This window comes from Kocuria sp. LUK (assembly GCF_021012935.1).
GTDB lineage: Bacteria > Actinomycetota > Actinomycetes > Actinomycetales > Micrococcaceae > Kocuria > Kocuria flava.
Genome location: NZ_JAJMZI010000003.1, coordinates 229,549 through 460,234 on the forward strand (window position 1 = coordinate 229,549; position 230,686 = coordinate 460,234).

191 protein-coding genes, 2 tRNA genes, 9 pseudogenes, 3 riboswitches and 2 other annotated features (2 of these 207 running past the window's edge) are annotated in these 230,686 nt (G+C 72.7%); of the genes and pseudogenes, 118 read left to right on the plus strand and 84 right to left on the minus strand.

Going from position 1 to position 230,686, the window contains the following annotated elements; genetic code table 11:
* Window positions 1–118, minus strand: partial view of a hypothetical protein gene (locus LQU92_RS06650; RefSeq protein ID WP_230779152.1) — the 5' end (the start) only. The gene continues 449 nt to the left of window position 1, outside the view; the window shows 118 of its 567 coding nt (coding positions 1–118); it begins with the start codon at window positions 116–118; its stop codon lies beyond the left edge, outside the window.
* A 578-nt stretch (window positions 119–696) separates the two neighbouring features.
* A riboswitch (guanidine-III (ykkC-III) riboswitch) is annotated at window positions 697–766 on the plus strand.
* Window positions 767–777: 11 nt separating this feature from the next.
* On the opposite strand from LQU92_RS06650, the gene LQU92_RS06655 reads away from it, so the two are divergent.
* A complete protein-coding gene (locus tag LQU92_RS06655; RefSeq protein WP_101852762.1) occupies window positions 778–1,092 on the plus strand; it encodes a multidrug efflux SMR transporter in 315 nt (104 codons plus the stop codon).
* Between the two features lie 6 nt (window positions 1,093–1,098).
* Here LQU92_RS06655 and LQU92_RS06660 read toward each other — a convergent pair whose 3' ends face one another.
* From LQU92_RS06660 to LQU92_RS06670, 3 genes are all read right to left on the minus strand, one after another.
* Window positions 1,099–1,743: a maleylpyruvate isomerase family mycothiol-dependent enzyme gene (locus LQU92_RS06660; protein WP_230779154.1), complete on the minus strand. Its 645-nt coding sequence runs from the start codon at window positions 1,741–1,743 to the stop codon at window positions 1,099–1,101.
* A 43-nt stretch (window positions 1,744–1,786) separates the two neighbouring features.
* Entirely contained in the window at window positions 1,787–2,377 is a 591-nt protein-coding gene (locus tag LQU92_RS06665; RefSeq protein WP_230779156.1) for a GNAT family N-acetyltransferase, read from the minus strand.
* A gap of 81 nt (window positions 2,378–2,458) precedes the next feature.
* The gene (locus LQU92_RS06670) at window positions 2,459–3,319 is read right to left on the minus strand and encodes a phosphotransferase family protein (protein ID WP_230779159.1); all 861 of its coding nucleotides are present in this window, start codon (window positions 3,317–3,319) and stop codon (window positions 2,459–2,461) included.
* A 321-nt stretch (window positions 3,320–3,640) separates the two neighbouring features.
* Here LQU92_RS06670 and LQU92_RS06675 point away from each other — a divergent pair, with 321 nt between their 5' ends.
* From LQU92_RS06675 to LQU92_RS06685, 3 genes are all read left to right on the plus strand, one after another.
* Window positions 3,641–4,612 carry an NAD(P)/FAD-dependent oxidoreductase gene (locus LQU92_RS06675; RefSeq protein WP_230779162.1) on the plus strand — a complete coding sequence of 324 codons (972 nt, stop codon included), beginning with the start codon at window positions 3,641–3,643 and terminating at the stop codon, window positions 4,610–4,612.
* Window positions 4,613–4,712: 100 nt separating this feature from the next.
* The gene (locus tag LQU92_RS06680) at window positions 4,713–5,762 is read left to right on the plus strand and encodes an FAD-dependent monooxygenase (RefSeq protein WP_230779165.1); all 1,050 of its coding nucleotides are present in this window, start codon (window positions 4,713–4,715) and stop codon (window positions 5,760–5,762) included.
* 592 nt (window positions 5,763–6,354) lie between these two features.
* Window positions 6,355–7,746 (plus strand): phenylacetate--CoA ligase family protein, encoded by a 1,392-nt coding sequence (locus LQU92_RS06685; RefSeq protein WP_230779168.1) that lies wholly within the window; start codon window positions 6,355–6,357, stop codon window positions 7,744–7,746.
* A gap of 167 nt (window positions 7,747–7,913) precedes the next feature.
* Here the strand turns inward: LQU92_RS06685 and LQU92_RS06690 are convergent, their stop codons facing one another.
* Together LQU92_RS06690 and LQU92_RS06695 are read right to left on the minus strand one after the other, a co-directional pair.
* Window positions 7,914–8,498 (minus strand): cupin domain-containing protein, encoded by a 585-nt coding sequence (locus LQU92_RS06690; RefSeq protein WP_230779171.1) that lies wholly within the window; start codon window positions 8,496–8,498, stop codon window positions 7,914–7,916.
* Between the two features lie 97 nt (window positions 8,499–8,595).
* Window positions 8,596–8,946 carry a serine/threonine protein phosphatase gene (locus tag LQU92_RS06695; RefSeq protein ID WP_230779174.1) on the minus strand — a complete coding sequence of 117 codons (351 nt, stop codon included), beginning with the start codon at window positions 8,944–8,946 and terminating at the stop codon, window positions 8,596–8,598.
* Window positions 8,947–9,085: 139 nt separating this feature from the next.
* Between LQU92_RS06695 and LQU92_RS06700 the strand changes: the two genes are divergently transcribed.
* Window positions 9,086–10,330, plus strand: a complete 1,245-nt coding sequence (locus tag LQU92_RS06700) for a VCBS repeat-containing protein (protein WP_230779177.1) — start codon at window positions 9,086–9,088, stop codon at window positions 10,328–10,330.
* Between the two features lie 86 nt (window positions 10,331–10,416).
* Here LQU92_RS06700 and LQU92_RS06705 read toward each other — a convergent pair whose 3' ends face one another.
* The 3 genes from LQU92_RS06705 to LQU92_RS06715 form a co-directional block, all read right to left on the minus strand.
* Window positions 10,417–11,124: a PepSY domain-containing protein gene (locus LQU92_RS06705; protein ID WP_230779180.1), complete on the minus strand. Its 708-nt coding sequence runs from the start codon at window positions 11,122–11,124 to the stop codon at window positions 10,417–10,419.
* A 104-nt stretch (window positions 11,125–11,228) separates the two neighbouring features.
* Window positions 11,229–12,359 carry a cell wall metabolism sensor histidine kinase WalK gene (locus tag LQU92_RS06710; protein WP_230779183.1) on the minus strand — a complete coding sequence of 377 codons (1,131 nt, stop codon included), beginning with the start codon at window positions 12,357–12,359 and terminating at the stop codon, window positions 11,229–11,231.
* Window positions 12,356–13,072, minus strand: coding sequence for a response regulator (locus LQU92_RS06715; RefSeq protein ID WP_374229665.1), 717 nt, complete (start codon window positions 13,070–13,072; stop codon window positions 12,356–12,358). The genes LQU92_RS06710 and LQU92_RS06715 overlap by 4 nt, the downstream gene beginning before the upstream one ends.
* Before the next feature lie 511 nt (window positions 13,073–13,583).
* Between LQU92_RS06715 and LQU92_RS06720 the strand changes: the two genes are divergently transcribed.
* From LQU92_RS06720 to LQU92_RS06740, 5 genes are all read left to right on the plus strand, one after another.
* On the plus strand, window positions 13,584–14,384 hold the full coding sequence (locus LQU92_RS06720; RefSeq protein ID WP_230779189.1) for a WecB/TagA/CpsF family glycosyltransferase: 801 nt from the start codon (window positions 13,584–13,586) through the stop codon (window positions 14,382–14,384).
* Between the two features lie 78 nt (window positions 14,385–14,462).
* Window positions 14,463–14,795: a helix-turn-helix transcriptional regulator gene (locus LQU92_RS06725; RefSeq protein WP_230779192.1), complete on the plus strand. Its 333-nt coding sequence runs from the start codon at window positions 14,463–14,465 to the stop codon at window positions 14,793–14,795.
* A complete protein-coding gene (locus LQU92_RS06730; RefSeq protein WP_230779195.1) occupies window positions 14,792–15,496 on the plus strand; it encodes a cation diffusion facilitator family transporter in 705 nt (234 codons plus the stop codon). Before LQU92_RS06725 ends, LQU92_RS06730 begins: the two co-directional genes overlap by 4 nt.
* Before the next feature lie 166 nt (window positions 15,497–15,662).
* Window positions 15,663–16,592 (plus strand): ornithine cyclodeaminase family protein, encoded by a 930-nt coding sequence (locus LQU92_RS06735; RefSeq protein WP_230779198.1) that lies wholly within the window; start codon window positions 15,663–15,665, stop codon window positions 16,590–16,592.
* A gap of 42 nt (window positions 16,593–16,634) precedes the next feature.
* Window positions 16,635–17,648, plus strand: a complete 1,014-nt coding sequence (locus LQU92_RS06740; RefSeq protein ID WP_230779201.1) for a bile acid:sodium symporter — start codon at window positions 16,635–16,637, stop codon at window positions 17,646–17,648.
* Window positions 17,649–17,737: 89 nt separating this feature from the next.
* Here the strand turns inward: LQU92_RS06740 and LQU92_RS06745 are convergent, their stop codons facing one another.
* The gene (locus LQU92_RS06745; RefSeq protein ID WP_308071594.1) at window positions 17,738–18,733 is read right to left on the minus strand and encodes a 1-phosphofructokinase family hexose kinase; all 996 of its coding nucleotides are present in this window, start codon (window positions 18,731–18,733) and stop codon (window positions 17,738–17,740) included.
* Between the two features lie 37 nt (window positions 18,734–18,770).
* A complete protein-coding gene (locus LQU92_RS06750; protein WP_230779207.1) occupies window positions 18,771–19,229 on the minus strand; it encodes a universal stress protein in 459 nt (152 codons plus the stop codon).
* Window positions 19,230–19,420: 191 nt separating this feature from the next.
* On the opposite strand from LQU92_RS06750, the gene LQU92_RS06755 reads away from it, so the two are divergent.
* Window positions 19,421–20,026: a heme-binding protein gene (locus LQU92_RS06755; protein WP_230779210.1), complete on the plus strand. Its 606-nt coding sequence runs from the start codon at window positions 19,421–19,423 to the stop codon at window positions 20,024–20,026.
* A gap of 66 nt (window positions 20,027–20,092) precedes the next feature.
* Here LQU92_RS06755 and LQU92_RS06760 read toward each other — a convergent pair whose 3' ends face one another.
* The gene (locus tag LQU92_RS06760; RefSeq protein ID WP_230779213.1) at window positions 20,093–20,548 is read right to left on the minus strand and encodes a universal stress protein; all 456 of its coding nucleotides are present in this window, start codon (window positions 20,546–20,548) and stop codon (window positions 20,093–20,095) included.
* 652 nt (window positions 20,549–21,200) lie between these two features.
* Here LQU92_RS06760 and LQU92_RS06765 point away from each other — a divergent pair.
* Complete coding sequence (locus tag LQU92_RS06765) at window positions 21,201–21,689, plus strand: FBP domain-containing protein (protein WP_230779215.1); 489 nt, start codon at window positions 21,201–21,203, stop codon at window positions 21,687–21,689.
* A 56-nt stretch (window positions 21,690–21,745) separates the two neighbouring features.
* Here LQU92_RS06765 and LQU92_RS06770 read toward each other — a convergent pair whose 3' ends face one another.
* Window positions 21,746–22,192 carry a hypothetical protein gene (locus LQU92_RS06770; RefSeq protein WP_230779218.1) on the minus strand — a complete coding sequence of 149 codons (447 nt, stop codon included), beginning with the start codon at window positions 22,190–22,192 and terminating at the stop codon, window positions 21,746–21,748.
* Between the two features lie 435 nt (window positions 22,193–22,627).
* Here LQU92_RS06770 and LQU92_RS06775 point away from each other — a divergent pair, with 435 nt between their 5' ends.
* Window positions 22,628–23,041, plus strand: coding sequence for a hypothetical protein (locus LQU92_RS06775; protein WP_230779221.1), 414 nt, complete (start codon window positions 22,628–22,630; stop codon window positions 23,039–23,041).
* Here the strand turns inward: LQU92_RS06775 and LQU92_RS15255 are convergent.
* From LQU92_RS15255 to LQU92_RS06790, 3 genes are all read right to left on the minus strand, one after another.
* Entirely contained in the window at window positions 23,033–24,574 is a 1,542-nt protein-coding gene (locus LQU92_RS15255; protein WP_230779224.1) for an alpha/beta fold hydrolase, read from the minus strand. The genes LQU92_RS06775 and LQU92_RS15255 overlap by 9 nt on opposite strands.
* 33 nt (window positions 24,575–24,607) lie before the next feature.
* The gene (locus tag LQU92_RS06785; protein ID WP_230779227.1) at window positions 24,608–25,015 is read right to left on the minus strand and encodes a hypothetical protein; all 408 of its coding nucleotides are present in this window, start codon (window positions 25,013–25,015) and stop codon (window positions 24,608–24,610) included.
* Window positions 25,016–25,081: 66 nt separating this feature from the next.
* Window positions 25,082–25,714: a nucleotidyltransferase domain-containing protein gene (locus tag LQU92_RS06790; protein ID WP_230779230.1), complete on the minus strand. Its 633-nt coding sequence runs from the start codon at window positions 25,712–25,714 to the stop codon at window positions 25,082–25,084.
* A gap of 195 nt (window positions 25,715–25,909) precedes the next feature.
* Here LQU92_RS06790 and LQU92_RS06795 point away from each other — a divergent pair, with 195 nt between their 5' ends.
* Window positions 25,910–27,136 carry a VCBS repeat-containing protein gene (locus tag LQU92_RS06795; RefSeq protein WP_230779232.1) on the plus strand — a complete coding sequence of 409 codons (1,227 nt, stop codon included), beginning with the start codon at window positions 25,910–25,912 and terminating at the stop codon, window positions 27,134–27,136.
* A gap of 133 nt (window positions 27,137–27,269) precedes the next feature.
* On the opposite strand, the gene LQU92_RS06800 is transcribed toward LQU92_RS06795, so the two are convergent.
* Together LQU92_RS06800 and LQU92_RS15375 are read right to left on the minus strand one after the other, a co-directional pair.
* Window positions 27,270–28,913: a polysaccharide biosynthesis tyrosine autokinase gene (locus LQU92_RS06800; protein ID WP_230779235.1), complete on the minus strand. Its 1,644-nt coding sequence runs from the start codon at window positions 28,911–28,913 to the stop codon at window positions 27,270–27,272.
* A 389-nt stretch (window positions 28,914–29,302) separates the two neighbouring features.
* Complete coding sequence (locus LQU92_RS15375) at window positions 29,303–29,887, minus strand: polysaccharide pyruvyl transferase family protein (RefSeq protein ID WP_374229666.1); 585 nt, start codon at window positions 29,885–29,887, stop codon at window positions 29,303–29,305.
* Window positions 29,888–30,375: 488 nt separating this feature from the next.
* Between LQU92_RS15375 and LQU92_RS06805 the strand changes: the two genes are divergently transcribed.
* A complete protein-coding gene (locus LQU92_RS06805) occupies window positions 30,376–31,386 on the plus strand; it encodes a glycosyltransferase (RefSeq protein WP_230779238.1) in 1,011 nt (336 codons plus the stop codon).
* Between the two features lie 165 nt (window positions 31,387–31,551).
* Here the strand turns inward: LQU92_RS06805 and LQU92_RS06810 are convergent.
* Window positions 31,552–31,895, minus strand: a pseudogene (locus LQU92_RS06810) (integrase core domain-containing protein); the annotation flags it as partial.
* Between the two features lie 274 nt (window positions 31,896–32,169).
* Here LQU92_RS06810 and LQU92_RS15260 point away from each other — a divergent pair.
* Together LQU92_RS15260 and LQU92_RS15265 are read left to right on the plus strand one after the other, a co-directional pair.
* Window positions 32,170–32,730 (plus strand): annotated as a pseudogene (locus LQU92_RS15260) (helix-turn-helix domain-containing protein); the annotation flags it as partial.
* 67 nt (window positions 32,731–32,797) lie between these two features.
* On the plus strand, window positions 32,798–33,334 hold the full coding sequence (locus tag LQU92_RS15265; protein WP_308071595.1) for a transposase: 537 nt from the start codon (window positions 32,798–32,800) through the stop codon (window positions 33,332–33,334).
* 203 nt (window positions 33,335–33,537) lie between these two features.
* On the opposite strand, the gene LQU92_RS06820 is transcribed toward LQU92_RS15265, so the two are convergent.
* The 8 genes from LQU92_RS06820 to LQU92_RS06855 form a co-directional block, all read right to left on the minus strand.
* On the minus strand, window positions 33,538–34,926 hold the full coding sequence (locus tag LQU92_RS06820) for a hypothetical protein (RefSeq protein ID WP_230779241.1): 1,389 nt from the start codon (window positions 34,924–34,926) through the stop codon (window positions 33,538–33,540).
* A 228-nt stretch (window positions 34,927–35,154) separates the two neighbouring features.
* Window positions 35,155–36,249, minus strand: coding sequence for a glycosyltransferase family 4 protein (locus tag LQU92_RS06825; protein WP_230779244.1), 1,095 nt, complete (start codon window positions 36,247–36,249; stop codon window positions 35,155–35,157).
* A gap of 52 nt (window positions 36,250–36,301) precedes the next feature.
* Window positions 36,302–37,366 (minus strand): glycosyltransferase, encoded by a 1,065-nt coding sequence (locus tag LQU92_RS06830; RefSeq protein ID WP_230779628.1) that lies wholly within the window; start codon window positions 37,364–37,366, stop codon window positions 36,302–36,304.
* A gap of 2 nt (window positions 37,367–37,368) precedes the next feature.
* Window positions 37,369–38,550, minus strand: coding sequence for a hypothetical protein (locus LQU92_RS06835; protein ID WP_230779247.1), 1,182 nt, complete (start codon window positions 38,548–38,550; stop codon window positions 37,369–37,371).
* A gap of 55 nt (window positions 38,551–38,605) precedes the next feature.
* Window positions 38,606–39,649, minus strand: coding sequence for a glycosyltransferase family 4 protein (locus LQU92_RS15380; RefSeq protein ID WP_374229667.1), 1,044 nt, complete (start codon window positions 39,647–39,649; stop codon window positions 38,606–38,608).
* A gap of 91 nt (window positions 39,650–39,740) precedes the next feature.
* Entirely contained in the window at window positions 39,741–40,871 is a 1,131-nt protein-coding gene (locus LQU92_RS06845) for a glycosyltransferase (RefSeq protein WP_230779253.1), read from the minus strand.
* Window positions 40,872–41,026: 155 nt separating this feature from the next.
* Window positions 41,027–42,580 carry a sugar transferase gene (locus LQU92_RS06850; protein ID WP_230779256.1) on the minus strand — a complete coding sequence of 518 codons (1,554 nt, stop codon included), beginning with the start codon at window positions 42,578–42,580 and terminating at the stop codon, window positions 41,027–41,029.
* 289 nt (window positions 42,581–42,869) lie between these two features.
* A complete protein-coding gene (locus LQU92_RS06855; protein WP_230779259.1) occupies window positions 42,870–44,345 on the minus strand; it encodes a sugar transferase in 1,476 nt (491 codons plus the stop codon).
* Window positions 44,346–44,678: 333 nt separating this feature from the next.
* Here LQU92_RS06855 and LQU92_RS06860 point away from each other — a divergent pair, with 333 nt between their 5' ends.
* From LQU92_RS06860 to LQU92_RS06895, 8 genes are all read left to right on the plus strand, one after another.
* On the plus strand, window positions 44,679–45,470 hold the full coding sequence (locus LQU92_RS06860) for a WecB/TagA/CpsF family glycosyltransferase (protein WP_230779262.1): 792 nt from the start codon (window positions 44,679–44,681) through the stop codon (window positions 45,468–45,470).
* 256 nt (window positions 45,471–45,726) lie between these two features.
* A complete protein-coding gene (locus LQU92_RS06865) occupies window positions 45,727–46,353 on the plus strand; it encodes a 50S ribosomal protein L25/general stress protein Ctc (RefSeq protein ID WP_230779266.1) in 627 nt (208 codons plus the stop codon).
* A gap of 124 nt (window positions 46,354–46,477) precedes the next feature.
* Window positions 46,478–47,059, plus strand: a complete 582-nt coding sequence (gene pth, locus LQU92_RS06870; RefSeq protein ID WP_230779270.1) for an aminoacyl-tRNA hydrolase — start codon at window positions 46,478–46,480, stop codon at window positions 47,057–47,059.
* Window positions 47,060–47,418: 359 nt separating this feature from the next.
* Window positions 47,419–48,495, plus strand: coding sequence for a helix-turn-helix domain-containing protein (locus tag LQU92_RS15270; protein WP_230779274.1), 1,077 nt, complete (start codon window positions 47,419–47,421; stop codon window positions 48,493–48,495).
* Window positions 48,496–48,780: 285 nt separating this feature from the next.
* Window positions 48,781–49,032: a hypothetical protein gene (locus LQU92_RS06880; protein ID WP_230779276.1), complete on the plus strand. Its 252-nt coding sequence runs from the start codon at window positions 48,781–48,783 to the stop codon at window positions 49,030–49,032.
* Complete coding sequence (locus LQU92_RS06885) at window positions 49,029–49,325, plus strand: hypothetical protein (RefSeq protein ID WP_230779279.1); 297 nt, start codon at window positions 49,029–49,031, stop codon at window positions 49,323–49,325. The genes LQU92_RS06880 and LQU92_RS06885 overlap by 4 nt, the downstream gene beginning before the upstream one ends.
* A gap of 134 nt (window positions 49,326–49,459) precedes the next feature.
* Complete coding sequence (locus tag LQU92_RS06890; RefSeq protein ID WP_230779281.1) at window positions 49,460–50,185, plus strand: GAF and ANTAR domain-containing protein; 726 nt, start codon at window positions 49,460–49,462, stop codon at window positions 50,183–50,185.
* A 14-nt stretch (window positions 50,186–50,199) separates the two neighbouring features.
* A complete protein-coding gene (locus LQU92_RS06895; RefSeq protein WP_230779283.1) occupies window positions 50,200–50,592 on the plus strand; it encodes a hypothetical protein in 393 nt (130 codons plus the stop codon).
* A 67-nt stretch (window positions 50,593–50,659) separates the two neighbouring features.
* Here LQU92_RS06895 and LQU92_RS06900 read toward each other — a convergent pair whose 3' ends face one another.
* The 6 genes from LQU92_RS06900 to LQU92_RS06925 all read right to left on the minus strand — a co-directional run bounded on the left by LQU92_RS06900 (window position 50,660) and on the right by LQU92_RS06925 (window position 57,073).
* Window positions 50,660–52,315: an MFS transporter gene (locus tag LQU92_RS06900; protein ID WP_230779286.1), complete on the minus strand. Its 1,656-nt coding sequence runs from the start codon at window positions 52,313–52,315 to the stop codon at window positions 50,660–50,662.
* 172 nt (window positions 52,316–52,487) lie between these two features.
* Window positions 52,488–52,826 carry a hypothetical protein gene (locus tag LQU92_RS06905; protein ID WP_230779288.1) on the minus strand — a complete coding sequence of 113 codons (339 nt, stop codon included), beginning with the start codon at window positions 52,824–52,826 and terminating at the stop codon, window positions 52,488–52,490.
* Between the two features lie 220 nt (window positions 52,827–53,046).
* Entirely contained in the window at window positions 53,047–53,505 is a 459-nt protein-coding gene (locus LQU92_RS06910) for a DUF4383 domain-containing protein (protein WP_230779290.1), read from the minus strand.
* Window positions 53,506–53,714: 209 nt separating this feature from the next.
* On the minus strand, window positions 53,715–55,019 hold the full coding sequence (nhaA, locus tag LQU92_RS06915) for a Na+/H+ antiporter NhaA (RefSeq protein WP_308071596.1): 1,305 nt from the start codon (window positions 55,017–55,019) through the stop codon (window positions 53,715–53,717).
* Window positions 55,020–55,142: 123 nt separating this feature from the next.
* Window positions 55,143–56,567, minus strand: a complete 1,425-nt coding sequence (locus LQU92_RS06920) for a carboxylesterase family protein (protein ID WP_230779292.1) — start codon at window positions 56,565–56,567, stop codon at window positions 55,143–55,145.
* A gap of 5 nt (window positions 56,568–56,572) precedes the next feature.
* Complete coding sequence (locus tag LQU92_RS06925; RefSeq protein WP_230779295.1) at window positions 56,573–57,073, minus strand: DUF2505 domain-containing protein; 501 nt, start codon at window positions 57,071–57,073, stop codon at window positions 56,573–56,575.
* A 146-nt stretch (window positions 57,074–57,219) separates the two neighbouring features.
* Here LQU92_RS06925 and mfd point away from each other — a divergent pair, with 146 nt between their 5' ends.
* Complete coding sequence (gene mfd, locus LQU92_RS06930; protein WP_230779298.1) at window positions 57,220–60,933, plus strand: transcription-repair coupling factor; 3,714 nt, start codon at window positions 57,220–57,222, stop codon at window positions 60,931–60,933.
* A 211-nt stretch (window positions 60,934–61,144) separates the two neighbouring features.
* On the opposite strand, the gene LQU92_RS06935 is transcribed toward mfd, so the two are convergent.
* From LQU92_RS06935 to LQU92_RS06945, 3 genes and pseudogenes are all read right to left on the minus strand, one after another.
* On the minus strand, window positions 61,145–61,582 hold the full coding sequence (locus tag LQU92_RS06935) for a hypothetical protein (protein ID WP_230779301.1): 438 nt from the start codon (window positions 61,580–61,582) through the stop codon (window positions 61,145–61,147).
* Window positions 61,583–61,856: 274 nt separating this feature from the next.
* Window positions 61,857–62,297, minus strand: a complete 441-nt coding sequence (locus LQU92_RS06940; RefSeq protein ID WP_230779304.1) for a hypothetical protein — start codon at window positions 62,295–62,297, stop codon at window positions 61,857–61,859.
* A 258-nt stretch (window positions 62,298–62,555) separates the two neighbouring features.
* A pseudogene (locus LQU92_RS06945) lies at window positions 62,556–63,723 on the minus strand (IS3 family transposase).
* Between the two features lie 112 nt (window positions 63,724–63,835).
* On the opposite strand from LQU92_RS06945, the pseudogene LQU92_RS06950 reads away from it, so the two are divergent.
* The 10 genes and pseudogenes from LQU92_RS06950 to LQU92_RS06990 all read left to right on the plus strand — a co-directional run.
* Window positions 63,836–64,018: pseudogene (locus tag LQU92_RS06950) on the plus strand (integrase core domain-containing protein); the annotation flags it as partial.
* A gap of 57 nt (window positions 64,019–64,075) precedes the next feature.
* The gene (locus LQU92_RS06955) at window positions 64,076–64,966 is read left to right on the plus strand and encodes a family 16 glycosylhydrolase (protein WP_230779307.1); all 891 of its coding nucleotides are present in this window, start codon (window positions 64,076–64,078) and stop codon (window positions 64,964–64,966) included.
* 196 nt (window positions 64,967–65,162) lie between these two features.
* Window positions 65,163–65,431, plus strand: a pseudogene (locus LQU92_RS06960) (transposase); the annotation flags it as partial.
* Window positions 65,432–65,838: 407 nt separating this feature from the next.
* Window positions 65,839–66,178, plus strand: a pseudogene (locus tag LQU92_RS06965) (IS3 family transposase); the annotation flags it as partial.
* A gap of 52 nt (window positions 66,179–66,230) precedes the next feature.
* The gene (locus LQU92_RS06970; protein WP_374229656.1) at window positions 66,231–66,551 is read left to right on the plus strand and encodes a transposase; all 321 of its coding nucleotides are present in this window, start codon (window positions 66,231–66,233) and stop codon (window positions 66,549–66,551) included.
* Window positions 66,509–66,637, plus strand: a sequence feature (AL1L pseudoknot). (Overlaps the previous gene by 43 nt.)
* Window positions 66,551–66,736, plus strand: a complete 186-nt coding sequence (locus LQU92_RS15385; RefSeq protein WP_374229657.1) for a hypothetical protein — start codon at window positions 66,551–66,553, stop codon at window positions 66,734–66,736. It overlaps the preceding feature by 87 nt. Before LQU92_RS06970 ends, LQU92_RS15385 begins: the two co-directional genes overlap by 1 nt.
* A gap of 83 nt (window positions 66,737–66,819) precedes the next feature.
* A pseudogene (locus LQU92_RS06975) lies at window positions 66,820–68,096 on the plus strand (ISL3 family transposase).
* A gap of 38 nt (window positions 68,097–68,134) precedes the next feature.
* Window positions 68,135–68,605, plus strand: a complete 471-nt coding sequence (locus tag LQU92_RS06980; RefSeq protein WP_230779310.1) for an IS3 family transposase — start codon at window positions 68,135–68,137, stop codon at window positions 68,603–68,605.
* A gap of 268 nt (window positions 68,606–68,873) precedes the next feature.
* Window positions 68,874–69,956 carry an IS110 family transposase gene (locus LQU92_RS06985; protein ID WP_230779314.1) on the plus strand — a complete coding sequence of 361 codons (1,083 nt, stop codon included), beginning with the start codon at window positions 68,874–68,876 and terminating at the stop codon, window positions 69,954–69,956.
* A gap of 16 nt (window positions 69,957–69,972) precedes the next feature.
* Window positions 69,973–70,302, plus strand: a pseudogene (locus LQU92_RS06990) (integrase core domain-containing protein); the annotation flags it as partial.
* Between the two features lie 800 nt (window positions 70,303–71,102).
* Here LQU92_RS06990 and LQU92_RS06995 read toward each other — a convergent pair.
* The 10 genes from LQU92_RS06995 to LQU92_RS15125 all read right to left on the minus strand — a co-directional run bounded on the left by LQU92_RS06995 (window position 71,103) and on the right by LQU92_RS15125 (window position 83,763).
* Window positions 71,103–72,806 carry a hypothetical protein gene (locus LQU92_RS06995; RefSeq protein ID WP_230779316.1) on the minus strand — a complete coding sequence of 568 codons (1,704 nt, stop codon included), beginning with the start codon at window positions 72,804–72,806 and terminating at the stop codon, window positions 71,103–71,105.
* Between the two features lie 86 nt (window positions 72,807–72,892).
* The gene (locus tag LQU92_RS07000; protein ID WP_230779319.1) at window positions 72,893–73,621 is read right to left on the minus strand and encodes a phosphotransferase; all 729 of its coding nucleotides are present in this window, start codon (window positions 73,619–73,621) and stop codon (window positions 72,893–72,895) included.
* A 446-nt stretch (window positions 73,622–74,067) separates the two neighbouring features.
* Entirely contained in the window at window positions 74,068–75,423 is a 1,356-nt protein-coding gene (locus LQU92_RS07005) for a glycosyltransferase family 2 protein (RefSeq protein WP_230779322.1), read from the minus strand.
* The gene (locus LQU92_RS07010) at window positions 75,420–76,397 is read right to left on the minus strand and encodes a polysaccharide deacetylase family protein (protein ID WP_230779632.1); all 978 of its coding nucleotides are present in this window, start codon (window positions 76,395–76,397) and stop codon (window positions 75,420–75,422) included. Before LQU92_RS07010 ends, LQU92_RS07005 begins: the two co-directional genes overlap by 4 nt.
* A 477-nt stretch (window positions 76,398–76,874) precedes the next feature.
* Window positions 76,875–77,747 carry a hypothetical protein gene (locus LQU92_RS07015; protein ID WP_230779325.1) on the minus strand — a complete coding sequence of 291 codons (873 nt, stop codon included), beginning with the start codon at window positions 77,745–77,747 and terminating at the stop codon, window positions 76,875–76,877.
* 3 nt (window positions 77,748–77,750) lie between these two features.
* On the minus strand, window positions 77,751–79,019 hold the full coding sequence (locus LQU92_RS07020; RefSeq protein WP_230779328.1) for a lipopolysaccharide biosynthesis protein: 1,269 nt from the start codon (window positions 79,017–79,019) through the stop codon (window positions 77,751–77,753).
* Window positions 79,012–80,001 (minus strand): glycosyltransferase family 2 protein, encoded by a 990-nt coding sequence (locus LQU92_RS07025; protein WP_255667211.1) that lies wholly within the window; start codon window positions 79,999–80,001, stop codon window positions 79,012–79,014. The genes LQU92_RS07020 and LQU92_RS07025 overlap by 8 nt, the downstream gene beginning before the upstream one ends.
* Window positions 80,001–80,891 carry a glycosyltransferase family 2 protein gene (locus LQU92_RS07030; protein ID WP_230779334.1) on the minus strand — a complete coding sequence of 297 codons (891 nt, stop codon included), beginning with the start codon at window positions 80,889–80,891 and terminating at the stop codon, window positions 80,001–80,003. The genes LQU92_RS07025 and LQU92_RS07030 overlap by 1 nt, the downstream gene beginning before the upstream one ends.
* 1,550 nt (window positions 80,892–82,441) lie before the next feature.
* A complete protein-coding gene (gene istB / locus LQU92_RS07035; protein WP_230779338.1) occupies window positions 82,442–83,224 on the minus strand; it encodes an IS21-like element helper ATPase IstB in 783 nt (260 codons plus the stop codon).
* A complete protein-coding gene (locus LQU92_RS15125; RefSeq protein WP_230779341.1) occupies window positions 83,221–83,763 on the minus strand; it encodes a hypothetical protein in 543 nt (180 codons plus the stop codon). Before LQU92_RS15125 ends, istB begins: the two co-directional genes overlap by 4 nt.
* 57 nt (window positions 83,764–83,820) lie before the next feature.
* On the opposite strand from LQU92_RS15125, the gene LQU92_RS07045 reads away from it, so the two are divergent.
* A protein-coding gene (locus LQU92_RS07045) for an IS3 family transposase (protein WP_230779343.1) occupies window positions 83,821–85,070 on the plus strand; the annotation gives its coding sequence in 2 pieces (ribosomal slippage) (window positions 83,821–84,100 and window positions 84,100–85,070; 1,251 coding nt in all).
* Window positions 84,099–84,227: a sequence feature (AL1L pseudoknot), on the plus strand. It overlaps the preceding gene by 129 nt.
* Before the next feature lie 16 nt (window positions 85,071–85,086).
* Here LQU92_RS07045 and LQU92_RS07050 read toward each other — a convergent pair.
* Both LQU92_RS07050 and deoC read right to left on the minus strand, forming a co-directional pair.
* Window positions 85,087–85,664 (minus strand): annotated as a pseudogene (locus LQU92_RS07050) (IS5 family transposase); the annotation flags it as partial.
* Between the two features lie 1,095 nt (window positions 85,665–86,759).
* Window positions 86,760–87,416 carry a deoxyribose-phosphate aldolase gene (gene deoC, locus LQU92_RS07055; protein WP_230779347.1) on the minus strand — a complete coding sequence of 219 codons (657 nt, stop codon included), beginning with the start codon at window positions 87,414–87,416 and terminating at the stop codon, window positions 86,760–86,762.
* 149 nt (window positions 87,417–87,565) lie between these two features.
* Here deoC and LQU92_RS07060 point away from each other — a divergent pair, with 149 nt between their 5' ends.
* On the plus strand, window positions 87,566–88,618 hold the full coding sequence (locus tag LQU92_RS07060) for a chitinase (protein WP_230779349.1): 1,053 nt from the start codon (window positions 87,566–87,568) through the stop codon (window positions 88,616–88,618).
* Between the two features lie 6 nt (window positions 88,619–88,624).
* Here the strand turns inward: LQU92_RS07060 and LQU92_RS07065 are convergent, their stop codons facing one another.
* From LQU92_RS07065 to cobA, 3 genes are all read right to left on the minus strand, one after another.
* Window positions 88,625–91,012: a bifunctional polysaccharide deacetylase/glycosyltransferase family 2 protein gene (locus LQU92_RS07065; protein ID WP_230779351.1), complete on the minus strand. Its 2,388-nt coding sequence runs from the start codon at window positions 91,010–91,012 to the stop codon at window positions 88,625–88,627.
* A 450-nt stretch (window positions 91,013–91,462) separates the two neighbouring features.
* Window positions 91,463–92,284, minus strand: a complete 822-nt coding sequence (locus LQU92_RS07070; RefSeq protein WP_230779353.1) for a uroporphyrinogen-III synthase — start codon at window positions 92,282–92,284, stop codon at window positions 91,463–91,465.
* Window positions 92,277–93,296, minus strand: coding sequence for a uroporphyrinogen-III C-methyltransferase (gene cobA / locus LQU92_RS07075; protein WP_230779355.1), 1,020 nt, complete (start codon window positions 93,294–93,296; stop codon window positions 92,277–92,279). Before cobA ends, LQU92_RS07070 begins: the two co-directional genes overlap by 8 nt.
* Window positions 93,297–93,484: 188 nt before the next feature.
* Between cobA and LQU92_RS07080 the strand changes: the two genes are divergently transcribed.
* The gene (locus tag LQU92_RS07080; RefSeq protein WP_230779357.1) at window positions 93,485–94,213 is read left to right on the plus strand and encodes a sirohydrochlorin chelatase; all 729 of its coding nucleotides are present in this window, start codon (window positions 93,485–93,487) and stop codon (window positions 94,211–94,213) included.
* Between the two features lie 989 nt (window positions 94,214–95,202).
* On the opposite strand, the gene LQU92_RS07085 is transcribed toward LQU92_RS07080, so the two are convergent.
* Window positions 95,203–96,684, minus strand: coding sequence for an amino acid permease (locus LQU92_RS07085; RefSeq protein ID WP_308071597.1), 1,482 nt, complete (start codon window positions 96,682–96,684; stop codon window positions 95,203–95,205).
* A 158-nt stretch (window positions 96,685–96,842) separates the two neighbouring features.
* On the opposite strand from LQU92_RS07085, the gene LQU92_RS07090 reads away from it, so the two are divergent.
* The 6 genes from LQU92_RS07090 (at window position 96,843) to LQU92_RS07115 (ending at window position 109,644) form a co-directional block, all read left to right on the plus strand.
* Complete coding sequence (locus LQU92_RS07090) at window positions 96,843–97,799, plus strand: hypothetical protein (protein ID WP_230779359.1); 957 nt, start codon at window positions 96,843–96,845, stop codon at window positions 97,797–97,799.
* 495 nt (window positions 97,800–98,294) lie between these two features.
* Window positions 98,295–102,362 (plus strand): Pls/PosA family non-ribosomal peptide synthetase, encoded by a 4,068-nt coding sequence (locus LQU92_RS07095; protein ID WP_230779361.1) that lies wholly within the window; start codon window positions 98,295–98,297, stop codon window positions 102,360–102,362.
* Entirely contained in the window at window positions 102,352–103,671 is a 1,320-nt protein-coding gene (locus tag LQU92_RS07100) for a heparan-alpha-glucosaminide N-acetyltransferase domain-containing protein (RefSeq protein WP_230779364.1), read from the plus strand. The genes LQU92_RS07095 and LQU92_RS07100 overlap by 11 nt, the downstream gene beginning before the upstream one ends.
* Window positions 103,672–104,214: 543 nt before the next feature.
* Window positions 104,215–105,564: an MFS transporter gene (locus LQU92_RS07105; RefSeq protein ID WP_230779637.1), complete on the plus strand. Its 1,350-nt coding sequence runs from the start codon at window positions 104,215–104,217 to the stop codon at window positions 105,562–105,564.
* A gap of 53 nt (window positions 105,565–105,617) precedes the next feature.
* Window positions 105,618–107,843 (plus strand): molybdopterin oxidoreductase family protein, encoded by a 2,226-nt coding sequence (locus LQU92_RS07110; protein ID WP_308071598.1) that lies wholly within the window; start codon window positions 105,618–105,620, stop codon window positions 107,841–107,843.
* A 169-nt stretch (window positions 107,844–108,012) separates the two neighbouring features.
* Window positions 108,013–109,644 carry an FAD-dependent oxidoreductase gene (locus LQU92_RS07115; RefSeq protein WP_230779367.1) on the plus strand — a complete coding sequence of 544 codons (1,632 nt, stop codon included), beginning with the start codon at window positions 108,013–108,015 and terminating at the stop codon, window positions 109,642–109,644.
* A 663-nt stretch (window positions 109,645–110,307) separates the two neighbouring features.
* Here the strand turns inward: LQU92_RS07115 and LQU92_RS07120 are convergent.
* Both LQU92_RS07120 and nirB read right to left on the minus strand, forming a co-directional pair.
* Window positions 110,308–111,423 (minus strand): uroporphyrinogen-III synthase, encoded by a 1,116-nt coding sequence (locus LQU92_RS07120; protein WP_230779370.1) that lies wholly within the window; start codon window positions 111,421–111,423, stop codon window positions 110,308–110,310.
* Between the two features lie 56 nt (window positions 111,424–111,479).
* Window positions 111,480–114,086: a nitrite reductase large subunit NirB gene (gene nirB, locus LQU92_RS07125; protein ID WP_230779373.1), complete on the minus strand. Its 2,607-nt coding sequence runs from the start codon at window positions 114,084–114,086 to the stop codon at window positions 111,480–111,482.
* Window positions 114,087–114,304: 218 nt separating this feature from the next.
* Here nirB and nirD point away from each other — a divergent pair, with 218 nt between their 5' ends.
* Window positions 114,305–114,943, plus strand: coding sequence for a nitrite reductase small subunit NirD (nirD, locus tag LQU92_RS15275; RefSeq protein ID WP_308071599.1), 639 nt, complete (start codon window positions 114,305–114,307; stop codon window positions 114,941–114,943).
* A 9-nt stretch (window positions 114,944–114,952) separates the two neighbouring features.
* Window positions 114,953–115,960 (plus strand): hypothetical protein, encoded by a 1,008-nt coding sequence (locus LQU92_RS07135; protein WP_230779376.1) that lies wholly within the window; start codon window positions 114,953–114,955, stop codon window positions 115,958–115,960.
* A 180-nt stretch (window positions 115,961–116,140) separates the two neighbouring features.
* Here the strand turns inward: LQU92_RS07135 and LQU92_RS07140 are convergent, their stop codons facing one another.
* Window positions 116,141–117,688 (minus strand): sodium:alanine symporter family protein, encoded by a 1,548-nt coding sequence (locus tag LQU92_RS07140; protein WP_230779379.1) that lies wholly within the window; start codon window positions 117,686–117,688, stop codon window positions 116,141–116,143.
* 219 nt (window positions 117,689–117,907) lie between these two features.
* On the opposite strand from LQU92_RS07140, the gene LQU92_RS07145 reads away from it, so the two are divergent.
* Together LQU92_RS07145 and LQU92_RS07150 are read left to right on the plus strand one after the other, a co-directional pair.
* Window positions 117,908–118,384, plus strand: a complete 477-nt coding sequence (locus LQU92_RS07145; RefSeq protein ID WP_230779382.1) for a universal stress protein — start codon at window positions 117,908–117,910, stop codon at window positions 118,382–118,384.
* Window positions 118,385–118,565: 181 nt separating this feature from the next.
* Window positions 118,566–119,849 (plus strand): heparan-alpha-glucosaminide N-acetyltransferase domain-containing protein, encoded by a 1,284-nt coding sequence (locus LQU92_RS07150; protein ID WP_230779385.1) that lies wholly within the window; start codon window positions 118,566–118,568, stop codon window positions 119,847–119,849.
* A gap of 133 nt (window positions 119,850–119,982) precedes the next feature.
* Here LQU92_RS07150 and LQU92_RS07155 read toward each other — a convergent pair whose 3' ends face one another.
* Both LQU92_RS07155 and LQU92_RS07160 read right to left on the minus strand, forming a co-directional pair.
* Window positions 119,983–121,842 carry a phospho-sugar mutase gene (locus LQU92_RS07155; protein WP_230779388.1) on the minus strand — a complete coding sequence of 620 codons (1,860 nt, stop codon included), beginning with the start codon at window positions 121,840–121,842 and terminating at the stop codon, window positions 119,983–119,985.
* A 47-nt stretch (window positions 121,843–121,889) separates the two neighbouring features.
* The gene (locus tag LQU92_RS07160) at window positions 121,890–122,738 is read right to left on the minus strand and encodes a purine-nucleoside phosphorylase (protein ID WP_230779391.1); all 849 of its coding nucleotides are present in this window, start codon (window positions 122,736–122,738) and stop codon (window positions 121,890–121,892) included.
* Between the two features lie 83 nt (window positions 122,739–122,821).
* Here LQU92_RS07160 and LQU92_RS07165 point away from each other — a divergent pair, with 83 nt between their 5' ends.
* On the plus strand, window positions 122,822–124,243 hold the full coding sequence (locus LQU92_RS07165; protein WP_101852681.1) for an NAD(P)H-quinone dehydrogenase: 1,422 nt from the start codon (window positions 122,822–122,824) through the stop codon (window positions 124,241–124,243).
* A 79-nt stretch (window positions 124,244–124,322) separates the two neighbouring features.
* On the opposite strand, the gene LQU92_RS07170 is transcribed toward LQU92_RS07165, so the two are convergent.
* The 12 genes from LQU92_RS07170 to LQU92_RS07225 form a co-directional block, all read right to left on the minus strand.
* Window positions 124,323–125,729 (minus strand): MFS transporter, encoded by a 1,407-nt coding sequence (locus LQU92_RS07170; protein ID WP_230779393.1) that lies wholly within the window; start codon window positions 125,727–125,729, stop codon window positions 124,323–124,325.
* Window positions 125,730–125,909: 180 nt separating this feature from the next.
* Window positions 125,910–126,596 carry a 4'-phosphopantetheinyl transferase superfamily protein gene (locus LQU92_RS15280; protein ID WP_230779396.1) on the minus strand — a complete coding sequence of 229 codons (687 nt, stop codon included), beginning with the start codon at window positions 126,594–126,596 and terminating at the stop codon, window positions 125,910–125,912.
* On the minus strand, window positions 126,593–127,432 hold the full coding sequence (locus LQU92_RS07180; protein ID WP_230779398.1) for a thioesterase II family protein: 840 nt from the start codon (window positions 127,430–127,432) through the stop codon (window positions 126,593–126,595). The genes LQU92_RS15280 and LQU92_RS07180 overlap by 4 nt, the downstream gene beginning before the upstream one ends.
* Before the next feature lie 8 nt (window positions 127,433–127,440).
* On the minus strand, window positions 127,441–129,240 hold the full coding sequence (locus tag LQU92_RS07185; RefSeq protein WP_101852678.1) for a biotin carboxylase N-terminal domain-containing protein: 1,800 nt from the start codon (window positions 129,238–129,240) through the stop codon (window positions 127,441–127,443).
* 130 nt (window positions 129,241–129,370) lie between these two features.
* Window positions 129,371–130,006, minus strand: coding sequence for a nucleoside triphosphate pyrophosphatase (locus LQU92_RS07190; protein WP_230779401.1), 636 nt, complete (start codon window positions 130,004–130,006; stop codon window positions 129,371–129,373).
* Window positions 130,007–130,139: 133 nt separating this feature from the next.
* Entirely contained in the window at window positions 130,140–131,684 is a 1,545-nt protein-coding gene (locus LQU92_RS07195; protein WP_230779403.1) for an aldehyde dehydrogenase family protein, read from the minus strand.
* A gap of 159 nt (window positions 131,685–131,843) precedes the next feature.
* A complete protein-coding gene (locus tag LQU92_RS07200) occupies window positions 131,844–133,295 on the minus strand; it encodes a helix-turn-helix domain-containing protein (protein WP_230779405.1) in 1,452 nt (483 codons plus the stop codon).
* Between the two features lie 174 nt (window positions 133,296–133,469).
* Complete coding sequence (locus LQU92_RS07205) at window positions 133,470–134,876, minus strand: dicarboxylate/amino acid:cation symporter (protein WP_230779407.1); 1,407 nt, start codon at window positions 134,874–134,876, stop codon at window positions 133,470–133,472.
* Window positions 134,877–134,945: 69 nt separating this feature from the next.
* The gene (locus LQU92_RS07210; RefSeq protein WP_230779409.1) at window positions 134,946–136,676 is read right to left on the minus strand and encodes a DUF885 domain-containing protein; all 1,731 of its coding nucleotides are present in this window, start codon (window positions 136,674–136,676) and stop codon (window positions 134,946–134,948) included.
* 66 nt (window positions 136,677–136,742) lie between these two features.
* Window positions 136,743–136,967 carry an acyl-CoA carboxylase subunit epsilon gene (locus LQU92_RS07215; protein ID WP_058858415.1) on the minus strand — a complete coding sequence of 75 codons (225 nt, stop codon included), beginning with the start codon at window positions 136,965–136,967 and terminating at the stop codon, window positions 136,743–136,745.
* On the minus strand, window positions 136,964–138,547 hold the full coding sequence (locus tag LQU92_RS07220; RefSeq protein ID WP_058858416.1) for an acyl-CoA carboxylase subunit beta: 1,584 nt from the start codon (window positions 138,545–138,547) through the stop codon (window positions 136,964–136,966). Before LQU92_RS07220 ends, LQU92_RS07215 begins: the two co-directional genes overlap by 4 nt.
* A gap of 210 nt (window positions 138,548–138,757) precedes the next feature.
* A complete protein-coding gene (locus LQU92_RS07225) occupies window positions 138,758–139,054 on the minus strand; it encodes a YciI family protein (RefSeq protein ID WP_230779411.1) in 297 nt (98 codons plus the stop codon).
* Window positions 139,055–139,182: 128 nt separating this feature from the next.
* Here LQU92_RS07225 and LQU92_RS07230 point away from each other — a divergent pair, with 128 nt between their 5' ends.
* The 5 genes from LQU92_RS07230 to LQU92_RS07250 all read left to right on the plus strand — a co-directional run bounded on the left by LQU92_RS07230 (window position 139,183) and on the right by LQU92_RS07250 (window position 143,933).
* Window positions 139,183–140,079, plus strand: a complete 897-nt coding sequence (locus LQU92_RS07230; RefSeq protein ID WP_230779413.1) for a biotin--[acetyl-CoA-carboxylase] ligase — start codon at window positions 139,183–139,185, stop codon at window positions 140,077–140,079.
* Window positions 140,076–140,726 (plus strand): hypothetical protein, encoded by a 651-nt coding sequence (locus LQU92_RS07235; RefSeq protein ID WP_230779415.1) that lies wholly within the window; start codon window positions 140,076–140,078, stop codon window positions 140,724–140,726. The genes LQU92_RS07230 and LQU92_RS07235 overlap by 4 nt, the downstream gene beginning before the upstream one ends.
* Window positions 140,727–140,729: 3 nt before the next feature.
* A complete protein-coding gene (locus LQU92_RS07240; protein WP_101852667.1) occupies window positions 140,730–141,887 on the plus strand; it encodes an adenylate/guanylate cyclase domain-containing protein in 1,158 nt (385 codons plus the stop codon).
* Window positions 141,884–142,786, plus strand: coding sequence for a PP2C family serine/threonine-protein phosphatase (locus LQU92_RS07245; protein ID WP_230779418.1), 903 nt, complete (start codon window positions 141,884–141,886; stop codon window positions 142,784–142,786). The genes LQU92_RS07240 and LQU92_RS07245 overlap by 4 nt, the downstream gene beginning before the upstream one ends.
* Window positions 142,787–142,961: 175 nt before the next feature.
* Complete coding sequence (locus LQU92_RS07250) at window positions 142,962–143,933, plus strand: hypothetical protein (RefSeq protein ID WP_230779421.1); 972 nt, start codon at window positions 142,962–142,964, stop codon at window positions 143,931–143,933.
* Window positions 143,934–144,018: 85 nt separating this feature from the next.
* Here the strand turns inward: LQU92_RS07250 and LQU92_RS07255 are convergent, their stop codons facing one another.
* Window positions 144,019–146,424 carry an acyl-CoA dehydrogenase gene (locus LQU92_RS07255; RefSeq protein WP_230779424.1) on the minus strand — a complete coding sequence of 802 codons (2,406 nt, stop codon included), beginning with the start codon at window positions 146,422–146,424 and terminating at the stop codon, window positions 144,019–144,021.
* A 112-nt stretch (window positions 146,425–146,536) separates the two neighbouring features.
* The gene (locus LQU92_RS07260) at window positions 146,537–147,340 is read right to left on the minus strand and encodes a TetR/AcrR family transcriptional regulator (protein WP_230779427.1); all 804 of its coding nucleotides are present in this window, start codon (window positions 147,338–147,340) and stop codon (window positions 146,537–146,539) included.
* A gap of 209 nt (window positions 147,341–147,549) precedes the next feature.
* On the opposite strand from LQU92_RS07260, the gene LQU92_RS07265 reads away from it, so the two are divergent.
* From LQU92_RS07265 to LQU92_RS07300, 7 genes are all read left to right on the plus strand, one after another.
* Entirely contained in the window at window positions 147,550–148,845 is a 1,296-nt protein-coding gene (locus LQU92_RS07265; protein ID WP_230779646.1) for an acetyl-CoA C-acetyltransferase, read from the plus strand.
* Window positions 148,846–148,874: 29 nt separating this feature from the next.
* Window positions 148,875–150,257 (plus strand): 3-oxoacyl-ACP reductase, encoded by a 1,383-nt coding sequence (locus tag LQU92_RS07270; RefSeq protein WP_230779430.1) that lies wholly within the window; start codon window positions 148,875–148,877, stop codon window positions 150,255–150,257.
* On the plus strand, window positions 150,254–151,216 hold the full coding sequence (locus LQU92_RS07275; protein ID WP_230779434.1) for a MaoC/PaaZ C-terminal domain-containing protein: 963 nt from the start codon (window positions 150,254–150,256) through the stop codon (window positions 151,214–151,216). The genes LQU92_RS07270 and LQU92_RS07275 overlap by 4 nt, the downstream gene beginning before the upstream one ends.
* Window positions 151,213–151,980: a DUF2071 domain-containing protein gene (locus LQU92_RS07280; RefSeq protein ID WP_308071601.1), complete on the plus strand. Its 768-nt coding sequence runs from the start codon at window positions 151,213–151,215 to the stop codon at window positions 151,978–151,980. The genes LQU92_RS07275 and LQU92_RS07280 overlap by 4 nt, the downstream gene beginning before the upstream one ends.
* 127 nt (window positions 151,981–152,107) lie before the next feature.
* On the plus strand, window positions 152,108–154,423 hold the full coding sequence (ligA, locus tag LQU92_RS07290) for an NAD-dependent DNA ligase LigA (RefSeq protein ID WP_230779437.1): 2,316 nt from the start codon (window positions 152,108–152,110) through the stop codon (window positions 154,421–154,423).
* Between the two features lie 2 nt (window positions 154,424–154,425).
* On the plus strand, window positions 154,426–155,265 hold the full coding sequence (locus LQU92_RS07295) for an inositol monophosphatase family protein (protein WP_058858429.1): 840 nt from the start codon (window positions 154,426–154,428) through the stop codon (window positions 155,263–155,265).
* A 492-nt stretch (window positions 155,266–155,757) separates the two neighbouring features.
* Entirely contained in the window at window positions 155,758–156,462 is a 705-nt protein-coding gene (locus LQU92_RS07300; protein ID WP_101852658.1) for a transglycosylase family protein, read from the plus strand.
* Window positions 156,463–156,600: 138 nt separating this feature from the next.
* On the opposite strand, the gene LQU92_RS07305 is transcribed toward LQU92_RS07300, so the two are convergent.
* Window positions 156,601–157,161, minus strand: coding sequence for a hypothetical protein (locus LQU92_RS07305; protein WP_230779439.1), 561 nt, complete (start codon window positions 157,159–157,161; stop codon window positions 156,601–156,603).
* A 168-nt stretch (window positions 157,162–157,329) separates the two neighbouring features.
* Here LQU92_RS07305 and gatC point away from each other — a divergent pair, with 168 nt between their 5' ends.
* From gatC to LQU92_RS07325, 4 genes are all read left to right on the plus strand, one after another.
* Window positions 157,330–157,626, plus strand: coding sequence for an Asp-tRNA(Asn)/Glu-tRNA(Gln) amidotransferase subunit GatC (gene gatC, locus LQU92_RS07310; protein ID WP_058858431.1), 297 nt, complete (start codon window positions 157,330–157,332; stop codon window positions 157,624–157,626).
* 4 nt (window positions 157,627–157,630) lie between these two features.
* Complete coding sequence (gene gatA, locus LQU92_RS07315; protein ID WP_230779442.1) at window positions 157,631–159,265, plus strand: Asp-tRNA(Asn)/Glu-tRNA(Gln) amidotransferase subunit GatA; 1,635 nt, start codon at window positions 157,631–157,633, stop codon at window positions 159,263–159,265.
* A complete protein-coding gene (gene gatB / locus LQU92_RS07320) occupies window positions 159,265–160,779 on the plus strand; it encodes an Asp-tRNA(Asn)/Glu-tRNA(Gln) amidotransferase subunit GatB (protein WP_230779445.1) in 1,515 nt (504 codons plus the stop codon). Before gatA ends, gatB begins: the two co-directional genes overlap by 1 nt.
* Window positions 160,780–160,863: 84 nt before the next feature.
* The gene (locus LQU92_RS07325) at window positions 160,864–161,976 is read left to right on the plus strand and encodes an FAD-binding oxidoreductase (RefSeq protein ID WP_230779448.1); all 1,113 of its coding nucleotides are present in this window, start codon (window positions 160,864–160,866) and stop codon (window positions 161,974–161,976) included.
* A 115-nt stretch (window positions 161,977–162,091) separates the two neighbouring features.
* Here the strand turns inward: LQU92_RS07325 and LQU92_RS07330 are convergent, their stop codons facing one another.
* Window positions 162,092–164,263, minus strand: coding sequence for a S9 family peptidase (locus tag LQU92_RS07330; protein WP_230779451.1), 2,172 nt, complete (start codon window positions 164,261–164,263; stop codon window positions 162,092–162,094).
* Window positions 164,264–164,459: 196 nt separating this feature from the next.
* On the opposite strand from LQU92_RS07330, the gene LQU92_RS07335 reads away from it, so the two are divergent.
* On the plus strand, window positions 164,460–165,257 hold the full coding sequence (locus LQU92_RS07335; protein ID WP_230779454.1) for a CPBP family intramembrane glutamic endopeptidase: 798 nt from the start codon (window positions 164,460–164,462) through the stop codon (window positions 165,255–165,257).
* Between the two features lie 123 nt (window positions 165,258–165,380).
* Here the strand turns inward: LQU92_RS07335 and LQU92_RS07340 are convergent, their stop codons facing one another.
* Complete coding sequence (locus LQU92_RS07340; protein ID WP_112255806.1) at window positions 165,381–166,019, minus strand: VOC family protein; 639 nt, start codon at window positions 166,017–166,019, stop codon at window positions 165,381–165,383.
* 221 nt (window positions 166,020–166,240) lie between these two features.
* A riboswitch (SAM riboswitch) is annotated at window positions 166,241–166,355 on the plus strand.
* Window positions 166,356–166,432: 77 nt separating this feature from the next.
* Between LQU92_RS07340 and LQU92_RS07345 the strand changes: the two genes are divergently transcribed.
* The 3 genes from LQU92_RS07345 to LQU92_RS07355 are packed head-to-tail and all read left to right on the plus strand — an operon-like array spanning window position 166,433 to window position 169,708.
* Window positions 166,433–167,809 carry a bifunctional o-acetylhomoserine/o-acetylserine sulfhydrylase gene (locus LQU92_RS07345; protein WP_230779457.1) on the plus strand — a complete coding sequence of 459 codons (1,377 nt, stop codon included), beginning with the start codon at window positions 166,433–166,435 and terminating at the stop codon, window positions 167,807–167,809.
* Window positions 167,806–168,990: a homoserine O-acetyltransferase gene (locus LQU92_RS07350; protein WP_230779460.1), complete on the plus strand. Its 1,185-nt coding sequence runs from the start codon at window positions 167,806–167,808 to the stop codon at window positions 168,988–168,990. Before LQU92_RS07345 ends, LQU92_RS07350 begins: the two co-directional genes overlap by 4 nt.
* A 31-nt stretch (window positions 168,991–169,021) precedes the next feature.
* Window positions 169,022–169,708 (plus strand): alpha/beta hydrolase, encoded by a 687-nt coding sequence (locus LQU92_RS07355; RefSeq protein WP_230779463.1) that lies wholly within the window; start codon window positions 169,022–169,024, stop codon window positions 169,706–169,708.
* Between the two features lie 53 nt (window positions 169,709–169,761).
* Here the strand turns inward: LQU92_RS07355 and LQU92_RS07360 are convergent, their stop codons facing one another.
* The gene (locus tag LQU92_RS07360; protein WP_058858441.1) at window positions 169,762–170,004 is read right to left on the minus strand and encodes an RNA-binding S4 domain-containing protein; all 243 of its coding nucleotides are present in this window, start codon (window positions 170,002–170,004) and stop codon (window positions 169,762–169,764) included.
* A 326-nt stretch (window positions 170,005–170,330) separates the two neighbouring features.
* Here LQU92_RS07360 and LQU92_RS07365 point away from each other — a divergent pair, with 326 nt between their 5' ends.
* Window positions 170,331–171,713, plus strand: coding sequence for a glycine--tRNA ligase (locus tag LQU92_RS07365; protein WP_058858442.1), 1,383 nt, complete (start codon window positions 170,331–170,333; stop codon window positions 171,711–171,713).
* Window positions 171,713–172,687 carry a GNAT family N-acetyltransferase gene (locus tag LQU92_RS07370; RefSeq protein ID WP_230779466.1) on the plus strand — a complete coding sequence of 325 codons (975 nt, stop codon included), beginning with the start codon at window positions 171,713–171,715 and terminating at the stop codon, window positions 172,685–172,687. The genes LQU92_RS07365 and LQU92_RS07370 overlap by 1 nt, the downstream gene beginning before the upstream one ends.
* A 42-nt stretch (window positions 172,688–172,729) precedes the next feature.
* On the opposite strand, the gene LQU92_RS07375 is transcribed toward LQU92_RS07370, so the two are convergent.
* Window positions 172,730–173,749, minus strand: a complete 1,020-nt coding sequence (locus LQU92_RS07375; protein ID WP_230779469.1) for a DMT family transporter — start codon at window positions 173,747–173,749, stop codon at window positions 172,730–172,732.
* A 262-nt stretch (window positions 173,750–174,011) separates the two neighbouring features.
* On the opposite strand from LQU92_RS07375, the gene dusB reads away from it, so the two are divergent.
* The 5 genes from dusB to LQU92_RS07400 all read left to right on the plus strand — a co-directional run bounded on the left by dusB (window position 174,012) and on the right by LQU92_RS07400 (window position 180,179).
* Complete coding sequence (gene dusB, locus LQU92_RS07380; protein ID WP_230779472.1) at window positions 174,012–175,211, plus strand: tRNA dihydrouridine synthase DusB; 1,200 nt, start codon at window positions 174,012–174,014, stop codon at window positions 175,209–175,211.
* Window positions 175,212–175,238: 27 nt separating this feature from the next.
* On the plus strand, window positions 175,239–176,570 hold the full coding sequence (locus LQU92_RS07385; RefSeq protein ID WP_058858446.1) for a deoxyguanosinetriphosphate triphosphohydrolase: 1,332 nt from the start codon (window positions 175,239–175,241) through the stop codon (window positions 176,568–176,570).
* 124 nt (window positions 176,571–176,694) lie between these two features.
* Complete coding sequence (locus tag LQU92_RS07390; protein WP_230779475.1) at window positions 176,695–178,020, plus strand: aromatic acid/H+ symport family MFS transporter; 1,326 nt, start codon at window positions 176,695–176,697, stop codon at window positions 178,018–178,020.
* 121 nt (window positions 178,021–178,141) lie between these two features.
* Complete coding sequence (gene dnaG / locus LQU92_RS07395; protein WP_230779477.1) at window positions 178,142–180,013, plus strand: DNA primase; 1,872 nt, start codon at window positions 178,142–178,144, stop codon at window positions 180,011–180,013.
* Between the two features lie 93 nt (window positions 180,014–180,106).
* Window positions 180,107–180,179, plus strand: a tRNA-Asn gene (locus LQU92_RS07400).
* A 466-nt stretch (window positions 180,180–180,645) separates the two neighbouring features.
* On the opposite strand, the gene LQU92_RS07405 is transcribed toward LQU92_RS07400, so the two are convergent.
* From LQU92_RS07405 to LQU92_RS07425, 5 genes are all read right to left on the minus strand, one after another.
* Window positions 180,646–181,002: a hypothetical protein gene (locus tag LQU92_RS07405; RefSeq protein ID WP_101852642.1), complete on the minus strand. Its 357-nt coding sequence runs from the start codon at window positions 181,000–181,002 to the stop codon at window positions 180,646–180,648.
* A 220-nt stretch (window positions 181,003–181,222) separates the two neighbouring features.
* Entirely contained in the window at window positions 181,223–181,432 is a 210-nt protein-coding gene (locus LQU92_RS07410; RefSeq protein WP_101852641.1) for a hypothetical protein, read from the minus strand.
* 67 nt (window positions 181,433–181,499) lie between these two features.
* A complete protein-coding gene (locus tag LQU92_RS07415; RefSeq protein WP_230779479.1) occupies window positions 181,500–181,955 on the minus strand; it encodes a hypothetical protein in 456 nt (151 codons plus the stop codon).
* A 166-nt stretch (window positions 181,956–182,121) separates the two neighbouring features.
* Window positions 182,122–183,141, minus strand: a complete 1,020-nt coding sequence (locus LQU92_RS07420; protein ID WP_308071603.1) for a glycosyl hydrolase — start codon at window positions 183,139–183,141, stop codon at window positions 182,122–182,124.
* A gap of 113 nt (window positions 183,142–183,254) precedes the next feature.
* Window positions 183,255–185,207, minus strand: coding sequence for a glycosyltransferase family 2 protein (locus tag LQU92_RS07425; protein WP_230779482.1), 1,953 nt, complete (start codon window positions 185,205–185,207; stop codon window positions 183,255–183,257).
* Between the two features lie 222 nt (window positions 185,208–185,429).
* Between LQU92_RS07425 and opgC the strand changes: the two genes are divergently transcribed.
* The 6 genes from opgC to LQU92_RS07455 all read left to right on the plus strand — a co-directional run bounded on the left by opgC (window position 185,430) and on the right by LQU92_RS07455 (window position 192,016).
* Window positions 185,430–187,895, plus strand: a complete 2,466-nt coding sequence (gene opgC, locus LQU92_RS07430) for an OpgC domain-containing protein (protein ID WP_230779485.1) — start codon at window positions 185,430–185,432, stop codon at window positions 187,893–187,895.
* A 135-nt stretch (window positions 187,896–188,030) separates the two neighbouring features.
* Window positions 188,031–188,441: a hypothetical protein gene (locus LQU92_RS07435; protein WP_230779488.1), complete on the plus strand. Its 411-nt coding sequence runs from the start codon at window positions 188,031–188,033 to the stop codon at window positions 188,439–188,441.
* A gap of 187 nt (window positions 188,442–188,628) precedes the next feature.
* Complete coding sequence (locus LQU92_RS07440; RefSeq protein ID WP_101852637.1) at window positions 188,629–189,486, plus strand: phage holin family protein; 858 nt, start codon at window positions 188,629–188,631, stop codon at window positions 189,484–189,486.
* A 160-nt stretch (window positions 189,487–189,646) separates the two neighbouring features.
* Complete coding sequence (locus LQU92_RS07445; protein ID WP_230779490.1) at window positions 189,647–190,618, plus strand: DMT family transporter; 972 nt, start codon at window positions 189,647–189,649, stop codon at window positions 190,616–190,618.
* A complete protein-coding gene (locus tag LQU92_RS07450) occupies window positions 190,615–191,907 on the plus strand; it encodes a glycosyltransferase (RefSeq protein WP_230779492.1) in 1,293 nt (430 codons plus the stop codon). The genes LQU92_RS07445 and LQU92_RS07450 overlap by 4 nt, the downstream gene beginning before the upstream one ends.
* Window positions 191,908–191,942: 35 nt before the next feature.
* Window positions 191,943–192,016 (plus strand) — tRNA-Ile (locus tag LQU92_RS07455).
* Here LQU92_RS07455 and LQU92_RS07460 read toward each other — a convergent pair.
* Complete coding sequence (locus LQU92_RS07460; protein WP_230779494.1) at window positions 191,998–192,636, minus strand: M23 family metallopeptidase; 639 nt, start codon at window positions 192,634–192,636, stop codon at window positions 191,998–192,000. The two genes, LQU92_RS07455 and LQU92_RS07460, sit on opposite strands and share 19 nt — an antisense overlap.
* Before the next feature lie 433 nt (window positions 192,637–193,069).
* On the opposite strand from LQU92_RS07460, the gene rpsB reads away from it, so the two are divergent.
* The 18 genes from rpsB (at window position 193,070) to LQU92_RS07550 (ending at window position 211,753) form a co-directional block, all read left to right on the plus strand.
* Window positions 193,070–193,924, plus strand: coding sequence for a 30S ribosomal protein S2 (rpsB, locus tag LQU92_RS07465; RefSeq protein ID WP_230779496.1), 855 nt, complete (start codon window positions 193,070–193,072; stop codon window positions 193,922–193,924).
* A gap of 105 nt (window positions 193,925–194,029) precedes the next feature.
* The gene (gene tsf / locus LQU92_RS07470; protein ID WP_058858456.1) at window positions 194,030–194,860 is read left to right on the plus strand and encodes a translation elongation factor Ts; all 831 of its coding nucleotides are present in this window, start codon (window positions 194,030–194,032) and stop codon (window positions 194,858–194,860) included.
* A 288-nt stretch (window positions 194,861–195,148) separates the two neighbouring features.
* Entirely contained in the window at window positions 195,149–195,877 is a 729-nt protein-coding gene (gene pyrH / locus LQU92_RS07475; RefSeq protein WP_058859817.1) for a UMP kinase, read from the plus strand.
* 134 nt (window positions 195,878–196,011) lie between these two features.
* Complete coding sequence (gene frr / locus LQU92_RS07480) at window positions 196,012–196,569, plus strand: ribosome recycling factor (RefSeq protein WP_058858457.1); 558 nt, start codon at window positions 196,012–196,014, stop codon at window positions 196,567–196,569.
* Window positions 196,569–197,495, plus strand: coding sequence for a phosphatidate cytidylyltransferase (locus tag LQU92_RS07485; RefSeq protein ID WP_230779498.1), 927 nt, complete (start codon window positions 196,569–196,571; stop codon window positions 197,493–197,495). Before frr ends, LQU92_RS07485 begins: the two co-directional genes overlap by 1 nt.
* Window positions 197,496–197,512: 17 nt before the next feature.
* Entirely contained in the window at window positions 197,513–198,304 is a 792-nt protein-coding gene (locus tag LQU92_RS15285; RefSeq protein ID WP_230779500.1) for a DivIVA domain-containing protein, read from the plus strand.
* A gap of 165 nt (window positions 198,305–198,469) precedes the next feature.
* Complete coding sequence (locus LQU92_RS07495) at window positions 198,470–198,850, plus strand: DUF485 domain-containing protein (RefSeq protein WP_101852630.1); 381 nt, start codon at window positions 198,470–198,472, stop codon at window positions 198,848–198,850.
* Window positions 198,851–198,853: 3 nt separating this feature from the next.
* Window positions 198,854–200,488, plus strand: coding sequence for a cation acetate symporter (locus LQU92_RS07500; protein WP_058858461.1), 1,635 nt, complete (start codon window positions 198,854–198,856; stop codon window positions 200,486–200,488).
* A 186-nt stretch (window positions 200,489–200,674) separates the two neighbouring features.
* A complete protein-coding gene (locus tag LQU92_RS07505) occupies window positions 200,675–200,938 on the plus strand; it encodes a GlsB/YeaQ/YmgE family stress response membrane protein (RefSeq protein WP_058858462.1) in 264 nt (87 codons plus the stop codon).
* Window positions 200,939–201,073: 135 nt separating this feature from the next.
* Entirely contained in the window at window positions 201,074–202,345 is a 1,272-nt protein-coding gene (gene dxr, locus LQU92_RS07510; protein WP_230779502.1) for a 1-deoxy-D-xylulose-5-phosphate reductoisomerase, read from the plus strand.
* A gap of 56 nt (window positions 202,346–202,401) precedes the next feature.
* Window positions 202,402–202,518, plus strand: a riboswitch (SAM riboswitch).
* A gap of 99 nt (window positions 202,519–202,617) precedes the next feature.
* Entirely contained in the window at window positions 202,618–203,511 is an 894-nt protein-coding gene (locus tag LQU92_RS07515; protein WP_058858463.1) for a MetQ/NlpA family ABC transporter substrate-binding protein, read from the plus strand.
* Entirely contained in the window at window positions 203,508–204,587 is a 1,080-nt protein-coding gene (locus LQU92_RS07520) for a methionine ABC transporter ATP-binding protein (RefSeq protein WP_230779504.1), read from the plus strand. Before LQU92_RS07515 ends, LQU92_RS07520 begins: the two co-directional genes overlap by 4 nt.
* A 59-nt stretch (window positions 204,588–204,646) precedes the next feature.
* Window positions 204,647–205,246 carry a methionine ABC transporter permease gene (locus tag LQU92_RS07525; RefSeq protein WP_101853192.1) on the plus strand — a complete coding sequence of 200 codons (600 nt, stop codon included), beginning with the start codon at window positions 204,647–204,649 and terminating at the stop codon, window positions 205,244–205,246.
* A 195-nt stretch (window positions 205,247–205,441) separates the two neighbouring features.
* Window positions 205,442–206,776, plus strand: coding sequence for an RIP metalloprotease (locus LQU92_RS07530; RefSeq protein WP_230779507.1), 1,335 nt, complete (start codon window positions 205,442–205,444; stop codon window positions 206,774–206,776).
* 154 nt (window positions 206,777–206,930) lie between these two features.
* Window positions 206,931–208,100, plus strand: a complete 1,170-nt coding sequence (gene ispG / locus LQU92_RS07535) for a flavodoxin-dependent (E)-4-hydroxy-3-methylbut-2-enyl-diphosphate synthase (RefSeq protein WP_230779510.1) — start codon at window positions 206,931–206,933, stop codon at window positions 208,098–208,100.
* A gap of 41 nt (window positions 208,101–208,141) precedes the next feature.
* Window positions 208,142–208,996 (plus strand): DUF4081 domain-containing GNAT family N-acetyltransferase, encoded by an 855-nt coding sequence (locus tag LQU92_RS07540; protein WP_230779513.1) that lies wholly within the window; start codon window positions 208,142–208,144, stop codon window positions 208,994–208,996.
* Window positions 208,997–209,135: 139 nt separating this feature from the next.
* Complete coding sequence (locus LQU92_RS07545; protein ID WP_230779516.1) at window positions 209,136–210,935, plus strand: proline--tRNA ligase; 1,800 nt, start codon at window positions 209,136–209,138, stop codon at window positions 210,933–210,935.
* 26 nt (window positions 210,936–210,961) lie between these two features.
* Window positions 210,962–211,753, plus strand: coding sequence for a TSUP family transporter (locus LQU92_RS07550; RefSeq protein WP_255667294.1), 792 nt, complete (start codon window positions 210,962–210,964; stop codon window positions 211,751–211,753).
* 25 nt (window positions 211,754–211,778) lie between these two features.
* On the opposite strand, the gene LQU92_RS07555 is transcribed toward LQU92_RS07550, so the two are convergent.
* Window positions 211,779–212,732 carry a hypothetical protein gene (locus tag LQU92_RS07555; protein WP_230779524.1) on the minus strand — a complete coding sequence of 318 codons (954 nt, stop codon included), beginning with the start codon at window positions 212,730–212,732 and terminating at the stop codon, window positions 211,779–211,781.
* Between the two features lie 163 nt (window positions 212,733–212,895).
* On the opposite strand from LQU92_RS07555, the gene rimP reads away from it, so the two are divergent.
* The 10 genes from rimP to LQU92_RS07605 all read left to right on the plus strand — a co-directional run bounded on the left by rimP (window position 212,896) and on the right by LQU92_RS07605 (window position 222,438).
* The gene (gene rimP, locus LQU92_RS07560; RefSeq protein WP_230779526.1) at window positions 212,896–213,414 is read left to right on the plus strand and encodes a ribosome maturation factor RimP; all 519 of its coding nucleotides are present in this window, start codon (window positions 212,896–212,898) and stop codon (window positions 213,412–213,414) included.
* Between the two features lie 186 nt (window positions 213,415–213,600).
* Window positions 213,601–214,581, plus strand: a complete 981-nt coding sequence (gene nusA, locus LQU92_RS07565; protein ID WP_058858470.1) for a transcription termination factor NusA — start codon at window positions 213,601–213,603, stop codon at window positions 214,579–214,581.
* Window positions 214,582–214,864: 283 nt separating this feature from the next.
* On the plus strand, window positions 214,865–215,206 hold the full coding sequence (locus LQU92_RS07570; RefSeq protein ID WP_230779529.1) for a YlxR family protein: 342 nt from the start codon (window positions 214,865–214,867) through the stop codon (window positions 215,204–215,206).
* A 145-nt stretch (window positions 215,207–215,351) separates the two neighbouring features.
* Window positions 215,352–218,210 carry a translation initiation factor IF-2 gene (gene infB / locus LQU92_RS07575; RefSeq protein WP_230779531.1) on the plus strand — a complete coding sequence of 953 codons (2,859 nt, stop codon included), beginning with the start codon at window positions 215,352–215,354 and terminating at the stop codon, window positions 218,208–218,210.
* 109 nt (window positions 218,211–218,319) lie between these two features.
* Window positions 218,320–218,769 carry a 30S ribosome-binding factor RbfA gene (gene rbfA, locus LQU92_RS07580; RefSeq protein ID WP_058858472.1) on the plus strand — a complete coding sequence of 150 codons (450 nt, stop codon included), beginning with the start codon at window positions 218,320–218,322 and terminating at the stop codon, window positions 218,767–218,769.
* Window positions 218,770–218,783: 14 nt separating this feature from the next.
* The gene (truB, locus tag LQU92_RS07585) at window positions 218,784–219,812 is read left to right on the plus strand and encodes a tRNA pseudouridine(55) synthase TruB (protein ID WP_230779534.1); all 1,029 of its coding nucleotides are present in this window, start codon (window positions 218,784–218,786) and stop codon (window positions 219,810–219,812) included.
* Complete coding sequence (locus tag LQU92_RS07590; RefSeq protein ID WP_058858473.1) at window positions 219,812–220,183, plus strand: hypothetical protein; 372 nt, start codon at window positions 219,812–219,814, stop codon at window positions 220,181–220,183. Before truB ends, LQU92_RS07590 begins: the two co-directional genes overlap by 1 nt.
* Window positions 220,184–220,229: 46 nt before the next feature.
* A complete protein-coding gene (locus LQU92_RS07595; RefSeq protein WP_180814697.1) occupies window positions 220,230–220,721 on the plus strand; it encodes a hypothetical protein in 492 nt (163 codons plus the stop codon).
* 31 nt (window positions 220,722–220,752) lie between these two features.
* Window positions 220,753–221,382: a GNAT family N-acetyltransferase gene (locus LQU92_RS07600; protein ID WP_230779536.1), complete on the plus strand. Its 630-nt coding sequence runs from the start codon at window positions 220,753–220,755 to the stop codon at window positions 221,380–221,382.
* 63 nt (window positions 221,383–221,445) lie between these two features.
* Entirely contained in the window at window positions 221,446–222,438 is a 993-nt protein-coding gene (locus tag LQU92_RS07605) for a bifunctional riboflavin kinase/FAD synthetase (RefSeq protein WP_230779538.1), read from the plus strand.
* A 40-nt stretch (window positions 222,439–222,478) separates the two neighbouring features.
* Here the strand turns inward: LQU92_RS07605 and LQU92_RS07610 are convergent, their stop codons facing one another.
* Window positions 222,479–223,291, minus strand: a complete 813-nt coding sequence (locus LQU92_RS07610) for an aldo/keto reductase (RefSeq protein ID WP_230779652.1) — start codon at window positions 223,289–223,291, stop codon at window positions 222,479–222,481.
* A 293-nt stretch (window positions 223,292–223,584) separates the two neighbouring features.
* Here LQU92_RS07610 and rpsO point away from each other — a divergent pair, with 293 nt between their 5' ends.
* The 7 genes from rpsO to LQU92_RS07645 all read left to right on the plus strand — a co-directional run.
* Window positions 223,585–223,854 (plus strand): 30S ribosomal protein S15, encoded by a 270-nt coding sequence (gene rpsO / locus LQU92_RS07615; RefSeq protein ID WP_058858476.1) that lies wholly within the window; start codon window positions 223,585–223,587, stop codon window positions 223,852–223,854.
* Between the two features lie 257 nt (window positions 223,855–224,111).
* Entirely contained in the window at window positions 224,112–226,376 is a 2,265-nt protein-coding gene (locus LQU92_RS07620) for a polyribonucleotide nucleotidyltransferase (protein WP_230779541.1), read from the plus strand.
* Between the two features lie 91 nt (window positions 226,377–226,467).
* On the plus strand, window positions 226,468–227,850 hold the full coding sequence (locus tag LQU92_RS07625) for a pitrilysin family protein (RefSeq protein WP_230779544.1): 1,383 nt from the start codon (window positions 226,468–226,470) through the stop codon (window positions 227,848–227,850).
* 21 nt (window positions 227,851–227,871) lie between these two features.
* Window positions 227,872–228,687: a 4-hydroxy-tetrahydrodipicolinate reductase gene (gene dapB / locus LQU92_RS07630; RefSeq protein WP_083529351.1), complete on the plus strand. Its 816-nt coding sequence runs from the start codon at window positions 227,872–227,874 to the stop codon at window positions 228,685–228,687.
* Between the two features lie 4 nt (window positions 228,688–228,691).
* Entirely contained in the window at window positions 228,692–229,321 is a 630-nt protein-coding gene (locus LQU92_RS07635; RefSeq protein WP_230779547.1) for a hypothetical protein, read from the plus strand.
* 87 nt (window positions 229,322–229,408) lie between these two features.
* Entirely contained in the window at window positions 229,409–230,365 is a 957-nt protein-coding gene (dapA, locus tag LQU92_RS07640; protein ID WP_255667216.1) for a 4-hydroxy-tetrahydrodipicolinate synthase, read from the plus strand.
* Window positions 230,366–230,379: 14 nt separating this feature from the next.
* Window positions 230,380–230,686, plus strand: the beginning of a protein-coding gene (locus tag LQU92_RS07645) for a ribonuclease J (protein ID WP_101852612.1). 1,385 nt of this gene lie beyond the right edge of the window; the window shows 307 of its 1,692 coding nt (coding positions 1–307); its start codon is at window positions 230,380–230,382; its stop codon lies beyond the right edge, outside the window.

Sequence of the window (230,686 nt, forward strand, 5' to 3'; positions counted from 1 at the left end):
GCCAGCCCGCGGCCGCCCACCACGGCAGGTCCGCCCGGAGGAGGAGCCACGGCGGGACGAGGAGCAGCACCGCCCCCGCGGCCACGGCCCCCGTGGACCACCATGGTCCGGTGCTCATGGCGACCCCCGTTCCCGGCCGCCGAGCCCACGCCGGCCGTCCTCACCTTCCTACGGGGCAGGGGTTTGCCATCGCAAGACGCGGATGCGGGGACAGCAGCACCTCTCGGCCGTTCCGGTCACCGCCCGACGAAGGGCCACCTACGCCCTGGGCCTGCTGTTCGGCACCACGGTCGCCTGAGCGGTGCGCACCCCGACGACGACGGAGCCGCCGGCGCTGCCGGACTGATGACTGTTCAATGATCAGTCGAGACGCGGCACACGAGTACTCTCTGGTAGCTTCATGGCGGCACCGGCTCACGTCGCTGCCGCGGACACCGGGGCCAGCATCCCTCGCCGCGCCCCGTGCACCGCAGAACTCACACCTCCGCCGGTGTGAGGGAAACGCCCTCGTCCCGCCGGACGGGGGCGTTTCTTCCTGCCCGCGGACCGCGGACCGCGGACCGCGGACCGATGTCGGTGGACCACCGGCCGCGGAGCACCTGCTCCGGGCAGCTAAGGACTGCCCCGAGTACGGCGTGCGGCCGGGGCGGTGACGGAGCCGACGTTGCCGCCCCGCGCCCGGTGTGAGAACTTCGGGGAGAGCCCGCGCCACGCAGGGCTCCCGGACGAGGGGTGCCGTACCCGGTGTGCGACAAGACGGCCCGTGGAGGTCCCGTCATGTCCTGGTTCGTCCTCGTGCTCTCCGGCGTGCTCGAAGCGGTGTGGGCCACCGCGCTGGGCCGGTCGGAGGGGTTCACCAAGCCGGTCCCGTCCGTCGTCTTCTTCGCCGCCCTCGCCGCCAGCATGGCCGGGCTGGCCTGGGCGATGCGCGAGCTGCCGGTCGGCACCGCCTACGCCGTGTGGGTGGGCATCGGTGCCGTGCTCACCGTGGTCGTCGCGATGACCACCGGCGAGGAGGCGGTCTCGGCGCTGAAGATCCTGTTCCTGACGATGATCGTCGGCGGGGTGGTCGGGCTCAAGCTCGTCCACTGACGCCCGTCAGCCGGCGGGGCAGCGGGCAGCCAGCACAGCGGCGCCCTCACCGGTCAGGTCCGCGCAGTACGCGCGCCGGCCGGCCATCGCCATGACCAGCGCCGTCGTCGTGCCGCGCACGAGCGGGCCGTCCCCGGTGGCGAACGGGCCGTCGGTCGCCTCGAGCCGCAGGCCCGCCACCGTGCTGCGGCTGGGCACGGCGAAGTCCCGGCGGGCGAAGAACCGCGCCACCTCGGTGGCCGCGCCGACCCCCGGCGTCCGCTCCAGCCCGAGCGGGCGGCGGATGTCCTGGGCGTGGACGACGACCTCCCCGAGCCAGGCCGCGGTGTGCCCCGACGGGCCCGTGCTCTCGAGCAGCACGGCACGGAACCGCTCGAGAGTCTCCGCGGGGGAGGCGCCCCGGTGCTCCTCGAGCCGGCGCTGGTTGTGCCGGTCGAAGTCCAGACGGGCCCCGAGCACGCTGCGCATCCAGCGGAGACGCCCGATGCTCGCGACCGCCGTGAGGTGGGCGAGCACGTCTTCCACGGACCAGCGCCCGCACAGGCTCGGCACCGCCCACCGGGCCTCGTCGAGGCCGAAAAGGTCCTCGGCCAGGCGGGCCCGCTCGGTGTGGACGGCGGCCCACAGCCGGTCCCGGCTCATCGCGTTCATGGCACCACTGAAGCACACGCCCCGGACGCCGCAGCGGGAGCGCTCACCCGAGGGCCCGGCGCATCAGCACCCGCGGGAAGCCGTTGAGCACCGAGGAGGTGTCGGCGGCCTTGGCGAACCCGGCCCGCTCGAACATCGCCCGGGTGCCGACGAAGGCCATGGTCGTGTCCACCCGGCTCCCGCGGTTGTCCACGGGGTAGCCCTCGACGGCCGGGGCGCCGTGGCCCCGGGCGTGCTCGACGGCCCCCTCGAGCAGGGCCTGGGCGATGCCGCGGCGCCGGTGGCCGGCGCGCACCCGGAAGCACCAGATGCTCCACACGGGCAGGTCGTCGACGTGGGGGATCGTCCGGCCGTGGGTGAAGGCGTGCAGCTCCGCCCGCGGGCCCACGCCGCACCAGCCGACGACGAGGTCGCCGTCGTAGGCGAGCACCCCGGGCGGGACCGGCCGGGCGCACAGCTGCCGGACCCGCTCGGCCCGCTCCCGCGGGGCGAGCGCGCGGTTCTCCTTCGACGGGAGGCGGTAGCTGAGGCACCAGCAGACCGCCGAGTCGGGGTTGCGCGGACCGAGGATCGCGGCGACGTCGTCGAAGCGCTCGGCCGTGGCGGGACGGACGGGAAACGCAGTGGTGGTCATGGCCGCTCCTGAGGAACCCTGCCGGTGGGATCCAGGGTAGAGCCGGTGCCGGGGAAGGGCGAGACCGTGGGGCGGGCGGGCTCAGCGGCCGCGGCGGACCCGGTCGAAGGTCTCACGGGCGACCGCCCAGGAGGTCTTGCCGACGTCGAAGTGGTCGGTGAGCATGTACACCCCCACCCAGCACTGGTAGGTCCACGACCGCTCGAGGAACCCGGGGTCCTTCGGCCCGGTGTAGCGGGCGTAGACGGCCCGGACGAACTCCTCCCCGTACTCGTGCAGCTCCGCGAAGTCCACGGCCGGGTCGCCCAGGCCCATGTCGCTGAAGTCCAGCACGGCCAGCGCCGCGGCGTCGTCGTCCCACAGCAGGTGCCGGGAGTAGACGTCGTTGTGCACGGGCACCGCGGGCAGCTCCTCCGCCAGCAGGGCGTCGACGGCGGCCAGCATCGCCTCCGCGTCGGCGAGCTCCTGCCGGCTCAGCACGGCGGGCAGGTGCGCCGCGGCCGCGGCCCGGACCTCCCGCTGGTCCTCCGGCAGGGAGACCGGCGCCAGGCGCTCGAGCGGGGTCCCCGCCACGGGGGCGGTGTGCAGGCTCGAGAGGAACGCGGCGAGCTGGTCCACGACCGCCGCGCGCGCCGGGGCGTCCAGGGCGGCGAGGACCTCCGGCTGCAGCGTGCGCCCGGGCAGCAGCGGGTAGCCGGCGAACGAGCCGTCGGGGGCCACCCGGTCGTAGCGGGGCACGCGCACCGGCAGGCGCGGGGCCAGGTGGTCCAGGACCGCGACCTCCCGGGCGAGACCCTGCAGGTACGGCTCCTCCTGGGGGAAGCGGAAGACCAGGGCGTCGTCCAGGACCACGACGACGTGGTCCCAGCCCTCGGTGATCCTGCGCGCCCGGTCCCACCGCAGGTCCGGGAAGGCCGCGGCGATCCGCTCCAGCTCGTCCATCGCGTGCTCCCTCGGCCGTGACCGGGCGGGGTCCCGGTGCTCCGGCGCCGACGGTACCGGGCCCCACAGCGGGGCGCCGCCACCCGTTCTTGCGCATTCGGCAAGACTCAGTGCGGCAAAGGCATACGCTGGCTACCGTGGAAGGCGTGACGACGTCCGCGGCCCGAGACCCGCTGCCGGACCCGGAGGGCCCCGGGGCGCTGCGCCGCCCCCGGGACCTGGCCTGCGGCGGCGGGCGCACCGTCCGGATCGCCCGCCGCCCCTGATCCCGCCGCCCCGACACCCGTCCCACCACCCGCCCCACCTCACGAGGAGGTTCCCGTGACCCGTCAGATCAATCCCGAGACCTGCGACGTCGTCGTCGTGGGAGGGGGCGCGGCCGGCCTCAGCGCCGCCGTCGCCCTGGCCCGCTCCCTGCGCTCGGTCGTCGTCGTCGACGCCGGCGAGCCGCGCAACGCCCCCGCCGCCGGCGCCCACAACGTCCTCGGCCGCGAGGGCATCGCCCCGCTCGAGCTGCTGGCCGCCGGCCGGGCCGAGGCCGAGGGGTACGGGGCGCGCGTGCGCACCGACCGCGCCGTGGCCGTGCGGCGCACCGACGACGACGGCTTCGCGGTCGAGCTCGCCGGCGGCGCCGTCCTGCGGGCCCGGCGCCTGCTGCTGGCCACCGGCCTCGTCGACGAGCTGCCCGAGCTGCCCGGCCTGCGCCCCTACTGGGGGACCGGCGTGCTCCACTGCCCGTACTGCCACGGGTGGGAGGTCCGCGGCCGGCGGATCGTCGTGCTCGGCAGCAGCCCCAACAGCGTCCACCAGGCCCTGCTCTTCCGGCAGCTCAGCGAGGACGTCGCGCTCGTGCGCCACACCATGCCCGACCCGGGCCCGGAGGCCGCGGAGCAGCTGGCCGCCGCGGGCATCGCCGTGGTCGGGGCCACCGCCGCCGGGGTCCGCGGCGCCGACGGGGTGCTGCAGGCCCTCGTCCTGGCCGACGGCACCGAGCTGGCCGCCGACGCCGTCGTCGTCGCCCCGCGCTTCGCGGCCCGCACGGAGCTCTATGAGCAGCTCGGCGGGACGCCCGCCGACCACCCCTTCGGGGCGTACGTGGCCGGGGACCCCACCGGCCGCACCGAGGTCCCGGGCGTGTGGGTCGCCGGCAACACCGCGGACCTCTCCGCGATGGTCTCGGTCGCCGCCGGCGCCGGCGTGCTCGCCGGGGCGGCGATCAACGCCGACCTCGTGCGCGAGGACGTCGAGGCCGCCGTCCGCGCCCGCAGGGCGGCCCCGGCGCGCACGGACTGAGGTCCCGCAGCACGACGACGGCCGGCCCCCGGGGGCTGTGCTCCCGGGGTCCGCGCGCGATCATGGTCGTGGAGGACGCCACGAGCACCGAGGAGCCGCCGTGACCGGAGAAGCCGTCGTCGTCGGGGCCGGCATCGCCGGCCTCGCCGCCGCCCGGGGACTGCTCGCCGCGGGCTGGCGGGTTCAGGTGCGCGAGCGCTCGGGCGGCCTGCCGGTCACGGGCACGTCCCTGGGCATGTGGCCGGCGGCGATGCGGGCCCTCGACGACCTCGGTCTCGGCGAGGAGGTCCGTGCCGCCTCCGTCGAGGCCCGCGGCGGCCGGATCCTGCGCCCGGACGGCCGGACCCTGGCCCGGCTCGGCCCCGAGCGCAGTGTGCGCATGGTGCCCCGCCCCGTCCTGCTGGAGGCCCTGGCCCGGGACCTGCCCCCGGGCACGATCGCCTGGCACCGACCGGCCGGGGACCCGGACCTGCTGCCGGACGCCGACGTGGTCGTGGCCGCCGACGGCGTGCACAGCCCCGTCCGCACCGCCCTGTTCGGCGTCGCCGAGCGGCCGCTGGGCACGCTGGCGATCCGCGGGCGGGCGCTGCTCCCGGCCGAGGGCGTCACCGAGACCTGGGGGCCCGGCCGGATCTTCGGCATCACCCCGTACGACGCCACCAGCACCTACTGGTACGCGTGCTTCCGCGCCGAGCTGCTGCCGCAACCGCCGCCCGCCGGCGCGACGGCGGAGGTGCTGCGGGAGCTCTACCGCGGCTGGCACCCCGCCGTGCAGCACGTGCTGGCCGCCCTCGACAAGACCTCGCTGGACCGGCGGGAGCTGCTCGACGTCCCCCCGCTGCGCTCCTACGTCACCGCCCGCACCGCCCTGGTCGGCGACGCCGCCCACGCCATGGCGCCCAACCTGGGACGGGGCGCGGCCGAGGCCCTCGTCGACGCGACCACGCTGGTCGACGCCCTGACCGAGGGTGCCGGGCCGCTCGTCGACGAGGCCGGGGTCGCGGCCGCGCTGCGCCGCTACGACGCCGTGCGCCGGCCCCCGACGACCCGCCTCGTGCGCGCGGCCCGCCTGCTCAACCGGATGAGCACGGGTCACCGCCTCGTGCGCCCCCGGGACCTGGCCCTGGCGGCCGTGGGCCGGCTGGTGTGACGCCCGGCCGGCACATCGGGCCCGTCCAGCGCGGACCCAGGCCCGCAGGGCACGGTGGGAGCACGGCCGGACGGTCGGCCCGATCGGCCCGATGTGACAACTAAGGGTGCTGATCAGTAGAGTGAGGAACGGCCGACCGGCGCCGGACCGGCCCCTCTCCCGGGCGGACATGACCGGGGGAGTGCGGAAGCGGTCCGTGCGCGTCCGGCCACGAGGTCCGCGCCGGCTCCGGGGGGTGTTCGGTGCGGCGGCTCGGCTCCGCCGGGCGGGAATGTTTCGGACCCGTCCGCCGCGGGCCGTGCTCCGGCACGGTGCGGTGTGCCGCTGCTCTCGGGAGAGGGGGCGGCACGCCGTGGCGACCGGCTCGACCGTTGCAGGACCAGATGCACCGACGGGGGCGCTCTCGACCAGGAGCGCCCCTTCGTCGTGCCCGGGGAAGGAAGCCCGCCCGTCCGGGATCCGGGACGTCGCACGGCTTCGCACGGGTCCGTCCGGGCTGCGCCGGTCCTAGCATGGGAACCAGTCGCGGGGGGCGGCCGGGGGTCCGAGGCACCCGCGGCCCGAGGGCCCGCCGTGCGAGGAGGTGGCCGTCGTGGCCCTGAACCGGGGGAGCAGTCCGCTGTGGGTGTGGTGGGACGCCCGCCGGGTCCACCGGCAGGGGGCGGAGGCACTGCACGCGCGGCAGCGCGAGCGCCTGGCCGCGCTCGTGGCCCTCGCCCGCACGAGCTCCCCGTACTACCGGCGGCTCTACCGGGGACTGCCGGAGCGGGTCGAGGACGTCACCGCCCTGCCCGTCACGGACAAGCGGGCGCTCATGGCCGCCTTCGACGAGGTCGTCACGGACCCGGCCGTCACCCGCGCGGCGGTCGAGGAGTTCGTGGCGGACCCGGCCCGGATCGGCGCGCGTTTCGCGGGGAAGTACCTCGTGGCGACCACGGCCGGCACCACGGGCACCCGGGGCCTGTTCGTCCTCGACGACCACTACTGGGCCGTGGCCCAGGGGATGATGGCGCGGCTGAGCGCGGACTGGCTGCCGGGACGCGAGATCCTGCGGCTGCTCGGGCCCGGGGGCCGCTTCGCCATGGTCGTCGCCACCGGCGGGCACTTCCTGTCCGTGGGCGCGAGCGCCCGGGAGCAGCGGGAGAAGCCGCGGCGCCACCGCCGGTTGCGGATCCTGTCGGTCCACCGGCCCGTGCCGGAGTTGGTTGCCGAGCTCAACGCCTTCCGGCCCTCGCTGCTGGGCGCCTATGCGAGCGTGCTGCGGCTGCTGGGCTCCGAGCAGGAGGCCGGGCGGCTGCGGGTGGCCCCGGTGCTCGTGCTCAGCACCGCCGAGGGCCTGCCCCCGGAGGAGCGGCTGCGCCTCGAGCGGGTCTTCGGGGCGCCGGTGCGGGAGGTCTACGGGTGCACCGAGTCCGGCTACGCCGCCTCGAGCTGCGCCGAGGGGTGGCTGCACCTGGTCGAGGACTGGGTGATCCTCGAGCCGGTCGACGCCGCCCACCGTCCCGTGCCGCCGGGCACCGTCTCGGACACCGTCCTGATGACCAACCTCGCCAACCGGGTCCAGCCCATCATCCGCTACGACGTCGGCGACCGGGTGCTCGTGCGCCCCGACCCGTGCCCGTGCGGCAGTCCCGCCCCCGCCCTGCGCGTGGAGGGCCGGGCCTCGGACGTGCTGAGCTTCCCCGACGACGACGGGCGCGGCCGGATCGCGGTGCCCCCGCTGGCCCTGGGCACCGTCGTCGACCGCACCTCCGGCGTGGAGCTGTTCCAGGTCGTGCAGACCGCCCCCACCGCCCTGACGGTCCGGCTGCTTCCCGCGGTCGGCGCCGACCCGGAGCAGGTGCGGGCCGCGGTGCGGCAGGGGATCACGGACCTGCTCGCCGGGCTGGGCCTGGCCCACGTCGCCGTGGACCTGGCCGCCGATCCCCCGCAGCAGGGCCGGGGCGGGAAGGTCCGCACGGTCGTCCCGCTGCCGGAGAGCTGAGCGGCCTCCGACACGGAGCCGTCATGCGTCACGGTCCCGCCACGATCGGGGCGCCTGGAGGTCCCCATGGGGATCCTCAGCCGCCGCGACGCGCAGGGGCTGATCGTCGAGGAGCACCGCTGCTTCGACCTCTACCGGATGGCGGCCCAGCTCGGGCTGGTCTGAGCTCAGGGTGCGCGCCAGTAGCGCTCCTCGAGCTGCCGGGCGACCCCGGTGCGGCGGGCCCGCCGGGCGAGCAGCCGCAGCACCGGCATCAGCGCCCGCCCCGGACCGGGGAGGTTGATGTCGGACTCCACGAGGATCAGGGCGGCGTGGGAGAACTTCTTCGGCCGCCCGTCCGCGTGGGTCAGCCCGTCGGAGGCCATCCGCTGCAGGGCCACGAGCCACTTCTCGAAGCCGGCGTGGGCGGGACGGACCTCGAGCACGAAGCGCAGGGTGCGCTCGCCGGCGGAGTGCCAGCCGTGCACGGCGCCCGGCGGGACGATCGTCTCCTCACCATCGGTCAGGACGACCTCCTGCCCGGCGACGCGGCCCTCGAGGGTGCCCTCGAACAGGTGCACGGTCTCGGTGTACTCGGTGTGGAAGTGCGGGAACACCGTGATCCCCGGTGCGTACTCGGCGTACATCAGGCTGTACTCGCCGTCGGTCTCGGCACCCGTGCGCACCCACGTGAGCGCGGTGCCCTGCGCGGTGTCGCGGAAGGTCTCCCGGCCCTCGCGCAGTGCGGTGATCTGCTCCACGGTCCAGTTCATGGTCCTCGCCCCCACCGGCCAGGATACGACCGCCCGGCCCCGGCGGACCCGGCCGTGGCCGGACCGCAATCTGTGACCCGTCGGTGACGGGCGGGGCTCAGGCCCGGCGCAGCGCGGGGGCGGGGTTCGGCAGCACGAAGGGCGTGCCGATGTCGGCCGGGTAGCCGTAGTCGGCGCTGGCCACGGTGATCCGCTCCGGGGTGATCTCGCGGATGCGGACCTTCACCGGCTCGGGGTGGCCCTCGACGTCGAGCAGCCAGTCCTCGGCGAGGTAGCTCAGCCCGAGCTCCTCGAGCAGCGACTCGGCGTCGGTGAGCTCCTGCGGGCCGGCGAGCTCGTTCCACATCAGGTCGATGGGCACGAAGCGGTCGTCCTCGCTCAGGCGCAGGTAGCCCACGTGCTCGTTGTCGGATCGGCGGACGTGGGGGAACGTCGTGTCGTCGGCCATGCCCGCAGGCTACGACAGTTCTCCATCGCGAACACTCGGACCACGCCGTGGGACACGCCGATCCGCACCCGGCATCACACGACCGGACCGGGCAGACTCAGTGCTGACCAGGGGGAACATGAGATCAAGGGGGCCGGCCATGGCACGAGCACGAGCACGGGCACGGACGCTGAGGGTGGGGGCGGCGGCCGCCGCGCTCGCGGTGACGGGCGCGGCCGGGGCGGGGCCGGCCGGCGCGACCCCGGCCCACGCCGCAGGGCAGCCGTCCTTCGGCTGGGCGCAGGGGTGGCGGGTCGGCGAGCACCCGCGGGAGCTGGCCGACGTGAACGGGGACGGGCGGGCCGACGTCGTCGGCTTCGGGGACCCCGGGACGTTCACCGCCCTGGGTCGGGCGGACGGGACGTTCGCCGCCCCCGAGCCGGCGGTGCCGCACTTCGGCTCGGCCCAGGGCTGGGCGGGAGCCGAGCGCACGACCGGCGACGTCGACGGCGACGGCCGGGACGACCTCGTCGGCTTCGGTGCCCGGGGCGTGCAGGTGGCCTACGCGCAGGCCGACGGCACGTTCACCGCCCCCGAGCGGACGGTCGACGACTTCGGGTCGGCCCAGGGCTGGACGCCCGCCCGGCACGTGCGCGAGGTCGCCGACGTCGACGGGGACGGCGTCGAGGACGTCGTGGGCTTCGGGACCGGCGGCACCTGGGTGGCCCTGGGCCGGACCGACCGCTCCTTCGCCCCGGCCCGGCGGGTGCTCCAGGACCTCGGCTGGGCCCAGGGGTGGCGCCCCGGGCGGCACCCGCGGCTGGTGGCCGACGTCGACGGCGACGGCGCGGCCGACCTGGTCGGCTTCGGCGCCGCCGGCACGTGGATGGCCTGGGGCCGCGCCGACGGGACGTTCACCGACCCGGCGCTGGAGGTCCGCGACTTCGGCACGGACCAGGGCTGGCGCACGGACGAGCACGTGCGCACCGTGGGCGACGTCAGCGGGGACGGGCGCGCCGACGTCGTCGGCCTCGGCCACCGCGGCGTGCAGGTGGCCCGCTCGACCGGCGACCTGCCGCTTCCGGCGACCTTCCACCCCAGCGGGCTCGAGACCCACGACCTGGCGACCGTCCAGGGCTGGCGCACCGACCGCCACCCGCGCGTCCTCGCGGACGTCACCGGGGACGGGGCCGACGACGTCGTGGGCTTCGGCGACGCCGCCACCCTGGTGATCCCCGGCAACACCGTCCCGCTGCGCGCCGCCGAAGAGCTCACCCCCGAGTTCGGCCGCAACGACGGCTGGACCCCGGACCGCCACCTGCGCCTGCTCGGGGACGTCGACGGAGACGGGGCCGACGACGTCGTGGGCTTCGGCCGTGCCGGGCTGAGCGTGCGGCTGTCCTGACACGGCCGGGCCCGGCTCCTCGTCAGGAGCCGGGCCCGCCCGCAGGACCGTTTCGCGTGGCGGGCCGGCAGCTCCGCCCCGCGGGACTAGCGGTCGACCTTGAGCACGGACCCGTTCTCGGCGTTGATGTGGACGTCCACCGAGGTGCCGTCGGACTCGTCGACGTCGACCTCCCACACGACCACGCCGTCCTCGGTGTCCAGCTCGGCGGAGTCCAGGGTGCCGTCCACCTCGCCCAGGGCGGTGCGCACGGCGTCCTCGAGCGGCACCCGGACCGCCGCGAGGTTGTCCCGGTCGGCCGGGTCGAGCTCGTCGTCGGTCTCCTGCGGGGTGACCTGCTCGCCGTCGGCGGAGACCTCGACCTCCTGCTCCCGGTCCTCCACGGCCAGCGTCACCTCCCAGCCCTCCCCGCCGTCCTTGCGGTCGATCTCGAAGGCCTGCCCGCCGGTCACGGCCTCCTCCGCGGCCACGACCGCTCCGGTCACGGCACCGGCCTCGGCGCCGCCCGAGGGAGTCGCGGAGGGAGAACCGCTCGCACTCCCGGAGGCGGTCGGGGAGGCCGTCCCGCCGGCGCTCTCGGAGGCGCTCGGGCTCCCGGAGGAGGTCGGGCTCCCGGAGGCCGACTGCTCCGCGGTGGGCGTGGCGCTGCCGGTCGCCTCGGTGGCGGCCGACCCGCCGGTGGTCTCCTCGCCCCCGCCGCCTCCGCCCCCGCCGAGGTCGCCGCACCCGGTCAGCAGCAGGGCGGAGAGGGTCAGGGCCCCCATGGACAGAACTTTTTTGTCAGTGTGCTTCATAAAACGGGATTGTTCCCCGCGACCGTCGTCGGCGCAAGAGGTCCGGGCGGAGCGGCGGGGCAGGGACGACACACGGTGCCGGCCGCGTACCGGTGGCCGCCGGGTCAGGCGGTGGTTCCGGGGAGCGGCCACCGGATCCGGAAGACGGCCCCGGCGCCCGGTCCGGGGCTGTCGGCCTCCAGGGTCCCGCCCTGGGCCTCGACCAGGGCCTTGCTGATCGCCAGGCCGAGGCCCGACCCGCTGCGGGAGGCCTCGCGGCCCGGGGGGCCGCGGTAGAAGCGCTCGAAGACGTGGGGGAGGTGCTCGGCGTCGATGCCCTCGCCGGTGTCGGCGACCGTGACCACGACCTCGCCCCGGCCGTGCTCGGTCGTCACGGTGACGTTCCCGCCCGCCGGGGTGTGGCGCAGGGCGTTCTCGAGCAGGTTGCCGAGCACCTGCCCGGTGCGCTCCGGATCCAGCGGCACCGTGGTCCCGGGGGTTCCGCGGGCGTGCAGCGTGACGTGCCGCGCGGAGGCCGCCGGCGCCGCCGCGGCCACGGCCTGGGCGGCGAGCTCGGCGGGGTCCACGGGAACCGGGCGCAGGTGCAGGGTCGCCTCCTCGGCCTGGGTGAGGGAGCGGATGTCCCGGGCCAGCCGCTCCAGCCGGGCGATCTGGGCGTCCAAAATCCGCGCGGTGCGCTCGTCCCACTCCAGGACCCCGTCCTGGACGCCCTCCAGGTGTCCCTTGAGGGTGGCCAGCGGGGTGCGCATCTCGTGGGCCAGGTCGGCCAGCATCCGGCGCCGGGTGGACTCCACGGTGTCGAGCCGGGCCGCCATGTCGTTGAAGGAGCGGGTGAGGGAGTCGAACTCGGGCCCCAGCCCCGGCGACTCGACCCGCACCGCGTAGTTGCCGCCGGCGACCTCACCGGCCGCGCGGGTGAAGGCCCCCAGGGACCGGCCGAACGCCCGGTGGAGGAGGAAGCCGAGCAGACCGGCGACGTAGAGGGCCGGGACGGCGCCGATGGCCAGGGCCGTCAGGCTGACCGAGCGCAGCTCGTCCTCGAGGTGCACCAGCCCGGCGGCGGCGTCGTGGTGACCCGCCCGGACGAGCTCGTAGTAGAACATCGACGGCCCGATCACGGCCGCGGCCACGACGACGATCGCCAGGCCCGCCAGCAGCACGACCGTCTGGGCCACCACGAGACGGACGGTCAGCGGGGACGCGGCCCGGTCCCGCGGTGCCACCGGATCCCTCACGGACGGAGCTCCATCCGGTACCCGACCCCGCGCACGGTGTGCAGGTACTGCGGTGCGGCCACGTCCTCGTGCAGCTTCTTGCGGATCCGTCCCACGTGCACGTCCACCAGGTGCTCGTCGCCGGCCCAGTGGGCGTCCCACACGAGCTCCACCAGCCGGCGGCGGCTCAGCGCCGTCCCCGGCCGGGCGGCCAGCGCCGCCAGCAGGTCGAACTCGGTGCGCGTCAGGGGCACCTCCTCGCCCCCGAGGCGCACCCGGCGAGCGTTCTCGTCCACCTCGAGGCGCCCGAGCACGTGCACCCCGCCGGGGCCCTCGTCCGGAGGGGAGGCGTCGCCGGCCCGGGCGCGCCGCAGCATGGCCTGCACCCGCGCCACCAGCTCCCGGGGGCTGAAGGGCTTGGTCACGTAGTCGTCGGCGCCCACGGACAGCCCCACGACCGTGTCCACCTCGTCGTCGCGGGCGGTGAGCATGAGGATGTGGCAGTCGGAGAAGCCCCGCACCTGCCGGCACACCTCGATCCCGTCCAGCCCGGGCAGCCCCAGGTCGAGCACGAGCACGTCGGGGGCGTGCTCCCGGACGGCCGCGACCGCCTCCAGGCCGTCGTGCAGGACGTCCACGTCGAGACCGGCCCGGTGCAGGTAGCTCTCGAGCAGGGCGGCCAGATCGGGTTCGTCCTCGACGACCAGGACCCGGCCCACGGGGGAAGCGGACATCATGCCCCTTTCGTACCAGGCACGGGCCCCTCCGCCCGGGAGAACCGGCCGCAACGACCCCGCGGACGGCGGATGCCCCGGCTCCGGGGACACGGAGCCGGGGCATCCAGCGTCCGCGACGCGTGAGCACGGGTGCGCGGACCGGGTGAGAACTGGGGGTCCTCACCGGGAAAGATACGGGCCGCTCCCGGCCTCCGACAGTGGCGGGAGCCCGGATCGGGGAAGCTTGAGCACTTCTTGAGGATCCCGACACCACCTCGCCATCGAGGCCCGGAAGGCCGGTGCCCCTTCGGGGACAGGCGGGCGCCGAACCGGGGACATCCTTGTCAATGCATGGATTGCTAGGGTGAATGCGCCGGTGGTCGGAGCGTCCGGGCAGACGCCTCCGATCGAGGCGCCCGCCGATCCGCTCCGGGTGCCGGCCGGGAACTGGGGGCCCCCGGCGATGGGCAAACGTGCCGATCGCCGCAGAACGAGGCAGTCGAGGCTGCCGAACCGTTTGGGGGAACACATGCTGAAGCACCGGACCCGGGCACTGCGCCCGGGCACGATCGAGATCCCGGTCAGCGGCGCCCAGGTGACGCCGATGGACACCGAGCAGCTCTACCGCTGGATCGGAGCCGCCTGGGAGGCGCGGCGCAAGGCCCTGCTGCTGGGTCACAACCTGCACAGTCTCTACCTGTGGGAGGTCGACCCGGCCTTCCGGGCCCTGTACGGCCGGGCCGAGGTCGTGCTCGCGGACGGCTTCCCGGTCCTGAAGCTCGCCAAGTGGCGCTCCGGGCGGGACCTGTCCGCGAAGCGGCACCGCCTCGGCACGCTGGACTGGCTGCCGGGCCTGCTGCACCGCACCCCGGTGCGCCGCGTCGCCGTCGTCGGCGCGAGCCCGGAGAGCAACGCCGGCACGGTCGCGCGCCTGCGGGCCGACGACCCCGCACGCTCGGTCGAGGGCTGGCCGGGGGCCGGGTGGGACGCCGAGCTCGAGGACCGGGTGGTGGCGGAGCTGCGGGCGTACCGCCCCGACTTCGTGATCGTGGGGCTCGGGATGCCCCTGCAGGAGGAGTTCCTCGCCCGGCGCTGGGCGCAGCTGCCACCGGCCGTCTACGCGGCCGCGGGCGGGGCGATCGACCAGTACTCCGGGACGCAGGCGATGCCGCCGCGCTGGCTCGGGCCGCTGGGGCTGGAGTGGGCCTACCGGCTGGCCACGCAGCCGCGGCGGCTGGCCCACCGCTACCTCGTGGAGCCCTGGCTGCTCGCGCGGCTGCTGACGGTCAAGGCCCTGCGGGGCCGCCCTGCCACGGCCCTGCCCGACTGAGCGGGCGGCGGGCGGGTGCCGGATCCGGCACCCGCCCGCCGGCGGGAACGGTACATCGACTGCTGTACTGTAAAGAGCGTGACCACCGTGACCCCGCCCCACACCGCCGCCCTCGCGCGGCTGGGCCACGCCCTCTCCGACGGCGTGCGCACCCGGATCCTGCTCGCCCTGCGGGCCGGCCCGGCCACGCCCTCGCAGCTGGTCGAGGCGCTGGGGGTGTCCAAGCAGGTGGTCTCCAACCAGCTGGCCTGCCTGCGCGGGTGCGGTCTGGTCACCGCGACCAAGGAGGGCCGCCACTCCTGGTACCGGCTGGCCGACCCCCGGCTGGGGGCGACCCTGGGCGACCTGCTCGAGCTGGTCGTCACCGTGGACCCCGACTGCTGCACCCCGGACGGATGCACCTGCGCATGAGCACGACCTCCCGGGACCCGCGACCTCTCACCGCCGCCCGGCGGGACGTCCTCCACCGTCGGGTGCGCTGGATCGTGGCCGGCACCATCACCTACAACGTCCTCGAAGCGGTCGTCGCGCTGAGCGCGGGCGCGATCGCCTCCTCCTCGGCGCTGATCGGCTTCGGCCTGGACTCGATCGTGGAGGTCCTCTCCGCCGCGGCCGTGGCGTGGCAGTTCGCCGCCCCCGACCCGCACCGGCGGGAGAGGGCGGCGCTGCGGGTGATCGCCTTCTCCTTCTTCGGCCTGGCGGCCTTCGTCACGGTCGACGCCCTGCGCGCCCTGCTCGGTGCCGCGGAGGCCGACCACTCCCCGGTGGGCATCGCCCTGGCCGCGGTGAGCCTCGTCGTCATGCCGCTGCTGTCCTGGTTCGAGCGCCGCACCGGCCGGGAGCTGGGCTCGGCCAGTGCGGTGGCCGACTCCAAGCAGACCCTGATCTGCAGCTATCTCTCGGCCGTGCTGCTGGTGGGCCTGGTGCTCAACGCCACGCTGGGCTGGTCGTGGGCCGATCCGGTGGCCGCCCTCGTCATCGCCGCCTTCGCCGTGCGGGAGGGCCTCGAGGCCTGGCGCGGGGACGCATGCTGCACCCCCGTGGCCGTGCTCCTCGACGAGGACGACGACGGGTGCCGCTGCGGCCCCGGCTGCTCCTGCTGCGGCGACTGAGCGCCGCGGCAGGAGGCGCCGCGACTCCTTCTTGACACGGTGACGGGCCGCACAGGACATTGGCGGCTCAGGGCCACCAGAGCTCGGGCCGCGCTCCCCGCCTCGTGCAGGCCGGGGAGGCCCTCGCGGACAGGGCCGGCTCGACGCAGACCACGGAGGCCGCCCCATGACCGACGTCCAGCCCACCTGGTACACCGCCGCGCAGGTCACCGAGCGGGTCCCGGCCGACCGCGCCCGGCGGCTGCTGGAGAAGGCACTGCTCGAGGGCTTCGACCCCGCGGCGGACCCCGGCCGGATCAGCACGCCGGCCGGCACCGGGCACCTGCTCCTGATGCCCTCGACCATCTCGGCGTGGACCGGGGTCAAGGTCGCCTCCGTGGCCCCGGGCAATCCGGACCGGGGCCTGCCCCGCATCCAGGCGGTCTACGTCCTGATGGACACCGAGACCCTGACCGTCCGTGCCCTGCTGGAGGGCTCGGCCCTCACCGTCCTGCGCACCCCGGCCGTCTCGGCCGTGGCCGCCGACGCCCTCGCCCCGCCCGGCCCCGCCCACCTGGTGGTCTTCGGCACGGGCCCGCAGGCGGTCGGCCACGTCCGGGCGCTCGCCGCGATCCGCGAGCTCGCCCGCGTCATGGTCGTCGGGCGCCGCCCCGAGAGGGTCCGGGCCGTCCTCGCGGAGCTCGCCGACCTGGACACCGAGCTCGCGGCGGGCACGGCCGAGGACGTGGCCGGGGCCGACATCGTGGTGTGCGCGACCTCGGCGGCCGAGCCGCTCTTCGACGGGTCCCTGGTCCGGGACGGCGCGTGCGTCGTGGCGATGGGCTCGCACGAGGCCGACCGGCGCGAGCTGGACGCCGGGCTCGTGGGCCGGTCTTTGGTAGTGGTCGAGGACGTGGCGACCGCGCTGCGGGAGGCCGGCGACGTCGTCCTGGCCGTCGCGGAGGGAACCCTCGAGGAGAGCGCCCCGGTGCCGCTGCGGCAGGTGGTCACCGGGGCGGTGGCCCGCCGGGAGGACGCCCCCAACGTGTTCAAGGGCGTGGGGATGTCCTGGCAGGACTTGGCCGTTGCCGTGGGGGTCGTGGACCCGCAGGCCTGAGGCCCCGCACCGGGCCCGCGCGGCGGGCCGTAGGGTGGACGGGTGAGCAGCACAGCGGTCGCGTGGCTGGAGCGGCACCAGGTCGGGCTGTACCTGGCTGCCATCGTCGCCGGGCTCGCCGCCGGGTGGTGGATCCCCGGGGCCGGCGCCCTCGAGGCGGCGATCACCCCGGTGCTGGGGCTGCTGCTGTTCGCCACGTTCCTGGCCGTGCCGTTCACGGCGATCGGCCGGGCCTTCGCCGACCTGCGCTTCCTGGCCACGGTGCTCGTGCTGAACTTCGTGCTCGTGCCCGTCGTCGTCCTCGTCCTGTCCCGGTTCGTGGCGGGGGAGGAGGCGCTGCTGCTGGGGGTGCTGCTCGTGCTGCTGACCCCGTGCGTGGATTACGTCATCGTCTTCTGCGGGCTGGCCGGGGGTACGGCCGACCGGCTGCTGGCCGCGGCACCGCTGCTGATGCTCGCCCAGATGCTCCTGCTGCCCGCGTACCTGTGGGCCTTCGCCGGGGCGGAGACGGTCGGGCTCGTGGAGCTCGCCCCGTTCGCCGAGGCGTTCGTGGTGCTCATCCTGCTGCCGCTGGCCGCGGCCGCCGCCGTGCAGTGGGCCGCCCCGCGCGCGGCCGCGGCCCGGGTGGTCGAGTCGTCCACGGCCGCGGCGATGGTGCCGCTGATGGTCGCGACCCTGTTCACCGTGATCGCCTCGCAGGTGCGCGGGGTGGGGGAGCAGCTCGGCACCCTGGTGGCCGTGGTGCCCCTGTACGTCGCGTTCCTGGTGCTCATGGTCCCCATCGGGCTGCTCACCGCCCGCGCCGCCCGCCTGGACGTGCGCTCCTCGCGGGCGCTGGTGTTCACCGGCGCCACCCGCAACTCCCTCGTCGTCCTGCCCCTGGCGCTGGCCCTCCCGGAGGCCCTGGCCCTGACCCCGCTGGTGGTCGTCACCCAGACGCTGGTGGAGCTGGTCGGGATGATCGTCCTCGTCCGGCTCGTCCCGCGGCTGCTTCCTGAGCGGGTGCGGGACACCACGCGGGGGCGTCCGATCTCGGACGGGTTCCGGCGGCGGTAGGCGGACGCCCTCGCCGGTGCACGCGGCCGGCGCGAGCAGACCGGTGAGCGTGCCGGCCGTCGCCCGTGCCTGCCGGAGCCGCGCCGGGGCTATCGCCCGGCCGTCTCCAGGAGTTCGTGCTCGAGGCGCTCGACGTCGGCCCGGTGGCACAGCTCGGTCGCCGGGGTCATCGCGGTCGCGCTGCCGGCGGCCACGGCGGCGCGCAGGGCCGCCGCGGGGGAACGACCCTGGGAGAGCCGCAGGACGAAGGCCCCGAGGAAGCTGTCGCCGGCGCCCACGGTGCTGACCACCCGCACCGGCGGCACCGCCAGGCGCTCGACGCCCGACCGGGACGCGAGCACGGCGCCCGCCTCCCCGAGGGTCAGGGCGACGTGCTCGGCGGAGCCGTCGGCGACCAGGGCGGCGGCCGCCTCGACCTGGCGGGCCTCCGAGTCGAGGGTCGCGCCGACGTGGGCCTCGAGCTCGCGCCGGCTGGGCTTGACGAGGAAGACCCCCTCGGCGAGCGCCGCCGCCAGCGCGGGACCGGAGGCGTCCACGACGCACCGCGCCCCGTGCTCCCGGGCCGTGCGGGCGATCCGGGCGTAGAAGTCCTCCGGGACCCCCGGCGGGAGGCTGCCGCTGGCGACGACGAAGCCGCCCGCGGGAACCGTTTCGGTCACCGCCTCCAGGCACGACTGCCACTCCTCCGTGGCGAGCTCGGGGCCCTGCAGCACGAAGCGGAACTGCCGGCCGGTCGAGGTCTCGTCGACCGTGACGTTCTCGCGGGTCTCCCCGCGGATCGGCACGACCACGGTGGGCACGCGCTCGGCCTCGAGCAGCCGGCGGTAGGCCTCCCCGGCGGCACCGCCCGCGGTGTGCAGGGCCAGGGCGCTCCCGCCCAGGCGGCGCACCACCCGGGCGACGTTCACGCCCCCGCCCCCGGGGTCGAGCCGGCTCGGGCCGCAGCGCAGCTTGTGGCCGCTGACCACCTGCTCGGTCGAGGTGCTCAGGTCCAGGGCCGGGTTCACCGTGACGGTCAGGATGGGGCCGACCCTCCCGGCCCGGGTGGCCGACCCGCTTCCCGGGTCCGTCGTCGGGCGGCTCACCGGGCCGGCCCGGGGCCGGGGGCGCGCCGGCGGGCGGTCACGACCGGACCACCAGCACCGGGCAGTGGGCGTGGGAGACCACCGCGGAGCTGACCGAGCCCAGCAGCCGTCCCATGACCCCGCCGTGCCCGCGGGATCCGACGACCAGCATCCGGGCGCCCTCGCTGGCCTCGATGAGGGCCTCGGCGGCACGGCCGTGGTGCAGCCGGGTGCGCAGGGTCATCGGGCGGTCCTCGCCGAAGACGTCCTCGAGGGCGCCCTCGAGCATCCGCTCGGCGGTGGCGCGGAAGGCCTCGGGGGTCAGCTGCTCCGGGATCCGGCCCTCGTAGACCGCGTACTCGCTGAGGTCGCGCCAGCACGTGACCGCCTCCAGCGGCAGGTTCAGCGCCTCGGCCAGGGCCGCGGCCTCCCGCAGCGCCCGCTTCGAGTGCTCGGAGCCGTCCACCCCCACGACGACGCGGTCGCCGCCGGCGGTGCTGTCGGTGTGCTCGGTCATGGTCGGTCCTTCCACCCGTGCGGCGGTCCCGTGCCGGGACCCGGTCCCGCCGGCGGTTCCCCCTCGCCGGTGGGCCCGGTTCCACGGTAGGCACCCGCCGCCGGTGCCGTAAGGGGCCGTGCCCGCCGGACGGTTCATGACGTGCGGCGCCGCCTCTTCCGGGCAGCGGCGGCACGGCGTACGGTGCCGTCATGGTCGAGCAGCAGCCGTACTCGACGGTGCGCCGGTACCCCGCCTTCGAGCTGCGGCACTACCCGGAGCACGTGCTCGCGGAGGTCGAGGTCGGAGGGTCCTTCGAGCGGGCGGGCAACAGCGCCTTCGACGCCCTGTTCCGCTACATCAGCGACAACAACCGGGAGCGCCGGGAGATCGCGATGACCGCCCCGGTCGTCCAGGAGCAGGGTGGGTCGCGGAAGATCGCCATGACCGCCCCCGTGTGGCAGCGCTCCGTCTCCGGCGGGGAGGTGGAGACGGCCGACGCCCACGTCGTCGCCTTCGTCCTGCCCGCCTCCCTCACGGCCGCGACCGCACCGGTGCCCGCCGACCCGGCCGTGCGGATCCGGGTTGAGCCGGCGGCCCACGCCGCCGTGCTGCGCTACCGCGGCCGGTGGACCCGTCGCTCCTACGAGCGGCACCGCCGGCGCCTCGAACAGGAAGCGCGGGCGGCCGGCCTCGTGCCGGCCGGAGCGGCCCGCTTCGCGCGATTCAACCCGCCCTTCACCCCGCCGTTCCTGCGCCGCAACGAGGTGGTCCTGCCCGTCGCCGACCCCGGCCCGGAGACGCCGGCGCGGCCCTGAGCGCGGCCGCCGCGGCCGGTCGGCGGCCGCCGGTCGGGAGGCCGCACAGGACCATGGGACCTCCGGTCAGCGGTGGACCACCAGCACCGGGCAGGAGGCGTGGGAGACCACGGCGGAGCTGACCGACCCGAGGAGCATCCCCACGACGCCCCCGTGGCCGCGGGAGCCGACGACGAGCATCCGCGCCCCCTCACTCGCCTTGATGAGGGCCTCAGCGGGACGCCCGTGCCACAGCCGGACCCGCAGGCCCTGTGGGCGGTCCTCCCCGAAGACGTCCTCCAGCACGTCCTGGACCATCTTCTGGCTGCCGGTGCGCACGTCCTCCGGGTCCAGGGAGGGGATGTAGCCGTAGGCGCCCGCGGCGAGCGTCACGTCCTGCCAGCACGTGACGACCTCCAGCGGCAGGTCCAGGGCCTCGGCCAGGCGCGCGGCCTCCCGCAGCGCGTGCTTGGCGTGCTCGGAGCCGTCCACGCCCACGACGATGCGCTCGCCGTCGGAAACGCTTTCGGAGTGCTCGCTCATGGTCCGTCCTTCCGCCTGTGGGTCGGCCCCGCGCCGGGACCGGGTCCCGCCGGCGGCCTCGTCCGGGCCGGCGGTCCCGGTCCCACCGTAGGCCTGCGGTGCGGGAGCCGTCAGGGGACGACGGCGAACGCGCCGGTCATGACGCCCGGGGCCGTCCGTGCCGCCCCGGCTGCGGACGGAGGGGGCGTAGGATGCTCCGCATGGGCGAACAGGTGCGAGCGGCGCGAACGGCGATGCTCCCTGTCCCCGTCAGTGGCGCTGCGAGGATCCAGGAGGACGCCGGCGGTTTCCCCGCCGGCCGCAGATAGCCGTCGCCGACCGGATCCCCGGCCGGCACCGCCCCGGAACCGCACCGCGCTGAGCGCCGCGACGCCGTCGTCCTGCACCAGGAGAACCCGTCACCGGGCTGCGCGCTGAACGATCCGGTGCGGGCCGAGATCCTGCTGATCCGTGCCCGAGGCGCCTGCCCGTCCCCGGAATTCGTTCCGGGCGACCGCCGAGCGCCTCCTCGCCACCGACCCTTCGCGCGGCTGCTGCCGCCGAACCCTCCTGTGCTCCCGCTCCGGGCTTCCCAGCCGTGCCGGCGACGGTCCGGCCGACGCCGCGCCGCCCGCGGGCGGGGAGCCGCCCAGAACATCCGAAGGACTTCTCCATGCTTCCGCTGACCGACCAGCAGATCCGTTCCAGCTTCCTCAACTGCTCCCGCAAGGACGCCGCCCGCCTGCCACTGCCGCCCGGCCTCGACACGCTCGACTGGGACCGGCTGGACTACCTGGGCTGGCGCGACCCGCAGTCCCCGCGGCGCGGCTACGCCGTGGTCCCCACCGAGGACGGACCGAAGGGCATCGTCGTGCAGACCGCCGCACGCGCGGGCACGGGCAAGCAGGCGCTGTGCGCCTGGTGCCAGGACGTGCGCCTGCCCCACCCCGTGGTCCTCTGGGTGGCCAGGCGCGCCGGCGCCGCCGGGCGCGCGGGCTCCACGGTGGGCACGCTGATCTGCGAGGACTTCCAGTGCTCGGCCAACGTCCGCAAGCGCCCGCCCATGCCGTACAAGGGCTTCGACATGGACGCCCACGTCGAGGGCCTCATCGAAGGCCTGCGTGAGCGCTCCCGCGGCTTCCTGGCCTCGGTGGACCGCTGAACGACCGCGGGGCCCGGACACGGAGTCTCGTGTCCAGGCCCCGCAGGCGCAGCGGTTCAGGAGTCGCAGGTGCTCCTGTAGTGGTTGGCCCGCACCTCCGAGTTCGAGGAGTGGGAGACCGAGTGGTACCGGCACTCCCCGTCCGGGGTGGTGACGGTGCCCTTCTCGACGATGTGGAAGACCTGTCCCCACGGGATGTCCCAGGCGGTGATCTCCTTCTTGCTGAACCTCTGCTCCCGGACCAGCTCGCCGTCCACGGTCGTGGTGTGGACGCCCTCGTACTTGTCCTTGTTCAGCCCGCGTCCCGCCGGGTTGGCGTGGCCGCTGCGGGTGCCGGTGGCGGCGTGGCAGTACTGCGTGGCCCCGATGCTGTTGCAGCTGACGGTGTCGTAGGACTCCGAGGAGGCGTACGGCAGGGCCGCGGAGGCCGAGCTCATGCTTGCGAACAGGAGCGCCCCCGCGCCGAGTGCGCCGAGAGCTGCGTGCGTGAACTTCGTGGTCATCGATCCCCCTGGATGGTCGGCACAGGTCTGTCCTGCGCCCGGGCGGGACCCCCGACGGCGCCGGAGCCGTCGGATCGGCCGGCCGTCGACCGGCGTTGCGCCCCGACCGATCCTCCGGAGGGCGTTCACGAAAGTCAAAGACGGCGGCATGTGCCGTCCCACAAGCGTCGATACGGCCTCCAGCAGCGATGAGGGCGCCTGCGCTGTCCCCCGGCCGGGCGACGACGCCGGGCCCGGCCTCGGCACTGACCGGCGTGGGTGCGCCCGCGAGGCACCGTGTCAGGGAACCTGGTGCGCGGCGCCGGCCTCCTCGTCATGATGGCCGCCGTCGTGGAGCCGGCCTGCCCGCCCGTGCTGGAATGGGCGGCCCCGGCGGTCGACGGTGCGGGGGAGCGGTGTCGTCACGGAACGACATCCCGGCGTGGAGGAGCGGCCATGGACGGCATGTCAGATCGAACGACCCGGTGCCGAGCCTGGGGCTGGGCCACCCGGGCGGTTGGGGTCTACTTCGCCGGCTCGGCCGTGCTCAACGCCGTGTACACCGTGCGCCGGGCCACTGACCTCGTGGCCTGGTTCCGCGACGGCGCGTGGCTGCCGCCCTACCGGAGAATGCTGGACGCGCTCGTGCCGGTGGCCCGGCCGCTCGTGCTGGCCACGGTGGCGTTCGAGGCCGTCGTCGGCTGGCACCTGCTGCGCGGGCGCCGGGTGAACGGGGCCCTGCGCTGGGCGCAGGCGTGGGTACTGGGTCTGTGCCCGGCGCTGCCGTGGCCCTACTGGGTGCCCAATGCCCTCTCCGCGCCGCTCTTCGAGCTCGTCCGCCGGGGGGTGCTCCGCTCCGGCTCAGCCTGAGCCGCCCGTGCGCGGCAGGACGGTGCTCACCAGGAACTCGTGGAAGCGGCCGGGCTCGTCGAAGTGCGGGGTGTGGCCGGAGCGGTCGAAAGCCACCCACTCCTTGACCGGCGCCTCGAGCTGGTCGAACCACTCGCGGGCGAGGTCGGCCCGCCCGGGGGACTCGTGGGCGCCCTCCACCACGAACACCGGGACCTCCAACGCGGGGACGTCGCGGCGGAAGTCCGCGGCCTGCAGCTGCGGGTAGAGCACCGCGAACGTGTCGAGGATCCCGCCCATGCCGCGGACCTGCTCGGTGAGCGTGTACTCCGGCACGAACAGGGACGCCGGATACTCGCTCGCGAGGTCGTAGTCCTCCCCGTGCGGGAAATCCCGGTACTCCGGGTTGGCCGAGAGCGCGTCGGGGTAGGCGAGCACGTCCTCGTAGGGCGGGGGGCCGTTGGCGCGCAGCCGCGCGGCGAGATTCTCGGTCCCGGTCCGCTCCGCCCAGGCCAGGGACTCGGCGTACATCCGCCGGTCGGTCTCCTGCTGGTCCACCATCTGCCCGGCGCCGACGTACGCGTGGTACTTCTCCGGTGCCCGCTGCACCGCCAGCACCCCGAGGGTCGAGCCCCAGGAGCTGCCCACCAGGTAGATCCGCTCCTGCCCGAAGCGCTCGCGCAGGTGGTCGGTGACGGCCAGGGTGTCCGTCACCATCTGCTCGACCGTCAGCGTGGCGGTGGGCTCCAGCACCGAGAGGGACTTGCCGGTGCCGCGCTGGTCCCACACCGCCACCGTGAAGTCCTCCTCGAGGGATTCCCCGGCCATTCGCATCCGGCCGATGCCCGTGCCGCCGGGCCCGCCCTCGAGGTAGAGCAGCACCGGGTTGTCGGCGTCGGCCCCGCGCAGCATCAGCGCCTGCTCGTGCCCGCCGACTTCCACCGTGGTCAGCTCGGCCACGCTGCCCGGCAGCGGCTCGCCGTCGGGCCCGGCGATCGGGGCCGTGGTGGCCGGGCGCAGCAGCCCGGCGGCGAGGACCAGGACCAGCGCGGCCGCGACCACGGCACCGGCGAACCGCAGCCACCCGCCGGCCGAGAGCCTGTGCCCAGGGGCGTCCCGGACGGTCCGCCGTGCGACGATCCGGCCCCACACCACGCCCACGGCCAGCGGCACGTACATCACCACCGTGTCGAAGCCCTGGCCCGCCAGCAGGGCGATGACCCCGTAGACGCTTCCCAGGTGGATCCCGTCCACGGTCGGCCCGCTCGCCGGCACCCGGGCCAGCTCGAACGTCGCCGCGAAGACCGCCGGGGCGAGCAGCACCCACCACCGCGAGGCCGTCCGCAGCCCCACCAGCAGACCCAGGGCCGCGCACACCAGCAGCACCGTCACCGACTGCGCCGTCGTCACCGGCCCCCGGGGCAGCACCACCCCGGTGACCAGCCCGGCGGCGGCCACGACGACCAGGACGACGACGGCGCCCCGCCGTCGCCCCCGCCACCACCGGCCCGCCCCGGCTCGGGAACGGGTGGGGACGTCGTGGACCGTGCTCACGGCCGGCTCCGGTGCGCCCGCAGGAGCGACGCGTCAGCCGGGCGCATCGAGGTGGTCCGCGACCCACGCGTGGACGGCCGGCACGAGCGCGGCCGCGAGCACCGCGGCGCTGCCGAGCAGGTGCAGCCAGAGGTTGATCTGCACGCCCATGTCGCCCAGCCCCACCTCGAGGCGGCGCTGGGCGAGCGCGAACGGGACGACGGCGAGGATCCCCACCACCCCCGACACCACCGCGGCCGTGTCCCACCAGGCGTGCTGCTTGTACACCGCCCACGCGGTGACCGAGAACCCGGCGATCGCCAGGTACGCCAGGACGTTGGTGGCGGTCCACAGCCGGCCGGCCGGGGGAGGGGTGCGCCCGGCCATCACGGACGTCATCCACCAGAAGGTCGTGCCGAACAGAAACAGGCCGATGGCCGTCAGGCCACGAAAGCTCCACATCGCGACTCCTCGGACTCCGGAACTCCATGGTGAGCGCAGGACAACCGTGGCAGAAGACGGTGACGGTCAGGATTCGTTGTATGTCGCCTCAGCAGCCGCCGCGGTGCGGAGGCGGTGGGAGAGCCACTGCTCGTTCCCGAAGACGTGCACGCCGTCGCGGAGGACCGAGTCGAAGATCGGCGCCGGCTCGACCTCGGACGCCTCGTAGACCATCGGGCGGACGTCGTTGCCCGTCAGCCGGTAGGCCTCCACGGCGAGGTCACCGACCGCCTCGAAGACTTCGTCCGAAGCCCCGTCCGGGACGACGACGAGCAGATCGATGTCGGAGTCCGGGCGCATGTCACCGCGCGCCGCCGACCCGAACAGCACGACCTGCAGAGGTGGGGTGCTCCAGCGGGAGATGCGGTCGGCCAGGAACCGGACGAACTGCTCCTTGGCCGCCGAGGCCGAGAGGACGAGGCCGGCCATCAGGTGATCCGTGTTGAGTGCATATTCGACGCGGTTGCCACGACGGGAGGACTCGACGACGCCTCCCTCCTCGAGCCGTTCCAGGCAACGCCGGACCCCTGAGACCGAGGCCTCGACACCGTGCTCGCGCACGAGCGCGCCGGGAGTGCAGCGGGACCCCTCAGCCAGCGCCAGCAGGATGTCGGCCTCGAGCGTGGGGCAGATGGCGCGCAGCGGGTTCTGCAGCTGCATGGTCCACCTCCTCAACGCGCACTATTGTACGCGTTCCACGGGTGGATCGGTGTGGGAGGCCCCACATCACGTGCGCATTGTTCCGTGTGTCCTCGTGGCCCGAACGGTCTTATTCGGTCGCACACCCACAAGGCCCCGAACCACGGAGCACAATGCCGTGTGACCAGGGGGTTCACCGCAACACGGGGGTCTGTCATGACGTGTTCACCGCAGTCGAAGCTCATCACGGGGGCGGTTGCGGCCGCGCTCGCGGTGGCTGGCCTGGGGGCGGCGGCACCCGCGCACGCGGCCGCGCAGCCGTACTTCACCTACGCGCAGGGGTGGCGGGTCGACCAGCACGAGCGGGAGCTGGCCGATATCGACGGGGACGGACGGGCGGACGTCGTCGGCTTCGGGGACCCCGGGACGTTCGTCGCCCACGGCCGGGCCGACGGCACGCTCGCCCCGCCGGTGCTCGCGATCCACAACTACGGCACCGGCCAGGGGTGGTCGGAGAGCGAGCGGACCACCGGGGACGTCAACGGGGGCGGCCGCGACGACCTCATCGGCTTCGGCTCCAAGGGTGTGCAGGTCTCCTACGCCCGGGCCGACGGCTCCTTCACCCCGGCCGCGCAGGCGATCGACGACTTCGGCTGGGTCCAGGGCTGGACGCCCGAGCGCACGCCCCGGCACGTGGCCGACGTCAACGGCGACGGCATCGAGGACGTCGTCGGCTTCGGCTACGGGGGCGTGCGGGTGGCCTACGGCCGGACGAACAACTCGTTCACCCCGGCGGTCCTCGCGCTCCGCGACTTCGGCACCGCCCAGGGGTGGCGGACCGACCAGCACCCGCGGGAGGTTGTCGACGTCAACGACGACGGCGTCGCCGACGTGGTCGGGTTCGGCGCCGGCGGCGTGTGGATGTCCTACGGGCGGGCCGACGGCACGTTCACCGCACCCGCACTGGAGGTCCGCGACTTCGGGGTCGCCCAGGGGTGGCGGGTCGACCGGCACCCGCGCACGGTGGGGGACGTCAGCGGGGACGGGCGGGCCGACGTCGTCGGCTTCGGCGACCGGGGCGTGGTCGTGGCGCGCTCCATCCCCACGCTGCCGCGCAACATCAACTTCTACCCCTCGCGCCTGGAGGCCGCCGACTTCGGGGTGGCCCAGGGGTGGCGGGTCGACCGGCACCCGCGGCACCTGGCGGACGTCACCGGGGACGGGATCCAGGACGTGGTCGGCTTCGCGAACGCCGGCACGTGGGCGGCCTTCGGCGGGGAGGAGAACCTCCAGAGCCCGGGGCAGTACAACGGCGAGTTCGGCTGGGACGCCGGCTGGACCCCGGAGCGCTACCCCCGCCTGCTCGGCGATGTGAACGGTGACGGCCACGAGGACATCGTGGGCTTCGGCCACTCCCTGACGAGCGTGCGACTGTCCCCGTGACGCCGGGGCTCCGGGGGTGCCGATCCCGGGCGCCGACCGCAGCGTCCGCTCGGTCTCCGGAGGCGGAGCACGAACAGCGCCAGGGGCGCCCTCCCGAGTGGAGGGCGCCCCTGGCGGAGCGGTGCGGAAACGGTCAGGCCCGGTGCGTGCCCTTGCCCGGGCGCTGCCACGCGGCGAGGTCGAAGCGCTCGGCCTCGTCGGCCGGCAGGTCGGAGACCGCCGGGTCGGCGGGGGACTCGGTATCCAGAACGGCGGTGGAGCCGGTGTCCGGCGCGGCGGCAGCAGGAGCAGCGGTGCCGGCGGCCGGGATCTCCTTCGCCGGCCGGAGGGGCGCCTCGGGGGCGTCCTCCCCGGAGTCGTCGGAGGCGTAGTAGGACTTCCCGTAGTAGCCGTAGAAGCCGGCGTCGGCCCCGGTCGTCGGCACGTGGTTGAGCACCACGCCCAGCACGCGGCCGCGCACCTGCTCGATGTTGCCCAGCGCCTTGCCGAGCTCGTCCACCGTGGTGCCCTGGGCCGTGGCGACCACGAGGGCGCCGTCGGCGGAGGCGGTGAGCAGGGCGGCGTCGGTGACGGGCAGCAGCGGGGGAGCGTCGACGAGCACGAAGGCGTCCTCGGCGAGCCCGGCCAGCATGGTGCGCATCGCCTGGGAGGCGAGCAGCTCGGTGGGGTTGGGCGGGGTGCGCCCGGCGCCGAGCACCTGCAGGTTCGGGAACTTGTCGTAGACCTGCAGGACGTCGTCGACCTCGGCCTCGCCGACGAGCACGTCGGTGATGCCCACGCCGGGGACCAGCCCGAACAGCTCGGTCATCACGGGGCGGCGGAGGTCGCCGTCCACGACCACGACGTCCCGGCCGGTCGAGGCGATCGCCACCGCGAGGTTCGCGGTGATCGAGGACTTGCCCTCACCGGGCATCGACGAGGTGACGACGACGACGCGCGGCGGCGCGTCCACCGACACGAAGCTGAGGTTGGTGCGCAGCTCGCGCAGCGCCTCGGAGAACGCGTGGTGGCCGCGGCCGCCGGACGTGCCGGTCTCGATGATCTCGCGGTGGTCGGCGAGCCGGTCGTCCTCGGGGATGATGCCCAGCACCGGGGTGCCGAAGGTCTCGCGGACCTCCTCGACGGAGCGGATGCGGCGGTCCATCTTCCAGCGGGCGAACGCGTAGAGCAACCCGAGGCCGAGCCCGCCCACGAGCCCGAGGGCCAGGTTGAGCTTCGTGTTGGGGGAGGAGGGGGCCAGCGGCAGCGAGGCGTTGCTCAGCGGCTGGACGGCCACGCGGTTGATCGCGTCCTCGTCGTCGCCCCCGGTCTCCAGCTCCTGGACCTGCTCGGCCAGGGCCACGACCCACGCGTTGGCGAGGTCCGCCGACTCGGTCGGGTCCAGTGCCTCGGTGGTCACCCGGATCTCGGTGGTGTCCAAAGGAACGTTGGCGGTGACACGTTGCAGTACCTGCTCGGGCGTGGCGTCGAGACCGAGCTCGTCGACGACAGCTTCGGCCACGGGCCGGGACGTCGCCAGCGACTCGTAGGAGACGGCCTTGGACTGGGCGAGGTTCTCGCCCGCCAGCGCGCTGGCCAGGTCCTGCTCGCCCACGGTCACGACGAGCCCGGAGGCGGTCGCCGAGTAGACCTTCGGCTGCAGCAGCGTCCAGCCCAGGGCCAGCAGGGTGGACAGCAGCGTGATGAGCGTGATGCCGCGCCAGTGGTTCCGCACCAGCCGGAGCAGGTCCCTCGCGTCGAGCGCGGGGGCCTGCCGCTCCGCGTCAGTGTGCTCCATCATTCTCCTAAAAAATTAGCCGGTCATCTCTTCGGATCCGCAGTCCATCTGAGGGCGGGGGACTAGCGACTGAGCACGGTGTCACCGACTCTGGTCACGCCAGCCCCCCAAGCTTATATGAACTTCGATCAACTGCTCCAGAGACATGCGTCCAGTCCCCGGGGCGTGGCAAGTGACGAGTCCGCAAAACCTACGGAATAACTCTAATTATCATCTGGACACATTGTAGAAAGGCGGCGGGTGTCTAAAAAGCTAATTTTGAAATGGAGTCTCGAAGTGTCTCGACCCTGTTCGGAAAAGACTAAGTGCAAGAATTCGTAAGAGAATGTGCAGTATTAGAACTTACAAATACTCACGACTCTCCCAAAAGATACGCGCCGATTCAAGACTTATCGGCCTCCGCCCCACAAATCCCAGGGAAAAGCGCTAACAATTGATTCCAATGGTAGGCTACAGGGTGGGTCTACAGGAGACATGCTAAAGGCTTCCCGCAAGGAGCTGGCAAAGTCTGGCATTTTCCGACCGGTGCCTTCGTAGTAATCCCTGTATTTGAATGGAGGCTCTGATAGAGATGAGACCGGAATGGTTGGGATGCCCAGTGCGTCCGCTAACACCAAGGCGTGCAGGGAACTGGCTATGATTAATTCACTTGCTGCTATGGACCGGATGCAGTGCCAAACATCGGAGGTTGGGTTGAGTACATTGGCGGATCGGGCACCCCCAAACCACGTCTTGTAGTCATTGAGGTTAGGAATTAACAAATATTGTGAATTCTTTACGCTAGCCCAGGACGCAACTTCTGGAAAAAGGCGGGGTATTAGAAGCCCGGGATCGCCAAAAATCGAAGGCGTCGACACCCCGTGTTGACGAAGAAAATTAGCAGTCAGAGGACCGCGAACGCTTCGTATGTCTAAGCGGTCTATACGATTTTTAGGCGGTAGAAACTTTCCATTGACTCCGGTTCCCCAAATTATGTCACCGCGCTATGCGAAATGAAGAACTGATCCAACGCTGAGCAGCCGTTGTTTCCCAGGAGAAGGCTTTCGAGCAGGAAGGCTGTTCGAATACTGGTATATGATTTCTCTTACAATAATAGGACCGAGAAGGTCTCCAAAGTTATTAACTCTTCCTCTCTTAGGGATTCTGCTCCACAAAGGCCCAGAACCAACTGATAACCGAGGGTTCCATGAAAAAACGGTAACTCCATGTACGATGTCCATAGGTTGTTTCCTATCCCAAATTTGCAGAAGTGTGCGAGTGGAATTGGTAAGTAACGTGGTAACGTTGACAAACTAGTATGCAAGTACACTAAGGCGAATTTCCTAATTGCTTAGCGTTAAAGATGAGGGTGGAAATTACACCTACATGGGATTATATCGGTGCTCCGAGCGAGAGCTATGATTTTGGCACGCTGACGGCGTGGCGCGAGCTGCTGCGACCTGTCACCAGATACTATGGCTGAATGGAAAAGAATGCTGATTTGCTGCATATAGTCGAACCTGGGGGCCGAGGAGGTGTTTATCAACACGTTCTCGGCGCGATCCAGAATGGAACTTATGACAAATATTCAGAAGTAGTTATTCATACAGCCAAAGATGCCGAGTTGACGCCCGCATTTGAAAATGTAGCGTATTGCCATTGTATGAGATATCAACGCATGGGACCGCGCGGGCTTAGAGCGGTAGCGTCCCTTTTCTGGGTGCTGGCATTCATGCTGCCTCATCTATTTGTGTCCATGTTGCGACGTCCGGGGGAGTGGGAGGTGCAGGGACTTTTCGGAAAGGGTATTTATACTATTTTTGTGATTATTCCAAAATTAGGTGGGCACAAGACAACTTTTGTCCCGCATAATAGTTTTTCGCGGAATAATAGCAAAATGGAAATTGAGTTAATGAGATGGGCATTGCGCCTTGCCTCTAGGGTCGTTGTGTTCGTCGATGCAGAAATAAATAAGTTCGACAATGTGCGCATATTGGAGCGGCGTCGCCTTTGGCAGTATCTCCTAAAAGTTGATCCAGCCACTATTGAGGAATGGAAGGAGCGCGTCGGCGCTTCAGGCAGGCCCGTAGTCGCATTCATAGGTCAACTAAGAGAGGATAAGAATCCCGAACTTCTCCTGGAAGCCGCCAGTTCTATCTCGAATCCTTTAACTTTAGTTTTTGCTGGCCAAGATAAAGGGGCAGTGCAGTCTATACGGAATTTTGCACTTGCTAGTCATCACGAGCGCATAGTAATCGATTCCTACTTAGATTCTGTCGACTTTCAAGCACTTATAATGGTGAGCACTGTCGTCGTTTGTCCTTATGAAGTGGCCAGTCAGAGTGGAGTTCTTGCGTTGGCGACACAGCTCGGTACGCCCGTTATTGCATCCAATGTCGGAGGCCTCTCTGAGCAGGCCGATGTTGTATTCGAAGTAGGCGGAAAAGACGCGGCCGCAGCTCTCGCCTCTGCCTTAAATAGCTTTCTATCCTAAGAATCCATTTATTACTTATTGTAATGGCCAAACGTAAATTTCGTTCATGCTTTTCCGATAAATCGCTAGCAGTCAGTTGAGGGATTGCCATCCGCAAATGGTGTAAAAGTATGGGAGATGCATCCACCTTCTCTCATGTAATACTGGTAGGGTGGCGGCTGGGTGTTAGTTGTAAGAGGGCATGACGTTATTATCTTGGGCCGGGGTGCGTGAGGCCGGGCCTGATCGCCGCAGGCAAAGTGGGGCCGGTGGTAGTCGAAGTGGTACACCCAGATGCCGGTGATTTCCCGGCGGGCCTGCTCGCTGGCGTAGAGCCGGGCATAGAGCACCTCACGGGCCAGCATCCGGTTGTACCGTTCGACCTTCCCGTTGTGCCAGGGCGTGTAGGGACGGATGTGCTGGTGCCGGCCAGCGATGGCCTCCACGGGGCGGGTAAAGTCGCGGGCCTTATAGTTGGCGCCGTTGTCGGTGACCACACGGTGCAGCCGGGTGATGCCGTGGGTAGTAAAAGGGCCCTTCACAGATGAGCATGGGCAGCCGGGGCGCGCGGGCTTCTCGAGGGGTGTGTTGTGAGGGCTGGGTAGAGGTCGAGGCCTCCAGGATGGGTAGCGACCAAGCAACCTGATCCATGAAGGCCTCGACGTGTCTCATGCTATCTGCGCGCCCGCGTGCGCGCTCTTCGACCTGTCCGACGTCCACGTCCTGGCCGTCGAGCGTGGTCCGCGCTCGTTCACTCTGGTGGTGGAGACCGTGGCGACGCTGGTGGGCTGCCCCTCCTGCGCGGTGCTCGCCACCGGGCACGGCCGGCGGCAGGTCCTGCTCCACGACCTGCCCTGCGCTGGGGTGCCGGTGCGGGTTCGCTGGCGCAAGCGGATCTACCGCTGCCTCGAGGACGCCTGCGGGCTCACGACGTTCAGCGAGGTCCACGAGCTGGCCGCGCCGCGGGGCAAGCTCACCACCCGCGCGATCGCCTGGGCCGTGGCCCAGCTGCGCTCCCACGACATCGCGGTCTCGGCCCTGGCGGAGATGCTCGGGGTCGCCTGGAACACCGTCTGGGACGCCGTCGCCCCGGCCATCGAGGACCAGTTGGCCGCAGAGGACCGGCTGGCCGGGGTCAACGCCTTGGGCGTGGACGAGCACGTCTGGCGCCACGTGGGCCCGCCCGGCACCGGGCTGGTCACCGGGATCGTGGACCACTCCCGCGGTGAGGACGGACGGCCCCGAGCCAGGCTGCTGGACCTGGTCAAGGGCCGCACCGGGGCCGCCTACGGCGACTGGCTCACCGCGCAGGGGCCGGGGTTCACGAGCGGGATCCGCACCGCGACCCTGGACCCGTTCCACGGCTACGCCAACGCGATCCGCGACGAGCTCCCGGAGGCCATCACGGTGCTCGACGCCTTCCACGCCGGTCTTGCTCGGTGGCCAGGTCGTCGACGAGGTCCGCCGCCGCGTGCAGCAGGACGCCCTCGGCCACCGCGGGCGGGCCGGAGACCCGTTGTACGGGATCCGCCGCACCCTGCAGATCGGGGTGGAGCACCTCACCGAGCGGCAGATCTGCCGGCTCAACGCGAAGCTCGAGGCCGGGGACCCGCACCACGAGGTCACCATCGCCTGGCACTGCTACCAGAAGCTCCGCGCCGTCTACCACGCCCGCCCCGAGCAGGGACGCCGGCTGGTCGCCGAGATCCTGGATGCCTTCCCGTCCTGCCCCATCCCGGAGATCGCCCGCCTCGGCCGCACACTGCGCCGCTGGAGGGCCGCGATCCTGGCCTACTTCGACACGAACGGTGCCTCGAACGGACCCACGGAGGCGATCAATGGCGTGATCGAGACGATGCGCCGAGTCGCCCGCGGCTTCCGTAACTTCGACAACTACCGCTTACGCGCCCTCCTCGCCGCCGGCGGACACCGGCCCTGGCGACAAGCCCCTACCCACACTCCAATGTGAAGGGCCGGTTAATGCCCAGTTCCCGGGCGACGTCGCGCACCCCACGGTTGCACATGCAATACCAGCGCGCCACCATGATCGTGGAATTCCGGAAGGTATTTGATCACTTACCCCATCAGGAACTCCATCACTGGATTTCCTAAATCTGAAGAATTTCGGACGATGGGCGCCACTCCACTTATGCCGAACACCAATCGACCTATTCAGTGCTTCAAATCATGCAAATAACTAGGACGCGACGCGCGCAAATAAGTGCTCGGCGCTTTCGCTACAAGGTAAATTACATATATTTGAATAGATAGGAAAATGTCGAAAGCATCACCAGCTAACGGAAAACGAGCGACAAAATAGAGCACTGAGCAGCACAGAATTGCATCGAAAGCAAAGTAAGATATTAATAACTTGGCGATAAACATGGCGAAAACAAACAACACAATACCACCCAAGACTGATCCAGAAACCAGTGAAAAGTAGCCAGGTCCCGATACAAAAATTCCACCAGCGGTCAAACCCAAGAAGTCTTGGCCTATTGTGGATCCGAGAAGTACGGGTTTATTCTCCCAGATCTGGCGCGGTACAAAGTTGAGAACAGATAAGAGCGGGTCGAAATACTGAGGGGAAAAACCTTTATCTAACAGTGACTGCGCAAGGACCATGCCGTCAATGCTATCGAATCCAACTCTTTGTATGGCATTGAGTGGATCCCGAGTAACGGCCAGGAGCACATCAGTGGGAGCGGCTGGCGCACCGCGGGCGAGCAAGCCACGCCACGTTGATTGGTAAGAAAAGACCAAGAATATAAGAGGTGCCAATAGCGCTCCGGATTTCAGAATACCGTAACGCTTATCCGCGACTATTCGTATAAGAATCGCAATAAGAATCAACGCGATCGGGCTTCGATTGGCTGACAAGAATAACAAAGCAGTATAGACCGCTGCTAGCGCTGGGAAAAAGCGTCCTGCCTCCCTTTTCCATGCAGTCACAACATATGCGACGTAAACTGCGCTGGCCCAATAAAAAAGCGCTTGCAGACCATTGCCCGAGCCCTGACCACGAGTGAGAAACGTTTCCTGTTGTTCTGAAAATGAGATTGTACTTACGCCGACAAACCCCATTATTGCCAGTATGACAGCTGAGGAGGCGCTCCATGTAGAAATCGACCTGGCATTATGATGCGACTCTAGAAATCTGGGTGGATGACGAAACGGAAAAGTAAGTCTAGTAGCCAAAAGCGCAAAGATAATTGATATACACCATAAACTGTAGGCGCCTGCATACTCATCAATACCGAGATAACCAGTGTACCTGAGCCGCATCAATTTAGTATTATGTATATCCGCAATCGCCGCCAAAAGCACTAGCGACATAGTAACCAGTAAAAAACACAAAATTAGATCTGCTATTTCAACAAGCCCTGCGCGCGGATTCAGTTCAGATATTTTGTATAAGGTGACGCCAATATATAATGTGGCTAGTAAAATCACGGAAATGCCCGCTCCAATATAATTGTCAATAGAAGAAAACAGGCTGAGGACAATGACTAGCGCAAATAGCACAGTTGTCTGAACTGACGACTTTAAATTGTTTTGCATCGAAAAAGTACTCAAAACAGGTATGGCTCCTGACCTACAAAAAATGATGTTTACGCCTTCGGATGCAAATACTTTTGGTGGATACATCGTATATATACAATCGAACAGGCGTGGCGCACTAGGCAAAATATTTTTGCAGGGATATTTAGCACGCGACCGCCATAAGCCCTATTGGGAAAATCTCTGACCATTAGGACTTAATTTCGAGCACATATTGCTCGAGGTGGGCTAGCGGGATATTTGATCTAATAATTCCTCATATTCCCCGAGTGCAGCGGTCAGCGAGTACCGATCCGGAAGCTGACTGCTTCGGCCCGGCAGTGGTGGTATGGACAACCAAGCCCCAGCAACGCTAGCGGAGGTTGGCTGAGCATAAACTACCTTATCTGCTAAATCTGGCGGCAAATTGGCATTTTTGCAGGTCAGGACCGGCAGGCCCGAGGCAAGGGCTTCTAATATGTTCATGGGCAACCCTTCCCTACGTCGGGTCGGAAAAACCAGCAAATCAGCTGCGGAATAATAGCGCGGCAAATTCTCACGATTGATCTGACCAACAAAATGAACTCGGTCGGTTAAACCGTAGTCGCTGGCCATGCGTTTCAACTCATTAGCTTGAGGGCCAGTACCGCATATTATAAAATGCCACTGACTTATAGGTAAAGTCGACATCGCTTGAATGGCAAGATCGATGCCCTTTTGTCGGTGTAAACGTCCAGCAAAAAGCGCGATTTTGCATGAAGGGGATAGATTAAGTATTTCGCGTACCTGGTCGCGAGCATTTCGATCAAAAGACCATTTGTTAGTATCAACATAATTTGGAATTATTGATAACTTAGAAGGAGGAACACTTAAAGGGGCGCGTGACAACTGCTCTCGCACGCCGTCGCTAATGGCAATGGTGTGATCGAATCTGCCGTAAGCGAATCTTTCCCTCGCAATTCGTGTCACGTTGATGGGAATTTTCACCGCTTCCTTAGGCGAGAGGGAGGCCAATGAGGATTTGACTTCATGCCAAGCCGTGCCATGGCATTGGGCAATAATGGGAGAGTGATTCCAAAAACGATGTAATCGGAACGACCCAGCTGCACTGCTAATACTAAGTATTACGTCAGGTGCCCACGCTGCCCACTCGCTTTTCGCGTTAGGAGCGCCCATCCACCATCGTATGGAGTATTTGCCTGGCCGAGCCCCGCGAACTTGCCAAGTATGACTGAAATATTCACGCATGCGCGATTGATCGAAACCGGGCGTCGTTAATAGTGCAAGTTCGTACTTACGCGCACTTGCCAAATTGAGTGCTAAATCCTGTAAAACAGCCTCCATGCCACCTGCCCCAGCATGGTCAGATGTGGAACGACTGACGAGAAGAATTCGTCTAACTGGCAACATCGTCCATCACCTCCTCAAGCTTGGTAAGATGGTTTTCGAGGGAGAATTTCGTTGCCCATTGTCGGCAAGAGTTTGCCGGCACCTTAAGCGCATCGAAAATAGCCGGTCCGAAGGAGTCCAAATCTTGACTCGATGTTAACTGCCCGTTGACTCCGGGCTTAATGGTCTCCAGGTAACCGCCACTCGGTATGCCGACGACGGGAGTGCCTTCGAGGTTGGCCTCCAGTACGGTCAGACCAAAATCCTCTCGACCCGTCGCCAGAAGGACGTCGGCGTGCTGGTACAACCATTTGAGCTCTCCGTCGGAGACTCGGCCTAGGCCGATTACCGCCTCTTCGGGGGTGTCCAGTTCCTCTGTTCCTCCGCCAATGACTACGAGAGCACGGCCAGCCTTCCGAGCGATCTCGGCCGCCTCGCGAATCCGCTTATATCCCCTATTCCTCGCCACGATGAGCAAAAACTGATCCGGGAGCGGCCTTGCAGGTGCCGTGGCTTGGGCCGCTATCGGTGAGACTGGCGGAGATACAACCTCGCTGTCTACGCCGTAGGCACTCCAAATGCGTTCCTGTGTCACTACCGAATTGCTGATGAGACGATCCATTCGACCCATGGCAGGAGCATCCTTCTGCTTAAGATAGTTACTAGTAAGGTATAAACCTGCCCTGGGCACGCTGGACAGCCCCATCTTGTAGTCTTCCGCTGCATAAAGCCACCGTGCCGGCGAATGAACGTAGGCCACGGTGGGAGTATTGTAACGGAACTGATGAGCCCAGCCACTAGTCGAAACAAGTGCTACGTCTGCATTATCTACGACAACGCTTCGAGCAAGGAGAGGTAGCGTGGGCAGAAATTTATGTAAATGCTTTGACCAAAACGCTCCATATAACTTTGCTTTGACTTTAGACGGATCAATGGTCGAGAACGTGTTGCGCTGGTCATAGGCGAGGGTGGATATAGTGCTCGAGCCGAAGTGGCTAGCCCATGCTGCCGCGACTCTTTCCGCTCCTCCCATCTGCACGAAATAATCGTGAGCCAATGCAATGTGTCGCATGTTCACCTTCGGGTTAAGATTCTTGACGATAAAAACAGTGTGGACGCGGCGATGATGGTACATAAGATCCGTGCCGTAACCACGAGCAACGCTGCACTATGCGCCGTGAGATTGTCGGATAATGCAATGAGGCCCGTCGCAACAATGGCAGTTCCACATACAGGTGCGATAGCACTCCTTGCGGCACGCCCAGTCCCCGCAAAGACAGAGCCAACGGAGGCTGTCAGTGAGGAGAAAAGCGTGCCTATTACGAGAATTCTTATGAGATTGCTGGCCGGCGCAAATTCATCCCCAAACAGAATCGTAGTTACAAATGGCGCCGCAACCCAGAGTATCGCAGCCGAAAGACCGACGAGTCCGTTGCCGAGCACTGCTGTGTTGAGAACAACCCTGCGAGGTGATCCTTTGCTGGTCTCAGAAAGCAAATTCCTAGACGTGACCGTCGAGAGTATCAAGGGGATTTCGGCCACGGTCACAGCAACGGCATACATGCCCAGATCTCTAGCGTCCAGGAACAATGGCAGCGCGGCTTGATCGAGTCTGCTATTGAGCACGTTGGCAATTTGACCCGATCCCGCAAAGAGGACGTAAACATAGAATGCCTTGGCCTCAATTGGCCGTGCCTTTGGCATGGACCTCTGGACGGAGCCGCGTAGGCTATTCAGCTTGGGAAAAAGAACTAGTGCTGCAATCAAGCCGGGCAAAAGATAGCCAATTACATATGGTTCAACTTGGGTGATGCCAATAAACACAAGGAAAGAAATCGAAAACAAGCGGAGTACTGCAAAAAGTGCTCGTTCAGTGTCCAGCCGACCGAGAGCGCCCCAACCTTGTAGCACTGACCTCTGAAGTGCAATTAATAATCCTAGGAAACTTGTGCACCATATGAGAAAAATGAACCCTCTGCTCATGCCCGTGATGTCGGAAATACGAGAGGAATAGAGGAACATAATGATGGCGGTCACGCCCACAGTCAGAATGACTACGGTGCCAACGTATTTCCGAATTGCTGAAAATCCCTGGCCGCGACCAACGAAGAATGTGACTGCGGTCGGCACACCCGCGAGCAGGATGGCGTCTATTACCGTCAATGGCTGCAAGACCGAGGCGAGTTCACCTCGTCCCTCTGGGCCTAAGGCTCTAGCCAGGAGCGGCCCCGTGATGAGCCCTACGAGGGGGAGCATTGCATAAGCTAGGGTCCCCCTGAAGAGTTTCTTGAGCTCCGCAGCTCCAGCCGCCCTACGCATCTACGTTCAGCAAATCGCTATAAACGTGTTCCCAGGAACGACCTCTCGTCCAGTCGCGTTGCATCATCGAGTCCATACGCGCCGCGCGGGGATTTTTCAGATAGTCGATAATCGCAGTTGCCAATTCTGCCGGGTTATTTGGGGCCACAAGACGGAGCCGTGTATTTTCGGCGAGTTCGGGGATGCCCCCCACTTTGGTTGCCACGACGCACGCCTGGCTGGCGAAGCCCTCGATCACGGACAGACCGCAAGGCTCTTCCCATACGGAGGGTACGACGTGTAGAGCGGCATTGTTCAATGCCCGTGGGATTCTGTCGGGAGGCACGGGTCCCATGAACTCAACGTTTAAATTGGGGTGAGTGAAGTCGAACCTCAGACTCTCTTCGTAAGAGGACAAGGTTGCGGGCATAAAAGTTCGACCGCCAATAATTCGTGCGGATACGTGGCGCTCCTCGGCGACCTGTTTAAGGGCAGCGAGTAAGATATGTACACCTTTTTCGGGAATCAGGCGCCCTGCGTAACTTACGTCGAACCCTTTTTCGGGTTGCTCGTCCTTCGCAGGCTCAAAAAGCTGAGCGTTAACGCCGTGGAGGACTGCCCTCGTTTTGTGCTTCGTCATAGCGGGCGTCATCTTGCCCCGGGTTGCTAAATCCTGCCTGATGAATTCGCTGACACAAATGACGCGATCACAATGATTTACAACGTTCCTAATCGTTGCGGATGGAATCCCTTGAAGTATTCTGTTGTGCACGTATAAGTATAAACGGGCGTCTGGGTAAGAGCGGCGAATACTTCGGAGCATCCAGGGTTGATTATGGCAAAAAATATGTGTGGGACTTTCCCGTTCCCGTGAAACGTGAGCACCAGTCAGCGCTCTGCCGATTGCATACTTGGCCGCTGAGTCGATAAGGCGTGCAGCGCGATGCCGGGAATGAGGTGACGCGGGTATCAAGAGTTCGCGGACGTGCGGCAGATCGTTTCTGCTGTTCTTTACGCCGACGATCCACGCTTCGTTTCCGCGTCGATGCGCTGCCATTTGCAGACTCTTGGCCACGGTTAGGATCGCGGAGCCATTGCGTCTCGATAGCTCGTCCGATTCCGGAACAATGTGCCACTCTTCTCGCAAACTATTTCTCCCGTGTCAGTAGGTCTAAAGCCTGTGCGGTTCTTGATTCCCACGAGTGCTTTGCTGCGCGGCGCCGCCTTTCGACTATGGTTTCTTTGTCAACGTCTGCGACTCGCGTCGTCGTTTCGGCAAACTGCGATCCAGATGCGACGTGTATGTCCTGGTCGGCGACGTGAACGAGGCTGGGGAGTGGAGTGCTTACAACGGACAGGCCCGAGGCCAAGTACTCGTAGACCTTCATTGGGAAAACGCCTGTTGTATATTCATTGACGTGGTAGGGGATCAGTCCCACAGTGCATGCATTGAGAGCTGATGCGAGTTCGGGGGGGCGCAAGTTCCCGAGATACCTAACGTTGGGGTACTGCAGGAGGTCGGTAAGGTCTCTCGAGGTGTTCGTGCCATCGATCGCGTGTGGTCCGGCCAGGAGGAGCTCCATGCCAGAGCGTGCGATGTCGAAGAGCAGCTTGAAGTCGACTTTTCCGGGCGTCAGATTACCAGCAAATATCGCTCGAGAGCGTCGTTGGTTGCCGTTCGCATTGGCATAGAGCCGCGTGTCCGCTACGTTTTGCCACAGACGTATGGATTTGTTTGTCATGGCAGACAGGTGGTCCTTAACCCCTGTGCTCGAAGCAATTACTTCGTCTGCGTGTTTGACGAGATTTCGCTCGCTCTCCAAGAGAAACTGAGCTGGCAGATTGGGGAGGGTGTGCAGTAAGTCGACCGAATGATAAACGGTCTTATCAAAGTGCTTTTCGATCCCATAAGTTACGGGAGAGAACGACCAGAGGAGTGTAGTCCCTTTCGACTGCGCGACAAGTTTATGTACTTGAGTGTTAAAAAGCCTGCCGTTGATAGCTCTGGCTGCAGCGAGGCCGTGTAGAGGCAGTACGTGGGGTTTGATGATCCGAAGCCTCGATGTCGAGCGTTCGAGGGTCGCCGGAGCGGCATACCTGGTGGCGCGGGTAGCGATACGTGCAAGATCAGCTTTTGAAATGACTGGACGTCGAAGCCCCAAGGATTCGATGTACGTCACGTCCACATGATCCGCCAAGCGACTTGCAAGATGCTGCTTGTTCGTCCACACGTCGGCGTTGAAATCGGCCGTCGACAGGACGAATACGTTGTCGATCATTGATTCTTCCTTTAGGCGCATCACGTGTGTGCGCGGTTTTGGCATGTGCGAACTTGCGAGACTTCTGAGCGGTCTATGTTGGCATAAATGTGGAGTGCATGGTCTCCTGCGAGCGCGGCATGTTCCTGGTCAGGGAGTGCGCACGTTGTGCAGTTTCAGTACGCGCCCTCTTTTGCTATCACGGCCTTCACCGTGCGTCCGAGAATCAACATGTCTTCGATGGGCGACCAGTTCTCCACGTAGTAGAGGTCCAGACGGACCGACTGCTCCCAGTCCAGGTTGCTGCGGCCCGAGACCTGCCAGAGGCCGGTGATGCCCGGCTTCACGCGCATGCGGCGGTGGACGTAGTCCTCGTACTGCTCGACCTCCTGGGGGAGGGGCGGGCGGGGGCCGACCAGGGACATGTCGCCCTTGAGGACGTTGAGGAACTGGGGCAGCTCGTCGAGGGAGTATCGGCGCATCCATTTTCCGGGGCCGGTGACACGGGGGTCGTCCTTCATCTTGAACAGCAGGCCGGCGCCCTCGTTGCGCTCCCTGAGCTCCTTGAGGACCTGCTCGGCGTCCGTGCGCATGGAACGGAACTTCAGCATCCTGAACCGGCGCCCGTCCTGGCCCACGCGCTCCTGGGCGAAGAGGGCAGGGCCCTTGTCGTGGGCCCTCACGATGCCTGCCAGCGCCAGCAGCACGGGGGAGAGGACCAGCAGGGCCACCGAGGAGAGGAGGATGTCCATCGCCCGCTTGGTCAGTGCCCGGCCGCGGCTGAGCTTCGGGGTGGCCACGTGGATCAGGGGCAGACCGGCGACCTGCTGCATGTGGATGCGGGGGCCGGCGATGTCCGTCAGGCCGGTCTCCATGACCAGGCGGATGCGGGCGTCGGCCAGCTGCCAGGACAGGTGGCGGATCTCCTTGGTGGACAGCGGCACGTTCTGGGAGACGATCACCGTCTCGATGCCGTGGCGGCGGCAGGTCGCCACGATGCCGTCCACGGACGGGGATTCGCCGGCGGGCAGGGCGTTGGGGGGCAGCTCGACGCGGCGCAGCTCGGGCGGGAGCTGCCGCTTGGTCGTGGGGGCGTAGACGGCGGCGGTGTCGAAGCCGGCCATGGGGTGGCGGCGCAGGGACTGGTGCAGCTCGGTCACCCCGGCCAGGCGGCCGACGAGCAGCGTGCGGGAGAGCGACTCCCCGATCGCGCGCTCCTTGGCCAGGGCGTCGCGCAGCACGAACCGCCCGCCGATGAGCAGGCCCAGGCCCAGGGGGAGGGCGATGAGCACGTAGCTGCGCGCCGTCGGGATGGCGAAGGCGAAGGACACGATGGCCAGGGCGCCGAAGAGCACGAGCGTCGCGGAGACGACCTGGCGGGTCTCCTCGAGGCCGTAGCCGATCAGCCGGACGTCCCGGGCCCCGCGCAGCTCGAGGAAGCCCCACCACACCAGGGCCAGGGCAGTGCCGACGATCCAGTACGGCACGGACAGCGGCCCGAGGTCCAGGCCGGCGTTCTCGAGCTGGAAGCGGATGAGGTGGGTGCCCATCAGGGCGAGGGCGACGGCGAGGGCGTCGACCGCCCGCATCCCGGTGACGTAGCGCCTCCGCCAGCCGGTGGTCGTGGGGGAGGTGCCCGGTGCCTCGGCGCGCGTGGACCCGGTCGAGTCCGCGGGCCGGGCTGTACCTGGTAGGTACGCGGCGGTGGCGTTCTCCTGCACCTTGAGCATCGGTCGGTTCCCTCCCCGAACAGGCACGAGCCCGCCCAGGGGGTTGCCTGTCTCCCGGGGGAGGAGACGGTGGGGGGTTCGTGCGGCAACACGTCTGCAGTCAGTTTAGGGGCGCAAATAGATGAAAGTTCTTCTGTGTCACCGATTGTTCACATTCGGGAAGCGGTGGGCCCGGCTTCCCGCGCAACGGCGTCGTCGCACGTCATCCTGCCGGTCCGCGCACCGGGGAGGGGCCCGGCGCGCGGTGGACGAATGTCCAGAATTCGTCCCCCGGCTGGGGGACGGGCCCCTAGTGGGCGCCCTCCTTGGCGACGACGGCGCGCACGGTGCGGGCGAGGATGACCAGGTCCTGGACCGGGGACCAGTTCTCCACGTAGTAGAGGTCCAGGCGCACGGCCTGGTCCCAGTCGAGGTCGTCGCGCCCGGAGACCTGCCACAGCCCGGTGATCCCCGGCTTCACGCGCAGCCGGCGGTGGACGTGGGCCTCGTACTGGGCGACCTCGCTCGGCAGGGGCGGGCGCGGGCCCACCAGGGACATCTCGCCCTTCAGGACGTTGAGGAACTGGGGCAGCTCGTCCAGGGAGTACTTGCGCATCCACTTCCCGGGGCCGGTGACGCGGGGGTCGTCCGCCATGAAGAACAGCACCCCGCCCTTGGCGTCGTTGCGCGCCATGAGGGCGGCCTTGCGCTCCTCGGCGTCGGGGTACATGGAGCGGAACTTCAGCATTCGGAAGGCTCGCCCGTCGAGGCCGGTGCGCTCCTGGGCGAAGAGCACGGGCCCGCCGTCGTGGCGCTTCACGATCAGCGCCAGCACCGCCATGACGGGGGCGAGCAGGAGCAGGGCGGTGGCCGCGCCGGCGACGTCGACCGCCCGCTTGAGCAGCAGCCGCGAGCGCGAGAGCCGCGGGGTGGAGACGTGGATCAGGGGCAGCCCGGCCAGGTGCTGGGTGTGGATGCGCGGGCCAGCGACGTCGGTGAGCCCGGTGTCCAGGACCAGGCGCACGTGCTCGTCGGCGAGGTACCAGGAGAGGTGGCGCACCTCCTCCGAGGACAGCGGGGCGGAGGCGGCCAGCACGAGGGTCTCGATCCGGTGCTCCCGGCACGCGGCGACGATGTCCTCCACGCCCGGCCGGCCCCCGGCCGGCAGGAGGTTGGGCGGGACGTCCACGCCCGCCAGGGAGGCGGGGAGGACGAACGACGACGACGGGGCGTAGACCGCCACCGGCGCGAAGCCCGACTCCGGGTGCTCCTGGAGCGAGCGCACCATCTCGACCACCCCGGGGACCCGGCCCACCACGAGGGTGCGGGTCATGGCGGTGCCGGCGCGGCGGGCCCGGATCAGGCGGTGGCGCACGAGGCTGCGCCCGGCCAGCAGCAGCACCAGGCCGGTGGGCAGGGCGGCGACGATGTAGCCGCGGGCCATGGGGATGCCCAGGGCGTAGGAGGCGATGGCGAGCCCGCCGAAGAGCACGAGGGTGGTCGAGACCACCTGGCGGTACTCCTCGGTGCCGTAGCCGATCAGCCGGACGTCGCGGGCCCCGCGCAGCTCGAGGAACGCCCACCACGCGGCCGCCAGGGCGATGCCGACGGCCCAGTACGGGACCGGGACGGGCCCGACCTCGAGGCGGTCCGATCTCGAGCCGAAGCGCACGAGCTGGGTGAGCGCGAGCGCGCCGGCCACGGCGAGCGCGTCGGCGCGGCGCATCGCCGCGATGTAGCGCTCCCGCCAGGCGGCCGGGCGCACGGACAGGTTCTTCTTCAGCATGATGGACACTCCCCCCGAAGTGCTGGACGGGGGAACCGGAACACTCCCTGACGCCCCCCGGCGTGGTTCCGGCTCCCCCGTGGACTACGACTTTACTGACGCACATTCATGCAAACAGGAGCAGAACAGGGGACATCGGATCCCCGATGTGGGGGCATTTTCATGGAGTCCTGATTGCTAGCGTGAATGCGCACGCATCGAGCGCGGCGCACGGGCTGCGGCCGCGCACCGGCGTGCACACGCGGGATCCGGGGGGATCCCGCCGCCGGCCGGGGGACACCGGCCGGCCCGTTGCAGGCGGCAGCCGCCGCCGTCCGTTCTGGGGGGAACCACATGCTCAAGCACCAGAGGCAGCTCAGCCGCACCGGCGAGATCGAGATCCCGGTCAGCGGGGTGCGCGTCACGCCGATGGACGCCGGCGAGCTGCTGCGCTGGATCGACGCCACGTGGGGGCAGCGGCGCAAGGCCGCGATCCTCGCCCACAACCTGCACAGTCTCTACACGTGGGAGGTCAACCCGGTCTTCCGCGCCTTCTACGAGCAGGCCGAGGTGGTGCTCACCGACGGCTTCCCGGTCCTGAAGCTCGCGAAGTGGCGCTCCGGGCGCGACCTGTCCGCCAAGCGCCACCGCCTCGGCACGCTGGACTGGCTGCCCGGCCTGATGAGCGAGACGCCGGTGCGGCGCGTCGCCGTCGTCGGCGCCACCCCGGAGGGCAACGCCCGCACGGTCGGACTGCTCCAGGCCCAGGCCCCGGACCGGGAGGTCCGCGGCTGGGCGGGGGAGGGGTGGAACCCGGGGCTCGAGGAGCGCGTCGTGGCCGAGCTGCAGGAGTTCGCTCCCGACTTCGTCATCGTGGGCCTGGGCATGCCGCTGCAGGAGGAGATGCTCAGCCGCCGCTGGGCCGAGCTGCCCACGGCGATCTACGCGGCCGTGGGCGGCGGGATCGACGAGTACGCCGGGATCCAGAAGCCCCCGCCCCGCTGGCTCGGTCCGCTGGGCCTGGAGTGGGCCTACCGGCTGCTCACCCAGCCGCGCCGGCTGGGCCACCGCTACGTCGTCGAGCCCTGGCTGCTCGCCGGCCACCTCGCGCGCAAGGCCGTGGCCGGGGAGCGCGCGCGGGGCTGAGCGCCCCTGGTTTCCCCGCGCTCCCGGGGCGGGCCCGTGCTACTCTGGTGCGGTTGCCAAGGCGAGGGGACCCCTGTGGTCCCGTGATCGACGAGGCTGGTTCGAGGATCCCGACCCCGGGAGCGCGGCACGCATCCGTTCGTGCACGGCACGGCTTCCGCCGTCCGGGGAGGGTCTGCGGCCGGTGTCCTCGCCCGGCCGATCCGAGTGAGCTGCTCCCGGCAGTTCCCGTCCAGACCCGCACCGAGGAGTTCCCATGGTCGAGACCATCAAGATCCCCGCCGAGACCCGCACCGACTTCGGCAAGGGCTACGCCCGCCGCATCCGCGCCAACGACCAGATCCCCGCGGTCGTCTACGGCCACGGCGCCGAGCCCAAGCACGTGATCATCCCCGGCCACATCACCATGCTCGCGGTCCGCAACCGCAACGCCGTGCTCGAGCTGCAGCTCGACGGCGGCAAGGAGCTCGTGATGGTCAAGGACATCCAGCGCCACGCCACCCGCCCGGAGATCCTCCACGTCGACCTGCTCGCCGTGCGCCGCGGCGAGAAGGTCGAGGCCGAGATCCCCGTCCACGTCATCGGCGAGGTCGCCCCGGGCGCCGTGCACAACGTCGAGGAGAACACCCTCACCGTCGAGGCCGAGGCGCTGAACATGCCCGAGTCCCTCACCATCAACCTGGACGGCCACGCCGCCGGCGACCACGTCTACGCCGCCGACGTCCGCCTGCCCGAGGGCGTGACCATGGTCTCCGACGCCGAGCTGCTCGTGGTCAACGTCTCCGAGCCGCAGGCCGCCGAGCTGCCCGAGGAGGGCGAGGAGTCCGCCGAGGCCGGCGCCGCCGCCCCGCAGGGCGACGTCGTCGCGGAGAACGAGGCCTGAGCCTCTCCCTCGCACTAGTGTGATCCGCGGAGCGCGGGGCGGCCCCGGCCGTCCCGCGCTCCGTGCTCTGTCGTCCCGTTTCCCTTCCGCGCTCCGCGCGCGTCCCGTGCCCGAGGAGGCATCGATGTCCGACGCATGGCTGGTCGTGGGGCTGGGCAACCCCGGCCCCGAGTACGCCCGCACCCGGCACAACGTCGGGCAGATGGTCCTCGACGAGCTCGCCGCCCGCACCGGCGGCCGCTTCAAGACCCACAAGGCCCGCGCCCAGGTCCTCGAGACCCGGTTGCGCCCCGGCGGCCCCCGCCTGGTGCTCGCCAAGCCGCTGACCTACATGAACACCTCCGGCGGGCCCGTGGCCGGGCTGGCGAAGTTCTACGACATCGACCCGGCGCGCGTCGTCGCCGTCCACGACGAGATCGACATTCCCTTCGCCGCCGTCAAGCTCAAGCTCGGCGGGGGCGAGGGCGGGCACAACGGGCTGCGCGACATGTCCAAGGCGCTGTCCACCAAGGACTACCACCGGGTGCGCGTCGGCGTCGGCCGTCCTCCCGGCCGGATGGACACTGCCGCCTACGTGCTCAAGCCCTTCTCCTCGACCGAGGCCAAGGAGCTGCCCTTCCTGCTCGACGACGCCGCCGACGCCGTGGAGCACCTCATCGACCACGGCCTGCTCGAGGCCCAGCAGAAGTTCCACGCGAAGGCCTGAAGCCGCTCGGCCTGCGGGTCCTGGGGCGGTGCTGCGTCCGGGACGGGGCCGGTGCGAGCTCCCCCTGCTGTGCCGCGTTCCGCCCCGTCGTGCCGGACCGGCACGACGCTCGTGCCGCCGCGCGCCGGTCCGTCCGCCGCGATCCCACCTCGGGGTGGGCCGTGTACCCGGTCGATGACGCGGGGCGACGGCGTGATGACGCGTCACCGTGCGCTTTCCGGACAGCCGACCGACCGGTCGGACCGGTTGGACGCATCATGCTCTCAGTCGGGCGATGACCGGCGCCGGGACCAGCCGCGCGCCGGAGGATCGCGCAGTCCGCGGCTTCGCCGTTCGTCGTCCGCCCGGGAGGAGGACGGGTGGCGCGGGAGCAGCCGAGGAGGCCGTCGCGCCCCGGCGCGTCCCGGCCCGGCCCCGTCTTCAGCCTCCCGGCCGGCGCCGAGCTGGGGGCCGACGCGATCGCGGCGCCGGGCGAGGAGCTGCGCGCCTCCGGGGACGGGCGCTGGCGCTACGAGGTGCACGACGCCGCGGCCGGCGCCGAGATCCTCGCCCGGATCTACGCGGTGCGCCGGCTGCGGATCATCGAGGACGACCCCTTCGAGCTGCTGCTCGGCGTGCGCGCCGTCGAGGGCCTGAGCCTGGAGCGGTTCCGGCTGCCCGGCGTCGTCGCCGACGCCGTGACCGACGGCGACGGCGTGCTGCGCATCGCCCAGGTGCTCGGCGGACGGCTGACGTTCTCCGAGGACCACCGGGTGGTCTCCGGCCCCGGCCCGTGGCTGCTGCCGCTGGGGCCCTACACCCCGCGGTGGGAGGACCTCGACCTGCTGACCACCACCCTCGACCTCGGCGCCGTGCAGCGCCACGCGGCCGGGCTGCTCGGGGTCGACGAGCTCAAGCTGCGCTTCACCTCCGCGAGCCCGGTCTCCCCGGCGATGGGCGAGCACCTGGCGCGGGCGGTCCTGGCGGCCGGGCGGGACGAACTGGCCAACGACGAGGCGATGGCCCAGCCCCTCGTGCGCGCCGAGCTCTTCCGCCACCTCGCCACCGCCGTGCTGCACGCCTTCCCCGGCACGTTCCTCGACCGCCCGCACGGGGCGACCGAGCACCGGGCCGTCCCGGCGGCAGTGCGCCGGGCCGTGGCGTACATGGAGGAGCACCTCGCCGAGCCGATCGGGCTGGCCGAGATCGCCGCGGCCGCCCGATTGAGCCCGCGCGGGCTGCAGGCCGCCTTCCGCCGGGCGCTCGACACCACGCCCCTGGCCCACCTCCGGCTGCTGCGCCTCGAGGCCGCCCACGTGGAGCTGCTCTCCGCCGACCCGTCCACGAGCACGGTCGCCGGCATCGCCGCCCGCTGGGGCTTCGCCCACCCCGGCCGCTTCGCCGCGACCTACCGGGAGCACTACGGGCACGGGCCGGCCGAGTCGCTCTACTTCTGAGCCCGCCCGCCGCGGCGGGCGCAGCCGGCGGATCGTGGTCCCGCAGACCTCGGGCGCGAGCGCCCGGTCCGTGACACATGAGGTCATCCAGTCGTCCGGGGGCCGCAGAGCACGTCCTCCCGGCGCACCGTCAGTTCCCTGAGCGTCGACGGGCACCGGGGGCCCGGCCCATCCTGGGGGTGCGCGCGGACGGACGAGCAGTGCCGTGCGCACCGGATCATCGATCGCCTGCGCTGCGTGAGATTCGGGCCCGACGACGTTCACGGTGGGGGACCGATGAGCACGATGCAGATCGCGAGACAGCACGCCCGGGTGCTGCGCACGTACTGTGACCGGCACGACATCGACGTGCACCGCCTCTGGTGGGCCGGCTTCCAGCTCGGCGGCGCCGTGGGGGAGACCGAGATCGACGCCTACCTGCACGGGTGCCTGCACCTGCCGCCGGCAGAGCGCGGACTCCTCGTGCGGGCGGCACAGGCGGCGGCGGGCGCGTCCTCGCCCCCGCACCCTCCGGGACGCCCCGGGGCCCCGTCATGACGACCTGGGAGGTCCGCGCATCGATCCGCACCGAGGCCCGCCCGCACCCCGCTGTCCTCACCGCGCTGCGCCGGAGCCTGCGCACGCACCCGGGGGCCGACGTGGTGCCCGTGACCGGCGGGGTCGGTGTGCGGCTGCTGGCTCCTGCACCGACACCCGCGGCCGCCTACGCGCAGGCGGTGGCGGTGCTCGCCACCGACGTGCTGCCCGTGCTCGACCCGGCCGCGCTCCAGGACCTGCAGGTCCAGCCGGTCTCCGGCGGACCGGCCGCGGAGCACCCCCGAGCGGCATGAGCGCCGCCCCGGTCCCACGCCTTGCGGGGACACATGGTGGACGTCCTTTGGCAGGCCGTACCGGTTGGGGTCAGACTGCCTGCAGAGTACGGGATGCACGGAGCCGTGCCGTTCCGCACGGAAGGCGAGCAGCCGTGGCACACGACAAAGATCCCGGCACCCTCGGAGCGGCCGTCACGGTGGCAGGGCTCCAGGGGCTGCTGTTGGAGCCCGTGGCGGCGACCGAGGCCGTGCGGCAGCTCGCCGAGGTGGCCAGAGACCTCGTGCCGACGGCCACCGGCGCCGGTGTCACCCTGGTCGACGATCACGGCGTGCCGGCCTCCACCGCGGCCACCGACCCGTTGGTCGAGCAGCTGGACGCCCTCCAGTACGAGCTCGGTGAGGGCCCGTGCCTCACCGCCTGGGACACGGTGACCACCCAGTCCGTTCCCGACACCACCACCGACCTGCGCTGGGCCGAGTGGGCGGTCGCCGCCGCGGCCGCCGGGGTCGGCTCGGTGCTCAGCGTTCCCCTCCTCCACCACGGCAAGGAGATCGGCGCGGTGAAGATCTACGCCGCAGAGCCCCAGGCCTTCACCGAGCACGAGGAGCACCTGCTGCAGCTGCTCGCCACCGCAGCGGCGGCGCTGTTGGGGTCCGCAGCCACCACGGAGAGTCTCCGCCGCACCACCGCGGCGCTGCAGGCCACCCTGGCCGAGCGACAGGCCCTCCAGCGCGCCATCGGGGTGCTCATGGAACGCCACGACCTCGAGCCCGAGGCCGCCCACGCCCTCCTGGTGCGGGCCGCCGGGGAGCAGCGGACGACCGTGCACGACCTCGCGGTGCGGGTGGTGCACCGTTCGGACGACCCTCGGGTCTGACGGGAGGCCCCGTCATGGACGACGACGCTCTCGGGGCCGACCAGGCCCGGCGGCTGCACCGGGGCCTGCGCACGGCCGGCCTCGGTGCCCAGGCCCTGTGGCTGCACTACGCCCGCCTCGGCGGCACCGTGCACCTGCTCGAGGTCGAGGCGTACCTCCACTACTCCCTGGCCCTGCCGGCTCGGCAGCGGGACCTGCTCGACCGGGCGCTCGCCGAGCTGGCCGCGGATCTGCAGGTCCCGACCCTGCCGTTCGCCGACGACCATCCGGCTGGGCCCTCCGGGGAGCCGGACAGCGGCAGGACCGGCGGTCCGCTGCGGTCGGAGCCGGAGGGCGGCAGCCGGCGGGACCAGGGCCGGGGGCGGCGGGACCGGGGCGAGAACGCCCTGGAGTCCGGTCCTGCGTGAGACCTGGCCTCTCGCTCCGGGCCCGCTCGGCCTGCGCTGGATCGACCCGCGTCCGCTCGTCCTGCGCCTACTCGCTCGGACCGGGCTCCGGTCCCTGCGTGGTGGTCGCCTGCCGTTCCCGGTCGATCCACTGCCGCTCAGCTGCTGCGCCCGCGGGGTCCTCGGGGCGCCGTGCGCCGTCCCGATCGGGTGCCGGCTCGCCCCGCCCGGTCGGCGTGCTCTCCTCCGCATTCGTCTCCGCGGCCGCGTCCTGCGCGGCAGCCCGTGCGTACTCGGCGGAGACCCTGCGGTAGACGGGCGTGAGGAAGGCCAGCAGGGCGGCGGCGACCATGACGAGGCCGGCGACGAGGAAGATCAGGGCGATGCCGCGGGAGGTGCCCTGGCCCAGCAGCGGTGCCAGCTGTGCGGAGCCCTCCGCGGAGCGGGCGTAGGGGATGATCCACACCTCGGCGACCGGGGCGATGAGGAACGCGGTCACCGGTGCCGCCGCGGACTCGAAGGCCATCGCGAAGCCGAAGACCCGGCCCTGCCGCTCGAGCGGGACGACCCGCTGGATGACGGTCTGCTCGGCGGCCTCCACGAACGGGACGAGCACGAGGTAGAGCCAGATGCCGGCCACGTACAGCCAGGCCCACTCCCGCACGGTGAACACCGCACCGAGCACGCCCATGACGACCACGGCCAGGAGCATGGTGCGCAGCGGGTTCCTCCCGAGGCCGAACTTGCCGATCAGCGCCCCGCCGGCGATGAACCCGGTGGCGCCGAGGGCGAAGACCCCGCCCCAGATCTCCACCGGGAACATCTCGAGGCCGTAGGGGTCCATCAGGGCCATGTAGACCCCGCCGATGAAGTTGTTGAACGTGGAGAACAGGATCAGCGCGAACAATCCCGACACGGCGAGCACGGCGGCGAAGGACCCGCGCAGGTCGAAGCCGCCGGAGGCGTCCGTCGCGGCCGCGCGCACCTCCTCGGGCATGCGCAGGAGGAGCAGGTGGGCGAAGGCCACGGCCGTGAGCGCCACGGCCACGGCGATCGTCCACCCCATGCCCAGCAGTCCCACCGACAGGCCGGAGAGCACCGAGGTGACGATGAACATCAGCCCCTGCACCATGCCGACCAGGCCGTTCGCGTTGGCCCGGCGGTCCGGGTCGATGAGGATCGTGACCGTGGTGGACAGGGCGATGTTGCGCATGTTCTCCACGACCGCCCCGATCAGCACGACCAGGGCGAAGACCCAGATCCACGGCTGCGTCAGGTCGGTCATCCAGGCGGCCGGGGTGAGGGCGAACAGGGCTCCGGCCAGGGCGAACACGACCAGGGTGAAACCGGCGGCGAAGCGCATCACCGACAGCTTCCGGTAGCGGTCCACGAAGGTGCCGAAGCTGATGCTCGAGAGCGCGATCAGCAGCATGTAGGCCCCGCCGACCACCCCCGTGGCGATGACGTTGCGGGTCTGCAGATACACCCAGAACGTCAGGGCGAACCACAGGTAGCTGGTGGTGACGTTGGCCAGTGCGGTGTTGACCAGGATCCCGGTGAAGGTCCGGAACCGCTGCTGCGGGGTGCGCACGGAGGTGTCCACCGCGCCCGGGTCGACCAGGGCGGGAGGGCCGGCGTCGGAGGCCGGAGGGGGAGTGGTGGGTGCGGTGACGGCCGCATCCGCGGGGAGCCCGGCGCCGCCGTCCGGAGCCGGTGCGGTCCGGGACGGTTGCTGCTCGTCCATGCCCACCAGTCTAGGAGTGACCGGGGACACGGTAAGCCGGAGGTCCCGGCGCCCCGCCCCGGCTCAGGGGCTCCGCCGCTTTGAGTCCGTGCGTGGCTCGGCCTCGGACGGCGGGTCCGTGTCCCCGGCCTCCGCACCGTGCCGGGCCACCGCCGGGCGAGCCTCGGCCGGGTCAGGCGGCCCGTCCGGCGAGGTCCCCGCCGTGGCCCGGCCACGCGGGTCCGGGGCGGTGGCCCGGGAGGCCGTTGGGCACGCGCATCCGCACGGGGCTGACGTGCGGGGAGGACCCGTCCGCGATCGCCCACCGCAGCAGGTCCACGGCCGCCGCCTCCACGTGGACGGCGTCGGTGAGGTCGACGGTCACCGTCGTCGGCGGGAGCTCCGTCCGGACCCGGCCGACGAGAGCGTGCAGCGCGTGCTGGTTGGTCTCGGTGAGGCAGCCGGTGACGACGAGCCGGACGTAGGCTCCGTCGAGGTCGATCTGGACGAGCACGGACAGCTTGTGGTTCATCGCAGCACCCTTCATCGCGTGCCAGGAGGTCACGGCCACGGCTCGACCGGGAACACCACGCTACGCCCGCATCCGTGCTCCGACGAGCAGCGACGGGAACGGTGCGCATTCCGGACCCCGGTACCCGGGAACATCGTGTTGCCAACGGACGGAGCGGTTCCCCGCCGTCGGCGGGGAACCGCTCCGCAGGACGCCCGTGCCGTGCGCGCGGGCGGGGTGATCAGAGCCGGGTCGTGCCGGCGGCCCGGTCGCGGCCGCGCAGGAAGGACAGGGCCACCATGGTCAGTCCCAGCAGCAGGTGCAGCCAGTCGTCGGCGGAGTTCACGGGCACGAAGTTCGCCGTGGACTCCTTGTCGATCAGCAGCCCGTAGAGCCACAGGAGCAGGTAGACGGCCCCGCCCCAGCGCAGGAAGGCCCGCGCTCCTCCGGCCGAGCGGGCCAGGGCGAGGCCCGCGATGCCGTAGAGCAGGTGCACGAGGTTGTGCAGGATCGAGACCTGGAAGACGCCGAGCAGCATCGCCTCGGAGGTGTGGCCTGCGAACTGCAGGGAGTCGTAGCCGGCGGTGATGCCGGGGACGAAGCCCAGGACGCCTACGAGCAGGAACACGACCCCGTAGAGCAGGGCCGCGTTCTGGACGGGCAAGCGGTGGGTGGTGCGGTCGGTGGCCGGAGTGGTCATGGTCCTTCCCCTCCTCGGAGCGGCCGGGCCGTCAGTGCGGATCGCCACGTGGACCGACCCGGCACTGTCCACGCTAGCCACCCTCGCCGGCAGGGAGAAGTGCTCCGGTCAGATGACGCCCCGGGCAGGCCGGTCACCGCGAACCACCCGGGTCCGGACGGCCGCCCCGGAGCACTGCTCCGGGGCGGCCGTCCGCGTGCCGTGCCGTGTCAGCTCGCGGCGTCCAGCTTGTCCACCGCCACGCCCTGGGCGCGCAGCTTCTTGTAGTGGGCGTTGCGCACCGACAGCAGTGTCCCGCCGATGACCGCGGCGATCGCCGAGCCGGTGAGGATGCCGACCTTGGCGTGCTCGTTGTGCGGGCTGCCGATGCCGAAGCTCAGCTCGGCCACGAGCAGGGAGACCGTGAAGCCGACGCCGGCGACCAGGCTCAGCGCACCGAGGTCGAACCACGAGTAGTCGTCGTCCTTGGCGGCCGGGGTGAAGCGGTCCATCAGCCAGGACGCCGAGAAGATGCCGATGGTCTTGCCGAGGACCAGGCCCAGCACGATGCCGATGGCCACCGGGTCGGTCAGGGACTCGGTGACGCCCTCGAGCCCGCCCACGGCCACGCCGGCGGCGAAGAACGCGAACACCGGGATCGCCAGGCCGTTGGACAGCGGCCGGAAGCGGTGCTCCAGGGCCGGGGCGAGGCCGAGCCGGGGGTCCTCCTGGCGGATCACCCGCGGGGTGACCTTCTTGACCGGGACCACGAAGCCGAGCAGCACGCCGGCGATGGTCGCGTGGATGCCGGCCTCGAGGACGAACAGCCAGGTGATGACGCCGATCGGCAGGAGGATCACCCAGGCGGCCCAGTGGTGCTGCATGAAGAACTCGGGGAACTTCTGGGCCAGGAACGCGTAGATCCCCAGCGGGACCAGGGCGAGGGCGAGGTAGAGCAGCTTGAGGTCGTCGGTGTAGACGAAGGCGATGATGACGATCGCGATGAGGTCGTCGACCACGGCCAGGGTGAGCAGGAAGGTCCGCATCGCCACGGGCAGGGCGGAGCCCACGACGGCGAGCACGGAGACGGCGAAGGCGATGTCCGTGGCGGTGGGGATGGCCCAGCCGGTCATGGTGGACGGGTCGCCGTCATTGATCGTGTTGACCGCCACGTAGATCAGGGCGGGGACGACCACCCCGCCGAACGCGGCGACCACGGGCAGCAGGGCCTTGCGGATGTTGCGCAGCTCTCCGTCGACGAACTCGGTCTTCAGCTCCAGGCCGACGAGGAAGAAGAAGATCGCGAGCAGACCCTCGGAGGCCCACTCGCCCACCGTGTGGTCCAGACCGGGGAAGTCGATGCCGATGTGGGTGTCGCGCAGCGCGAAGTAGGTGTCCGCCCACGGCGAGTTGGCGAACACCAGCGCCGCGAGCATCGCGGTCAGCAGCAGCACGCCGCCCACCAGGTCCTTGCGCAGGAAGCTGCCCAGGCCGCGCCCGTGCTCCTCGGTCTCGTCGGTCGGAGCTGCTGCCACCGTGGTCTCCTCTTCGTCGTGGATCGGGAACCCGCACCGTCGTCGGGGAACCCGCACAGTCTAGGCCCCGTGACGCGCGTCATCCCACGCGGGGAACCTGTGCTCCGGAGGACGTGAGCGGGGTCACGGCACCGGGGACGGGGTCCTCCCGAGGTCGGAGCGGCGGCGCGGCGACCGCTGGAGGACGGGTGTCCGGCGCCGGGTGCGGCGCGGCCGGACGCGCCGCCAGCGCAGCACACCGGGGATCCCGCCCCGCTCGGGCAGGCCGTCGCCGCGGGCGAAGTCGGCCCACACCGCCCGCAGGGCGCGCCCGGCCTCCTCCACCCGGGACCACTCGGTGCCGCGCAGCAGCTCGGCCCCGGCCCAGGTGCGCTCGTCGCCGAGCAGCAGGGGCAGGTCCACCGTGTGGGTGCTGCCCCACGCGTTGTCGGGGCCCCAGGTGAGCACGTAGCGCCAGGCCCGTCCGCCGGCGCGGGCGTGCCGGGCGGCGAACGCGGTGCCCGCCGCGGCGTAGACGCTGCGGGTGACCACGGCATTGAGGGCCCGGTCCAGGAGCGGGCCGAGGACGGGCACGCGCACGGCGCGCCCGGCGAGCGGCTGGACGGGGTAGAAGAACCGGGCCTCGTGGGTGGTGTGCCCGATGAGGACGTCGACGCCGGGGGCCGCGGCGTCCCACGCCGCCGTCACCTCCTCCTCGGCGGGCAGCGGGCAGTGGCCGTACTGGGTGCCGAAGGGCATGAACCGGCGCAGCCCGAGCCCGGTCGCCGCGGCGACGACCCCGGCCTCCTCGGCCAGCACCTCCTCGGTGCCCGAGGTCCGGTCCACCCGGCCGGCGGCGGCGTTCATCGCCGCGGTCATCGGGGCCCGGCCGGTGCGGATGCCCAGCGGGGCGCTCTGCAGGATCACCCGTTCCACGAGCTCCTGCCCGCCGGCGGCCAGCAGGTGCGCCACGGCGTCCCCGCCGGCGGACTGGCCGAAGGCCGTGACGCAGCCCGGATTCCCGCCGAAGGCCGCGATGTTGCGCCGCACCCAGCGCAGCGCGGCGAGCAGGTCCAGCAGCGCCAGGTTCGCGGGGCGCTCCCCGCCGTCGCCCAGACACCCGAAGAGCCCGAGCCGGTAGGTCACGGCGACGACCACGACGTCCTGCTCGGCCACCAGCCGGGCCGGGTCCAGGCCGGGCGAGTCCCCGGCCCCGGCGGCGTAGGAGCCGCCGTGCACCCACACCAGCACCGGGAAGCCGTGCTCGGGCGGGGTCGTGCGGGGGAGGGTGACCGACAGCCGCTGGCAGTCCTCGTCCGTGGGCAGCCCGCCGAGCACGGGACCGAGCATCCGGTCGAGGAACGGCGAGGGCTGCTGCGGGCACGCCGGGGACGGCGCGGTCGCGTCGAGGACCTCGGCGTGGTCCGGGGCCGGCACGGGCGCCTCGAAGCGGCCCGCCCGGGCGTACGGGATGCCGGTGGCCCGCAGGACGGCGCCGTCGGCAAACCCGCGGACCGGTCCGCACGGCGGGTCGAAGCGGGGCCTGGCCGCGGTGGGGGACGCGTCCACCGGGCTCAGGCCCGGTCGGCCAGCCAGGCCTGCGCCTCCTGCGACTGCAGGGAGATCGCCTTGGAGACGAACGGCTCGGCGGCGGCGGCGATCTGCTTGCCCACGAACGGGATGTTGGCCTGCACCACGCACTCCACGTGCACCTCGGTGTGCTCGCCCTGCGGGCTCAGCCGCTGGGTCGCCGTGCCCGAGACGGGCAGGGACGCGACCTGGATCTCGGTGGACACCACGCGCACGCCCTCGGCGTCCGGGTCGGCGTAGCGGTCCACCTGGGTGACCCGCACCGAGCTGCCCACGAACTTGCGCGCCATCTCCGGCAGCTTCGCCGCGTCCATCGCGCGCACCGTGGTCACGGTGAACCGGGCCTCGACGTCGCCGTCGACGTCCACCGACTCGAGGGTCGCCCCCGCGCGGTGGGTGACGTGGCGGATGAACCCCTCGTCGCGGAAGGTCACCACGACCTGCTCGACGGACGCGGGAACGGTGGTGGAGGCGGTGACGGCCATGGGAACTCCTGGGATCGGGCGATCGGGTCCTCCCATGGTAGGGCCGGGCGCCCGTCCGCCCCCGGGAGTAAGCTGGGGGCCGCGCCCGCCGGGAACCACGGCCCGCGCCCCACCGCTCCCGTCCCGCACCAGGAGACCGCGCACCCATGACCCTGTCCGGACTGCTCGACGCCCTCTCGGCGGAGCGCTCCTTCGCGAACATCCGCACCCAGGCCGCCCTCCCGCCCGGCGAGCGCAGCCCCGAGACGGTCATCAGCGCCCCGGACGGGATGCGTGCCGTGCTCACGGCGCAGATCCGCCGCGCGCTCGACGACGCCCCCGCTCCCGCCGAGGGCCAGTCCCCGCCGGTGGTGCTGGCCGTGACCGCCACGGGCCGGGAGTCCGAGGACCTCGCCGCCGCGCTCGCCGCCTACGTCCCGGCCCAGGAGATCGCCGAGTTCCCGGCCTGGGAGACGCTGCCGCACGAGCGGCTCTCCCCGCGCTCGGACACCGTGGGCCGGCGCCTCGAGGTGCTGCGCCGCCTGGCCCACCCCGACGCCGGCGGCCCGCTGCGGGTGCTCACCGCCCCGGTGCGCTCCGTGCTGCAGCCGGTGGTCGAGGGCCTGGGGGAGATGGCGCCCGTGCGATTCGTGCGCGGGGAGGAGCTCGACTTCGACGACGCCGTGGCCGCGCTCGCCCAGGCCGCCTACGCCCGGGTGGACATGGTGACCCGCCGCGGGGAGTTCGCCGTGCGCGGCGGCATCATCGACGTCTTCTCCCCGGTGGCCGACCACCCCGTGCGCATCGAGTTCTTCGGCGACGAGGTCGAGGAGCTGCGCTGGTTCGCCGTGGCCGACCAGCGGACCCTCACCACGGGGGACCACCCCGACTCCCTCACCGCCCCGCCGTGCCGCGAGGTGCTCATCACCTCCTCGGTGATGTCGCGCGCAGCACGGTTGCGGGACAGGCTGCCCGGGGCCGAGTCGATGCTCGAGCGGATCGCCGGCGGGATCTACGTGGAGGGCATGGAGTCGCTGGCCCCGCTGCTCGTCGACGGCATGGTCCCGGTGCTGCAGCTGCTGCCGCCGGGCTCGATCGTCGTCGTCGTGGAGCCCGAGAAGGTGCGGGCGCGCGCCCACGACCTCGTGGCCACCAACGAGGAGTTCCTCCTCGCCGCGTGGGACTCCGCCTCGGACGGGACGTCCGCGCCCCTCGACCTCACCTCCGCGCAGGCCGCGGGCGACGACGAGGGCCGCACCCTGGCCGCCGGCTCCTTCCAGACCCTGGGCGAGGCCCGGGCCACCGCGCTCGGGCACGGCACGGCGTGGTGGTCGCTCACCGCGCTGAACCTGGCCCTGGCCTCGGCCGCCGACGTCGACGCCGACACCTCCGACGAGGCCGTGGCCCTGCTCGACTCCGAGGCCGACTCCCTGACCGTCGCCGCCCGCGAGCCCCACGGCTTCGCCGGGGACGTCGAGGCGATGCTCGAGTTCCTGGGCAAGCGCGTGGCCGACGGGTGGCGGGTCGTCGCCGTGACCGAGGGCCCGGGTCCGCTCGCGCGCATCGCCGAGCTGCTGCACGAGGCCGGGGTGCCGGCCGCCCGCAAGGACTCCCTCGACGAGGCCCCGCAGCCCGGGATCGTGGAGCTGACTACGGCGGTGGCAGGCAAGGGCTTCGCCCTCGACGCCCTGGACCTGGCCTTCCTCACCGAGGCCGACCTGCTCGGGAAGGCCAGCCCCTACACGACCAAGGACATGCGCAGGCTGCCCGTGCGGCGCAAGCGCAACGCGGTGGACCCGCTCGCGCTGTCCCAGGGCGACTTCGTGGTCCACGAGCAGCACGGCATCGGGCAGTTCGTGGAGCTCATCCAGCGGCCCATCGCCGGGGCGGTCACCAAGCCGGGCCAGCCCAAGCCGGTGCGAGAGTACCTCGTGCTCGAGTACGCCCCGTCCAAGCGCAACGGCCCCCGCGACCGCCTGTTCGTGCCCACCGACCAGCTCGACCAGGTCACCACCTACGTGGGCGGGGAGACCCCGGCACTGTCCAAGATGGGCGGGGCCGACTGGAACAAGACCAAGCGCGCCGCGAAGAAGGCCGTCAAGGACATCGCCAACGAGCTCATCCGGCTCTACTCCGCCCGGATGGCCTCCCGCGGCCACGCCTTCGACCCCGACACCCCGTGGCAGCGGGAGCTGGAGGAGGCCTTCCCCTACATCGAGACCCCCGACCAGCTGACCACCATCAACGAGGTCAAGGCCGACATGGAGCGGGAGATCCCCATGGACCGGCTGATCTCCGGGGACGTGGGATACGGCAAGACCGAGGTCGCCGTGCGCGCGGCGTTCAAGGCCGTCCAGGACGGCAAGCAGGTCGCGGTGCTCGTGCCCACGACCCTGCTCGCCCAGCAGCACACCGAGACCTTCACCGAGCGCTTCTCCGGCTTCCCCGTGCGCCTGGCCACCCTCTCCCGCTTCCAGACCGCCAAGGAGACCAAGGCGACGCTGGCCGGGCTCAGGGACGGGTCGATCGACGTGGTCATCGGCACCCACCGGCTGCTGTCGAAGGAGGTCGTCTTCAAGGACCTCGGGCTCGTGGTCATCGACGAGGAGCAGCGCTTCGGCGTCGAGCACAAGGAGAAGCTCAAGGCGATGCGCACCAACGTGGACGTCCTGGCGATGTCCGCGACCCCCATCCCGCGCACCCTGGAGATGTCGCTGACCGGCATCCGCGAAACCTCGACCCTGGCCACCCCGCCCGAGGAGCGCCACCCGGTGCTCACCTACGTGGGCGCCTACACCGACAAGCAGGTCTCGGCCGCCGTGCGCCGCGAGCTCATGCGCGAGGGCCAGGTCTTCTACATCCACAACCGGGTCTCCTCGATCGAGCGCAAGGCCAAGGAGATCGCCGAGCTCGTGCCCGAGGCCCGCATCGCCGTGGCCCACGGGCAGATGTCCGAGTCCCGGCTCGAGCAGATCATCGTGGACTTCTGGGAGAAGAAGTTCGACGTCCTCATCTGCACCACCATCGTGGAGACCGGTCTGGACATCGCCAACGCCAACACCCTCATCGTCGACGGCGCCGACCGCTACGGGCTCTCCCAGCTGCACCAGCTGCGCGGGCGCGTGGGCCGCGGCCGCGAGCGGGCCTACGCCTACTTCCTCTACCCGGCCGAGAAGCCGCTGTCCGAGACCGCCCTCGAGCGGCTCAAGGCCGTGGCCGCCCACAACGAGCTCGGCGCCGGCATGCAGCTGGCCATGAAGGACCTCGAGATCCGCGGCGCCGGCAACCTGCTCGGCGGCGAGCAGTCCGGGCACATCGCCGGGGTCGGCTTCGACATGTACCTGCGCCTGGTCGGGGAGGCCGTGGCCGAGTACCGCGGCGAGGAGGACGAGCGGCCCGCCGAGATGAAGATCGAGCTGCCCGTCAACGCCTACCTGCCCCACGACTACGTGCCGGGGGAGCGGCTGCGCCTGGAGGCCTACCGCAACCTCGCCAACGCCGCCACGGACGAGGCGATCCAGGAGGTCGCCGACGAGCTCGCCGACCGCTACGGCGAGCTGCCCGAGCCCGTGCAGAACCTGCTCGAGGTCGCCCGCTTCCGCGTGGTCGCCCGCGCCGCCGGGCTCACCGACGTCGGGGCGATGGGGAGCATGATCCGCTTCGCCCCCGCCGACCTGCCCGAGTCGCGGCGGATGCGCCTGACCCGCCTCTACCCGGGCGCGCAGGTCAAGACCGTGCCCGGCACCGAGACCGCCCAGGTGCTCATCCCCAAGCCCAAGACCGCCCGGATCGGCGGCAAGGACCTCGTGGACCGGGAGATCCTGGAGTGGGCCCGCGGCGTGGTCGAGGCGGTCTTCGCGAAGGAGCCGGCGGCGGCCTGAGCCGCCGCCGGGCCGGCGCGGCCGGGCCTGTGCACCAGCAGGCCGAGCCGTGGCCGGACCGGGCGTCCGGAGCGGTGCACGACCATTCCGGGCGGCTGCGGCTCCGGTCCGGGTCGTCGTCCGTCCCGGATGCCGTCCGTTCCGATCCTGCACACGACGAAGGGCTCCTCCCGCAGCGGGAGGAGCCCTTCGTCGTTCGCGTCGCTGCGGACTACTGCACGGCCTTGCCGTACTTGTCGTCGCCGTGAGCGCGCGCGGTGAGCGCGTCGCGGGTGCGGGCGTCCTGCGGGCCCTGCGGGAACTCGGCGGCGATCGGCTGGTAGCCCGGAACCTCCGTGGAGGGAGGGACGTCCATGGCGAGGGTGCGCCCGCCCTCGGCGCGCTTGGCGGTGGAGCTGCTCATGAGCGAGACGGGGATGAGCAGGGCCAGGGCGTAGAGCAGCAGGCCGATGATCCACACGGTGGGGCTGGTGGGGTAGGAGGCGAAGGCCCAGAAGCTGCCGATCATCACGGCCATGGCCAGCACGAGGAAGATGAGGTTGTTGACCGTCCGGCCCTGGCCCGAGTACGAGCGGACGGTGGCGCCGGAGCGCCGACCGGTCGCGGCGTCCGTGGACGTGCTGGTGGACGAGGGAGCGCGGTCGGACATGAGAGGTCACCCTTCTGGCGGTACTGGCGGTGGGCAGCGGCCGGTGCGGCTGCCGTGGCGGTTCGGACCCAGTCTAGTCGCACCCACCGACCCGGGGTTCCCGGGCGTCCGTCGCCTCGAGCCTCTCGCCGCGCTCACGGTCTCCGCTCCGTGCCGAGATCTCCGGGCCGGTCGGCGCCGTGCGCGCGGTCCGTCCCGCGCCGTTGCCCCGACGACGGACGGCTCCCCGCCCGGCAACAGGGGAGGGGAGTCGTCCGTCGTCGGGCGGGTGCGCCTACTGGGTGGTGCGGCCCAGGGCGTCGTCGCCGTGCTCGGCGCGGACCTCGGCGTCGCGGCGTGCCGGGTCGCGCGGGGCCTGGCCCAGCTGGGCGGCCTTGGGCTCGTCGCCGGGGACCTCGGTGGTCGGCGGGACGTCCATGGCGAGGGTGCGCCCGCCCTCGGCGCGCTTGGCGGTGGAGCTGCTCATGAGCGAGACGGGGATGAGCAGGGCCAGGGCGTAGAGCAGCAGGCCGATGATCCACACGGTGGGGCTGTTGGGGTAGGAGGCGAAGGCCCAGAAGCTGCCGATCATCACGGCCATGGCCAGGACGAGGAAGATGAGGTTGTTGACCGTCCGGCCCTGGCCCGAGTACGAGCGGACGGTGGCGCCGCCGCGGCGGCCGCTAGGCGTCGCCTCCGCCGCGGTGCTGGTGGACGACTGGGCTTGGTTGGCCATGGATCCAATCCTTCTGACGATGGGAGCGGCCGGCCGGGGCGGCCGCAGGACGTTCCGGGCCAGTCTAATCGCTCGAGTGTGGCCGGTGAGGGTGCACCACAGAGGACGGGACACGACGCACAATGTGTCAGACGTGCGAGGCGCGGCTCAGGACGGCTGTCGCTGATGGGTGAGTAAGCGAAGGAAAAGCTGACGGGACTGCCGCACCGATAGGTGACAGGTTGACCTGACCCACGGTTTGGTTTCCAGTCGCGGTGGCTAGCTTCCAGCGGTGGTGAGTGCCTGTGGCGTTCGAGCGAGGTCGTATTCGTGCGGAGTGGCGTACCCGAGGGCAGAGTGTCGGCGGCGTCGGTTGTAGAACACCTCGATGTACTCGAAGATCGCGTTCGCCAGTTCGATCCGGGTCTTCCACTTCTTGCGGTTGGGGAGTTCGATCTGCATCGTCGACCAGAAGGATTCCATCATGGCATTGTCGAGGCCGTCGCCGACCGTGCCGAAGGAGGGCAGCAGTCCGGCCGAGCGGATCTTCTGGGTGAACACCCACGAGGTGAACTGGACTCCGTGGTCGGCGTGGACGATGCCGCCGGCGCCGGGTTTCCGGGCCCGGATGGCCATGTCCAGGGCGTTGATGACCAGGGTGGAGTCCTGCTTGGAGTCGATGGCTCAGCCGATGATCTTGCGGCTGCAGGCGTCCAGCACCGCCGCGTAGTAGACCTTGACCTCGCGGGTGGGGTGTTCGGTGATGTCCGTGACCCATAGTTCGTTCAGCGCCAGGCGGTGGAACTTCCGGTTGACGAGGTCGTCAGCGGTCGCCACGCCGCGCAGGCGCTTGATCCGTGCCGGTCCGGGCAGTCCGCCGATGCTGGCCCGTGTCATCAGCGCGGAGATGAGCCGGCTGGAGCAGGGGATGCCCATGCCGATGGTGAGTTCTGCGTGGATGCGGCGGTAGCCGTAGGTGCCCCGAGAGGCCACGTGGATCTCCCGGATCAGCCCGGTAAGCCAGCGTCGGCGCAGTTCCGTGGCGCTGGTCGGGCGTCTTCGGTACCGGTAGTAGCCCTGGCGGGAGACGCCCAGGAGGCGGCAGCAGGTGTGGACCGGGGCCCCGGCGTCGACGGGACGGTCGATCACCGGGTGCGCCCTTTTGGGGGGGGTCTCCCTCCTCCTCGTCGAGCCAGGTGGCGGCGCGGCGGATGATCGCGAGCTCCTGCTCGAGCTGGCGGATGCGGCCACGGGCCGCCCGCAGCTCAGCCGATTCCTGGGTACTGCGTCCGGGCCGGCGGCCCTGATCGATGTCGTCCTGGCGCAGCCAGGAATGCAGCGTGACGGGGTGAATACCGAGATCAGCCGCGGTCTGCTTGACCTGACGGCCCTCACGCACGAGAGCGATCGCTCGTGCACGGAACTCCGGTGGGTAAGGGCGGGGCATAGCGGTGAGCCTTCCATGAAGGCCTTCGACTAGCGACCGCCACTGGAAACCAAACCGTAGGTCAGGTCAACCTGTCACCTATCGGTGCGGCAGTCCCGAGTGCATCCGCCCGGGCCCGTTCGTGAAGGCACCGCTGAAGACCGTCAGCGATGTCGAGTACGCCACGATGGCCTGGGTGGACTGGTACAACACCCGTCGGCTGCACTCCAGCCTCGGCAACGTCCCGCCGGCCGAGTTCGAGGCCGCCCACTACGATCAGATCACTGCGCCCCGGCCGGAGGCGCAGCCCGTATGACAACGGCAGAGAACCGGTGACGGTTCAGGATGCGTTCGCCGGAGCTAGCATCGGATGATGAGAACGAAGAGGGAATTCCGTTGGGTAACCGTGGCCGGACTCATCATCGTTGGATCGTTGTTGGCAGGATGCTCCTCCTCTGACATCGGCACAACGACAGGAGACGTCCGGGTATGGCCAGCAGATGACCCAGGAGTTGGAAGCCATCCCGGTCCGAATCCGAAGCAAGGGATCCTGCTGGACGATGGTTTCGATGGGAATACGCTCGGAGCCTCTACTTGGAATACGTGTCATTGGTGGCAGGATCGCGGTTGTACAATCGTCACAAACAATGAGCTCGAATGGTACCTTCCTGAGCAGGTGCAGGTTTCCGATGGGGCTCTACACATGACTGCCGAGCGCAGCGAGATTTCGGCCTCCAACGGCAGGGATTATGACTTCGCCTCCGGCATGGTGACAACTGGACCACCAGCCCATGACATGCCGTCCAAACTTCAATTCACTTACGGCAAAGTCGAGGTCAGGTTTCAGGTACCTTCAGGGCGTGGCCTATGGCCGGCAATCTGGCTCCTTCCTGCAAGCGAGGACTCGCGGCCAGAAATAGACATGTTAGAAGTAACCGGTGAGGATACGGGCCGCCTGATTATGCACTTGCATCCAAAAGACAGGTCAGCGCCGCCCATTAGGAAGGATTATTTCCTCCCGGAAGGGCGATCTCTGGCTGACGGTTGGCATACCATCTCCCTGGACTGGTCCCCCAACAAATTGACCTATCTCCTCGACGGAAAGCAAGTATGGCAAGTATTAGGCAAGCAGGTGCCGGATGAGCCGATGTACTTGGTGATGAACTTGGCCGTCGGGGGAAGTTATCCGGGAAATCCAGATAAGAACACCACGTTCCCGGCGGTCTTTAAGATTGACCGTGTCAGAATTCTAGGAAATAGCTGACTATGGAATGAGGTTGACTGCCCGTTACATTTATTCAGTCTCCGAAGGCTGGGGATATGGTAGTAGGAACCGGCATGGCTTTCTTGCCCTGTCATTGATGATCCGGGGGAGTTGTCGCCGGTTTCGGAGGCGCTTGTTGACCGCTGATAGGTACAAGGCCGGGCAGGGATGGCTTAGGTCTCTTGGGAGCGCCAACGTGGACGAAGGATTCGATGATTACTGCGGGCTGGATGTCACCAAGTCCGAACACCACGCCACGGCGCTGCGCAACGGCTGTTCGGCAAGCCGCTGCCACAGGATGAAGCCAACCTGAGGGAATTGATCAGCGCGCTTCAGTAGCACGGAAAAGTGTTGCGGGTGGTGGACCAGCCGAACACGATCGGTGCCCTGCCGGTGGCCGTGGCCCTGGACTGCGGCTGCCAAGTGATTTACCTTCCCGGCATGGCCATGCGCAAGGCAGCGGATCCGCTCCCGGGCTAGTCCAAAGCGGAGAGGGTGTTTCATTGGCGAGTACGGTCTTCGGGTACTGCCACCTTGAACTCTTTATGGGCTCATCGCGATCAAGAGCGTAGTTGGGGTCTGAATCCTTCGGTTTCGAGTATCGACCTGACGATGTAGTTGGGACTGCCCCGAGTTTGGCTGACTCATGGGGTTGACGGTTTTTAGGCGGCTCGGAGGCCGTGATTGATGGTCTCAAACTCGACCGGTGTGAGGCGACCGAGACGCTGTTGGCGGCACCGGCGGTGGTAGGACTTCTCGATCCAGGTCACGATCACCAGGCGCAGTTCATCGCGGGTGGACCAGCGTCGCCGATCCAGGACGTGACCCCCAGGTTTGATGCCGCATCTTTTCCGGTCAGGAAGGATGTTGTCATGCCGAAGAACTTCGAACCCGCGATCAAGGAGCGGGCCGTGCGGATGGTGCTCGAGCAGCTCCCGGAGTACGCCTCGCTCAGCCAGGCCTGCGCGGCCGTGGGAGCGAGCCTGGGCGAGGGGAAGGAGACCCTGCGGACCGGGGTGCGCAAGGCCCAGATCGACGCCGGGCAACGCGAGGGCCTCACTACCGCCGAGGACGAGGAGATCAAACGCCTCAAGGCCGAAAACCGCCGGCTGCGCGAGGACGTGGCGATCCTGAAAGCGGCCACGACTTTCTTCGCGGGGAACTCGACCCCCGCAAACGCTGATCATGGGCTTCATCGACCAGATGAGGGCCTGTCCCGTGACGGGTCTGTTGGAGACTTTCATTCCACGGAAGGATGAGAGTCATGGGAGCACCGAGGAAGTACCCCGACGAGCTGCGTGAGCGCGCAACCCGGATGGCGGTAGAGGCCCGGAGAGACCCGGCGACGAAGGCCGGGGCGCTGGCCCGGATCGGGCAGCAGCTGGGGATCAATCCGGAGACGCTGCGCAACTGGGTCAGACAGGCCGAGGTCGATGAGGGATACCGGCCGGGGACCACCACCGATGATGCCCAGCGGATGGCCGAGCTGGAGAAGGAAGTCAGGGAGCTCCGCAGGGCCAACGCCATTCTGCGCTCGGCCTCGGCTTTCTTCGCGGCGGAGCTCGACCGCCCACACAACAGGTAGTGGCCTACATCGACGCCCACCGGGGTGAGTTCGGGGTCGAGCCGATCTGCCGGGTCCTCCGGGACGCCGGAGTGCAGATCGCCCCGAGCACCTACTACGCGGCCAAGACCCGCCCGCCCTCGGCGCGGTCGGTCAGCGACGCGGCCACGACCGCGGTCATCGCCAAAGTGGCTCTTCCACTTTGAGCGTGGTGCCCCGGCAGAAAGGGGGCTCGTAGCCCTGCGAGCATAGGTGTTGTCGAGACATCAATGCGGGAGGACTACGAGCCTTGTCCCAGAGTACGTGCGCGCCCGATGCGGCGTCGATCCTGTTCAATCTCGAGGGCCACCAGGTGGTGTCCGTCGAACGCACCCCGAGCGGGCGCCGAGTGCTCATCGAGCCGATCGCGGTCGAGGCGGCCTGCCCGGACTGCGGGGTGCTCTCGAGTCGGATCCAGGCGAGGCCCGTGCACCGGGTGAAGGACGTGTCCTGCGGCGGGGAGTTGGTGGCCGTGCGGGTGCGCAAGCGGCGCCTGCGCTGCCCGGAGGGTGCTTGCCCCCGGGTGTCGTTCACGCAGACCACCGAGCAGATCCCGCTGCGGGCCAGGCTGACGACCCGGCTGGTAGCCAGCCTCGCCCAGGCCGCCTCCTGCGAGCTGCGGGCAGTGACGGGACTGGCCGCGGCTGGGCAGGTCTCCTGGACCACAGTCATGCGCATCCTGGGGCCACCGCACGGGTGGACGGGGACATCGACCGGCGTCTGGTGCGCCGGCTGGGCATCGACGAGCACCGCTTCCGCACGGTGCGCTACCTGGCTGATGAGACCGGCCGGATCAAGCGCGTGGAGCCGTGGTCGATCGTGTTCACCGACCTGGACACCGGCACGATCCTCGACATCGTCGACGGCCACCGCGGAGCCACCGTCCGCCGGTGGCTGGCCGCACGACCCCGCTGGTGGCGAGCCCGAGTTCAGCTGGTGGCTATCGACATGTCCGCTGAATTCCGCGCCGCCGTACGCTTCGCGCTGCCCAGGGCGGTGATCACCGTGGATCACTTCCACGTCGTGGCCCGGGCCAACCAGATGATCACCGAGGTGCGCCGACGGCGCAGTCAAACCCTGCACGGGAGGCGTGGGCGCAACTCTGATCCGGCCTACCGGTACCGGAAGCTGCTGACCTGCAACCAGGAGAACCTCTCGGTGGCCCAGCGTGGGCGACTTGCCGAGATCGTCGAGGCCGACCTGGAGCTCGGGGTGGTGTGGGGCATCAAGGAGCACGTGCGGCAGCTGCTGCGCACCACGGACACGGCCGGCTTCCAGCGGGCCTGGGCCGAGCTGGAGCACGCGGTGAAGGCCACCAGGATGGTCGAGGCCAAGTCGCTGTTCGCGACCCTGAAGGCCTGGCGCAGGCCGCTGTTGACGTTCTGCCGCACCCGGGTGACCAACGCCCGTAGCGAGGCGGCGAACCTGACGGCGAAGAACATCAAGTGCATCGGCCGCGGGTACACCAATCACGCCAACTATCGCACCCGGATACTGTTGTACACGGCCGCCCGAAAGGCCGGCTGAACACCTGCCACCACGCTCAAAGTGGAAGAGCCGCCAAAGTGCATGCGGAGAACTACGGGGTGTACGGGGTGACCAAGGTGCACGCCGAGCTGCGCCGGAACGGCCACCGAGTGGCCCGGTGCACGGTGCACCGGCTCATGAGGGCGGCAGGTCTGCGCGGGATCACCCGAGCCAAGGGGCCACGCACCACGGTGGCCGGCACCGGCCCGGACACCCGGCCGGACCTGGTAGAGCGGTCCTTCACCGCCGCCGCCCCGGACCGGCTCTGGGTCGCGGACATCACCTACTGCCGCACATTCGCCGGATGGGTCTATGCCGCCTTCGTCATCGACGTGTTCTCCCGACGGGTGGTGGGGTGGCAGCTGTCGACCTCGCTGCGCACGGACCTGGCTCTGGACGCCCTCGAGATGGGGTTGTGGACCCGATCCCACGACGGCCATGACACCAGCGGAGTCGTACATCATTCGGATAGTAAGACTGTGAGGGCCAGGTGTTCCCGGGCGTCCTGACCCTCACAGCGATCGACCCCGTGGGGCTACCGTGGTGTCGGAGGTGCTTTCGCAGCATCCTGACCCGCACTCCGATCGACCCCAGCTCGGTGTCATTCCTCGGACTTGTCGGTTGCTCGGGAGCACCTCCGGCGAGGCCCATCGGTCTCGCCGGGACCACGTGACCCAAGAAGGGCCTGACGGGAATCCGTCTCATTACTGTCGTGTCCGGGTGTCTGGTTCGGCCGAGGGCAACCAACTGTTGCTGCTCGGTCCCAGGAGGCCTGTGATGAAAGACCCCACCAGTTCCTCGTCCCCTGTCGTGATCGGTGGGGTCGACACCCACAAAGACCTGCACATGGCCGCGGTCGTCGATGTCCACGACACCGTGATCGCCACCCAGGCGTTCTCCACCACCCGGGCCGGCTACCGGTCCCTGCTGCGCTGGATGCGCTCCTACGGGGACATCGCTCGGATCGGGGTGGAGTGCTCCGGCTCCTACGGGGCCGGGCTGCTGCGCCACCTCGAGAACGCCGGGATCGAGGTCCTGGAAGTCACCACCGGTGACCACTCCGACCGGCGCCGGCGCGGCAAGGACGACACCATCGACGCACAGAACGCCGCCCATGCCGCCTTCGCCCGCCGGCGCACCGTGACCCCGCGGGCACGCGACGGGATGGTCGAGTCCCTGCGCGTGCTCAAGGTTGCCCGCAAGTCCGCCATCCACGCCCGGCGCACCGCCCTGCAGCTGATCCAGATGCAGATCGTCTCCGCCCCGGACGAGCTGCGGGACCAGCTGCGCAATCTCACCCGGATGCAGCTGATCCGCACCCTGGCCGCCTGGCGCCCGGACGCCACCGGGTTCCGGGATCCGGTGGTGGCCACCCGGATCGCGCTGAAGTCCATGGCCCGGCGCTATCTGGAACTTCACGATGAGATCGCCGACCTCGAGCAGCTCATGCACGCCCTGGTCGAGGAGCTCGCCCCAGACTTGCTCACCCGCCCGGGCATCGGTTACGAGGCCGCGGCACAGCTGCTGATCACCGCCGGGGACAACCCCGACAGGCTCACCAGCGAGGCCTCCTTCGCGATGCTCTGCGGGGTCGCCCCGTTGCCGGCGTCCTCGGGCAAGACCACCCGGCACCGGCTCAACCGTGGCGGGGACCGCTCCGCCAATAGTGCTCTGCACATGATCGCGGTCGTGCGCTGGCGCCTGGACCCGGTGACGAAGGCCTACGTGGCCCGGAAGAAGGCCGAGGGCCACTCCAACCCGGAGATCCTTAGGTGCCTCAAGCGCTACATCGCCCGAGAGGTGTACTACCTCCTGCGCAACCAACAACGCCAAGCCGGACAAACCCTCATCGCCGCTTGACTCATAGAAGGGCGTCAAAGGCGTGCAGTACGTCGCCGTGCGCTACACCCAACGCCTGGCAGAAGCGGGGGCGGTGGCTTCGGTGGGCTCCACCGGCGATTCATATGACAACGCCCTCGCCGAGGCCTTCAACTCGCTGTTCAAGGCCGAGCTGATCCGCAACAGGGGGCCCTGGAAGAACATCGACGACCTGGAGATTGCGGTGGCCGAGTACGTCGACTGGTTCAACCACCGCCGACTGCACGGAGAGATCGGCCTAGTGCCACCGGCCGAGTACGAGGACGCCTACTATCGTCACCCCACCGCCCCGGCGACCGCCGAAGCGGCACTACCGAGCCTCCACTGAACCCGTCACGGGACAGCCTGCCGAAACCCAGTGCGTCCATGAAGCCGGTAACGACATTGACTCCGGCGTGGGAGATCAGCGACTGGCCACTGAAACTAACGGGAACCGCCGGGAAAACGAGGGAAGAGAGGTGCATCGAAAAGGTGCTCCTTCACGGCCGGGATAAATTGGCTTATACACCACTATTTTCCCTTGTCGGAGCACCTTTTCGTCTCCTAACACGCCCTTCAACGGCCACCCGATAAAACCATAGGGCTAATGAACGTGAAAGTGTGCCACGCTCCATGTCTTCCCGGCATACGAGACACAGCTAGACCTGTAAGAGAGCGAGCCTCCTCGCTGGCGATGAAGCTATTCTGCCGATACGGGGAGATCCGACTACGAACGATGGAATTCATCCGCGGGGGTTTTCCGCTGTCCGAGGTGCTTCCGTTGGCCGGGACGCTGAACGAGACGGTATTTAAATTCCTTTCGAAAGGGCGCAACGCCGGGTATGGGCGCGAATCCTCCTAATGTGATGAGAACGAGAATAATAAGTCCTGCGAGAGATGACCATAAGCCGCTAACAGCCAGCGCGGTACCCACCAATACTGAAGCGCACAAACTGAGAACGACGGTCATCGCCAGTGTGTCACCGCGATCCTTGAGCTGCATTCGATGGGCCCAGCCGTAGCCTGGCGCCAGTAGGCAGAAGGCGGCCATGAGAATCAGCCGTACCTCTGTCACGGCAACAGCAAGAATGCAAAGCAATGCAAAAACAGCGACCGCTGCTGCCAAGGTCCACGCGTTTCGTCCACGCATCATTGTGCTCCTGATTCTGCCAGAGTGAACACCACGGCGTCGGGCGTTTCAAAGGCGATACGGAAACTATTGCTGTGACGCAACGCGAACTCGATCCGCTCAAGGCTTCCCTCCGGCATCGACAAGGTGTCCACCGCGGGGGTTTGTCCCCGGCTGAGGAGCACGTAGGCATCGGTGTATTGCGGGTCATTAAGCCACTCCGCCAATTTTCCCGCAGGGTCTGCCAGCAGTTGCACAAATAAATCACCTGGTTCGCGATTGATGGGGACATAGGTGAACTTCTCGTAATCGAGAAAGCGCGACGGGTAATTGGTGCTGCCCTCTACGAGCAATGACCCCGGATGTGCGTGGGCACCCACCCAAGTTGCCGCTTGTACTTCTGCGGGAGTGAAGTAGTTCTGGCGTTCCTTACCGTAGTAACCCAGGAGAAATCCCGGTACGACCAGGACAGCAGTGACGGAGGCAGCGAGCAGACTGAGCGGCGGGAAAACAGGAGAACTTCGGGGTAGGCAGGCGTCAGCCGCGAGGAAGGCGATGAACGGCGCCGCGAACAAAAAGGCGCGGAAGAGAACCTCACCGCCAAAGCCAGTCGTTAAGACCAGCAGGGTGGGCAGGATCATGAGCACTGTTGCGGTCACCCGCAGATCTCGCCCGTGCATTCGACGTCCAAGTCCCAGGAGCGCGACGGCTGAGGCCACGATCACGGTGAAACGCCCGCCCCATACCACCAGCAACGCTGCGCCGCTCAATTTCGCCGCTTTGTCGAGGGTTTGACCGGCGTTGCCCACTGGGTCACCCAATTCCGTGACCAGCTCCTGCACGTTCGTCATCGTGTAGTCGCGTGCACCTGTCAGAGCCCATGTCGCCACGAGGGCAAACGCGACAAGCGGGAGGTCCCAGCCCCGAGCGCGGCGAGTCGCGACCAAGGCGCTGACGGCGAAGAGCATCATCAGGGGCGTGATTTGGTGGCTGACAGCGAGCGTCGCGACGATTATGGCGAAGGGCGCGATGTGCGTGCGATCGGTCGAGTGCCGGATGAGTAGACCGATCAGTCCGAGATACAGCACGAAGGCCAGCGCTTGCGGGGAGAAGTACTCCTGTCCGACCCAGTTGATCAGGAAGAAGAACAACAGCCCGAGCCAGACCAGGGACCGGTTACGGGTCATGCCGCGGAAAACGTAGCGCAGGACCAGCAGGTTCATTAGGTTGAATGCTAGGGGCGCCCAGCCAGCGATCTGGAGAGCGTTTGGTTGTTCGGTCAATGAGGTAAGCAGGGCACTGCCCGCGAAGAAGCCCGGCCAATTGTGATAGATCTGCCCGACGTCGATGCTGGTATCCACGGAGCCGGTGCGAAGAATGTAATCAACGATGCCAACGTGCTTGTATGCCCAGGAATAGCGAAGAGTCCCGTATAGCAGCGGCGGCGTGGCATGTATCAGGGCAATGTAGGTGACGAGGTAGGTGCCCAGCACCCATCCCGGACGAGCCCGGTAAAGACTGTGAAGGAAACCGCCGATGAGTAGCACGAGGGCGCTAACGATGGCCACGTTGAACAGGGACAGCAAGCCTAGTGCGTCCATATTCCGGGGGTCCGCATCCAGGAATCCAAAGATCCACAGAAGAACGGCCGCGAAAGGGACTACGAGGAACACCAAATTGCGCCGCAACGTGACGAAACGAATTCGACCGCTCGGCGTCGCCACGGCCCACCCGTCCCCCGGCGCGGTCAGTGGCAATGGGGAACCCACCGCGGGTGTCTGCGCCGTTGTAGTGTGTTCGACTGGCACCTTCATTGCGGCGTCCCCCTCGGTGACTGGAACTCTTTTCCGTCGAACAGCTGGACCACGGGGGAAACATTGGGCGCGACCCACATAAGTCCCATCCTATTGGGCGATGCCCGGGTCAATCCTGCCGAAACGTGCCAAAGCCACGTCAGCAGAATGATGTGTTCAGTTTTTACGTCTGCGTTGGCCAGCGTCGCGCCGAGGCCAGACAATCCTGAACGAACAGCCTCGGGATTGGCCAGGGCCTCCACAACGATGGCACCGAGTTCTCCGGGTTGGTTCGTAAGCCACCAGTGCACCAGGTCAGTATCCGGAATCCCCCAGGGGGTCGCGTTTTCCCAGTCAATGATGCCGCTGATCCTCGGGCCCTCAGGCGTGATTGTTGTGAGCACGTTCCCCCAGTAGTTGCCGTGAACCAAAGCCGTTTGCATCCGGCGCCCGCCTAGTCCCCGTCGGAGTTCTCGCGCAATCCGCTCTAGATTACGCGCGGTACTGGGGCGCCGGTACGAGCGACGTATGACGTCCACCGGCTGATCGACCCACAGGTTCAAGAGATCCTCGTCCACAACGCGCGACGCGCCCGTCGTATTGTGGACCCGGCCGATGGATCGGGCACCTTCCAGGACGTCGTTGGACCCGTGCAACCACTCCTTCGCCGCCTCATCCGGCCATGCCTCACGGGCGCGTGCCAGCACCATCTGCACCCGCTCCTGCTTGGCGACCTCGGTGTCCATGGAACCAGTGTGACCGGTAGCCCTTGCGGGCGCTACGGTATTTGCTCATTCCGGCATGACAGGGTGTAAAACGCCAAACCGCGTCAGTGGGACGCGCCACGGTGGAGCGGTGGCGGTTAAAAGCGGGTGTCGCATTGCTCGGACATGGACAGCACCGTTCCGCGCCCCGGGCACGTGACCTCGGGGATCGGAATCCGCTTCGACGCGTTGCACTCATCTCGGCTCAGCAACGCGCCGGACTCCCGCAAGGGTGTCGGTCGCGCCTTTGGCGGGACGATCGCGCCGAAGTGCCGATAGCAATTGAGCCGTTCCTAGCGTGCGAGCCATTCCACGACTTTGGGCTCTTGTGTGGGTGGAAGGCAGATCCTGGGGAGCCAGGCGCTGGGGCCGGGGCCGACCATCTCGGACTTCGGGACTGCTGCACCGATATGTGACAGGTTAGGGTGTCACCTACTCGTGCGGCAGTCACCATTGGCTGCGTCTTTCCTGCTTATGCTGTCGGCACTGCGGACCGCCCGACGGCTACGGAAGTACGCAAAGGGTCCTACAAGCAATCCAGCCAACTCAAGCAACGTGAGACTTCTTGGATAAGTGCTGGTCTTGGCTTTGTTCTTTCGCGACTTCGGCCCAAGAATATGTAGCACTCCTGCTGGCAGGCGTCGTGCGACTTCTACTGCAATGCCACGATCTTCCATTACCCATTTGGTCACTGTTGCGCTGAGGCCAATCCCATACCGATACATCTGACGGCGCAGCGCGTCATACGAGCGACGATGTCGGTGCCACATGAGCGCGCTCGGGACGTAAACGAGGGTGTAGCCAGCCGTAACAGTGCGGCGGAGGACGTCGATGTCTTCTCCGCCCCAAGCTGGAGTGCCCGCCCCCAAATGGTTGGTGAAGCCGCCGATCTCGTCGATGCAAGCGCGCCTGAAGGCGATATTCGCGCCCGAGCCGAACCGTCCGGAATCGTATGGATAGAGAGGCCCAGGACGACGGTGATCGGTCATGTTGAACACTTCGGTCGCAAAACCCTTGTTGAACCCGCCGAACTGCTCCAGCAATTCCTGTGCTGGCGTTTCCAATTCCGCAGGAATGATCGCACCGGTGACGCAGCCCACATTCGGCGCTAGGTTGAACGCTTCTACGATTTTGGTGATCCAAAGGCGATCGACAATCACATCATCATCCGTGAACACGATAATATCTCCTCGCGCGACTTCCAACCCTTTGTTGCGAGCGCGTGACAAGCCTCGCCGACGTTCTAAAACGTGCCGAACCCGACTATCTTTGGAGAATCGCTGCGCAACCTTGGCGGCAAGCGGTTCGGGTGAATCGGAGTTGTCGACGATGATGATGTCGAGGCTCTCGTGCGCACCCTCCAATACTCGTGCAGCAGTGGCCATAGCTGCCTCGTCGTTTTGAAGTGTGGAAATGACTACACTGACGAGGACCTGTTCGTGGGCCACCACGTTCTCTGCAGACCATTGCGCGTACGTCTTCAGATCTGCCGAGCTCGACGGAGCAGGTAAGTGCGCTTTGGCGAAAAGATCAATCAGGTTCTCCCGGAAATCAACCCATGCGCGGGTGCGAACCATCTCGACAATTGACGCGTCATCGTCTGTGGTAACACCTTCAAGCTCGACAAATCCAATCGGAGTATCGGCCACTCGGACCAGGGCTCGAATGCGCGAATAGGCCGCTAGCGGGCGTTCACTCGGCGCTGGTACTTCTACCCTGTTCGTGCCCAAGTCTACCGACAGCACCCGTGCGGGAAGGAAATGGGAAAAGTGGGTGATGCTCATTGGTATTCCGATCCTGGTCGTCGTCGCAGTATTGCTTTGCCGCGGCGATAGTCGCGCCAAAGTTTCGTTTTCAGCGACTCGCCTTGGGTTTCTATAGGTGCCTCAGAACCACGAAGCCAATTGCGAAAGGTGCCCAACGAATGATGCGATTGAAGCATCAAACGGGCAACATTGAACGGGTCATTATTTGAATGGGTGAACGCATTCCGAACCCCGGCCGCGTTGTCGTAGCCTGCGTCTCTGGTGAAGCGCCGTACCCGAGGACCGTTGTATCCGTGCGGATAGGCGAAGCTGCGCACGCCAACGCCTAGTGCGTCTTCCAGAAGCGCCTTGGGTAGATATGTTTCTCGGCGAAGTTGCGCCGCAGTGAGCGTATCCATCTGGGGATGGCTGTGGCTATGGGCACCAATTTCGATGCCACTCGCTACGAGCTCGGGAAGTTGTGCCCAATCGAGCATTGGGTCGGCTGGGCCGGGTTCCTTGTGATGTAGCTTGCTGCCAGCCAGAAAGCCGGTGGTCAAATACGTTGTCGCCGCATAGGCATGCGACTGCAACGCTGGCAGGGCGTTGTCTGCAAAGTCCTTATAACCGTCATCGAAAGTAATTACTGCGGTTCGAGGAGAAACGGTGCCAGCGGCCAGTGAATCGAGCAACTGACTGAAAGTGACGCAAGTGTATTGCTCTTCCCTTAAGATGCCAAGGTGCTGTTCGAAGACCTGTGGTGTCACGGCGAAGGGCGCAATCAAACGCCCAGGGTTTTCTGTAACGGCATGGTAAAGCAGAACTGGAATGAGTTGTGGGCTCAATTTCTCTCCTATCCCAAGTGCATTTGGTGAACTGCGACGAGTTCCTGGGTGCTGAATCGACGCCATGTTCCAGGACAGGCCCTCGTGCCCTCGTAGCGTCTGCTCTCGACGAAGTCCGGCAATGACGTAGCCGGTGCCTCCGGCGACTGATCTGATTCCGCCGACCATGACGTGCACGATCCACCTCGCGACCCCATCATCAAAAACCTGGCGATAACTACCGTGGTGGCCAGGCACACTGCTACGACGGCCCTCCTGCGAAGCGGCCGGCTCGCGGGGGCCCATGGGCTCCTAGGGACCGAAGCAATTGAGGCGGCTTCGAGTAGGGGCGACGATAGGATGCACACCAGAAGCGTGTACGGGCTGTTCAAGATTAAGTTGTCCATATTGCCCTCTCCCATGTGACCCATAGAAGTGCGATTACTGCCGTTTGGACGCCTAATACAGCCACGGGGTCGAAGGCCTCGACGATCATAAGAAATTGGCTGATTACTGTAACTCCGGCCAGGCCTCCACATGCAATGATGACAAGGCGATAGGCCGTCTCTGCGCACCAGAAACCGATGACGATCAAACCCAGCCCCGTGCTGAAGAGGGCGAATAAACCCACCAGCCACAGGGTCCAACCACCGGAAGCGTTCGACGTCAGCAACGCCGTCGCCAGAAGCCCGTACTCGGCCCACCAGACGGATTCAGCTTGGCTCTCTGCAGACCAACTGCCAGCACCCCGGTATAAGGGGTCTTACTAATGGCGGGCGTGTAGCGAAAACCGCGCGGTGTCGCACCGTGCAAGAAGATTGGAGGATTGACTAGCGATCGTAACACCGTGGCGAGGACGCACAGACAAAGAAGTATCGCTCCGGCCTGAGGCGCGAAGTAGTCTTGTCCAACCCAGTTCGTGAAGCTGAAGAACATCGACGCCAGCCAAGTGGTGCGCCAGGAGGCGAAGAGGCGGCTGGCAATCACGTGGAATGGAACTAGATAGGCCAGCTGGAAGTATACCGGCGCCCAACGCAAGACGGGTTCCGGGACTCCTTCACTACTGCCGCCGAAGACGGCGGCAGCTCCTGTGAAGAACGCAGGCCAGCTAAAACAGGCACCCGCTTCCGTCGCCACCTTGTTGGTCGTCATGACCCACTCCGTGTAGCCAGCGTGCAACCATGCCGTCGGGAATTTGGCCACGCCCTCAAGCGCCGCGGCCGTTCCGTGGAGCACCACCGCGAGGACAACCACGTTCACACCCAACATCCACGTGTGCTCTTTGTCAGTCCTTATTAGGGCGACAAGCGCAACCACAGACGCTGCTACCGAGAAATAGAAGGTCGGTGGAACCGAATGGATGAGTTTTAGAGGCCCGAAAGCCCCGGTGGCGACGATCGCGGACACTACAAAGTGCGAGGTGGCCGCGGCCACCGACACGACTGTGCCAACCAAGATCGCCGGTCCCTTCGAGGGGACGCCCCGCCGGCGCACCGACTGCGGCACTTCATTGACCGTCGAATTCGTTGTGCTTTGCATAGGCTATCGCCTTCCCTTAGGCCGAGCCAACCAGCACGCTGCCGCAGTGATCAACTGCGCGACGAACCAGGCCAGGGCCATGCCCGTAACCCCGTGCACAGGCACCAACGCTGCGGCGCCGCCAAAGAGCACCACCAGGTGTACTGCTTCAATGGCTGAGGCGATCGTTGCGCGGCGTTCGGCGCGAACAACCGCCAAGGTCAGGACCGAATAGCAGCGCGCAAGGCTTGCGAGAGCCATGATCCGCAGTGCAAGTGCGCCATCCGCGGCGTAAACGGTCCCGTAGAAGTTGAGACCCATGTCGGCAAACACCAGCGTCGCGACCACCACTGCGAGGACCAGGCCAAACGCCGGCTTGGAGATCATTCCGGTCAAGTGCCTGGTCTGGTGGGGTTCCCGTGCCGCTTCAGAAGCCAGCGGTACGCCTGCGTTCTCAGCCAGCGTGTCCAACATGACCACTAGCAGCCAGACGACAGCGAAGATTCCGGCGGCATGCGCACCGGACCAAACCAGAATCAGGAAGGGGAGCAGTGTCGTGGAGATCTGTTGGCAGACCGACCCCACGAAGTCGACCCCGATGAATCGTCGGTCCAACCCGCTGGACGACGTCGCGGCCGACTCCATACCCTGGGTTCGTCTGAACATCAGCCACGCCGCCAAGGGCAGAATTATGAGGACGGGAGCGAAGGTGGCTGTGACGAGGGACCGACCGTCGAGGGACGTTGCCATGAGCACGAGCGCCCCGATTTTGAGCAGGCCGTAGATCGTGTTCAGCGCCGGGACCGCCGCGAATCCACGCAAACCCACCAGCAGACCGTCTTTTAGGGCGAAGAGTGTCCATCCGACGGCGCAGAGCACGAACAGCGGCCCGCCGGTCACAAGCTCGCCGCCAACACCGGTCACCGCCCAGAAGACCGCGGCGCCTGTTCCGATAAGCAGAGTCGCAGCTGTTGCCAGACCACTCAATTCCAGTACCAGTCGCCGGGGCCTTCGGCTACCAGAGAGCATTACGCCTGCCGTCAGGTAGAGATTTAGTTGGCCCAAGTTGGAAACGGTGGTGATGGTTGCGACCGTCGCCATCCCGAGGCCTACCTGTTCCACCGGAAGCATGCGGGCGGCGAGGGTCCAGAAAAGCAGGCCGAGCGCCGCGCTTGCCGCGCTATTGAGCGTTAGGGCCAACGCCCCGCGCAGCACGGGACTTTGCCATTGCATTTGTCGGGCGGCCGCGCGGCTTCCTCCCCTGCTGCGGCGTAGACTGCTGACTTCAGACACGGGCGGCCTCCACCACCGCATCGTTGCCGGAGGATGCGACCTTCAAGTTGCCGGCCACGTAGCCGGCGGCCGTCACGGCGAGTCCCATCGGTATGCTGCCGGCCCGCAGTGCGAGGGCCGGTGAGCGCCGTTTCCACGCCTCAGCGACCGCCAGCAGCATGCCCTGCGGCAACGTACGCAGTGCATGCTTGCGTTCCTCCGAAAGCCCTAGCCCCGCACGCTCGCCGAGCCTGTGGGCGAGCACGGCCTTACTTACGCCCTCCCAGTAGCAGCGGCGCAGGAAGTACCTCGTGGTCTGGCGCTGGCGGGGTACCCGATGGTAGACCACCGCATCGCGGGCCAGAACAACTCGACTCTGCGGTTGCTCGGCCGCGATTCGAAGCGAAAGGTCAGTTTCTTCGCAACCAACAGGCTTGTCCCTTACTCGTCCTAAAGAGCTGGCGAACCCGTTGCACTCTCGCAGGCTACTGGCCCGGAAGGCCATGGTGGCTCCGATCGGGTTGCGGATCTGCTCTCGGTGGGCAGGGAGACCGCGGTAGCTGCACCCGACGACCCAGTAAAACTCCTCGGGGAACCAATTCGGAGCAGCACCGCCCTCCCATGCTGGTATGGCGAAGCCGCCTACGCCGACGACGTCGGGATCTTCCAGAGGTGCAACCATGTGTTCGACCCAACGATGGTCCGCCGTCGCGTCGTCGTCCAGGAAAAGAATTATGTTTCCCCGTGCTGTTTCCGTTCCAGTATTGCGGGCGCCGGAGAGCCCTTTTTCCGCTGTGTTGCGTGTGATTGTCACCTGTTCGAACGCCCCGACGGCCCGTTCGAACAGCTTGTCATTGTGATCAATGACGAGTACGACGTCCTCCGGCACCAGCGATTGCTGTTGCAGTGATGCAATGGCCGCGCACAGTTCATCCCATCGTTGTTCACTGAAAGAGCACACGACAACGCTGATCCTGTGCCCAGTCAGCGGAGAAGTAGGCATCACAGGACCTGACGGGCAGGTGCCGTGCTGTCGGCGGCACGTTGCAGGACTCCGGTCGCGCCGTCGACGATCAGGTGCCCGACAGCGAGCGCCTCGTCGTGGACGGAATGGACAACGGGGAGATCCATCACCGGGATTGGTGCAGCGTCCGGAATCCGCGACATTGTGCGTGGGGCCACACCTTCCGCGACAAGGGTCTTCAGGCACCTTGCGCCGTCCCGGAAAGTATGCAGGTTGCTCTTGCCGTTCAGCCGGTTCGCTTCGAAACTTGGTACCTCCGCAATCTTGAGTCCCGCCTTCGCGGCGCGGATGGCCATGAGCGTTTCAATTTCGAATCCGTCTCCCCACACATTGCCAAGGTGCTTATCGAACGGGTCGGGGAAGCGCATCAGGTCCAGAACCGAACGCCGGAACGCTACATACCCGTAGCAGAGATCGGTGAACTTGGTCCCGCACATTGCGTTGGCGAGGAAGTTCAGCGTTTGATTGCCGGCATACCGAACGGGAGTGATGTCGGTGCTTCCACCGTCGCCCATGAACCGGCTTCCGCGGACGTAGTGGGCACCGTCGTCCATGGCTTGCAGGAATCGCGGAATTTCGGCGGGCTCCATGGATCCATCTGCATCGATGGCAACGATCCGGTCTCCGGTGGCCGAGTAGAAGCCCGCCACCATGGCGTTCCCCTTGCCGCGCCGGGTTTGGAAGATCACCCTAATGTCTTCCCGAGCTTCTCTGGCAGCCTCGACGGTACCGTCGTTCGAATGTCCGTCGACGAGAATGACCTCGTCGATCCCATCAGGCAGGGACGAGAGCACGTGGCCCACGTTTTTCACTTCATTGAATGTGGGAACCACCACGGTTGTCTTTTGATACTGGCCATTCGTTTGCATTCTTACCCCCTAATTAGAATCACTAAACTGGGAACTCCCCTCGCTCCCAGCCCGCTCCGACGTCTCTGAGGTCAATTCAATGTCTTCAAGCAGTGGGCAAGCCTCGCGACGAACTATCGCGATATCGTGGCGGCCGCATATGGTAGGACCGTTTTGCGCACCATCACCTATGTCTCAAAGATTCGTTGGGAGACATGCCCAGGTCATACCCATGCATGCATGGGATTCGCGGAAAATCTTGGAAACCGTGATTGCCCACGTTTGCGATTGTGTGCATGCGTTTCGTTCGGTGAGTCTGTGAGCATGGTGAGTCGCACTATTGAGCGCATTAAGTGTCCCCTCTAAACCCTTGCCACAGTGCAATTGCATGTGGCGTGGTTCGTTCCCCCTGAATGAACCAACGTGCTGAGAGCATGCAGGAATTGCTCAAGCAGTCATAGGCTCGAACGCCACGACGCATTCACTCTGACTTGTTCATGTGAATCTATTTGTGAAAGCCAATGGCGGCCGCTATGGGGGATGCAGCGACTGGACGACACCGAGTCTGCTGGCTTGTGGGCCAAAAAGTGGACATGTAGCTTGTCACTTGTCCCCATATCAGCGATGCGCGACCGTGAAGGACGTGGACCTCTGTGACGGTGTATTGCAGGAGTGTGCCCCGGACCGCTGCTTGACATGTACTTGTGCTCGCTCATGGCGATCACGCTCATGTACGCGTGGACCGGCCAATGGATGCCCATGCATGGGATGAGGGGTACAAAAGGTCGTTGCTGTGCCTGATGCGATGCGGCTCCGAAAATCGCAGTCTCGGAAATGGCAGACCTCAATTTCGAAGCAAAGTCGAATCTGCTCGCAGGAGAGGCCCTCACTGGGCCATCGCGTCACCACGTCATCCACGGCATGCTGTCTGCAACTCATGCGGGTGCGAACGGCGACATTGACTACTCAATAGATCTTGGTGGTCGCAGGTCGGCGGGACGGGTGCCCAGTAGATTTTCCCGACCAAGAGGGCAGAGGCGCGAGTCCTCCTAGCGGCGCTCACGTGGCTTCGGATCAGACGCGCCCGTGGTGCGAGTGCGGCAAGACGAGGTCGGTGCCGGTGGCTGATCCGACACCGTGAGCGATCCGCAGTTCGGGCGCGTGAAGTCGGACGAGCTGGGCAAGACAGCGGTGCTCAGCTCAAAGAGAAGTGTCTGATCGCGAATCGTCCTGGTCGTCGGTTCCGGTCGAATAGGTGGCTGAAGTTCCGGACAAACAGCTCAAACTTCGAGCGGAACCGACACTGGTAGGGACGCATGCTTACGCCTGAAAAACACGAGTGGCGGCATCATCTCGTGCGGTCCGCTATCCGGCGAGGGTGGTGATTCAGCTGTTGGTGAGTGATCTGCGGGCGTCGACAGAGAGGCCTGCGTTGCGCGTGTCGGTGCTCCTTGAAAAGTAGGCCAGTTCCGTGTCAACGGTCAGCGGGACTTCCCGGTGGGCTGTCAGGTGATCTCCCCGTCTGCGGACAGCTGATCTCCTTGTCCGCGGTCAGTTGATCTCCCTGCCGGTCAGTTCAGTGGGACCACCCCGCGTCCGGCGGTGGCCTCGGTGAGCCGCAGCGAGGTGCCCTCGGTGATGATCACGTGGGCGTGGTGCAGAAGCCGGTCCACGGCGGCGGTGGCCAGGGTCTTGGGCATGATCGTGTCGAACCCGGCCGGATGGATGTTGGAAGTCACCGCGAGGCTGCGGCGTTCGTAGGTCGCGTCGACGAGCCGGTAGAAGGCCTCGGCGGCGGCCTGGCCCGAGGGCAGCATCCCGATGTCGTCCACGACGATGAGCTCGGCCCTGGTGATCCGAGCGATGGTCTTGCCGATCGAACCGTCCACCCCGGCCCGGCCGATCGCGGCGGTCAGCGACTCGAGGGTGAACCAGGAGACCCGCATCCCGGCGTCGATGACCTGGTGGGCCAGGGCCTCGAGGAAGTGGGTCTTGCCGGTGCCCGATGGCCCTGAGATCGCGAGGTTCTCCGCCCGGCCCACCCATTCCAGGGTGGCCAGGGCGGACTGTGTCGGGGCCGGGATCGAAGAATCGCCTGACCGCCAGGACTCGAAGGTCTTCCCGGCCGGCAGGCCCGCGGCCTTGCGTCGGGCGGCTTTGGTGGCCTCGTCGCGGCCACGGGCTTCCTCGGCCAGCAGCACCCGGAGGACCTCGGTGGGGTCCCAGCGCTGGGAGCGGGCGGTGGCCAGCACCTCGGGGGCGGCCGCGCGCAGGTAGGGCATCCGCATGCGCTTGAGCACCGCGGCGAGATCGTCGGGCAGCGGCGGCGCTGCCGGGGCGGTGGCCGTGTTCATTGAGCGGTCTCCTTGGTGGTGGGGGTTGTGCTGGTTGTTGTGCTGGCGCCGAAGGACGCCCAGGCGGCGGTGCCGGGCTGGGCGGAGTGGGTCTCGTCGGCGGCCACGAGCCCGGCGGCGGTGGCCCCGGTGGCCTGGTGATCGCAGATCGCGGTCAGATCACCCTCGCCGAAGCGCCCGGCGGCCGCGGCTACCCCGAGGGCGGCGTCCACGGGCCCGTCCCCGATGAGGGCGGCGAGCTCGACGGCGGCGGCCATCTTCGCCCGGATCCGTACCGTTCCGGCGGCGGAGGCCTCGATCAGCCAGGCCTGCGCGCCGGCGCCCAGGGCCAGGAAGTCCTTCTCCGCCGCGCTCCGGGGCCGTGGCCGGGGCGGGCGCGGGGCGCCGGCGGGGTCTTGGGGGTGGTCGGGGTAGTGGGCCAGGTCGATCCGTGGATTGCCCGGGGTCGAGAGGCGGTGGCGGGCGACCTCGGTGAGCCCGGCACGGCCTGCCGCCCAGCCCGGCATCGTGGGGAGGACGTCGAGGTCGGCGACGACCACCAGCTTGTCCCGTGACGGGTCTGTTGGAGGCTTTCATTCCACGGAAGGATGAGAGTCATGGGAGCACCGAGGAAGTACCCGGACGAGTTGCGTGAGCGCGCAACCCGGATGGCGGTAGAGGCCCGGAGAGACCCGGCGACGAAGGCCGGGGCGCTGGCCCGGATCGGGCAGCAGCTGGGGATCAATCCGGAGACGCTGCGCAACTGGGTCAGACAGGCCGAGGTCGATGAGGGATACCGGCCGGGGACCACCACTGATGATGCCCAGCGGATGGCCGAGCTGGAGAGAGAAGTTCGGGAGCTGCGCAGGGCCAACGCCATCCTGCGGTCGGCCTCGGCTTTCTTCGCGGCGGAGCTCGACCGCCCACACAACAGGTAGTGGCTTACATCGACGCCCATAAGGACGAGTTCGGGGTCGAGCCGATTTGCAGGGGTCTCCAGGACGCCGGAGTGCAGATCGCCCCGAGCACCTACTACGCGGCCAAGACCCGCCCGCCCTCAGCGCGCTCGATCAGCGATGCCACGACGACCGAAGTCATCCAGAAGGTGCACGCGGACAACTACGGCGTCTATGGGGTGAGCAAGGTCCATGCCGAACTGCGCCGGCAGGGTCACCGAACGGCCCGGTGCACGGTGCATCGACTGATGAGAGCTGCCGGGCTGCGCGGGATCACCCGAGCCAAGGGGCCGCGCACCACGGTGGCCGGCACCGGTCCGGAGACCCGCCCGGATTTGGTGGAGCGGGCCTTCACCGCCGACGCCCCGGATCGGCTGTGGGTCGCTGACATCACCTACTGCCGGACTTTCGCCGGATGGGTCTACGCCGCCTTCGTCATCGACGTGTTCTCCCGCCGGGTGGTGGGGTGGCAGCTGTCGACCTCGCTGCGCACGGACCTGGCCCTGGACGCCCTCGAAATGGGGTTGTGGACCCGGGCCCATCAAGGCCATGACACCAGCGGGGTGATCCACCACAGCGACAAGGGCGTTCAGTACGTCGCCGTGCGCTACACCCAGCGGTTGGCGGAGGCCGGGGCGGTGGCGTCGGTGGGATCCACCAGCGATTCCTATGACAACGCCCTCGCTGAGGCGTTCAACTCGCTGTTCAAGGCCGAGCTGATCCGTCACAAGGGTCCCTGGAAGTCGATCGATGACCTCGAAATCGCGGTGGCCGAGTACGTCGATTGGTTCAATCACCGGCGCCTGCACGGAGAGATTAGGCTCGTGCCCCCGGCCGAGTTCGAGGACGCCTACTATCGTCACCACACCGTCCCGGCGACCGCCGGAGCGGCACTACCGAGCCTCTACTGAACCCGTCACAGGACACCTTGTCCGCGTGCAGTTTCCCCGGCCGGCGGCGAGGTCGGCCGCGGCCTCGGCCCTTGAGCGGGACCAGTCCGTCCAGGATAGGCTTCACCAGCATGGAGTCGTGCCGATTGGCCCCGGTGATCGCCACCGCCAGCGGCAGCCCATCGGCGGTGACCAGCAGGTGGCACTTGGTGCCTGCCGTGCCGCGGTCCGTGGGGTTGGGCCCGGTCAGTTCACCCCCCTTTTCGCCCGGACGCTCACCGAGTCCAGACAGGCCCTCGACCAGTCGAGCTGGCCCTCCTGGCCGAGCTTCTCGAGCACGGCATGGTGCAGCTTCTCCCACACCCCGGCCTCCTGCTAGGCCCGTAGTCGGCGCCAGCAGGTGATTCCGGAACCGAAGCCCAGCTCGGGCGGCAATTTTTTCCACGCGATGCCGTGCTCGGCTACGAACAGAATGCCCTCCAGGGCGGCCCGGTCATCAACCCGCGGCCGCCCGGTCCGTCCGTTCTTGGCCGGAGGAGGCGGTGGAATAAGTGGTTCCAGCAGCTCCCACAGCTGATCACTGAGCTGTCGCCCGGAAGGTCTTTGACTCGCCATGGCAGCCATGATTGCCAGCCCGGCCGACCCCGCTCAATGCCTCAGCCACAACTATTGAAACCACTTCTTAAGCCTGGAGGGGATGTACTCATTGGTGATGTCGAAGTGCTGACGGTTGGGCGACGCCGGCGTGCTCAAGAGCAAAACCGCCGGAGAGACGCTCGGGCGCCCCCGTGCAGCGCAAGCCGAGATCGCCCCGTTGCCCCGTCAAGTGTTGGCCTTCCCGCGGCGGCTGGTCACGACTTTGATCGCCTCGGACGTCACGGGAAAAGCACACTCGCTTTTGGAATTCATCACCGAGACCACGGAGAACGAGCAGCCGCGAAAAATGCGTCAATGGGCGCCTATACCGAACTCACCGCCACCGGGACGACCACCTGCATCGCAACGGGACTGACCGAAATGCCTTATGCCTCCGCAGCTTGCCGCAGGGCTGACCCCAATTAAGCGGTGACCCCGGCACCAAACCCAATAAATTAGTCCAGCCTCGAGAAACGGACACCGGTTGTAGGTGGGTCTGCAATGGTTCCGGCGACGCAGGAAGAGGGTCCCTCTATAATGGTCAGCATTTTTGTTCGCTTGTTGATCGTCGTACTATCCGGCTGAGCGTGCGGCCTATCCTTGCGTCGGTAGCCGAAAACATGCCCGCATTGACGACGGTGCCGGTGCGCGTAGCGAGTCCGCGGACGGTTGGATGCCGATGCCCATAATGTGTCTGCAATGTTCGGCGACTATGGGCATAACGGCCGCCTTTGCAATAAAGGCACATCGGCGAACTAGCACCGGGGCGTTCAAGATCACATCCGTAATAAGTCACAACATGGTGAGCGGGAAGGCTCCTCATGAGTGAACCGTGCGGACAAAATTGATTTCAGCACGACCGCGGACAAGTCCTCCTGGGGCCACAGCCGCGAAGCGGTCCGGTTATCCCCGAATCCAGACGACCGAACTACGGTTCAGACTCTCATTCGGCCATGGGACTGGAATCATTTACCGATGACCTCGCCTTGCTTGACGGGGAGCCTCCGACACTCGAGTGGCGCAAGTAGTCGTGGAGTGTGAATCGTCTGCGGCCCGAAGGGCTGTATCGCCAGCTCAGCTGAGGAGGGCGGGACCGCTGCTGGCGCCGATGCGGGAGGCACCGGCCTCGATCATCGCCAGGGCGTCCTCGCGGGTGCGGATCCCGCCCGAGGCCTTGACCCCGATGTCGGGGCCCACGGTCGCGCGCATCAGCCGCACGTCCGCCACGGTCGCACCCGCGGTGGAGAAGCCGGTGGAGGTCTTCACGAAGTCGGCGCCGGCGGCCACGGCGGCCTCGCACGCGAGGACCTTGGCGTCGTCGTCGAGCAGGCAGGTCTCGATGATGACCTTCAGCAGCGCCCCGCCGGCGTGGGTCGCTTCGGCGACCGCGCGGATGTCCCGCTCCAGGGTCTCGCGCTCGTTGGCGCGGGCGGCGGCGATGTCGATGACCATGTCGATCTCCTGGGCGCCGGCGTCCACGGCGGTGCGGGTCTCGAAGGCCTTGACCTCGGTGGCGGAGGCGCCCAGCGGGAAGCCGACCACCACGCACGACTTCACGTCGCTGCCGGCCAGCCGCTCCCGCACGAACCCGGCCCACAGCGGGTTGGTGCACACCGACGCGAAGGAGTACTGCTTCGCCTCCTCGCACAGCGCCGCGATTTGATCGCGCGAGGCCTCCGGCTTCAGCAGCGTGGAGTCGATGTACGGGGCGAGGTTCGGGGCGTCGGACACGGGCGGGCCTTTCGACGGGGCGGGGTGGGACGGTCGGGGCCAGCCTACCGGCGGGGCCCGCGCGAAGGCTCCCGTAGCATGTCAGTGCAGGTCGGGGGCCGTGGTCGTCCGCACGACCCGATCCACGTCCACCCCGGAACGGAGCCCCCATGACCTCCCGCCACCGGCCGCCCCGTGCCGTGTCCGTCTCCCGAGTGGTCCTGGTCGCTGCGCTCAGCGCCGGGCTGCTGGCCTCCTGCGGGACGGCCGAGCCGCAGCGGCACGAGCCCTGGCTCGGTGGATACGTCAACGCCACCGCCTGGCCGCCCTACGACCTGCCCGTCGAGGCGGCCGGGGAGCCGCGCACGGTGCTCGGCTTCGTGGTCGCCGACGAGGAGGACCCCTGCACCCCGTCCTGGGGCGGGTACTACAGCCTCGACGAGGCGGGCCACGAGCTGCGGCTCGACAGCGCGGTCGCGCAGTACCGGCAGGACGGCGGGGAGGTCGCGGTCTCCTTCGGGGGCGCGGCCCGGGACGAGCCGGCGACGGTCTGCACGGACGTCGACCGCCTGGTCGAGAGCTACCGCACCGTGGTGGACCGCTACCGGACGGACGCCGTCGACCTCGACGTCGAGATGGACGACCTGGGGCGGAGTGACGCGAACGAGCGGCGGGCCGAGGCGCTCGCCCGCCTGCAGGAGGACCGCGAGGAGCCGCTCGAGGTGTGGCTGACCCTGCCGGTCGGCCCGCAGGGACTGGAGGAGGACGCCACGGAGGTCATTGCTCAGACGCTCGAGGGCGGGGTGGATCTGAGCGGCGTGAACCTCATGACCATGAACTACGGCCCCGGGGCGGTCGAGGAGGACGGCATGGTCGGTGCCTCGGTCCGGTCGCTGCGCGCGGCCCACGCCCAGCTCGCCCGGCTGTGGGAGGAGGCGGGACAGCCGCTGTCCGACGAGCTGGTCTGGAACCGGATGGGCGCCACCCCGATGATCGGCCGCAACGACATGCCCGGCCAGGTCCTGCGCCCGGACGGAGCGGCCGAGCTGGCCCGCTTCGCGCGGGACCAGGGACTCGGCCGCTTCTCCTACTGGTCGCTCAACCGGGACCGCTCCTGCACGGACCTCCCGCCGGACGTGGAGCCCGCTGCCGACCTGTGCAGCGGCATCCGGCAGGGCGAGGGCGAGTTCGCCGACCGGGTCCGCACCGCGTTCACCGGCTGAGGCGGCTCAGACCCGCTGCACCGCCTCGGAGGCCTCCACCGCCTGGAGGTCGAGGACGGTGTTGGTGCGCTCGGGCTTGTACCAGCCGATCATCCTGCCCTTCAGCGCCTGGAGGAGCGAAGCGTAGAGCAGATAGGCGCGCAGAGGCTCGTAGATGACCCGGTAGAGCGGGACGATGAGCAGGTGGGTCCACGACTCCCCGACCATGCGGATGGCGATCACGCAGATCACGGTGTGGATGGCCAGGACGAACCCGGCGAACACGGCGATCGGGACCCAGGTGCCGGCGGCGAGGTTGAGCACGGCCATGACCACGGTCAGGGGCAGGAACACGAGCGGCACCAGCGTGGCCAGCAGCGTGTAGGGCAGCGCGATCATCCCCAGCGCCCCGTGCCGGGGGCGGAAGAGCATCCCGGCGTGCTTCCACAGCGCCTGGAGGTTGCCGTAGGTCCAGCGCAGCCGCTGCTTGGCCAGCCCGGCCACGGTCATGGGCGCCTCGGTCCAGGCCACGGCTCGGTTCTCCTGCACCACGGCCCACCCCAGCTTCTGCAGGGTTATGGTCAGGTCGGCGTCCTCGGCCAGGGTGTCGTGGGAATAGCCCCCGGCGGCCTGCAGGGCCTCCTTGCGCCAGGCCGCGCACGCGCCCGGGACGATGGAGATCGCCCCCACCACGCCCTCGGCCATGCGGGTCACGCAGATCCCGGAGATGTACTCCAGGGACTGCCACATGGTGAGGACCCCGCGCCGGTTGCCGACCTTCACGTGGCCGGCCACCGCCCCGACCGGGCGGGACCGGCGTCCGGAGACGAAGTGGCGGGCGAGCATGCGCACGGTCTGCGGCTCGAAGATCGTGTCCCCGTCGAGGGTCACGACGATCTCCCCGGCGGCGGCCATGATGGCGTGGTTGGAGGCCACGGACTTGCCGGCGTTGGCCTGGGTGAGCACCCGCAGCCCCGGCCAGCTCGCGGCGGTCTGGCGCAGGATCTCCAGGGTGCGGTCGGTGGAGCCGTCGTCGACGGCCACGACCTCCAGGTTCGGGTAGTCGCTGGCGCGCAGGGCGGCCAGGGTGCGGGCGATCACCGGCTCCTCGTTGTAGACCGGCAGCACCACGGAGACCAGGGGCAGCTGCTCGTCCGGGATCTGCGGCCAGACCCGCCGCTTCTGCCGGCGGTGGCCGATCAGGGCCAGCACCACGTAGAGGACGGACATGATCGTCAGCGACCCGATCCCGAACCAGAACAGCCAGCGCATGAGCACCTCCGGCACCACCGTCACCCCCGCCACGGTCGCCAGCGTGACGGTGTCCCCGAAGGACGGCGCGGTGTCCAGCCGCGGCTGATAGCCCTCCGGCAGAACGGGCGCGAGCGTGGCGAACGTGTAGCCCTCGGCCTTCGCATCGGCGATCAGCCCGCGCAGGGCGGCGACGGTGGCGGTGCGGTCGCCGCCGCCGTCGTGCATCAGCACGACCTCCCCCTGCCCGTCGAGCTCGGGGACCGGGACCTCCTGACCGGGGCCGTACTGCCAGTCCTGGGTGTCGAGCGTGAAGTCCACGTGCAGGTAGCCCAGCTGCTGGGCCTCGAGCAGGGGCAGGGGCTTGTTGTCCGGGTCGCCGGTGGGCAGGCGCCAGATGGGGGAGGCGTAGTCCGCGACCGCCCGCATGGCGCGGTCGGTGCCGATCAGCTCCTCACGGTTGCGCAGGTCCTCGACCCAGGACGTGAAGTGGGTCATCGTGTGGTTGCCGACCATGTGCCCCTCGCGCACGGTGCGCTCGAGCAGCTCGGACTCCTTGACGACGTTCGTGCCGATGCTGAAGAAGGTGGCCGGCACGCGCTCGGCCGCGAGCACGTCGAGCACCTCGGGGGTGAACGTCGCGTGGGGGCCGTCGTCGAAGGTCAGGAACAGGGTCCGCTCGGGCAGGGTTCCGAAGCGCTCCATGGCATAGGGGCTGGCCCCGACGGTCTCCCGCTCCTCCTTCGTGAGCTCGCGGAAGACCTCGTCGCTGAAGGGGTCGGCCAGCACGGTGCGCCCGTCGCGCTCCTCCACGAGCGCGATGCGGGAGAACGGGTTGGACCCGTCGCCCAGCAGCGGGATGTTCTCGACGTCCCCGGTGGCGAGCAGTTCCCGTGCGTACCCGGAGTCCTGGTTCTCCTCGCCGTCCCAGGTCTGGGCCATGGCCTGGGGCAGGACCCAGGAGGCCGCGCCGGCCGCGAGGACCGCGAGCAGGATCAGCGTGGCGAGGATGCGGTACCAGCGCTTGCCGGTCGGGTCGAAGAAGATCGGCGGGGCCGCCGTCGATCCCGTGCGCCCGGGCCGGCCGGCCCAGCGCTCCTCTCCCCTCGAGTGTCCCTGCCGGCGGGAACGTCCCTGCCTGTTCGTCGTCGAGCTGTCCTCCACGGCTGTCCCGCTTCCCCCGGATCCGCGATGCGTCCCCCGACGCACCGGCAAGTCCATTCCCCTCGATGGAATTGCGATCCCAACCCTGCAGGAGTGCCACCGGCCTGTCACAAGCACAAACAGTCCGCAATGCACACCATGCGCATGTGCAAACATCAATGTGCGAAGACAAATGCGGAGCACCTCGGGCGAAGGAGATTACGGGACCGTAGTTAATCTCCGCGAACACCGCTGAACGGGGGACGCACGGGCTTGCTCATCGTCCCCAGAACTGCGGACGTCGGACCGGGCGGCGGCAGGCGCGGCAGGTGAACCAGCTCACACAAATCCGCTGTGACGTGCACGGATGATGCGGACTTGGACTCCCGGGCACGGGGGACAGCTCCATGCGTGGGCACATCGGGGGCCGTCCATCGATCAGGGGCGCGGAACGGCGCGGGGCGCCCGGACTCAGCTCAGCGCGTCGACCAGCTGCTTGAGCATCGCGCCCATCCGGAAGCGCTCCGGGACGAGCGGCTGAAGGCCCATCGCCTCGAGCGGGGCGGCCGTGACGGGTCCGACGGTCGCGGCGAGCATCCCGTGCCGGAACGCGGCGAGCAGCTGCTCGTGCAGGCCGAGCTCCTCGGCGGTCGAGAACAGGGCGTCGACGGCCGGGGCGGCGGTGAACGTGATGGCGTCCACGCGGCCGGCGGCGGCCTCGCGGATCAGGACGGGGACCTGCCCGTCGTCGTCGGCGGGGGCCCACCGGTAGGGGGTCACGGTGAGCACGCGGGCCCCGGCGTCGGTGAGCCGGCGGCGCTGGGCGACGTCGGCGATGCCGTGCAGCTGCAGCCCCACCGTGCGCCCGGTGAGGTCCCCGCAGTGCTCGGCGAGCACGAGGTCCACGAGCCCCGCGGTGGTCTCGTCGGCCGACATCCCCGCGTCCTCGAGGCCCAGCACGCGCACGGCACCGCGGCCCTTGGGCCCGCGCACGTACACGGCGGCCTCGTGCAGGCAGATCAGCAGCTCGGCGTCGAAGCCCTGGGCCACCGCGGCGTCGTGCCAGCGGCGCAGCCCGTAGCCGGTCGTGATGAGCACGAGGTCCGGCCGGGCCTCGAACAGCGCCCGGGACGCGGCGGCCAGCGGGCCGTCCTGATCCACGGGCTCGACCTTCAGCGCCGGCGCGTGGATCACCCGCGCGCCGCGGCGCTCGAGGGCCGCGATCTGGTCCTCGGCGCGGCGGTGGGCGGTCACGCCCACGACCCGGCCCGTCAGCGGACCGGGCTCAGCCATGCGCGGCGACCTCCGCGAGGAACGCGTTGCGCTCGGCGCTCGCCAGGCGCACGACCGGGCCCACGACGACGACGGCGGGGGAGCCGCAGCCCGCCCGCGCCGTGTCCTCGACCGCGTCGCGCAGCGAGGTGATCGTGGAGCGCTGCCGGTCCGTGAACCCGCGCTCGACCACGGCCAGGGGCGTGGCGGGGTCGGCCCCGGCGCGCACCAGCCCGGAGACCAGGTGGGGGAGCGTGCCCACGCCCATGAGCACCACGAGCGTGCCGCCGGCGGCGCCGAGGCCCGCGAAGTGCTGCAGCTCCGCCTCGGAGAACGGCACGTGGCCGGAGGCGACTGTGAACATCCGGGAGACCTCGCGGAAGGTCACCGGGATCCCGGCGGCCCCGGGCACCGAGACCGCGCTCGTGATCCCCGGGACGACGTCGACTGGGATGCCGTGGGCGGCGCACGCGGCCAGCTCCTCGCCGCCGCGGCCGAAGACGTAGGGGTCCCCGCCCTTGAGCCGCACGACCGACTTCCCGGCCAGGGCGTGGGCGACGATCAGGTCCTGGATCCGCTCCTGCGGCACCGGGTGGTGGCCGGGGGTCTTGCCGACCGGGATGACCTCGGCGCCGGGGGCGGCCGCGGCGACCGCCCCGGCCGGGGCGAGCCGGTCCACGAGCACGACGTCGGCGTCCTGCAGCGCCTGCACCGCCCGCACCGTCAGCAGGTCCTCGGCCCCCGGGCCGCCGCCGACCAGGGTGACCCGCCCGCCCTCGCGGGCGGCCGGTTCGTGGACGACCGGCACGCGGGCCCCGGCGTCGTCGAGGGCCTTCCGCCACCGGGCACGGCCCTCCCCGACGACGACGGCGAGCCCCGCCCCGGCCACGTCGGCCGGGCGCAGCTGCTCGGGGGCCGCGACCGGGCGGACCTCCGCGCCGGCGGCGGCGCAGCGGCGCAGGGCGCGGCGGGCGGCGGCGGGCTCGCCCAGCACGAGCACGGGCACGGCGGTGAGGTCGGCGGTCAGGAGCATGCGGTCCTCCAGGGGGTGGGTGCACCGGGGTGCACGTGTGGTCCGGACTCCAGCGTGCGGCATGCGTGTTTCCCCGGCATTGCCGCGTGACGTCGCGTGACGACTGTTGCGTTCCGTGCCGGTTGCCGCTCCCGCACGGGCCCGGCGCCGTCCCGTGAGGCGGGGATCCTGGTCCTAGGCTGGTGCCCATGTCCTCGACCGGTTCCCCCGTCCTGCTCGCCTGCGCCCACGGCACCCGCTCGCCCGCGGGCCGCCGCGCGGTGTCCCGCCTCGTCGACGCGGTCGCCGCGGCGCTGCCCGGCACCGAGGTCGTGCCCACGTGGGTCGACGTCCAGACCCCCGACCTCGCCGAGCGCACCGGGCAGCTGGCCGGGCGGCCCGCGGTGGTCGTGCCGCTGCTGCTCTCGGCGGGCTACCACGTCTACGTGGACGTGGCGCGGGCCGTCGCCGCGGACGAGCAGCACCGGGTCTCCGCGGCGCTCGGCCCGGACCGGGCCCTCGCCCGGCTGCTCGCCCGGCGCGTGCACGAGGCCTGCGCCCGCACCGGCACCCCGCTGCAGCCCGCCGACGCCGTGGTGCTCGCCACCGCCGGCTCCTCCGACCGCCGGGCCGTGGCCGACTGCGCGGTCGTGGCCGAGCAGCTGGGGGAGGAGCTGGACCGGCCCGTGACGGTGTCCTACCTCGCGGCGGCCTCGCCCCGCGTGGCTGAGGCGGTCGCCGACGCCCGGCCCGCCGTGCCCGCGGGCGGGCGGGTCGTGGTCGCCAACTACCTGCTGGCACCGGGCTACTTCCTGGACCGTTCCCGGGAGGCCGGCGCCGACGTCGACGCCGACCCGCTGGCCCTGCCCGACGGCGAGGTCCCGCCGGAGCTGGTCGACGTCATCGCCACCCGCTACCGCTCGCAGCTGCCCGCCTGACCCGCCGGCCGGGCCCGCCGGGCCTTCGCGGCGCTCCGGCGTACCCGTCGGCCCCACACCGACCGGGCCCCTCGCGACGCTCCGGCGTACCCGTCGGCCCCACACCGACCGGGCCCCTCGCGACGCCGACTCCCCACCATGGGCCCCGGCCCGCGGCGAGTGCCCATCGCACCGACCCCTGCTCCCGCCGAGTCCCCACCGCACCAACTCCCGCGCCGCCAGGACTCCAGCACATCGGGCCTGCGTCCGCCGAGTCCCCATCATGCCGACGCTGGCGTCGCCGGGTCCCCATCCGCGCGAACCGCTGCTCTCACTGAGTCCCCATCTCACCGGCTCTGGCGGTGCGGAGTCCCCACGCCACCTGCCCTGCGCCCACCGAGTCCCCATCGCACCGGCCCTGAGTCCACCGAGCCCCCAGTTCACTCGTCACATTGCTGCCGAGTTCCCACGTCACCCGCCGAGTCCCCAACGGACCCGCCGAGTCCCCCTTGGGAAAGCACCGAGTCCCCCACCGGACAACGGGTCTGTCGCCGAGTCCCCTTGATGTCGGCATTTCCCCCGTCGCGCGACGGGGGAAATGCCGACATCAAGGGGACTCGGCGGGGGTTTGGGCGCTGGGCGGGTGGCGGGGGCAGGTGCACTGTGGCCGTGGCCGTGGCCGTGGCCGTGGCCGTGGCCGTGGCCGCTGACGCGGCCTTGGCCTCAGTGGCGCCCGGCGCCCGGCGGCGGCAGCGGTGTGTCTGCTCCTGGTTCTGCTGCTGACATCTCCGGCGGCCGGTCCGGTTGCTGCTGAGCCGCCCTCGGGGGTGGGTACCCGCTGGCGAGTCCCCTCATGAAGCGCGACTCCCCACGTGAGCACGTGGGGAGTCGCGTCGTTGGTGGGGACTCGGCAGCACCGGCCGGGGCCGACACCGGGGCCGGCACCGGGGTCGGGTCCGGGACGGACGCCGGCGCCGTGGCTGGGACCGGCGCCGGGGCCAGGGGATCCGTCAGTCGAAGCTGCGGGTGAGGTCGGCGTCCTCGTAGCGGACCATCCTCGAGCCGGTGACCAGCCGGTGGCCGGCCCACAGGGCGAGGAACAGGGGCAGGCCGATGTAGGCGGTGGCTGCGGCGAGCAGGTCGACCTCGCCCAGGAAGGCCTGGTAGTTCTGTCCCAGGATCACGATCGCGCACAGGGCGAGGGCGATCATCGGCCCCAGCGGGAAGAACCGGGCCTTGTAGGGCAGGTCGTCCAGGTCGTGGCCCTGGGCCAGGTAGGCCTTGCGGAAGCGGTAGTGGCTCCAGGCGATGCCCATCCACACGATGAACCCCGCCAGCCCCGACGCACTCACGAGCCAGACGTAGGCGGCCCCGTCCCCGATCAGGGTGGTCAGGAAGCAGGCGGCACCGACGGTGGTGGTGGCCAGCAGGGCGTTCATCGGCACCCCCCGCCGGTTGACCTTCGCGAGGAACTTGGGGGCTTTGCCGGAGTCGGCCAGGGCCCAGAGCATGCGGGTGGAGGCGTAGAGCCCGGAGTTGCCGGCCGAGAGGATCGCGGTGAGGATCACCGCGTTCATCACCGAGGCCGCGGCCAGGACCCCGGCGTTCTCGAAGACCAGGGTGAAGGGGGAGATGGAGATGTCCTCGACCCCGGAGCCCAGCAGGTGCGGGCTGGTGTGGGGGATGAGGAACCCCACGATGGTGATCGCCCCGACGTAGAAGAGCAGGATGCGCACGAACACGGTGCGGATCGCGCGCGGGACGTTCTTCTCGGGGTCCTCGGCCTCGCCGGCGGCGACACCGACGAGTTCGGTGCCCTGGAAGGAGAAGCCGGCGACCATGAAGATCGCCAGGATCCCGGCCCCGCCGCCGACGAAGGGGGCGTCCCCGGTGGTCCAGTTGTCGAAGCCGGGGGATTCGCCGCCGAGGATGCCCACGATCATCAGGACGCCCAGGACGAGGAAGATCACGACGGTGGCGACCTTGATGAGGGAGAACCAGAACTCGCTCTCGCCGTAGGCCCGGGTGGACAGGGCGTTGAGGCCGAAGAGGACCGCCAGGAACAGGGCCGACCAGATCCAGGAGGGGACGTCGGGCAGCCAGTAGCGCATGATCAGGGCTGCGGCCACGAGTTCGGCGGCGACGGTGATCGCCCAGTTGTACCAGTAGTTCCAGCCGATGGCGAAGCCGAAGGAGGGGCTGACGAAGCGGGTGGAGTACTCCTCGAAGGCCCCGGAGACCGGCAGGTAGGTCGACATCTCCCCCAGCGACTGCATGAGCAGGAAGACCATCAGCCCGATGGCGACATAGGCCAGCAGGGCCCCGCCGGGGCCGGCGGTGGCGATGGTGTTGCCCGAGGCCACGAACAGGCCGGTGCCGATGGCACCACCCATCGCGATCATCGTCAGATGGCGGGTCTTGAGGGTGCGGCGCAGGTGCCCCTGGGTCTCAGGGGTCGGCTGCTCGTGCACCGGTGGTGCGGCGATGGCCACGGGATTCTCCTTGAACGGGTGCGGTGGAGGGCACGCCAGGGAGAGGCCCGGGGGGTCACCGTCCCCCCGAACGGTCACAGGGCATTATGGGCGTTCCCGTTTGCGGGCACAAAACGAGCTGGTCGGAGCGGGGTGGAGCGCGCCTCTACGATGGTCGGATGCACCGAGCGCCCGACCCCGAGCAGGGGCACCGTCCCCGTGGTCGTGCCCTGGCCGCGACGGTCGTGGCCGCGGGGCTGGCCCTCGCGCTGGTGCTGATCGCGCTCCCGCGGCTGCTGTGGGAGCCGGGGTTGGAGGCCCCGGGAACGGTCTCGTGCGCGGCCTACGGGCTGCCGGAGCTGACCGTGCCGTCCCGCCCGGACCACCGCCCGCTGGGTGACGGGCCGGTGCTCTCGCAGGGCCCGCGCCTCGGGGAGGGGCCGGCGGACCGCTGGGACGTGGCCTTCGAGCACGAGGGCGTGAGCAGCACGTACCACGTGCTCGCCGACGGCATCGACTGGTCCCGGCCGGTGGGCGTGGTCTTCCGGCTCCACGGCGACGGCGCCTACGAGTTCCACCATCCCCAGCGCAAGCTCTCCTGCCTCGCCGAGGTCGCCCGCTCGCACAACGCGATCCTGGTCGCCCCGCGCACCCCGGACCGCACGGGGGAGCCGACGTGGTGGGAGGACCTCGACGGCAACGCCGAGTGGTTCCTCGCCCTGGCCGAGCAGCGGATCTTCGCCGGGTACGACCTCGACCGCTCCCGCACGTGGCTGCACGGGTACTCGGGCGGGGCGGAGTTCATCAGCTACGAGCTGCTCGCCGACAGGATCGGCCTCCTCGAGGGCGGCGGCGCCATCCTCTCCGGCGGTGGGGGCGCCCCGGCCGGCGCGGCGTCCGCCCCCACCGCGGAGCAGCGCGCGGACCTGCGCCTGCACTGGGACGTGGGGGCCGACGACGACGGCACCGACCCGCACGCCCCCTTCGACGCGCTGCGGGCGGCCCGGGCGGGGGAGGCCTGGTACGACCGCCGTGGCTTCGAGCGCACGAGCCTGCAGGTCCGGGAGGACACCGACCACTTCGAGCTGCCCGAGGCACGGGTCCTCGACCGCCTGCTGACGGCCGCAGAGGGCTGAGTCCGGCGCCCGGTGCCGTCCGGCACCCGTGGGGGCCGGGGCCCGATGGCGACCGTGGGGGCCGGGCCGGGCGGCGACCGGTGGCAGGTGCGGGCGCACCGTGGTCGGGGGACCGGCCGGCCCGGGCCTGCCGGGCCGCGACGGTCCTCCGGCGTGGTCCCCACCACGGCGGCGTGACGCGGAACGCAGCTGTGATCCTTCTCTCCACTCACTGGTAACCGACCGCTGGCCTGCGGGGCTTGCAACTGCAACCGATCCGTCCGTACGGTACAGTTACGCAGCCGGCGGGGGCCGGCTCAGGGGGACGACCGGCGCCGGGGGTGCCGGTCCGGACGACCGTCCGACACGCACGCACCCGCCGCCGGCCACGATCCGGCGCGGGCCACGACGTCCCGCGGCCGGGAGCACCGGCCTGCTGAGCGCACCTCGACCTCCCGTCGGCCACGGCCGCGGCACAGACCTGCCGCGGCACGGACGTCGATGGGGGATTTTCAGATGACAGTGCGCCCGATCTCGCGCAGCGGCTCCACCGGGCACCCGGGTGGCTCCGCCGGCGCCGGGAGCCGGCTCGCCGGCGACGGGTGGTCGGAGGAGAACGGTGTCCTCGAGACCGCCCTGCGGACCCAGCCGCTGCCCACCGTCCGCGGCCGGGCCGTCTACCCGGCCGTCGCGCCGCCCGCGCCCCGCACGCTCGTGGACATCGTCCTCGACACCGTGACCCGGCACCCGGGCGCCGTCGCGATCGACGACGGCAGCACCGAGCTGACCTACGCCCAGCTGCTCGAGCGCGTCGAGGCCGAGGCCCAGCGCCTGTGGGACCTCGACGTCGGGCGCGGGGACCGCGTGGGCATCCGGGTGCCCTCCGGCACCGTGGACCTCTACGTCGCGATCCTCGGCACGATCTTCGCCGGCGCCGCCTACGTCCCGGTCGACTTCGACGACCCCGACGAGCGCGCCAACACGGTGTGGGAGGAGGCCGGGGTCGCCGTCGTCTACGGCGCGGGCCTGGCCCTCGAGCGCCGCCCCGGCGTGCGCACCGGCGCCGACAGCGACCAGCCGCGCACCACCGACGACGCCTGGATCATCTTCACCTCCGGCTCCACCGGCAAGCCCAAGGGCGTGGCCATCAGCCACCGCTCCGCCGCCGCCCTGGTCGACGCCGAGGCCGAGCTCTACCTGCCCAAGCGCCCCCTGGGCCCGCGCGACCGCGTGATGGCCGGGCTCTCCGTGGCCTTCGACGCCTCCTGCGAGGAGATGTGGCTGGCCTGGCGCTCCGGCGCCGCGCTCGTGCCCGCGCCCCGCTCCGTGGTGCGCTCCGGCACCGACCTCGGCCCCTGGCTCGTGGAGCGCGGGATCACCGCCGTGTCCACCGTGCCGACGCTGGCCTCCATGTGGCCGGCCGAGGCCCTCGAGCGGATCCGCCTGCTGATCTTCGGCGGCGAGGCCTGCCCCAACGACCTCGCCGCGCGCCTGGTCCACCCCGGCCGCGAGGTCTGGAACACCTACGGCCCCACCGAGGCCACCGTCATCGCCACCGGCGCGATCCTCACCGGCGAGCCGCCCGTGCGCATCGGGCTGCCCCTGCCCGGGTGGGAGCTCGCCGTCGTCGATCCCTCCGGCAACCCCGTGCGCTGGGGCGAGGAGGGCGAGCTGATCATCGGCGGCGTGGGCCTGGGCCGCTACCTCGACCCCGCCAAGGACGCCGAGAAGTTCGCGCCCATGGACACCCTCGGCTGGGAGCGGGCCTACCGCTCCGGCGACGTCGTGCGCGCCGACCCCGAGGGCATCGTCTTCGTGGGCCGCGCCGACGACCAGGTCAAGATCTCCGGGCGCCGCGTGGAGATGGGCGAGATCGATGAGCAGATGACCCGCCTGCCCGGCGTGGCCGCCGGTGCCGCCGCGGTGCACACCACCCCCGCCGGCAACCAGGTGCTCGTGGGCTACCTCGTGCCCCAGGAGCCCGGCTCGATCGACGTGCAGGAGGCCCGCCGGCTGCTCGCCGACCGGCTGCCCGGCCAGATGGTCCCCGCGCTCGCGCTGATGGACGAGCTGCCGATGAAGACCTCCGGCAAGGTCGACCGCAAGGCGCTGCCGTGGCCGCTGCCCGGCGGCTCCACCGCCGTGGAGGCCCCCGCGCTCGAGGGCGGGCTCGAGTGGCTCGCCGGCCTGTGGGCCGACCAGCTCGGCCCGCTGCCCATCGACCGCGACAGCGACTTCTTCGCCCTGGGCGGCACCTCCGTGGCCGTGGCCAAGCTCGTCTCCGAGCTGCGCCGCACCTACCCCGGGGCCGAGATCGCCCAGCTCTACCGCCACCCCACCCTCCAGGAGATGCACGAGTACCTGGAGACGCTGGAGCGCGCCGACGTCGTCGCCCGCGACGCCGCCGCCGTCTCGACGGTGCGGGACACCCCGCGCCGCGCGGGGCTCGTGCAGGTGCCGTTCCTCGTGGCCCTCTACGCCGTCTCCGGACTGCGCTACGTCGTGGGCTCGCTGCTCGTCGTGTGGGTCCTGTTCAACCTCTTCGGCGCCGGCTGGGTCCCCGACCTGCCGCTGCTGCCGCTGCTCGCCGGCTGGCTCGTGCTCTTCGCCCTGCCCGGCCGCATGGTCCTCACCGCGCTGTTCATCCGGCTGCTCACCTTCCGGCTGCGTCCCGGCGCGCACGCCCGCGGCTCCTGGACGCACCTGCGGGTCTGGATGGCCGAGCGCGTGCTGATCTTCAACAAGTTCGACCCGGTCATGGGCACCCCGCTGATGGCCGTGTTCTTCCGGATGCTCGGCAACCGCGTGGGCGACCACGCCCACCTCGACACCATGCCGCCGGTCAGCGGCCTGGCCGTCGTCGGCTCCGGCGCGGCCGTGGAGCACGAGGTCGACCTCTCCGGCTACTGGCTCGAGGGCGACGTCTTCCACCTGGGCACGGTGACCGTCGGCGAGAACGCCCGCGTGGGCGCCCGCACCCTGCTGGACCCCGGCGCGGTCGTCGGTCCCGGCGCCGAGGTCGAGCCCGGCTCCCACGTGGTGGGCACCGTCCCCGCCGGCCGGCTCGCCGCCGGCTCCCCGCTCGAGGACCTCGGCGAGGCCCGCGCCTCCTGGCCCGCCCAGCGCGCCGGCCACGACCGGCCCCTGCGCACCTGGGCCCTGTACTCGCTCGGGCTCGGCACGGTCGGGCTGCTGCCCGTCCTCGCGATCCTGCCCGGCGGCCTGCTCGCCTTCAGCCAGGTCCGCGACCTGCAGTTCTACGAGGCCGTCTTCCCCGTCCTGGCCCTGTGGGTGCCGGTGTTCGCGGTGCTGACCCTCCTCACCTACCTCGCGCTCGTCGTGGTGCTCGTGCGCCTGCTCGCCCGGATGATCACCCCCGGCCACCACCGCGCCGAGGGCCCCGTGGGCTGGGCCGTGTGGCTGACCGGCGTGCTGCTGCAGAAGTCGCTGGTGTCGACCTACCCCGTCTACGCCTCGATCGCGACCCCGCTGTTCCTGCGCCTGCTCGGCGCCCGCGTCGGCCGCCAGGTCGAGATCTCCACCGTGGAGACCCTCCCGCACCTGAGCACCTTCGCCTCCGGGTCCTTCATGGCCGACCACTCGATGGTCAGCGCCCCGCGCACCGGCTTCGGCTGGCTCCACGTCGGGCACTCCTCCGTGGGGGAGCGCTCCTTCGTGGGCAACTCCGCGGTGGTCGGCGCCGACCGCGACCTGCCCGCCGACTCCCTCGTGGCCGTGCTCTCCTCGGCCCCCGAGCACGCCGAGCCCGGCACCTCCTGGCTCGGCCGGACCCCGGAGCAGATCGCCCGGACCTCCGACGCCGCCGACGAGGGCACCACCTACCGGCCCCGCCGCCGGCTGGTCGTGGCCCGCACCCTCGTGGAGTCGCTGCGCATCGTGCCGTTCATGGTCACCGCGTGGATCGACCTCGCGATCGTCTACGCCCTGACCACGATCTACATGGGCTCCACCTCCCCGGCCGAGGGCCTCGTGGCGGTCCTGCTGTGGGCCACCCCCGTGGTGCTCGCCGCCGGCGTGGTCGCCGCGCTGGTCCCCGTGCTCGTCAAGTGGGCCCTCATGGGCCGCTTCACCCAGGGCGAGCGCCCGCTGTTCAGCTCCTTCGTGTGGCGCAACGAGCTCGCCGACGTGTTCGCCGAGTCCCTCGCCGTGCCCGGCCTGATCCGCCTGGCCGTCGGCTCGCCCGTGTTCAACGTCTGGGCCCGCATGATGGGCGCCCGGATCGAGCGCGGCGTGTGGTGCGAGACCTGGTGGCTGCCCGAGTTCGACCTCGTCCACCTCGGGCGCGGCGTGTCCGTCAACCGCGGCACCGTGCTCCAGACCCACCTGTTCCAGGACCGCATCATGCGCCTGCAGCCGGTGCGCATGGACGCCGGCTCCACCCTCGGGCCCAACAGCTTCGTGCTGCCCGGCTCCACGGTGGAGGAGGGCGCGACCGTCTACCCCGGCTCGCTGGTCATGGCGCAGGAGACCGTGCCCGCCGGCACCCGGTGGGGTGGCAACCCGATCCGCCCGATGAGCACCCACGCCGATCAGCCGGTGGAGGCCGGCGCCCGTGCGCACTGACCGCGCCGCCGGCCGGCGCGGGGGAGCGGGGCTCCTGGGCGTCCCGGCGCCCGAGGAGCCCCGCCGCCGGCGCCGGCTCGTGGGCGTCGACGCCGCCCGCGGGCTCGCCCTGCTGGGCATGGTCGCCGTGCACACCCTGCCCGTGTGGGACGCCGAGGCCGAGCGGGCCTCGCTGAGCTGGTCGCTGTTCGCCGGCCACTCCGCGGCCCTGTTCGCGGTGCTCGCCGGCGTCGGTCTCGCCTTCCTCTCCGGCGGGGCGGCACCGCACACCGGCACCCGCCTCACCGGCGACCGCGCCGGACTGGTCGGGCGGGCCGCGGTGCTCGCCCTCGTCGGCCTCCTCCTGGGCTTCGTGGCCCCGCCGGTGAACAACATCCTCGTCTACTACGGGGTGTTCTTCCTGCTGGCGATCCCGTTCCTGGGGCTGCGCATCCGGCACCTGCTGATCGCCGCGACCGCCTTCGCGGTCGTCTCGCCGTTCCTCATGCAGTGGTCGCTGGAGGTGCTGCCCTCCCACGTCTACGGCAACCCCACCCCGTGGGACCTCGCCACCGACCCCGTCACCGTGCTCGCCCAGCTGCTGCTGACCGGCACCTATCCCGCCCTGCCGTACATGAGCTTCCTGTGCGCCGGGCTGGCCCTGGGCCGGATGAACCTCGCCAACCGGCGTGTGCAGACCTGGCTCGTCGGGGCGGGGGCGGCCCTGGCCGTGCTCGCCCACGGGCTCTCGAGCCTGCTGCTGCTCGGCCTCGGCGGCTACGGGCGGATCTGGGCGGCGACCCCGTGGCTGTCCGAGGCGCAGATCGACGAGATCATCGTCTTCGGCCCCGACCCGTCGCTGCCCACCACCACGCTGTGGTGGCTGATCGTGCCGGGCCCGCACACCAACACGCCGTTCGCTCTGCTGGTCAGCCTCGGTGTGGCGGTCGCCGTCCTCGGCGGGTTCCTGCTGCTGGCCCGCGCAGCCGGCACGGTGCTCACGCCGCTGGCCGCCGCCGGGTCGATGACCCTCACCCTCTACACCGCCCACCTGCTCTTCCTCGCCACGGGGCTGCAGGACCTCGCGCCCGGTCTGGCGTTCTGGGGGCAGGTCGTGGTGCTGGGCCTGTTCGCCCTCGCCTGGCAGCACGCCCGGGGCCAGGGCCCGCTGGAGAAGGTGGTCGCCCGGGTCTCGAAGCAGGTGGCCCACCGGGTGACGGCGCGCCCGGACACGGCCGGTGCGGCCCGGGCCGGTGCGGCTCGGGCGGCCTCGGCCCGGCCCGGCTCGGCCGCGTCCCGCCGGGACGAGCCCCGGTTCCGCAACGACTGACGCGGCCGTGGAGTCCCCCGCCGGACACCACCTGCCGTCGAGTCCCCTCTGGGTCGTCATCTCCCCCGCTGCGCAACGGGGGAGATGACGACCCAGAGGGGACTCGACGTTTGTGCTGCTGGGTGGGTGGGGACTCGGCGCGGGCACAATGCGGTTGGTGTGGGGGGTCGGCGCGGGGCGCGCGGCGCGTGTGGGGACTCGGGCTCACCGGGGGGCGGGAGGGGCGTGAAGGGAAGTGCACCGAGCCGTTACCGCCGCCGCCCGGCGCGGAAACACGGGCTCCCTAGCGTGAGGAGCACGCCGCGGCCCCGGGCCCGGCGACCTGCACCCTCGCCCCAGGAGGCCCCCGTGAGCCCAGCACCATCGCCCGGCACCCCGCACCCCGGCACGGACACCGGCACGGACACCGCCCCGGCCGACAGCACCGGCACCGCGGCCGGCGCCCGCTCCGGCACCGCGGCCGGCGCCCGCTCCGCCACCGCCGTCGATCCCGGCACGCTCGAGCCCCGGGGAACCGGGGCGAACCGGACGACCGCCCGGACCCTGCCGCCGCTGGCGCTGCGCGAGCGGCCCGGCCGGTGGCTGGACGGCTACCGCCCGGAGGACCCGGCGTTCTGGGAGTCCGCGGGCCGGCCGATCGCCCGGACGAACCTGCGCTGGTCGATCCTCGCGGAGTTCCTGGGCTTCGCGGTCTGGCAGCTGTGGGCGATCACGGTCGTGTTCCTGCCGGACGCCGGCTTCACCCTGACCGACGCGCAGATCTTCTGGCTGCTCTCGCTGCCGTCCCTGGTGGGCGCCACGCTGCGGGTGCCCTACACCTTCACGGTGGGCCGCTTCGGCGGGCGCAACTGGACGGTCGTCTCGGCGCTGCTGCTGCTGGTCCCCACCGTGGGCCTGGCGCTCGCGGTGTCCGACCCGGCGACCCCGTTCTGGGTGCTGCTCGCGCTCGCGGGGACGGCGGGCTTCGGCGGCGGCAACTTCGCGTCCTCGATGGCCAACATCACCTACTTCTACCCGGCGCGGGAGAAGGGCTATGCGCTGGGGCTCAACGCGGCCGGCGGCAACCTCGGCACGGCCGTGGCGCAGCTGGTCGTGCCGCTGGCGGTCACGGTCGGCGCGGCCGGGGCGCTGGCCCTGCCGCTGGCGGGCTGGATCTGGGTGCCGCTGATCCTGCTGGCCGCATGGGGCGCGCGCACGCACATGCACAACCTCTCGGACGCCACGGGGGACGTGGCCGGGTCGCTGGCCACGGTGAAGGAGCCGCACTTCTGGGTGATGTCCTTCCTCTACATCGGCACGTTCGGCTCCTTCATCGGCTTCTCCTCCGTGTTCCCGAAGCTGATCACGGACGTCTTCCCGGAGTTCTCGACGTTCACGGTCGGCACCGCGGCGCTCTCGCTCGCGTTCCTGGGCCCGCTCGTGGGCTCGGTGGCCCGGCCGTGGGGCGGGCGCCTGGCCGACCGCTTCGGCGGGGCCGCGATGACGACGGCGGTGTTCGCGGTCATGGCCCTGCTGGCCCTGGCCGTGGTGCTGACCCTGCCGCTGGCGAGCTTCTGGCTGTTCCTGGGCCTGTTCCTGCTGCTGTTCACCGCCGCGGGCATGGGCAACGGCACCACCTACCGGATGATCCCGACGATCTACCGGGTCCGCGGCGCCGGGGGAGCCGGCGGGGTCACGGCCGAGCGCAAGGCCTCGGCGGCGCTCGGGCTGATCGGGGCGGTCGGCGCCTACGGCGGCTTCGCGATCCCGCAGGTGCTCAGCCTCTCCAGCGGGGCGACCGGCGGCTACGGGGCGGCGTTCCTGGGCTTCGTCGGCTTCTACGTGCTGGCGCTGGCGGTGACCTGGGCCTGCTACCTGCGCCCGGGCTCCGCGATGGCCGCCCACCGGGTCTGAGCCCTCACGCACCGACGCGACCGACGACGACGCCCCGGCGAAGGAGACCCCTCGTGCCCACCGCGACCCACTGTCCCTACTGCGCCCTGCAGTGCGCGATGACGCTGGACCCGGCCGGTCCCGGAACCCCCGGGGTCGCCGGCCGCGACTTCCCGACCAACCGCGGCGGGCTGTGCCGGAAGGGCTGGACCTCCGCCGAGCTGCTGGGCCACCCGGAGCGGCTCACCGCCCCGCTGCTGCGCGGCCCGGACGGGGAGCTCGCGGAGGTCCCGTGGGCAACGGCCCTGGACCGGATGGCCCACGAGTTCCGGGCGGCGCGGGCGGCCCACGGCCCCGACGCCGTCGGGGTCTTCGGCGGCGGGTCGCTGACCAACGAGAAGGCCTACCAGCTGGGCAAGTTCGCCCGGGTCGCGCTGGGCACCTCCCGGATCGACTACAACGGCCGGTTCTGCATGTCCTCGGCGGCCGCCGCGGCCAACCGCTCCCTGGGCCTGGACCGGGGGCTGCCGTTCCCGGTCACCGACCTCGACGACGCCCGGACCGTGCTGCTGCTCGGGGCGAACCCGGCCGAGACGATGCCGCCGTTCGTGCGCCACCTGGAGCGGGCGCGGGCGGAGGGCGGGCTCGTCGTCGTCGACCCCCGCCGCACGGCGACCGCGCGGCTGACGGAGGAGGGCGGGGGCGTGCACCTGCAGCCGGTGCCCGGCACGGACCTCGTGCTGCTGCTGGGCCTGGCCCACGTGGTCGTCCACGACGGGCTGGCCGACCGCGGCTACCTGGCCCGCCGCACCCGCGGCCTCGAGGCGCTGCTGCCCGGGCTCGCCGCGTGGTGGCCCGAGCGGGTCGAGCAGGTCACCGGGGTGCCGGCGGAGCGGCTGCGCCGGGCCGCGCACCTGCTGGCCCGGCGCCGGGAGGGCACCTACGTGCTCACCGGCCGCGGGGTCGAGCAGCACGTCGACGGCACGGACACCGCGACGGCGGCGATCAACCTCGCCCTGCTGCTGGGCCTGCCCGGCCGCACCGGCTCCGGATGGGGGACGCTCACCGGGCAGGGCAACGGCCAGGGCGGGCGCGAGCACGGGCAGAAGGCCGACCAGCTGCCCGGCTACCGCTCGATCACCGACCCGGCCGCCCGCGCCCACGTCGCCGCGGTCTGGGGCGTGGCCCCGGAGGACCTGCCCGGACCCGGGGTGCCGGCCGTCGAGCTGCTGCGCGGGCTGGGCACCGAGGGCGGGGTGCGGTGCCTGTGGGTCAACGGCTCCAACCCGGTCGTCGGCGCCCCGGACGCCGGGGCCGTCGAGCGGGGGCTGCGGGCCCTCGACTTCCTCGTGGTCGCCGACTTCTTCCGCTCCGAGACCGCCGAGCACGCCGACCTCGTGCTGCCCGTGCTGCAGTGGGCCGAGGAGGAGGGCACCGTGACCAACCTCGAGGGCCGGGTGCTGCGCCGGCGCCGGGCCGTGGACCCGCCGCCGGGGGCCCGCGACGAGCTGTGGATCATGGCCGAGCTCGCCCGCCGGCTCGGCGCCCCCGGCACCTTCAGCCCCGATCCGGCGGCGGTGCGCGACGAGCTGCGCCGGGCCTCCGCCGGCGGGCGCGCCGACTACTCCGGGATCACCGACGAGCTGCTGGACTCCGGGGCGCCCTGCTACTGGCCGCACCCCGCCGGCGGCACCGGCACCCCGCGGGTCCTCCTCGACCGCTTCGGCCACGACGACGGGCGCGCCGTGCTCGTGCCCGTCCGCCCCCGCGCCGCCGGCCGTGCCGCGGACCCCGGCCCGCCCGCCCACCGGCGCCCGGCCCTCCACCGGCCGGGCACGCTGACCCTGACCACCGGCCGGTGGCTCGAGCACTACCAGTCCGGCACCCAGACCCGTCGCACGGCCTCGCTGCGGTCGGACCGCCCCGAGGCCCGCCTGCAGATCCACCCCGCCACCGCCGCCGGGCTCGGCATCGACGACGGCGCCCCGGTCGAGCTGACCGCCCCCGCCGGCACCGCCGTGGCCCGGGCGCAGCTGAGCACCGACGTCCGGCCAGACACCGTCTTCCTGCCCTTCCACTTCGCCGGGGGCCAGTGCGCCAACCGGCTCACCGGGGCCGCCGCCGTGGACCCCTCCTCGGCGATGCCCGAGTTCAAGGCCACCGCCGTGACCCTGCGCCCGCTCGCCCCCGACGACGACGCCGCCCGCCCCGCCGGCTCTCCCCGCCGCGGGCCCGCCGGCGCCGTCCCCGGTGAGCCGGTTCCCGCTCCCGTCCCCGACGCTCAGGAGGCCCGCCGATGACTGCCCCGACCCGTCACGGCACGCCGCCCCGCCCCCGTGCGCGGTCCACCGTGCCGGCTCCGCCCCCGCAGGGACCGCCCATGGTCCCCGCGCACCCCTCGCCCGTCGCGGCGGCCACGGGTCCGGTCGCCGGCGTCGCCCTCGTCCCCGACGCCCAGGAGGCCCGCCGATGATCCCCGTGCACCCCCCGACGGCCGCGGCGGCCCGCCCCCGCCGGGGAGCACGCTCGGCGGCGGCACCGCTGCGGGCGGGAGAGCACGTCGTCGTCGTCGGCTACGGGCCGGTGGCCGCGCGCTTCGTCGAGGACGCCGCCGGCCTCGTGGCCGAGGGCGCGCTGCGGCTCACCGTGGTCGGGGCCGAGGCCGAGCCCGCCTACAACCGGGTGCTCGTCGGCGAGCACGCCGTGGGCCGCACCGCGCGGGACGCGATGGCGCTCTCGGACCCGTCCGCCCTGGCGGCGGCGGGCGTGGAGGTGCTGCTGGGGACGACCGTGGTGCGCCTCGACCGCGCCCGACGCGTGCTGAGCCTGCGCGACGGAGCGGGCGCGGAGCGCGAGCTCGCCTGGGACCGGCTCGTGCTGGCGACCGGGGCCCGCCCCAACCTGCCCGTGCTGCGCGGGCTCAACCCGGACCCGGCCGCCTACGCCCACCTGCCCGCCGGCGTCACGGCGCTGCGCGACCTCGCCGACGCCGCTGCGGTGCGCGCCGTCGTGGCCCGCCGCGGGCGCGTGGTCGTGCTCGGCGGCGGGGTGCTCGGCCTCGAGGCGGCGCTCGCCGCGGCCGAGGCCGGCTGCCCCGTGCACGTGGTCCACCACGGGCCCTGGCCGATGACCCGCTCGCTCGACGCCGCCGGCGGCGCCCTGCTCGAGCGCGCCCTGGCCGGAGCGGGCGTCGAGGTCGTCTCCTCCGCCCAGGCCCGCGAGGTCCTGCTCGACGACGCCGGGGCCTTCACCGGCCTCTCCCTCGAGGACGGCCGGACCCTGCCGGGGGAGCTGCTGCTGCTGTCGGTCGGCGTGCGCGCCCGCACCGAGCTCGCCGAGGGCGCCGGGCTGCGCACCGCCCGCGGGGTGCTCGTCGACCACGAGCTGCAGGCCGACGTCGAGCAGCGGGTCTTCGCCCTCGGCGACTGCGCCGAGGTGCTGTGCCGCGACCCCTCCTGCACGGTGTGCCCCGACCGCGCCGGCGCCGGTCCCTCCGGGCTGATCGGTCCCGGCTGGCGGCAGGCGGAGTGGCTCGCCGCACGCTTCCGGGCCGAGCTGCAGGCCGTCACCGGGGGCGGCACCGCCGTGGTCGAGCCGCTCGTGCAGGGCCCGGAGCCGGCGGTGCGGCTGAAGGCCCGCGCCGTCGAGCTGGCCTGCGCCGGGACGGTGGCCGGCGAGCCCTGGCGGGCCCGCCCGGACGGCGGGTCGGTCGTGCAGTGGGCCGACGGCGGGGCCGGCAGCTACCTCAAGCTCGTGCTGCGCGTCGACCGGACCCTCGCCGGCTACGTCGCGCTCGGGCTGCCCCGCGCCGCCGCCGAGGCCGGGCTGCTGCACGAGCGCGGCACCCCCGTGCCCGCCGACCCGGGGGTGCTGCTGCGCCTCGACGGCGTCGACGCCCCGGCCCCCGCCGCGCCCGGCCCCGAGGCCACGGTGTGCTCGTGCGCCGGGGTCAGCGCCGCCTGCATCGTCCGGGCGGTCGAGGACGGCGCCGACTCCCTCGACGCCGTCCGCCGCACCACGCGCGCCTCGACCGGCTGCGGCGGCTGCACCGACAGGGTCCGCCGCCTGGTGGAGGAGCACGCGGCGCGCGTGCCGGCCTGACCCCGTCTGCCGGGTCCGGGCCCGCCGCGGCGCCCGGACCCGCACGCCCTGCGCACCGGCTCTCCGTCCGATCGCTCACCAACTCGCAGCGAGTCCCCAACCCCTCGCCGAGTCCCCAGCTCTTCGCCAAGTCCCCAACCCCTCGCCGAGTCCCCAGCTCTTCGCCAAGTCCCCAGCCCCTCGCCGAGTCCCCTCGGGGCCGTCGTTTCCCCCGTCGGGCAACGGGGGAGTCGCCGCTTCCGAGGGGACTCGGCGGCGGGGGTGCTGCTGGATGGGGGAGTCGACGGGCACTGGGGTGTGGGCGCCCGGTCCGCCGCACGTGCGACACGGACGGCTCGTAGCCACGGACTCACTCCGCCCCCGTTCGCCGCGAGTCCCCAACCCCTCGTCGAGTCCCCAACTCTTCGTCGAGTCCCCTCGGGGCCGTTGTCTCCCCTGTCGGGCAACGGGGGAGTCGCCGCTTCCGAGGGGACTCGCCGGGGGAGGTGCTGCGGAGTGGGGGAGTCGGCGCGCAGGGGTGTTGCGGGGTGGGGGAGTCGGCGCGCAGGGGTGTTGCGGGGTGGGGGAGTCGGCGCGCAGGGGTGTTGCGGGGTGGGGGACTCGGCGGCGGAGGTGTTGCGGGGTGAGGGAGTCGGCGCGGGAGTGGGGACTCGGCGGGGCCGGTCAGACCGCCAGGCGGTAGCCCCGCTTGATGACCGTCTCCACCAGGGGGACCGGCAGGGCCCGGCGCAGCCGCGAGACGGTCATCTCCAGCGCGTGGCCGCTCTCGGCGCCGGCCAGCAGCGTGCTGCGGGGGACCACGGTGCCGGGGGCGCAGGCCAGGGCGCGCAGCACGGCGACCTGGCCGTCGGGCAGGGCGAGGAACCGCCCGTCCAGCACCGCGCCGGTGCCGCGCACCTCGAGCGGGCCGTAGCGGGTGGGGGCCCGCAGCGTGCGCTCCTCGGCCACGTGGGTGCAGACCGAGCGGACGAGGGCGCCGAGCCGGTAGCGCTCCGGGACGACCGGCTCGACCCCGGCCTCGCGCAGCGGCCCGGCGCACACCGGGCCGACCGCCGCGGCGGCGACCCCGCTGCGCAGCGCGTCGACGAGCTCCTCGAGCCGGCCCAGCTCCTGCGCGGTGCTGAGCAGGGCGTCGACGGCCGGTGCCGCCGTGAACGTCAGCACGTCGAGCCGCCGCGCGCAGACCTCGCGGATCAGGGCCGGCAGGCGCTCGCCGTCGTCGGCGCTCAGCCACCGGTAGGGGGCCACCGTGTCCACGCGGGCGCCGGCGGCCACGAGCCGCTCCAGCTGCAGCGCGTCGGTGAGCCCGTGCAGCTGCACGGCGACCCGCCGCCCGGCCACGCCCTCGGCGAGCAGCCGGTCCACCACGGAGGAGGTCCGCTCGTCCTCGGCGACCTCGGCGTCGTCGAGCTCGAGGGAGAGCACCTGCCCGCGGGCCTTGGCGCCGCGGGCGAGCACGCGGGCCCGGCGGAACGCCTCGCGCAGGTCCTCGCCGAGCCCGGCGGCGTCGGCGGCCTCGAACCAGCGGCGCAGCCCGTAGGCGGTGGTCACCACGACCACCTCGGGGCGGTGGGCGAGCAGCGCCCGGGTGTCCTCGACCACGCGGGTGTCCTCCGCGACGGGCGAGATCCGCAGCGCGGGGGCGTGCAGCACCTGGGCGCCGCGGCGCTCGAGGGCGGCGATGAAGTCGGCGGCGCGGCGGTGGGCGGTGACGCCCACGCGGAAGCCGGTCAGCTCGCCGGGCTCGTGGGGGGCGCCGGGGCTCTGGGGGGAGGACATGCTCCGAGCGTAGGAACGGCCTGTGTCGGCAGTGTTTCCCTGCCGTGTCCGGCGGCTCACACCTCGGCGGGGCGGCGGGCGCCCTCCCGCACCGGCAGCACCGGCCCGGCCACGAGCACCGCGGGGCGCTCGCGCTCGGCGGCGGTGGCGGGGCGGCGCTGGCCGCGCTCGAGCACGTAGGCCTGGGAGTCGTCGGGGGCGGCGTCGTTGACGAAGGAGCGGAACCGGCGCAGCCGCTCGGGGTCCTTCAGCGTCGCGGCCCACTCGTCCTCGTAGCGCTCGACGTGGCGGGTCATCGCCTCCTCGAGCTCCGCGCCGATCCCCAGGGAGTCCTCGACGACGACGGCGCGCACGTGCTCGATGCCGCCGTCCAGCTCCTCCTGCCACCGGGCGGTGCGCTGGAGGCGGTCCGCGGTGCGGATGTAGTACATCAGGTAGCGGTCGACGTACCGGACCAGGGTCTCGTCGTCGAGGCCCTGGGCGAGCAGCTGGGCGTGGGCGGGGGTGGCCCCGCCGTTGCCGCCGGTGTAGAGGTTCCAGCCGTCGGTGGTGGAGATGATCCCGACGTCCTTGCCGCGGGCCTCGGCGCACTCGCGGGCGCACCCGGAGACGCCCATCTTGAACTTGTGCGGCGAGCGCAGCCCCCGGTAGCGCAGCTCCAGCCGCACGGCCATCCCGGTGGACTCCTGCACCCCGTACCGGCACCAGGTGGAGCCCACGCAGGACTTCACGTTGCGCAGCGCCTTGCCGTAGGCCTGACCGGACTCGAAGCCGGCGTCGACGAGCTCGCGCCAGATCTCGGGCAGCTGCTCGAGACGGGCGCCGAACAGGTCCACGCGCAGGGCGCCGGTGATCTTGGTGTAGAGCCCGTACCTCCGCGCGACCTCGCCCAGGACGATGAGCTTCTCCGGGGTGATCTCCCCGGCCGGCACACGGGGGACCACGGAGTAGGTGCCGTCCTTCTGCATGTTCGCCAGCGCCCGGTCGTTGGTGTCCTGCAGGGCCCCGCGCCCGGCGTCGAGCACGTACTCGTCGCGCTGGGAGGCCAGGACGGAGGCGACCACGGGCTTGCAGACGTCGCAGCCCAGGCCCGTGCCGAAGCGGGCGAGGACCTCGTCCCAGGAGCCGAGGTCGAGGGCGCGCACGGCCTCGAAGAGCTCGGGCCGGGAGAGCTCGAAGTGCTCGCACAGGGCGGTGGAGACCTCAACCCCGGCCCTGGCGAGCTCCAGGTCCAGGGCCTTCTTGAGCATCGGCACACAGGAACCGCACTGGGTGCCGGCGCGGGAGCAGGCCTTGAGCTCGCCGAGCTCGTGCACCCCGCAGGCGATCTGCTCGCGCACCGCCCCGGTCGTGACGTTGTTGCAGGAGCACAGGACGGCGTCGTCGGGGAGGTCGCCGGCCGGGGCCTCGACGCCGGAGGCGGAGAGGTAGGCGCCGGGCTCGCCGGGCAGCTCCCGGCCCAGCAGCGGGCGCAGCGCGTTGTACGGCTCGGCGTCCCCGACGAACACCCCGCCGAGCAGGGTCTTCGCGTCCCGGGTCACCACGACCTTCTGGTACATCCCCCGGGCCGGGTCCGCGTAGACGACCTCGAGGCAGTCCTCGGTCTGCCCGTAGGCGTCGCCGAAGGAGGCGACGTCCACCCCGGCGAGCTTGAGCTTTGTGGCGGTGTCGAAGCCGCCGATCTCGGCGCGCCCGCCGGCGAGGCGGTCGGCCACGATCTCGGCCATGGCGTTGGCCGGGGCCACGAGGCCCAGGCACTCCCCGTTCCAGGAGGCGACCTCGCCGATCGCCCAGACGTGCTCCGCGGAGGTCCGGCACGCCTCGTCGATCACCACGCCGCCGCGCGGGGCGGTCTCGATCCCGGCGTTGTAGGCCAGCCGGTCCCGGGCCCGGATGCCGGTGGCCACGATCACCAGGTCCGCCTCGAGGTCGGGGCCGTCGCGGAACTCGACGGCGCACACCTCGCCGTCGGACCGGCGCAGCCCGATCCCGGCGGGCCGCTGGCCCAGGCGCAGGTCCACCCCGCGCGCGGAGATCAGCGCGTTGAGGGCCCGACCGGCGCCCTCGTCGAGCTGGGCGTTCATCAGCCAGCGGCGGGAGTGCACCACGGTGGCCGCGGCACCGAGCTCCTGCAGCCCGCCGGCGGCCTCGAGACCGAGCAGCCCGCCGCCGATCACGGCCCCGCGCGGGGTCCGCCCGTGCAGGGCGCGCAGCCGCCCGACCTCGGCGCGGATCGCCGCGACGTCGTCGAGGGTGCGGAGGACGAACGCGTGCTGGGCGCCGGGGACGTCGAGGCGGGCGGCGGCGGAACCGGTCGCGAGCACGAGCTCGTCGTAGCCCAGCACCTCGCCGGCGGCGGTCGTGACCGTGCGGGCGGCCGGGTCCAGGGCCTCGGCGCGGGTGCCCAGGCGCAGGTCCACGCGCGGGTCCGCCCACACGGTGCCCCCGCCGAGGGTGAGGTCCACGGACCCCGCGGGCCCGGTCAGCGCCGCCGAGAGCTGCACGCGGTCGTAGGGCACCCACGGCTCGTCGGCGAGCACGGTCAGGCGCACGTGGTGGTCCTCGGCGGCCAGGGCCGCTTCCGCGAAGCGGTGGGCGGCGGGGCCACCGCCCACGACGACGACGTGCTGCGGGCTGCGGGCGGAGAAGGGGGAGCGGCTCACGGGGACCTCCGGGACGGGCGGGCTGGGTGCTCCCCCCGACCGTAGGAGCCCGGGATTGCCCCGCCGTTGCCCGGTGGTTCCGGCGGTTTTGCGGTCCGCTCACGGCCGGGGACGGCGGCCGTGAGCGGACCGGAACGCGGGAGCAACGGGCGCGGCGCACGGGCGAAACCCGCCGCGCCTAGCGTCGGGTCCGACGCCCCGACCCGCAGGAGGATCCCGTGACGCTGACCCACCCCGGCCCCGCCACCGCGCCCGGACACGCCACCGCGCCCGGACACGCCACCGCACCCGGACCCGCCACCGCGCACGGCCGCGGGACCACGACCGGACCCGCCACCGCGCACGGCCGCGGGACCACGACCGGACCCGCCACCGCGCCCGGCCGCGGGACCACGACCGGACCCGCCACCGCGCACGGCCGCGGGACCACGACCGGACCCGCCACCGCGCCCGGCCGCGGGACCACGACCGGACCCGCGTCCGGTCCCGCGCGTCCGCCCGCGGCCGAGCGCTCCTGGTACGACGTGTGCGCCCTCGCGGACCTCGAGCCCCTGTGGGGGGAGGCCGCCCGGGTGGGCGGCCGCCAGGTTGCGCTGTGGCGGCTCGACGCCACGACCGTGCTCGCCGCCGACCACCGCGACCCCCGCACGGGGGTGTGCGTGCTCGCCCGCGGCATCCTCGGCTCCCGCGGCGGGGCCGTGACCGTGGCCTCCCCGCTGCACAAGGAGGTCTACGACCTGGCCGACGGCCGGTGCCTGAGCGGCCCGGGCCCGGTGCTGCCGGTGCACCCGGTGCGCGTGGCCGACGGGCGCGTCCTGGTCGGCCTGCCGCCCGGGAACGGGGCCGCCGCTCACTAGGATGGGCGCGTGAGAGCCGACACCCCTCCCGCGCAGCGCCCGCCGCGCTCCCGCCCCGGCCGGCGCCTGCGCGCGGCCCCCCGCCGTCTGGCGGCCACCGCCCTCGGGCTCGTGCTGCTCCTGCTCGTCCTGACCGCCGTGGCCCTGCTCGTGGGCCGTCCCGGCGGGACGCCCGGGGCGGACGACGACGGGGCCGCCGAGACCGTCGCGTGCGGGACCTGGGGCCTGGAGGGGGTCGAGGCGCCGGTGCGCGGCCCGGACGCCCCGCACAGCGGCGGGCTGTTCGGGGTCGACCTGTTCGGCCCCGGCGAGCAGTGGCGCGACCGCTTCGGGCTGGAGTTCGAGCACGAGGGGATCGCCAGCGGCTACCACGTGCTCGCCGACGGCGTGGACCCGGAGCGGCCGGTCGGGGTGGTCTACCACTTCCACGGCGACGGCGGCTTCGAGTACGACCACCCCGAGTACGCCGTCTCCTGCATGGCCGAGGTCGCCCGCGAGCGCAACATGCTGCTCGTGGTCCTGCAGACCCCCGACCACGACGACCCCGAGGTCACGTGGTGGGAGGAGCGCGGGCGCAACGGCGAGTGGTTCCGCGCCCTGGTCGAGCAGCGCCTGCGCGCCGACTACCCCCTCGACCCGGAGCGGACGTGGTTCACCGGCTACTCCGGCGGGGCCCAGTTCATCAGCCAGGAGCTGCTGGCCGACCACGCCGACCTGCTCCCCGGCGGCGGGGCCGTGATGATGGGCGGCGGACAGCGCCCGAACTCCGATCCCGCCACGGAGCCCACGGCGGCGCAGCTCGAGGACCTGCGGCTGCACTGGGACGTGGGCCGTCTCGACGACGGCTCCGACCCGGCCGCGACGTTCGACGCCCTGTCGGCGGCGCGCGACGGCTACCGCTGGTACACCCGCTGGATCGGCTTCGAGGACACCAGCCTGGAGGTGCGCCGCGGCATCGACCACTTCGGCCTGCCCTACGCCGGGATCCTCGAGGACGTCCTCGACGGCGAGCTCTAGCCCCGGACCCGGACGCGGGAAGGCCCCGGCGACTCGGCGTCGCCGGGGCCTTGCCGCAGGGTTGCCGGTGGCGGATGGCCTGTGGCCGGACGACCGGAGACGGCAGTGCCGGGATCGGGCCCGCTGGCCGGCGGGCAGGGGACCGGGCCGGCGGGGCGGAGACCGCCGGCCCGGATCCGGTCAGGACGGCCGGCCGGCGGCGGCTTCCTCGGGCTCGACGCCGAGGCGGTAGAGCTTCCCGCTGCGGCGGTCGGCGAGGTACTCCTTCATCTCCCGCTTGATCACGGGCAGCAGCAGGTAGACGCCGAGCAGGTTGACGAAGGCGCAGACGAACAGTGCCGCGTCCGAGAACGCGATGACCTCGCTGAAGGTCAGCACGCAGCCGGCGACGGTGAAGAAGAGGTAGACGATCCGGAAGACCATCCCGCTGGTGCGGGAGCGGCCGAAGAGGTACTCCCAGGCCTTGAGCCCGTAGTAGAACCAGGTGACCAGGGTCGAGAACGCGAACAGGACCACGGCGATCGCGAGGATCACCGGGAACCACGGGATGACGGTGGCGAAGGCGTCGGAGGTGAGGATGACGCCGTCGGGGGTGCCCTCCCCGGCCTGGACCTGGGCCATGCCCGCCCCGAAGCTGGGGGCGCCGGCGATGATGATGGTCAGGGCGGTCATCGTGCAGATGACCACGGTGTCCACGAACGGCTCGAACAGCGCCACGAAGCCCTCGCTGACGGGCCGGCGGGTCTTCACCGCGGAGTGGGCGATGGGGGCCGAGCCGAGGCCGGCCTCGTTGGAGAACGCCGCGCGCTGGAACCCGACGATCATCACGCCGATGACGCCGCCGGCCACGCCCTCGGGCGAGAAGGCGCCGTCCACGATCGAGGCGAACGCCGCCGGGACGTGGTCGAGGTTGACGAGGATGACCACGAGGCAGGCGGTGACGTAGACGACGCCCATGGCCGGCACGAGCCGGCTGGTCGTCGCCCCGATCGAGCGGATCCCGCCGATGATCACCGCGCCCACGAGGGCCGCGAGGACCAGGCCGAACACGAAGGCCGCCGTGGCGCTGCCCAGGAAACCGTCCGCTCCGCCGGTGACGTTCTGCACCTGGGCGAAGGTCTGGTTGGCCTGGAACATGTTGCCGCCGGCGGAGCCGAAGAACAGGATGGCCACCGCGAAGATGCCCGTGAGGATCTTGGCGGGCCACCGGCCGAAGCGGCCGAAGGCGATGGGAAGGTACTTGAAGGGCCCGCCGCTGACCGTGCCGTCCTCGTGGACGTCGCGGTACTTCACGCCGAGGGTGCACTCGGCGAACTTCGTGGCCATGCCGAGCAGCCCGGCGCAGATCATCCAGAACGTGGCCCCAGGCCCGCCGAGGGCCATGGCGGCGCCGACGCCGGCGATGTTGCCCAGCCCCACGGTGCCCGACAGGGCGGAGGTGAGCGCCTGGAAGTGGGGGACCTCGCCGGGGTCGTCCTTGGCGGAGAAGCGACCGCGGACCACTTCGTAGCCGACCTTCAGCCCGCGGAACTGGATGAAGCCGAAGTAGACGGTGAAGACGACGCCGGCGGCGATCAGCCAGGCCACGACGGCGGGGAAGCTCAGGTCGCCGATGGTGATCGGGAAGAAGACGATGCTGGAGAAGACCTCGGTGACGGGGGCGAAGGCCGAGTTGACGGCCTCGTCCACCGCGGCGAGCCAGCCCACCTCCTCGGTGACGGTGGTCATGGGGAGTGTGTGCGCGATCTGCATTCCCCAACTACAGCGGGGAAATGTGACGCACGCAACACCGGAGGAGGTTTTGCCCCCACAATTTCCGGACGGGAACGCCCGGGTGTGCCCACGGGTGGAGCCGTGGCGCCCGAAGGGGGGCCTGGCCGCCCGCCGCCCCGGCTGTGATACTGATCGCACACGACCGGCAGGAAACGAGCGCGGGAGGTCCGGACCATGGCGAACGAGGCAGCGGCGAGCATCGTGGTGGGGGTCGACGGGTCCGAGGGCTCCGTCGAGGCCCTGCGCTGGGCGGCGCGGATGGCACCCGTCCTGGGTGCGCGGATCCGGGCGGTCGGGGCGTGGGAGTACCCGCCCGAGTACGCGGGCTACGTGCCGATCGGCAGCGACAACTTCGACGAGATCACCCGCAAGCGGGCCGAGGCGGCGGTGCGGGAGGCGTTCGGCGACGACCTCCCGGAGGGGCTCACGACCTCCGTCGTCTTCGGCCACCCGTCCCGGGTCCTCGTGGAGGAGAGCGAGGACGCGGCCATGCTCGTGGTGGGCCGGCGCGGCCACGGCGGCTTCCGCGGACTCCTGCTCGGCTCCGTGAGCGCCGCCTGTGTGTCGCACGCGCACTGCCCCGTGCTCGTGATCCACGAGGACGGCGGGACCCGCTCCGAAGGGGGCGAGAAGGCCCGGAAGCGGCGCTGACCTGGGATTTCACCCACCATTCAGATGCATGAGATTGATCACGGAATCGTGATCTTTTCGTGACCTGTTACGGCTGTCCCCTGTAGTGTGGTTGCCGCCCCCCAGCCGATGCGCCGATCCGTCGCGTCCTGCCCGCACGGGCGGGGGCCAACCGACGGCGTCGAACCGCAGGGGGACCTCGATGACCATGGCACCGCACATGGCCCAGCACGAAGCACCGCACACCGCAGCGCAGGGGAGCGCGCCGGCCCGCCCGGGCGAACCCCGCGACCGGTCCCGGGCACGCCGGGGCAAGCGCCTCGTCGGCGTCGACGCCGCGCGCGGTCTCGCGCTCGTGGGCATGGTCGCCGTGCACACCCTGCCCGTCTACGACGCCGAGGCCCAGCGCGCCACGCTGTCCTGGTCCCTGTTCAGCGGCCACGCCTCGGCCCTGTTCGCCCTGCTCGCCGGCGTCGGTCTCGCCTTCGGCTCGGGCGGCCCGGCACCGCGCACCGGCCGGGCGCTGACGGCCGCCCGGTGCGCCACCGCCGTGCGCGCCCTGCTGCTCGGGCTCGTGGGCCTGTCGCTGAGCCTGCTGCCCCTCCCTGTGGCCAACATCCTCCCGTACTACGCGACCCTGTTCCTGCTGGCCCTGCCCTTCCTGGGCCTGCGCATCCGCCACCTGCTCACGGCCGCGGCCGCCGCGATGCTGCTCACGCCCTTCCTCATGCAGCTCGCCCTCGACGTCCTGCCGCCCGACGTGCACGGCAACCCCAGCCTGCGCACCCTCGCCGCCCACCCCGAGGCCGTGCTCCCGCAGCTGCTGCTCACCGGCACGTACCCCGCGCTGCCCTGGCTGGCCTTCCTGCTCACGGGCCTCGCGATCGGGCGGATGGACCTGCGCGAGGTCGAGGTGCAGGTGCGCCTGATGCTCTCCGGGGCCGGGCTGGCCGTGCTCGGATGGGGCGCCTCCGCCCTGGCCCTCGGGCCCCTCGGCGGCTACGACGCCATCGCCGCGGCCACCCCGCAGTACGGGACCGACCGGATCGACGAGGTCATCGTCTACGGCCCGGACCCGGAGCTGCCGACCACGACCCTGTGGTGGCTCACCGTCCCGGGCCCGCACACCAACACGCCCTTCGCCATCGCGCTCAGCCTCGGCACCGCCGTCGCGGCCCTGGGCCTGTTCCTGCTGCTGACCCGCGCGCCCGCCCCGGCCGCCGTCCTGCGCCCGCTCACCGCGGCCGGGGCCATGACCTTCACGCTCTACACCGCGCACCTGGTGTTCATGGCCCAGCGCCTGCACACCGGCGCCCCGGTGGCCTGGTTCTGGGCCCAGATCGCCACGGCCCTGGTCCTCGCCCTGCTGTGGCGGCGCCTGCTCGGCCAGGGACCGCTCGAGCGGGCGGTCGCGACGGCCTCGCGCGCCGCGGGCCGCGCCGTGCTCGGCCGCGGGCCCGCCGCGGCGCGCGGCGACGGGACCTGAGCGCCGGCGGGCACACCGCCCCCGTCGCCGGCCGGTCACCGAGGCGAGCGACGACGACGGGCGCGGCGGCGCCCTCCCGCCCGCCGCGCCGGTGCCGCGGGGGAACCGCGGGTCCGTCCCGGCGGGCGGTGTCCTACAGGCCCAGCGCGGTGCCCAGCTCGGCGCGCACCGCGGCCAGCCGCCGCGCGGCCGCGGTGCGGGCGGCGGGCAGCTGCGCCCGCTCGTCCACGGGCAGGACGACCTCGAGGTAGCACTTGAGCTTCGGCTCGGTGCCCGAGGGGCGCACGACCACCCGCGTGCCGTCCTCGGTGAGCAGCCGCAGCCCCTCGGTGGGCGGCAGCCCGGTCGCGGGGTCGGCGAGGTCCTCGGTCCGCGCGACCGCCGAGCCGGCCAGCGCGACCGGCGGGTCCTCGCGCAGGGCCGCGAGCATGGCGGGGATGCGGGTCAGGTCGGCCACGCGGACGCTGAGCTGGTCGGTCGCGTGCAGGCCGTGGGCGAGCGCGAGGTCGTCCAGCACGTCCTGGAGGACGCGGCCCTGCCCGCGCAGCTCGTCGGCGAGCACGGCCACCGCCACCGCCGCGCCGATCCCGTCCTTGTCCCGCACGACCTCCGGCGAGACGCAGTAGCCCAGGGCCTCCTCGTAGCCGTAGACGAGCCCGGGCACGCGGGCGATCCACTTGAAGCCGGTGAGCGTCTCGCGGTGGCCCAGCCCGGCCGCCGCGGCGATCCGGCCGAGCAGGCGCGAGGAGACGATCGAGCAGGCCAGCACCGCGTCCTCGCCCCGGCCGGCGGCCGCCCGCGCGGCGGCGGCGCCCAGCAGCGCGCCGACCTCGTCGCCGCGCAGCACCCGCCACGCGCCCCCGGGGGACCCGGGCGCCGCGGCGTCGCCGGACCGGTCCGGCCCTCCGGCCGCGCCCGGGGAGGCCGCCGGGGCGGGGGCCCCGGCGGCTCCGGGTCCCGACGGCGCGTCCGGCCCGGCGGGGCGCACCGGCACGGCCACCGCCACGCGGTCGGCGTCGGGGTCGTTGGCCAGCACGAGATCGGCCCCGACCCGGCGGGCCTCGGCGAGGGCCAGGTCCAGCGCCCCGGGCTCCTCGGGGTTGGGGAAGGCGACCGTGGGGAAGTCCGGGTCCGGCTCGGCCTGGGCGGCGACGGGGTGGACGTCGGGGAACCCGGCCCGGTGCAGCGCCTCCGTCGTCGTCGCCCCGCCGACCCCGTGCAGGGCGGTGTGCACGATCCGCAGGCGGCGCGGCGCGGCCGGCGCGGCGGGGGCGACCGCGGGCAGGACGGCCTCGAGGTAGCGCCGGGCGGTGTCGGCCGGCAGCACGGTCCAGCCGCGCTCGGCGCGCGGGATCGAGGCGACCGGCCCCACGCCGTCGATCCGCGCGGCGATCTCGCGGTCGTGCGGGGCGACGATCTGGCAGCCGCGGGCGGCGGGCTCGACGGTCCGCCCCCCGAGGTAGACCTTGTAGCCGTTGTCCGCCGGGGGGTTGTGGCTCGCGGTGACCATCACGCCGGCCTCGGCGTCGTGGGCGCGCACGGCCCAGGCCAGCACGGGGGTGGGCAGGGGCGCGGGAAGGAGCAGGGTCTCGATCCCCGCGGCGGTGAGCACCGCGGCGGTGTCCCGGGCGAAGACCGCGGAGTTGTGCCGGGCGTCGTAGCCGACCACGGCCCGCGGCGGGCGCTCCGGGCCCGCGCCGGAGCCGCGGGTCCGGGCGAGGACGTGCCCGGCGAGCCCGGCCGCGGCCCGGAGCACGACGACCCGGTTCATCCGCATCGGCCCGGCGCCCAGGGCCGCGCGCAGCCCGGCCGTGCCGAAGGCCAGGGTGCCGGCGAAGCGGTCGGCGAGCTCGGCCCGGGCGGCGGCGTCCCCGTCCCCGGCGCGGTCCGTCAGCTCCTCGAGCTCGGCGCGGGTGGCGGGGTCCGGGTCCTCGGCGGCCCAGGAGCGGGCGGCGGCGAGCAGGTCCTCGCCGGTGCGGGGGGCGTCGGTCATGGCGGGTCCTCCTGGCGGGGTGCTCGTCGGGTGCGGCGCGGGCGGGCTCAGAGCGCGGCGACGATCCGGGCCAGCAGCGCCGAGATCCGGGGGCCGGCCGCCCGGCCGGCCTCGAGGACCTCCTCGTGGGAGAGCGCGGCGGGGGAGATGCCGGCGGCCTGGTTGGTCACCAGCGAGAGCCCGAGCACCTCCATCCCGGCGTGCCGGGCCGCGATCGCCTCCAGGGCGGTGGACATCCCCACGAGGTCCGCGCCGAGGATCCCGGCCATGCGGACCTCGGCGGGGGTCTCGTAGTGGGGGCCGGGGAACTGGGCGTAGACGCCCTCGTCCAGGGACGGGTCGATCCGGCGGGCCAGCGCGCGCAGGCGCGGGGAGTAGAGGTCGGTGAGATCCACGAAGGTCGCACCCTCCAGCGGGGAGCGGCCGGTGAGGTTGAGGTGGTCGGAGATCAGCACCGGGGTGCCCGGGCCCCACGCCGGGTCCAGCCCGCCGCAGCCGTTGGTGAGCACCATGGTGCGGGCCCCGGCGGCGGCCGCGGTGCGCACCCCGTGCACGACCGCGCGCACGCCGCGGCCCTCGTAGTAGTGGGTGCGCGCCCCGATCACGAGCGCGTGGGCGCCGCCGGGCGTGCGGATCGAGCGCAGGGTGCCGACGTGGCCCTCGAGGGCCGGCGGGCTGAACCCGGGGATCTCGGCGGCGGGGACCTCGGCCACCGTCTCGCCGATCAGGTCCGCGGCCCGCCCCCAGCCGGAGCCGAGGGTCAGGGCCAGCTCGTGGGTGTCCACGCCGGTGGCCCGGCGCAGCGCCTCGGCGGCCTCGCGGGCCAGGGCGGCGGGGTCGTCGGCGCGGTCGGGCCGGGGGTCCCGGTGCGGGTGCTCGCTGTGCTGGGTGTCCACCCGCCCGAGGCTACCGCACGGGCGCTGCGGGGCCGGGGCGGCGCGGTTGCCGGGCCGTGACGGGCACCTGCAAGAATGGCCGGGTGAGTGCACACAGCGAATTCTCCATCCAGAAGCTCGTCATCATCGGCGGCGGCCCCGGCGGCTACGAGGCCGCGCTGGTCGCCGCCAGCCTCGGCGCCGAGGTGACGATCATCGAGAAGCAGGGCCTCGGCGGCTCCGCCGTGCTCACGGACGTGGTGCCCTCGAAGACGCTGATCGCCTCGGCCGACGCGATGACCCGCTTCGCGGAGGCCGCCGACCTCGGGGTGCACGTGCGCGGCAGCAAGGACGGCAACGAGATCAACGACCTCGCGGTCGACCTCGACAAGGTCAACACCCGCCTGCTGCGCCTGGCCGCCACCCAGTCGCGCGACATCAAGCGCGGCCTCGAGCGGGTGGGGGTGCGGGTGATCGCCGGCACCGGGCGCCTGCTGAGCCCCACGGAGGTGCAGGTCACCACCGAGGACGGGCTCGAGTACACCCTCGAGGCGCAGGCCGTGCTGCTGGCCGTGGGCGCCTACCCGCGGGAGCTGCCCACGGCGAAGCCGGACGGGGAGCGGATCTTCACGTGGAAGCAGCTCTACCACCTCACCGAGGTCCCCGAGCACATGATCGTGGTCGGCTCGGGCGTCACCGGCGCCGAGTTCGCCTCCGCCTACCGGGGCCTGGGCGCGGAGGTCACCCTGATCTCCTCCCGCGACCGGGTGCTGCCCGGAGAGGACGAGGACGCCGCCGTGGTGCTCGAGAACGTCTTCGAGCGCCGCGGCATGAACGTCGTCTCCCGCTCCCGCGCCCAGGCGGTCGAGCGCTCCGGGGACGGGGTGGTCGTCACGCTGGCCGACGGCCGCAAGATCGCCGGCTCCCACTGCCTCGTGGCCGTCGGCGGGATACCCGCGACCCAGGACCTCGGCCTCGAGGAGGTCGGGGTGGCCGTGGCCGACTCCGGGCACATCAAGGTCGACGGCGTCTCCCGCACCACGGTGCCGGGGATCTACGCGGTCGGCGACTGCACGGGCGTGCTGCCCCTGGCCTCGGTCGCCGCGATGCAGGGCCGGATCGCCGTGGCCCACCTGATGGGCGACACCGTCAAGCCGCTGCGCACCCACCTGGTGGCCTCCAACATCTTCACCTCCCCGGAGATCGCCTCCGTGGGCGTGAGCGAGAAGGCCATCGAGGAGGGCACCTACCAGGCCGACACCATCATGCTGAAGCTCTCGACCAACCCGCGGGCCAAGATGATGGCGGTCGAGGACGGCTTCGTGAAGATCTTCTCCCGCAAGGGCTCCGGCACCGTGATCGGCGGCGTCGTCGTCGGCCCCCGCGCCTCCGAGCTGATCTTCCCCATCTCGATGGCGGTCACGCACAAGCTGCACGTGGACGACCTCGCGGACACCTTCACGATCTACCCCTCGCTGTCCGGGTCGATCTCGGAGGCCGCCCGCCGCCTGCACGTCCACCTCTGAGCCGCCCGGCCCACGAGGAAGGCCCCCGCCGCCGGTGCTCACCGGCGGCGGGGGCCTTCGCCCGTGGGGAGGGGGCGCGTCAGCGGCGGGCCCCCACGCTGGTCATGTCCACGTCCTTGGTCTCCGGGGAGAACCACAGCGCCACGAGCGTGAGCACCGCGCCGAAGGCGAGGTAGAGGCCCACCGCGCCCACGCCGTGCTCGGCGTTGAGGTAGACCGCGACGTAGGGGGTGATCGCCGCGCCGAGGATCGAGGAGACGTTGTAGGCCACGCCCGAGCCGGTGTAGCGCACGTTGGTCGGGAACAGCTCCGGCAGGATCGCCGACATCGACCCGAAGGTCAGGCCCATGAGGGTCATGCCCACGGCCAGGAAGACCAGCACGCGCACGAGGCTGACGTCCTCGCCGGTGCCCACGGCGGCCGGGTTCATCAGGGTGCCGAAGAGCAGCCCGAAGCCGAGGATCGCGGCGGTGATCACGAGCTGGGAGCTGCGCCGGCCGTACTTGTCGGCCAGACGCCCGGAGACGGGGACCATGGCGGCGAACAGCAGCACGGCCAGCAGCTGGAGCACGAGGAACTCGCGGTAGGGGATGCCCAGCCCGCCGTTCTCGGGCTTGCCGATGCCGTAGGACAGGATCCAGGCGGTCATCAGGTAGAAGAGCACGTAGGTGGCGAGCATGATGAACGTGCCCTGGACGATCTGCAGCCACGAGGTGCGGAAGACCTCGGTCAGCGGGGTCTTCACCTTCTGGCCCTGCTCGAGCGCCTGGCGGAAGACCGGGGTCTCCTCGAGGCGGAAGCGCACCCACAGGCCCAGCACGACCATCACCACGGAGGCGAGGAACGGGATGCGCCAGCCCCAGGTGAGGAAGGGGTGGTCGGCGCCCTGCTCGGCCACGGAGACGAAGCCCATCACGAGGGTGAGCACGAGGAAGAAGCCGTTGGCGAGGATGAAGCCGAACGGCGCGCCCAGCTGCGGCCACATGGCGGCGCGGGCCCGCTTGCCCTCCTCGGCGTACTCGGTGGCCAGCAGCGCGGCCCCCGACCACTCGCCGCCCAGGCCCAGGCCCTGGCAGAAGCGCAGGACCGTGAGGATCAGCGGGGCCCACAGGCCGATGGAGTAGTAGGTGGGCAGCAGGCCGATGAGGAAGGTCGCGACGCCCATGGTCAGCAGCGCGCCGATCAGGGTCGCCTTGCGGCCGATGCGGTCGCCGTAGTGGCCGAAGATCACGGAGCCGATGGGGCGGGCCACGAACGCGGCGGCGAAGGTGGCCATGGAGGCCAGCAGCTTCGCGGTCTCGTCCTGGCCCGTGAAGAACAGGGCGGGGAAGACGGCCACGGCCGCGGTCGCGTAGACGTAGAAGTCGTAGAACTCGATCGTGGTGCCCACGAGGGACGCCATGATCACGCGGCGGCGGGGAACGGCGGTGGCGGAGGACAGCGAGGGGGCGGACGCGGCGTCCGCCCCGGTCACCGATGAGGACATGGGGATACCTCGGAACAGTTCGCGGTGGGTGGGGAACAACCCCCACATGCTACGCGGGCCGTCCGCATGCTGAGTCGTTCGTCCCACATCGTGGACACATAGGGGGCCGCCCACGGACCGCTCGCCGGTCCGGCCCCGGGGAGGGGCCGGCGCGCGGCGCGCCCGGTCGCTGCCCGTGGCTCAGCAGGCGCGCACCGTCAGCGCCGCCCGGACGGTGCGCGGCAGCCCCTCCAGGTCGAGGGTCCGCCAGCCGGGCACGGGCCGGGCGGGCTCGGGGCCGGCGCCGACGAGGTCGAGGGCCGGGTCCCGCGACAGGCCGGTGCCCATCGCCTTGAGCAGCGACTCCTTGCGCACCCACACGACGGTGGTCGCCCGCGCCCGCCGGCCGCGGCGCACCCGGGCGAGCGCGCGCTGCTCCTCGGGGTGGAGGACGGCGGCCATCTGCCGGGCCGCCGCGAGGGAGGGGACGGTCTCGAGGTCGGCCCCGAGCTCGCGCGGGCCGGTGGCGAGCAGGACGTGCTCGCCGCTGGAGCTCAGCGAGAAGTGCACGCCGGGCACCCCGGGCTTGCCGTGGCGCCCGGCGGGGCCGGGCAGCGGCGCGATCGGCACCGCGGCGGGGTCCGTGCCGAGCCGGGCGGCGAGCACGGCGCGCAGCAGGCACCGGCGGGCCTCGAAGGCGTCCCGGTCGGCGGCGCGCCGGAGCCGGTCCCGGCGGGCGCGCTCGGCGGCGTCCAGCCAGGCGGGGGCCACGGTGCGCGCCCAGGGCACGAGCCGGGCCAGGCGGGCGTGCACGAGGGCGGTGCCCTCCGCGCCCGGGGGCACGGGCAGCCGGGCGCCCGGGACCCCGGACGCCCCGGGGCCGCTCACCGGAGCGGGTCCGAGGGCGGGGCCGACGACGACGGGCCCGCGCACGCGGCGAGGTCGGCGAGCAGCTCGTCCCGGTGCTCGGCCAGCGGGTGGTGGCCGCCCTCGTACTCGCGCACGTTCACCGGCCCGGTGGCGGCCGCCCGCCAGCCGGCCATGGCCGCCGCGCCCACCGTGGCGTCGCGGGTGCCGCGCAGCAGCAGCAGCGGGGCGGCCACCGGGGCGGGCAGCCGGTCGTGGGCCAGGGACAGGCGCAGGTCGGCGCGCAGCACCGGCAGCGCCAGGGCCAGCAGCTCCGGGTCGGCCAGCACCGCCTCCGGTGTCCCCCCGAGCCCGCGCAGCCAGCGCACGAGGGCCTCGTCCGAGTCCAGCTCGTCGGCGCGCAGCCCGGCCGGGCCGTCCCCGTCCGCGGGCTCACCGGGGCCGGGCCCGTCGGTTCCGGGGGCGGCCTTGGCGGAGAGCGCCAGCAGCGCGGGGCGCAGCCCGTGGCGGTGCTGGAGGGCCGAGGCGAGCTCCGCGGCCACGGCCGCGCCCATGCTGTGGCCCAGGACCACGAGCGGGACCCCGTCCCCGGCCCACGGCGCGGCGGCGGCCGCGGCGGCGGCCTCCTCGGCGAGGACGGTCAGGGACGGGGCGGCCGGGTCCCGGAAGCGGGACTCGCGGCCGGGGTACTGCACGCCGAGCACGTGGACGTCCTCGCGCACGAGGAAGCGCCAGTACCCGGCGGCGGCCCCGGAGGGCGGGCAGCACAGCACCCGCAGCCGCGGGGCGGCCGCCGGGGCGCCGGTGCGCAGCCGGGCCTGCGCCGAGAGGTCGACGAGGCTGCGGGGCTCGCTCACGGCCGGTCTCAGGAGATCGTGGCCAGGACCGTGCCCGCGGAGACGGTGTCCCCGGGGGTCACCGAGAGCCCGGAGACCGTCCCGGCCTTGTGGGCGGTCAGCGGCTGCTCCATCTTCATGGCCTCGAGCACGAGCACGAGGTCGCCCTCGGCGACCTCGTCGCCGTTGTCGACCGCGATCTTCACGATCGTGCCCTGCATGGGCGAGGTCAGCCCGTCCCCGCCGGCCGCGGCCGCGGTGCCGCCGCGGCTCGCGCGGGACCGGCGCGGCTTGGGCGCGGACCCGGCCGGCTTGGCGACCCCGGCGGCCGCGGCCGCCGGCAGGACGACCTCGAGGCGCTTGCCCGAGACCTCCACGACGATCGCGTGGCGCTCCTCGGCCTCGGGGCCCGCCTCGGGGGTGCCCTCGAACGGCGGGACCGTGTTGTCGAACTCGGTCTCGATCCAGCGGGTGTGCACCCGGAAGGGCTCCCCGCCGGCCGGGGCGAACGCGGGGTCCTCGACCACGGCCCGGTGGAAGGGCACCACGGTGGGCAGCCCCTCCACGCGCAGCTCCCGCAGCGCCCGGCGCGAGCGCTCGAGGGCCTGCTCCCGGGTCGCCCCGGTGACGACGAGCTTCGCGAGCATGGAGTCGAAGTTCCCGCCCACGGTCTCCCCGGCCTCCACGCCCGAGTCCACGCGCACGCCGGGGCCGCTGGGCAGGGACAGGGCGGTGATGGTGCCGGGGGAGGGCATGAAGTTGCGGCCGGGGTCCTCGCCGTTGATCCGGAACTCGATCGAGTGCCCGCGCACCGCGGGGTCGTCGTAGCCGAGGGCCTCGCCGCGGGCCAGCCGGAACTGCTCGCGCACCAGATCCAGGCCCGTGACCTCCTCGGAGACCGGGTGCTCGACCTGCAGACGGGTGTTGACCTCGAGGAAGGAGATCGTGCCGTCGGCGGCCACGAGGAACTCGCACGTGCCCGCGCCCTGGTAGCCGGCCTCCTTGAGGATCGCCTTGGAGGACTCGTAGAGCCGGCGGTTCTGCTCCTCGGTCAGGAACGGGGCCGGGGCCTCCTCGACGAGCTTCTGGTTGCGCCGCTGCAGCGAGCAGTCGCGCGTGGAGACGACCACCACGGTGCCGTGGGCATCGGCCAGGCACTGGGTCTCGACGTGGCGGGGGGCGTCGAGGAAGCGCTCCACGAAGCACTCCCCGCGCCCGAAGGCGGCGGTGGCCTCGCGCACGGCCGACTCGTAGAGCTCGGCGACGGCCTCGCGCTCGCGGGCGACCTTGATCCCGCGCCCGCCGCCGCCGAAGGCGGCCTTGATGGCGATCGGCAGCCCGTGCTCGTCGGCGAAGGCGAGCACCTCCTCGGCGGAGGAGACGGGGTCGGTGGTGCCCGGCACCTGCGGGGCCCGGACCTTCTCGGCGATGTGCCGGGCGGCGACCTTGTCCCCGAGCTTGGCGATCGCCGCCGGGGGCGGGCCGATCCAGGTCAGCCCGGCCTCGAGCACGGCCAGCGCGAAGTCGGCGTTCTCGGAGAGGAACCCGTAGCCCGGGTGCACGGCGTCGGCCCCGGAGCGGGCGGCGACCTCCAGGAGCTTGTCGGCCACCAGGTAGGACTCCGCGGCGGTGGCCCCGCCCAGCGCGTAGGCCTCGTCGGCCATCCGCACGTGCAGCGCGTCCCGGTCCGGCTCCGCGTAGACCGCCACGGAGGCGATCCCCTCGTCCCGGGCGGCGCGGATCACGCGCACGGCGATCTCGCCGCGGTTGGCCACGAGGACCTTGGTGATGGGGCGGATGGCGCCGTCCGCAGGGCTGTGGTGGGTCACGTTGCACTCCTTGTCGAAATCCTCGGATGCACTGTATTCCCCGGCGCGCTCGATCGCCCAACCACCGGCCGGGCCGCCCGAAATGCGCCCCGGTTTCTGTAGGACTCCTACAAAGGAGCGGCCGGGGTGCTCAGGGGCGCGGGGTCCACAGCTCGGGCACGCCCACCCCGGCCTCCGCCAGCAGGCGGCGCAGCACCGCCAGGCTCAGGCCGACGACGGCGTGCACGTCCCCCTCCACGCGCTCGACGAACGAGGCCCCGAGGGAGTCGATGGTGAAGGAGCCCGCCACGTGCAGGGGCTCGCCGGTGGCGACGTAGGCGGCGACCTCGTCGTCGGACATCGGCGCGAAGAAGACCTCGGCGCTCGCCGGGGCGCCCCCGGCGAAGCCCGTGCCGCCGACGGCGGGCTCGCGGGTGTCCACGAGCCAGTGCCCGGTGTGCAGCACGCCCGAGCGACCGCGCATCGCCCGGATGCGGGCGGTGGCCACGGCCGGGTCCAGCGGCTTGCCGTGGACCTCGCCGTCGAGGGCGAAGACCGAGTCGCAGCCCAGCACGAGGGCCCCGGCGGCCTCGGGCAGCTGCGCGACGGCCTCGGCCTTGGCGCGGGCCAGGACCATCGCGGTCTGCTCGGGGCCGGTCACCCCGCGCTCGGCGACGACCGCGTCCTCGTCGACGTCGGAGACCAGCCGGTCGTGGGCGATGCCGGCGTCGGCCAGCAGCTTGGTGCGGGCGGGGGAGCGGGAGGCGAGCACGAGGCGGGGAGTCACGGCCCCAGGATACGCACCCGCCCGCCCCGCGTCCGGGGTCCCCGGGCACGCCGAGGGGCGGCGTCCGGCGGCTCCGACCCGGTCGGAACCGCCGGACGCCGCCCCTCGGCGCACGCGCGGGCGGGCGGACGGCCTAGAAGAAGCCCTGGGCGTCCTCGGAGTAGGAGACCAGCAGGTTCTTGGTCTGCTGGTAGTGCTCGAGCATCATCAGGTGGTTCTCCCGCCCGATGCCCGAGGACTTGTAGCCGCCGAACGCCGAGTGCGCGGGGTAGTTGTGATACTGGTTCACCCACACGCGCCCGGCCTCGATGTCCCGCCCGGCCCGGTAGGCGAGGTTGCCGTTGCGGGCCCACACCCCCGCACCCAGGCCGTAGAGCGTGTCGTTGGCGGTGGCGATCGCGTCGGCGTAGTCGGTGAAGCGGGTCACCGACAGCACCGGCCCGAAGATCTCCTCCTGGAAGATCCGCATCGAGTTCCGCCCCTCGAACACGGTGGGGGTGACGTAGTAGCCCTCGGCGAGGTCGCCGTCCAGGACGTTGCGCTCGCCGCCGATCAGCACCTTCGCGCCCTCCTGCTTGCCGATGTCGATGTAGGAGAGGATCTTCTGCAGCTGGTCGTTGGAGGCCTGCGCGCCGACCTGGGTGTTGAGGTCCAGCGGATTGCCCTGGACCATGCCGCGCACCCGCTCGAGGCCGTCGGCGAGCAGCCGGTCGTAGATGCCCTCCTGGATCAGGGCGCGCGAGGGGCAGGTGCAGACCTCGCCCTGGTTGAGGGCGAAGAACGCGAAGCCCTCCAGGGCCTTGTCGTAGAAGGAGTCCTGCGCCGCGGCGACGTCCTCGAAGAAGATGTTCGGGGACTTCCCGCCCAGCTCCAGGGTGACCGGGATGATGTTCTGGGACGCGTACTGCATGATCAGCCGGCCCGTGGTGGTCTCGCCGGTGAAGGCGATCTTGCGGATCCGGGGGTTCGAGGCCAGGGGCTTGCCGGCCTCCGCGCCGAAGCCGTTGACCACGTTGACCACGCCCGGGGGCAGCAGGTCGGCGAGCAGCTCGACGAGCACGAGGATCGAGGCCGGGGTCTGCTCGGCGGGCTTGAGGACGACGGCGTTGCCCGCCGCGAGGGCCGGTGCGAGCTTCCACACCGCCATGAGGATGGGGAAGTTCCAGGGGATGATCTGCCCGACCACGCCCAGCGGCTCGTGGAAGTGGTAGGAGGTCGTGTTGTCGTCGAGCTGGGAGAGCGTGCCCTCCTGGGCGCGGATGGCCCCGGCGAAGTAGCGGAAGTGGTCGACGGCCAGGGCCAGGTCCGCGTTGATGGTCTCGCGCACCGGCTTGCCGTTGTCCCAGGTCTCGGCCACGGCGAGCATCTCGAGGTTCTGCTCGATGCGGTCGGCGATCCGGTGCAGCACCAGCGCGCGCTCGGCCGCCGGGGTCCTCCCCCACGCGGGGGCGGCGGCCCAGGCGGCGTCGATGGCGGCCTCGACGTCCTCGGCGGTGCCGCGGGCGATCTCGGTGAAGGGCTTGCCGTTGACCGGGGAGATGTCCTCGAAGTACTGGCCCTTCACGGGCGGGACCCACTGCCCGCCGATCCAGTGCTCGTAGCGGGGCTTGAAGGAGACCTTCGAGCCCTCGGTGCCGGGCTGGGCGTAGGTGGTGGTGGCCTCGACGTCGACGGTCATGGGATCGCGCTCCTCGTGCGTGCGGGGGCGGCCTGCGGCGGCCCCGTGCGGCGGGTTCGGCGCGGACGGTGCGCCGGACCCCGGTGTGATGCGGCTCACGCTACGGGCCGCCGCGTTGCACGCGCGTTGCACGCCGTGTCGCCCGAGGTGGGGCGCGGGTCAGGCGCCGAGGCGCTCGAGCTCCAGGACCGCGCGGGCGCGGGCGGGGGAGCGGGCCGGCAGCAGGCGCAGCAGCAGGGCCCAGGCCTCGGCGTCGTCGGCGGCCTCGGGCAGGGCCAGGTACTGGCGCACCGCCTCGGCGGAGCCGTCGGTGAGCACGGCCTCCCGCAGCAGCCCGGCGAGGCGGTGGCGCAGGGCCACGACCCAGGGCGCCTCGGAGCGGGGCAGCAGCGGGCCGGGGTAGGCGCGCAGCGCGCGGCGGTGGGCGCCGCGCTCGAGCAGCCCGAGCACCTGTCCGGCGTCGGAGTCCAGCGGGGCGGTGAGCCGGTAGGGCCGCGAGGCGATGCCGAGCCCGAGCGGGGCGAGCAGCCGGCGCAGCCGCAGGACCTCGGCGCGCACCGTGGCCTCCTGGGCCCGCCCGTCCCACAGCCGCTCCGAGAGCTCCGCGGTGCTCAGTCCTCCCGGCGTCCGGGCGAGCGCGAGGAGGATCTCGGCGTGGCGCTCGGTGAGCTCGTGCTCCTGCTCCCCGGCCACCAGGGCGGGAGGGTGCCCGCCCAGCACGCGCAGCGCCGTCACCGTGGCGCGCGTCCCGGCGGACGGGGCCCGGTCCCCGGGGTCCTGCCCGGGACCGGCCGCGCCCGCCGGGGTCCGCCCGCTCGTCGTGGGCGGCGCCGTCGCCCGCGTCCCGGTGCGCCGGCCCGTCGCGACCGGGGCCGGCTCCGCGGGCGCCCGGCCGCTCCCCCCGGACGGGACCGGCCCGGGCGTGGCTGCCGGGCGGGTCCCGGGCGGGAGCTCGGGGCTCCGGACGGTGTCCGCGGCCGGGCGGGGGGCGGGCGTGCCGGGGGCGGCCGGGCCGGCGGGGTCGGCGCGCAGGGCGAGGGCGAGCTCGGCGCGGGCCGCGCGCACCGCGGCGCCGATGAGGGCCCGGGCCGCCGGGGCCGCCGCGGCGTCCCCGCCGGTGAGGTCGACCGCGCCGAGCAGCTCCCCCGTGACGGGGTGCAGCAGCGGGGCGGCGGTGCAGGACCACGGGTGGGCCTCGGGGTAGAAGTGCTGCTCGCGGTGGACGGTCACCGTGCGGCGCAGCACGAGGGCGGTGCCGGGGGCGTTGGTGCCCACGGCCTCCTCGGACCAGTCGGCCCCGGCCACGAAGCCCATGTCCTCGGCCCGGCGCCGGGTCGCGGCCGCCCCGCGCACGTGCAGCAGCACCCCGTCCGGGTCGGTGACGGCCACGACGAGCCCGGTGTCCTCGGCCAGGGGGGTCAGCAGCTCGTCGAGCACCGGCAGCAGCAGGCGCAGCGGGGCCCGGCCCTCGCGCAGGGCCTCGTGCAGGCCCGCGCGGTCGAGCACGAGCCGGGGTGCGCAGCGCTCCGGGGCGGCCAGCCGCCGCAGCGACCGGTCCCACGACAGCCGCAGCTGGGGGTCCGTCGTCGTGCCCCCGCCTGGTCCGCCCATGCCTCGCCCTCCGCCTCCGCGGTGTGATCCGGATCTCGTTCCCGCCCAGGGTAGCGGCGACGGCCCGGGACACGCGCGAGGGGCGGGGAACTGCCGGAATGCGTCGGGCATTCCCACAGATCCCCGCCCCTCGCGGCGCAGTAGTGCGGCGGCGCGGCGGTGCGGCGGCGCGGTCTAGCGGGTGCCGGCGGTCTCCGCCGGTTCCGGGGCGGCGCCGGCGGACGTCGCGGACTCGGCGGGCTCCGGGGCGAACGGGTCCCCGGCGCGCGGGGCGTCGTAGAGCTCCCGGTCGAGGATGCCCTCGCGGCGGGCGACGAGCGTGGGCACGAGCGCCTGGCCGGCGACGTTGAGCGCGGTGCGGCCCATGTCGATGATCGGGTCCACGGCCAGCAGCAGCCCCACGCCGTCCAGCGGCAGGCCCAGGGTGGACAGGGTCAGGGTGAGCATCACGGTCGCCCCGGTGGTGCCCGCGGTCGCGGCCGAGCCCAGCACGGAGACCAGGGCGATGAGCACGTAGGAGGTGACGTCGAGGTCGATGCCGTAGAACTGCGCGACGAACAGGGCGGCGACCGCCGGGTAGACGGCGGCGCAGCCGTCCATCTTCGTGGTGGCGCCCAGGGGTACCGCGAAGGAGGCGTAGGCGCGGGGCACGCCGAGGTTGCGCTCGGTCACCCGCTGGGTCAGCGGCATCGTGCCCACGGAGGAGCGCGAGACGAAGCCCAGCTGCACGGCCGGCCACACGCCGGAGACGAACTGCTTCACGGACAGCCCGTGCAGGCGCACGAGCACGGGGTAGACCACGAGGGCCACGACGAGCAGGCCGGCGTAGACGGTGGCGACGAAGGCCAGCAGCCCGCCCATGGAGGTCCAGCCGTACTCGAAGACGGCCCTGCCGATCAGCCCGAGGGTGCCCAGCGGGGCGAGGCGGATGATCCACCACACGACCTTCTGGACCACGGCCAGCGCCGAGCGGACCACGGCCAGGAACGGCTCGGCGGGTTCGCCGACCTTCAGGGCGGCGATGCCCACGGCGGCCGAGACGACGAGCACCTGCAGGACGTTGAAGCTCGTGGTGGTGGCCACCGCCCCGGCCCCGGTCACGGTGGAGGAGGCCTGCAGGCCCAGGAAGTTGCCCGGGACCAGGCCGGTGAGGAACGCGAGCCAGGACCCCTGGGTCCCCTCGTAGGACTCCGCGGGGGCGCTCGCCCCGGTGCCGGCCCCGGGCTGGACCACGAGCCCGAGCACGAGGCCCACGACCACGGCGATCAGCGCGGTGATGCCGAACCACAGCAGCGTCTTCCAGGCCAGCCGGGCCGCGTCGGAGACCTCCCGGAGGTTGGCGATCGAGGAGATGACGGCGGTGACCACGAGCGGGATGACCGCGGCCTTCAGCAGGGTGACGTAGCTGGTGCCGATCGTGTCGAGGGCGGTCATCAGCCCGTTCGGGTCGGTGTCGGGATCACCGCCCAGCGCGTCGGCGGCGAGGCCGAGGGCGACGCCCAGGACGAGGGCGAGGACGATCTGCGGCCCGAAGGCGGTGGCCCAGCGGGGCAGACGCGGAGTGCTTGAAGCGGAAACCATGGGCGCCACAGTACGGCGGCGCACAATAGCGTGTCGAGCTCGTGTGACGCGTTTGTGACGTCGGGCAGATCACAGGTTCAGGGCGAACTCCAAGGTGTCGAGGCCCACGGATCCCAGCCGCAGCGCCCGCGTGTGGAAGTCCCGGAGCCGGAACCGCGCCCCGGCGGCCGCGCGCGCGTGCTCCCGGGACCGCTCCCACAGCCGCTGGCCCGCCTTGTAGGAGGGCGCCTGGCCCGGCCAGCCGCGATAGCGCAGCCACTCGAAGCGCAGCATCGGCTCGGCCATCACGATGTTCGCGCGCAGGAACCGCCAGCCGTCCTCGGCGCTCCACACCGCCCCGGGGCGGGCCCCGCCCAGGGCGTCCCCGAGCTCGCCCGGGACGGTGAACCCGCAGTGGAAGCCGATGTCGAAGACCACCCGGGCGGCGCGCAGACGCTGGGAGTCGAGCATGCCCATCCGGTCCCCGGGGTCCTCCAGGAAGCCGAGCTCGTCCATGAGCCGCTCGGCGTACAGGGCCCACCCCTCGCCGTGGCCGGAGACCCACAGTCCCGCCCGGCGCCACAGGTTCAGCTCGGCGGCGTTGGCCAGGGCGGTCGCGAACTGCAGGTGGTGGCCCGGCACGCCCTCGTGGTAGACCGTCGTCGTCTGCTCCCAGGTCGTGAAGTGCTCCGTGCCCTCGGGCACCGACCACCACATCCGGCCCGGCCGGGAGAAGTCCGCGCTGGGGCCGGTGTACCAGATCCCGCCGTCGTGGGTCGGGGCGATCCGGCACTCGAGCCGGCGCATGGGCGCCGTGATCTCGAAGTGGGTCCCGGCCAGCGCGTCGACGGCCGCGTCGGAGAGCTCCTGCATCCACGCCTGCAGGGCCCCGGTGCCGTGCAGCCGGCGGGCGGGGTCGGCGTCGAGGAACGCCACGGCCTCCGCCACGGAGGCGCCCGGGACGATCCGGCGGGCCAGCCGGCGCTGCTCGTCGACGATGTCGGCGAGGTGGTCCACGCCCCAGGCGTAGAGCTCGGCCGGGTCCACGGTGGCGCCGAGGAACTCCCGCAGCCGCAGGGCGTACTCCTCGGGCCCGACCGCGTCGGTTCCCCGGGCCCGCACGGTCAGCTCACCGGACAGGGCGTCGGCCAGTCCGGAGTAGGCCTCCCGGGCGGCGGCCGCGGCGGCGGCGACCTCCTCGCGCAGCGCCTCCGGGACGCGCCGGTGGCGGGCGAGCCGGTCGAAGAACCCGCCGGGCGCCGCGTAGCCGCGGGCCTGGCCGGCGGCTGTGCGCATCTGGTCGGCGGAGGCCGACCGGCCACGCGCCTGGGCCTGGTGCAGCGCCCGCAGATAGCCGGCCACGGCCCCGGGCACCGCGCGCAGACGCTGCGCGAGGGCCCGCCAGTCCTCGGCACCGCCGCGCGGCAGCCCGTCGAAGACCTCCCGGATCTCCTGGACGGGGGAGGCGATGTTGTTGACCTCCCAGCCGGTCAGCCCGGCCTCGTGCAGGTCCAGGCCCACGCCCAGCCGCTCGCGCAGGGCGTGGGCGGTGACCCGGTCGGTGTCGTCGGCCGGGGTGGTGCGGGCCAGTTCGGCGAGGGTGTCCCGGGCGGCCTCGGCCCACGCCCGCGGACCGTCCGGGCCGTAGTCCCGGTAGCCGGTCTCGTGCGGGCGGATCCCGTGCAGCGCGGCCTGCGCCGGGTCCAGCTCGAGGGTGCGGGCGTACCAGCGCTCGGCGACGGCGTCGACCGCGGTGGCGTGGCGGGTCCCGGCGGGCACCGGGTCCCCGGAGGGCGTGGTGGCAGACAGGTGGGCGGTCATGCGGGCCACCCTAGCGCCGCGGCCCCCGCGGTGCGCCCGGGCAGCACCTGGCCTCGGCCGGGCGGGTCACTCCTCGGCCCGGGAGCGCCGCCACGCGCCGCGGCCGGGGCGCAGCCGCAGGCCCAGGCGCATCCGGCGGAACTGGGCGCGCGGACCGGTGGCCGCCCGCTCGTCCTGCTCGGCCGGGGGCCGGCGGGCGAGCAGGACCGCGGTGACCGCCGCGACCTCCTCGGGGGTCGGGCTGCCGGCGACGAAGCGCAGCGCCGGCGCCTGCTGCTCGGGGGCGCTCACAGCGGGATGTTCCCGTGCTTCTTGGCCGGCTGCGTGGCGCGCTTCTCCCGCAGAGCCCGCAGCGCCCGGACCACCTGCAGCCGGGTCTCCGAGGGGGCGATCACGGCGTCCACGTAGCCCAGCTCCGCGGCCTGGTAGGGGTTCAGCAGCTCCTCCTCGTACTTCTGCACGAGCTCGGCGCGCAGCGCGTCGACGTCCTCGCCGCGCTCGGCGGCGGCCGCGAGGTCGCGGCGGTAGAGGATCTCGACGGCGCCCTGTGCGCCCATCACCCCGATCTGGGCGGTGGGCCAGGCGAGGTTGACGTCGGCGCCGAGCTTCTTGGAGCCCATCACGATGTAGGCCCCGCCGTAGGCCTTCCGGGTGATCAGGGTGACCAGGGGCACGGTGGCCTCGGCGTAGGCGTAGAGCAGCTTGGCCCCGCGGCGGATGATGCCGTTGAACTCCTGGTCGGTGCCGGGCAGGAACCCGGGCACGTCCACGAGGGTGAGCACGGGGACGTTGAACGCGTCGCAGTGGCGCACGAACCGGGCGGCCTTCTCCGAGGCGGCGATGTCCAGGGTCCCGGCGAACTGCAGCGGCTGGTTGGCGACGATCCCCACGGTGTGGCCCTCGACCCGGGCGTAGCCGATGAGCACGTTGGGCGCGTAGAGGGACTGCATCTCGAGGAAGTGGCCGTCGTCGACGACCGCCTCGATCACGGCGCGCATGTCGTAGGGCTGGTTCGCGGAGTCGGGCACGAGCCCGTCGAGGGCGAGGTCGGCCTCGGTGGTCTCCTCCTCCTGGTCGTGCTCGAGCAGCGGGGCCTCGTGGAGGTTGTTGGCCGGGAGGAACTCCAGCAGCTCGTGGACGAACTCGAAGGCGTCCTGCTCGTCCTCGGCCAGGTAGGTCGCGGTGCCGGTCGTCGTGTTGTGCTGCCGGGCCCCGCCGAGGGTCTCCATGTCCACGGTCTCGCCCGTGACGGTCTTGATCACGTCCGGGCCGGTGATGAACATGTGCGAGGTCTTGTCGACCATCACGATGTAGTCGGTCAGTGCGGGGGAGTAGGCCGCCCCGCCCGCGCACGGTCCCATGATCAGCGAGATCTGGGGGACCACCCCGGAGGAGCGGACGTTCATGTTGAAGATGTCGGCGAACATCGCCAGGGAGGCCACGCCCTCCTGGATGCGGGCCCCGCCGCCGTCGTTGATGCCGATCACCGGGCAGCCGTTGCGCAGCGCGAACTTCTGCACCTTGACGATCTTCTCCCCGTTGACCTGGGACAGGGACCCGCCGAAGACCGCGAAGTCCTGCGAGTAGACGGCCACGAGCCGGCCGTCGACCGTGCCGTAGCCGCTGACCACGCCGTCGCCCAGCAGCTTCTTCGACTCCATGCCGAAGGCCGTGGAGCGGTGGGTCGCCAGGGCGTCGAACTCCACGAACGAGTCCTCGTCCAGCAGCATCTCCACGCGCTCGCGCGCGGTGTTGCGCCCCCGGGCGTGCTGCTTGTCGATCGCCGCCCGGCCCGCGGGCGCCTCGGAGCGGGCGCGCCGGTCGTGGAAGTCGGCGATCTTGCCGGCGGTGGTGGTCAGGTCGTGGCTCATGGCACCTCGTGGTCTGCTGCGCGGCCGGCCCGGTCGGGGCAGGTCGGGGACCCGACCACTCTATGCCTCGCCCCGGGCGGGCCCGGTTGTAGGAGTCCTACAATTTCCGCCGCCCCGGCTTCGGCCCCGTCCGGCCCGCCCCGGAACCCGCCCCGGTCCCGGCGCGGAGCCGGCCGCGGGGCGGGCCGCGGCGCGGCGAGCGCAGGCGGCTCAGCCCACGCGGCCCAGCACGACGTTCCACGGGCGCACGGTGCGCTCGGTGACCACGCCGTGGCGCACCAGGGGGTCCTCGTCGGTGAGCCGCTCCACCTCGGCGGGCTCCGCGGCGAAGACCAGCAGCGCACCGGCGGGCCCGTCGTCGTCGTAGGGGCCGGAGGCCAGCAGCAGGCCCTGCTCCACGAGCCCGCGCAGGTACTCGCGGTGCTCGGGCCGGCGGGCGGCGAGGACGTCGGCGGGGCCGCCGTAGACGTAGGTGACGGCGACGACGGGGGGCTGCTCGGGGCTCACGGTGGCTCCTCGGGCTCGGGCCGGTGCCGGGTGCCCGTCCGGGCGCCTCCCGGTCAGCGCGGCTACTGTTGTGGACACCACGAAACCCTACGCGGGGCCGCCGTTCCCCGCCCGCACCGAGGAGCACCGTGCCCGATCCCCGCGCCCCCGGCGCCGACCTGCGGGACCCCGCCGCGCTGGCCGCCCTCGAGGCCGTGGGCCTGCGGCGGGTCGAGGTGCTCGACGAGGTCGGCTCCACCAACGACCACCTCGCCGCCGCCGCCCGCCCGGCCGGCGGGACGGATCCGGCCGCCGCCTGGCCGGACCTCTCGCTCGTGGCCGCGGGCCACCAGAGCGCCGGGCGCGGGCGGCTCGACCGGGTCTGGACCACCGAGCCCGGCACCGCCCTGACCTTCAGCCTCCTGCTGCGCCCGGCCGGGGCCGTCCCGCTGCCGGACTACCCCTGGCTGACGCTGCTCATGGCGGTCTCGGTCGCCGAGGCGCTGGCGGCCGAGGGCGTGGACGCGGCCGTGAAGTGGCCCAACGACGTGCTCGTGGACGGGCGCAAGATCGCCGGGCTGCTGGCCGTGCTCGTGCCCGGGGACCCGCCGGCGGTGGTGCTCGGCGCCGGCGTCAACGTCGGCCAGGACGCGCTGCCCGTGCCCACCGCGACCTCGCTGCGCCGGCTCACCGGCCGCGCGAGCCCCCGCCCCCAGCTGCTCGTGCGCGTGCTCGAGGCCTTCCTGCCGCGCTACCGCCGGCTGTGCGCCGAGCCGGGCGCCGCTGCCCCGGGCGGGGCGCTGCACGCGCAGGTCGCGGGGCGGATGGAGACCCTGGGGCGGGCCGTGCGCGCCGAGCTGCCGGGCGGGCGCCCGCCGCTGGTGGGCACGGCCGAGGGGCTGGGGGCCTCCGGGGCCCTGCTGGTGCGCGACGCGGCGGGGACCGTGCACGAGGTCACCGCGGGCGACGTCGTCCACCTGCGCCCGGCCGCGCCCGCCGCGGCGGCCCCCGGGGCGTCCGACGGCGGGGCGGGGGGCCGGCCGTGAGCGCCCGCCCGCCCCTGGGCGCGGGGGAGCGGGTGCTCGTGGCCACCCGCCCGCACGGGGTGCACCTGCTGCGCCCGTTCCTGGTGCTGCTGCTCGTCGTCTTCGCGCTCTCCCTGGCCCAGCGGGCCCTGGGGCTGGTGTGGCGGCCCACGGGCGAGCCGTGGCAGAGCCTGCACGCCGGCGCGGAGCTGCTGCTGCTCGCCGCGGCGGCCTGGGCCGTGCTGCGCCGGGTGCTGCTGCCCCTGCTGCGCTGGTGGCGCACCCGCTACGTGCTCACCACCCGCCACCTCGTGCTGCTGCGGGGCCGGCACGAGCCGGTGCGGCTGCCCCTGGCCGGGCTGCGGCACGTGGCCGTGGACGGCCCGCGCGCCCCGGCGCTCGGGCGCCGGGACGGGCGGGTCGTGGCCGACTTCGGCCCCTGGGGCGGGCTGCGCCTCGAGCACGCCCCGGAGGCCCGGCGCCTCGCCGACCTGCTGCGGCGGGCCGCCGACGAGGAGCTCGCCCGCTCCGCCGGGCCCGGTCCGGGCGCCGCCGGGGGAGCGAGCACTACAGTGGGACCCGACGCGGTCCCCGCGCCGCACCCCCGTCCGTCCGCCCGACCGCACCGCCTCTGGGGCGGGCGGGCCGCCCACCAGCAACAGGAGTGACGCGTGGCCAGTGAGGACCCGGAGCACGAGGGCGGGCCGTCGGTCGGCCCCCAGACGCAGCAGCTGAACCTGAACCTGCACAACCCCGTCCAGGCCAACCTCTACCGCTCGGCCGAGGCCAAGGCGGCCGTGCGGGCGCTCGAGCGGACCCTGCTGGGCTCCGAGCGCGCCCTGCGCCGGCGCGAGGCCGCCCGCCGCGGCGGGCTCTCGCTGCTGTCGGCGCGCAAGGTCTGGCGCGCCCTGGGCTTCCCGAACGTCAGCGACGACGACGTCTGGTTCACGGAGCAGGACTCCGAGGCGCTGCGGGTGCTCTCGACCATGGTCCTCGAGGAGAAGATCACCGAGGAGGCCGCGCTGTCCCTGGTGCGCTCGATCGGGCAGATGACCGACCGCATGGTGGTGTGGCAGGTCGAGGCGCTCGTGGAGGACATGGTCATCAACGACGGGATGACCGACGCCGCCGCCCGCCGCGAGCTGCTGCACCTGCTGCCCGACCTCATCGACGCCGTCGAGCAGCTGCTCGTCTACTCGTGGCGGCGGCAGATGAACGCCGCCGTGCAGCGCCTGGCGATGCGCGTGGAGCGCCCCGACGGGTCCACGGCCACCGGGCCCGTGGCCGACGAGAGCGGCGCGGCGATCCTTCCGCTGGCACGCGGGGTGGGCTTCGCCGACCTCGTCTCCTACACCGCCCTGTCCCGGCAGATGAACGAGCGGACCCTGGCCCACCTCGTCCAGCGCTTCGAGAACCTGTGCGCCGAGGTGATCTCGGTGGGCGGGGGCCGGCTGATCAAGACCATCGGGGACGAGGTGATGTTCCTCGCCGAGAGCCCCGAGGGGGGTGCTCTGATCTCCCTCGCCCTGGCCCACGCCATCCGCGAGGACCCCGACCTGCCCCAGGCGCGCGTGGCCTTCGTGTGGGGCCGGGTGCTGCCGCGCCTGGGCGACATCTACGGGCCCACCGTCAACCTCGCCTCCCGGCTCGTCTCCCTCACCGATCCGGGCTCCGTGCTCGTCGACGCCTCGACGGCGGCGGTGCTCGCCGGCGACGACCGCTTCATCCTCCTGCCCCAGCCCACGCGCAACGTGCGGGGCTTCGGGGACGTCCAGCCGGTCCTGCTCTCCCAGGGCTCCGGACCCGGGCTGGAGGTCGACCTCGAGTGAGCGCGCCGCTCGTCATCCGCGCCGGCGCCGCCACCGACCGCGGCCTGCGCCGGGAGACCAACGAGGACGCCCTCGTCGTCACCGCCTCCATGTGCGCGGTGGCCGACGGCATGGGCGGGCACGAGGCCGGGGAGATCGCCGCGGCGCTGTGCGTGCGCACGCTCGGGTCCTCGCCGCTGTTCACCCTCGCCGACCCGCTCGGCTTCCCGGTCGAGGAGCCCCCGCCGCCGCTCGACGTCGCCCGCTTCCGCGCGACCGTGGAGCGGGAGCTGCGCCTGGACCCGGACGTGCCCGAGGGCGCGATCGAGGCCGTGCGCCGGGTGCGCTCCGTGCTGTGGCAGGCCGACCAGCACATCCAGCACGCCTGCGCCGGGCGGGCCGGGACCACGGTCACGGGCGTGTGGCTGACCCGGATCGAGGACCGGGACCTGTGGATCGTGTTCAACACCGGCGACTCCCGCACCTACCGGCTGCACCCGCCGGAGGGCGCCGCCGCGGACGGCACCCCCGAGCTCGAGCAGCTCACCGTGGACCACTCCGAGGTCCAGTACCTCGTCTCCATCGGGCAGATCACCGCCGCCCAGGCGCTCGTGCACCCGCGGCGCAACGTCATCACCCGCGCCCTGGGCACCGGGCAGGTCTGGGAGCCCGACGTCCGCGTGCTGCCGGCCCGGCCGGGGGAGCGGCTGCTGCTGTGCTCCGACGGGCTGACCAACGAGCTCAGCCCCGCCCACATGGCCCGGGTCCTCGGGCGCACGGCCCACCCCAAGGAGGCCGCCGACGTCCTGCTCGAGGCCGCCCTGCGCACCGGCGGGCGGGACAACGTCACCGTGATCGTCGCCGACGCCGCCCGGGCGGGGGAGGCGACCGGGCCGCTGCCCGCCCAGCCCCCGGCCTGACGCCCGGCCGGACCGGGAGCCCGCTCGAACGGGGGCGGCCGACGGGCCGGGCCGCGGCACGGACCGGCCCGTGGGCCGCCCGGCCCACGGGCCCGTCGGGTGTCCCCCCAAGTGGGGAGCGTGCGAAAGCGTCACACGGGCCCGCCGGGCCGCCGCGCTCTTTACCTTCGAGAACATGTTGCTCTCCCGCCGCTCCCTCCTGCGCTCCGGGGCGCTGCTGGCCGCCGCGGGCTCCGTGGGCGGGGCCCTGGCGCCGCTCGGCTCCCGGCCCGGGCCCGCGCGCGAGTTCGTGCTGTGGGGCTCGTCCTCGGCCGCCAGCGCGCTCGCCCGGGACCGCCCGCCGGGGTTCCCCGAGGTGCGCATCGACGTCCTGCTCTCCCGCCTGCTGGAGGTCCCCGGGACCTCGCGGGCCGTCAGCGGCGACGTCTCCTCGCAGACTTTGGCCCTGCGCAGCCGGGAGCACCCGTACAGGGTCCTGCTGGGGCGGGGCGGGCTGCCCGCCCACGGGACGGTGGTGGTCCCCACCGCCGACGGCCGGGCGCCCAGCGCGCTGGTCGCCGAGCCGGGCACGGTCGCCGGGGTCGGGTGCACGATCCGCGGGGTGCGCGGGCGCGAGGGCGTGGTGGCGCTGCACCGGGTCGTCCCCGGGGCGGCGCTCGCGCCCGGGACCGGTCCGCAGAGCTGGTGGCGCACCGCCCTGCAGGAGGCCCACCGCGGTCAGGTGCACCTGGTGTGGACCGGGAAGAACAACATCGCCGAGCACTGGCAGGTGCTGGCCGACACCCGAGCCATCTGGGCCGTGGAGCCCGAGCGCACCGTGGTGATGGGCCACTGGCACACGTGGCGGGACCGCCGCGGCACCGCGCGCTGGGAGCAGGTGCGGGCGGTCAACGCCGCCTACCGCCACGAGTACGGGCAGCGCTTCTACGACACGATGGCCGACCTGCGGGACCCGCGGCTGTGGGCGCTGCCCGCGCTGCGGCCCCACCGGATCGGGTCCTCGGCCGAGGACCGCCGGTGGCTCGCCCAGGGGCTGCCCCCGCGCTCGGTGGTCGCGGCCGACCGCGCCCACCTCAACGCCCTGGGCAACACGGTCCTCGCCCACGGCCTGGCCCGCTTCCTCACGGGCCCCGCCGAGCTGTACTGAGCACCGGCCCCCGGGGCGCCCGCGGCCACGGGCACCCCGGGGGCCGGCTCAGGCACCGGCAGTCCGCGCCTCCTCCGGGGCCGGCTCAGGCGCCGGCCGTCCGCGCCTCCTCCGGGGCGGACCCGGCGGCGTCCCCGGCCCGCGCGGGCTCCCGCTCCTCCGGCCGGTCGTCCCCGGCCCGCGCCGGAACCTGCTGCGCGGCGGCGTCCTCCGCGGCGGCCCGGCGTCGCGTCTTCTTCAGGCCCCGCAGCTCCAGCCGGCGCGCGCGGCGGCGGTCGTGCCGGCGCTCGCCGCGCCGTCCGCCCGTGCCCGCTCCGCCGGCCGGCTCCGCCGCGGACTCCCCGGGGGCCGGGGCCCCGGTGCCGCCGGTCCGTGCGTCGTCGTCCGCGGTGTCCTTCCCGGCGTCCTTGGCGGCGCGGCGGCGGCCCTCGGCGGCCTCGCGCGGGGGAGCGGTCTCCTTGACCGGGGCGTCGCCGGAGGCCCGCAGCCTGCGGTAGTGGGCGGCGGCCTCCTCCTGCCGCTGCGCCTCGACGCCCGTGGCGATCTCGGCGCGCAGGTGCCCCTGCTCGAGGCCGAAGGCGGCCACGAGGTCGAGGGCGTGCGGGCGCAGGCGGGCCAGCAGCCGGTCGACGTACTCGTCGAGGCTGCGGCCGCGGCGCATCGAGACGCGCCCGTAGGAGAGGTACCAGGCGAGGTTCTTCTCGATCAGCCGCAGCCCGAAGACGTCCCGCAGCCACGTGAGCACGGTGCGGGTACCGGGGTCCTCGACCCGCCGCAGGGCCCGGGTGAAGGCCTCCCACTGCAGCAGCTCGGCGTGGGCGCGGGCCGCCGCGATGAGCTTGTGCTGGTTCTCGTTGAACAGCGCCGCCGCCTCCTCACGGGGCAGGCGGGCGGTGGGCCGCAGGTTCTCGGCGACCTCGGCGACCATCGTCTGCACCCGGTCGGCCAGCAGGGCGTGCTGGGCGGACTCCTCGCGCAGGGCGTTGACCGAGCGGCGCACGTCCCCGGTGTCGCGGAAGGCCTGGCCCAGCTTGCGCAGCCCGGAGCGGTGGTAGGTCGCCTCGGTGGCCCGCCCGGCGACGTAGCGGGCCATCACGCCCACGTCCACGTGCTTGAGCTCGTCGGCCCAGTCGGCGAGCAGGCGCTTGGCCACGAGCTGCAGCAGCACGGTGTTGTCCCCCTCGAAGGTCGCGTAGACGTCGAGGTCGTGGCGCAGGGAGGTCAGCCGGTTCTTCGTCATGAACCCGGCGCCGCCGCAGGCCTCCCGGCAGGTCTGCAGCGTGTCCAGAGCGCTCCAGGTGGACAGCGCCTTGAGGGCCGCGGCGAGCGTCTCGAGGTCCTGACGGTCCTCGTCGGTGTCCTGGCGCCCGGAGAAGACGTCGTCGTACTTGGCCAGCAGCTCCTGGTGGGCGAAGTCCATCGCGTAGGTCTCGGCCAGCAGCGGCAGCAGCCGGCGCTGGTGCTCCTGGTAGTCCAGCAGCACCTCCTCGCGCACGTCGGAGGAGGCGTTGAACTGCCGGCGCTCGCTGCCGTAGCGGATCGCGATGGTCAGCGCCGCCTTGTTGGCGACCACGGCCGCGCCGTCGAGGGAGACCCGCCCCTGGACCAGGGTGCCGATCATGGTGAAGAACCGCCGGCCCGGGCTGGCGATCGGCGAGCTGTAGGTGCCGTCCGGGGCCACGTCGCCGTACTTGTTGAGCAGGTGCGTGCGCGGGACCCGCACCCGGTCGAAGCGCAGCCGGCCGTTGTCCACGCCGTTGAGCCCGCCCTTGCGGCCGTCGTCCTCGCCGGAGACGCCGGGCAGGAACGCGCCGTCGTCGTCGCGGATCGCCACGTAGAAGGCGTGCACCCCGTGGTCGACCCCGCGGGTGAGCAGCCGGGCGAAGACCACGGCGGCGCGCCCGTGCCGGGCGGCGTTGCCGAGGTAGTCCTTGGTCGCCGCGGTGAACGGGGTGTGGATCTCGAACTCCTCCGCGGCCGGGTCGTAGGTCGCGGTCGTGCCGATCGAGGAGACGTCGGAGCCGTGGCCGATCTCGGTCATCGCGAACACCCCGGGCACCCGCAGGTCGCGGATGGCGGGCAGCCAGCGGCGGTGGTGCTCCTCGGTGCCGAGGTTGAGCACGGCCGAGCCGAACAGGCCCCACTGCACCCCGGCCTTGATCTGCAGCGACGGGTCGCCCAGCAGCAGCTCCTCGAAGCCGGCCACGTTGCCGCCGGGGTCGCCCTGGCCGCCGTAGGCCTCGGGCAGGCCCCGGCTCATCGCCCCGTGCTCCACGAGCAGGTGCAGCTGGCCCAGGACCCGCTCCCGGTTCTCCTGGTAGCTCAGGTTCTCCTGCGTGTGCAGCCGCTCGTCGAGCAGCATCGCCCGGGTCTGCCGGCGGACCTCGGCCCAGCGCCCGAGCAGCAGCTCGCCGAGGGCGGCGACGTCCACGGCGGCCGGGGCGGTCGCCTCCTGCGCGGTGCCGGTGGGACGGTCGACGGTGGTGGTCATGTCCTCGCTCCTTCTGCGAGGCCCCGGTCTCGGCGGTCGCCGGGACGGGGCCGGTGGATCGGCGGGGTCCGGGCGGGAGGGTCCCGCCGGCCCCGGGGAGGGGCTCCGGCGCTCAGCCGCCGGGGCCCCGGTGGTCCGGGTCGGGGGCCGCGGGGGCGCCGGGGTCCCCGGCGGGGCGCAGCCCGTGGACGGCCCAGCCCAGGATCAGCTCGGTCATCCGCTGCCGGGAGGGGCGCTCCGTGCCGGCCGGGGTGCCCATCCAGGCCTCCCCGGCGCCGCGGACCATGCCGATGGTCGAGGCGGCCCAGTAGCTGAGCATCGGCTCGGGCAGGCAGTGCTCGGCGGGGGAGTGGCGCACGTGCGCCTCCGCGAGCAGGGCCGCGACCGCGTCCGTGAACTCCTGGATGAGGTAGCGCTGCGCCCCGCCCGTGGCCCCGCCCTCCCCGTCGGGGCGCTCGCCGGCCTCCTCCTGGCGGCCGGTGCGGGTGCGCCGGTCGTGGCGGTGGCGCTCGCCCCGCCCCGGTTCGGGAACGGCGCCGACGACGAAGCGGTACACCGCCGGCGAGCGCTCGATGCTCAGCAGGTACTCGGCGACCATCGCCTCGACCGTGCCCTCGAAGGTGCCGGCGGCGCGGGCGGCGTCCCGGAGGCGGTCGCGCATCCGGGTGACGGTGTACTCGCCCACGGCCCGCTGCAGCCCGGCCTTGTCCCCGAAGTACCGGTAGTACACGGACTTGGACGTGCTGCACGCGGAGGCGATCTCCTCCATGGACGCCTGCGGGCCGAGCTCGTCGACGGCCGCGCGGGCCGTGCGGATCAGCTCGAGCCGGCGCTGCGCGCGGTGCCGGGCCCAGCGGGAGGAGCGGCCGTCCTCGACGGCCGGGGCGGTCGCGGCCTCGTCGGATTGCTGTTTCACGATACCCAGGGTATCAGGTAACATCGGCGAGGACGTGACCCGCATCACCTCACTTCGGCCCACGGGCCGGGCCGCAGGACCCGGCGGGCCGCGAGGCCACCGACCGACGAGACCCCAGGAGCACCTCCGTGACCGAGACCCCCCGCCCCGCCGAGCAGGCCGGGACCACCGCCGAGCACACCGTTCCCGCCGCGGCCGAGCGCACCGGCGTGGCCCGCCGCGCGGTCGTCGTCGGCGGCAACCGCATCCCGTTCGCCCGCGCCCACGGGGCCTACGCCTCCGCGAGCAACCTGGAGATGCTCACCGCCGCCCTCGACGGGCTCGCCGCCCGCTGCGGTCTGGCCGGTGAGCGCATCGGCGAGGTCGCCGCCGGGGCCGTGCTCAAGCACCCCAAGGACTTCAACCTCACCCGCGAGGCCGTGCTCGGCTCCGTCCTGGACCCGCGCACCCCGGCCTTCGACGTCCAGCAGGCCTGCGCGACCGGCATGGAGGCCGTCTCGACGCTCGTGAACAAGATCCGGCTGGGCCAGATCGACTCCGGCATCGCCGGCGGCGTCGACTCCGCCTCGGACGCCCCGATCGTGGTGGGCGAGGGGCTGCGCCAGGTGCTGCTCGAGCTCAACCGGGCCCGCAGCACCGGCCAGAAGCTCAAGGCGCTCTCCCGGCTGCGCCCGGGCGACCTCAAGCCCGCGGCCCCCGGCACCGGCGAGCCCCGCACGGGGCTGTCCATGGGCGAGCACCAGGCCCTGACCACCGCCCGGTGGGAGATCTCCCGGCAGGCCCAGGACGAGCTCGCCGCCGCGAGCCACCGCAACCTGGCCGCCGCCTGGGACCGCGGCTTCTTCGACGACCTGGCCACCCCGTTCCGCGGGCTCGCCCGCGACAACAACCTGCGCCCCGACAGCACCGTGGACAAGCTCGCCGGGCTCAAGCCGGTCTTCGGCCGCTCCCTGGACGCCGAGGCCACGATGACCGCCGGCAACTCCACCGCCCTGACCGACGGCGCCTCCGCCGTCCTGCTGTCCTCGGTCGAGTGGGCCGAGGAGCACCGGCTGCCCGTGCTCGCCGACGTCGTGGACGTCGAGGCCGCCGCCGTCGACTTCGTCCACGGCGACGAGGGCCTGCTGATGGCCGGGGCCTACGCCGTGCCCCGGCTGCTGGCCCGCCAGGGCCTGTCCCTCGAGGACTTCGACCTGGTCGAGATCCACGAGGCCTTCGCCTCGACCGTGCTCTCGACCCTTGCCGCCTGGGAGGACGAGCGCTTCGGGCGCGAGCGCCTGGGCCTCGACGGCGCCTTCGGGACGGTCGACCGCTCCCGGCTCAACGTCGCCGGGTCCTCGCTCGCGGCCGGGCACCCCTTCGCCGCGACCGGCGGGCGCATCGTGGCGACCCTCGCCAAGCTGCTGCGCGAGCGCGCCGAGCAGACCGGCCGGCCCGCCCGCGGGCTGATCTCGGTGTGCGCCGCCGGCGGGCTGGGCGTCACCGCCGTGCTCGAGGCCCGCTGAGACCGCCGACGACCCCGAGGAGACCCCCTGTGACGGACACCTATCTCGACCTCGTCAGCACCGGCCCCGGCGCCGCTCTCGCCGGCCGGCTCGGGCTGCCCCGCCCCGTGCGGCTGCGCCGCCACGACCCCGCGGCCCCGCTCGTGCCCGGCCCGGTGCTCGTCCTGGGCCGCGGCCCGGACGCGGACCGGATCGCCGAGGCGCTGCTGGACTGGGACCTCGACGTCCGCCGCCGCGCCGAGGGCGCCGGGCGCCTGGGCGCCGTGCTGCTCGTGCTCGCCGATCTCGAGGCCCCCGGCGGGCTGCAGGAGCCGGCCCTCGCCCTCGGCGCGGTGCTGCGCCAGCTGGCCCCCGGCGGGCGCGTGGTCACCGTCTCCCGGCCCGCCCCGGGCATCGGCGCGGGCGCGGCCTCGGCGACCCCCGCGGCCGCCGACCCGCTCCCGCCCGCCGTCGCCGCCGCCCGCCAGGCCGTCGTGGGCCTGCTGCGCTCGGTGGCCCAGGAGGTGCGCGGCGGGGCCACCGCCAACGGGGTCCTGCTCGCCGACGGCGTCGGCCCCACGGCCCCCGGCGTGCTCGGGGCGCTGCGCTTCCTGCTCTCCGGGCGCAGCGCGTTCGTCTCCGGGCAGTTCGTGACGGTCGGCGGGACCACCGGGACCCTGCCGGCCGACTGGGAGGCCCCGCTCGCCGGCCGGGTCGCCGCCGTCACCGGCGCCGCCCGGGGCATCGGCGCGCAGATCGCGCGCACGCTCGCCGCCGCCGGCGCCCGCGTCGTCGTCGTCGACGTCCCGGCCGCCGGCGAGCCGCTGGCCGCCCTGGCCAACGAGCTGCACGCGGTGGCCCTCCAGCTCGACGTCACGGACGAGCACGCCGGGCGGCGGGTCCTCGCCGCGGCCCGCGAGCGCTTCGGGCACCTCGACGTGGTGGTGCACAACGCCGGGATCACCCGGGACAAGCTGCTGGCCAACATGGACGGGGCCCGCTGGGCCTCCGTGCTCGCCGTCAACCTCGAGGCGCAGCTGCGGATGAACGAGCAGCTGCTCGCGGGCGAGGGCCTGGGCGAGGCCCCGCGCATCGTCTGCCTCGCCTCCACGAGCGGGATCGCCGGCAACCGGGGGCAGACGAACTACGCCGCCTCCAAGGCCGGGGTGATCGGGATGGTCGCCGCCGCCGCGCCCCTCCTCGCGGCGCGCGGGGGCGCGATCAACGCCGTGGCCCCGGGCTTCGTCGAGACGGAGATGACCGCGCGGATCCCCGCGGCCCGCCGCCAGGTCGCGCGCCGGCTGAACGCGCTGCAGCAGGGCGGGCTGCCGGTGGACGTCGCCGAGGCCGTGCTCTACCTCGCCTCCGGTGCCGCCGCCGGGGTCAACGGCCAGACCCTGCGGGTCTGCGGGCAGAACCTGGTGGGCGCGTGACGGGCCCGCGGCCGGGGGAGCGCCGGCAGGTGGTGCTCGAGGAGGCCCCCTCCCTGGCCGGGCTCTACGTCCGTGCCGCGGCCGGGGCCGCCGGCGGGGCCCTCGCCCGCCGGCTCCCGGCCTCCCTGGGCGGGGGCCGGCGGGGCGGGGAGCCCGTGCTGCCCGCCGTCGAGCACGTCGTCGAGGGCGTGCGCGTCGACCCGGCCCGGCACGAGGCGTTCTGCCGCACCGTCGGCGCCCCGCGGCGGGAGGGCCCGCGCGGGCCGGAGGCGTTCTCGGGGCACCTGCACGCCCTCGCCTTCCCCGTGGCCATGGGCGTGCTCACCCGCCCGGACTTCCCGCTGCCCGTGCTCGGCATGGTCCACCTGGCCAACGAGGTCGAGCACCGCGGCGCCGTCGTCGTCGGGGAGGAGCTCACGGTCACGGCCCGCGCCGAGCGGCTGCGCCCGCACCGGTCCGGGGCGCAGGTCGACGTCGTCGCCCGCCTGGCGCGGGAGGACGGCGGAACCGTGTGGACGGGCCGCTCCACCTACCTCGCGAAGGGGGTGCGCGTGCCGGGCGCGGCCGAGGACGGCCCGCGCCGGGAGTTCGTCCCGCCGGCCCCGACCGGCACCTGGCGGCTGGCCGCCGGCACGGGACGGGACTACGCCGCCGTGAGCGGGGACTGGAACCCCATCCACCTCTCCGGCCCCTCCGCGCGGGCCCTGGGGATGCCGGGGGCGATCGCCCACGGCATGTACTGCGCCTCCCGCGCCCTCGCCGGCGTCGCCGTCCCCGCCGGGACGGCCTTCCGGTGGACCGTCGAGTTCGCCGCCCCCGTCCCGCTGCCGGGCACGGTGGCCGTGGCGGTCGCCGACGACGGGCGCGGTCCGGGCTGGCGGCGCTCCGACTACGCCGGCTGGGACCCCCGCCGCCGGCGCCCGCACTTCACCGGGACGGTCGAGCGGCTCGGACCGTGAGCCCCCGCCCGCCCCGGCCGCTGGACCCGCAGGGCCCGCCGCTGCCCACGCGCCGGGTCGCGGAGCAGCAGTGGCGGGACGCGTGCTTCGTGCACTGGCGGACCGACCCCGCGCTGGTGGCCCCGCTGCTGCCGCGCGGGGTCCGGCCCGACGTCCACGACGGCTCCGCCTGGGTGGGCCTGGTCCCGTTCCGCATGGTGGGCGCGGGCCCGCCCGGACGGGGCGGGGTGCCGTGGCTGGGCAGCTTCCTCGAGCTCAACGTCCGCACCTACTCCGTGGACGGGCAGGGCCGGCGCGGCGTGGTCTTCCGCACCCTCGAGGCCGAGCGCGCCGCCGTCGTGCTGGGGGCCAGGACCCTGCTGGCGGTGCCCTACCGGTGGGCCCGGATGCGCCTGGACCGTGAGCAGGACGGGGCCGGGCGCACCGTCCTCGACCACCGCAGCCGGCGCCGGGCCGGGCCCACCCGCCCGGGCAGCCGGGTGCGCGTGGCCGTGGGGGAGCGCCTCGCGCGGCCCGGGCCCCTCGAGGTGTTCCTCACCGCCCGCTTCGGCCTGCACACCCGGGCGTGGGGCAGGTCCCTGTGGGTGCCGAACACCCACGCGCCGTGGCCGCTGCACCGGGGCGAGCTGCTGGCCCTCGAGGACGACCTCCTCCGCGCCACCGGGTTCGGGGACCTCGCGGACCGGCCCCCGGACAGCGTCCTGTGCTCGCCCGGGGTGCGCACCGCCTTCGGGCTGCCGCTGGGCCTCGACGACCCGCGCTGAGCCCCGGGCCGGCGGCTCCCGTGCCGCACCGGGCCCCCGGCGGGCCCCGCCCCGGCCCGCGGGGCGGGATGCCGCGGTGCCGGGGTGCCGCGCCCGCGGCGTCCGGGCCGTGGGACACAATGGTCCGGTGAGCCCACAGCAGACCAGCACCGCGCAGCCCGTCGACGCCTCCGGCCAGGACCTCAACCCGGCCGAGCCCGACGACGCGCTCAAGGAGGAGTACGCCGAGCTCGTCGACCGGGTCCGCGCCGCCCGCACGGCCTACTACGTCGAGGACGCCCCGCGGATCTCCGACGCCGAGTACGACGCCCTGTACCGCCGGCTCGAGGAGCTCGAGGCGCTGCACCCGCAGATCGTCGCCAACGACTCGCCCACCCAGGAGGTCGGCGGCGAGGTCTCGGCCGCGTTCGCCCCGGTCGAGCACCTGGCCCGCATGTACTCCCTCGAGGACGTGTTCTCCACCGACGAGCTCGTCGCCTGGATGGACAAGACCGCCGCCGCGGTCGCCGAGCTGCCCGGCGCACCGGCCCCCGCGTGGCTGACCGAGCTGAAGATCGACGGCCTCGCCGTGAACCTGCTCTACCGCGGGGGCGAGCTCGTGCGCGCCGCGACCCGCGGGGACGGCACCACCGGCGAGGACGTCACCCACAACGTGCGCACCATCGGCTCGATCCCGACCGTGCTCGAGGGGGAGGGGATCCCCGAGGAGGTCGAGGTCCGCGGCGAGGTCTTCATCTCCGCGAAGGACTTCCGCGCCCTCAACGAGGCCATCGTCGCGGAGGGCCGGGCGCCGTTCGCGAACCCGCGCAACGCCGCGGCCGGGTCGCTGCGGCAGAAGGACCCGGAGGTCACCGCCCGGCGCCGGCTGTCGATGTACGTCCACGGCGTGGGCGCCGCCACGGGCCTGGAGGCCGCGACCCAGTCCGAGGTCTACGGCCTGCTCGAGGGCTGGGGCCTGCCCGTGAGCCCCTACACGAAGGTGCTGGCCTCCACCGGGGAAGTGCTCGAGCTCATCGAGGAGTACGGCCGGCGCCGCCACGACCTCATCCACGAGATCGACGGCATCGTGGTGAAGATCGACGACCGCCGCACCCAGTTCCGCCTCGGCCACACCTCCCGGGTGCCCCGCTGGTCGGTGGCCTACAAGTACCCGCCGGAGGAGGTCAACACGACGCTGCTCGACATCCTCGTCAACGTCGGGCGCACCGGCCGCGTCACCCCCTTCGGGCTCATGGAGCCCGTGCGCGTGGCCGGGTCCACCGTGGAGATGGCCACCCTGCACAACCAGGACGTGGTGCGGGCCAAGGGCGTGCTCATCGGGGACACGGTCGTGCTGCGCAAGGCCGGTGACGTGATCCCCGAGATCGTCGGGCCCGTGGTCGCCCTGCGCGACGGCAGCGAGCGGGAGTTCGTGATGCCCACGCACTGCCCCTCCTGCGGCACCGAGCTGCGCCCCGCCAAGGAGGGGGACGTGGACATCCGCTGCCCCAACGCCCGCAGCTGCCCGGCCCAGCTGCGCGAGCGCGTCTTCCACGCCGCCGGGCGCGGGGCCTTCGACATCGAGGCCCTCGGCTACGAGGCCGCCCTCGCCCTGACCGCCCCGGACGAGCCCGCGACGCCCCCGCTGACCAGCGAGGCCCAGCTGTTCGACCTCACCCCGGAGGACCTGCGCGAGGTGCGGATCCGCCGGGAGAAGCGCCGGAAGGGCGAGCCCACGGGCGAGAGCGAGCTCGTGCCCTACTTCTGGACCAAGGGCACCGCGAAGAAGCCCCCCGAGCCGACGGCCACCACCCGCAAGCTCTTCGAGGAGCTCGAGAAGGCCAAGTCCCAGCCCCTGTGGCGCGTGCTCGTGGCCCTGTCCGTCCGGCACGTGGGCCCCACCGCCGCCCGTTCCCTGGCCACCGCCTTCGGGTCGATGCAGGCCATCCGCGACGCCGACGAGCAGACCCTCGCCGGGGTGGACGGGGTGGGCCCGACCATCGCCGCCGCGGTGACCGAGTGGTTCGCCGAGCCCTGGCGCTGCGAGATCGTGGAGCGCTGGGCCGCCGCCGGGGTCCGGATGGAGGACGAGGTCGACGCGTCCCTCCCGCGCACGCTCGAGGGCGTCACGGTCGTGGTGACCGGCTCGCTCGAGCGCTACAGCCGCGACTCCGCCAAGGAGGCCGTGCTGCAGCGCGGCGGGAAGGCCTCCGGGTCGGTCTCGCGGAAGACCCACTTCCTGGTGGCCGGGGAGAACGCGGGCACCAAGCTGGACAAGGCCGAGCAGCTCGGCGTGCCCGTCCTCGACGAGGCCGGCTTCGAGCTGCTCCTCGCCCGGGGCCCGGAGGCCTTCGCCGGCGACGGGGACGACGACGACACCCCGCCGCCGCCCGGCGCCGGGGAGGACGCGGCCGCGGACGCGGCGGCCGGCGCGGACACGACGGACGACGAGGACGGGAAGTGAGCATGGGACGCCACGACGACGTGCTGGAGGGCCTGGGCCCGAGCGGCCACGAGCTCGAGGAGCTGCTGGACACGGCGCTGGCCGCCGCCGCGGCGGGGGCCGAGGTGCTGCGCGGGCGCGACGGCGCGCACCTGGACGTCAGCGGCAAGGCCGAGGAGGGCGACTGGGTCACCCGCTTCGACGTCGCCGCCGAGCAGGCCGTGCTCCGCGCGATCCTGGACCGGCGCCCGCACGACACCGTCACCGGCGAGGAGTCCGGCACCCACCGGCCCGATGCGCCCTCGGGCATCCGCTGGTCCGTGGACCCGCTGGACGGGACCACCAACTTCATCCGCGACATCGTCTACTACTGCACCTCCGTGGCCGCCTCCGACGCCGAGGGCAACTGGCTCGTGGGCGTCGTGGACGCCCCCGCCCTGGGGCGGACGTACTACGCCGTGCGCGGAGCCGGGGCCTGGGTCGAGCGCGACGGCGCGTCCCGCCGCCTCTCCGGGCCGGTGCCGGGCCGCCCGGGCCGCCTCTACGGAACGGGCTTCGCCTACGACCCCGAGCGGCGGGAACGCCAGATCGATACTTTTTTGCGATCGATGCGGCAGTACACAGACATGCGGCGTCTGGGTTCGGCGGCCCTCGACCTGTGCATGGTCGCCGAGGGCACCCTCGACGGCTACGCCGAGCAGGGGCTGCACGAGCACGACTGGGCCGCCGGCGCGCTCATCGCCGAGGAGGCCGGCGCCCTCGTGGAGCGCCCCGACCTCCCTGCCGCCGCCGACGGCCCGGTGCCCGTCGCGGCCCGCCTGGCCGAGTGGATCACCGCACGTGAGCGGGGGATCCCGGGCTGAGCCCGGACGCCCGGGGAGCCCGCCGGGGTCGCCGCCCGGGGGTGTGAGCTCCCTCCCAGTCATCGGTCGTGACTTGACCGTGACCTTTTCGTGCCCGTAGCGTGATTCGCGGTGTTCGGCGGTGGGCTCGTCCCCCGACCGGCACCGGGACCTCGGTCCCGCCGGCCCGGCCCTGCCGAGCCGGCCACGCTTCCGGCCGCGGTGTGGTCTACACCACGTCGGCCGGAAAAGGGTGGTGCAACGGAAATCGTTACGCTACTGTTATCAACAGCTTCCCCGGGATTCCCCCAGGGGATCCCCGTGCGTCCGGGCGCCTCTGCCCTGACGTCACCCCACGAAGAACACAACTCCATGCCGGGTGCTGCCGTACCACCGCACGTCGTCCAAAGGGCAGCAACCTGTAAGCACACACCCAACACACTTCTGTCGGGTGGACGGCGGCGCGAAGACATCCGGGGACGGAAACGAGCGCAGGTGGCCCCAGGGAGCATCATGAAGAACACCACTGCTGTTCGTCGCAACGTCCGTCGCGGTGCCGCCGCCCTCCTGCTCGGCGGGACCGCCGCCGGCGCCATGGCCCTGCCGGCCAACGCCGCCCCGACCTCCACCTGGGACGCCCTGGCGCAGTGCGAGTCCGGTGGCAACTGGAGCACCAGCACCGGCAACGGCTTCTCCGGTGGCCTGCAGTTCACCCCGTCCACCTGGGCCGCCTTCGGCGGCACCGGTGCGCCCGAGAACGCCTCCAAGGCCCAGCAGATCGCCGTGGCCGAGAACGTCCTCGAGGGCCAGGGCTGGGGCGCGTGGCCCGCCTGCTCCGCCAAGCTCGGCCTGAGCGGTGCGGCCAACCCCTCCGAGAACCCGATGGGCACCGCCTCCACCGTGGCCCCGCAGTCCGTGCAGGCCCCGGCCCCGATCGAGGCGCCCGCCCCGGCTCCCGCCGCCGTGCAGGCTCCCGCCCCCGTCGAGGCCCCGGCGCCCGCCCCGGCCCCCGCCGCCGTCGAGTACGTGGCTCCGGCCGCGACCGCCGCCCCGGCCGCCTCGGGCGAGACCTACACCGTGGTCGCCGGCGACACCCTGTCGATCATCGCCCAGAAGCTCGGCCTCGAGAGCTGGGAGGCCCTGCACGCCGCCAACGCGGACGTCGTGGCCGACCCCAACCTGATCTTCCCGGGCCAGACCCTGCAGCTGCCGGCCTGATCCTCCCGGATCCGGTCCGCACGACGAGGGCCCCCACCGCACGGTGGGGGCCCTCGTCGCATGCCCGGCCCCGCCGGACCGGGGCGCCCGGCCCGGCGCCCCGGGGTCAGGGCGCCGGGGGAGCGGGGCGCGGGCCGCTCAGGCCCACAGCCACCGCCCGGCGGGCTCGGCGACCGCGTCGCCGAAGCCCACCGTGCGCTCCGCGCCCTTGACCCGGTAGGGCTGGACCACCGTCAGCGCGGCGCCCTCCCGGTGCTCGGTCTCGACCACCACGGCCTCCTGCGCCTGCCGGTCGGGCAGCGTCGCGGGGAAGGCCACGCCCGCGCACACGAGCTCGTCGCGCCGCTCCACGGCCAGGGCCCGCAGCGCCGCGAGCACCGCCTCGGGGGCGAGTTCGGCCGTCTCCCCGGGATCCAGGGTGTCCAGCTCGTACTCGCCGTCCTTGCGCGCGGTGACGAGGAACGCCGGGAACGCCCCGTGCCGGCCCAGCTGCTCCTCGGCCACGGCCTGCACGTGGGCCATCAGGGTGTCGATCGTGGCGGCCGCGTCCCGGCTCACCCGCTGGCGCCAGGCGTTGGCGGCGTCGGCGGCGGAGCGCCCCGCCGAGGGGGCGCTGCGGGCCCGTCCGCGGGGGCGCTCCTGGCGGTCGCGGCCCGCGCCGCGGGCCTTCTTCGTGCGGGCGGGCTTCTTCTCGGCCATTCGGTGCAGCTCCTTCGCGGTTGCCCGCGCTCGTCGGTCGGTTCCTCCCAGGGTAGGCCCGCGCGGGCGCCCCGTCCGCCCGCAGCCGCTCCCGGGCCCGCCGGGGCCCGGCCGGGGCGCGGCTAGACTGGTCCGGACACCGAAACCGATCCCCGAGCAGGAGTCTGCATGTCCGCGATCACCCGCGAGCAGGTCGCCCACCTGGCGAAGCTCGCGCACATCGAGATGACCGAGGAGGAGCTGGCGGCCATGGCCGGGGAGCTCGACCTCGTCGTCGACTCGGTGGCGTCCGTCAGCGAGGCCGCCGGGCCCGACGTCCCGGCCACGAGCCACCCGATCCCGCTGCACAACGTCTTCCGCGAGGACGTGGTGGGCCCGACCCTCACGGCCGAGGAGGCGCTCGGCGGCGCCCCCGACCGCGCCGAGGGCAAGTTCAAGGTTCCCGCCATCCTGGACGAGGAGTAGTCGCATGCCGAACACCGGAACGCCCCAGGGCGTCGTCGGCCTCACGGCCGCCGAGCTCGCCGACCGCCTCGCCGCCGGGGAGACCACCTCGGTCGAGGCCGTCGAGGCCCACCTGGCCCGCATCGAGGCCACCGACGGCGCGCCCGTCGACCCGTCCGACCGCTCGCGCGGGAAGGCCGGTCTCAACGCCTTCCTGCACGTCAACGCCGAGGAGGCCCTCGAGGTCGCCGCGGAGGTCGACGCCGCCCGCGCCCGCGGGGAGCAGCTGCCGGCGCTGGCCGGCGTGCCGATCGCCGTCAAGGACCTGATCGTCACGACGGGCCAGCCGACCACCGCCGCCTCGCGGATGCTCGAGGACTGGCGCAGCCCCTACGACGCCACGGTCGTCGAGCGGCTGCGCGCGGCCCGGATGCCGATCCTGGGCAAGACGAACCTCGACGAGTTCGCGATGGGCTCCTCCAACGAGCACTCGGCCTTCGGCCCCGCCCGCAACCCGTGGGACCTCGCCCGCATCCCGGGCGGCTCCGGCGGCGGCTCCGCCGCGGCCGTGACGGCCTTCCAGGCGCCCCTGGCCCTGGGCACCGACACCGGCGGGTCCATCCGCCAGCCCGCCGCCGTGACCGGCTCGGTGGGCGTGAAGCCGACCTACGGCGGGGTCTCCCGCTACGGCGTGATCGCCATGGCCTCTTCCCTCGACCAGGTGGGCCCCGTCTCCCGCACGGTCCTCGACGCCGCCCTGCTGCACGAGGTCGTCGGCGGGCACGACCCGCGCGACTCCACCTCCCTGCCCGAGCCCGTGGGCGGGCTCGCCGCCGCGGCGCGGGCCGGGGCCGCCGAGGGCGGTCTGGCCGGGCTGCGGGTGGGCGTGGTCAAGGAGCTCACCGGCGAGGGCTTCCAGCCCGGCGTCGAGCAGCGCTTCCGGGAGGCCGTCGAGGCCCTGCGCGAGGCCGGGGCCGAGATCGTCGAGATCGAGACCCCGCACTTCCGCTACGCCCTGGGCGCCTACTACCTGATCATGTCCTCGGAGGTCTCCTCCAACCTCGCCAAGTACGACGGCGTGCGCTTCGGCCACCGCGTGCTGCCCGAGGAGGGGCCGCTGACGATCGAGCGCGTCATGGGCGCGACCCGCGCCGCGGGCTTCGGCGCGGAGGTCAAGCGCCGGATCATCCTCGGCACCTACGCCCTGTCCGCCGGCTACTACGACGCCTACTACGGCTCCGCGCAGAAGGTCCGCACCCTCGTCCAGCGCGACTTCGCCGCCGCGTTCGAGCAGGTCGACGTCCTCGTCTCCCCGACGGCCCCGACCACCGCGTTCGAGCTGGGCGCGGTGGACGAGTCCGCCGACCCGATGCAGATGTACCTCAACGACATCGCGACGATCCCCACGAACCTCGCCGGCATCCCGGCGATCTCCGTGCCCGGCGGCCTCGCCCCCGAGGACGGGCTGCCCGTGGGCATCCAGTTCATGGCCCCGGCCCGTGAGGACGCCCGGCTCTACCGCGCCGGCGCCGGCCTCGAGGCCCTGCTCGCCGACCGGTGGGGCGGGCCGCTGTGGCGGGACCTGCCGGAGACCACCGAGCTCGTCCGGGACCTGGCCGAGTCCACCCTGTCCGCCCCGGCCCGCGGAGGAGCACGCTGATGACGCAGACGACCGCTGAGATCCTGTCCTTCGACGAGGCGATGGCCGCGTTCGACCCCGTGCTCGGCTTCGAGGTGCACGTGGAGCTGAACACGCGGACCAAGATGTTCGACGCCGCCCCGAACACCTTCGGCGACGAGCCCAACACGAACACCACGCCGGTCTCCCTGGGCCTGCCCGGGGTGCTGCCCGTGGTCAACCGCGCGGCCGTGGAGTCCGCCATCAAGCTCGGCCTCGCGCTGGGCTGCGAGATCCGCCCGGTCTCCCACTTCGCCCGGAAGAACTACTTCTACCCGGACACCCCGAAGAACTTCCAGACCTCCCAGTACGACGAGCCGATCGCCGAGAACGGCTCGATCGACATCGAGCTGGAGGACGGGACGGTCTTCACCGTCGAGATCGAGCGCGCCCACATGGAGGAGGACGCCGGCAAGCTCACCCACATGGGCGGGGCGGCCGGCCGCATCCAGGGCGCCGACTTCTCCCTGGTCGACTACAACCGCGCCGGGGTGCCGCTGATCGAGATCGTCACCCGGCCCATCGTCGGGGCCGGGGAGCGCGCGCCGGAGCTGGCGCGCGCCTACGTGGCCGCGATCCGCGAGATCGTGAAGAACCTCGGGATCTCCGACGCCCGCATGGAGCGCGGCAACGTCCGCTGCGACGCCAACGTCTCCCTCATGCCCAAGGGCGCCACCACCTTCGGCACCCGGTCGGAGACGAAGAACGTCAACTCCCTGCGGGCCGTCGAGCGCGCCGTGCGCTACGAGATCCAGCGCCACGCGGCCGTGCTGCAGGCCGGGGGCACGATCGTGCAGGAGACCCGGCACTGGCACGAGGACACCCGCTCGACCACGAGCGGGCGGCCGAAGTCCGACGCCGACGACTACCGCTACTTCCCCGAGCCCGACCTCGTGCCGGTCGTCACGGACGAGGCGTGGATCGAGCGGCTGCGCGCCGAGCTGCCCGAGCCCCCGGCCGAGCGCCGCCGCCGGCTCAAGGCCGACTGGGGCTACGCCGACCAGGAGTTCCGCGACGTCGTCAACGCCGGGGTGCTCGACGAGATCGAGCAGACCGTCGCCGCCGGGGCCACCCCGGCCGCGGCCCGCAAGTGGTGGATGGGCGAGATCGCCCGCCTGGCCAAGCAGCGGGAGACCGAGATCGCCGAGCTCGGCGTCACCCCGGCCACCGTCGTCGAGCTCGACGGGCTGATCGCCGAGGGCCGGATCAACGACAAGCTCGCCAAGAAGGTCCTGGGCCACGTCCTGGACGGCGAGGGGAGCCCGGCCGAGGTCGTCGAGGCCCGCGGCCTGGCCGTGGTCTCCGACGACTCCGTGCTCACGGCCGCGATCGACGACGCCATGGCCGCGATGCCCGAGGTCGTCGAGAAGGTCAGGGGCGGGAAGGTCCAGGCCGTCGGCGCCCTCATCGGCCCGGTCATGAAGGCCACCCGCGGCCAGGCCGACGCCGCCCGCGTGCGCGAGCTGATCCTGGAGCGCCTCGGCGTGCAGGGCTGAGCCCGGCGCCGAGGGGCCGCGCCCCGCCGGCCCGTCCTGCGGGCCGGGCGGGGCGCGGCCCCTTCCGCGTGCGAGCATGGGGGCATGGACCTCGACTGCGACGTGCTGGTGATCGGCGGCGGCATCACCGGGCTCTCCCTGGCCTCGGAGCTGGCGCGGCGGCGCGGCACCGGGGCCGGCGTGGTGCTGGCCGAGGCCGAGCCCCGGCCGGCCCACCACACCTCCGGGCGCTCGGCCGAGCAGCTCATCCCCAGCTACGGGCCCGCGCCCGTGCGCGAGCTCACGGAGCTGACCGTCGCCGCGCTGCTGGGACCCGACCCGGATGCGGAGCGGCCCGTGGCCTGGCCCTCGACCGTGGTCGTCGTCGGCGCGGGGGAGGCCCTGCGCGCCGAGGCCGTCCCGGGCACGACCGCGCTGGACCGGGAGGCCGTGCTCGGGCTGTGCCCGGAGCTGGCGTGCGCCCCGGCGGCGGAGATCGAGGGCGGGCTGCTCGACACGACCTCGGTGCGCACCGACGCCGCCGCCCTGGTCGGGCGCCACCGGCGGGTCGCGGAGGCCGCCGGCACCCGGATCCTGCTGCGGGCCCCCGTCACCGCCGCCGCCCGGGACGACGGGGCCTGGATCGTGCGCGCCGGGACCCACCGGGTGCGCGCCCGGCAGGTCGTGGTCGCGGCCGGGGCCTGGGCGGACGCGGTCGCCGGGCTCTTCGGGGCCGCCCCGCTGGGCCTGGTCCCGCTGCGGCGCACCGCGGCCCTCGTGCGCCTGGCCCGGCCCCTGGCCGAGGACCACCCCATGGTCGTCGCCGCCGGGGACGCCTGGTACTACCGCCGTGCCGGGGCGGGGGCGCTGGTCTCCCCGGCCGAGGCGGTGCCCAGCGAGCCGTGCGACGCCCGCCCCGTCGCCGCGGACGTCGACGCGCTCGTGGCCCGCCTCGACGAGCTCACGTGCCTGGGGATCACGGGGGTCGAGCGGGCCTGGACCGGGCTGCGCACCGAGGCCGCCGACGGGGTGCCCGTGTGCGGGCCCGACCCGGAGGTGCCCGGGCTGCTGTGGCTGGCCGGACAGTCCGGCTACGGCTTCCAGACGAGCACGGCGATGGCCCGCGCGGCGGCCGACCTGCTCCTCGAGGGCGCGGTCGGCCCGTGGTGCACCCCCGCCACGGCCGCCGCCCTGGATCCGGTCCGCCTGCGCGGCTGAGCCCGGACCGCGGCCCGGGCCCCGTCCGGACCCCGCCCCGCCCGCGCGGGAGGAGCGCCGCCCGCGCGGGGCGGTCCCGGCACCCGGCCCGGGACGCACCGCCGCGCCCGGGGGCTCAGGTGCCGGCCAGGCCCATCCGGTCGAGCACCCACGCGTACTCCCAGGCGGTGTCGCGCCACTGCGCGTACCGGCCCGAGGCCCCGCCGTGGCCGCCGGCCATCTCGCAGCGCAGCAGCACCGGGTGCCCCGAGGTCGAGCGCTCGCGCAGGGCCGCGACCCACTTGGCCGGCTCGACGTAGAGCACCCGGGTGTCGTGCAGGCTCGTGACCGCGAGCACCGGGGGATAGGGCCGGGCCCCGACGTTCTCGTAGGGGGAGTACTCGCGCATGTACCGGTAGACGTGCGGGTCCTCGATGGGGTTGCCCCACTCCTCCCACTCCAGGGCCGTCAGCGGCAGCGACGGGTCCAGGATCGAGGTCAGCGGGTCCACGAACGGCACCGCCGCGAGGGCCCCGCAGTACTTCTCCGGGGCGAGGTTGAGCACCGCGCCCACGAGCAGGCCCCCGGCCGAGCCGCCCATCACGAGGATCCGGCGCTCGTCCACGTCCGGGCGGGCGGCCAGGTGGTCGGTGACGGCCACGAAGTCCGTGAACGTGTTGGCCTTGTGCAGCTTCTTCCCGTGCTCGTACCACGACCGGCCCAGCTCCCCGCCGCCGCGCACGTGCGCGACCGCCCACACCACGCCGCGGTCCAGCAGGGACAGCCGCGAGACCGAGAAGGCCGGGTCCGTGCTGTGCTCGTAGGAGCCGTAGGCGTACTGCAGCACCGGCGCGGGCACCGAGGGGTCGAGGTCGGCGCGCCGGACCAGCGAGACGGGGATGCGCGTGCCGTCGGCGGCGGTGGCCCAGTCGCGCTCCACGGTGTAGTCGGCCGGGTCGTAGCCGCCGAGCACCGTCGCCTCGCGGCGCAGCAGCGGCTCGGCCGGCAGGGCGTCGTCGTCGCCGGTGGCCCCGGCCGCGAAGACGTCGTAGACGCGCGGCGGGGTGGTGAAGGAGGTGTAGGACAGCCGCACCACGGGGGCGTCGAACTCCGCGGCCGCGACGGTCGCGGTGTAGAGCTCCTCCCCGAAGGCCGGCTCGACGGCGGCCGCGGCCGGGTCCGCCGCGAGCGCGGCCAGCGGCACGAGCCGGACCCGCAGCGTGGTCCCCGCGCGCACGGAGACCACCAGGTGCCCGGCGGTGACGGCGCAGCCGTGCACGCGCTCACCGGGCACGGCGGGCACGACGTCGCGCAGCGCCACCTGCGCCACCGGCCGGCCGAGGTCGGCCGGGTCCATCAGCGAGACCCGGGAGTCGGGGGCCTCGTGGTCGTGGGTGAGCAGGATCTGCTCGCGCCCCCCGAGCAGGAACGGCTCGGCCTCGTAGAGCACCCGGTCGGTGCGCGGGAGCACGACCCGCGGCTCGGCGCCGGGGTCGTCGGCGGGCAGCAGGCGCACCTCGGAGTACTCCGAGCAGGCGGCCTCGAGCAGGATCCACCGCCGGTCGGCGGAGAGCCCGGCGCCCAGCCACAGGCCGGGGTCGTCCTCCTGCGCCACCACGACGTCCTCGGCCACCGGGGTGCCCAGCTCGTGGCGGCGCACCTGGTGGGGCCGCCACGCGTCGTCGACCACCGTGTAGTAGACGCTGCGGGCGTCGGGGGAGAGGAACGCCCCGTAGAAGACGCCCGGGATCTCGTCCGCGAGCACGGCGCCGGTGACGAGGTCCCTCACGCGCAGCACGAAGCGCTCGTCGCCGGTGGTGTCCTCGGCCCACGCGAGCAGGCTCCCGTCCTCGGCGACGTCGAAGGAGCCCAGGGCGTAGAAGGAGTGCTTCGCGGCCTCGGCGTCGGCGTCCAGGAGCACCTGCTCACCGGGCATCGGGGTGCCGGGCTCGACCACGGGCGGGGTCCAGTCGGCGAGAAGATCCCCGGTCGTGGCGGCGGGCACCCGGCAGAAGGACTGGTGGGCCCCGCCCTCCACGGTGCGGGCGAAGTACCACCAGTCCCCGCGCCGCTCGGGCACGGAGAGGTCGGTCTCCTGGGTGCGGGCGCGGATCTCCTCGTAGACCGTCTCCCGCAGCGGCCCCAGGTGGGCCGTGGAGGCCTCCGCGTAGTCGTTCTCCGCCCCGAGGTGGGCCAGCACCTCGGGGGACTCCTTCTCGCGCAGCCACTCGTAGGGGTCCTCGAAGAGGTGGCCGTGGAAGGCGCGCTGGGCGGGGCGGCGGTCGATCCGTGGGGGCTGGACAGTCATGGGGCCATCCTAGGGATCCCCGGACCACGGGCGGGACACCCCGTGGGGCGGGGGAGCCGGGGCGGGAGGCCTCCGCGGGGCGGCGGCACCGGGACGGCGACAGGACGGCGGCGGGCCGGAGGGCAGCCGGAGCGGGGGCGTCCCGCGGGGCACCGGGGATCCGGGGCGGGGGAGCGGCGGGGCCGATAATGGGCCGATGAGCACCCCCGCCGTCCCCGACCCGCCCGCGACCCCCGACCGCGCCGCCCCCGTGCTGGGCTCGGCCCGCGCCGACCTGTGGACCCAGGTCCTGCTCGTGCTCGGCGTCTCCCTGGGGGCCTCCGCCGTCTACGCCGTGCTCTCCCTGGCCGAGCACCTCGCCCGCGGGCCCCTGGCCGAGGCGCAGGCGACCCTCAACCCGGCGCTGAGCCCCCTGCCGCTGCTGGACCTCGCCCGCCAGCTCGCCGGCATCGGCCTGGACCTCGTGCCGGTGCTGCTCGCGCTGTACCTGCTCGCCGGCTCCGCCGCGGCCCTGCCGGCCGTGCTGCGCCGGATCGGCCTCGACGCCCGCATGCCCTGGCCGGACCTGGGCCTGGGCGCGGTGCTCTTCCTGCTCATGGGCCTGGGCACCCTGGCCCTGTACGCGGCCGGGCGGGCCCTGGGCCTGACCGCCGCGGTCAGCACCTCGGGGCTGGGGGAGCACTGGTGGACGGTGCCGGTGCTGCTGGCCTCGGCGCTGCGCCACGCGCTGGTCGAGGAGGTCGTCGTCGTCGCCTTCCTCGCCGACCGGCTCACCCGGCTGGGCTGGCGCTGGCCCGCGGTGCTCGCCGCGACCGCCGTGTTCCGCGGGCTCTACCACGTCTACCAGGGCGTCGGCCCGTTCCTGGGCAACGTGGTCATGGGCGTGGTCTTCGCCGAGCTCTACCGGCGCACGGGCCGGGTCATGCCGCTCGTGGTGGCGCACTTCCTGCTCGACGCCGTCGGCTTCCTCGGCAGCGCCTGGCTGCTGGGCTGAGGCCCCGGGCCCGGCGGAACGCGGTACGGCGGCCCGCAGGACGGCGCGAGGGGCGGCGTCCGGCGGCTCCCGGGAGGGGAGAACCACCGGACGCCGCCCCTCGTGGTCCGGGCGGGCGGGGCCTCAGATGGTCACGGCCCCGTCGGGGGTCGTGAACGTCACCGCGAGCAGCCCCGGCGTGCCCTCCGGGTAGCGCCACTCGACCTCGAGGTCCTCGAGCACCTCCTCGACCGGCGCGCCCAGCCAGTCGGTGACCCGCTCCGGGGAGCCCGCGATGGACATCCCGTGCAGGCCCACGTCCGTGATCCGCGCCTGCGAGGGGTGCATCTCGGGCGCGGAGTCGAAGTGCACCATGAACGGCAGCTGCGGGTCCGCGATGAGACCCTTGACGCCGATCTGGTGCCACTGCAGGCACCGGCCGTCCGGGAACACCCGGTGGCCCGGCACCGCCTCGCGCCCCAGGCGCCGCTCGAACGGGGCCAGGTCCTCGACCTCCACGACCCAGCCCAGCCAGCCGCCGCCGGCGGCGGAGCGGGCCCGCACGGCCTGCCCGTAGGGCGCCTTCTCGGCCGCGGGGTGCTGGAGCACCTCGACGACCTCCACGTACTGGTGGTTGGTCAGCGGCAGGATCATGTTGCGGGTGCCGAAGCGCGGGTGCACCCCGCCCTTGACCGGCTCGATGCCCAGCCGGTCGGCGATGCGCTCCGTGGTGGCCTCGAGGCCCTCGGGGCGGCAGGCGTAGGACACGTGGTCGACTCTCATGGGCACATCGTGGCACCCTGTGAGATTCGTCTCCAAATCGGCTCGTCCCGCACCGACACGGGCCCGCCCGGGCCGCACCGCGCACCGGCGCAGCACCGCCTCCCGGGCCGGTGCACGATCCTGCCCGGCCCGGTGCGCGCAGCGTCCGGGGCCGCCGCGCGGGCCCCGTCGGGCGGACCCGGCTTGACGCCGCGTTCCCGGACTCAAGAGAATGAGCCGCAGGTCATGAGCGCCAGCACCGAGCCCCAGCTAGCTGGCCGGCAACCCTCCACCGCGGTGGGGTGCCCTGGGTGAAGACCAGGCTCCTCGCGCCCGGCGAGCGAGCAAGCGCGGGTCCTCGGTGCCCGGCCGCAGCCGGCCGCACCGCTCCGGCCGGACACCGGACCCCTGACCATCCGCAAGGAGCTCACGGCATGTCCGAGTCCCCCCGCACCACCACCGACGAGCGGCCCACGCCCGAGAACCCGGGCGGCTGGTCCTTCGAGACCCGGCAGATCCACGCCGGCCAGAGCCCCGACCCGGTCACCGGCTCGCGCGCCCTGCCGATCCACCAGACCACCTCGTTCGTCTTCCCGGACGCGCAGGCCGCCGCGGACCGCTTCGCGCTCGCCGAGCTCGGCCCCATCTACACCCGGATCGGCAACCCGACCACCGAGGTCGTCGAGAACCGGATCACCGCCCTCGAGGGCGGGGTGGGCGCGCTGATGCTCAGTGCCGGCCAGTCCGCCACGAGCTTCGCGGTGCTCAACCTCGCCGGGGCCGGCGACCACGTCGTGGCCAGCCCGAGCCTCTACGGCGGGACGTTCAACCTCTTCAAGTACACCCTGCCGAAGCTGGGCATCGAGACCACGTTCGTCGAGGACCCGGACGACCCCGAGGCGTGGCGGCGGGCCGTGCGGCCCAACACCAAGGCCTTCTTCGCCGAGTCGATCCCCAACCCGCGCAACGACGTGCTCGACATCGAGACGGTCGCGGGCCTCGCCCACGACGCCGGGGTCCCGCTGATCGTGGACAACACCGTGGCCACCCCCTACCTGGTGCGGCCCTTCGAGTGGGGCGCCGACGTCGTCGTGCACTCCGCGACCAAGTTCCTCGGCGGCCACGGCACCGCGATCGGCGGGGTGATCGTCGACGCAGGGCGCTTCGACTACGGCCGCGACCCCGAGCGCTTCCCCGGGTTCAACCAGCCGGACGAGTCCTACGGCGGGCTCGTCTACGCGGAGACCCTCGGCGCGGACGGCCCGTTCGGCGTCAACCTCTCCTACATCCTCAAGGCCCGGGTGCAGCTGCTGCGCGACCTCGGCTCCTCGATCTCCCCGTTCAACGCGTTCCTCATCGAGCAGGGCATCGAGACGCTGTCCCTGCGCATGGAGCGCCACGTGGCCAACGCCGAGGCGGTCGCCCGGTGGCTCGAGGCCCGCGACGACGTCCGCTCCGTCTCCTACGCCGGGCTGGCCTCCTCCCCGTGGCACGCCCGTGCCCGCAAGTACGCCCCGCGCGGGGCCGGGTCGATCGTGGGCTTCGTGCTCGACGGCGGGCGGGAGGCCGGCGCCGCGTTCGTCGACGGGCTCACGCTGCACTCCAACGTCGCCAACATCGGCGACGTCCGCTCGCTGGTGATCCACCCCGCCTCGACCACCCACAGCCAGCTGCTGCCCGAGGAGCAGCTGGCCGCCGGGGTCGAGCCCGGCTTCGTGCGCCTGTCCGTGGGCCTGGAGCACGTCGAGGACATCCTCGCCGACCTCGAGCAGGGCTTCGCCGCCGCCGCGGCCCGCGGGGGCGCGGCATGACGGTGGTCCTGCCGCGCGGCGCGGCCGCCCCCGGACCGGTCCGCGAGGACGGGGTGCTGCGCCACGCCGAGATCGGCACGCTGGAGCTCGAGTCCGGGTTCCGGCTGCCCGGGGTGCGCCTGGCCTACGAGACGTGGGGCACCCTGGCCCCGGACGGCTCCAACGCCGTGCTGGTCGAGCACGCCCTCACCGGCGACACCCACGTGGCCTCCGGCCGCGCCCGTCCCGGCGCCCCCGCGGACGAGCAGCGCGCCGCCGAGGCCGGCGGCTGGTGGGAGGGCCTCGTCGGCCCCGGTGCGGCCATCGACACCGACCGGTGGTTCGTGGTCTGCGCCAACATCGTCGGCGGCTGCTACGGCTCCACCGGCCCCGCCAGCCCGGCCCCGCCCGAGGTGGACCCCGAGGGGCGGCCCTGGGGCTCGCGCTTCCCCATGATCACGATCCGCGACGCCGTGCGCGCCGAGGAGGCCCTCGCCGACGCCCTGGGCGTCGGCGCGTGGCGGCTGGTGATCGGCGGGTCGATGGGCGGGGCCCGGGCCCTGGAGTGGGCCGTCACCGTCCCCGACCGGGTGCGCGCCTGCGCCGTGGTCGCCGCGTGCGCCCAGTCCAGCGCCGAGCAGATCGCCTGGGGTCAGGCGCAGAACCTGGCCATCCGCCAGGACCCGGACTTCCGCGGCGGCGACTACTACGACGGCCCCGCGCCCGTGGCCGGCCTCGGCCTGGCCCGGCGGATCGCCCACGTCACCTACCGCTCCGCCGCGGAGCTGCACCACCGCTTCGGGCGCACCCCGCAGGGGGAGCGGGACGTGATCGGCGCCCGCCCGGCCGAGCGGGGCCGCTACCAGGTGGAGAGCTACCTCGACCACCAGGCCTCCAAGCTCGCCGGGCGCTTCGACGCCAACTCCTACCTCGTGGTCAACGAGGCCCTGATGTCCCACGACGTCGCCCGCGGCCGCGGCACCCTCGAGGAGGCGCTGGCCCGCGCCTCGTGCGAGTGGCTCGTGGCCGCGGTGGACTCCGACCGGCTCTACCTGCCGCACGAGTCCGACGTCCTGGCCGCGGCCCTGCCGGGTGAGGTGCGCCGGCGCACCCTCACCTCGCCCTCCGGTCACGACGGGTTCCTCATCGAGGGCCCCCAGCTCGGGAAGCTGCTCGTGGAGACGGTGCTGCGGGAGGACTGAGCCGGCCGGGGCGGGTGGCACACTGGGGACCATGACCGACGCCTCCGCCGATCCCACGACCGCCCGCCCCGGAGCGGCCCCCGCGCCGTTCGCCGTGTGGAGCAACGACGCCGACGCCCGCCCCGGGACCCCGCTGCTCGTGCTGCTGCACGGCTACGGCTCCCACGAGCAGGACCTCATGGGGCTGCTGCCCGCGCTGCCGCCCGAGTTCAGCGTGGTCTCCCTGCGGGCCCCGCAGCCGGTGCAGGCGGGCTACCAGTGGTTCCCGCTCTCCGGGGAGCTCGGCTTCTCCGCCGAGGCGGTCGTGGACGCGGTGCTCCCGGTGGCCGCCTGGCTGCGCGAGCGCGCCGCCGAGCACCCGAGCACCACCCTGCTGGGCTTCTCCCAGGGCATGGCGATGGCCACCTCGCTGGCCCGCCACATGCCCGGGGAGATCGCCGCGGTCGTGGGGCTGTCCGGGTTCGTGGTCCCGGGGGAGCACCCCGCCTTCGACGACGCCCGGCTGCGGGAGCGGCCGCTGCCGCTGTTCTGGGGCCGGGACCCGCAGGACCCGGTCATCCCGCCGGCGCTCGTGGACGCCACGGCCGAGTGGGCGCTCGAGCACGCCGACGCCATGAAGGTCCAGTACACCGGGATCGGCCACGGCGTCGGCCCCCAGGAGCTCGGCCACGTCGGGGAGTACCTGCGCCACGTGGTCCTGGGCGCCCGCGCCTCCTGAGGGCTGCGCCCTCCCGAGAACCCCGTCCCTCCCGGGGGCGGGACCGGAACGGCTCAGTCCGCGGCGGTGATCCGCACGGCGGCGCCGCCGGCGGCGACCACGTCCCCCGGGTGCAGCTGGCGGCCGCGGCGGGTCTCGACCTCGCCGTTGACCCGCACCTGCCCATCCTCCACGAGGGCCCGGGCCTGGGCCCCGTCCTCGGCGAGGTTCGCGAGCTTCAGCGCCTGGCCGAGGCGGATCATCCCGTCGCGGATCGGCAGGTCGTCGGCGGGTCCGGGGTGCTGGGAGGTCGTCATGGGCCCATTCTCCCGCACCCGCCCCGCCACGCCCGCATCCCCGGGCACGCTCGCGCTCCCGGGCACGCTCCTGCCCCGCGCCCGGACAGCACCCCGGCCGGCCACGGACCGGCGGCGGCGCGGCGCGGCGCGGCGCGGGAGCGTGCCCGGTCCGGCCCGGGCGGCGGGCCCGTCGACAATTGGCTACCCTGGGGCGAGGACGTCGCACGCGGCGTCCTCGTTCGTGACGGCCGCAGGCCGTCCGCCCCGCGGCGGGCACGCCGGGGGCGCCCCATCCCACGCGCGTCCGCAGCCGGCGGTCGGGCGAGACCCCGGAGGAAACCCCTATGGCCCCCAAGACCACGCTGGACAACGTCATCTCGCTGGCCAAGCGCCGCGGATTCGTCTTCCAGGCGGGTGAGATCTACGGCGGCTCCCGCTCCGCCTGGGACTACGGGCCCCTGGGCGCGGAGCTGAAGGAGAACATCAAGCACGAGTGGTGGCAGACCTTCGTGCGCGGGCGCGAGGACATGGTGGGCCTGGACTCCTCGATCATCCTGCCCAAGGCCGTGTGGGAGGCCTCCGGGCACGTGGCGACCTTCACCGACCCGCTCGTCGAGTGCCTCTCCTGCCACAAGCGCGCCCGCCAGGACCACCTGCTGGAAGCCTTCGAGGAGAAGAAGGGCCGGGCCCCCGAGAACGGCATGGCCGAGATCCCCTGCCCCAACTGCGGCACCAAGGGGCAGTGGACGGACCCGCAGCAGTTCTCCGGGCTGATGAAGACCTTCCTGGGCCCCGTGGACAACGAGGAGGGCCTGCACTACCTGCGGCCCGAGACCGCCCAGGGCATCTTCGTGAACTTCAACAACGTGGTGACCGCGGCCCGCAAGAAGCCGCCGTTCGGCATCGGCCAGATCGGCAAGGCCTTCCGCAACGAGATCACCCCGGGCAACTTCATCTTCCGCACCCGCGAGTTCGAGCAGATGGAGATCGAGTACTTCACCCACCCGGACGAGGCCGCCCGCTGGTTCGACGAGTGGGTCGAGGCCTGCTGGAGCTGGTTCACCGACCTGGGCATCGACCCGGAGAACATGCGCCGCTTCGACGTCCCGGCCGAGGAGCGGGCCCACTACTCGGCGGGCACGATCGACATCGAGTACCGCTTCGGCTTCCAGGGCAACCCGTGGGGGGAGCTGATGGGCGTGGCCAACCGCACCGACTACGACCTCGGCGTGCACAACGAGCACTCCAACGCGGAGCTGAGCTTCTTCGACCAGCAGACCGAGGAGCGCTACGTCCCCTACGTGATCGAGCCCTCCTTCGGGCTGACCCGGTCGATGATGGCCTTCCTCGTCGACGCCTACACCGAGGACGAGGCGCCCAACTCCAAGGGCGGGGTGGACAAGCGCACCGTGCTCAAGCTCGACCCGCGCCTGGCCCCGGTCAAGGCCGCCGTGCTGCCGCTCTCGCGCAACGAGCAGCTCTCGCCCAAGGCCCGCGACCTCGCAGCGGAGCTGCGCCGGAAGTGGAACATCGACTTCGACGACGCCGGGGCGATCGGGCGCCGCTACCGCCGCCAGGACGAGATCGGCACCCCGTACTGCATCACCGTGGACTTCGACACCCTCGAGGACCAGGCCGTGACCGTGCGCGAGCGCGACGCCATGACCCAGGAGCGGGTCTCCCTCGACCGCGTCCGCTCCTACCTCGCCGAGAAGCTCGACTGCTGATGCGCACCCCCGCCGGCCTGAGCATCCGTCCCTGGCGGGACGGCGACGACCTGCGGCTGCTCGAGGTCTGGCCCGACCCCGAGACCCCGCAGTCCCAGCAGTTCCGGGCCCTTCTGCGCCCCGACGACGACGCCCCGTGGTCGCGCACGCTGGTGGCCGAGGACTCCGGCGTGCCCGTGGCCGCCGGCACGGTCCACGAGTCGCCCCTGCACCCGCTGCGGCTGTGGGCCTGGGTCGAGGTCGCCCCCGACCGCCGCGGCGAGGGCATCGGCACCGCGCTGCTGGCCCGGCTGCGCGCGGAGGCCGCCTCCGCGCCGTCGGGCACCACGGCCCTGCGCACCCGGGTGGCCCCCGGCTCGGCGGGGGAGCGCTTCGCCCGCGCCGCGGGCCTGGACCCGGTGCGCACCTCGCGCGTGGTGCGGGTCGGGGCCGGCGCGCTGCCGGTGCGCCCGCTCGACGCCGGCCCGGACGGCTCGCCCGCCCAGACGGTCGAGGACCTGGCCACCGGCTCGGTCGAGCTCACCCGGGCCCTGTGGGAGTTCTACCGGGCCGAGCACGGCTGGGACCCGCCGGCCGACCTGCCCGTGGGCCGGGTGAACACGCTCTTCCTCTCGGACGCCGCCCACGCCTTCGGGGCCGTCGTGCTGCGCAACGGCGCGGGCCCGGGGGAGCGGGGCCGGATCTCCGCCTTCGCGGTCAGCTACCGCCCCGTGGAGCTCGACGCCGCCCCGGGGGCCGCGCCCCAGGAGCCGGCGGAGGCCGCGGCCAACGTCCTGCTGGGCTGGGCCCCGGGTGATCCCGCGGCCGGGCGGGCCCTCGAGCAACTGCTCGCGCTGCTGGTGCACGACCGTCCGGTGCAGCTGCAGGTGGACGGGACCACCTCCCCGCTGGCGGTCGTGATCGAGAACCTGCTGGCCGCGGGCGCGGCCGCCGTCGTCGAGGAGTCCGTGGTCCTCGCCGAGCCCGTCCGGTAGGCCCGCCGGTCCGGGCGCCCGGACCGGCGGCGCCCGGACCGCTCAGGCCCCGGGGCGGGGGACCGGCACGCCACCGGCCGCCGGGCTGTCCCGGGGCTCCCGTCCGGGTGCGCCGGCCCCCGGCGGGGCGCCGCCGCCGTCCTCCCCGGAGTCGTCCTCGCCGGGAGCCAGGGCCAGCACCACGAGGGCGGTCCCCAGCACGCCCAGGCCTGCCCAGCCCACCGGCGGCAGCCGCTCGCCGACCACGGCCACCGCCAGCAGGGCGGCCACGGCCGGCTCGGCGAGGGTCAGGGTCGTCGCGGTGCTCGGGCGCAGCCGGGTCAGCCCGAGGCCGAAGAGCCAGTAGCCGAGGAACATCGGCACCAGCGCCATGTAGACGGCCACGGCGAACGAGCTCCCCGAGGCCAGCAGGGGCGCCCCCGTGAGCAGCAGCACGGGCAGCAGCAGCGCGCCGCCGGCGCCGAAGACCGCCCCCATCGACGCCGCCCGACCCACCCCGTGGCCCATCAGGCGGTGGACCGTCCAGGAGTAGAGGGCGTAGGCGGCCCCGGCGACCAGCCCCAGCCCCACCCCCGCGGCGCTCGCCCCGGCGGAGCCCGCCGTGCGCCCGGTCCCGGACAGGCACAGCAGGGTGCTCCCGGTGGTGCCCAGGGCGGCGGCGAGCAGCCACCACCGGCCCAGCGGCCGCCGCTCGAGCACCCGCTCGAGCACGCCGGAGGCGAGCGGGGCCGAGGCCAGGGAGACCACCGTGCCGATCGCGACCCCGGCCAGGTGCATCGAGGAGTAGAAGGCCAGCGGGTAGACGGCCACCGCCGCCGCCCCCGCCGCGACGAGGGGCCGGTGGGACCGCAGACCGGCGCGCGCCCGGCGCAGGGCGGGCAGGGCGATCGCCGCCTGCAGCAGCCCGCCGATCCCGAGGGCCGCGGCCCCGATCGCCAGGGGGCCGGCACCCGGGGCGAAGGTCGCCGCCGTGCCCGTGGTGCCCCACAGGACCGCGGTGGTCAGCACGGCCGCGACCCCGGCGGGGGTGCCCGGCGCCGCGCGGGGGCCCCCGGCCCTCACGGCGCCGCCGTTCCCGCAGGCTCCGCTGCGCGGGACCCGGGCGGGACCCGGGTGCTCGTCGTCATCGCCGTCCCTTCGTCGACCGGCCGCGAGTCTACCCGGCGCCCGCCCGGCGGCCGGTCCGCCGGGCGGGACACGGCCCGGGACACCGGCCGGCGCCGGGACCCCTGCTGCCCGCGCGCAGGGGCCGGTCCCCGCCCGTGACGGGGGCGAGGCCCCCGGCTCCTGCGGCGTCGGCCGTCCGTGAGAGAATTCCCCGGTGATGGACACGACCACGACGCAGCGCCCGACGCACGACCCGGCACCGCCGGCACGCCTCGACCTGCCGCCCCTGCAGCTGGGCAGGCTCACGGTCGACGTGCCGGTCGTGCTCGCCCCGATGGCGGGTGTGACCAACAAGGCGTTCCGCCGCCTGTGCCGCGAGTACGGCGGCGGGCTCTACGTCACGGAGATGGTCACCGCCCGCGCACTCGTGGAGCGCCGGCCCGAGTCGATGCGGATCATCGACCACGACCCGGACGAGACACCCCGCTCCATCCAGATCTACGGGGTGGACGCGGTCAACGTCGGCCGGGCCGTGCGCATGGTCGTCGAGGAGGACCGCGCCGACCACGTCGACCTCAACTTCGGCTGCCCCGTGCCCAAGGTCACCAAGCGCGGGGGCGGCTCCGCCCTGCCGTGGAAGACCGACCTGTTCACCGCGATCGTGCGCACCGCCGTCGAGGAGGCCTCCCGCGGGGACGTGCCCGTGACCGTGAAGATGCGCAAGGGCATCGACGACGAGCACCTGACCTACCTCGAGGCCGGCCGGATCGCGCGCGACCACGGCGTCGCCGCGGTCGCCCTGCACGGGCGCACCCTCGAGCAGCACTACTCCGGGACCGCCGACTGGGACGCGATCGCCCGGCTGCGCGAGGCCCTGCCGGACGTCCCGGTGCTGGGCAACGGGGACGTCTGGAGCGCCGAGGACGCCGTGCGGATGGTCGAGCGCACCGGCGTGGACGGCGTGGTGGTCGGGCGCGGCTGCCAGGGCCGCCCCTGGCTGTTCGGCGACCTCCAGGCCGCCTTCGAGGGCCGCACCGAGCGCTTCCGCCCCGACCTCGCGACCGTCGCCGGCATCCTGCGCCGCCACGCCCAGCTGCTCGTGGAGACCTTCGGGGACGAGGGCAAGGGCGTGCGCGAGATCCGCAAGCACGTCGCCTGGTACTTCAAGGGCTATCCGGTGGGCGGGGAGCTGCGCGCCCGGCTGGCCCAGGTCCCCGACCTCGCGACCCTCGAGGCGCTGCTGGCCGAGCTCGACCCGGACGTCGGCTACCCGGGGGCGGCGGTCGAGGGCCCCCGCGGCCGCGCCGGCTCCCCGCGCCGGGCCCACCTGCCCGACGGCTGGCTGGCCTCCCGGGAGCTCGGCGACGCCGAGCGCCTCGGGCTGACCGCCGCCGAGCTCGACGTCTCCGGCGGCTGAGCACCGCCCCCACCCGAGAGGACCGGCATGCACCACATCTCCGTCGAGGCCGACCGCCCGGCCGTGCCCGCCCCGGGCTACGAGCCCCGGGACGCCGAGCGGCGGGTGGCCGAGGAGCACCACAACCGCCACCGCTCGGACTTCGAGCGCGACCGGGCGCGGATCCTGCACTCCGCCGCGCTGCGGCGGCTGGCCTCGAAGACGCAGGTGGTCTCCCCGGACACCGACGACTTCGTGCGCAACCGGCTCACGCACTCCCTCGAGGTCGCCCAGATCGGCCGGGAGCTGGGCCGGATGCTCGGCTGCGACCCCGACGTCGTCGACGCCGCCTGCCTCTCCCACGACCTCGGCCACCCGCCGTTCGGGCACAACGGCGAGGCCGCCCTCGACGAGCTGGCCCGGTCGGTCGGCGGCTTCGAGGGCAACGCCCAGACCCTGCGCCTGCTCGCGCGCCTCGAGCCCAAGGTCCTCGACGACGACGGGCGTCCCGCCGGGCTCAACCTCACCCGCGCCGCCCTCGACGCCGCGTGCAAGTACCCCTGGCGCGCCGAGGACGCCCCGCTGCGCGCCGACGGCACCCGCTCCCGCAAGTTCGGCGTCTACGAGGACGACCTGCCCGTGTTCGCGTGGATGCGGGAGGGTGCGCCCGCGGGCACCACGTGCCTGGAGAGCCAGGTGATGGACCTCGCCGACGACATCTCCTACTCCGTGCACGACGTCGAGGACGCCATCGCCTCCGGGCTCGTGCAGCTGGGCTGGCTCGCCGACACCGCCCAGCGGGAGAAGGTCGTGGAGTGGACCCGCCGCTGGTACCTGCCGCACACCGACCCCGCCGTGCTCGACGCCGCCCTCACCCGCCTCGAGGACACCCCGCTGTGGCTGCGGGAGATGGACGGCTCCCACCGCGCCCTGGCCCGGCTGAAGAACATGACCAGCCAGCTCATCGGCCGCTTCGCGATGTCCGCCGAGCACGCCACCCGGGCCATCTACGGCGACGAGCCCCTGACCCGCTACGCCGCCCGGCTCGTGGTCCCCGAGGACACCGCCACCGAGATCGCCGTGCTCAAGGGCATCGCCACCGCCTACGTGATGACCGTCCGGGACGCGCAGCCGATCTACGAGAACCAGCGCGAGGTGCTCTCGATCCTCGTCACCGCGCTGATGGACACCGACGGCCGGCACCTCTCGGCCGCCTTCGCCGAGGACTGGCACGCCATCGGGGACGGCCCCGGTGCCGAGGCGGCGCGGCTGCGGCTCGTCGTGGACCAGGTCGCGTCCCTCACCGACCTCTCCGCCGTCGCCCTCCACGACCGCATCCGCGGCACGCACTGGCGGGTGGGGGACAAGCCCCTCTGGTGAGCCCGGGCGGCCCCCGGAGGTTCCCCGGCCCGCCGTCCCGTTCAACGGGTGTGAGCTGTGCCTCACGGGTGAGCCTCCCTACACTCGTCGAGTCCGCGCCCGTCTGCCCCTAGGAAGACCACCCATGTCCTCTGCCTCCGCCAACACCCCCGCGGCGTCCCGGCGCCCCGGGGGTGCGCCGATCCTGCGCTCCCGCGCCTGGGTCGCCCCCCTGTGCTGGACCGCCGTGCTCCTCGACGGCTTCGACGCCGTGGTCCTCGGCGCCGTCCTGCCCTCGATGCTCGAGGGCGGCGCCCTCGGCATGACCACCGCCGACGGCACGGCCGTGGCCACCGCCGGCCTCGTCGGCATGATGATCGGCGCCCTCGCCATGGGCTACCTCACCGACCGGCTCGGCCGCCGGCGGATGCTCATCGGCGCCGTCGTGCTGTTCTCGCTGCTCACCTTCGCCGCCGCGTTCTCCCCGAACGTCCTCGTCTTCGGCCTGCTGCGCTTCCTCGCCGGCCTCGGTCTCGGCGGCTGCCTGCCGACGGCCATCGCCATGGTCACCGAGTTCGCCCGCCGCGGCCGGGGCTCCAACGCCACGACCGTCATGATGACCGGCTACCACGTGGGCGCGGTGCTCACCGCCGCCATCGCGATCGTGGTCGTGCGCCAGCTCGGCTGGCAGGAGATGTTCGTCCTCGGCTCCCTGCCCGCCCTCGTGCTCGTGCCCCTGATGCTGCGCTACCTGCCCGAGTCCCCGTCCTACCTCGCCTCCGCCGGGCGCACCACCGAGGCCCGGGCCGTCGCCGAGCACTACGGCCTCGAGCTCGAGCACCACGCCCCGGGCGAGGACGCCGCAGAGAAGGTCGGCGCCTCGCTGCTGCTCTCCAGCGGGTGGCGGCGGAACTCGATCGCCATCTGGATCGCGTCCTTCATGGGCCTGCTGCTGGTCTACGGCCTCAACACCTGGCTGCCGCAGATCATGCGCGCCGCCGAGTACGACCTCGGCAACTCCCTGGGCTTCCTGCTGATCCTCAACGTCGGGGCGGTCGCCGGCCTGTGGGTCTCCGGGCGCGTGGCCGACCGGATCACCCCGCGGGTCGCCGGGATCGCCTGGTTCCTCGGCTCGGCGGTGCTGCTCGCGGCGCTCGCGATCAAGCTGCCGCTGGCCGGGATCTACGTCATGGTCTTCCTCACCGGCTGCTTCGTCTTCTCCTCCCAGGTGCTCGTCTACGCGTTCACCGCGGCCAACCACCCGCCCCGCGTGCGGGCCACGGCCCTGGGGATGTCCGCCGGCGTGGGCCGGCTCGGGGCGATCTCCGGGCCGATCGTGGGCGGCACCCTGCTCGGCGCCGGCCTGGCCTACCCGTGGGGCTTCTTCGCCTTCGCGGCCGTCGGCGCCCTGGGCGGGCTCGCCCTGACCGGCACGCGCACCCGCCAGGAGCTGCGCGAGACCGCCCGCTGAGGCGCGCCGACCGCACCCGGCACCGGGGGCGGGGTGCGGCGGCCCGTCCGCCGTGCCCCGCCCCCGCCGCACCTCCGGGGCGCGGGCGGGCGCGTCCGCCCGCACGCCTACACTGAAGCCCGTGGCAGGACTGATCAGGCGCGAGGACATCGACGAGGTCCGCTCTCGCACGGACATCAAGGAGATCGTCGACGGCTACGTCACGCTCAAGAGCGCCGGCATCGGCTCGTGGAAGGGCCTGTGCCCCTTCCACGACGAGCGGACCCCCTCCTTCCACGTGCGCCCGCAGATGGGCACCTACCACTGTTTCGGCTGCGACGAGTCCGGGGACGTCATCGCGTTCCTGATGAACATCGACCACACCACCTTCACCGAGACCGTCGAGAAGCTCGCCGCGCGGATCGGCTACGAGCTGCGCTACGAGCAGGGCTCCGGGCCCAAGAAGGAGGAGGTCGGCCGGCGCCAGCGGCTGCTGGACGCGCACAAGGTCGCCGCCGAGTACTTCCAGCGCAACCTCTACACCCGCCAGGCCGGCCCCGCCCAGCAGTTCCTGGGCGAGCGCGGCTTCGACGGCGACGCCGCCCGCCGCTACGGCGTCGGCTACGCCCCCCGCGGCTGGGACCACCTGCTCAAGCACCTGCGCGGGCGCGGGTTCACCGACCAGGAGCTCAAGCTCACGGGCATGTTCTCGGAGGGCAACCGCGGGCTCTACGACCGCTTCCGCGGCCGGCTCGTGTGGCCGATCCGCGCGGTGGCCGGGGAGGTCATCGGCTTCGGCGCCCGCAAGCTCTTCGACGACGACCAGGGCCCGAAGTACCTCAACACCCCCGAGACGCCCCTGTACAAGAAGTCCCAGGTGCTCTACGGGATCGACCTCGCCAAGCGGGAGATCGCCAAGCAGCGGCGCGTCGTCGTCGTCGAGGGCTACACCGACGTCATGGCCTGCCACCTCGCGGGCGTGACCACCGCGGTCGCGACCTGCGGCACCGCCTTCGGGCCCGAGCACATCAAGATCGTCCGCCGCTTCCTCTCCGACAGCGGCGGCGGGGGAGAGGTCGTGTTCACCTTCGACGGCGACGCCGCCGGGCAGAAGGCCGCCCTGCGCGCCTTCGAGGAGGACCAGAAGTTCGTCGCCCAGACCTACGTGGCCGTCGAGCCCCACGGCATGGACCCCTGCGACCTACGCCTGGCCCGCGGGGACGCCGCCGTCGTCGAGCTCGTCGGGACCCGCCGGCCCCTGTTCGAGTTCGCGATCCGGGCGACCCTGAAGAACTTCGACCTCGACACCATCGAGGGCCGGATCCGGGCGATGCGCGCGTGCGCGCCGATCGTCGCCCGCATCCGCGACCGCTCGCTGCGCCCCGCCTACGCCCGGCAGCTGGCCGGGTGGCTCGGCCTGGACCCCTCCGAGGTCCAGCGCGCGGTCGACGCCGCCGGGCGCGCGCCCCGCGAGGACCGGGCCCCGGCCCGCACGCCCGAGGCGGAGCCCGCCGCCGAGCCCGGCGTGCAGCTGCCCGACCCCCGGGAGCCGGTGGCCCGGATGGAGCGGGAGGCCCTCGAGACCGTCATCCAGTGCGCCCACCTGCTCCAGGACCGGCACTGGGAGGAGTTCGGGCTCAGCGTCTTCCGCTACCCCGTCCACGGGGCGGTGCACGACGCCGTGCTCGCCGCCCGCTCCGGGCTGCCCGCCGGCACCGCCCCCGCCGGGCAGCCGTGGGTCGACGCCGTGCGCGGGCACCTGCCCGAGCCCCTGCACGGCTACCTCGCCGAGCTGGCCGTGACCCCGCTGCCCGCGACCACCGAGTCCCAGCTCGAGCGCTACACCGCCGACATCCTCAACCGGCTCTTCGAGCTGCAGATCAACCGGCGCAAGTCCGACCGGCTCGCCGAGCTGCAGCGCACCGACCCCACCGCCCAGCGCGAGCGCTACCAGCAGCTGCAGCGGGAGCTGCTCGAGCTCGAGATGCAGCGCCGCAGCCTGCGCCCGGACTGAGCGCCGCGCCCGCCGCCCCGGGGACCGGGACAATTTGGCGTTCGCGCGGCGGGGACGGTACAGTGATGGCTCGTTGCACGCGTGCGTGCACGGTCCCCCGTAGCTCAATTGGCAGAGCATTCGACTGTTAATCGAAGGGTTACTGGTTCGAGTCCAGTCGGGGGAGCAGCACAGGAGGCCCTCGCCGGCGGAACAGCCGGTGGGGGCCTTTTCCGTGCCCGCCGGTGGCCGGGGCGCGGGACACCAGGAGTCCGTCACGAGGTCCTGCGCGGCGATACCGGCACCGTGGAGCACGTCACCGGGGAGTGCGCCGGAGGCTGACCGGTGCAGCCCTGCACCTCCGGACGCTGACCACCGTGCCCGGCCCCCGCGGCGGGTCACGCCGGGCCCGGACCTCGGCCCGCCCTGCGAGGAGCACGAGCCGGCCGCGGAGTCGACGCCCTGCGTCATGACCGGCATGTGCACGGCCCGCCCCGTCCGTGGACGGAGCGGGCCGGTGTGCGCCGCCGCGGCGCCGACGACCACGGTGCGCTCACCGGCCGGTCGGACCGGCGCACCGGCGAGCGGCCCGTCGTGCGGCTGCTCGGGGCCCGGTGCGGTGGCGCACAGAGCCGGGGCACGTCAGCGGCGGCTCACCGGCGCGGGCGGCGTTCCCGGAGGATGCGCGCCAGGGAGTGCAGTCGCCGACGGGCCGGATGGCGGGCCTCCGAGAGCCGGGGCGGGCGCGTGAGGTGGGACCAGGAGCTGTACATCGCGCTGCCCTCGGTGACCGCCATGCGGTTGAGCAGCGAGGGCTGGCCTCCGGGACCGATGACCCGGCAGGAGACCTTGTCGTAGGTGTATCCGTCGTCGAGGGTGAACGTCGTCGCCGTCTGCCGCACCACGTTCCGTGCCACGGCGTGCTCAGCAGCGAGCATCCCGGGGTGCACGATGGCGCGCGCTCCCGGATGGGTGGCGCCGCCGTAGTTGACGGACAGGGGGTCTGTCATGACAGGAGGCTCCAGGTGGAGGTGGGGGATCGGCGGGAGCTCGGGAGGAGCACGCCGGGGTCCCCACCAGCGTACGTCGGGTCCTTGACGGGTCAACCACGCAGGAAGGGCCGGCGTCGCAGCCCGGGTCGTCGGCCGGGTGGCCCGAAGCCCCCGGCCGCTCACAGCGATGCAGAGCGGTCAGGGGCTTCGGGCCGCCCGCCCCCGGTGACGCGGGGAGCTAGCGGGAGGAGCCGCGGTCCCGCGGTTCGCCCCGGTCCCTCGGGGAGGGCGCTTCGGGCTGCCCGGTCAGCGGGCCGGAGTCCTCGTCGGCCACCCGGTCGTCGTCCTCGTCCGTGTTCGCCGTCAGGGCGTCCTCGTCGAGGACGCTCAGGTGCTCCTGCTGCTGCTCGGCCCAGGCCTGGTCGCGGTCGTCGGGCTGGTGGGTCATCGTCGCGCTCCTCGCTCGATCGGCGGTGGTGGCCCGATCCTACGCGCCGGCCGGGGCCCCGCCCGGTTCAGGCGGGGACGTCCGCGCCGGCGAGGCGGTCCTCGAGGACCAGGTCCCAGCCGCGGGCTCCCTGCACCACCGTGGCGCACCGCGCGGTGCCGTCCCGGTCGAACCAGCGCAGGGCCCCCTCGCGGAGGTCGACCCGGTAGCCCGACTGCGCGGCCACCCACGCGGCCTCCGCCAGGGCGTCGTCGCGGCTCTGCGGCCAGGAGAACCAGCCGACCGCGGCCGCGGCGGCGTAGCCGAGGACGAGCGCGAGGGCGAGCACGCCCAGCAGGGGTGGGACGAACGGGATCCAGGTGAGGGACACGGACAGGGGCATCCCCACGACCGCGACCGCGGCCGGGTTGTTCCAGCCGCGAGGTGCGGGGGTGCGCGGGGTGCGGGCCACGTCGGCGAAGACGCGCACCGGGGCGCCGGTGGCGGTCGGGCGGGATCCGTCGAAGTGCTGCTGCAGGCTCACGGTGGTCTCCAGGGGCAGGCGGGAGCAGCCGCCTGCTGCGGTCGGTGGGGCACGGGATCGGGGAGCCGGCGTGACGACGACGCGCGGGCCCTCCTACCGGTCTACCACCGACCGCCCCCGGAAACCGCTTCGGGGGACCGTTCGCTTGCTCACACGGTGTGCGCGGTCACGGGCACGGGCGCTTGGCCAGCTCCGCGGCCAGCGCCTGGGCCGAGGAGCTGGAGGAGTTGATCCGCCAGTCGGTCTCCTTGTTCATGTGGAACCACACCAGGCCGGTGACGTCCGGCTGCTGGGCGAGGTAGTAGACCAGGTGGGCGTTCCACTCCGCCTTGGAGCCGCCGGCCTCGGCCGAGGCCGTCTCCGCGACGACGATCTCCTTGCCCGGCGCGATCCGGCGCAGCTCGGCGAGCCCGTGGGCGAACAGGTCCCAGGGCTGCTGCCAGGAGGACCAGGACTGGGAGGTGCCCCAGTTGTAGCCGTCCAGGGCCACGACGTCGACCTGATCGTGTCCCGGGTACAGCCCCTCGAGCGGCGCGGACCCGTAGTAGGGCACGTTCGGGTTCCAGACCCACCGGACGTTGTCGGCCCCGGCCTCCGTGAAGATGTCGTGGACGTGGCGCCAGGCGGCGACGTAGTCCCCGGAGCGGTTGCCGTTGACCAGCTCCGCCCACGGGTACCAGTCGCCGTTCATCTCGTGGGCGAAGCGCAGCATCACCGGGTGACCCCAGGCGGCCAGCTGCTCGGCCCAGGACCGGATGTGGTCGTCGTGGGCTCCGGCGGCGATCCGCTCGAGGGCGAACTCCTGCTGCTGGACGCCGTTGCCCCACAGCCACGGCTCCCAGGTCAGCAGGGTGGTCGCGCCGGCGGACCGGGCCTGCTCGAGCTCGTGGAGCGGGACGGGCTGACCGAAGTCCTTGTAGGACAGGATCAGCGACGGCTTCTCCCCGGTCAGGGAGGCCACCTCGGCCAGCTCGCCCGCCGCGGCCGGGCCGCCGGGAGTGCCCACGCCGAAGCGCAGCGGGCACGTGCGCACCTGCGGCGCCGTCGTGACCGTCGTCGACGTGGTTGCGGTGCCCTTCTTCGCGGCGGCGGAGTTCTGGTGCGGGGCTGCGGAGGCCGCGCCGCCGGTGGCCAGGGCCAGGGCCGAGGCGAGGACGACGGCGGGGACCAGGGGGGAACGGGACACGGGGGTGCTCCTTGCTCGCGGTGCGCCCGGCGGCGCACCCACAACGGTGTTTGCGAAAGCATAGAGCGGAGGGCGGCGTTCGGGAACGCCGTGCTGCGCACTGTGGGCGTCCGTCAGTCCGGGACCGGGCGGGCGGGCTCCTCGTCCCCGGTGAAGCCGTCGTAGCGCACGGCACGGAACACGACGCTCAGCACGATCAGGTCGAAGACGACCCACGCGACGTTCACCAGCGTGCCCAGCGGCTCGTTGAGCCCCACGGCCAGACGCGACAGGCCGATCACGGCCGCGGCGGCGAGCAGGGACATGGCGACCAGCTGCGGGCGGACCAGGTGCCAGTCCCGGCTGCTGCCCTGCTTGACCTTGGGGGTGACGGCGAAGCCCAGGGGCCGGCCGAACCAGACGTTGCGGGCGGCCGTGGTGCAGGCCGTGATCCACGTGGGGAACAGGGCGAGGCTGTACTGCTGGCCGCGCCAGGTCTTCGCCCCGCGCCCGGCCACCGCGAACAGCAGCTGGTTGACCACCATGAAGGGGATGAACCGGAGGAAGAAGTCGGCGCTGAGGCTCGTGACCGGGAGGATGCCCAGGAGCAGGTAGACGATCGGGGCGGTGATGTAGACGACGGCGGCGAAGCCGGAGAGGTAGCTCCACATGGTCGCGAAGTACATCAGCCGCTGCGGCCACCGCAGGCCGCGCTTGAGGAGGGGGTTCTCCCGCAGCAGGACCTGGACGGTGCCCTGCGCCCAGCGCAGCCGCTGGGTCAGCATGGTCTTGAGGTCCTCGGGGGCCAGACCCACCGCGAGCACCTCGTGGTGGTAGACGCTGCGCCAGCCCAGGGCGTGCAGCCGCATGGAGGTGGCCATGTCCTCGGTCACGGAGATCGTGGCCAGGGGCATGACCGGCTGCGCCTCCTCCGAGCGCTCCACGGAGATGGCCTCGAGGACCGTGTGCACCGACTCCAGCGCGCCCAGGGGCGACCACTCCCGGGTGGAGAGCCGGGCCACCGCCCGGTCGACCTCGTCGGGGGTCAGGGGGCCGTGGCCGCCATCCGGTCCCAGGGCCTCGATCTCGGCGAGGTCCGCCTGCAGGGCGCTGACGTCCGCGGCGACGAGCTCCTGGACCGCGGCCTCGACCGTGCGGCGCAGCCCGTAGGTGATCTCGCTGTAGGACCGGCCGGCCTCGAGCTCCTCCCGGGCCCGGTCGGTCGCCCGCTCCACCTCGTCGAGCAGCCGGGCGACCGTGGGGTCGGCGGCCTGGGGGGAGCGCCGGGCCCGGCGCACGGCGGCCCGGGAGCCCCGCAGGGCCGTGCGGACGGAGCGCTCGACCTCCGCCACGTAGCCGACCAGGCCCAGCTGCATGAGCGCCTCGCGGCGCAGCAGGGCGTTGGAGCCGCAGAAGAAGGCGGCGTTCCAGCCGTCCTTGCCCTGCTGGAGGGGGCCGTAGAACAGCGGGGCCTGGCTGCCCAGCGGGTCGTCCTCGGGGACGTTGACGAACCACTGCGGGGTCTGGACCAGGGCGACCCTGCGGTCGTTGAAGTAGCCCAGGGTCCGGTCGAGGATCTCCGGCTCCGGCACCTGGTCCGCGTCCAGGATCATCATGAACTCGCCCTCGGTCAGCATCAGGGCGTTGTTGAGGTTGCCGGCCTTGGCGTGGCGCGGCCGGTCCTCCCAGTCCGCGCTGCGGGTCAGGTAGCCGATGCCGTGGCGCTCGGCGGCCTCGCGCATCGGTGCCCGCGCGCCGTCGTCGAGGATCCAGGTCCGGTGCGGGTAGCGGATCCGCTGCGCCGCGAGCGCCGTCCCCAGGACCATCTCGACCGGCTCGTCGTAGGTGGTGATGAACACGTCCACGGTCATCCCCGGCGGGGCCGGCGGCGGCGTGCGCTCCTTGAGCCGCCACATGGTCAGCCCGAACAGCATCACGTCGACCAGGCTGTAGGTCTCCGCGAGCACCAGCGGCACCGCGATCCACCACGCCGACCAGTTCAGGGACTCCAGCCACCGCCACGCGACGTAGTTGACTCCCAGCAGCACGGTGAGCACGACCAGCAGCCGGACCAGGAAACGGTGCACGCCACTCCTCCTGTCGGTGGTCCCGGCCGGAGGCGCCGCGCCGCGGACCGGGCGCGGCACGGTCCGCCGCTGCCCGAGAGCAGTATCCCGGCCCCTGGCCCCATCGCTTTGCATTTGCGCCCCCTGTCGGCACGTCGCGCCGTGGTGCGGGGCGCCCCCGACCACAATGGGAGCTCCCCGTCCCCCGGGGAACCTCTTCGCACGACCTCGACCGGAGGCGCCGTGGTCCCGACCGCCGCACGTACCCCGAGGGCCGCCGCCGTGCTGCTGGCCCTGCTCGCCGTGGTCCTCGGCCCGGCCCACACCGCCCCGGCCCGGGCGGCGGAGCCGCCCGCCGCCCCGGCCCCCGGCGCACCGCACCTCGGGGCGGTGCTGGACTGGTCGGAGGACTCCGCGGCCGCCCACGCCGAGCGCCTCGGCGCACCGGCGGCGGTCTACGGCCGGCCCGTCCCCCTGCCCATGGGCCCGCGGGAGCAGGGTCACCTGCGCGACTACTTCGGTCAGGTCGCGGCCCAGGGCGCGCACGCGCTGCTCACCGTCCGCCCCGGCGTCCCGCTGGCCGAGGTGGACGATGCGCGCGCCGCCGCGCTCGCAGCCCAGGTCGCGGACGCGGCGCAGGGCTACGACGGCACCGTCATGATCCGCTTCGCCCCGCAGATGAACGCGTCCTGGGTGGACTGGGGGCAGCAGCCCGAGGCCTACCGCACGGCCTTCCGCGCCGTGGCTGCCGCCGTGGACGCCGAGCTGGCGGGCGCGGTCCTGGTCTGGTCGCCCACGGCGGCCCGGGACTACCCCTTCCGGGCGCCGTCGGGGGCCGCGCCCTCCGGCGGGGCCCTCGGCGACCTGGACACCGACGGCAGCGGCGTGTGGGACGTCGACGACGACGCCTACGCCCCCTACTACCCGGGTGACGACGTCGTCGACTGGGTGGGGCTGACCGTCCAGCACGACGAGACGGGTGAGGGGCAGGCCCGCAACACCGTGCCCGAGCCCGGGTCGTTCGGTGCGGCCCTGGGCCCGCCCTCCCCGGACGTCCCCGCGGGAGCGGAGGACTTCTACGCCGCCTACGCCGTGGGGCGGGACAAGCCGCTGCTGGTGGAGACGGCCGCCTTCTACAGCCCCGGCGCCGCCGGCGCCGGGGAGGAGCGGATCAAGCGCGCGTGGGCGGAGCAGGTGCTGGCGGCCCCCGCCGAGGGCTACGACCGCATCGGGGCCCTCGTGTGGACCGAGACCGCCGAGCGGCGCGAGGACGGCCCGGTGGTGGTGGACTGGCGGATCACCCACGAGCCGGGGCTCGCCGGGGCCTTCGCACGACAGGTGGCGGACTCCGCCGCGGTGACCGGGCCGGTGGTGGAGGCCTCCGCCCTGGAGGGCACGGCCCCGGCCGCGACGGGGGTCACCCTGACGGGTCCGGCGGCGTGGGCAGCGGCCGCCGCCGCGCTCGCGGCGGTCCTGGTGCTGTGCCTGCTGCCGCGCGCCCGGCCGGTCCGGCAGCTGGGCTACGCGGACACGGGGGCCCGCGACGCCCGCATCGACATGCTCCGCGGCGCGGCGATCGTCTTCGTCGTCGTCAACCACGTGGGGCTGACCTCGCTGTTCCAGCTCCTCACGCAGGAGAGCGTCGGCGCGGTCTCCGGGGCAGAGCTGTTCGTGCTGCTCTCGGGGGCCGTGCTGGGGCTGGTCCACGGCCCCCGGGCCCGCGACGGGCTGGCGGAGGTGGTGGACCGCACGAGCGGGCGGGCCTGGAAGCTCTACGTCACCGCGCTGGTCGTGGTGCTGATCGTCCTGCTCCTGAGCCGCCTGCCGTTCCTCGACGCCTCGGCCGTGACGACCTTCACGGACCAGGGCACCGGAGCGGCCGGGGCCGCCGCGGCCGGGGCCACCTACGACCTCTACGCCGGGATGGACGGACTGTTCCGGTTCCCCGTGCCCGCCCACCTCGTGCCCGCGCTGCTGCTGCTGCAGGTCGGTCCCTGGCAGTTCAACATCATGGGCCTGTACGTGGTCCTCCTGGCGCTGAGCCCGCTCGTGCTGGCCGCCCTGGCCCGCGGCCGCACCTGGGTCGTCGTGCTCGCCAGCGTGAGCCTCTACGCGGTCGGCACCACCACGCGGTGGCGTCTGCTGCCCTCCCAGTTCGAGGACTCCTTCCCCCTGCTCGTGTGGCAGGTGCTCTTCGTGCTCGGCACGGTCGCCGGCTACCACCGGGCCCGGATCGTCGACTGGTTCTCCGCCCCCCGGCGCCGGCCGCTGCTCACGGGGTGCGTGCTGCTGGCCGCCGTCCTGGCCGTGTTCTCCTGGACCGGTCCCTACTTCACCAACGCCTACGACGTCCGGCTGGCGCTGCTGCCGGAGGAGGTCTTCCGGTCGGTGTACGACTCGCTCTTCCAGCGCACCTACCTCGGGCCCGGGCGCCTGCTCAACGTGCTCCTGGTGGTGGTCGCCGCCTACGCGCTGCTGACCGCCTACTGGAGGCCGCTGCACCGGGCGCTCGGCTGGTTCCTCCTCCCGCTGGGCCGGGCGAGCCTGTACGTCTTCGTCGTCCACGTCTTCCTCGTGCTCGCCGCGGCCAACGTCCCGGCCCTGCGGCAGGGGGACGTGTGGCTGAACACGGCCGCCTACGCGGTGGTGCTCGCCCTGCTGTGGCTGATGGTGCGCACGCGCTTCCTGTTCCGGCTCATCCCGCGCTGACGGACGAACGCGAGGTGACGACCCGGTAGTAGTTCCCGCCCGTGACGGGACCGTGAAGAACCCGAGATCCGTACTGCTTTGTAGCGCTGACCAGCAGTTTTACCTTGGTGACACCTACTCGGGTTGGGGGAAGCCATGAAGAGTCTGCGCACGATCGTCACCGGCCTCGCGGTCACGGGACTGCTGGCGGCGGGGGCGGCGCCGGCCGTCGCCGACGGCCGGGACGGCCGGGACGGCCGGGACGGCAGGGGCCACAAGGACGAGCACATCAAAGTGATCCTCGTCGAGAAGCACGCGAGGAGCGGGCACAAGAAGGTCGTCGAGGAGAAGACGGTCGACCTGAAGGAGGCCGCCCGCTACGCCGACCGCAAGTGCGAGGACGGCCACTACTGGAAGTTCTACCGGACCGCCAAGTGGGTCGAGGAGAAGGACAGGAAGTGGGTCGAGGTCTGCTCCTACGACCACCGCCACAACAAGCACAAGGACTACTACGTCTACTTCTCGGACGTGGACGCGAAGAAGCACGACCACCACGGCAGGCGCTGAGGTCCCTGCGGACGCCGTGCGCCGGAGGACCCGCCCGGGACGACCGGGCGGGTCCTCCCGCGCGTGCGGCCGGACCGTCTCCCCGGCCGTCGCGGCCGGCGGCCCGGTGCGCGCCCGGCGGCGCCGTCCCCGGTGGTAGCTTTGTGCTCAGTCAACGTACTATCCACGAGCATCCACGGAGGCGGGCATGAGTCACTCGGTAGGCCCCGGCACGGCCGGCACCTCGAAGGCGGGGACGGAGCACTCCGACCCCGGGGAGGCGTCGATCCTCGACGTCGTCAAGGTCTTCGCCCGGCTGCTGCCGAAGCAGCTGAAGGACGAGGCGCAGCTCGCCAAGCTCGAGCTCACCGACAAGGCCAAGACCCTCGGCAAGGGCGCCGCGTTCGTCGCTGTCGGCCTCGTGTTCCTGCTGCTGGCCACGATCGCGCTCGTGGGCGCGGCCATCGCCGGTCTCGCGCAGGTCATGCCGTCGTGGCTCGCGGCCCTGCTGCTCGCCGTGCTGTTCCTCGTGGTGCTCGCCGTGGCGGCGCTGATCGGCGTCTCGACGATCAAGAAGGCCCTGCCGCTGGTCCCGCGCAAGGCCGTGTTCGGCACCAAGTACGACCTCGGCGTCGTCAAGGAGGGCTCCGCCTACACCGAGGCGCGCGTCCAGCGCGAGGAGCAGCTGGCCCGCGAGCGCAAGGAGCAGGAGAAGCGCGAGGCCGCGCAGGACCCCGCCCGCCAGAAGCCGCCGGCGCCCACCGAGGAGCAGCTGCGCCACCGCCTGAAGCTGCGCCGCGAGCACCTGAAGACCCTGCGCGACGACGTCCAGGGCCGCGCCGAGACCATCCAGGCCGCGACCAAGGGCTTCGTGGACCGCACCGGGCGCACGGTGCGCACCACCCCGAAGGACGTCCGGTCCGCGCTCGGCGCCGCCCGCGGCACCCGCCCGGCCGGCGCGAGCGGCGGGCAGGGCGCGGGGCTGGGCGAGCGCTGGCAGCCGCTGACCGTCCTCGCCGTGGCCGGCAGCGCGTTCGTGGTGTTCCTGCGCAAGCTCTTCCGCTGACGCAGCGCCGCGGCCGCGCCGTGGCGCAGAACCCCGAGGGCCCGGGAGCGCGACGCTCCCGGGCCTTCGCCGTGCGTTCACCCGGAGGCCACGCGTGCGGGCGGGTCCGCCGGGTCCGCCCCGATAGACTCGCCGCTGTGGACGAAGGACGGTGGTGGGGATGAACCAGTGGCTGGCCGTCGTCCTGGCCGTCGCCTCGGCGCTGTGCCTGGCCGTGGGGACGCAGCAGCAGGGGGCCGCCGTGGCCGACCGCGTGCCCGGCCGGCTGAGCCTCCGTGCCCTGCCCGCCCTATTGCGCAGTCCGCGCTGGCTGCTGGGCCTGGGGCTGCTGGGGGCCGGCACGGCGCTCAACGTCACCGCCCTCGGCCTCGCGACCGTGACCGTGGTCCAGCCCATCGGCGTGGTGGCGCTCGTGGTCACGACCCTGCTCCACGCACGCCACCGGCGGCTGCGCATCAACCGCCGCACGTGGGCCGCGATCGGGATGTGCACCGCCGGCGGGGCCGTGTTCGTCACCTGCGCGGTCTCCGCCACCGACCCCGCCCGCGCCATCTCGCGGTGGGCCGAGCACACGGTCGTGCTGGCCCTCGTGGTCCTCGTGTGCGTGCTGGGCACCGCCGCCCTGCTGTTCCGCGGGAGCCTGGGCGGGACCTTCTACGTGGTGGGCGCCGGGATCCTCTACGGGTTCGTGGCCGTGCTGGTGCGCCTGACCCTGACCCGCATCCAGGGCAGCGCCGGCGGGCCGCTGGACGACGTCAACTGGGCCGCCGTGGGCGTGGGCGCCGCGGCGGCGGTGCTCGGCGGGTGGTTCGTGCAGAGCGCCTTCGCCGGCGGGCCGCCCGACGTGGTGATCGCCGGGCTGACGGTCCTCGACCCGATGGTGGGCGTGCTGCTCGGCATGCTGGTGCTGGGGGAGGCCGCCGACGGCTTCTCCGTGGCCACCGGCGTGCTCATGGCCGCCGCCGGCGCCGTTGCTATAGTCGGGGTCGCCGTGCTCTCGCAGCACCACCCGGAGGTCCTCGCCCGCCGTGCGGCCCCCGCCGGGCCGCGGCCCCCCGCTCCCGGCGCCCCGGCGGCGGACCCCGCAGCCCCTGACCGCGCAGCACTCCACCGACCGGGAAGCCACGCTTGAGCGCCGAGACCACGACCCCCGACCGGCCCCTGACCGTCCTGCTGGGCGCGGAGACCTACCCGCCCGACGTCAACGGCGCCGCTCAGTTCGCCCACCGCCTCGCCCGCGGCCTGCACGAGCAGGGCCACCGGGTGCACGTGGCGTGCATGCGCCCCGAGCCGGGGCCGTCGCAGCGGCAGGAGGACGACGGCGTGGTCGAGCACCGCCTGCGCTCCCACCACGCCTTCACCCACCCCTACTTCCGGCTGTGCCTGCCCTGGGAGGTCCTCGGGCCGATCCGCCGGCTCCTCGACGAGGTGCGCCCGGACGTGGTGCACGTGCAGTGCCACTACATCCTCGGGCGCCTGCTCGTGCGCGAGGCCCGCCGCCGCGGCATCCGCACGGTGGGCACCAACCACTTCATGCCGGAGAACCTCGAGCCGTTCCTGCCCTTCCCCGGCTGGTTCCTGCGCTGGTACCGGGGCGTGTCGTGGCGGGACATGGTCCGGGTGCTCGGCCGCTGCGACGTCGTGACGGCCCCGACCCCGCTGGCCGTGGCCACGATGCGGGAGAACGGCTTCCCGGACTCGGTGCTGGCCGTCTCCAACGGGATCCGGATCGGCGACTACGAGCCGCGCCCGGGGGAGCGGGCCGGCGCGCCGGCCCGGCCCACCGTCCTGTTCGTGGGCCGGCTCGCCGTGGAGAAGAACGTGGACGTGCTCGTCGAGGCCGTCGCCCGGCTGCGCCGCGAGCACGGCCTGGACGTGCGCGCCGAGCTCGCCGGCGACGGCGAGCAGCGCGCCCGCCTCCAGGAGCTGGCCCGCCGCCGCGGCGTGGCCGACCGGGTGGTCTTCCTCGGCCACGTCAGCGACGAGCAGCTGCGGGAGGCCTACCTGCGCGCCGACGTGTTCTGCCAGCCGGGCACCGCGGAGCTGCAGTCGCTGGTCACCCTCGAGGCGATGTCCGCGGCCCGTCCCGTGGTCCTCGCCGACGCCCGCGCCCTGCCGCACCTCGTGGACGAGGGCGTCAACGGGTGGCTGTTCGCCCCCGGCGACCCCGCGGACCTCGCCGAGAAGCTCGCCCGGGTGCTCGGCGCCCCGCCGCAGGAGCGGGCCCGGATGGGCCGGGCCAGCCGGCGGAAGGTCGAGCGGCACAGCTTCCCGCGCACCCTCGAGACCTTCGTGCGGCTCTACCGCGGGCAACCGGTGGAGCAGGCCCCGGGGCCGCACGCCCACGACGCCGGGGACCGGCCCCGCCGGGCCCTGCGGCTGCGCGGTCCGCGGCCGGTGCGGGCCTCCCGCGTGCGGTAACGTGGAGCTGCGCCGCCGGGGCCCCGCCCCGGCGCGGGGCCGTAGCTCAGCTGGTCAGAGCAGAGGACTCATAATCCTTCGGTCGCGGGTTCAAGCCCCGCCGGCCCTACCCCGCGCACCCGAGAGGCCCCGGACCCCGTCCGGGGCCTCCGCTCGTCGCCGCCCGGCCAGGTCCGCGGGCACGGGCAGCAGCACCGAGGGCTCGAGCGCGCCGACGAACAGCAGCGGGTTGAGGTAGTCCCGGCCGCGGCGCACGCCCCAGTGCAGGCAGATCCCCGGGTCGCAGTGGTCCCGGCCGCGCAGGGTGCCCACCGCCTGGCCGCGGCGCACGCGGTCCCCGGGCCGCAGGGAGGACTCCACGGGCTCGAAGCTCGAGCGCAGCCCCGCCCCGTGGGCCACGGTCAGCACCGGACGGTCGACGACGACCCCCGACCAGCTGACGGTGCCGTCGGCGGGGGAGCGCACGACCGCCCCCGGCCCGGCCGCCAGGTCCACGCCCCGGTGCCCGCGCAGCCACCGCTCGGCCGGCGGCGCCCACGCCCCCACGACCCGCGGCCGCGGGAGCAGGGGCCACGCCCAGCCCGCCGGGGCGGTCGCGGCCGGGGGAGCGGGTGCGGCCCCCGCGGGCGCGGGCGGTCCCGGCAGCAGCAGGAGCGGCAGCAGGAGCACGAGGGCGGCCCGGGGCAAGGTGCGGCGGGCGGGGGAGCGCGGGGGCTGGACGGCGGCCATGGCCCCACCGTGGCCCCGGGCGGGCACCGCGGGCAGGGGCGCGTGCGCCCTGTGGGCGCCGCCGGCGGCGGGGCCGGCGGTGCGGGCGGTGTGCAGGAGGGATCCCGGCCCTGTAGTACACTCGGGGGCGCAGTCTGCTCTCTGCGCCCCTGTGGCGCGCCCTTCCGTCCCCGACCGGTCCCTGCCGGACACCGGGACGGGGCGGCGAGCGGCTGACTTCGCGCGCAGCGCCGCCGGGAACTCCTGCTCCCGGCCCGGCCGCTTCCGGTCCGCGCCCCGCACCGGCGGGACGCGGCAGGCGGCCGGCGGCGGACCCCACCCGGGTCCGGCCCGCCGCTGCGCCAGGGGCTCGTCCGCCGGACGCAGCCGACAACCGTGGAACCGCGGCCGGGCGCACGAGCGCGCCCGGGCGCACGAGAGACCAGGAGACGACATGTCCGTCGTTACCATGCGCCAGCTGCTCGACAGCGGCGTGCACTTCGGCCACCAGACCCGCCGCTGGAACCCGAAGATGAAGCGCTTCATCTTCACCGAGCGCAACGGCATCTACATCATCGACCTCCAGCAGTCGCTGTCCTTCATCGACCGCGCCTACGAGGCCGTCAAGACCACCGTCGCCCACGGCGGCACCATCCTGTTCGTCGGCACCAAGAAGCAGGCCCAGGAGGCCATCGCCGAGCAGGCCACCCGCGTGAACATGCCCTACGTGAACCACCGCTGGCTCGGCGGCATGCTCACCAACTTCACCACGGTCTCCAAGCGCATCGAGCGCATGAAGGAGCTCGAGGAGATCGACTTCGACGACGTCGCCGGCTCGCAGTACACCAAGAAGGAGCTGCTGCTGCTGCGCCGCGAGAAGGAGAAGCTGGAGCGCACCCTCGGGGGCATCCGCAACCTGACCCGCACCCCGTCGCTGATCTGGATCGTCGACACCAAGAAGGAGCACCTCGCGGTCGACGAGGCGCAGAAGCTGGGCATCCCGGTCGTCGCGATCCTCGACACCAACTGCGACCCGGACGAGGTCGCCTTCCCGATCCCGGGCAACGACGACGCCATCCGCTCCGTCAACCTGCTGACCCGCGTGATCGCCGACGCCGTGGCCGAGGGCCTGATCGAGCGCCACAACCGCCGCACCGGCGGTGGCGAGGCCGCCGCCGAGCCGATGGCCGAGTGGGAGCGCGAGCTGCTCGAGCAGCACAACGCCGAGCAGAACGCCCCGGCCGCCGAGGCGCCCGCCGCGGAGGCTCCGGCCGCCGAGGCCCCTGCCTCCGAGACCGCCGCCGAGTAGTCCCGACCACCCCTTCTTCCCCGGTGCGGCCGTGCGCCGCACCGGGGCCGGCCGGGGCGGCCGCGCGCCGCCCCGGCCGGCCCACCGACAACGTGAGGAGTTCCCATGGCGAACTACACCGCCGCTGACATCAAGGCCCTGCGCGAGCGCACCGGCGCCGGCATGCTCGACGTCAAGAAGGCGCTCGACGAGGCCGACGGCGACCTGCAGAAGGCGCAGGAGATCATCCGCGTCAAGGGCCTCAAGGGCGTCACCAAGCGCGAGGGCCGCGCCACGGCCGAGGGCCTCGTGGCCGCCCGCGTCGAGGGCACCGTCGGCTACATGGTCGAGGTCAACTCCGAGACCGACTTCGTGGCCAAGTCCGCCCCGTTCGTCGAGTTCGGCACCAAGGTCCTCGACGCCGCGGTCGCCGCCGGCGCCTCGACCCTCGAGGAGCTGCTGGCCGCCGAGATCGACGGCAAGCCCGTCTCCGAGCACGTCGTCGACGCCGGCGCCCTGCTCGGCGAGAAGATCGTGGTCCGCCGCATCGCCCGCGTCGAGGGCGAGAACGTGGCCGTCTACCTGCACAAGACCTCCAAGGACCTCCCGGCCCAGGTCGGCGTGCTCCTGGCGGTCTCCGGGACCGACGCCGCCCAGGTCGCCCACGACGTCGCCGTGCACATCGCCGCGCTGTCCCCGACCTTCCTCACCGAGGAGGACGTGCCCGCCGAGACCGTCGAGTCGGAGAAGCGCGTCGCCGAGGAGACCGCCCGCGCCGAGGGCAAGCCGGAGAAGATCATCCCGAACATCATCGCCGGCCGCCTGAAGGGCTACTACAAGGACGTCGTCCTGCTCGACCAGGACTTCGCCAAGGACTCCAAGAAGACCGTCGGCAAGGTGCTCGAGGAGGCCGGGGCGACCGCCACCGCCTTCGCGCGCTTCCGCGTCGGCGCCTGAGACCGGCCGCCGGGCAGCGCCCGGCACCGACCACGAGGGAGGCCCCCCGTCCGCGGGGGGCCTCCCTCCGTCGTGCGGCGCCCGGCTCCCCGGGCCCGGACGACGGCGGGGCCGGCCCCCGGTGCCCCGCCCGGGGTTCTGTATGCTGAGGAGGGCCCGTCCCGCGTCCCCCGCACGCCCCCGTGCGGGCGGCAGCAGGACCTGCGCCCGCCCACACCGCACCGTCGTCGCCGGGAGGAACCCATGCCCACCACGTCCGCCTCCGAGATCCAGGACGAGGCACTGCGCATGAGCAGGGACCCGCGTGCCACCCCCACGCGCCGCCGGGTGCTGCTGAAGCTCTCCGGGGAGGTCTTCGGCGGCGGCTCGATCGGCGTGGACACCGGCGTGGTCCGCGACATCGCGGAGCAGATCGCCGCGACCGTCGGCCGCGTCGAGACCGCCATCGTCGTGGGCGGCGGCAACTTCTTCCGCGGCGCCGAGCTCTCCCAGGCCGGGATGGACCGCTCCCGCGCCGACTACATGGGGATGCTGGGCACCGTCATGAACTGCCTGGCGCTGCAGGACTTCCTCGAGCAGTGCGGGGTCGACACCCGCGTGCAGTCGGCGATCAAGATGGAGCAGGTCGCCGAGGTCTACATCCCCCGCCGGGCGATCCGGCACATGGAGAAGGACCGCGTGGTGATCTTCGGCGCCGGTGCCGGGCTGCCCTACTTCTCCACGGACACCGTCGCGGCCCAGCGCGCGCTGGAGGTGCACGCCGACGAGGTGCTCATGGCCAAGAACGGCGTCGACGGCGTCTACACCGCCGACCCGCGCACCGACCCGCACGCCGTGCGCCTGAACTCCCTCACCTACGACGACGCCCTCGCCCGCGACATCCGCGTGATGGACCAGACGGCCTTCAGCCTGTGCCGGGACAACGACGTCACGATGCGCGTGTTCGGCATGGAGGGGCAGGGCAACGTCACCCGCGCGATCCTCGGCGAGCAGATCGGGACCCTCGTCACCGCCTGAGCCGGGTCCGGCCGGGGCCCGGCGGGCCCGGCGATAGACTGGCCGGAGCACCCGACCGCGCGCCGCAGGCGCCGGCACCGGCCGAGAACGACCCCGCGCGGGCACGCCGTGCGGAACCGACGAAGGAGCCTTGCGTGATCCCAGAGATCCTGTCCGAAGCGAAGACCAAGATGGCCAAGGCCGTCGACGCGGCGAAGGAGGACTTCGCGGCCGTGCGCACCGGGCGCGCCAACCCCTCCCTGTTCTCCGGCCTGCTCGTGGAGTACTACGGCACGCCGACCCCGCTGCAGCAGCTGGCCTCCTTCCAGAATCCCGAGGCGCGCACGCTGCTGATCACCCCCTACGATCGCTCGGCGCTCAACGACATCGAGAAGGCGCTGCGCAACTCCGACGTCGGGGCGAACCCCGCCAACGACGGCAACGTCATCCGCGTGGTCATGCCCGAGCTGACCGAGGAGCGGCGCAAGGAGTACGTGAAGATCGTCGGGCACAAGGCCGAGGAGGCCCGCGTGTCCGTGCGCAACATCCGCCGCCACGCCAAGGACCAGGTCGAGAAGCTGGTCAAGGACGGCGAGATCGGCGAGGACGAGGGCAAGCGCGCCGAGAAGGATCTCGACGGCTCGACCCGCAAGCACATCGAGCAGATCGACGAGCTGCTCAAGAACAAGGAAGCCGAGCTGCTGCAGGTCTGATGTCCGACCCGTCCCGCGCGCCGCACCGCGGGACGGGGACCTCCCCGGCGAGCCCCGGGCAGGCCCCCGTCCCGGCGGCGCCGACCGCCCCGGAGCCGGCCCGCCGGCACACCGCGCCCTCGCGGGCCGGCCGGAACCTGCCCGCCGCCGTCGGGGTGGCCGCGGTCCTCATCGGCACGCTGCTCGTGGGCCTGTTCCTCGAGCCCCTCGTGCTCGCGCTGCTGGCCGGCGTGGCCTCCGGCATCGGCGTGTGGGAGGTCGGGCGCTCCCTGCGCTTCCGCGGCATCCACATCCCGCGCGTGCCCGCCGTCGCGGCCGGGATGCTCATGCCCCTGGCCGCGTTCGCGGGTGAGGGCGAGGCCCTCATGATGGCCGTGATCGTCGGCCTGACCCTCGTCATCGTCTGGCGGGCCCTCGGGCGGCGCGAGGGGATGATCCTCTCCGTCATGGGCTCGGTCTTCGCCCTCGTGTGGGTCGGCTTCCTGCTGAGCATCGCCCTGCTGCTCTACCACTCCGAGGGCGGGCCCCTGAAGGTGCTCACGGTCATCCTCGTGGCGGTGGGATCGGACACCTTCGGCTACGCGGTCGGCGTGGTCTGGGGCCGCCACCCCATGGCCCCGAGGATCAGCCCCAAGAAGTCCTGGGAGGGCTTCGCCGGGTCCCTCGGCGGATCGGTGCTGGTGGGCGTGCTGTGCGCCGTGCTCCTGCTCGACCACGCCTGGTGGGAGGGCGCCGTGCTGGGCCTCGTGCTCGTGTGCGCGGCCACCCTCGGGGACTTCTCGGAGTCCATGGTCAAGCGCGAGCTCGGCATCAAGGACATGGGCACGCTCCTGCCCGGCCACGGGGGCGTGATGGACCGGATCGACTCCATCCTCTTCGCCGTGCCCGCCGGCTACCTGCTGTTCGCCCTCTTCGCGGCCGTCTGAGCGGGGAGCTGCCGACCGTGTCCAGCGAGCCTCCCGGCGCGGCCCCCGCTCCGCCCGTGCTGCCGCGCTGCCCGCAGCACGAGTCCGGCTACGACCCCGCACCGGTCGACGCCCTCCTGACCGCCGTCGCGCGGCGCCTCGCCGCCGGTCCCGGCGCTCCCGGGCCGGGCCTGCCCGGCCGCGACGGAGCAGGTGCCTGCGCGCCCGGCAACGGCGAGCCCGGCAACGGCGCGCCCGGCAACGACGCATCCGACGACGGCGCGCCCGGCGATGGTGCGCCCGGCGACGGCGCGCCCGACCCCGGTGCCCTCCGGTCCGCTCCGGACGCCGCGGCGGGAGCCGCCCCCGGCCCGGGGGAGCGGCCGTTGATCACGAGCGCGGCCGTGCGCGCGGCGGTCTTCGACGCCGTCCCCGGCGGCTACCGCACCGGCCCCGTGGACGAGGCGCTGGCGCGCGCGGAGGAGGAGCTCGCCGCACTGGAGCGCACCGACTGCGAGCGCGCCCACGGGGCGGCGGCGTGGCGGGCGCGCACCGAGCAGCTCGCCGCCGTGCTGCGGGGGCGCCTCGAGCGGCCCCGCACGCAGCGCTTCCGCCGGCCCGCGCGCGTGCGCACCCGCGGCTACTCGGCCGCCCACGTCGACGTGCTGTGCGAGCGCGTCGCCGAGCGCCTCGCCACGGGGACCGGCCCCGACGCCGCCGCCGTGCGCGAGGCCGTCTTCCCGCCCGCCCACGGCGAGCGCGCCTACGAGGAGCAGCAGGTGGACGCCTTCCTCGACCGGGTCGTCGAGTACCTCCTCGCCGTGCGCTGACCACCCTTCCCGGAGCCGCTGTGTATACACGGTGCGCACGGTTCAGTCCAGAAAGCTCCGCAGGAGCGTCTTCTTGGCGCCGGTTCCGCCTTTTCCGGCAATTCGTCTTGCCCCTCTGCATACAAAGTGCGTACTGTGGTGCGCATCACACGAGGGAGGAGCCCCATGTCCCACCAGCCGCACGTCGGCGCCGCGGATCCCGCCGCGGGCGTCGACTTCCCGACCGCGCAGCGGTCGCCCGAGTTCCAGGAGCTGCGCCGGACGCACCGCAGCTTCGTCTTCCCGCTCGCCGTCGCGTTCCTGGTCTGGTACCTGCTCTACGTGGTCCTGGCCATGTACGCGCCGGACCTGTTCACGATCCAGGTGATCGGCAACGTCAACCTGGGCGTGCTGCTCGGGCTGCTGCAGTTCGTCACCACCTTCGCGATCACGGGCGCGTACGTGTCCTTCGCCAACCGCAAGCTCGACCCCAAGGCCACGGCGATCCGCGAGGACCTCGAGTCCCGCCAGGCGGGCGCCGCCGGTCGTCCCGGACAGGAGAACTGACCGATGCCCCACCTGTACACCGCGGCCGCGCCCCTGGTCCCGGCCGCCGCCACCGAGACGGTCGGCACCCCGTGGATCAACATCTCGATCTTCGGCGCCTTCGTCCTCGTCACCATGGTCGTCGTGTTCCGGGCCTCGAAGTCCACGCAGACGGCGGCCGACTACTACGCCGGCGGACGCGGCTTCACCGGCACCCAGAACGGCCTGGCGATCGCGGGCGACTACCTCTCGGCGGCGTCCTTCCTGGGCATCGTCGGCGCCATCGCGGTGCAGGGCTACGACGGCTTCCTCTACTCCATCGGCTTCCTCGTGGCCTGGCTCGTGGCGCTGCTGCTCATCGCGGAGCTGCTGCGCAACACGGGCAAGTTCACCATGGCGGACGTGCTCTCCTTCCGCCTGCGCCAGCGCCCCGTGCGCGTGGCCGCCTCGATCTCCACGCTCGCGGTCTCCGCCTTCTACCTGCTGGCCCAGATGGCCGGCGCCGGCGCGCTCGTGTCCCTGCTGCTGGGCATCGGCTCCAAGGCGGGGCAGTCGCTGGTGATCGTCGTCGTCGGTGCGCTGATGATCGTCTACGTCCTCGTGGGCGGGATGAAGGGCACCACCTGGGTGCAGATCATCAAGGCCGTGCTGCTCGTCACCGGCGTGGCCGTGATGACGGTGTGGACCCTGGCGCTGACCGGCTTCAACTTCTCCGAGCTGCTCGGCGAGGCCGTGGCCACCTCCGGCAACCCGGAGATGCTCGAGCCCGGCCTGAAGTACGGCGTGAGCGAGACCAGCAAGCTCGACTTCATCTCCCTGGGCCTGGCCCTCGTCTTCGGCGCCGCCGGCCTGCCCCACGTGCTGATGCGCTTCTACACGGTGCCCACCGCCAAGGAGGCCCGCAAGTCCGTGGTCTGGGCGATCGCCCTGATCGGCCTGTTCTACCTCTTCACCCTGGTGCTGGGCTTCGGCGCGGCGGCCTACATCGGCGCCGAGCGCATCCAGGCGGCCCCGGGCGGGGTGAACTCCGCGGCACCGCTGCTGGCCTTCGAGCTCGGCGGCCCGCTGCTGATGGGCATCATCGCCGCCGTGGCCTTCGCCACGATCCTCGCGGTCGTCGCGGGCCTGGCCATCACGGCCTCGGCCTCCTTCGCCCACGACATCTACACCAGCGTGATCAAGAACGGCGACTCGGACCCGCGCCAGGAGCTGAAGGTCGCCAAGACCACCGTGGTCGTCATCGGCATCGTCTCCATCCTGGGCGGCATCGGCGCCCAGGGGCAGAACGTCGCGTTCCTCGTGGCGCTCGCCTTCGCGGTGGCGGCCTCGGCCAACCTGCCGACGATCCTCTACTCCCTGTACTGGAAGGGCTTCACGACCCGCGGGGCCGTGTGGTCCATGTACGGCGGCCTGATCATCTCGGTGGGCCTGATCATCTTCTCCCCGGTGATGTCCGGCACGGAGACCTCGATGATCCCGGGCGCCGACTTCGCGTGGTTCCCGCTGCAGAACCCGGGCATCGTCTCGATCCCGGCGTCCTTCCTCCTCGGCTTCATCGGCTCCGTCACGGAGCGGCGCGTCGAGGACCCCGTCAAGCAGTCCGAGATGGAGGTGCGCTCCCTCACGGGCATCGGCGCCGAGAAGGCCGTCTCGCACTGACCCACCCGCTCCCACCTGGGACGACGCACAGCCCGCCCGGAACCCCGTTCCGGGCGGGCTGTGCCGTTGCACATCCGTGAAGGACAGGGCACTGACTTTCAGGTACTGTGGAGTCAGCGGCTCAGGGAGTTCACAGCTTCCGGGCCGGAGACCGCACAGGACCACGCAACACGAAGGGAAACTGACATGGGAATTCTCGGTTGGATCGTCCTCGGCCTGATCGCCGGCGCGCTCGCGAAGCTCATCATGCCGGGCAACCAGGGCGGCGGCATCATCGTCACCATCGTCCTCGGCATCGTCGGCGCCCTGCTGGGCGGCTTCCTCGGCTCGCTCATCGGCATCGGCAGCATCGACAGCTTCTGGGACCTGGGCACGTGGATCACCGCGATCGTCGGCGCCCTGATCGTCCTGTTCATCTGGGGAGCCGTCACCGGCCGCAAGCGCCACTGACACCCGCACCCGGATCCACGGGGCCCCGCACGCCGGCGACGGCGCGCGGGGCCCCGCCGTCGTCCCGGGCCCGGCGGCCGGACCCGACACCCGCCCCGGCGGGCGAGGGCCCCGGGGTGGGGAATACTGGGACCCATGACCTCCCCCGCCGCCCCCCGCACCCGCCCGACCCCCGAGCTGCAGGCCCTGGCCGCCGCGGGCCCGCGCCGGATCGCCGTGCTGGGCGCCACGGGCTCCATCGGCACGCAGGCGCTCGACGTCGTGCGCGCCGCCCGGGCCCTGGACGGGGGCGGCCCCTTCGAGGTCGTCGCCCTCGCGGCCGGGGCCGGGCGCCTCGAGCTGCTCGCCGAGCAGGCCGTCGAGACCCGCGCGCAGCTCGTGGCCACGAGCGGCACCGGCGAGGACGCCGACCGGCTCGCCGGCCTGATCGCCGAGCGCGCGGGCGCCGCGGGCGCGGGCTCCTGGCGCCCGGAGATCCTCCACGGCCCCGGCGCCGCCGCTGCGGCCGCCGCCCACCCGGGCGCCGATCTCGTGCTCAACGGCATCACCGGCTCGATCGGGCTGGCCCCCACGCTGGCGGCCCTGCGGGCCGGGCACCGGCTCGCCCTCGCCAACAAGGAGTCCCTCGTGGCCGGCGGGGCGCTCGTGCGGGAGGCGGCCGCGGCCACCGGCGACCCGGACGCGATCGTGCCCGTGGACTCCGAGCACTCCGCCCTCGCCCAGGCCCTGCGCGGGGGCACCGCCGCGGAGGTCGACCGGCTCGTGCTCACCGCCTCCGGCGGGCCGTTCCGCGGCCGCACCCGCGCCGAGCTCGAGGCCGTGACCCCGGAGGAGGCGCTGCGCCACCCCACCTGGGACATGGGCCCGATGGTCACCACGAACTCCGCGACCATGGTCAACAAGGCCCTCGAGGTGCTCGAGGCCCACCTGCTCTTCGACGTCCCGCTCGAGCGCATCGACGTGGTGGTCCACCCCCAGTCGGTCGTGCACTCGATGGTCCAGTTCGTCGACGGCTCCACCCTCGCCCAGGCCTCCCCGCCCGACATGCGCCTGCCCATCGCCCTGGGCCTCGCCTGGCCGCACCGCGTGCCGGGGGCGGCCCGGCCCTGCGACTGGACCCGCGCGGCCACCTGGACCTTCGAGCCGCTGGACGCCACGGCGTTCCCCGCCGTCGAGCTCATCAAGGCCGCGGGGGAGCGCGGGGGCACCTTCCCGGCCGTGTTCAACGCGGCCAACGAGGAGGCCGTCCACGCCTTCCACGCCCGGCGCATCGGCTTCCCCGGGATCGTCGACACCGTGCGCGCCGTGCTCGAGGACCACGACGAGGACGGGCCGCTCACGCTCGAGGCCGTGCTCGCCGCCGAGGAGCGGGCCCGCCGGCTCGCCCGCGCGCTCCTCTCCCGCTGAGGGCCGCACCGGTCCCGGCGACGGGGACCGGACCCGCCGTGCTAGTCTGTCGGCCGGATGACGAGTCCCAGCACCGAGCCCTGGCTTGCTGGGCGGCAACCCTCTCCCGTAGTGGGGTGCCCCAGGTGAACCATCCGGCCACGGCCGACGACGGCCGGCGGCAAGTACGGCTCGACGCCCGCCGCGCTCCGCACCGCGCGCCGATCGACCGTGGCCGCCGGACCCCGGCCCTGCTGACCTCCGCACATCACGGATCCACGGAAAGGCACCCCATGCGATCGCAGCGCCTCCCCCTCCTCGCCCTGGCCACGACCCTCGGCCTCACCCTCACCGCCTGCGGCGGCTCCGCCGAGGAGTCCTCCGGCGAGGGCGCCCTCGCCGACGGCAAGGTCACCATCGGGGTGGTCGGCACCGACCCCACCCACGACGCCCTCAAGCAGCTCGCCGAGGAGCAGGGGATCACCGTCGAGTACGTCGACTTCTCCGACTACAACCAGCCCAACCCGGCCACCGAGTCCGGCGACGTGGACATGACCTGGTTCCAGCACATCCCCTTCCTCGCCGACTACAACAACTCGGCGGGCGGGTCCATCACCCCGGTCGGCTCGACCTCCATCTACCCCCTGGGCCTGTACTCGAACCAGTACGACTCCGTGGAGCAGTTCCGGGAGGGCGACGAGATCGCCGTCCCCAACGACGCCGTGAACCTCTCCCGGGCGCTGATCGTGCTCGAGTCCGCCGGGCTGATCGAGCTCACGAGCGACACCCTCATCCCCACGGAGCTCGACGTCGACACCGAGGCCTCGAAGGTGCGCGTCACCCCGGTCTCCGCCGAGCAGACGGTGCTCTCCCTCGACTCGGTCGCCGGCTCCGTGATCAACAACGACTTCCTCTCCCGGGCCGACATCGACCCGAAGTCCGCCCTGGCCCAGGACGACCCCGAGGCGGAGGGCTCCCGCGCCTACGTCAACCTGTTCACCACGACCGAGGAGCTCGCCGACGACGAGACCCTGAAGCAGGTGGCCGGCCTCTACCACGAGCAGCCCGTGATCGACGCGGAGATGACGGAGACCAAGGGCACCGCCGTGCCGCTGCAGCTGGAGCAGGAGGAGCTGCGCGAGCTCACCGAGCGCTACCAGCAGGAGCTGAAGGACCAGCAGAAGTGAGCGCGGCCGAGCCCGGCCGGCCGGGCCCGCCCGGGCGCCCCGGTGAGGTGCTCGTGTCCTTCCGCGAGGTCTCCAAGGTCTTCCGCACCGGCAGCGGGCGCGCCGCCCGCGAGGTGCGCGCCGTCGACGACGTCACCCTCGACGTCCACCGCGGGGAGATCTTCGGGGTGATCGGCTACTCCGGCGCCGGCAAGTCCACCCTCGTGCGGCTGATCAACGGCCTCGAGCCCGTCACCAGCGGCTCCCTGACCGTGGCCGGCGTCGAGGTCGCCGGGCGCACCGAGACCGAGCTCGCCCCGGTGCGCCGGGACATCGGGATGATCTTCCAGCAGTTCAACCTCTTCACCTCCCGCACCGTGGCCGGCAACGTCGAGTACCCGCTCAAGCGCGCCGGCTGGGACAAGGAGCGGCGCCGGGAGCGGGTCGCGGAGCTGCTGGAGTTCGTGGGCCTGGCCTCGCGCGCCGGCAACTACCCCGAGCAGCTCTCCGGCGGGCAGAAGCAGCGCGTCGGCATCGCCCGCGCACTGGCCACGAGCCCCGAGCTGCTGCTCGCCGACGAGTCGACCTCGGCCCTGGACCCGGAGACCACCCAGGAGGTCCTCCAGCTGCTCCAGCGGGTCAACCGCGAGCTCGGCATCACGATCGTGATCATCACCCACGAGATGGACGTGGTGCGCACGATCGCCGACCGCGTGGCCGTGATGCAGGACGGCCGGGTCGTGGAGCACGGCCCCACCGTCGACATCTTCGCCCGCCCGCGCACCGAGACGGCCCGGCGCTTCGTGTCCTCGGTGATGCACACCGTCCCGGACGAGCGCGACCTCGAGCGGCTGCGCCGGGCCCACCGGGGCCGGCTCGTGATCGTCGACGTCGGCGACGGCATCGACATCGGCGGCCCGCTCTCCGACGGCGCCGCCCACGGGGTGCGCTTCACCATCGCCTACGGGGGGATCAGCGTGCTGCAGGAGCAGTCCTTCGGCTCGCTGACCCTCGAGCTGACCGGCCCGGACCCGGCCGTGCAGGACGTGGTCGAGCAGCTGGGCCGGGTCACCGAGGTGCGGGAGGTGGCGGCGTGACCAACGACTGGTCCCTGCTCGGGCCCCAGCTGCTGAGCGCGCTGGGGGAGACCCTCTACATGGTCGCCGCGACCCTGCTGCTGGCGGGGGTGCTCGGCCTGGTCGTCGGCGTCGGGCTCTACGTCACCCGCCGCGGCAACATCCTGGAGAACCGGGCGGTGCACTCGGCGATCAACGTCGTCGTGAACTTCGTGCGGCCCATCCCGTTCATCATCCTGCTCGCGGCCCTCGGGCCCCTCACGCAGAACGTCGTGGGCACCCGGCTGGGGCCGAACGCGGCGATCTTCGCGATGACCATCGGGGCGATGTTCGCCGTGGCGCGCATCGTGGAGCAGAACCTGATGAGCGTGGACCCCGGCGTCGTCGAGGCCGCCCGCTCCATGGGCGTGTCCCGGTGGCGGATCATCACCACCGTGATCCTGCCCGAGGCGCTGGGCCCGTTGGTGCTCGGCTACACGTTCCTCGTCATCGGCATCACCGACATGTCCGCCATGGCCGGTGCGATCGGCGCCGGCGGCCTGGGCGACTTCGCGCTGCGGCTGGGCTACCAGCGGTTCAACGACGAGGTCACGTGGGCGGCGGTCGCCGTGATCGTGGTGCTGGTCCAGCTGGTCCAGTTCGCCGGCAACCACCTGGCCCGGCGCATCCTGCGCCGCTGAGCGCACCGGGCGCACCGACGGCCGGCCCCACCCGCGCAGGGAGGGGCCGGCCGTCGTCGTCCCCGGCTCCCGGGCCGCTCCCGGCCCCGGTCCGGGCGCCGCCCGGGCCGATGGTGCACACTGGTTCCCGCCGTGCCTCGCACGGCACCGCCCCGGCGCCCGCCGCGGGCGCCCGACGACCCCGGAGGTCCCCGGATGGGCACGGCCCTGTTCCTGGTGGGCGTGGTGCTGGCCGCCGTGGCCATCGCCGCCTCGATCGCGCTGCACGAGCTCGGCCACCTGGTGCCCGCCAAGCTGTTCGGGGTGCGCGTGACCCAGTACATGGTCGGCTTCGGGCGCACCCTCGTGTCCGTCCGGCGCGGGGAGACCGAGTACGGGCTCAAGGCCGTCCCGCTGGGCGGCTACGTGGCGATGGCCGGGATGTACCCGCCGGCCGCGGACGGCGCCCCCGCCGTCGCCTCCCGCACCGGCTTCCTGCAGCAGCTCGCGGCGCAGGCCCGCACCGCGGACGAGGAGCGCACCGGCCCCGCGGGGGACGGCCGCGAGTTCCACCGCCTGCCCGTGTGGCAGCGGGTCGTGATCATGCTGGGCGGGCCCGTGATGAACCTGCTGCTGGGCACCCTGTGCCTGACCGTGCTGCTCACCGGCTTCGGCACCCCCACCCCGACCACCACGGTCGCGTGGGTCGCCGAGTGCGTGGTGCCCGCCGAGCAGCAGGCCGCCGGGCGCACCGAGTGCGGCCCCGGGGACCCGCCGGCCCCCGCCAACGCCGCCGGGCTGCGCCCGGGCGACGTCGTGACCGCCGTCGACGGCGCGCCGGTGGGCTCGTGGACCGAGCTCACCGAGCGGATCCGGGACCGGGCGGGGAGCCCGACCACCCTGGTCCTCGAGCGCGGGGACCGCACCGTCACGGCCGAGCTCACCCCCGTGGCCACCTCCCGGCCGGTCCTGGACGCCACCGGCGCCGCGGTGACCGGGCAGGACGGGCAGCCGCGCTACGAGGACGCCGGGTTCATCGGCATCAGCCCCACCAGCGAGCCCGTCCGGCAGCCGGTCGGGGCGGTCCCGGGCGCGGTCGCCGACGCGCTGGGCCGGATCGCCGGGGTGGTCCTGCACCTGCCCGAGCGGGTGGTCGAGGTGGGCCGCGCCGCCTTCGGGGACGCCCCCCGGGACCCCGACGGGCCGATCTCCGTGGTCGGGGTCGGCCGCATCTCCGGGGAGATCGCCGCCCACGAGGAGATCGCGCTGCGGGACAAGGCGGCCTCGCTGGTCGGGCTGGTCGGCTCCGTGAACCTGGCCCTGTTCGTCTTCAATCTGCTCCCGCTGCTGCCCCTCGACGGCGGGCACATCGCCGGGGCCCTGTGGGAGCAGCTGCGCCGCGGCACCGCCCGCGTGCTCGGCCGCGCGGACCCCGGGCCCTTCGACCCGGCCCGCCTGCTGCCCCTCACCTGGACCGTGGCCGCCCTGATGATCGGGGTCTCGGGGCTGCTGGTCTACGCCGACGTGGTGGCCCCGGTGCAGCTGTTCTGAGCGCCCCGGGCGGGGCGAGCCCGGGGTCGGGGTCGTCACACCGTCCCCCGCCCCCGGGGACCCATGGGGCACAATGGAGGACGACGACGGGCCCGCCCGCGGGCCCCGCTGCCACCGCTCGACGTCCCCGCCCTCGACTCCTCGGAGGAACTCCTTGACCCCGGTCAGCCTCGGCATGCCCGCCGCGCCCCAGCCCGTCCTCGCCCCCCGCCGGAAGACCCGGCAGATCCGGGTCGGGTCCGTCGGCGTCGGCTCCGACTCGCCGGTGAGCGTCCAGTCGATGACCACGACCCCCACCACGGACATCAACGCGACCCTGCAGCAGATCGCGGAGCTCAACGCCGCCGGCTGCGACATCGTCCGGGTGGCCTGCCCGTCCCAGGACGACGCCGACGCGCTGCCGATCATCGCGAAGAAGTCCCCGATCCCGGTGATCGCCGACATCCACTTCCAGCCCAAGTACGTCTACGCCGCGATCGACGCCGGCTGCGCCGGGGTGCGCGTGAACCCGGGCAACATCCGCAAGTTCGACGACCAGGTCGGACAGATCGCCCGCGCCGCCAAGGACGCCGGGGTCTCGATCCGCATCGGCGTCAACGCCGGATCGCTCGACCAGCGGATCATGGACAAGCACGGCAGGGCCACCCCCGAGGCCCTCGTCGAGTCCGCCGTGTGGGAGGCGTCGCTGTTCGAGGAGCACGACTTCCACGACTTCAAGATCTCCGTCAAGCACAACGACCCCGTGACGATGGTCCGCGCCTACCAGCTGCTCGCCGAGCGCGGGGACTGGCCGCTGCACCTGGGCGTGACCGAGGCCGGCCCCGCCTTCCAGGGGACCGTCAAGTCCGCCACGGCCTTCGGCGCGCTGCTCTCCCAGGGCATCGGCGACACGATCCGGGTCTCCCTCTCCGCCCCGCCGGTGGAGGAGGTCAAGGTCGGCGCGCAGATCCTGCAGTCCCTGGGCCTGCGCCCCCGCAAGCTCGAGATCGTCTCCTGCCCCTCCTGCGGCCGCGCCCAGGTGGACGTCTACAAGCTCGCCGACGAGGTCACCGAGGGCCTCGAGGGCCTCACCGTGCCGCTGCGCGTGGCGGTCATGGGCTGTGTGGTCAACGGCCCGGGGGAGGCCCGCGAGGCCGACCTCGGCGTGGCCTCCGGCAACGGCAAGGGCCAGATCTTCGTCAAGGGCGAGGTCGTGCGGACCGTGCCCGAGGACCGGATCGTGGAGACGCTGCTGGCCGAGGCCCACCGCATCGCCGAGGAGATGGCCGCCGAGGAGGACGCGGAGGCCACCGGCCCGGCCGGGCCCGTCGTCACCGTCGGCTGAGCGGGAACCGGGACGAGGGCGCGGAACGGGGGAGCGGGGCCGTGAGGACGCAGGGCAGGCTCGCGCAGCGGCTCGTGCCGGCCGGGGAGGTGGACGAGGCCGGGCTGGACCGGCTGCTCGACGCCGACCCGGTCGCGCACGCGTTCGTCGCCGCCCACGTCGACGCCCACCGCGCGAGCCGGGGCGGGCGCGTCCCGCCCGTGCTCGGCACGGCCGGGCCCGACGGCGTGCTCACCGGCGCCTGCTGGGTCGGCACCAACGTCGTGCCCGTGGCCCTCGACGAGGAGGGCATGGACCTCGTGGCCGGCCACCTGCGCCGCGGCGGCTCCCGGCACGCCTCCCTGTTCGGCCCCGCCGAGCCGGTCACCGGCCTGTGGGAGCGGCTGCGGCGGTCCTGGCCCCGGCCCTTCGACGTCCGCCCCGTCCAGCCGCTGCTCGCCCTCGACCACGACCCCGCCGTCGAGGCCCACCCCGGGGTGCGCACGGCCGGGCCCGAGGACCTGGCGGCCGTGCTGCCCGCCAGCATCGCGATGTTCGAGGAGGAGGTCGGCTACTCGCCGACCGCCGGCGGGGACCGCGGCTACCGGGACCGGGTGCGGGGGCTCGTGGAGTCCGGGCGCTGCCTCGTGCTCACCGGGGAGGACGGCCGCGTGGTCTTCAAGGCCGACCTCGGCTCCGTCGCCCGGGGCGTGGCCCAGGTCCAGGGCGTGTGGGTCGACCCGGCCCACCGGGGCCGCGGGCTGGCCGTGCCCTGCATGGCCGCCGCCGTGCGCCTGGCCCGCCGCCGCACCCCCGTCGTGAGCCTCTACGTCAACGACTTCAACGCCCCCGCCCTGGCCACCTACGCCCGCGTGGGCTTCGCCCGCGTCGGGACCTTCGCCACCGTCCTGCTCTGAGCGCGGACCCGGGCGCCCTGCCGCCCGGCGGGGGTGTAGATTTGACCGGAATGCGCGGCGCTCCGGCGCCGCCCGACCCCACCACGCCCCGGGCCCGGCACCACCGTGCGCCGCCCTCCCCGGGAGAAACGGAGCCCACGTGGCGCTGCGCCTCTCCTCACTGTTCCTGCGGACCCTGCGCGAGGACCCGGTCGACGCCGAGGTCGACAGCCACCGCCTCCTGGTCCGCGCCGGCTACATCCGCCGCGCCGCCCCGGGGATCTACACGTGGCTGCCGATGGGCCTGCGGGTCCTCGGGAAGGTCGAGCGGATCGTGCGCGAGGAGATGGACGCCATCGGCGGCCAGGAGGTGCACTTCCCCGCGCTGCTGCCCCGGGAGCCCTACGAGGTCACCGACCGGTGGACCGAGTACGGGGAGAACCTCTTCCGGCTCAAGGATCGCAAGGACGCGGACTACCTGCTCGCGCCCACGCACGAGGAGATGTTCACGCTGCTCGTGAAGGACCTGTACTCCTCGTACAAGGACCTGCCCGTGACCCTGTACCAGATCCAGACCAAGTACCGCGACGAGGCCCGCCCGCGCGCCGGGCTGCTGCGCGGGCGCGAGTTCGTCATGAAGGACTCCTACTCCTTCGACGTCGACGACGCCGGCCTCGACGAGTCCTACGCCCGCCACCGCGCCGCCTACGTGCGGATCTTCGAGCGCCTCGGCCTGCCCGTGGTCGCCGTCTCCGCCCAGTCCGGGGCGATGGGCGGGTCCCGCTCCGAGGAGTTCCTGCACCCCACCGAGGTCGGCGAGGACACCTTCGTGCGCTCGCCCGGGGGCTACGCGGCCAACGTCGAGGCCGTCACCACGGTCGTGCCCGACGAGCTCGACCCGGGGGCCGCCCCGCCGGCGCGCGTGCTGGAGACCCCCGACAGCCCCACCATCGAGACGCTCGTCGAGCGCTCCAACGAGCTGCACCCGCGCCCGGAGGGCCCGTGGACGGCCGCGGACACCCTCAAGAACGTGGTGCTGGCCGCCGTGCTGCCCGACGGCACCCGCCGGCTCGTGGCCGTGGGCCTGCCCGGGGACCGGGCCGTGGACCTCAAGCGCATCGAGGCGGGCCTCGGCGCCGCCCTCGAGGTCTCCGGGGAGCTGCTCGTCGAGCAGGCCACCGACGAGGACCTGCGCGCGTGCCCGCTGCTCGTCAAGGGCTACATCGGCCCGGGCCTGGCCCTCGACCAGGCCGTGCTGGGGGAGGACTCCGGCACCGGCATCCCCTTCTTCGTCGACCCGCGCGTGGTGCGCGGCACCCGCTGGGTCACCGGCGCGAACGTCTCCGGCAAGCACGTCTACGACCTGACCGCCGGGCGCGACTTCACCTGGGACGGCGTCCTGGAGTGCGCCGAGGTCCGCGAGGGCGACCCCGCCCCGGACGGGTCCGGGCCCCTGGAGGCCGCCCGCGGCATCGAGATGGGCCACATCTTCCAGCTCGGCCGCAAGTACGCCGAGGCCCTCGGGCTGAAGGTCCTGGACCGCAACGGCAAGCTCGTCACGGTCACCATGGGCTCCTACGGCATCGGCGTCACCCGCGCCGTCGCCGCCCTCGCCGAGGCCTACCACGACGACAAGGGCCTGGTGTGGCCCCGTCACGTGGCCCCCGCCGACGTCCACGTCGTGGCCACCGGCAAGGGCCCCGAGGTGCTCGAGGAGGCCGAGCGCGTCGTCGCCGAGCTCGAGGCCGAGGGCCTCGAGGTCCTCTTCGACGACCGGCCCAAGGTCTCCCCGGGCGTGAAGTTCGGCGACGCCGAGCTGCTCGGCGTCCCGACCGTGCTCGTCGTGGGCCGCGGCCTGAAGGACGGCGTGCTCGAGCTCAAGGACCGCGCCACCGGCGCCGCCGAGGACGTCGCCCGGGAGGGCGTCGCCGCCGTGGTCGCCGCCGCCGTGCGCGGCTGAGCCCCGTGGCGGCCCTCGGGGACCTGCTGGGTCCCTCGGGACTCGCCCAGGCCGACCCCTCGGTCCTGCTCCTGCTCGCCGCCGCCGGGCTCGCCGCCGGCTTCGTCGACGCCGTGGTCGGCGGTGGCGGGCTGCTCCAGCTGCCCGTGGTGCTCATGGTCCCGGGCATCAGCCCGGTCCAGGCGCTGGCGACCAACAAGCTGGGCTCCGTCTTCGGGACCGCCACCAGCGCCCTGACCTACTACCGCCGCACCTCCCCGGACCTGCGCACCGCCCTGCCGATGGCCGGGGTGGCGCTCGCCGGCAGCTTCGGCGGCGCGGCCGTGGCGGCGGCGCTGCCGGCCGAGGTGTTCCGCCCGGTCATCCTGGCCGCGCTGCTCGCCGTGCTGCTGTTCACCGTCGCCCAGCCCACGGTCGGGCAGCTGACGCAGCTGCGGCACGCGGGGGCCCGCCACTACGGGACGGCCGTGGCCATCGGCGCGGTGATCGGCTTCTACGACGGGGTGATGGGCCCGGGCACCGGGTCCTTCCTCGTGATCGCCATGGTCACGCTGCTGGGCTACAGCTTCCTCGCCGCGAGCGCCAAGGCCAAGATCGTCAACCTCGCCACGAACGTCGGGGCCCTGGTGTTCTTCTTCGGCCACGGCTCGGTGCTGTGGGGCCTCGGCCTCGTGCTGGGGGCCGCCAACATGGCCGGCGGCTACCTCGGGGCGCGCACGGCGGTCGCCCGGGGCGGGCGCTTCATCCGGGCGGTCTTCCTCGTGGTCGTCTCCGTGCTGATCCTCAAGCTCGGCCTCGACGTCCTGCGCGGGGCCTGAACGGCCCCGCGCCCGCCCGCCGCCGTCACGGCCCGGCCGGGTCCTCGCGGACGATCCCGGGCAGGGCGTCCACCGCCCCGGTGAGCCCGGCCTCGAGGCCCGCGGCCCGGCGCAGGGACTCCAGCGCCCAGCACCGCTGCGCGGTCCCGCCGCGGCCCAGCACGTGGGCCGCGGCGGCCTGGACGTCCTCGGCGACCGTCACGGCCGCCGCCGCCGGGTCCTGCGCCCACCCGCGGGGCAGCACGTAGGCCCCGGCCCGCAGACCGGGATCGGCCGCCACGGCCGCCCGTGCGGGGGGTGCCTCCAGCAGCTCCTGCAGCCCGTCCGCGACGCCCGCCGGCACGGCCGGGGCGCCGTCCGGGGCGGTCCCGCGGGCGGCCAGGGCCGGCAGCGCGTACACGGCCCGGTCCAGGGCCGACCACAGCACCGCGGCCGGAGCGGTGCCGTCGCCGTCGTCGTCGCCCCCGGGGTCGCACAGCGGGGCGGCCGGCCCGCCGGCGGTGTGCGCGGCGCCCACGGCGCGCGCGGCCGCCGCGGAGCCCAGGACCCGGGCCGTGGCGGGCTCCGGGACCGTCAGGGCGTCCCCGGCCAGGTCCCGGGCCGAGGCGGCGAGGAGGGCCGCGGCGCCGGCCGGTGCCCCGGCGGACCCGGTGCCCGGCCCGGGAGCCGGGGCGGGGGAGCGCAGGCGGTCCGCGGCCGCCGCCGCGCGCTCGTCGGGGGCGGGTCCGAAGGCCTCGCGCTGGGCCCGCAGGTCCGCCCGCAGCCGCTCGTCCACCGCCGGGGCCCCCAGCGCCGGGGCGTCGAGCAGCTCGCCGGTGCCCTGCCACGCCCGGGCGCGGGCGGTCTCGGCCGCGGGCACGGGCCGGCCGCTCGCCAGCCACCACCCGGCGGCCAGGCCCGCGGCCAGCAGCAGCGCCAGGAGGGCCGCCACCACCGCCGCCGGCCGGGGGCGGCGGGAGCGCGGGACGGGCTGGTCCACGGGGCGGCTCCTGGAAGGGGGGAGGAACGGGCGAGGGCCCGGGCCGGGGTGGGGGCCGGGCGCGCGTTCAGCATAGGATCTCCAGGACCGGGCCGCCGGCAGCGCCGCCCGCGCGCCCCGGCGGCGTCCCGGGCAGGACCGACAGAGCAGCCAGGAGGAACCCGTGAGCGAGCACAGCACCACCGGCCCGGAGTCCCGCGAGCGCCTGAGCGCGCTGCTCGGGCCCGTCGTCGAGGCCTCGGGGCTGGTCCTGGAGGACGTGGCGCTGAAGACCTCGGGCACGGGCCTCGTGCTGCAGGTGCTCGTCGACCTGCCGGAGGGCCTCGAGGGCGGGGTGGACCTCGACCGCATCGCGGAGGTCTCCCGGGCGCTGTCCGAGGAGCTCGACCGGGAGGACCCGGTGCCCGGCTCGGCCTACGAGCTCGAGGTCTCCTCCCCGGGCGCCACCCGCGAGCTGACCCTGCCGCGGCACTGGCGCCGCGCCGTGGGACGTCTCGTGCGCGTGAACCCGGTCGAGGGGGAGAGGTTCACCGCCCGGCTGCTGGAGGCCGGCGAGGACGCGGTCGTGCTCCAGCGCAGCCACCAGGCGAAGAAGGGCATGCCCCCGCGCCTGCTCGAGCCCGAGCGCTGGGAGCTGGCGGACGTGCGCCGGGCCCGCGTGGAGGTCGAGTTCACCGACTGAGCCGGTGCCCGGCGGGCGAGTGTAGGATGACCCGTTGACACCGCGGCGCCGCACGGCGCCGCACTGGGCAGCGCCCATCGAGTGCAACGACACGGAACGTGCGCACACGGCCCCCGGCAGCGCTCCGTCCCCCGCGGCGGTGCGCTGCTGCGTCTGCCGGGGGCCGACACGCGAGGAAGGCCGGACATGGACATCGACATGAGCACCCTCCGACTGCTGGAGCGTGAGCGCGACATCCCGGTGGACCTGCTCATCCCCACGATCGAGCAGGCCCTGCTGCTGGCCTACCAGAAGTCCCCGGGCGCGCTGCCGGGGGCGCGGGCCGAGATCGAGCGCCGCACCGGGCACGTGACCATCTGGGCGCCCGAGCTCGACGAGGAGGGCAACGCCGTCGGCGAGTTCGACGACACCCCGGCCGGGTTCGGGCGCATCGCCGCCTCCACGGCCCGCCAGGTCATCCTGCAGCGGCTGCGCGACGTCGAGGACGACGCCGTGCTGGGCCACTTCAAGGGCCGGGAGGGCGAGCTGGTCTCCGGGCAGATCCAGCAGGGGCACAACCCGCACATGGTGCAGGTCGACCTCGGCACCGTCGAGGCCGTGCTGCCCCCGCACGAGCAGACGCCGGGGGAGAAGTACCCGCACGGGGCGCGGATCCGCGCCTACGTGGTGGAGGCCAAGCGCGGGATGAAGGGGCCCTCGATCACGCTCTCCCGCTCCCACCCCGACCTCGTGCGGCGGCTGTTCGAGATGGAGGTGCCCGAGCTCGCCGACGGCACCGTCCAGATCATGGCGGTGGCCCGCGAGGCGGGGCACCGCACCAAGATCGCGGTGCGCGCCACCCGGCCGGGGCTCAACGCCAAGGGCGCGTGCATCGGCGAGATGGGCTCGCGCGTGCGCGCCGTGATGAACGAGCTGCACGACGAGAAGATCGACATCGTCGACTTCTCCGAGGACCCGGCCCGCTTCATCGCCAGCGCCCTGTCCCCGGCGAAGGTCTCCCGGGTCGAGGTCCTCGACGAGCGGGGCCGGTCCTCCCGGGCGGTGGTCCCGGACGACCAGCTCTCGCTGGCCATCGGCAAGGAGGGCCAGAACGCCCGCCTCGCCGCGAAGCTGACCGGCTGGCGGATCGACATCGTCCCCGCCTCCCGGCACGGCGCCGGCGCCTGAGCCCGGGAGGGACACCCGCCCCGCCCCGCCCGCTCCGTCCGGGCCCGGGCGGAGCGTTCGCGCGCCCAGGATTCGGCCTGGGGGCCGCACCGCGATAGACTGGTCAGCGGTCAGACCGTTGGTGGTCCCTGTCCGGCGCCGGGCGACCGCGCCACCGGGGCGTCCCGACGTCCCGGCACGCAGCCGCCAGGGCAGTGAGGAGAGCGAACGCGAAGTGAGCGCGACCTCCCGCCGCACGTGCGTCGGATGCCGGACCACCGAACACCCTGACCAGCTCGTACGTGTGGCGACCGAGACGACCGGGAACGGCCCGCGGGCCGTCCTCGACCCGTCCGGGCGCCTCGGCGGTCGCGGAGCCTGGCTCCACCCCTCCCTCGAGTGCCTCACCACGGCCCTGCGCCGGCGCGCCTTCGGGCGGGCCTTCCGGGGCCCGGTGGACACGGAGGACCTCGCCGCCGAGCTGGACGCCCTGCTGTCCTCCCGGACGGCCCCGCGACCGGGCGCACGAGTGCCGACCACGGCCGTCCCCGGACGGCAGCCCGCACGGTCCGAGCGGACCGAGGACCACGTCCCCCGGCGGGCCGGAACTGGAAAGCGAGTCAGAGAACCCATGGAAAACCGATGAGTGCCCAGCGATGAGCGCCTCGTTGTGCTCTGCCAACGGCCTCCCGCGTCCCCGCGCCGTCGTCGACGGCCGGACGGGCTCAGGGAGCCTCAACGGAAAATAACTGGTTCGTGCCTGTTTCGGTGCGGACCGAGACAGGAGAGAAGTGGCCAAGCCCCGCGTTCACGAGCTCGCGAAAGAGCTCGGAATAACGTCCAAGGAAGCGATCTCCACGCTTCAGTCACTGGGTGAGTTCGTCCGAGGCGCGTCCTCGACCGTCGAGCCCCCGGTCGCCAAGAAGCTCCGCTCAGCGTTCGCCGGCAAGGCCGAGCGCGCGGCGGAGCCCAAATCCGCGCCGAAGCCCGGCACCAAGCCGGCCCCGAAGCCCGCCACCGGCGCCCGCCCGGGTGCCGGCACCAAGGCCGGTGCGCCCGCCCCGGGCGCCGCGGCCCCGAAGCCCGGCGACAAGCCCGCCCCGCGGTCCGCCGAGCCCACCGCCGAGCGCCGTGCCCCGCAGCCCCCGGCCGCGGAGCGCCCCGCCCAGGACCGTCCGGCGCCCGAGCGCCCGGGCACCTCGCGTCCCGCCCCCGGCGGCCGCGCGCCCAGCCCCGGCCCGCGCCCGGGCAACAACCCGTTCGCGGCCCAGCAGGGCATGTCCCGGGGCGGCTCCGCGCCGCGTCCGGGCGCGCCCCGCCCCGGCGGCAGCGGCCCGCGCTCCCAGGACGGCGCGCCCCGCCCCGGCGGGCCCCGTCCCGGCGGCCCGCGTCCGGGCAACAACCCGTTCGCCGCCCAGCAGGGCATGCGCTCCGGCCGTCCGCAGGGCCAGGGCGGTCCCCGCCCGCAGGGCGGTGCACCCCGTCCGGGCGCGGCCGGCCCCCGCCCGCAGGGCCAGGGCGGCCCGCGTCCCCAGGGCGGTCCCCGCCCCGGCGGCCCGCGCCCCAGCCCGAACATGATGCCCGGGCACACCACCGGTGTCGCCCCGATCGGCTCCCGCCCCAGCGGCGGCGGCGGCGGTCCCCGCCGCGGCGGCCCCGGTGGCGGCGGCGGGTTCTCCCGTCCCGGCGGCGGCCCCGGCCGCGGCGGCCGCGGCGGCACCCAGGGCGCCTTCGGGCGCGGCGGTGCCCGCGGCAAGCAGCGCAAGTCGAAGCGGGCGAAGCGCCAGGAGCTCGAGCAGATGAAGGCCCCGACCGTCGGCGGCGTCTCCGTGCCCCACGGCGACGGCACCACGGTCGTGCGGCTGCGCCGCGGCGCGTCGCTGACGGACTTCGCGGAGAAGATCAACGCGAACCCGGCCTCGCTGGTCACCGTGCTCATCACGCTCGGCGAGATGGCCACGCAGACGCAGTCCCTCGACGAGGAGACCTTCCAGCTGCTCGGCGCCGAGCTGGGCTACAGGATCCAGGTCGTCTCCCCGGAGGACGAGGAGCGCGAGCTCTTCGAGTCCTTCGACATCGACCTCGAGGCCGAGGCCGCGGCCGAGGGCGACGACGTCCTCGAGGCGCGCCCCCCGGTCGTGACGGTGATGGGCCACGTCGACCACGGCAAGACCCGCCTGCTCGACGCGATCCGCAACACCAAGGTGATCGAGGGGGAGGCCGGCGGCATCACGCAGCACATCGGCGCCTACCAGATCGAGACCGAGGTCGACGGCCAGGACCGGCAGATCACGTTCATCGACACCCCGGGCCACGAGGCGTTCACCGCCATGCGTGCCCGCGGTGCCCAGGTGACGGACATCGCCGTGCTCGTGGTCGCCGCGGACGACGGCGTCATGCCGCAGACGGTCGAGGCGCTCAACCACGCCCAGGCCGCCGGCGTGCCGATCGTGGTGGCGGTCAACAAGATCGACAAGCCCGAGGCGAACCCGGACAAGATCCGCGGCCAGCTCACCGAGTACGGCCTGGTCCCCGAGGAGTACGGCGGCGACACCATGTTCGTCGACGTCTCCGCGCGCCAGAACCTCAACATCGACGACCTGCTGGACGCGATCGTGCTGACCGCCGACGGCGCGCTCGAGCTGCGGGCGAACCCGGACAAGGACGCCCGCGGCGTGGCCATCGAGGCCAACCTCGACAAGGGCCGCGGCGCCGTCTCCACCGTGCTGGTGCAGTCCGGCACGCTGCACGTCGGCGACGCGATCGTGGCGGGCGCCGCCTACGGGCGCGTGCGGGCGATGTTCGACGAGAACGGCCAGGCCGTGGAGACCGCCGGGCCGTCGCGTCCGGTGCAGGTGCTGGGCCTCGACTCGGTGCCGCGGGCCGGCGACACGTTCATCGCGACCCCGGAGGAGCGCACCGCGCGCCAGATCGCCGAGAAGCGCCAGGCCGCGGACCGCAACGCCCAGCTGGCCAAGCGCCGCAAGCGGATCACCCTCGAGTCCTTCGACGAGGCGGTGGCCCAGGGCAAGATCGACACGCTCAACCTCATCATCAAGGGCGACGTGTCCGGTGCCGTCGAGGCCCTCGAGGACTCGCTGCTCAAGATCGACGTGGGCGACGAGGTCCAGCTGCGCGTCATCCACCGCGGTGTGGGTGCGATCACCCAGAACGACGTCAACCTGGCGACCGTCGACAACGCCATCATCATCGGCTTCAACGTCCGTCCCGCCGAGCGCGTGACGGAGCTGGCCGACCGCGAGGGCGTCGAGATGAAGTTCTACTCGGTGATCTACAACGCCATCGACGACGTCGAGAACGCGCTCAAGGGCATGCTCAAGCCGGAGTACGAGGAGGTGTCGCTGGGCACCGCGGAGATCCGCGAGGTCTTCCGCTCCTCCAAGTGGGGCAACATCGCCGGCGCCTACGTCACGAAGGGCATCATGCGCCGCAACGCCAAGGCCCGGCTCGTCCGGGACGGCAGCGTGGTCGCGGAGAACCTCACGATCGAGTCGCTGCGGCGGTTCAAGGACGACGCCACGGAGGTCCGCGAGGGCTACGAGTGCGGTGTCGGCCTCGGGTCGTTCAACGACATCCGCGAGGGCGACGTCATCGAGACGTGGGAGATGCGCGAGAAGCCGCGCGCCTGACCCGTCCACGGGCCCCGCGCACCGCGCGGGGCCCGTTCCCCCGGGGCGTGCGGGCGGCACCCGCCCGCACGCCCCGGGTCCCGTCCGACCGACCCCAGGAGCATCCACCATGGCCGACGCCCCACGCGCCGCCCGACTCGCCGACCGCATCAAGGTCGTCGTCGCCCAGGCGCTCGAGCGCCGGGTCAAGGACCCCCGGCTGGGGTTCGTGACCGTCACCGACGCCCGCGTCACCGCCGACCTGCAGCACGCGACCGTCTACTACACCGTCTTCGGCACCGCCGAGGAGCAGGAGGCCACCCGCGCGGCCCTCGAGTCCGCCAAGGGCGTGCTGCGCAGCGAGGTGGGCCGCAACATCACGGCCCGCCTGACCCCGACCCTGACCTTCGTGGCCGACGAGGTCCCCGTCAACGCCCAGCACCTCGAGGAGGTGCTGCGCGCGGCCCGCGAGAAGGACGCCGAGGTCGCGGCCCGGGCCGCGGGCGCGAGCTACGCCGCGGGCGAGGACCCCTACCGCCGCCCGGCCGAGGAGGACGACGAGTCCTCCGAGGACCGCTGAGCGGGACCGGCCGGGTGAGCCGCGCACGCCCGGAGGTCCCGGCCCCCGACCCGTCCCTGCCCGTGCCCGCCGGGCTCGTGGTGGTGGACAAGCCCGCCGGCTGGACCAGCCACGACGTCGTCGCCCGGCTGCGCCGGCTGGCCGGCACCCGCAAGGTCGGCCACGCCGGCACGCTGGACCCCATGGCCACCGGCGTGCTCGTGGCCGGCATCGGCCGCGCCACCCGTCTGCTGACCTACGTCGTGGGCCAGGACAAGACCTACGAGGCCGTCCTGCGCCTGGGGGTCTCGACCGTGACCGACGACGCCGAGGGCGAGCCGACCGCCGTCGCCGACCCCGCGGCCGTCGCCGCCGTGACCGACGGGGCCGTGGCCGCCGCCGCTGCCCGGCTCACCGGGGACCTCATGCAGGTCCCCGCGTCGGTGAGCGCGATCAAGGTGGACGGCCGGCGCGCCTACGCCGAGGTCCGCGCCGGCAAGGACGTCGAGCTCGCCGCCCGCCCCGTGACGGTGCACGCCTTCGACGTCCACCGGATCACCCGCACGGACGACGGCGCCGGGCACCCCGTGGTCGACGTCGAGGCCACCGTGACCTGCAGCTCCGGGACCTACGTGCGGGCGCTGGCCCGCGACCTCGGCGCCGGCCTCGGCGTCGGCGGGCACCTCACGGCGCTGCGCCGCACCCGCGTCGGCGCCCTCGGGCTCGAGCACGCCGCGACCCTCGAGGAGCTCGCCGCCCACGTGGCCGCCGGCCGGCCCCTGCCCGTCACCGCCCCCGAGGAGGCCGCCGCCGGGCTGTTCCCCGTCCGCCGGCTCACCGCCGCGGAGGCCGGCGACCTCGCCCACGGCCGCCGGATCGGCCCCACCGGGGGACCGGACGGGACCGGGACCGGGACCGTCACCGCGGGCCTGGCCCCCGACGGGCGGCTCGTGGCCCTGCTGCGCGACCGCGGGCTGCCCGGCGAGCGCACCGCCAAGCCCGAGCTCGTGCTGCTGCCGGGGGAGCGCTTCGACGGCGGCCCCCGAGCGGGGGAGGAGCGGTGATGCCGGGCGGCTGGGACTGGTGGTTCTGGACCGCCGCGGTCCTGGGCGCGGTCTCCGCGCTGGTGTGCACCGTGCAGGCCCTGCGCGGGCGCCGCCCCGACGACCTCACCCAGGGCTCCGTGCTGCTGCTCGAGGCCTTCCTGCTCGTCTACGCGGCCGGTTCCGTGCTCATGCACCTGCTCGGGCCCGGCCCCACCGGCTCGGCCCTCGAGTACTGGGGCTACCTGCTCACGGCCCTGCTCGTGCCGGCCGGGACCTTCGTGTGGTCCCTCGTGGAGCGCTCGAGCTGGTCGAACTGGGTGCTGGCGGCGGCGGGCCCCGTCGTCGTCGTCATGGTCTACCGGATGAACGTGATCTGGTACTACCAGTGAGCCGCCCCGACCCCGTCCCCGTCCCGTCCGCGCAGGAGCCGACCCCGTGACCACAGACCGCGAGACCCCGCAGGCCCGCCCCGGCGGGCGCTCCCGCCTCCAGCAGCGCTTCGGCCCCCGCGCCGGCGCCGTGCGCACCGACGCGAAGGCCTCCGGCTTCGGCCGGCTCGTCGTCGTGGTCTACGGGGTGTTCTCCCTCTCCGCCGGGGTGCGCTCGCTCTACCAGATCCTCACCGACTTCCCGGCGGCGCCCCTGCCGTACCTGCTCTCGGCGCTGGCGGCGGCCGTCTACGTCCTCGCGACCGTCGCCCTGGCCCGCCCCGGCGCCCGGTGGCACCGGGCGGCGACCGCCGCCGTGCTGGTCGAGCTCGCCGGCGTGCTGGGCGTCGGGCTGCTCTCGGTGCTCGCCCCGCAGCTGTTCCCGGAGCAGAGCGTGTGGTCGCACTTCGGCGCCGGCTACGGCTACGTCCCCCTCGTCCTGCCCTTCGTCGGCCTCGTGTGGCTGTGGCGCTCCCGCCCCGGCCGCCCCCGCGCCTGACCCGAACCCCGACCTGCACAGGAGCCCGCCCATGCCCGCCCTCCTCGCCGGCGCCGAGCACTACGACGTCCCCGTGCTCGACGACGGCACCGTGCGCCTGCGCCGGCTCGAGCCGCGCGACGTCCCCCAGCTGGCGCTCAACTGCGCCGACCCCGCGGCCGCCGAGTTCACCACCGTCCCGCTGGGCTACACCGAGGACGACGCCCGGTGGTACGTCGGGCAGTTCGTGCCGGAGGCCTGGCGGGCCGGGCGGGAGTACAACTGGGCGGCCGTGGACGCCGCCACCGACCGGCTGTGGGGCACCGTGGGCCTCAACGCCCTGCGGGGCACCACCGCCGACGTCGGGCTCAACTTCGGCCCCCACGCCCGCGGCACCGGAGCCGCCGAGGCCGCCTGCCGGCTGCTGCTCGACCACGCGTTCCCCGCGCTCGGGCTCACCTATGCTTACTGGATGGCCAAGGTCCCCAACTGGGCCAGCCGGAAGCTCGCGTGGAAGCTCGGCTTCCGGTCCCCGGTGCGGATCGACGGGTTCATGGAGCAGCGCGGCGCCTCGGTGGACGCCTGGATCCTGACCCTCGCGGCCGGCGACCCCCGCACTCCCACGACCGCCTGGGACGGGCCGCCCGCCCCCGGGGGCGCGGGACCGGAGCGGCGGCCGTGACCGCCGGGCGCGCCTGCACCGCCGGCCCCCACCGCCGCCCTGTCCGCCCCTGCGAGGAGAACCGTGTACCGCTGGCGCAAGCTCACTGACGTCCCCCCGAGCACCGGCCCGTCCGTGGTCACCATCGGCAACTTCGACGGCGTCCACCGGGGGCACCAGCAGGTGATGCGCCGGCTCGTGGCCACCGCCCGCGAGCGCGGCTGGTCCTCCGTGGTCGTGACCTTCGACCCGCACCCCGCCCAGGTGCACCGGCCGGGGGACCACCCCGGGCTGATCATGGGCACCGAGGACAAGCTCGACGCCCTGGAGGGCACGGGCGTGGACGCGGTGCTGGTGCTGGAGTACACCCCGGAGCTGGCCGCGCAGACCACCGAGGAGTTCGTGCTCGGGGCGCTGGTCGGGCCCCTGGGCGCCCGGTGCCTGGTCGTCGGCTCCGACACCCGCCTGGGCCGGGACAACACCGGCAACGTCGACACGCTGCGGGCGCTGGGGCGGCGCCACGGCTTCGAGGTCGTCGTCGTCGACGACCTGCTCGATCCCGCCCCCGAGGCCGACGCGCACGCCCCGGAGGCCGTCGCCGGGCGGCGGTGCTCCTCCACCTGGATCCGCTCCTGCCTGCAGGCCGGCGACGTCCGGGCCGCGGCCCGGCTGCTCGGGCGCAACCACCGGGTGCGGGGCGAGGTCGTGCACGGGGCCGCCCGGGGCCGGGAGCTGGGCTACCCGACGGCGAACCTCGCCCCGGACGCGGCCGGGTTCGTCCCCGCCGACGGCGTCTACGCCGGGTGGCTCGTCGACGCCCACGGCACCCGGTGGCCCACGGCGATCTCCGTCGGGTCGAACCCGACCTTCGAGAACGTGCCCCGCCAGGTCGAGGCCCACGTGCTCGACCGCCCGGAGGAGCCGGTGGAGGACTTCGACCTCTACGGCCAGGAGGTCGCGGTCGAGTTCGTGGAGCGGCTGCGCGGGATGGTCGCCTACGAGGGCGTCGACAGGCTCGTCGCGCAGATGGACGACGACGTCGCCCGCGCCCGGCGGATCCTCGCCGCCGAGGCCTGAGCCGGCCCCGGGGGCGGTGCCGCCGGGGCCGGTCCCGGCCTCACATCTCCTCGTGCTCGTCCGGGTCGTAGCCGGAGGCGCTCAGGCCCGTGTGCAGCAGCCGCATCCGGTGCATCTGCTCCTCGTCCAGCTCCCAGTCGAGCACGTCGAGGTTCTCCGCCATCCGCTGCGGGTCCGAGGTCTTGGGGATCGGGACGGTGTGCGACTGCAGGTGCCAGCGCAGCACCACCTGCGCCGGGGTGCGACCGGTCCGCCGGGCGATCCGCGCGATCCACGGGTGCTCCAGGATGTCCGTCTTGCGCCCCAGCGGCGACCACGCCTGGGTGATGATCCGGTGCTCCTCGTGGAAGGCCCGCAGCCGCTCCTGCTGGTACTGCGGGTGCAGCTCGACCTGGTTCACCGCCGGGGTCTCCCCGGTCTCCGCCAGGAGCCGGCGCACGTGGGCGGGCGTGAAGTTGGACACCCCCACCGAGCGCACGAGGCCCTCGTCGCGCAGCCGCAGCATCGTCCGCCAGGTCTCCGCGTAGCGGTCCACGGAGGGGTTGGGCCAGTGGATGAGGTAGAGGTCGACGTAGTCGGTGCCCAGCCGCCGCAGCGACCCCTCGAGGGAGCGGCGCACCGAGTCCGTGCCGTGGTCGCGGCCCGGCAGCTTGGTGGTGACGAACACCTCCGAGCGCGGGACGCCCGAGGCGGCGATCCCGCGGCCCACACCCGTCTCGTTGCCGTAGTTCACGGCCGTGTCCACCATCCGCCAGCCGCGCATCAGGGCCTCGGCGACGTCCGCCTCGGCCTGCGCGTCGTCCATGGGGTAGGTGCCCAGCCCGATCACCGGGATGCGCCGGCCGTCCCGCATCACGTGCGTGCGGTCCGCCGGGACCGTGCCCACCTGGTCTTTCGTGCTCACGCGCTGCTCCTCGCTGTGCTCGCCGTCGTGCTGTCCCCGTCCATCCTGGCCCATTCGCGGCCGATCGGGGACTCCCCGCCCCGGGCGCGCCCGGGCCGCGGCTGGGGTGCGGCGGGACCGTCCGCTAGACTGGACGGCGGTCCGACTGCAGTCCGTGGTTGTCGGACCCCCGGGCCCGCCCGGGACCCGGGGACGAACCCGCCGCCCGGGCCGCACGGTACTGACTCGAACGGAGTTATCACGTGGCACTCGACGCCGCCGTCAAGCAGCAGATCATCACGGAGTACGCGACCCACGAGGGCGACACCGGTTCGCCCGAGGTGCAGATCGCGGTGCTGACCCGACGGATCTCGGACCTCACCGAGCACCTGAAGCAGCACAAGCACGACCACCACACCCGCCGCGGCCTGATGGCCCTGGTCGGTCGCCGCCGCCGCATGCTGACCTACCTGCGCGACACCGACATCACGCGCTACCGCTCGCTCATCGAGCGGCTCGGCCTGCGCCGCTAGTCCGGTCCCGGCGGCGCCCTCCTCCCCGGAGGGCGCCGCCCGCCCGGCCCGCACCGGGCCGGGCGGCCCCCGCAGGACCACCGAAGCACGACCAAGAACACCAGCACCCAGGAGGGGACCTCCGCGCGGACCACATCGCGGTCCTCGGTAGTGATCTCCGGAACCCGGACGGCTCACGGCCGCCGGCGGTCCGTGGATCTCGATCGAAGACCGGGTGGCCGCGGGACGTCCCGCCGCACACGAAACGGAGGTGACCCGTGGAGGGTCCCGAGATCCAGTACGCCGAGGCCGTCATCGACAACGGCTCCTACGGGAAGCGCACCGTGCGCTTCGAGACCGGCCGGCTCGCCAAGCAGGCCGCCGGCGCCGCCCTCGTCACCATCGACGAGGACACCACCCTGCTCTCCGCGACCACGGTGGGCAAGTCCCCGCGCGAGGGCTTCGACTTCTTCCCCCTGACGGTGGACGTCGAGGAGCGCATGTACGCCGCCGGGCGCATCCCCGGCTCCTTCTTCCGCCGCGAGGGACGCCCCTCCACGGACGCGATCCTCACCTGCCGGCTGATCGACCGCCCGCTGCGCCCCGCCTTCGGCAAGGGCATCCGCAACGAGGTCCAGGTCGTCGTCACGGTCCTGTCCATCAACCCGGACGAGATCTACAACACCGTGGCGATCAACGCCGCCTCGATGTCCACCTCGCTGTCCGGGATGCCCTTCCAGGGCCCCATCGGCGGCGTGCGCATGGCCCTGATGGCCGGCCCGGGCGGGACCCACCAGTGGGTGGCCTTCCCGAAGCACTCCCAACTCGAGAACGCGGTGTTCGACATGGCCGTGGCCGGGCGCGCGGTGACCGCCGCCGACGGCACCGAGGACGTCGCGATCATGATGGTCGAGGCCGAGGCCACCGACAACTCCTGGGAGCTGATCAAGGCCGACGGCGCCGTGGCCCCCACCGAGGAGCTCGTGGCCGAGGGCCTCGAGGCCGCCAAGCCCTTCATCAAGGCCCTGTGCGACGCCCAGGCCGACCTCAAGGCGCGAGCCGCCCGGCCCGCCCTCGAGCTGCCCCGCTTCGGCGGCTTCGGCGACGACGTCCGCGACGCCGTGGCGCAGGCCGCCGGCACCCGGCTGGCCGAGGTCTACTCGATCGCCGGCAAGCAGGAGCGCGAGGCCGCCACCGACGAGCTGCACCACGCCGTGCTCGCCGAGCTCACCGGCGAGGGCAAGCCCTTCGCCGACCGCAAGGACGAGGTCAACGGCGCCTACCAGGCCCTGACCAAGCACACCGTGCGCCAGCGGATCCTCACCGAGCAGGTGCGCATCGACGGCCGCGGGCTGACGGACATCCGCCAGCTCACCGCCGAGGTCGAGGTCCTCCCGCGGGTGCACGGCTCGGCGATCTTCGAGCGCGGCGAGACCCAGATCATGGGCGTGACCACGCTGAACATGCTCAAGATGGAGCAGCAGATCGACTCGCTGTCCCCGGTGAAGACCAAGCGCTACGTCCACCACTACAACTTCCCGCCGTACTCCACCGGCGAGACCGGCCGCGTGGGCTCGCCCAAGCGCCGCGAGATCGGTCACGGCGCCCTCGCCGAGCGGGCCATCACCCCGGTGCTGCCCTCCCGCGAGGAGTTCCCCTACGCGATCCGCCAGGTCTCCGAGGCGCTGGGCTCCAACGGCTCCACGTCGATGGGCTCCGTGTGCGCCTCGACCCTGTCGCTGCTCAACGCCGGCGTGCCCCTGCGCGCCCCGGTCGCCGGCATCGCCATGGGCCTGGTCTCCGACGAGGTCGACGGCGAGACCCGCTACGCCGCCCTGACCGACATCCTCGGCGCCGAGGACGCGCTCGGCGACATGGACTTCAAGGTCGCCGGCACCGCCGAGTTCGTCACCGCCATCCAGCTCGACACCAAGCTCGACGGGATCCCGTCCTCCGTGCTGGACGCCGCGCTGACCCAGGCCCGCGAGGCCCGCCTGCACATCCTCGAGGTGATGACCGGCGCGATCAGCGAGCCCGACGAGATGAGCGAGTTCGCCCCGCGCGTGATCTCCGTGACCGTGCCCGTCTCCAAGATCGGCGAGGTCATCGGCCCCAAGGGCAAGATGATCAACCAGATCCAGGAGGACACCGGCACCGACATCTCCATCGAGGACGACGGCACCGTCTACATCGGCGCGACCGACGGCCCCTCCGCCGAGGCGGCCCGGGCGGCGATCAACGCGATCGCCAACCCGCAGGTCCCCGAGGTCGGCGAGCGCTACCTGGGCACCGTGGTCAAGACCACCGCCTTCGGCGCGTTCGTGTCGCTGACCCCGGGCAAGGACGGGCTGCTGCACATCTCGGAGCTGCGCAAGCTCAACGAGGGCAAGCGCGTCACCGACGTCGAGGACGTCCTCGGCGTGGGCCAGAAGGTCCAGGTGGAGATCACCAAGGTCGACGACCGCGGCAAGCTCTCCCTCGCCCCCGTCGTGGCCGAGGAGCCGGGGGAGGCCGCCGAGGCCGAGCCCGCCGACCAGGACTGAGCCCGCCCCGGGCACCCGCCCGGGCCGAGCCCACCACCGCAGCACCGCGCAGCCTCCGGCTGCCGGACGAGCACAGGAGCAGATCTCCCGCATGACGGCAGTCGAGCTGCCGCTGGAGGCGGGCGGCCGCGCCCCGGGGTCCACCCCCGGGCCGGGCGCCCGCCTCTCGGCGGTTCCCCCCACCGGATTCACCCACACCCTGCACGAGGGGGAGGGCGGCAGCGCCGTCCGGCGCACGGTGCTGCCGTGCGGGACCCGCGTGCTCACCGAGCGGATGCCCGGCCAGCGGGCGGTGACCGTCGGCTTCTGGGTGGGCGTGGGCTCGCGCGACGAGCAGCCCGGCCGCCTGGGCTCGACGCACTTCCTCGAGCACCTGCTGTTCAAGGGCACCGCCCGCCGCTCGGCCCTGCAGATCGCCGAGGCCTTCGACGAGGTCGGCGGGGAGTCCAACGCGGCCACCGCCAAGGAGCACACGTGCTACTACGCCCGCGTGCTCGCCGAGGACCTGCCGATGGCGGTCGACGTCATCACCGACATGGTCGCCTCCGCCGTGCTCGACCCCGAGGAGCTCGAGCGCGAGCGCGGGGTGATCCTGGAGGAGCTGGCGATGGACAAGGACGACCCCGAGGACGTCGCCTTCGAGGAGTTCACCCAGCGCGTGCTGGGGGAGCACCCGCTGGGCCGGCCCATCGGCGGGACCCCCGAGGAGATCCTCGCCGTGCCCCGCGACGCCGTCGTCGAGCACTACCGGCGCCACTACCGGCCCGAGGCCCTCGTGGTGACGGCGGCCGGCGGGCTCGAGCACGAGGTGGTCGTGGCGCTCGTGGCCGAGGCCCTCGAGCGCGCCGGCTGGGACCCCTCCCGCCCGGCCGCGCCCGTGCCCCGGCGCGAGCGCACCCCGGCGCCGCTGGCCCCGGCCTGGGGCGAGCACGTCCTGGACCGGCCCGTCGAGCAGGCCAACGTCGTCGTGGGCCGGCCCGGGATCGTCGCCGGCGACGACCGGCGCTTCGCGATGACCGTGCTCAACGCCGCCCTGGGCGGGGGGATGTCCTCCCGGCTGTTCCAGGAGATCCGGGAGCGGCGCGGACTGGCCTACAGCACCTTCTCCTTCTCCGGGGCCTACTCCGACGCGGGCTACTTCGGCATGTACGCCGGGTGCCTGCCCGCCCGCACGGGCGAGGTCGTGGCGCTGATGACGGGCGAGCTCGAGAAGCTCGCCGCGCACGGGCCGGCCCCCGAGGAGCTGCGCAAGGTCGTCGGCCAGCTCGGCGGCGGCACGGTCCTGGCGCTGGAGGACACCGGCTCGCGGATGTCGCGGCTGGGCTCGGCCGAGCTGAAGGCGGGGGAGTTCCTGGACCTCGACGAGTCGCTGCGGCGCGTGCGCGCCGTCACCGCCGAGCAGGTCCGCGAGCTCGCCGCCGAGCTGGCCGAGGGCCCCGTGGTCACCACCGTCGTGGCGCCGGCGCGCCCGTGAGCACCGTCTAGAGTGGGGACCATGACCGAGCGCACCGCACCCGTCCCGCCGCCCCCCGGACCCGCCGGCTCCCCGGAGGACCCCGCCGACCTGCGCGTGGCCGTGCTCGGCGCCCGCGGCCGGATGGGCAGCGAGGCCGTGCAGGCCGTGCGCCGCGCCGAGGGCCTGCAGCTGGTCGCGGAGCTCGGCTCGGAGGACTCCCTCGAGGCTCTCGTGGCCGCCGGCGCGCAGGTCGTCGTCGACCTCACCGTGCCCTCGGCCACCGAGGCCAACGTGCGCTTCGCCGTCGAGCACGGCATCCACGCCGTCGTGGGCACCACGGGCTGGGACGAGGAGTCCCTCGACCGGCTGCGCGCGCTGCTGGAGCGCCACCCCGGCACCGGCGTGCTGATCGCCCCCAACTTCTCCATCGGCGCGGTCCTGGCCATGCGCTTCTCCGCCCTCGCCGCCCGCTTCTTCGAGTCGGTCGAGATCGTCGAGCTGCACCACCCGGACAAGGTCGACGCCCCCTCGGGCACGGCCGCGCGCACCGCGGCCCTGGTCGGGCGCGCCCGCCGCGAGGCCGGGGTGGCCCCGTCCCCGGACGCCACCCAGCAGGACCCGCACGGGGCCCGCGGGGCCGTGGTCGAGGACGTGCACGTGCACTCGGTGCGGCTGCGCGGGCTGGTCGCCCACCAGGAGACCCTGCTCGGCGGCACCGGCGAGCAGCTGACGATCCGCCACGACTCCTTCGACCGGATCTCCTTCATGACCGGCGTGGTCCTCGCCGTGCGCGAGGTCGGCTCCCGTCCCGGGCTCACCCACGGGCTCGAGGGCTACCTCGACCTGGGGCTGTGACCCCGTGAGCTCGGTGCGCACCTGGGGCTGGGCCCTGCTCGCCGCCGCCCTGCTGACGCTGTGGCTGCTCCCGATCCCCGGCGGGTCCAAGCTGTGGCTGCTCGCGGTCCTGGCCTTCGCCGGGGTCTTCACGCTGCTCGAGGCCGGCGGCCGCGACCGCCTGCTCGCGGGCGCCATGGTCGCCCTGCTCGTGGTCTACCTGGGGCTGAGCCTGCACCGGGCGGTGCTGCTGCTGGGCGCCGGGGGCTGGATCGCCACCGGCTTCGGCCTGGCCCTGATCGCCCTGCCCGCCGTCGGCGCGTGGGCGATGGTGCGCGAGATCGCCTTCGGCGTGCGCACCGAGCGCCTGGCCCGCGCCCTCGAGGCCGAGGGCGGGCTGCCCGCCGACGACCTGCCCCGCACCCCCGGCGGCCGCATCGAGCGCGGCGCCGCCGACGCCCGGTTCGCCGAGGAGCGGGCCCGCGCCGAGGCCGCCCCGGGGGACTGGCGCAGCTGGTACCGGCTCTCCCTGGCCTACGCCGCCGCGGGGGACCGCACCCGCGCCCGCTCGGCCATGCGCGACGCCGTGGCCCTGTCCCGGGGCCGGCCCGCCCGCAACGTCGAGCCCGCCGGCCCGGCCGGCCCGGCGGGCTGAGCCCGTGGCCCCCACCGGCACCCCCGCGGCGCCCGCCCGCCCCCGCCGCGGCGCGGGGGCCCGCGCCGAAGCGGTACGCTGGCACCCATGACTGCTTCACCGGAGACCCCGCGCACCGACCGCCCCGCGGCCGAGGACCGGCCCCTGTTCGGGACCCTGCTCACGGCCATGATCACCGTCTTCGCCGAGGACGGCTCCGTGGACCTCGACGGCACCGTCGCCGTCGCGCAGCAGCTGGTCGACGACGGCTGCGACGGGCTCGTGGTCTGCGGCACCACCGGGGAGTACTCCACGATGACCGACGAGGAGAACCTCTCGGTCTTCCGGGCCGTCAAGGACGCCCTCGGCGGGCGCGTGCCCCTGCTGGCCGGCACCGGCTCCAACGACACCGAGCACTCCCGCCACCTGTCCCGGGAGGCCCAGAAGATCGGCATGGACGGGCTGCTCATCGTCACCCCGTACTACAACAAGCCCACCCAGGCCGGTGTGGAGGCCCACTTCCGCAGCCTCGCGGACTCCGTGGACCTGCCCATCATGCTCTACGACATCCCCGGCCGCACCGGCATCCCCCTCGAGCCGGAGACCCTGATCTCCCTGGCCGCCCACCCCAACATCGTGGCCGTCAAGGACGCCAAGGCGGACCTGTTCGCCGCCACCCGGGTGCTGGCCGAGACCGACCTGCTCTACTACTCCGGCGACGACGGCCTGACCCTGCCCTGGATGGCGATCGGCGCCGCCGGGCTGATCGGCGTCACCACGCACGTGGCCACCGCCCGCTACCGCGAGCTCGTCGACGCGGTGCGCGCCGGCGACCTGGCGACCGCCCGCCGGATCAACTTCGAGCTCGAGCCCGTGGTCCGCGCGACCATGACCCGGGCTCCCGGCGCCGTGGCCGCCAAGACGATCCTCTCGTGGCAGGGCCGCCTGCCGCACCCCACCGTGCGCCTGCCGCACGTGCCCCTCACGCCGGCCGAGGCCGCCCTGGTCCGCGCGGACCTCGAGGGCTCCGTCCTCGCCGGCACCCTTCTCGAGACCATCGACTGAACGAAAGGGGTCTCATGACCCGATTCACCGCCGACCTCTCCACGCCCCCCGCGCTCGGCAAGGACGTCCTGCGCGTCGTCCCGCTGGGCGGGCTGGGCGAGGTGGGGCGGAACATGACCGTGTTCGAGATCAACGGGCAGCTGCTCGTGGTCGACTGCGGCGTCCTCTTCCCCGAGGAGACCCAGCCCGGCGTCGACCTGATCCTGCCCGACCTCAACCACATCGTCGACCGGCTCGACGACGTCGTCGCCGTGGTCCTGACCCACGGCCACGAGGACCACATCGGCGCGGTGCCGTACCTGCTCAAGCGCCGCCCCGACA

Coding starts and splice junctions, on each gene's coding strand:
- LQU92_RS06655 (WP_101852762.1), top strand. CDS start 778: ATGTCCTGGTTCGTCCTCGTGCTCTCCGGCGTGCTCGAAGCGGTGTGG.
- LQU92_RS06660 (WP_230779154.1), bottom strand. CDS start 1,743: ATGAACGCGATGAGCCGGGACCGGCTGTGGGCCGCCGTCCACACCGAG.
- LQU92_RS06665 (WP_230779156.1), bottom strand. CDS start 2,377: ATGACCACCACTGCGTTTCCCGTCCGTCCCGCCACGGCCGAGCGCTTC.
- LQU92_RS06670 (WP_230779159.1), bottom strand. CDS start 3,319: ATGGACGAGCTGGAGCGGATCGCCGCGGCCTTCCCGGACCTGCGGTGG.
- LQU92_RS06690 (WP_230779171.1), bottom strand. CDS start 8,498: ATGAACTGGACCGTGGAGCAGATCACCGCACTGCGCGAGGGCCGGGAG.
- LQU92_RS06695 (WP_230779174.1), bottom strand. CDS start 8,946: ATGGCCGACGACACGACGTTCCCCCACGTCCGCCGATCCGACAACGAG.
- LQU92_RS06700 (WP_230779177.1), top strand. CDS start 9,086: ATGGCACGAGCACGAGCACGGGCACGGACGCTGAGGGTGGGGGCGGCG.
- LQU92_RS06705 (WP_230779180.1), bottom strand. CDS start 11,124: ATGAAGCACACTGACAAAAAAGTTCTGTCCATGGGGGCCCTGACCCTC.
- LQU92_RS06715 (WP_374229665.1), bottom strand. CDS start 13,072: ATGTCCGCTTCCCCCGTGGGCCGGGTCCTGGTCGTCGAGGACGAACCC.
- LQU92_RS06720 (WP_230779189.1), top strand. CDS start 13,584: ATGCTGAAGCACCGGACCCGGGCACTGCGCCCGGGCACGATCGAGATC.
- LQU92_RS06730 (WP_230779195.1), top strand. CDS start 14,792: ATGAGCACGACCTCCCGGGACCCGCGACCTCTCACCGCCGCCCGGCGG.
- LQU92_RS06735 (WP_230779198.1), top strand. CDS start 15,663: ATGACCGACGTCCAGCCCACCTGGTACACCGCCGCGCAGGTCACCGAG.
- LQU92_RS06750 (WP_230779207.1), bottom strand. CDS start 19,229: ATGACCGAGCACACCGACAGCACCGCCGGCGGCGACCGCGTCGTCGTG.
- LQU92_RS06755 (WP_230779210.1), top strand. CDS start 19,421: ATGGTCGAGCAGCAGCCGTACTCGACGGTGCGCCGGTACCCCGCCTTC.
- LQU92_RS06760 (WP_230779213.1), bottom strand. CDS start 20,548: ATGAGCGAGCACTCCGAAAGCGTTTCCGACGGCGAGCGCATCGTCGTG.
- LQU92_RS06765 (WP_230779215.1), top strand. CDS start 21,201: ATGCTTCCGCTGACCGACCAGCAGATCCGTTCCAGCTTCCTCAACTGC.
- LQU92_RS06770 (WP_230779218.1), bottom strand. CDS start 22,192: ATGACCACGAAGTTCACGCACGCAGCTCTCGGCGCACTCGGCGCGGGG.
- LQU92_RS06775 (WP_230779221.1), top strand. CDS start 22,628: ATGGACGGCATGTCAGATCGAACGACCCGGTGCCGAGCCTGGGGCTGG.
- LQU92_RS06785 (WP_230779227.1), bottom strand. CDS start 25,015: ATGTGGAGCTTTCGTGGCCTGACGGCCATCGGCCTGTTTCTGTTCGGC.
- LQU92_RS06790 (WP_230779230.1), bottom strand. CDS start 25,714: ATGCAGCTGCAGAACCCGCTGCGCGCCATCTGCCCCACGCTCGAGGCC.
- LQU92_RS06795 (WP_230779232.1), top strand. CDS start 25,910: ATGACGTGTTCACCGCAGTCGAAGCTCATCACGGGGGCGGTTGCGGCC.
- LQU92_RS06800 (WP_230779235.1), bottom strand. CDS start 28,913: ATGGAGCACACTGACGCGGAGCGGCAGGCCCCCGCGCTCGACGCGAGG.
- LQU92_RS06805 (WP_230779238.1), top strand. CDS start 30,376: ATGGAAAAGAATGCTGATTTGCTGCATATAGTCGAACCTGGGGGCCGA.
- LQU92_RS06820 (WP_230779241.1), bottom strand. CDS start 34,926: ATGCAAAACAATTTAAAGTCGTCAGTTCAGACAACTGTGCTATTTGCG.
- LQU92_RS06825 (WP_230779244.1), bottom strand. CDS start 36,249: ATGGAGGCTGTTTTACAGGATTTAGCACTCAATTTGGCAAGTGCGCGT.
- LQU92_RS06830 (WP_230779628.1), bottom strand. CDS start 37,366: ATGCGACACATTGCATTGGCTCACGATTATTTCGTGCAGATGGGAGGA.
- LQU92_RS06835 (WP_230779247.1), bottom strand. CDS start 38,550: ATGCTCCCCCTCGTAGGGCTCATCACGGGGCCGCTCCTGGCTAGAGCC.
- LQU92_RS15380 (WP_374229667.1), bottom strand. CDS start 39,649: ATGGCAGCGCATCGACGCGGAAACGAAGCGTGGATCGTCGGCGTAAAG.
- LQU92_RS06845 (WP_230779253.1), bottom strand. CDS start 40,871: ATGATCGACAACGTATTCGTCCTGTCGACGGCCGATTTCAACGCCGAC.
- LQU92_RS06850 (WP_230779256.1), bottom strand. CDS start 42,580: ATGCTCAAGGTGCAGGAGAACGCCACCGCCGCGTACCTACCAGGTACA.
- LQU92_RS06855 (WP_230779259.1), bottom strand. CDS start 44,345: ATGCTGAAGAAGAACCTGTCCGTGCGCCCGGCCGCCTGGCGGGAGCGC.
- LQU92_RS06860 (WP_230779262.1), top strand. CDS start 44,679: ATGCTCAAGCACCAGAGGCAGCTCAGCCGCACCGGCGAGATCGAGATC.
- LQU92_RS06865 (WP_230779266.1), top strand. CDS start 45,727: ATGGTCGAGACCATCAAGATCCCCGCCGAGACCCGCACCGACTTCGGC.
- pth (WP_230779270.1), top strand. CDS start 46,478: ATGTCCGACGCATGGCTGGTCGTGGGGCTGGGCAACCCCGGCCCCGAG.
- LQU92_RS06880 (WP_230779276.1), top strand. CDS start 48,781: ATGCAGATCGCGAGACAGCACGCCCGGGTGCTGCGCACGTACTGTGAC.
- LQU92_RS06885 (WP_230779279.1), top strand. CDS start 49,029: ATGACGACCTGGGAGGTCCGCGCATCGATCCGCACCGAGGCCCGCCCG.
- LQU92_RS06895 (WP_230779283.1), top strand. CDS start 50,200: ATGGACGACGACGCTCTCGGGGCCGACCAGGCCCGGCGGCTGCACCGG.
- LQU92_RS06900 (WP_230779286.1), bottom strand. CDS start 52,315: ATGGACGAGCAGCAACCGTCCCGGACCGCACCGGCTCCGGACGGCGGC.
- LQU92_RS06905 (WP_230779288.1), bottom strand. CDS start 52,826: ATGAACCACAAGCTGTCCGTGCTCGTCCAGATCGACCTCGACGGAGCC.
- LQU92_RS06910 (WP_230779290.1), bottom strand. CDS start 53,505: ATGACCACTCCGGCCACCGACCGCACCACCCACCGCTTGCCCGTCCAG.
- LQU92_RS06925 (WP_230779295.1), bottom strand. CDS start 57,073: ATGGCCGTCACCGCCTCCACCACCGTTCCCGCGTCCGTCGAGCAGGTC.
- mfd (WP_230779298.1), top strand. CDS start 57,220: ATGACCCTGTCCGGACTGCTCGACGCCCTCTCGGCGGAGCGCTCCTTC.
- LQU92_RS06935 (WP_230779301.1), bottom strand. CDS start 61,582: ATGTCCGACCGCGCTCCCTCGTCCACCAGCACGTCCACGGACGCCGCG.
- LQU92_RS06940 (WP_230779304.1), bottom strand. CDS start 62,297: ATGGCCAACCAAGCCCAGTCGTCCACCAGCACCGCGGCGGAGGCGACG.
- LQU92_RS06955 (WP_230779307.1), top strand. CDS start 64,076: ATGAGAACGAAGAGGGAATTCCGTTGGGTAACCGTGGCCGGACTCATC.
- LQU92_RS06970 (WP_374229656.1), top strand. CDS start 66,231: ATGGGAGCACCGAGGAAGTACCCCGACGAGCTGCGTGAGCGCGCAACC.
- LQU92_RS06985 (WP_230779314.1), top strand. CDS start 68,874: ATGAAAGACCCCACCAGTTCCTCGTCCCCTGTCGTGATCGGTGGGGTC.
- LQU92_RS07000 (WP_230779319.1), bottom strand. CDS start 73,621: ATGGACACCGAGGTCGCCAAGCAGGAGCGGGTGCAGATGGTGCTGGCA.
- LQU92_RS07005 (WP_230779322.1), bottom strand. CDS start 75,423: ATGAGCATCACCCACTTTTCCCATTTCCTTCCCGCACGGGTGCTGTCG.
- LQU92_RS07010 (WP_230779632.1), bottom strand. CDS start 76,397: ATGGTCGGCGGAATCAGATCAGTCGCCGGAGGCACCGGCTACGTCATT.
- LQU92_RS07015 (WP_230779325.1), bottom strand. CDS start 77,747: ATGCAAAGCACAACGAATTCGACGGTCAATGAAGTGCCGCAGTCGGTG.
- LQU92_RS07025 (WP_255667211.1), bottom strand. CDS start 80,001: ATGCCTACTTCTCCGCTGACTGGGCACAGGATCAGCGTTGTCGTGTGC.
- LQU92_RS07030 (WP_230779334.1), bottom strand. CDS start 80,891: ATGCAAACGAATGGCCAGTATCAAAAGACAACCGTGGTGGTTCCCACA.
- istB (WP_230779338.1), bottom strand. CDS start 83,224: ATGAACACGGCCACCGCCCCGGCAGCGCCGCCGCTGCCCGACGATCTC.
- LQU92_RS07060 (WP_230779349.1), top strand. CDS start 87,566: ATGACCTCCCGCCACCGGCCGCCCCGTGCCGTGTCCGTCTCCCGAGTG.
- LQU92_RS07070 (WP_230779353.1), bottom strand. CDS start 92,284: ATGGCTGAGCCCGGTCCGCTGACGGGCCGGGTCGTGGGCGTGACCGCC.
- cobA (WP_230779355.1), bottom strand. CDS start 93,296: ATGCTCCTGACCGCCGACCTCACCGCCGTGCCCGTGCTCGTGCTGGGC.
- LQU92_RS07080 (WP_230779357.1), top strand. CDS start 93,485: ATGTCCTCGACCGGTTCCCCCGTCCTGCTCGCCTGCGCCCACGGCACC.
- LQU92_RS07090 (WP_230779359.1), top strand. CDS start 96,843: ATGCACCGAGCGCCCGACCCCGAGCAGGGGCACCGTCCCCGTGGTCGT.
- LQU92_RS07095 (WP_230779361.1), top strand. CDS start 98,295: ATGACAGTGCGCCCGATCTCGCGCAGCGGCTCCACCGGGCACCCGGGT.
- LQU92_RS07115 (WP_230779367.1), top strand. CDS start 108,013: ATGATCCCCGTGCACCCCCCGACGGCCGCGGCGGCCCGCCCCCGCCGG.
- LQU92_RS07120 (WP_230779370.1), bottom strand. CDS start 111,423: ATGTCCTCCCCCCAGAGCCCCGGCGCCCCCCACGAGCCCGGCGAGCTG.
- LQU92_RS07140 (WP_230779379.1), bottom strand. CDS start 117,688: ATGACCACCGTCACCGAGGAGGTGGGCTGGCTCGCCGCGGTGGACGAG.
- LQU92_RS07145 (WP_230779382.1), top strand. CDS start 117,908: ATGGCGAACGAGGCAGCGGCGAGCATCGTGGTGGGGGTCGACGGGTCC.
- LQU92_RS07150 (WP_230779385.1), top strand. CDS start 118,566: ATGACCATGGCACCGCACATGGCCCAGCACGAAGCACCGCACACCGCA.
- LQU92_RS07155 (WP_230779388.1), bottom strand. CDS start 121,842: ATGACCGACGCCCCCCGCACCGGCGAGGACCTGCTCGCCGCCGCCCGC.
- LQU92_RS07170 (WP_230779393.1), bottom strand. CDS start 125,729: ATGTCCTCATCGGTGACCGGGGCGGACGCCGCGTCCGCCCCCTCGCTG.
- LQU92_RS07195 (WP_230779403.1), bottom strand. CDS start 131,684: ATGACCGTCGACGTCGAGGCCACCACCACCTACGCCCAGCCCGGCACC.
- LQU92_RS07200 (WP_230779405.1), bottom strand. CDS start 133,295: ATGGGCGGACCAGGCGGGGGCACGACGACGGACCCCCAGCTGCGGCTG.
- LQU92_RS07205 (WP_230779407.1), bottom strand. CDS start 134,876: ATGGTTTCCGCTTCAAGCACTCCGCGTCTGCCCCGCTGGGCCACCGCC.
- LQU92_RS07210 (WP_230779409.1), bottom strand. CDS start 136,676: ATGACCGCCCACCTGTCTGCCACCACGCCCTCCGGGGACCCGGTGCCC.
- LQU92_RS07220 (WP_058858416.1), bottom strand. CDS start 138,547: ATGAGCCACGACCTGACCACCACCGCCGGCAAGATCGCCGACTTCCAC.
- LQU92_RS07250 (WP_230779421.1), top strand. CDS start 142,962: ATGTTGCTCTCCCGCCGCTCCCTCCTGCGCTCCGGGGCGCTGCTGGCC.
- LQU92_RS07255 (WP_230779424.1), bottom strand. CDS start 146,424: ATGACCACCACCGTCGACCGTCCCACCGGCACCGCGCAGGAGGCGACC.
- LQU92_RS07295 (WP_058858429.1), top strand. CDS start 154,426: ATGGGACGCCACGACGACGTGCTGGAGGGCCTGGGCCCGAGCGGCCAC.
- LQU92_RS07300 (WP_101852658.1), top strand. CDS start 155,758: ATGAAGAACACCACTGCTGTTCGTCGCAACGTCCGTCGCGGTGCCGCC.
- LQU92_RS07305 (WP_230779439.1), bottom strand. CDS start 157,161: ATGGCCGAGAAGAAGCCCGCCCGCACGAAGAAGGCCCGCGGCGCGGGC.
- gatC (WP_058858431.1), top strand. CDS start 157,330: ATGTCCGCGATCACCCGCGAGCAGGTCGCCCACCTGGCGAAGCTCGCG.
- gatA (WP_230779442.1), top strand. CDS start 157,631: ATGCCGAACACCGGAACGCCCCAGGGCGTCGTCGGCCTCACGGCCGCC.
- gatB (WP_230779445.1), top strand. CDS start 159,265: ATGACGCAGACGACCGCTGAGATCCTGTCCTTCGACGAGGCGATGGCC.
- LQU92_RS07325 (WP_230779448.1), top strand. CDS start 160,864: ATGGACCTCGACTGCGACGTGCTGGTGATCGGCGGCGGCATCACCGGG.
- LQU92_RS07330 (WP_230779451.1), bottom strand. CDS start 164,263: ATGACTGTCCAGCCCCCACGGATCGACCGCCGCCCCGCCCAGCGCGCC.
- LQU92_RS07335 (WP_230779454.1), top strand. CDS start 164,460: ATGAGCACCCCCGCCGTCCCCGACCCGCCCGCGACCCCCGACCGCGCC.
- LQU92_RS07340 (WP_112255806.1), bottom strand. CDS start 166,019: ATGAGAGTCGACCACGTGTCCTACGCCTGCCGCCCCGAGGGCCTCGAG.
- LQU92_RS07345 (WP_230779457.1), top strand. CDS start 166,433: ATGTCCGAGTCCCCCCGCACCACCACCGACGAGCGGCCCACGCCCGAG.
- LQU92_RS07350 (WP_230779460.1), top strand. CDS start 167,806: ATGACGGTGGTCCTGCCGCGCGGCGCGGCCGCCCCCGGACCGGTCCGC.
- LQU92_RS07355 (WP_230779463.1), top strand. CDS start 169,022: ATGACCGACGCCTCCGCCGATCCCACGACCGCCCGCCCCGGAGCGGCC.
- LQU92_RS07360 (WP_058858441.1), bottom strand. CDS start 170,004: ATGACGACCTCCCAGCACCCCGGACCCGCCGACGACCTGCCGATCCGC.
- LQU92_RS07365 (WP_058858442.1), top strand. CDS start 170,331: ATGGCCCCCAAGACCACGCTGGACAACGTCATCTCGCTGGCCAAGCGC.
- LQU92_RS07370 (WP_230779466.1), top strand. CDS start 171,713: ATGCGCACCCCCGCCGGCCTGAGCATCCGTCCCTGGCGGGACGGCGAC.
- dusB (WP_230779472.1), top strand. CDS start 174,012: ATGGACACGACCACGACGCAGCGCCCGACGCACGACCCGGCACCGCCG.
- LQU92_RS07385 (WP_058858446.1), top strand. CDS start 175,239: ATGCACCACATCTCCGTCGAGGCCGACCGCCCGGCCGTGCCCGCCCCG.
- LQU92_RS07390 (WP_230779475.1), top strand. CDS start 176,695: ATGTCCTCTGCCTCCGCCAACACCCCCGCGGCGTCCCGGCGCCCCGGG.
- LQU92_RS07405 (WP_101852642.1), bottom strand. CDS start 181,002: ATGACAGACCCCCTGTCCGTCAACTACGGCGGCGCCACCCATCCGGGA.
- LQU92_RS07410 (WP_101852641.1), bottom strand. CDS start 181,432: ATGACCCACCAGCCCGACGACCGCGACCAGGCCTGGGCCGAGCAGCAG.
- LQU92_RS07435 (WP_230779488.1), top strand. CDS start 188,031: ATGAAGAGTCTGCGCACGATCGTCACCGGCCTCGCGGTCACGGGACTG.
- LQU92_RS07440 (WP_101852637.1), top strand. CDS start 188,629: ATGAGTCACTCGGTAGGCCCCGGCACGGCCGGCACCTCGAAGGCGGGG.
- LQU92_RS07445 (WP_230779490.1), top strand. CDS start 189,647: ATGAACCAGTGGCTGGCCGTCGTCCTGGCCGTCGCCTCGGCGCTGTGC.
- LQU92_RS07460 (WP_230779494.1), bottom strand. CDS start 192,636: ATGGCCGCCGTCCAGCCCCCGCGCTCCCCCGCCCGCCGCACCTTGCCC.
- rpsB (WP_230779496.1), top strand. CDS start 193,070: ATGTCCGTCGTTACCATGCGCCAGCTGCTCGACAGCGGCGTGCACTTC.
- tsf (WP_058858456.1), top strand. CDS start 194,030: ATGGCGAACTACACCGCCGCTGACATCAAGGCCCTGCGCGAGCGCACC.
- pyrH (WP_058859817.1), top strand. CDS start 195,149: ATGAGCAGGGACCCGCGTGCCACCCCCACGCGCCGCCGGGTGCTGCTG.
- LQU92_RS07485 (WP_230779498.1), top strand. CDS start 196,569: ATGTCCGACCCGTCCCGCGCGCCGCACCGCGGGACGGGGACCTCCCCG.
- LQU92_RS07495 (WP_101852630.1), top strand. CDS start 198,470: ATGTCCCACCAGCCGCACGTCGGCGCCGCGGATCCCGCCGCGGGCGTC.
- LQU92_RS07500 (WP_058858461.1), top strand. CDS start 198,854: ATGCCCCACCTGTACACCGCGGCCGCGCCCCTGGTCCCGGCCGCCGCC.
- LQU92_RS07505 (WP_058858462.1), top strand. CDS start 200,675: ATGGGAATTCTCGGTTGGATCGTCCTCGGCCTGATCGCCGGCGCGCTC.
- dxr (WP_230779502.1), top strand. CDS start 201,074: ATGACCTCCCCCGCCGCCCCCCGCACCCGCCCGACCCCCGAGCTGCAG.
- LQU92_RS07515 (WP_058858463.1), top strand. CDS start 202,618: ATGCGATCGCAGCGCCTCCCCCTCCTCGCCCTGGCCACGACCCTCGGC.
- LQU92_RS07525 (WP_101853192.1), top strand. CDS start 204,647: ATGGTCGCCGCGACCCTGCTGCTGGCGGGGGTGCTCGGCCTGGTCGTC.
- LQU92_RS07530 (WP_230779507.1), top strand. CDS start 205,442: ATGGGCACGGCCCTGTTCCTGGTGGGCGTGGTGCTGGCCGCCGTGGCC.
- nusA (WP_058858470.1), top strand. CDS start 213,601: ATGGACATCGACATGAGCACCCTCCGACTGCTGGAGCGTGAGCGCGAC.
- rbfA (WP_058858472.1), top strand. CDS start 218,320: ATGGCCGACGCCCCACGCGCCGCCCGACTCGCCGACCGCATCAAGGTC.
- LQU92_RS07590 (WP_058858473.1), top strand. CDS start 219,812: ATGCCGGGCGGCTGGGACTGGTGGTTCTGGACCGCCGCGGTCCTGGGC.
- LQU92_RS07600 (WP_230779536.1), top strand. CDS start 220,753: ATGCCCGCCCTCCTCGCCGGCGCCGAGCACTACGACGTCCCCGTGCTC.
- LQU92_RS07610 (WP_230779652.1), bottom strand. CDS start 223,291: ATGCGGGACGGCCGGCGCATCCCGGTGATCGGGCTGGGCACCTACCCC.
- LQU92_RS07625 (WP_230779544.1), top strand. CDS start 226,468: ATGACGGCAGTCGAGCTGCCGCTGGAGGCGGGCGGCCGCGCCCCGGGG.
- dapB (WP_083529351.1), top strand. CDS start 227,872: ATGACCGAGCGCACCGCACCCGTCCCGCCGCCCCCCGGACCCGCCGGC.
- dapA (WP_255667216.1), top strand. CDS start 229,409: ATGACTGCTTCACCGGAGACCCCGCGCACCGACCGCCCCGCGGCCGAG.